The following is a 223,780-nucleotide window of genomic DNA, read 5'->3' as shown; positions in this document are numbered from 1 at the left end:
CTCGCCGCCGATCACGAACACCTCGCGGCCGAGCACCGCCGAGGCGACGCCGCTGCGGGCGGTCGGCAGGGGGGCGGCCTCGCTCCAGCGGTCGGTCGCCGGATCGTAGACCTGATTGGCCGTGAGGTTTTTGGACGAATCCCCGTCGATGCGCCCGCCGGTGGCGACGATGCGGCCCTCCACCGTCTGCACCGCGAGGTGATCGCGCGGCGTCGGCAGCGGCGCCGCGCTCGCCCAGGAATCGGTCGCCGGATCGTAGATCTCGTGGGTCGTGACGTTGCCCCGGCCCGAGCCGCTGCCGCCGACGACGTGGATTCTTCCGCCGATCGGCGTCGCCCCGCCCGCGGCGCGCGGGGTCGGCAATCGGGCGCGCGGCTCCCAGGCATCCGCCTTCGGGTCGTAGGCCCAGACCTTCGGGCTCGCCTCCCAGCCGTTCACGTAGCCGCCGAACACGTAGATCTTGCCGCCCCGTTCGGCCGCCATGGTGTGGTGGACCGGGTAGGGGAACGGCGCGCCCTTGCTCCAGCGGTCGGCGGCGAGGTCGTAGATCAGCAGTTCGGTCGCGCCATTGTAGTCGCCGACGACGTAGGCCTTGCCGTCGAGCGCCGCGACCGCGACCTCGGAGCGCTCGGCGGGCGCCGAACTCGCGCCGGCCCAGGCGCCGACCTCATGGGCGGCGGCGGGAGGCGCGGCGCAGAGGAGCCCGAGCAGGATCAGGCGGGGAAAGGGGCGTTGAGGCATGACCGGTCTCCGGCGTCTATTCGGCGTCAACGCGGCAATCGGACGAGAGGGCCCGAGACGCGCCGGGACTTGCGCTCACAACCCGTTGCGGCGAGAACCCCGGCGGGGCGAATTCGAAGAGATTGTCGAGAAGACGGGATCGGGGCAATGCTCATCAAGGCCGCCGCCGCGGCTCTGCGCCAGGTGTTGTCCCCGGCGCTGCGCGGCATCCTGCTCAAGTCCCTGGCGCTGACGATCGGCCTCCTGATCGCGGTGTGGTTCGGACTCACCCGCCTGATCCAGGCGTTCCAGGCAAGCCACCACATCTCGGCGGACTACCCCTTCCTCGACACGATCGCCTATTTCCTGGCTGGGGCCGGGCTGTTCGTGGCGCTCGCCTACGTCATGCCCGCGGTCTCGATCCTGGTGGCGGGCTTCTTCCTCGACGACGTGGCCGAGATCGTCGAGCGCACCGATTTCCCCGCCGAGCCGCAGGGCCGCGCGCTGCCCTTCGGCGCGGCGATGTGGTCGGCGGCGCGCTTCGCCGGGCTCGCCCTGCTCGTGAACCTCGTGGCGCTGATCCTCGTCTTCGTGCCGGGGGTGAACCTCATCGCGTTCTTCGGCGCCAACGCCTACCTCTTGGGCCGCGAGTATTTCGAACTCGCCGCCGGCCGTTTCCGGCCGTTGGCGGACGCGCGGGCCATGCGCGAGCATTTCGGTTTCAGGGTGATCCTCGCCGGTTGCCTGCTCGCCGGGATGATGGTGATCCCGATCGTCAACCTCCTCACCCCGCTGTTCGGCGTCGCGCTGATGGTTCACCTGCACAAGGGCCTGGAGCGCAAGGCGATGCTGTCGGGCCCCGGCGCGAACGCCCGGCTGTCGCACCGGGGTTGAACGTGCCCAGTGGTCCCGTGGCAAAGCCACGCCGTATGTCCGGGCGCGAAGAGCGCCCCGCGCAGCGGCCCCGGCGCCAGCCGAGGCATCGAGAGCATCGTCCTCGATATAGGATCCAGGACGATGCTCTATGTTTTTGTGCCGCATCGTCTTTTTCCGAAAGCTGGAAACCACCTTTCGGGACGATGCTCTAAGCCCGCGGAGGTGGGCGCCGGGGCTTGAGGCCAAGCAAGAAAACGGAGTCCCGCTCCGGGACGTTGCTTAACAATTTCGATACGGAATCGCCGCGCACGCCGATTGCAGTTCTCCGCCCGCGCCGTCCCCTCGACGGCGATCGATGCGGAATCTGTCCCGAGGCGGTCACCGGCGATGTTGCAGATCGAGAGCAGGGAGGCGACCGGCCGGGCCCTGGTGCTGGCGCCGCCCATCGCGGGCGAGATCGACCGCACCGCCGAGATCGGCGACCTCTGGCGCATCCTGTGGCGGCGCCGGGCCACCATCGTCTGGACCACGCTCGCCCTCGTCGCGGCCACGCTCGCTTACTGCGTCCTGACGCCTCCGCTCTACACCGCGACCGCCCAGCTCCTGATCGATCCGCGCGACCGGCAGGTTTTGACGAACGACATCAACCCGACCATGGTGGCCCCCGACGGTGGCGTCACCCAGGTCGAGAGTCAGGCTCGCGTGCTCGAATCGGCCGGCGTGCTGACCCGCGCGGCGGCGGCGACCGGCCTCGACGCCGACCCCGAATTCACCGGCAAGGGCGAGTTCGGCACGCTCGTCTCCGACCTGCGCGACTGGATCGGCTGGCCGGAGCCGGCGGATTCGCTCACCGACCGCGAGGACCGGCTGCTGCGCAACATGCGCAAGCGCCTCGCGGTGAAGCGCGCCGACAAGGTGTTCGTGATCGACATCGTGTTCACGGCCAAATCCGCCGAGAAGGCCTCCCGCACCGCCAACGCCATCGCGGCGGCCTATCTCGCCGATCAGAGCGACGCGCGTACCGAAGCCTCGAAGCGGGCCTCCGGCTCGCTGACCGACCGCCTCGCCGAGCAGCGCGAGCGGGTGCGCCAAGCCGAGGAGCGGGCCGAGGCCTACCGCTCGAAGAAGGACCTCGTGCGCTCGAACGGGCGCCTCGTCACCGAGCAGCAGCTCGGCGAGATCAACGTGAGCCTCAGCGCCGCCCAGGCCAAGACCGCCGAGCTGAAGGCCCGCCTCGACCAGATCGAGCAGGCCCGCCGCACCGGCGCGCCGGAGGCGATCAACGAAGCGATCCAGTCCAACACTATCGGGAAGCTCCGGGCGCAATACGCCGAACTGGTCGAGCGGCAGGCGGATCTCCGCACGCAGCTCGGCGCCCGCCATCCCTCCATCGTGGCAGTGAGCGCGCAGATGCAGGACGTGCGCGCGCTAATCGTGTCCGAACTCGGCCGCATCGCCCAGTCGGCGCGCGCCGATTACGAGCGGGCGGCGGCAAGCGAGCGCGCCCTGTCGAAGAACCTCGACCGCCTGCGGGGCGAGAGCACGGCGACGAACCAGGCGGCGGTGAAGCTGCGCGAGCTGGAGCGCGAGGTCGAGGCGAGCCGCAGCGTCTACACCTCGTTCCTCACCCGCGCCCGCGAGATCGAGGAGCGGGCCAACATCGACGCCACCAACGCCCGCGTGGTCACGCAGGCGATCCCGCCGCAAGAGAAGAGCTGGCCGATGCCGGCCCTGTTCGCGCTGGCCGCCGCCGCGGCCGGAATGGGCCTCGGCACCGGGCTCGCCCTGGTGCGCGAATACGCCAACCCGGTGCTGCTCTCCCGCAGCCAGTTTCAGGGGCTGACGGGCGCGCCGGTCATCGGCACCGTGCCGGACGGGCCGCGCCGCCGCGGCGGACACGCCCGCAAGGCGGCGCAGGTTGCACGCGAGGCCGCGGGCGCGCTCGCTTTGACGCGATTGCTCGGCATCCGCGGCGGCACGCTCGGGACCGCGACCAGCGTCTTCGTCACCTCGGCCGGCTCGGACGGCACCGAGCGGCGCCGCGTCTCGCAGCTCCTGGCTTCACTGGGTGAAGCGCGCGGCCTCCAAGTCCTGATGATCGAGGCCGACCTGCTCGGCCCGGAGGCGACGCCGGGCCTGCTCGACGTGCTGCGCGGCGACGAGCCGCTCGCCACGGTGATGCGGCGCGAGCCGTCGAGCGGCGTGCGCTTCCTCGGCGTCGGCCGGCCCAAGCGCGCGCCGAGCGAGCGCGGCCGCGAGGCCCGCGAGCGCTTCCTCACGGAGATCGGCCGCCGCTTCGACCTCGTCATCGTCGATGGCGGCGCCATCACCGAGAACCCGCAGGCCGCGAGCCTGATGCCGCTCGCCGACGGCGTCCTCCTCGTCGCCCGCCTCGGCACCACGCCGCAGCGCGACGTCGCCGATCTGGTGGAGGCGGCGGGCCTGGCCGGGCACCCGGTCAGCGCGGGCCTCATCGTGACGCGGGCATGAGGCGGCTCAGGTGACCGCCGGCCCGCAGCTCCCGTCCTCGGCCTGGGCCATCCCGGTCCGCCGCACCCACACCCCCAAAGCCCCCTCCGCCGCCCCGGCGATCCTGCTGCTGCTCGTCCTCTTTCTCCTGTCCGGCGGCGTGCTGTGGCATCTCGGCGTCAACTACGACGGCATGACCGGGGGGGCCGCGGCCAAGATCCATCCGGCGTCCTACCTCGCGCCGCTCTGCCTCGTCTGGGTCATGCTCGCGTCCGGCGATCCGGTCGGGTTCGTCGTCCGCACCGCCCGCGACGCGCCCGCGAGCCTTCTGCTGCTCGTGACCGGCACGGCGCTCCTCGTGCAGATTGCGCTCCGCTCCGGCACCGGGCTCGCCGGCTCGATCGACACCTTCGTCGGCCCGGCCCTCGTCATGATGCTGCTGGTCCGGATCGATCCTGCCCGTCTCGGCCCCCTGGAGACCGCCCTGCACGGCATGATGCTGGCCAATGCCGGGCTCGGCCTCGCCGAGTTCGCGACCGGCACCCGCCTCTTCCCCTACCGCCTCGACGGCGAGGTTTTTGCCACCGACCCCCGCTCCACCGCCCTGCAGGGTCATCCCCTCGTCAACGCGCTGGTCACCGCGACCTACATCCTCGCCCTGATCGCGGGCGGTGGCCGGCTGCGGCCGTGGCAGCGCCTCGCGATGCTGGCTTTGCAGATGGGGGCGCTCGTCACCTTCGGCGGGCGCTCGGCCATCGTCGCCGTGGTGGGGCTCGGCGGTCTCTACGGGCTCGTCGCGACCCTGCGGGTGCTGCGCACCGGCCGGGTGCCCCTGCTCGGGGCCGCCGCCGGGCTGTCGCTCCTGACCATGGCGCCGCTCGCCGTGGTGGCGCTCGCGTTCGGTGGGTTCTTCGATACCCTGGCCGAGCGCTTCGTCTCCGACGGCGGCAGCGCCAACGCCCGGATCGAGATGCTGGCGCTCCTCGACCGCATCCCCCTGCACGAACTGATGCTCGGCCCCGATACCAGCTTCGTCGAGACCCTGCGGCGGATGCACGGGCTCGAATGGGGCATCGAGAACCCGATCGTCCGGATGGTGCTCTACCAGGGCGTGGTCATGACCGCGTTGCTGACGCTGGCCGTGACCCTGTTCATCGCCGAGATCGTGCGCCGCTGCCGGCCCGGCACGTTCCTGCCGGTGCTGGGCTTCGCGCTGCTGCTCAACACGTCGGAGAGCATCGCCAGCAAGACGACGGTGCTGGCGAAGTTCGCGATCCTGATGCTGGTGCTCTACCGGCCGCTGCCGCCGCGCTACGCCCGCCCGGCCTCGGCCGAGAGCATCAGCGGGTCGATCCCCAAGCCTCTCAGCGCCTGATCGTACTTGGTGCCCAAGCCCGCCCCGAAGATCAGCTCCGGGTCGGCCGGGCAATTCAGCCAGCCATTCGCCAGCATCTCGTTCTCGAGCTGGCCCGCCTGCCAGCCGGCATAGCCCAGCGCCAGCACCGCGTTCGACGGCCCCTTGCCGTCGGCGATGGCGCGCAGAATCTCCACGGTCGCGGTCAGGCACACGCCCTCGTCGATCTGCAGCGTCGACTGGTCGATGTGGAAGTCGGCGGTGTGGAGCACGAAGCCGCGCTTGGCATCGACCGGGCCACCCATCAGCACCGGCATGTGGCCGACCTGCTCGCGCAGGCGGATCGCGTCGGATTCGCTGGCGATGTCGAGCTGGATCAGCAGGTCCGGCATGCTGAGGTCGGCCACCGGCTTGTTGACGATGATGCCCATCGCCCCATCGGCCGAGTGGGCGCAGAGGTAGATCACCGAGCGCGCGAACCGCTCGTCGCCGATGCCGGGCATGGCGACCAGGAACTGGCCGCCGAGATAGGCCGGATCTTTGAGGGGTGAGGCGGGGCTCTGCATGGACCCATGCTAATCCGCCTTGGAGCGTTGATCCATAAGCCAAACGCGCGCGCGGGCGTGCCTCGACAGGGGCCGGCCCCGCGTCTAACGCTGGCCGGGCACAAGTGGACTATCCCACCGATAATCCTGGCGGACAGGATGCGAGGAGAGCACGGATGACGATTCAGGTCGGCGATCACCTGCCCCAGGTCACCTTCCGGGTGAGCGGCCCCGACGGCCCGCAAGCCAAGACCACCGACGACCTGTTCAAGGGCCGCCGCGTCGTGCTGATCGGCGTGCCCGGCGCCTTCACCCCCGCCTGCCACCGCAACCACCTGCCGGGCTACGTCACGAACCGCGAGGCGATCCTGGCCCGCGGCATCGACGCCATCGCGGTGACTTCGGTCAACGACGTGTTCGTGCTCAACGCATGGCAGCAGCAGAGCGGCGCCGAGGGCATCGAGTTCCTGGCCGACGGCAACGCCGAGTTCGCCAAGGCCACCGGCCTGGAGATGGACGGCACCGGCTTCGGCCTCGGCATCCGCTCGCAGCGCTACGCCATGCTGGTGGACGACGGCGTGGTGCGGGTGCTCAACGTCGAGGACACGCCGTCCAAGGCGGAGATTTCCGGCGCGGAAGCGCTGCTGAAGGTGATCTGATCCGCGACGGACACCCCCTCCCCCCTCTGCGGGGGAGGGTTATTTCGGAGACCACCCGTAATCGCGCGCGTCCTTAGCCGCGCGATGGAACGCCAGCCGCCGGTCGTATTCCAGCGGGTTCTTGGGCTGCACCAGCGCACCCGGCGGCACGTTGAGCCAATCGACCAGCCGGGTCAGCATGAACCGCATCGCCGCGCCGCGCGCCAGGATCGGCAGCGCCTCGATTTCCGCCGGCTCCAGCCGCCGCACCGCGTCGTAGCCCGTGATCATCGCGCCGGCCTTGTCGCGGTGAAAAATGCCGTCGGCGTCGAAGCACCATGCGTTGAGGCTGATGGCGAGGTCGTAGGCGAAGGCGTCGGTGCAGGCGAAGTAGAAGTCGATCAGCCCCGACAGTTCGTCGCCGATGAAGAACACGTTGTCGGTGAAGAGGTCGGCGTGGATCACGCCCGTCGGCAACCCGACCGGCCAGGAGGCTTCCAGAACGTCGAGGTCGGCCCGCGTGCGCGCGGCGAGGCCCGGCGCCACCGTGTCGGCCTGCCCTTCCGCCTGGACGAAGAGCGGGCGCCACGCCCCGACGGACAGGTTGTTCTCGCGCCGCATGGGAAAATCGCGGCCGGCCGCATGCAGCCCGGCGAGCGCGGCACCGAGCGCCCGGCAATGCTCGGCGTTGGGGCGGCTCAGCGAGACGCCCTCCAGAAAGGTCACGATGGCCGCGGGGCGGCCGCACAGGCGCCCCAGCGCCGTGCCGGCGCGGTTGCGCACCGGCTGCGGGCAGGCGAGGCCGGCGCGGGCGAGGTGCCCCATCAGGTTGATGAAGAACGGCAATTCGGCTTCGTTCACCCGCTTCTCGTAGAGGGTGAGGATGAAGTTGCCGGCTTCCGTGTGCAGGAAGAAGTTCGAGTTCTCGACGCCCTCGGCGATGCCCTTGCACGAGAGCAGGGCGCCGATCTCGTACTCAGCGAGGAAGGCGCGCAGCGCCTCGTCGGAAACGTCGGTGTAGACCGCCACGGATCGCTTGCCCGTTCACGCAAAGGAAAGGGGCGCCGTGAGCGCCCCTCGTGTCGTCACCGGATAGCCGGCGTGGTCGAAAAAAACTACTCGGCCGCCTCGCTGCGCAGCTCGCGCGGCAGCGGGAAGGACATGTCCTCGATCGTCACCGAGACCTGATCCACCGTCACGTCGAAGCGCGCGGCGAAGGCGTCGATGATCTCCTCCACCAGCACCTCGGGGGCCGAGGCGCCGGCCGTCAGGCCAAGGCGGCGGATGTCCTTGAAAGCGTCCCAGTCGATCTCTTCCGCCCGCAGGACGAGGCGGGTGATCGGGCAGCCGGCACGCTCGGCGACCTCGCGCAGGCGCTGCGAGTTCGAGGAGTTGGAGGAGCCGACGACGATCAGGGCATCGACCCGCGGCGCGACTTCCTTGACCGCTTCCTGGCGGTTGGTGGTCGCATAGCAGATGTCGTCCTTGTGGGGGCCGTGGATCGCCGGGAACTTGGCCTTCAGCGCCTCGACGATGTGCTTGGTGTCGTCGATCGACAGCGTGGTCTGCGTCACCCAGGCCAGCGCCTGCTCGGCCGGGGGATTGAGCACCTCGATCTGGTCGATGTCCTCGACCAGCGTGATCGAGCCCTTGGGCAGCTGGCCCATGGTGCCGACGACCTCCGGATGGCCGGAATGGCCGACGAGCAGCACGTGGCGCCCGCGCTTGTGGTGAATCTCGGCCTCGCGGTGGACCTTGGTCACCAGCGGGCAGGTGGCGTCGATGGTGGTCAGCCCGCGGGTGACGGCGTTCTGCGGCACGGTCTTGGCGACGCCGTGGGCGGAGAAGATGACCGGGGCGCCGCTGTCGGGCACCTCGTCCAGCTCGCGCACGAACACCGCGCCCTTCCGCTTCAGCGTCTCGACCACGTACTTGTTGTGGACGATCTCGTGGCGGACGTAGACCGGCGCGCCGTAGATCGCCAGCGCGCGCTCGACCACGTCGATGGCCCGCACCACGCCGGCGCAGAAGCCGCGCGGCGCGCAGAGCAGGATTTCCAGCGGCGGCTTGTCCCCCGTCACGGCCGGATGCGGGACCCTGTTCGGGTCGGCGGTCAGGTTGATGGTATCGGCGCTCATGATCCGGCGATGTGGAGAGGGGTGGCCGGGTCTGTCAACAGCGGCCAGCCCGAAAGCCGCGACAGGGTCGAGATGCCTGTCCATTGCGCAACACATAGCACGTTTGGCGCGAAACGTGACCCCCATGCGGTCGGCACCCGCATGCGCGTAGGGGAAATGCTGGGACACGGTGACTGCGGTGTAGTGATTTTCGCCTTTTCGACCCCAACCGCCTTCACCCCGGGACCGCTCAGCGGAACCCGGCCCCAAAGGCGCGCGCCGGAAGCGTGCAATCCACCCGTGATGCGCGGTGCCAGGACAGCGTCGCGGCCAGTCGTGGATTCCGGGTTCGCTTAGCGCCCCGGAATGACGGCGGTGATGGGAGGATTGCCGATCACTTCATTCGCCTGATGGGCCCAAAGCGAGGGCGTCGTGTGACGAACGACACGCGAATCGGCCTCGCCGCCTCGGGTCTTGCGGGATAAGGGGAAGCTTCTTCCTCAATCCCGCGAAGCAACTCAAGGCTTCCATGGCGAGCGCCGCGACCCACGCCAGCTTCCTGCCGCCGGTGCTGACCTTCCTGTCGGCGGCGGTGATCGGCGTGCCGATCGTGCGGCTGCTCGGGCAGAGCGCCGTGCTGGGCTATCTCGTGGCCGGCGTCGTCATCGGCCCGGCCGGGCTCTCGCTCATCGCCGAACCCGAGACCGCGGCGAGCGTCGCCGAGATCGGCGTGGTGCTGCTGCTGTTCATCGTCGGGCTGGAGCTGGAAATCTCCCGCCTCGTCTCGATGCGCCGCGATATCTTTGGATTGGGCACGGCGCAGTTGGCGCTGTGCTCGCTGGCTCTCGCGGGGGCCGGCCTCGCCTTCGGTCTGACGCCCGCCGCCGCGACCGTGGTCGGCATCGCGCTGGCGCTCTCGGCGACGGCGGTGGCGCTGCAACTCCTTGAGGAACGCGGCGATCTCGGCAGCGCCTACGGGGGCCGCTCCTTCGCGGTGCTGCTGCTGCAGGACATCTCCGTCGTTGCGATCCTGGCGCTGCTGCCGCTGCTCGCCTCCGCCGGCGCCACGCCGAAGGACGGCTGGCTCGACGAGGGCCTGCGTTCGACCGCGCGCGCCGCCGCCGCGGTCGCCGGCGTGGTGATCGTCGGGCGCTACGGCCTCAACCCGTTCTTCCGCCTGCTCGCCGCCGCCGGTGGGCGCGAGGTGATGACGGCGGCCGCGCTGCTGGTCGTGCTCGGCACCGCCATGGTGATGGAGAAGGCGGGGCTCTCCATGGCGATGGGGGCGTTCCTGGCCGGCGTGATGCTCGCCGAATCGAACTTCCGGCATCAGCTGGAGGCCGACATCGAGCCGTTCCGCGGCATGCTGCTCGGCCTGTTCTTCATGAGCGTTGGCATGTCGATCGACGGCGGCTTGCTGGCCAACCACTGGGCCGCGCTGATCGGGGCGACGCTCGCCGCCATCGCCGTGAAAGTGGTACTCGTGGCCGGGCTTTTTCGCCTGTTCGGCTCGCCCTGGTTGGACGCCGTGCGCGGCGCCGCGGTGCTGGCGCCGGCCGGCGAGTTCGCCTTCGTGATCCTGCCCGCGGCCGCTGACTTGCGCATCCTCGAAGGGAATGTGCCCCGCTTCTGCGTGGCGCTGGCCGCGCTGACCATGCTGGTCGGGCCGATCATCGCCAAGGGCCTGGACATGCTCTTCGCCCGCCGCGCCAGTGAGGCGCAGCCGCCCTCGGATGTCGGGGACGTGGCGGAGTCCGGCGACACCCGCGTCCTCGTCGTCGGTTTCGGCCGCTTCGGGCAGATCCTGGCGCAGGTGCTGCTGGCCGAGGGCATCAGCATCACCGTGATCGACAAGGATGTCGGCCAGATCCGCGCGGCGACGAGCTTCGGCTTCCGCATCTATTACGGCGACGGCACCCGGCTCGACGTGCTGCGCGCCTCGGGGCTGGCCAAGGCCGACCTGATCTGCATCTGCATCGACGACGCGGGGGCCGCGACCAAGATCGTCGACATCGTCCACGAGGAATTCGCCAACGTCCGCACCTATGTGCGCGCCTACGACCGCACGCACGCGATCGCGCTGATGAACCGCGACGTGGATTTCCAGCTCCGCGAGACGGTCGAATCCGCCCTCGGCTTCGGCCGGGCGACGCTGGAGGGCCTTGGGCTCTCGGCCGAGGCCGCCGCACGAAGGGTCGAGGACGTGCGCAAGCGCGATGTCGCCCGCCTCGTGCTGCAACAGTCCGGCGCCATGCCGGACGGCTCGGGCTGGCTGCGCAGCACTCCGGAGGTGCGCCCCGAGCCGCTCACCGCGCCGACGCGGCCCTCGCGGGCGCTCTCGGCGGAGACCCGCGGCCTGATCGAGACGCAGCGCCACGAGGCCGCCACCCGCGTGCTGGAGCCCGAGGATTCCGAGCGGGATGCCTGAGGCCAAAGCGACGGCAAAAGCGACGGATAGCGGCGCGCGCTTCGTCACCGGCTCGATCCTGCGCCACGTCGTGGTGATGAGCGGCACCGGCTCGGTCGGGCTGATGGCGATCTTCGCCGTCGATCTGCTGTCGCTGTTCTACGTCTCCAAACTCGGCGATCCGGCGCTGACGGCGGCGGTCGGCTTCGCCTCCATCGTCCAGTTCTTCGCCATCGCGATCAATATCGGCCTGATGATCGCCGCCGGTGCCCTGGTCTCGCGGGCGGTCGGGCGCGGCGACATGGCGGGCGCCCGGCGGATCGCGACCTCGGTCAACGTCCACGTCTTCGTGGTCTCCGGCCTGCTCGTCCTGGCGCTGCTGGCGGTGCTCGACCCGCTGCTGCGCTCGATCGGGGCGGAAGGGCACACCCTGGAGGTCGCCAAGCGCTACCTTTGGATCAGCCTGCCTTCGAACCTGCTGCTCGGCCCCGGCATGCTGGCGACCGGCCTGCTGCGCGCGGTTGGGGCGGCGCGCGACGCGATGTCGGTGACCTTGGGCGGCGCCATCGTCACCGTCTTCCTCGATCCGGCGCTGATCTTCGGGCTCGGCCTCGGCGTGGACGGCGCCGCCATCGCGGTCTGCGTGGCGCGGCTCACCTTCGTGGTGATCGGCACGCGGGCGCTTCAACACCACCGCCTGCTGGAACGGCCGCGCCTGCCCGCCATCCTCGGCGACCTGCCGGAGGTGACCCGCATCGCGCTGCCCGCGGTGCTGACCAACCTCGCGCCCTCGGTCGCGAGCGCCTTCATCGCCCACGCCCTGTCGGGCTTCGGTCCGGAGGCCATAGCCGGCAACGTGGTGATCGATCGCCTCGCCCCGGTCGCCTTCTGCGGGCTGTTCGCGATGTCGGGCTCGATCGGGCCGATCCTTGGCCAGAACTGGGGCGCGGGCCGGTTCGACCGGATGCGCGGGGTGCTCACGCAGGGTGCGCTGGTGACCGCCCTCTACATCGTCCTCGTCTGGCTGGTGCTGGCGCTCGCCCGTGGGCCGCTGGCGGGCGCCTTCGAGCTGACGGGGGTCGCCGCCGACCTGTTCGGCTTCTTCTGCCTCGTCGCCGGACCGGTCTGGTTCTTCAACGGGCTGCTGTTCCTGGCCAACGCCTCGTTCAACAATCTCGGCTTCCCCTTCGTCTCGACCCTGCTGAACTGGGGCCGGGCGACGCTGGGCACCATGCCGCCCGCATGGTTGGGGGCGGCCTATTACGGACCCAAGGGCGTGATCGCCGGCACGGGGCTCGGCTCGGTCGCGTTCGGGCTCGTCGCCCTGGTGCTGGCCTTCCGCACGGTCGGCGCGCTGGAGCGCGGCAACCGGCCCGAGCCCGATCCCGATCCGGAGGTGCAGGAGGCCGCCCGCCACGACACGGGAGCCCCGGCCCCGGCGCCGTCGAGCGGAATGCCGGTGTAACCGGCTGGATTCGGCCGTCGAACGATGCTTTCCCCCTCGAAATCGCTCCGAAATCCGGCCCGCGGCTGGTCAGGGGCGGTCCGATGCGACACACTTCTCCGGAACGCCGTCCTGAGGGGCCGCATCCGAGGCGGCGTGAGGCGCCCTGTCATGTTCACGATGTTCGACATCCTCCAGAGCCAGGGCGACGCCAACCTCAAGGCGTTCGGGCAGCAATTCGGCCTGTCGCCGGACCAGACCCGTCGGGCCATGGAAGCCCTGATGCCGGCCCTCGGCCTCGGCCTCCAGAACCAGGCGACCGACCCGATGGGCATCAGTCGGATGTTCGGCTTCGGGATGCCGGGTGCCACGCCGAAATCCGCCGCCCCCGACATGATGGGAGGGATGTTCGGCTCGCCGATGCTGGCACAGGCGGTGATCCAGCAGGCGGCGTCCGCGAGCGGCGTCGGCAGTCAGGCTTTGCGCCAGATGCTGCCGATCATGGCCGGCATGGTGGTGGCCGGCATCGTTCACCTGATGCTCAACCCGCCGACCGCCCCGGCGGCGCAGCCCGCCCCCGCGGCCCCGAACTTCGGCAACCTCTGGGCCGACTGGATGAACGGACTGAGCGCCGCGGCCTCGGCCCAGACCGCCCCCCCGGCCAAGACCGCCCCGCCCTCCCGGCCGCAATTGCGCCGGGAGCCTCCGCCGAGCGCGCCTCCGCAGCCGGACGCCGCCAAGGCGTCGATGGAGGTGATCTCGCAGATGCTCCAGACCGGCGCCGAGGTTCAGGAGCAGAACGTCAAGGCGATGCGCGAGGTGTTCGACGCGTTCTGGAGCCAGAAGGACGCGTCCGCCGAACCGGGCAAGGCCCCGCCGGAGCCGGCGCAGGCCGCCAAGCCGCCCGCGCCGGAGGCCACCCCGAAGCCGACGGCGGCGCCGGGCGCGGCCCCGTCCGCGCGGCGCAAGCCCGGCACGCGGGGCTGACGCGGGCGCCTACTGAGCCAGCGTGTAGTACTGGATGATCGAATCGAACATGCCCTTCATCGCGTTGCCGAAAAGGAGCATGCAGGTGATCACCGCACCGGCCATGATCGCGGTGAGCAGCGAATACTCGATCATCGTCGCGCCGTCGGCGTCGCGGGCGAACCGGGTCGCGGCGATGCGCAGCCGGGCGGCGAGGGGCGCCATGCGCTCGGTCGAAATCAGTCGCACGGCGGATCGTCCCGGAATCGTGTCGGTCGTTTCGTACGCTAGCGGCTGCGAGTTGAGACGAGCTTAAACCGAATACCGAAGATTCCGGAGCTCATCCTGGGTTGCGCGGCGCTCAAACCGCACGCCGAGCGACGAGGAACAGGCGCGGAAAGGCGAGCAGCACGCGTCCGTCGTCGCCCTTCGGATAGGCCGTCTCCAGCGCCCGCTCGTAGGCCGCTAGGAAGCCGGCCCGGTGCTCGGGGGAGAGGGGGCCCAGGAACGGGCGCAGGCCCGTGCTCTGGAGCCACGCCACGATGGCCGCCGCGTCGGCGAGCGGGTGGAAATAGGTCGTCCGCCACAGATCGACGGAGCCGCAATCGGCTCCGCGCAGCAGGTCATAGTACGCCTGTGCCCCGAGGATCGGCGTGCGGGCGGCGGCCGGATCGCCGATGGACGCGGCCCAGGGACCGTCCGCGGCGACCGTGCGCATCAGCCGATGCGAGGGCTCGTCGAGGTTGTCCGGCATCTGCAAAGCGAGGCAGCCGCCGGGCCGGAGCTGGCGGACGAGGCGCGGCAGCAGGCTCGCGTGGTCGGGCAGCCATTGCAGCACCGCGTTGGCGAAGATCAGGTCCGGCGGGGTGTCCGGGTGGGCATCGCGCCGGTCGGCGGCGACGAAACGCAGGTTCGGCAGGGTGCGGCGGGCCTGGGCCAGCATGTCGGGGGCGCTGTCGATGCCGACGATGTCGGCTCTTGGAAAACGCTCGGCGAGGAGCGCGGTGCTGTTGCCCGGCCCGCAGCCGAGATCGACCAAGTGAGCAGCGTCCTCCAGCGGTACCCGCGCCAGGAGGTCGGCCGCCGGGCGGGTCCGCTCCTCGGAGAAACGGAGATACTGCGCCGCATTCCAGTCCGACATGCTCCCCTCCCGAAACGGTCGGCCATCGGAGAGAGATTACACGGTGGACAGGCCGGCGCACCGGCTTGGCGAACGGAGAAAGCCTCGTCAGCGTCGATTCCGGGGCGGGGGCCTGTCGGAGGGGATCATGCTCGAGGAATTCAAGAAATTCGCCCTGCGGGGCAACGTCGTCGATCTCGCCGTCGGCGTCATCATCGGCGCGGCGTTCGGGGCGATCGTCAACTCGCTGGTGCAGGACGTCATCATGCCGGTCATCGGCGCGGTGACCGGCGGGCTCGATTTCTCGAACTACTACATCCCGCTTTCGTCGAAGGTGCAGGCCGGCATGGCCTATGCCGACGCCAAGAAGGTCGGCGCGGTGATCGGCTACGGCCAGTTTCTGACGCTGGCGGTCAACTTCACCATCGTGGCCTTCGTGCTGTTCCTGGTCATCCGGGCGATGAACACGCTGAAAAGCCGGGAGGAGGCCAAGCCCGAGGCGGTCGCCGAGGTGCCGGCGGACGTGAAGCTGCTCGGCGAGATCCGCGACCTGCTGGCCGAGCGCCGACCGTCCGCCTGATCCGCGCTAGCGCATCGTCCTGGACATCGTATCCAGGACGATGCGCTACGTTCTTGTGCCGCATCGGCTTTTTTCCGAAAGCCGGCGACCAAATTCCGGGCCGATGATCTATTCCCGACGCGCGGCACCGTCCTGCGGTGCCACGCCGAAGGCGTCGAGGATGCGGTCGAGCGCATGGCCGACCGCCTCGGTGCCCTCCTCGTGGGTCTTCAGGCGGGTTTCGAGCCGCTTGATCTGTGGCTCGAACTTCTCCGGTACCTCCGGCTCGTCGCCAAGATAGCGGGGCTCGGGCGCGGCCACCGTATAGACGGTGCGCAACTCATGCCCGAGATGGTCCCGCACCGATTCCGGCAGCGGCGCCGGATCGGACGCCTCGTCGTGTCCGTTCATCGTCGGTCCTGTTCGGGTTTGGGTGATATCCATCCCGTCAACGACGGATACCGCGAGAGCGTTGCGTGTGTTTTCGATCCCGCTTTCTCTTCTGGCGGCGCGGAGGCCGGCGCCCGAGGATTGATCAGGCTATACGCGATACGGAGGGATGCGAACGAAAACGGCCCCGGCGCCGAAGCGCCGAGGCCGAGAAAGCGGCGCCGCCCGCGGGGGCGGCGCGCGTCGAGGTTCGATTACTCGATGACTTCGATGATGCGGTGACGTCCATCGACCAGCACCGGGCGGTCGTTGACGACGGTGTAGCGGGTGCCGCGGGTCACGCTGTACTCGTTCGGGACTTCGTAATAGGTCACGCCCGAGTTCGGCAGCACGGAACCGACGGCGACACGCCCATCGTAGTCGTAGGAGCGGACGTTGCGCTCGCGGACGTAGGAGCGGAAGCGGGGACGATCCTCGACGCCGAGGATGCCGCCGATCGTGCCGGTGGCCGCGCCGACCGCACCGCCGACGATCGCGCCGACCGGGCCGGCCGCATCCCCACCGTCCTGAGCGCCGCGCTCGGCACCGCGGAGGGTGCCCTGGGCCTGAGCGGCCATCGGCAGGGCAAGAGCGATCGCCGAGGCGGCCAGAAGGGTCTTGATCTTCATTCGTGCATCTCCGTCACCGTGACGTCCGCCGCCTGTCGTCTGCAGCGAAGCATGGCCGAACAACGCAGCATGCGGCGATTGGGATGCATGAAAAAACGAGAAAGGCCGAGATTATCCGCGTCTGCCCGGATTCGAGGCGGTTGTTTCAGGCGCGGCCTGGAGCGTGGATGAAAACTGTCTCCGGCCAAGTGCGGGCGCCGCGGCGGGCCCCGGATCGGAACGGCGAGATCGGTGTCTCGGGGGCACCGGCAACCGGACCGTAGACACAAGAACGCCATCGCGAGGCTCCGTCGAAGCCTCGCGATGGCGCGGTGTTCTCAGTCCGAAAGGAATCAGGCGTTCGAGCGGTCGGCCAGCTTGCTCGCCACGAACGACATCGCGCCGCCGACCGCGAACAGGATCGCGAAGGTGATCACCGCGTGCTTGAACAACAGGGGCTCGATGCCGGTGTCGGTGAACAGCACGGTGAGCACCGCGGTGATCGGCAGGAGCAGGAGGATCGAGAGCGGCACCAGCGGGTTCATGTCACGTCACTCGCGTTGTCGAAGCCGCGCCGCGGCCCGATTCCAGATAGATTGCGGAGGCGGTCTTAGCACCGCGTCTCGGGCCAAGGGAACTCCCGCCAGGCCGGATTCCACCGAGGTGCCGCAAAAGCCGCGGTGGTCAGCGTATCGTCTTGGAGCCCGGACTCCGCCCTATCCTCAAGCCGGGATACGCACCTGCGCCCGCAGCCCCCCGAGCGGAGCGTCGTGCAGCGTCACGTCTCCGCCGTGGGCACGTGCGATGTCGCGGGCGATGGCGAGGCCGAGCCCCGAGCCGCCCGCATCCTGGCGCGCGTCGTCGAGGCGCACGAACGGCTTGAACACCTCCTCGCGGCTCTCGACCGGGATGCCCGGCCCGTCGTCGTCGATGGCGACGAGGAAGGAGCGGTGTTCGCGTTTGCCGGAGATCGCCACCGTCTCGCCGTAGCGGGCGGCGTTGGCCGCGAGGTTGAACAGGCAGCGGCGCATGGCGTCGGCGCGCAGGGTGAGGACCGGGCTGCCGTCCAGTTCCACCGCCTCGACATGGGCACCGAGCCGCTCCACGTCGCTGCGCAGATCCTCCAGCATCACCCGCATGTCGGTGGGGGCCGCCGTCTCGGCGAGGTCGCCGCGGGCGAAGGCGAGGTAGCCCTCCAGCATCCGGCTCATCTCGTCCACGTCGCGGCGCAGATCCTCGACCTCCGGGGTCTGCTCGACCAGTTCGAGCGAGAGCTTGAAGCGGGTGATGATGGTGCGCAGGTCGTGGCTGACGCCGTTGAGCATCGTCGTGCGCTGCTCCATCGCCCGCTCGATGCGCCGCTTCATTTCGATGAAGGCGTGGCCGGCCTGCCGCACCTCGCGGGCGCCGCGGGGCTTGAACTCGATCTCGCGCCCCTTGCCGAACCCTTCCGCCACAGCCGAGAGCCGCAGGATCGGCTTGATCTGGTTGCGCAGGAACAGGATCGCGACGCCGAGCAGCACCAGCGACGAGCCGGTCATCCACAAGAGGAAGATGTGCGAGTTCGAGGCGTAGGCCTGGCTGCGCCGCGCCATGATCCGCATCACGCCGTCGGGGATCGCCACCCTGATCTCGATCAGGTTCGAGCGGCCGACGGTGTCGATCCAGTAGGGCCGCCGGATCTGGCGCTTGATCTCGTCGGAGAGCGCCTCGTCGAGGATCGAGAAGAACGGGCGCGGGCCCGGTGTCGGGAGCTTGGCCCCCTTCAGGATGTCGAGATCGAGGTTCAGCCGCTCGCCCGCGATGCGGGTGATGGTCTCGGCGTTCCGGTCCTGCGGATAGGTCTCGTAGATGTCGATGAGCGCGGCGATGTCGGCGGTGACGGCGGAAGAGAGGCGGCGCGTCACGAGCTGCCAGTGCCGCTCCATGAAGGTGTAGGCGATCACGGACTGGAGCAGGACGACGGGGGCGATGATGATGATGAGCGAGCGGGCGTAGAGGCCCTTGGGCAGCACGTCGCCGATGCGCCGCGCGAGGCGCCGCCACGCCCGGCGCACCGGGCCGAAGGCGCCGGCCCGCCGGGCGGGGGCCGTCCTGGAGTCGGCGGAGCCCGCCATGATTTGTCTCAATCGATGACGAGGCGGTAGCCGACGCCGCGCACCGTCTGGAGGAAGCTCGGATTGGCCGGGTCCGGCTCGATCTTGCGGCGCAGGCGGTTGATCTGCACGTCGAGGGTGCGCTCGGCGGCGAAGCCCCCGTTGCCGGCCAGCGTCTCGCGGTCGACGTTGCCGCCCCGCGCCTGGGACAGGATCGCCAGGATCTCGCGCTCGCGCTCGGCGATCTTCACGGTCTCGCCGTCGCGCTTCAGTTCGCCCCGTTCGGCCCGGAAGGTGAAGGGGCCGAAGCTGACGGCACCGTCAGTGACGGGGCGAGCTTCCGGCACGGCACTGTGGCGACGGATGATGTTGTTGAGCCGCAGGATCAGCTCGCGCGGTTCGAAGGGCTTGGGCAGGTAGTCATCGGCGCCGATCTCGAGGCCCGTGACCCGGTCGTTGGGGTTGGAGCGGGCCGTCAGCATCAGGATCGGCACAAGCGAGGTCTCGCGCACCGAGCGGGCATAGTCGAAGCCGCTCTCGCCCGGCATCATCACGTCGAGGACGAGGGCATCGAACACGAAGGCTTGGGAGCGCGTGCGCGCCTCGGCGGCGCTCGCGGCCGCCGTGACGCGAAACCCCTGCTCCGAAAGGAAGCGCGCGAGCAGTTCGCGCAGGCGCCGGTCGTCGTCGACGATGAGGATGTGGGGGGCGTGGTCGGGCAGCTCCGCCCTCGGCTTCGGGGCAGCCCCCGGTGCGGGCGTGGCCGACATCAGGCGCGTACCCCGGCACGGCGGGCCATCAGGCGGCGCACGGCGGCGCGGTCGCCGGGCTCGATCATCGCGAGCAGGAAGCCCTGGGCCGAGGCGATGCGGGCGTCGCGGTCGCTGCGGCCCGCCTCGACCGCCGGCTCCTCGATGGCGCGGGCGACGCGGCGCACCTGGACGCGGGTGAGGTCGGCGGTGAGGCTGCGCCCGGTCGGGGTGCAGAACAGCAGGCGCTGGCGCCGGTCGCTGGTGCCGGTGCGCTGCTCGACATAGCCCTGGTCGATCAAGTCCTTGAGCACCCGGTTCAGGCTCTGCTTGGTGATGCGCAGGATATCGAGGAGTTCGGCGATGGTGAGGCCGGGATAGCGATCGACGAAATGCAAAACCCTGTGATGGGCCCGTCCGAATCCGTACTCGGCGAGAATCCGGTCGGGATCGCCGACGAAGTCGCGATAGGCGAAGAACAGAAGCTCGATCAGGTCGTCGCTGTCGCGGACCGGCGCCTCGGTTTCGCGTACGGTCTCGGCCGCTCTCGTCATCACGCGGGTCACGTCGTCGGAGCCTTCCGTCGAAGGCGCAGGGCGGAGGACCTGAGCCAGATAAGTCAGTGTTGTTGACATATCTCAGCCCCATTGCTACCCGTCAACCCGCCCGGCAGACCGTGGCCCAGCAGCCTAGCGTCCCCGCTCGTTGCGAGCGGTCGCGCGCCGGTTTCAGCCCTGGATCCCGCGGCCCGCGCGCGGCCGCGCAGAGGAAGTTTTGAGCGATGTCCGTCATCCCGTTCGACGAGCGCGAGGGCACGATCTGGTTCGACGGCGCCATGGTGCCGTGGCGCGATGCGAAGATCCACGTGCTGAGCCACGGGCTCCATTACGGATCGGCGGTGTTCGAGGGCGAGCGGGCCTATGGCGGGGCCATCTTCAAGAGCCGCGAGCATTCCGAGCGCCTGCGCCGCTCGGCCGAACTTCTGGACTTCACGATTCCCTACTCGGTCGATGAGATCGAGGCGGCCAAGGCCCACGTGCTCGCCACCTCCGGCCTGCAGGACGCCTATCTCCGCCCGGTCGCGTGGCGCGGCTCGGAGATGATGGGCGTGGCGGCGCAGAAGAACACCATCCACCTCGCCATCGCGGCCTGGGAATGGCCGAGCTATTTCGATCCGGCGACCAAGATGAAGGGCATCCGCCTCGACCTCGCCGACTACCGCCGGCCCGACCCGCGCACCGCCCCCTCGACCTCGAAGGCGGCCGGCCTCTACATGATCTGCACGATCTCGAAGCACCGGGCCGAGAACAAGGGCTATGCCGACGCGCTGATGCTCGACTGGGAGGACAACGTCGCCGAATGCACCGGCGCCAACGTGTTCTTCGTGGCCGACGGGGTGATCCACACGCCCCAGGCCGACCGCTTCCTCAACGGCATCACCCGCCAGACGGTGATCGAACTCGCCAAGCGCCGCGGCATCCGCGTGATCGAGCGCCGCATCCGCCCCGAGGAGATGTCGGGCTTCTCCGAGTGCTTCATCACCGGCTCGGCCGCGGAAGTGACACCTGTCTCCGAGATCGGCCCCTACCGCTTCACCCCGGCCGAGCTGACCAAGACGCTGATGGACGATTACAGCGCCGAGGTGCAGCCGCGCGCCGCGGCCGCCTGATTTTTTATAGGGTTTCTGTGGAGGGCGCGGACGCCGCGTCCTCCCGCCGGAACCCTTGCCTTTGCGCCTGCGTTTCATGGAAGACTATCAAGAACAATCCATGAACGCGCAAGGTGCCGTATGACTGCCAAGACCAAAGAGAAGCAGGCCGAGAACCCGAAGGTCGATCCGACCGATGAGTCGAACCGGATCAAGGACCCGAACGAGTGGACCACCGGCGGCGAGCCGATGACGGGTGCCCAGGCCTCGTACCTCAAGACGCTGTCCGAGCAGGCGAAATCGCCGGAGGCGTTCGACCCGGACCTCGACAAGGCCGAAGCTTCGAAGCGCATCGACGCCCTGCGGCAGGAGACCGGCAAGGCTTAAACCCGCGCATAAGACGAGCCTCCTACCCAACCCCCCGTCCTGCGGTGCCGCAAAGCGCCCTCGAGGGAGGGTTCCAGCGGATCGCGAGATCCCTGGAGCCCGCCTTCGGGGGCGCTGTCTCGCGTCGACATCTCAGGATGCGGGGGTTTGTTCGAACGAAGCAATCCCGGCTGAGAAGTCCCATCAGGCCGGCAAGCCTCTCCGGGCCGGCGGCATCCATGAGCGGCTGCGCCCGGTGCCGGAACGGCATCGGCCCAACCCGCCCGGACGGCCGAGCGGGAGCGACGGCGGCGAGCGCGTGCCGCCCCCAGCCCCGCCGATGCGCCTCACCCCAAAACCCATCCGGCAGTTCTCGCAGCAGCGACCGCAGAATCCGCGGTCGTCTTTCCTAAGCCACGCCGCCATGTGTCTCCGGCGTTTCAATTTCGTTTAGCACCAGTTCATTTTTCGATTGGTATCGAAACTAGAATTCTTCCAAGAAGCTGAGCCATAGTCGAGGCCACTGCCAGGATGACCGACGAACCGACGCACGCCGACCGCGAAGATCTGCCCGAGGCGGATCGACAGAACGCCACGAAGGCCGTTCCGGGCCATCTGGCGCTGGCGCTGCGCGACTACTTCGATGTCGCCGCGCAGGCCCCCCTCCCCGACCGTCTCGGCGAGCTTATGGGCCGCTTCGAGGCGGCGCTCGCGTCTCTGGGCGGGCGAATGGAGACGGTGTTTCGCGACGACCTCGTGAGAGCGCTGCCGATGCTGCGCACCTTCGCGATCTCGCTCACCGCCAACCCGAGCCGCGCCGACGACCTCGTGCAGGAGACGATGGTGAAGGCCTGGGCCAACCGCGAGCGGTTCACCCCCGGCACCAATTTCACCGCGTGGCTGTTCACGATCCTGCGCAACCAGTTCTACACCGAGATCCGCAAGGGCCGCCGCGAAGTCGAGGACGCCGACGGCGTCCATGCCGGCACGCTCACCACCCAGGCCGATCAGGAGCACGCCGCAGGCCTGCGCATGGTAATGAACCTGATCGGCACCCTGCCCCTGCCACAGCGCCAGGCGCTGCTGCTCGTCGGCGCCGAGGGCTTTACGTACGAGGAAGCCGCCGAGCGGCTGGGCTGTCAGGTCGGCACGGTGAAGAGCCGGGTAAGCCGGGCGCGAGCGTTCCTGTCGGAATCGTTCGAGGGGTTGCCGACCGGGCTCGCAACAGCGCGGGCCTAATTTTCACCACCGTCATGCCGGGTCGCGAAGCGAACCCGGAATCCACGACTGGCCGCGGTGCTTGTCGTGGCCGCACATCACGGGTGGATTCCGGGTTCCGCTGCGCGGCCCCGGAATGCCGGCGTGAGTAAAATCTTCCCGATCACACGTCGAGGTTGGCCACGCTCAAGGCGTTCTCCTGAATGAACTCGCGCCGCGGCTCGACCACGTCGCCCATCAGCTTGACGAACAGGTCGTCGGCGTCGGTCGTGTCCTTGACCTTCACCTGCAGCAGCGAGCGCACCTCGCGGTCCAGCGTCGTCTCCCAGAGTTGCTGCGCGGTCATCTCGCCCAGGCCCTTGTAGCGCTGAAGCTGGAGACCCTTGCGGCCGAAGGCCATCACCGCCTCGAACAGGCCGACGGGGCCATGCAGCACCGTCTCGTCGCCCTTGCGGGCGAGCGTCACTGGCTCGGAATAGATCTCCCGCAAGGCGTCGGCACGCTCGGCGAAGCGGCGCGCCTCCTGTGAAGCGATCAACGTGGCGTCGAGGTTGGCCACCTGTTTCACGCTGCGCAGCGTCCGGCTGAAGACGTAGCCGCCTTCCGCAGCCTCGCCGGTCCAGCCCTTCTCGATCTCGTCGGCGATGGCGTCGAGCCGCTTGGCCGTGCGGTCGGCCAACACCTCGGCCTCGCCCGGATTCTCCGCCGCCTCGCGGTCGAAGGCGCCGGCCAGCACCGCCTGCTCGATCACGGCGCGGTCGTAGCGGGTGTGGAGCCCGTGCAGGATGCCGCGGAAGGCGCGGGCCTCCTCGACCAGGGACTTGAGCTGCGCCCCGCCGAACTCGGTGCCCGAGGCCAGCCGCAGCACCGCGCCCTCGACGCCCTGATCCATCAGGTAGTCTTCGAGCGCCCGCTCGTCCTTGAGGTAGAGCACCTTGCGCGCGCGCTCGGCTTTGTAGAGCGGCGGCTGGGCGATGTAGAGGTGCCCGCGATCGATCAGCTCGGGCATCTGGCGGAAGAAGAACGTCAGCAGCAGGGTGCGGATGTGCGAGCCGTCCACGTCCGCATCGGTCATGATGATGATGCGGTGATAGCGCAGCTTGTCCGGGTTGAATCCCTCGCGATCCGTCGAGGAACGGCCGATCCCGGCGCCGAGCGCGGTGATCAGCGTGCCGATCTCGGCGGAGGACAGCATCCGGTCGGCGCGCACCCGCTCAACGTTCAAAATCTTTCCGCGCAGCGGAAGGACCGCCTGGAAGGTCCGGTCGCGGCCCTGCTTGGCCGAACCGCCGGCGGAATCGCCCTCCACCAGCAGCAATTCGCATTTCGACGGGTCGCGCTCCTGGCAATCGGCGAGCTTTCCGGGAAGCGAGGCGATGTCGAGCGCGCCTTTGCGCGTGATGGTCTCGCGCGCCTTGCGGGCGGCCTCGCGGGCGGCGGCCGCCAACACCACCTTGCCCATCACCGACTTGGCCTGGGCCGGGTTCTCCTCCAGCCAGGTCGAGAGCCCCTCGTTCAAGATGTTCTCGACCGCCGGGCGGACCTCGGAGGAGACGAGCTTGTCCTTGGTCTGCGACGAGAATTTCGGGTCCGGCACCTGCACCGAGATCACCGCGGTCAGCCCCTCGCGGCAATCGTCGCCGGTGAGCGAGACCTTCTCGCGCTTGGCGACGCCCGACGACTCGGCGTAGCCGGTGATCTGGCGCGTGAGCGCGGCGCGGAACCCCGCCATGTGGGTGCCGCCGTCGCGCTGCGGGATGTTGTTGGTGAAGGGCAGCACCGTCTCGTTGAACGAGTCGTTCCACCAGAACGCCACCTCGACGCGGATGCCGTCGCGCTCGCCCAAGACGGTGACGGGCTTGGCCATGCCGTCGACCGGTTTGCGTGACCGGTCGAGGTAGCGCACGAATTCCTCGACGCCGCCCTGGTAGCAGAGCTCCTCGCGCTTGTGCTCGGCGTGGCGCGCGTCGGTCAGCACGATGCGCACGCCCGAATTCAGGAAGGCGAGTTCCCGCAGACGCTTTTCCAGCGTCGGATAGTCGAACTCGACCATCGTGAAGGTGTCTTGCGAGGGGGTGAAGGTCACCTCGGTGCCGCGCCGGTCGCCCGCGGGGCCGACCACCTCCAGCGGCGCCACCGCGTCGCCGTGACGGAACTCCATCCGGTGCTCCTTGCCGGCGCGCCAGATGCGCAGCTTAAGGCTCACCGACAGCGCGTTGACGACCGAGACGCCGACGCCGTGCAGGCCGCCGGAGACCTTGTAGGAGTTCTGGTCGAACTTCCCGCCCGCGTGGAGTTGGGTCATGATGACCTCGGCGGCCGAGACCCCCTCCTCCCGGTGGATGTCGGTGGGGATGCCGCGCCCGTTGTCCGAGACCGTGACCGAGCCGTCGGCATTGAGCGTGACGGTGACGAGGTCCGCGTGGCCCGCGAGCGCCTCGTCGATGGCGTTGTCCACCACCTCGTAGATCATGTGGTGAAGGCCGGAGCCGTCGTCGGTGTCGCCGATATACATGCCGGGCCGCTTGCGGACGGCGTCCAGGCCCTTGAGCACGCGGATCGATTCCGCGCCGTAGCTGTCGGCGTGTTCGGTGTTCGGGGAGTCAGCCATCAAATTCCTCGGGCAGGCGGCTCGCGAGCCTGTTCTTGAACCCGGCCGGGCCGGGTGTGCCTGCTATTTCCGCACCCAGATCATATAGGCGTTCCCCCCTGATTTCGCATCGCTTTTCGCGACCGCTCGGCGCCGTTGCACCCGGTTTTCTGCCCGCTTTCCGTTAAGCCTCCGTTAGGCGCGCCGACGCTCTTCGGCGATGGTCGGCAGGCGCGCCCGGATTGTTGCTCATTCCTGCAGGAACGGGTTCGTCTGCCGCTCCTGTCCCAGCGTCCCCGTCGGCCCGTGGCCGGGGATGAAGGCGACGTCGTCGCCGAGCGGCAGCACCTTTTCCTTGATGCCGCGGATCAGCTGCTCGTGGTTGCCGCCGGGCAGGTCGGTGCGGCCGATCGAGCCCTGGAACACCACGTCGCCGACCAGCGCGAAGCGCGCGTCGCGGCTCACGAACACGACGCTGCCGGGCGAGTGGCCGGGCACGAACAGGATGTCGAAGGTCAGCCCGCCGACGGTGACGCTGTCGCCCTGGTTCAGCCAGCGGTCGGGGGTGATCGGGCGGGCCGGCTCCAGACCGTAGCTCTCGGCGGCCACGGGCAGGGAGTCGAGCAGGAACTTGTCCGCCTCGTGCGGCCCCTCGACCGGTACGCCGAGCCGCTCCTTCAGTTCCGCAGCGCCGCCCGCGTGGTCGATATGTCCATGGGTGAGAAGGATCTTCTCCACCGTCACCCCCTGCGCGCGGATCGCGGCCTCGATCCGGTCGAGGTCGCCGCCGGGATCGACCACGGCGCCGACCTTGGTCGCGTCGTCCCAGACCAGGGTGCAGTTCTGCTGAAGCGCGGTGACCGGGATGATCGCGGCACGGGGCGTGGCGGGCATGCGGATTCTTACGTTTTCGGACCAGGACGTCCGTTCTAGACCGCTCCGGCGCCCGGCACCAAACGCAGGCTCAGGCCTCCGGCGGGATCGCCCGCGGCCGGCCCTCGTCGTCGATGGCGACGAACGTGAAGGTCGCCTCCGTGACCTTCTCGCGCTGCTGCGTCCGGAAGCGGCGCGCCCAGGCTTCGAGGTGGATCTTCATCGACGTACGGCCGACTTTGTCGACGCGGGTATAGACGCACAGCACGTCGCCGACCCGCACCGGGCGGATGAAGGTCATGGCCTCGACCGCGACGGTGACGACACGCCCCTGCGCCCGTTCGACCCCGGCGATGCCGCCCGCCTGATCCATCTGCGAGAGCACCCAGCCGCCGAAGATGTCGCCGTTGGCGTTGGTGTCGGCGGGCATGGCGACGGTGCGCACCGTCAGGTCGCCGCTGGGCATCTCCTCGGCGGTCTCGCTCGCTTGCGTCATAGATTCTTCCCCCCGGGCGAGTCGTGGCTCGCGGCCTCAGCCAAGCACGGGCTTCACCGCCACGCCAGAGGGACTGGTCACGGTATGAATCCCGCGAGCTTGAGCCCGGCGGAGAGAAAGATCGCGGCAGCGCACATCAGGACCTCGAGGGGGATGTCCTGCCAGGACAGGGCGCGGCTTTCCGCCTTCGCGCGCGGCCTGCGCGTCACGAGATCGATCATCGGGCCTTCCTCCAGAGCGGCCCGATTGACGCGGTCCGTCTCGCTTCCGGCACGATCCTACATCGAACCGGGCCGCGGCCGATAGGCCTGCCCGCTCGAACGGCACGATGATGCCGAAAGATGGTCACTCTGCCCAAAAAAGAACCCGGAGCCACGAGGCTCCGGGTTCCTGACGGCGCGAGGCCGAAACGACTTAGTAGAAGCGGCGCGGACGGTAGAAACGACGCGGGCCGTATAACGGACGGGCGTAGTAGGGACGGCGGTAGAACGGGCGCGGACGGTAGAAGCGGCGGCCGTAATAGGGGCGCGGCCCCCAGCCGCGGCGGCGGTAGTAGTACTGCGCCTTCTCAACCGTGGCGGGCGCCGTCTCGGCGAGGAGGGCGGCCGAGGGGCCGACCGGGGCGGCGGATGCGCCCTGCGGGGCGGCGACGGCGAGGCCGAGCGCCATCAGCGCGGCGAGCAACAATGTCCTGATCAAGTCGACGTTCCCTCTGCGGCGGGCGCGAGCGGACGCAACCTTTGCGGCGCCCGCGCGTGCAGGAACGCCGGAAAGCGCCGAACGGTTTCGTGGCGCCACACCGTTATGCCAAAAAATCAGGCGATCGTTTCAAGCGATCTTTGTCGTCATGTCGACGGTGGAGGCCTCATTGCTGCGCTTCACCAGCGAAATCGCGTGCTCGCAATCCTCGCGGCGGGCGTAGCCCTCGCCGGAATCGGCGATGACGTTGCCGTTCTGCACCCGCAGGCGCCAGCGCCACTCGCCGCCCGCATCCCGGTAGAGTTCGAACCGCATCGAGGGTCTCCAAAAGCATCGGGCCGGAGCGATGCCCCGGCCCGAAGGAAATTAGGAAGTTTTACGAGCGCGGCGAGCGGTCGAGCCAGCCGATCGCCCGTCCACCCTCGCCGCCGGGGCGGGCCGGACGCTGTGCGGGCCGGCCGTCGGGGCGGCGCTGAGCGCCGGCCTCCGCCGGACGCTCCGAACGCGGCTGCTGCGGGCGGGCTTGTCCACTGCCCTGCGGGCGGCCCTGTCCGTTGCCGCGGCCGGGCTGGCCGCCGCGTCCGTCCTGGCGCGGCTCGGCGCGCTGGTCGCGCCCCGACTGACCGCCGGGGCGACCGCCGCCGCGGGCCTCCTGACCACGGCCGCCGCCGGGGCGACCATGGCCCTGGCGCTGGCCGGGACGACCCTGCGGCTGGCGCGGCGGGCGACGCTCCTCGTCCGCCGCGGTCTCGGCGGCTTCCTGACGCGACGGGGGCACGAAGCCCTCGGGAAAGCCGGCCACCGGCACCTTCTGGCGGGTGATCCGCTCGATGTCGCGCAGGTAGGCCCGCTCCTCGTCGTTGCAGAACGAGATCGCCAGACCGTCGGCCCCGGCGCGCGCGGTGCGGCCGATGCGGTGGACGTAGCTCTCCGGCACGTTTGGCAGGTCGTAGTTAACGACGTGGGTCACGCCCTCGACGTCGATGCCGCGGGCGGCGATGTCGGTCGCCACCAGCACCCGGCACGAGCCGTCGCGGAAGCCGGCGAGCGCCCGCTCCCGCTGCGGCTGGCTCTTGTTGCCATGGATAGCCGCGCCCGCGATGCCGGACTTTTCGAGGCCGCGCACGACACGGTCGGCGCCGTGCTTGGTACGGGTGAAAACGAGCACGCGCTTGATCGCGGAATCGCGAAGCACGTGGCCGAGCAACGCCTGCTTGGCGCCGGTATGGCAGAAGATGACCTGCTGCTCGACGCGCTCGGCCGTCGTCGCCACCGGCGTGACGGCGACCTGCACCGGGTTCGACAGGTACTGGTCGGCCAGTCCGGCGATGTTCTTCGGCATGGTGGCCGAGAAGAACAGGCTCTGGCGCTCGCGCGGCAGCATCTTCACGATGCGCTTGAGCGCGTGGATGAAGCCGAGGTCGAGCATCTGGTCGGCCTCGTCGAGGACGAGAATCTCGACGCCCTCCAGCGTCAGGGCGCGCCGATCGATCAGGTCGATCAGCCGGCCCGGCGTGGCTACGAGGATGTCGACGCCCGGTGCCAGGGCCCGCTCCTGGCGGCCAATGGTGACGCCGCCGAACACGACGGTGTTGGTGTAGCGCAGATGCCGGCCGTAATCCGAGAACGACTCGGCGATCTGGCTGGCGAGCTCGCGGGTCGGCGACAGCACCAGCACGCGGCAGCCGCGGCGCGGGGCGCGGTTCGCACTGAGCGAAAGGCGGTGCAGGATCGGCAGGGCGAAGGCGGCGGTCTTGCCGGTGCCGGTCTGGGCGATGCCGCACAGGTCTCGGCCTTCCATGGCCGGCGGGATCGCCTGCGCCTGGATCGGCGTCGGCGCCGTATAGCCGGCCTCCGCGAGCGCCCGGAGCACGGGCGGAGCGAGGCCGAAATCGGTGAATTGGGTCAAGTCGGTACTTCTCAAGGCAGCGGAACCCGTGAGGTCCGGCGAATGCGCGCGGACGGAAGGGTCGGGTCCGATGGCGCGAAGGGCTGCCCGCGTGATGGGGCGGCCCAGGGTGCATGCACGTTGAAGAGAGGGGCCGGGGCGCACCGTCATGCAGCGCGAACCGTCACGCAGCCCCCTCAAGCGGCACGAGCCGCTGACGCTGCAGGAGCGATATGCGTCGCTGCGGGTGCGAAGTCAATGCGAACGCGGGGGACGCGTTCTCGTCCGTACGCTCGGCAGCCCTGCGTTCAATCCGATGTCGATTCGGAGAGGTCGAAGGTCAAACGGCTTCGACCGGCATCGGGAGTCGTGCGAAGCTTGAGGCCGTGCAGCCTGCGAACCTCACCGTCATGACACCGCGCCATCCTTCCCTTCCGCATGGTTTGCCCGCACGGCGGATCGGTGTCCCGTTGTTCGGCATCGGCCTGCTGGCCTGCGGCGTCAGCGGTTGCGTCGGCCTCGCCTCGGTCACCGCTTTGACGGTGGGCACGCAGTTCTGGGCGATGGCACCTGTGGTGAAGACCATCTGCTTCGTGATCGTGGCGTTCGGCGTCCTGTCCGCGCCGATCAACCTGGTCATCCTGCCGCTCGCCTATGCCGGCTTTCGCAGGAGCGCCCATCTTCGAACCGTCCTTCTCGCCTGCGGGCTGTTCGGCGGCCTCATGGTCACGCTTATCCTAATTGCGAAAAACTGGCCTCTCCCCGGTATATCGGGCCTGACCGTTTTCGGCGTCATGCCGGCGACCGGCGCAGCGATCGGCTTGATCTCGGCGGGCATCTTCCTGCGCCTTCTTCGGTGACGCCGCGCCGTTCACCCCTCGTCGTACCGGCTCATCCGAAACACCTCCGTGCCCGCCCCGTCGATGACCCGCACCGCCTCGGGCGGGGTGCGGGAACGCTGCGGCACCCGCGCCCGCGCGAACAGCCGGCGCGCCCGCTCGGCGGCGGCCTCGAGCGTATCCGTGCGGACCGTCATGCGCTGCTGCACGCCGCCCGGCGCGTCGGCCTCGTCGGGACCGAGCACTTCGATGTGGTAGGTCTCTCGCACGCGCTTCGTCGGTCCTTGAGGGTGATCGCGCCGAAACGGCGCCGTGACGCGGAGGGAAACGGCGTCCCGGCCTTGCCGAACGCGCGCCGATGCCGGATGTGGGGATCGTGCGTGCCTCTTAAAGCGCCCGCCCCGCCGCCGCATCCCCGGTCCTGCGGGCGTTGGCCGAGGGACGTCCACGGGGACGCTCACGCGTTCGTGGGCAAGCGAGGACCATCATGGCGGAATCGCCCTTCGTCACGCCGGACTGGCTGCACCAACGCCTGAGCGCGCCCGACATCGTCGTGCTCGACGCCTCATGGTACCTGCCGGCGCAGGGGCGCGACGCCGAGGCCGAGTACCGCGCCGCCCACGTTCCGGGCGCGATCCGCTTCGACCTCGACGCGATGAGCGACACCGATTCGCCCCTGCCGCACATGCTGCCGCGACCGGAGGTGTTCGCGTCGCGGATGCGGGGGCTCGGCGTCGGCGACGGGGCCCAGGTCGTGGTCTACGACGGGATGGGCCTGTTTTCGGCGCCGCGGGTGCGCTGGATGCTGCGCACCTACGGCATGCGCGACGTGGTGCTGCTCGAAGGCGGCCTGCCGGCCTGGGTCGCGGTGGGCTACCCCACCGAGGAGGGCGAGGGCCGCCCGCGCGACCGGCGCCACTTTACCGCCCGGCTCGACGGCGGCGCGGTCGCCGACGCGAACGATGTCGCCCGCGCGCTGGCGAACGGCTCGGCGCAACTGGTGGACGCCCGCTCCGGCCCGCGCTTCCGCGGCGAGGAGGCCGAGCCGCGCCCCGGCGTGCGACCCGGCCACATGCCGGGTGCGAGGAACCTCCACTACGCCGCGCTCCAGGCCAATGGCCGCCTGCGGGACGAGGCCTCGTTGCGTGCCGCCATGGCCGAGGCCGGCGTCGATCTCGACAAGCCGGTCATCACCACCTGCGGCTCGGGCGTGACCGCGGCGATCGTCTCGCTGGCGCTCGAAACCCTCGGTCGTCCGCCGCGGGCCCTCTACGACGGCTCGTGGTCCGAATGGGGTTCGGACCAGACGCGGCCGGTGGAGACCGGGCCGGCGCGCTGATTTTTCGCGAGTGAGGCACGGGTCCCCGCCTGCTTGTGGGGAGGGGCGGGTTGGGGGTGCCTCAGAAGGCACCGCCTCGCTCGATCCTGAACGACCCCACCTCCAACTCTTCCCCACAAGGGGGAGGAGCGCGCCCGTCTGCGGCGCGACATAGCCTTAACGACCAGTTAAGAGGCGGCGCTTAAGCTCGGCCGTGAGCCGGGGCATGCGATCGGCAGCCCGCGGCGGCGATGGGCCGCCCGCGGCAGCGAGTGGGAGGGGACGGCTTGGCCAGACGGCCCCAACGCTGGCAGCTCTATCGCTTGGTCGGCCAGGAAATCCGGCGCGGCGCCCGCAACCGGTTCGGCCGGCTGGCGAAGCGGCCCGAGATCCTCACCCGCGCCCGCGTGACCGGCCTCGTCATCGCCCCGCACGACCTGCGCACCAGCGACGCCTCGCTCGCCGACGACATCTATGCCGGGCTGTTCGTGTTCGCCGGCCGCTCGCTGGTGGTGAGCGGGCGCTCGCCGTTCGACTACGATCCCCCCTCTCCCGAGTGGGCCGACGCGCTCTACGGCTTCGGCTGGCTGCGCCACCTGCGCGCCGCCGACACCGCGCTCGCCCGCGCCAACGCCCGCGCCTTCGTCTCGGACTTCATGAGCGGCCGAGGCGACGCCGCCCGCGCCCGTCCGGTGCCGGTGGCGACACGGCGGATGATCGCATTCCTGTGCCAGTCGCCGCTGGTGCTGGAGGGTGCCGACCACGCCTTCTACCAAGCCTTCCTCAAGAGCATCGGCCGCGGCGCGCGCGAACTCGAAATCTCGCTGCGCCGCTCGGCCCCGCCGCAATCGCGCCTGCTCGCGGCGGTGGCGCTGACCTATGCCGGCCTGTGCTGCGAGGGCATCGAGGCGATCCTGCGCCGGGCCACCCGCATCCTCGTGCGCGAACTCGACCGGCAGATCCTGCCCGATGGCGGCCACCGCTCCCGCGATCCGCGCTTCGCCATGGAGCTGCTGCTCGACCTCCTGCCGCTGCGCCAGAGCTTCCTCAGCCGCAGCGTCGATCCGCCGGAGGCACTGCTGCGCGCCGTCGATCGGATGCTGCCGGCGCTGCGCCTGCTGCGCCACGGCGACGCCTCGCTCAGCCACTTCAACGGCATGGGCGTCACCGCCGCCGACCATCTCGCGACGCTGCTCGTCTACGACGGGGCCGGCACCGAGCCGCTGATGTACGCGCCCCATTCCGGCTACGCCCGGCTTGAGACCGGCCGCGTCGTCGTGGCCTGCGATGTCGGCGCGGCCCCGCCGCTGTCGCAGGCGCGCAATGCCGGTGCCGGCTGCCTCTCGTTCGAGCTGTCGAGCGGGGCACAGCGCATCGTCGTCAATTGCGGCATGCCGGCGAGCGGGGACGAGCTGCGCCGGATGGCCCGCAGCACCGCCGCCCACTCCACCGCGACGGTGGCCGACACCTCCTCCTGCCGCTTCCTCGGCGAGTCAGCGGGCCCCTGGGGCGCCCGGCTCGCCACGGCGTGGCTGCTGAAGCGGCGCGGGCCCGTGGTGCTGAGCGGCCCCGGCCCCGTCACGGTCGAGCGCCGGACCGAACCGGGCGCCTCGGTGCTGGCGGCCCGGCACGACGGGTATCTCGCCGATTTCGGCGTGATCCACGAGCGGCGCTGGACCCTCTCCTCCGCCCCGGAATGCCTGGAGGGCGAGGACGCCTTCCTGCGCGAAGGCCGCCACTCCGGGCGCGCCCGCGAAGTCGCGGTGCGCTTCCATCTCCACACCTCGGTGACGGCCAGAGCCGAGCCCGAGGGGGGGATCACGCTCTGGCTGACGACCGGCGAGACGTGGCTCTTCACGGCGGACGGCGCGCGCCTTGCCATCGAGGAGAGCGTCTACTTCGCGGGCGTGGTCGGCGCGCGGCGCACGGCGCAGATCGTGCTCCACCTGACGGTGGCGGAGGAAGCGCGGGTGCGCTGGCGGATCGAGCGGATCTGAAAAAGAACAAACCGGTGGAGCCGTCGCCGCTTGCCGCGGTGCAACTGGCCGCCCGGCCCGCATCCATGCTACCGCGCGCAAAATTCCTTCTGCGACACGGACGACCGACATGCCGCGCGACCACATCCGGGTGAACCGCGCCCTCCTTTCCGTCTCGGACAAGGCCGGGCTCGTGGACTTCGCCACGGCGCTCGCCGGCCTCGGCGTCGAGTTGGTCTCCACGGGCGGCACCCACCGGACGCTGTCGGAGGCGGGGCTCACCGTCACCGAGGTCTCCGAGGTGACGCGCTTCCCCGAGATGATGGACGGGCGGGTGAAGACCTTGCACCCGGCCGTCCACGGCGGCCTGCTGGCGGTGCGCGACAACCCCGAGCATCAGGCGGCGCTCGCCGCCCACGGCATCGGCGCGATCGACCTTCTGGTCGTCAACCTCTACCCGTTCGAGGAGACGCTGAAGGCGGGGCGTGCCTACGACGACTGCGTCGAGAACATCGATGTCGGCGGCCCGGCGATGATCCGCGCGGCGGCCAAGAACCACGCCGATGTCGGCGTCGTGGTCGATGTCGCCGATTACGCGGCACTGCTGGATGAGCTGCGCGGCAACGACGGTGCCCTCACCGCCGCGACCCGGCGGCGCCTCGCGCAGAAAGCGTTCTCGCGCACCGCGAGCTACGACGCGGCCATCGCCAATTGGCTCGCCGGAGTCGAGGCCTCGGACGCGGCCCCCGAATTCCGGGCGCTGGGCGGGCGCCTCGGCCAGAGCCTGCGCTATGGCGAGAACCCGCACCAGACGGCCTCGTTCTATCGCCTGCCCGGCACGCTCCGCCCCGGCATCGCCACCGCGCGGCAGGTGCAGGGTAAGGAACTGTCCTACAACAACCTCAACGACACCGACGCGGCCTATGAATGCGTCGCCGAGTTCGATCCGGCCCGCTCGGCGGCGGTCGCGATCATTAAGCACGCCAACCCCTGCGGCGTGGCGGAAGGCGACGACCTCCTCGCAGCCTACGAGCGAGCGCTCGCCTGCGATCCGACCTCGGCTTTCGGCGGCATCGTCGCCCTCAACCGCCCGCTCGACGCCGAGGCCGCGAAAAAGATCGTCGAGATCTTCACCGAGGTCATCATCGCCCCCGATGCGTCCGAGGAAGCGCGTGCGATCGTCGGCGCCAAGAAGAACCTGCGGCTGCTGCTGGCCGGCGGCCTGCCAGACCCGCGGGCGCGGGGCGAGACCGTCCGCACCGTGGCGGGCGGCTTCCTCGTGCAGGGCCGCGACGCCCTGACGGTGGACGACATGGACCTGCGGGTCGTCACCAAGCGCCAGCCGACGGAATCCGAACTCGCCGACATGCGCTTCGCCTATCGGGTCGCCAAGCACGTGAAGTCGAACGCCATCGTCTATGCCAAGGGCGGGGCCACCGTCGGCATCGGCGCCGGACAGATGTCGCGGGTCGATTCCTCGATCACCGCCGCCCGGAAGGCGGCGGAAGCCGCGGAGCGCCTCGGCCTGCCGGAGAGCCTCGCCAAGGGCTCGGCGGTCGCCTCCGACGCGTTCTTTCCCTTTGCCGACGGCCTGCTCGCGGCGGCAGACGCCGGCGCCACCGCCGTGATCCAGCCCGGCGGCTCCATGCGAGACGACGACGTGATCCGGGCCGCCGACGAGGCCGGGCTCGCCATGGTGTTCACCGGCGTGCGCCACTTCCGGCACTGACGGCCGGCGGAGCGCCGGCCTCCTTACCAACTCATTCCCCCATCCCGAAACGCCTGCGCGAGCGGGCGTCGCAGGAGGGCTCCCGATCGCGCGCGATTCCTGGAGTTCTCCTGCGCGGCCGACGCTTGCGCGCCGACACGTCACGATGAGCGCACGGGCAGGAGGTCCTTTGAACGCCGCGCCGACATGCACGAAGAATCGCCCCGGATCGAACCGATCCGTTCACGAAAACGTGTATTTGAGGCATGAAACCTTTCGCCGGCAGAGAAGTCGAACCTATCTTTTGAGCGTGAAGACGGTGATTTCCACCGCTGCCTGTGCTTGTTTTGCCACAAGCACGGAGATTGATTGCGCACAGCTCTATTCGCGCGCCATTTGACTTGGCGCGGCCGGCGTGACCGCGCAGGATGCAACCGCAAGCCAATAATGGGCGGGAGCGTCACCGTGGTCCTCAAGTTCCTTCGTGCGGGCGGCAAAGCCGATTCCGCCTCTGCTGCGCCGGCCGGCGTCGATCTCGCCGCCGGGCGGCGTGCCTTCATCCAGAGCGTCGGCCTCGGCGTGGCCGGCTCAGCGCTGGTCGGCTCGGCCGGCTTTACCCCGGCGGCGGCGCAGACCGTCACCGACACCGACATCCTGAACTTCGCCCTCAACCTCGAATACCTTGAGGCCGAGTTCTACCTGCGCGCCGCCACCGGCCGCGGCCTGACCGATGCGGAAGTCACCGGCACCGGCACGCTCGGCGCCGTCACCGGCGGCCGTCAGGTGAACTTCGCCACCGCCGCGATCCGCAACTACGCCGTCGAGATCGCCAGCGAGGAGCGCATCCACGTCCAGTTCCTGCGCAGCGCGCTCGGCACCGCCCGCGTCGCACGTCCGGCGATCAACCTGACGACCTCGTTCACTGCCGCCGCCCAGGCCGCGGGCCTGATCACGGCGGGCCAGACCTTCGACGCCTTCGCCGACGAGACCAACTTCCTGCTCGCGTCCTACATCTTCGAGGATGTCGGCGTGTCGGCCTATCTCGGCGCCGCCCCGCTCATCTCCAACAAGTCGATCCTGGCGGCGGCCGGCGGCATCCTCGCCGCGGAGGCCTACCACGCCGGCACGATTCGCACGGTGCTCTACAGCCGCGGCCTCTACACCCCGGCGCTCAAGATCTCGGACGCCCGCGATTCGCTCGACGGCTCGACCGACCTCGACCAGGGCATCGGCACCGCGAGCATCGCCAACATCTCGCTGACGAACCCGGCCAACGGCCAGGCATTCGCCCGCACGACGAGCCAGGTGCTCAACATCGTCTACCTGAACCCGTCGAAGCGCCCCGGCGGCTTCTTCCCGGCCGGCCTCAACGGCACGATCCGCTAGTCGTCGATCCGGGGCGGCCCCGCCGCCCCGGCCCGGAACGTGCCCTCGAACAAAGGTTGGGTCTCGCTCATGCTCAAGAAGTTTCTGCTCGCGGGGGGCGCGTCCCTGCTGGCGCTCGGTACGGCCCAGGCCGCCGACCTGCCGCGCCGCGCCGCGCCGCCGCCCGTGTTCACCCCCGTCCCCGTCTTCACCTGGACCGGCTTCTATGCCGGCTTCAACGCCGGCTACGTCTGGAGCGACCGCCAGCGTCAGGTGGCGACGGGCCTGATCGTCGATCCGATCCCGTCCGCCGACTACCTCGCGGCGCTCGGCTCCGGCACCAGCCGCGGCAACTCCGGCGGGTTCACCGGCGGCGGTCAGATCGGCTACAATGTTCAGTTTACGCCGGGCTCGGGGATCGTCGTCGGCGTCGAGGCCGATGCCGCCTACACCGACCTGCAGCGCCGCACGACCTCGATGGCGACGATCGTCGGCTTCCCCGGCTTCCCCGGCGTCAACGACGTGGAACTGGCGAGCGCGACCCGCAGCGAGCTGTCCTTCCTCGGGACCGTGCGCGGCCGGATCGGCTACGCCTTCGACCGGTTCTTGGTCTACGGCACCGGCGGCTTCGCCTACGGACAGGCGAAATACTCGTCGGTGCTCAACATCGGCAACACCCTCGGCGGCGTCACCACCTTCCCGACCGCCAGCGTCACCGGCGGCTACGACGACTTCCTGACCGGCTATGCCTATGGCGGCGGCATCGAGGCGGCGCTGCCGACCGACAACTTCCTCAACTTCTTCCGGTCGAGCGCGGTGACGTTCAAGGTCGAGTACCTGCACTTCGATCTCGGCAGCCGCAACGTGATCGGCTCCTACGACATCGTCCCGGCCTCCGGCACGACCGTCGCCGCGACGCAGACGCGGGTGCGCACCGAGGGCGACCTCATCCGCGCCGGCATCAACTACAAGTTCGGCTCGTACTGAGCCGAAACGCATGACGGCGTAAGGGCGCCCGGCTTCACCGCCGGGCGCCTTTTTCGTTTGCGGGTTCGTGGATTGAGGCTTGGCCGATACGAGGGCCATCCCCTCCCCTTATGGCGACAGAGCGTCCGAACCTACGGCGTTTTGGCCCGCACGCTCCACGTCGCCCAAAAGACCGGGCGGCCGTAGAGCGAGGAGGCGTCGCCGCCGTCGGCGCGGGGCGCGCGGCGATCGAGCCACGTCAGGAAGCCGGCCTTGTCGGAGTAGATGCCGGGGGTCTCGAGGTTGCCGTAGCGGTCGGTCATCCAGCCGAAGCCGTCGCGGGTGACGCGACCGAGGGCGTCGCCGCCGGAACGCAGGCCAAGATAGGCGGTGGAATGACCCGCCGCGACCGGATCGGCGAACAGCGTCAGCGCGCTGATGCTGCCGGGCGAGAGGTCGGCGGTGTAGTGCAGGCAGATGTCGGCGATCGGCCCGCCCGAGACCGTCACCGGCCGCGAGCAGGAATAGGCGACCGCCCAGCGGTCCATGCCGCGGGCCTTGGCGACCCGCACCAGGGTGTCGGCGGGCAGCCCTTCGAGCAGGGTCACCGGCGCCGACCACGTGCGCTCGGCGAGCGGATCGCGGCTGGTGCGCAGGTAGAGGCCCATGCGCCGCTTCCCGACCGGGGCACCGCAATCGGCGGGCAGCACGTCGGTGTAGAAGTAGTGGTAGGTGCGATCGACCATGCTGATCGAGCCGGACAGGCCGCGGGCTTCGAAGCCCGGCGCGGCGCAATGGCCGGTGATCGCCTTGCCGGTCTCGTCGAGGACGGGCGCGGGCTTCGGCATGCTTTCCGCGCGGCGGCTCGTGCGGCGGCGTCCCCGCCCCTCCTCCGCCTGCGGCGGCCCGCCGAACGGCATCCAGGCGGTGCCGGGCTCGGCCTCGGTGCGCAGGTCGAGCCCCTGGAAGTCGTAGGTGCGGGCCTGGACGAGGACGCGGCGGTGGCCGCCTTCCACCGGCTCGGTCGCCGTGGTGAGGATCGCGTAATAGGGGTCGCCCGCCCAATCGCGCCCGGCCACCATCATGGCGCTGCCGGAGGCATCGCCCTCGTTCACCGCGGGCCGCGGCTTGAACGTCATTTTGCCCTGATCCCGCGCCTCCCGCGCCTCGCGCCGGGCTTCGCGACGGGCGCGCCGGCTCTCGCGGCTGTTGCGGCGGGATTTCTTACGTGCCTGCGCGGGGGCGGCGCCCTCGGTGGCGGCGCCGACGAAGCGGGGCTCGGCCTGCGGCAGGATCGTGGCGAGCGCCTCGACCTGCCGGCCGATCCGCACCGAGCCGCCGGCCGCCGGATCGTCGGCCTGGAGGTCGGCGGGGCAGGCCTCCTCAGCCCGGCGCCCGTCCTTCCGGGGCGGCTCGCCGCGGTAGATCACCTGCAACGGACCCGGCGGGCCGGAATCCTTCAGGCGCAGGATCTGCACGTCGTGGACGAAGCGGCAGGCCGGGGGGAGCGCGTAGACGCCCTCGGCCTCGTCGTCGGAGCGGCAGATCTCCAGCGCGCCGCCGCCGGTCGTGTAGCAGGAGGCGGCCCCCTTCGGCGCCGCCCCGGCGGGCCCGGACAGCATCGCGACGGCAAACGCCGCAGCGCCGTGCCAGACGGAAGCGGACGGACCGCGCGTGCGGATGAGGGAGGGGGTGGGCAAGCTGGACCGGAGCACGGCGCTGAAACTAGGGCATGGCGCCCGCGAAGGAAGGCGCGCGACCGGCTCGGAAAGTCACAAGATCGGCAAAGCGTTGCACGGCGGACTACCGAGATTCGGCGCGCCGGGACGCGAGCGCCCGGTCGAGGGCGACGATGCCGCCGCCGACGAGGAGAAAGGCCGCAGCGATTGCCGCCGCATAGGCGAGCACCGGCCCCCAGCCGATCCGGCCGGCATCGAGGAACGGATAGGGATAGCGCGCCTCGAGGGTGCCGCGCAGGAGCGCGTAGCCGAGATAGGCCAGCGGGTAGCAGGCCCAGAGCAGCGGATCGCGCCAGCCGAGCCGCCCCTTCGGCAGGAAGGCGAGCCAGAACAGCGGCACCAGCACCGGCACGGTCTGATGCAGCAGGATGTCGGCGACGAGATCGCCGCCCTGCCGCGGCTTGAGGCCGTGCAGCAGCAGCCGCTGGACGATCCCGACGAGCAGCGTCGCCAGCGCGGTGCCGGCGACCAGCCACGAGGTCGCGAATGTTGGGCGCCCGAGCGCGATCCCGGCGAAGACGACGCTCACGAGGAGGCCGGTGAAGTTGGTGAAATAGGCGAGCATGATCCAAGCCGCCTTCAGGCCCGAGCCGGTGCGACCGTTGACGGCCCAGAAGCCCGCCGCCACGCCGAGGGCGGCGCAGAGCGCGATGAGCGCGGCGGCGAGGCGGGTTTTCGGGGGAAGCATCGTCACGGCCGGTTTACCGCAAAAGAGAATGCCGCATCTGGCGCGGCTCGGCGACTCGGTGATGACGGTGCGATCCTTGACAGCGAGGCCCCATAACGGCCGTGTCCCCGCGTGCTCCTCGATATCCTCCGCTACCTCGCGACGCCCGCCCCCGCCGCCCAGCGGCGGCTCGGCTACCTGCGCGACAGCATCTGGCTGCAGTCGCGGGCGAACCGCTGCCGGGCGGCCTGGGCGCCGCATCTCGCCGCGAGCCGGGCGGTGATCAAGGAATCGATCCGCCTCTGCGAGCGGCGGGACACCGCGGTCGTGTTGGGCTCCGGCCTCCTCGACGACGTGCCACTGGTCGAACTCACAAAAGAATTTCGCCGGGTGGTGCTGGTCGATGCGGTGCATCCCCTGGCCACGCGGCGCGCCGTCCGCGACTGCCCCAACGTCGAACTGCTGACCGAGGACCTGAGCGGCGCCATGGGGCTCCTGACCGGCGCGGCCCCCGAGCTCGATCCGCGCCTGCCGCCGGTCTGCGCCGAGGCGGAGACCGGGCTGGTGATCTCGGCCAACCTCCTGTCGCAACTGCCGATCCGCCCGGTCGCCCGGCTGGAGGGGTCGCGTCGCCCGGTCGGCACGTGGACGCGGGACGACGGCGACGCCTTCGGGCGACGGATCGTCGAGGGGCATCTCGCGGCGCTGGCGACGCTGAGCGCAAATGTCTGCCTCCTCACCGATCTCGACGAGGAGGAGGCCGACCGCGACGGGCGGGTCCACGCGCGCCACGACCTGCTCTACGGCGTGCGGCTGGCCAAGCCCGACCGGTCGTGGATCTGGGAACTCGCCCCCTTCGGCGAGGCCGCCCGCGGCCGGCGCCTACTCCACCGCGTCGCGGGGTTCTGGGATTGGCGACCGTAGTTCAGCCCTTCTCGGCCTCGCACAGACGCGTCACCGCCCGCTCATAGGCCTTGGCGTCGAACTTTTTCAGGGAATTCTCGCTCTGGTAGCGCACGCTGCCAAAGATCTTGCGGGTCTGCCAGGGGCGGTCGTGCAGGCCGTAGACCCAGGCGACGTTGGTGAAGGAATTCGCGTCGCGCCCGTCGAGGAAGTAGCGGTTGTTGAGCCGCAGCGTGACCGCAAAGCCTTCGGCGGGCGTGGGCGACCATTCGAGAATCTTCTTGCCCCAGTACATGCGCAACTGGTTGTGCATGTAGCCGGTCTCGCGCATCTCGCGCATCGCCACGTTCCAGTAATGGTCGTGGGTCTTGCCCTCGGCCAGTTCCTCTTCCGAATAAAGTTTTGGGCGCGGGTCGTCGGCGTGCTCACTGAGCGTCTTCTTCGCCCAATCCGGCAGGGCGGTCTCGTAGGCATCGTAGCCCTCGGTGTGGAACACGTGGTTCATCGCGAGTTCGCGCCGGACGATCAGCTCTTCGAGATAGGCCGAGCGGTCGTCGGCATCGCCGACCTTCGCGGCGCGGATCGCGAGCCCGATCTCGACCGGCGAGATCATCCCGAAATGCAGATAGGGGCTCATGTGGGAGGCAGCCCCCGCCTCCGGCTTGTTGCGGCCCGCGCCGTAGCCCTCGAACGCCGCCTTCAGGAAGTCCTTGAGGCGGCGCGAGGCCTCGCCGTGCCCGCCGCGGAAGCGCTTCACCGGGCCGACGACCGTATCGAGGGTAAGCTTTTTCAGGAGTTTTTCCGGGTCGCACACGTCGAGCCCGCCTTTGAGCTTGAGCCCTTCCGCCGACTTCGCCACCTTGCGCGGCTTCAGTTCCTCCAAGAACTCGTCGAAGCGCTTGTTGAGCTTCGGCCGGAGCGTGCGGGCGGCGTATTCGTGCTTGGTGGAAGCGGTCTCGATCGGCACCACCACGTCGCCCTCGACCTGAACCACGCAGCACGCGGCCCCCTTCTCGATCTCGGCATACCAACGCCGCTGGATCGTGAGATAGCCGCGGTCGAGCACCAGCAGGGCGGCGCGCTTGGACAGATCGAGGGCGATGTCCGAGGGCGTGCCCCGGCGCAGCAGGAAGGCGATGCCGCGCTTCTCCAGAGCGTCGGCCACCTCGCTGAGGCCCTGAAGCATGAAGGCGTAGTGCCGGGCGTTGGCCTCGGGGAATCCGTTGGCGCCGTCGAGCAGCCCGAAGCCAACCAGCACCGGCAGGCCGAGGGCGCCTGCCTTCTCCACCGCGAATTCGAGCGCCGGGTTGAAGGCGGCGCGCTGCGATTGCTGCATCAGGTAGAGCACGTAATCCGCGCCCTCGCGGGGCGGCTCGTCCCGCAAGGTCCGGATGCGCGCGGATTGAATCGCCATGAGTCGTGCGGTCCCGGACCGGGCCGAGTGATTCGGGGCGGGCCTGCCCGGACGGCCGCTGCCGCGACGAATGCGCCAGCCGGGCGAAGGTTGCCCACGCGGACCGACGCGGCGGTGGACGGGGCCGGCGGCGGGCGCCGCGAGGCAGCGAAATCGCGAGCCGGCTCAACCGGATGACGAAATTCGAGACCTGCCGTCTATTCCGTTCGGGCGAGCGAAACCTTGGGAAACCGGCCCGAATGGGCCTGCGACATTTCGGATACAGGCCGGATCGATGTGCGCCCGAACACCCTTGGAAACGACTATTGCAGGCCGGGCCGCTTGAAAAAATCCGGGGAGAGCGCAGTTTGTGCATTGCGGGAGCGCGGACGGCGTCCTCGGTCCCGCTGCCCTCCTTGGGCGTTTCCTCCCTAGACTTCGGGCCGCCTCGCAAGGGCGGCTTTTTTTTGCCTGGAGCCCAATCACCCACGCGCGCGGGCGCGGATCATGAAGTTGTCGTAGGTGTATTCCGCTACCTGGAACCAGAGGTATTCCTCGTTGCGGAAGGTGCGCAGGGCCTCGTAGATGCGCTTGAAGTCCGGGTTCTTGGACGAGAGGTCGGCGTAGACCTCGTTCGCCGCCTTCCAGGCAGCCTCCATCACGTCCTGCGGGAACGGACGAAGCTGCGCGCCGCCGGAGACGAGCCGGCGCAGGGCCTGCGGGTTGCGCGCGTCGTAGCGGGCCTGGACTTCCTGGTTCACCTGCGCGGCGGCGCCCCGAAGGATCGCCTGATAGGTTTTGGGCAGGGCCTTCCAGGCCTCGCCGTTGATCCAGAAGTGCAGCAGCGCGCCGCCCTCCCAGAAGCCCGGATAATGGTAGATCGGCGCGACCTTCTGCAGGCCGAGCCGCTCGTCGTCGTGCGGGCCGATCCACTCGGCGGCGTCCAGCGCCCGGCTTTCCAGGCCCGAGTAGATGTCGGGGCCGGGCGTGGCCTGCACCGCGGCGCCGAGCTTGGCCATCACCGTGGCGCCGAGCCCGGTGACCCGCAGCTTGAGCCCCTGGAGATCGGCGACGGTCTTGATCTCCTTGCGGAACCAACCGCCCATCTGCGCGCCGGTATTGCCGCCGGGCAATGCCGTCAGCCCTTGCTTGGCGAAGATTTCGGAGAACAGCTCGGCCGCGCCGCCCTGGAGCCACCACGCGTTCTGACCGCGCGCGTTCAGCCCGAACGGCATCGCGGCGGCGAGCGCGAAGGCGGGGTTCTTGGCCATCCCCAGCGTCGCGGGGGCGTGGCCCATCTCGACCTTGGCGCCCGACACCGCGTCGAGCAGCCCATCGGCTGGGACGGTCTCGCCCGCGGCCGAGACCTGAATCTGGAAGCGCCCGTCGGTCGCCTCGGAAACTGAGCGCGAAAAGCTCTCGGCAGCGCCGAACAGGATGTCGAGGTTGCGGGCGAAACCCGAGGCGAGACGCCATCGCAGTTCCGGGGCGCCTTGCTGCGCCTGTGCCGGGGCACCGATCGCCGCGGCGCCGAGGCCGGCGGCGAGGAGCGCGCGCCGGGGCAGGATCGGCTGGGGCATCGTGTCGTCCGGCCTCGCATCCCGGCAGCAGGGTTCGCCGCCAAGCTGCCATACACGCGGGGGGACGGGCGGGGAAGCATCGCCTCCCAAGCCGTCTCGTGATAGAGCCGCACCGTGCTCAGCGAAAACCTCCATCTCCACACCGTCTGCGGCCTCGACGAGTTGGTCGAGCACGAGGCGCGGGGCGTCAGCCACGTGCTGTCGATCCTCGATCCCGACCGGGCCGACCCGACCGCCTTCGCGACCTACGGCACCCACCGGCGGATCACGCTGCGTTTCCACGACGCCATCGCGCCGGCGCCGGGCGTCGTCCTGCCGGAGCGGCAGGACATGGAGACGATCCTGGCCTTCGGCCGCGACGCGGCGGCGTCCGACGGGGAGGTCCACATCCTCGTCCATTGCCATGTCGGCATCTCGCGCTCGACGGCGGCGCTGGCGAGCCTGTTCGCGCAGGCCGAGCCGGAGACCCCCGCCGAGACGCTGATCGCCCGCCTGCACGACCAGCGGGAAAAGGCGTGGCCGAACGCCCGGATGATCGCATTCACCGACGACATTTTGGGCCGGGGCGGCAGCTTGAGCGAGGCGGTGCGCCGGCTCCACGCCCTGCAACTGCGCAAGCGCCCGCATCTCGATGCGATCATGCGCGATCTGGGACGCGGGGCGGAGGTGGACGCGGCGTTGCGGGATTAGGCCGCCGCTCAGTTGCCTTTCGCCGGCGTGAAATTCCCGTCGCGCCAGACGTAGAGCACGTAGCCCTGGGCGGTGATGTCGCCCTTGGCGTCGAAGCCGACGGTGCCGAGCACCGTGTCGAAGCGCTCGCTGTGCAGCGTCTTGGCGATCACCGCCGGGTCGGGGCTGTGAGCGAAGTTGCCCGCCGCCACCAGCACTTGGAGCGCGGCATAGCCGTAGATCATCGAGCCGTCGGCCTCGATGCCCTGGCCCTTGAAGCCCGCGACCACGCCCTGCGCCTCGGGCTTGCGGCTCGGATCGAGGTAGAAGGTCATCAGCACGCCGTTGCTGGCTCCGCCCGCGATCTTGGCGAAGTCCGGCGTGGCGATGGCCGAGGTACCGAACCATTGCGGGCGGAAGCCCCGCTCGGCCGAGATCCGCACGAGGCGGCCCATCTCGGAGGCGTCGCCGCCGTAATAGACCACGTCGATGCCAGCAGCCTTCAGCCGGTCGGCGAGGGCCGCGTCGTCGGCGTCGCTCGCTTGGAAGGCGGTGAACACGGTCTCGTTCACGCCGATGCGGTTGAGGTTGTCCTTGGTGGCCGCCGCGAGTTGGCGCGAGGCCGGCGACAGGTCGTTGAGGATCGCGATCTTCCGGTCGCGGTAGCGCTCGGCCAGGATCGCGGCGGAGAGCTTGCCCTGGTCGTCGTCGCGGCCGCAGACGCGGAAGATCGTCGGGAACGAGCGGTCGGTCAGCTTGGCGGCCACCGAGGCCGCGGTGATCATCACGATCCCGTTGGCGGCATAGACCTCGGAGGCGGCGAGCGAGGCGTTCGAGCAGACATGGCCGACGACGAGGCGCACATCGGACTTCACGTAATGGTTGGCGACGGCGACCGCCTGATTCGAGTCGCAGGAATCGTCCTGCACGTCGAGCACGATGGTCTGCCCGTCGAGGCCGCCCCTGGCGTTGGCGTCGCGCGCCGCCGCCTGGACGCCACGCAACACCTGCTCGCCGACCGCGACGTAGGGGCCGGTGCGCGGCACCGCCACGCCGACGGTGATGTCCGCGGCGGCGGGTGCGGCGCCGGACAGGGCGAACCCGGCCAGCAGGGTGCCGAGAGCGAGAAGGCGTCGGACCGTCATGTCGCCTGTTTCCCAGCCACCCGCGCCTTTGCCAAGGTCTATGGGCCCGAAACCTTGCCGCCGTTCAGGACGACGGTCCTGTTTCTCGTTCCGCCCCGCACCGGTCCGACCAAGCGCGAGGACTCCCCGCCCCCATGGAACGATGCGCGCGCGCCGCTGGCAAGTCGGCCTTTCGGACGAACGGGGACAAATCGGGCCGGACGATGGTCCTAACGTTGGATTTACCGTGACAAACGGTAGATCCCGGCGGCGGAGCCGACGGGGCCCGCGACGGTCGAGACCACGCTGAGCACCTTAGCGACTTCCGAGAACGGCGCGCTCGACACGTAGAGCAGGTCGCGGTTTCGCATCCGGAACGTCTGGGTGAGGAACAGGCTCTGCGGGTCGCGCATGTTGACGCGGTAGACCACCGGCACCTGCGGCGAGCCCAACAGCGGCGAGGTCGGCCGGAGACGCCGCACCACACCCGCCGGCTCGTAACGGAAGATGTAGACGCCTTCCGGGTTGGCCTGGGTGTCGCTGAGGCCCGAGGCGCGGGCGAGCGCCTGCGCCATGCTCAGCCCTTCGGCGCCGAACGGGATCTCGGTGGTGTTGCCGACGGCCCCCACCGCGAGGAAGGTCTGCGGATCGCGTACCAGCGTCAGCGTGTCGTTGGCGCGGACAAAAATGTTCTCGCGCGGGTTCGCCACCACCGTGCTCATCGGCACCGTGACGGTGCGCCCGCCCCGCGAGAGCCGCACGAAGGTGTCGGCGACCGAGGTGCGCACGCCGCCGGCCAGAGCTATGACGTCGAGCAGGCGGTCGCCGCGGCCGCTCAGCGGCACGCGCATGCCCGCGGCCGACTCGCCGGTGACGGTGACCGATTGCGACACCGGCCGCGTCACCGAGACCAGCACCTGCGGCTGGATCGCCTTGCCGGCCAGCTCGCTCTCGATCAGCGTCTGGACGTCCTGCGGGCGCCGTCCGGCGACCTTGATGCGGCCGGCATAAGGCACCGAGATCGCGCCGTCGGGGCCGACGACCTGCTCGGGGATCATCGCCGACTTGGAGCCCGCCGAGAAGCGGTCGGCGACCAGCGGCCCGGAGAACAGGCCGCCGGAGCCGGCCTCCCAGACTTGGACGGCAACGCCGTCGCCGACGCCGATCAGCGGCTCGGCGGCGGGTCGGTTGTCGCCGAAGGTGACGAGCAGGCTGTCGAGAGGCCGCGTGCGCAGGGCCTCGACGATGGCGGCATCGATGTCAATGATCTCGTAGCGGGCGAGGACGCCCTCGGCGGTGGCGATGTCGGCGCCGCCATCGATCGCCCGCGCGGTGGGGCCCGCGGTCGGGAGCACCGAGCAGCCCGACACCGCGAGCGCGGCGGCCATCGCCGAGAGCGCGGCGGCGCGCGAAACCGTACGGCTCATGGACATCTCCCAGCGGCACGGGGCGGACCGGCGGGCCGGGTCCTGTCGGCCGAGCATGGCCGGGGAGTCGCTGCGATCCATTTAACGCTGCCTTCCAGCCGACGGCGAACGCGGTCGCCGACGGGCGGTGAGCGCTCGGGCACCTTTACGCCGGCACCCCGATACGGTCACGCTTGACCCTTTAATCCCGGCCGATTTGCGGCCAGTGCGTCCCGCAGGAGACAGCCGAGCTGCGCCGCCGTGAGATCGACCCGGCGGAGTTCAGGATCCGCCAAGCTCTCGGCTTCCCTCCGCTCCGTGCCTCGATGGATGACGGACCCGGCGCCGGTCCCCTCTCCCTGGTGGGGAGGGGTTCGGGGTGGGGGTGGTTCAGCGGGCACCGCCGGGAAGCGGAAGACGGCGTAGTCGGTCGTGACCGGGCCGTCGGGCCGCGGGCGGCATTCGGGCAGCGAGGGGGCGTGGTCGCCGAAGACGCAGAGCGTAGCCCGCCGCCCTTTCAGCCCATCGATCAGCCGCTCGACGGCGCGGCCGGTGCCGGCGGCGTGGTGAGCGTATTGCGCGAGCCCGGCCTCGATGCCGGGCAGGCGACCGGCCGTCCAGGGGCCGTGATTCTCCATGGTGACGGCGAAGACGAAGCGGCGCCCCTCGCCCGCCACCTCCGACAGGATGCGCTCGGCCACCGCCTCGTCGGCGACGTAGGGGCCGATCCGGGGGGCTTCCGAAAATTCCTCCTCCATCACGAGCCGGTCGAAGCCGAGGCGGCCGAACACCCGCGCCCGGTCGAAGAAATCGCGGTGGAAGGGGTGCACGAACGCCGTGGCGAACCCTTTTGAACGCGCGAGCCGGGCGAGGCTCGTCGGCTCGTCGCCCTTAGCCGCGAGGTAGGGATCGTAGCGGCCGAAGCCGAGGCTCTCGGGTTCGCGGCCGGTCAGGACCGCGTGCTCGGTGCGCATGGTGTAGGCACCGTGGGCCGGCACGGCGAGGCGCCCGTACTGCGCGGCCTCCGTCCGGATGCGGTCCATCACCGGGAGCGGCGGGCCGCCGATCCGGGTGGGATCGAGGAAGGATTCGAGCTGGACGACGACGATGATTTCGGCCTCGGGCTCGCCGGGCGGCAGGACCGGCGCGGGCGGGGCGATCTCGAAAAAAACTTCGTCGCGGCGGCGGAGCGCGTAGCCCATCATGGTCGCGACGACGCCGAAGCGGGCGACGTCCGCCGCCAGATCGGGGCGCGGGAAGAGACGCCGCACGAGGGCCCGGCCAGGGGGCGTGCGCAACAGCCCGACGAGCGCGGCGAGTCCCACCGGCAAGGCCGCAACGGCCGCGAGCGCCGGGCTCGTGCCGCCGGGCAAAGCGGTCGGCTCCAGGGCATACCACGCCGCGACCATACCGAATCCGAGGAGCAGCGGCACACTGGCGCGCGGGTCGGCAAGCGAGCGGGTGTAGTAGAGTTCGGGGTGGCGCGGCACCTGCGCCAGCAGGGCGAGATCGCTGAAGACCGGCGGCTCGCCGATGATCCGGCGCTTGAGCCGATCGACGGCGGCCAGAATCGCCACCGTCAGCAGGCAGGAGGCGGCGGCGAGCCAGGGCCGCCACGAGAACTGGAACCAGAACGCCGTCAGCAGGGCGTAACCGAGGCCGCGCACCGCGAGGTCCGCGGGGTGCAGGCTCGGGCGGCGCCCCGCCGACGCCGCCTCGACGGCGAAGGCAGACGCCAGCGCGAGCGCGAGCGGCACCAGCAAGGTCACCGTCCGGGGCCGACGCCGCGGCGGGCGCGCAGGCGCCGCAGGATCGGGTTGAGCAGGGCGTAGCGGGCCCGCATCACCGCATGCGGCAGCGCCTTCAGCGCCAGCGCGTTCGCCGGGGCGTCGGCGCGGGCCTCGGCGAGGCGGTCGAGTAGGTGCTCGGGCGTGCAGGGCTTCATCGCCACCGGATCGAGATAGAGCGGGTAGAGCAGGAGCGCGCCCGCCACCAGTTCGTCGAGGGCGAGGCGACGGCCGCGGTCCGTGCCCGGCGCCAGATCCTCGGTGAGGCCCCAGCCGGCATAGAACGGGCGCCCGTGGGTCGCGACGGTGAGGCCCCGGATCAGCGCCTCGAAGCCCGCGAGCGAGGTCATGGTCTCGACGTGGTGCACGCGGTCGAGGAGATCGACGATCGACAGGCCGGCGACGATGCGGTCGGCGAACCGCAGGGCTTCGGCCTCGGGGATCGCGCCCTGGCGAAACCCCGCCTCCACGTCGGGATGCGGCTTGTAGAGGAGGACGGCGTCCGGGTTGCGGGCGCGCGCCGCCTTCAGGAGCGCGAGGTTGCCGCGTACCTCCGGTGAACCCGTAAGCACCGAGGCGTCGTCCTCGACCTGCCCCGGCACCAGCACGATGCGCCGGCCCTCGGGAAAGTCCGCGCCGCCAGCGGCGAGACCCACATTGTACTTGCTGAGGCGCCGCGCCACGATCGCGGCGCGCAACGCCGCCGCCCGCTCGGTCAGTTCCGGCGGAAAGTCGGTCTCCTTCAGGAGATGGGCGAGCCGACTCTCGACCCGCGGGTCGTAATAGATGCCGCGGTCATCGACCACGATGGAGGCGCCGGGCTTGAGGCTGGCGCCGAGGCCGACGGAGCGCAGAAAGCCGTCCTCGACGCGGGCGAAGGGTAGGCCGGCCTCCGCGCAGAGGCCGGGCAGAGCCTCCGGGCAGCGGGTCGCCCAGGCCCAGACCGCGCCGTCGTGCGCCTGAGCGAGCGCGACCGCCGCGTCGGCCTCCATCGTGTGGAGCGGGCGCCCATTGGGGCCGTCGGCGAAGGCGTCGAGCGCCTCGCGCTTCCAGCCCGAGACGCCGACGAGGACGACGCGCCGCCCGTTGCCGCGGAAGCGAGCGCGCAGCCACGCCACCCGCTCGACCGCCTCGATCAGCGGGATCGGCCGGCGCGTCCAGGGGTCGAAGGCGTGAACGCCCGCGCCGTAGCGAAGCGCCAGCGAGCCTTCCGCCTCCATCGGAACCGGCCCGAGCGCCGGATCGGTCACGAAGGCAGGCAAGCCCGAGAGATGCGCCTCGCACGCCGCGGCCGTGGACGCGACGTGGATGCGCGCCGCGAGCGGAAACAGCGCGAACGGATCGACGGGGGCAGCGATCATCACGAGGCGCGAATCGCGCGGCAGGCCGGCGGCCGGGCAGCCGTCCGGCCCGGCGGCGACGAAGCGCTCGTCCGGAAACGCCCGCAGCAGCCGCGCCAGGAAGGCCGGCACGCGACCCGCGGCGGCGAGATCGGGGTCGATCAGAGCGAGCGAGGGCCGGGCCGCGAAGACGCCCTGCGCATCGGAAAAACCTCCGGGGAAGCGGTTGAAACCGTTCAGCCGCGCCCCACTCAAGGAAAGGGCGAGGCCCGGCCGGGGGGCCTCGCCGCCGAGGGGGCGCCCGGCATGGCTCAGGCGCAGGCTGGTGAAGCCGGTGACCGGGGAATCGTAGGGACTGAGCAGCGGCCCCGGCGCGACCCGCAGGGCCGTACTCCGGCCAGCCGGAAAGGCCGCGCCCGGCGTCCACAGGGCCGGCGCGCCGGGCCGGTCGAGGCGCAAGGATGCGCCTGTGCAAGCCTCGACCTCGGCGCGCAGGCGACGCAGCGGGCGGCTCAGCGGCAGGAAGGAGGAGGGCAGCGCGGGTGCCGCGGGAGGGGGCGCATCGGCCATGATGGCCCCGCCTTAGCCCAAGGGGCGACCAGGCGCGAGGCCGTGTTCCATGCTCGCCTCACGCGCCGGCGGCAGCGTCCGCCGCCTTGGGCTGCTCGCTCCGCTAGACGCCTCGGCAAAAGCCGAGGCCGCTGTGCGGGGCGCTCTTCGCGCCCGGCCATACGGCAAGAATTGCGGGAATCATGGGGATGACCGCCCGATTCGACACAAGCGAGCCGCAATCGCCAAGGAAAGAGAAGGCGTTCCGGCCGCGGATGTGGCTGGACGGCCACGGAGATCGTGAATTGTGTTGACGCCCCAGGCACCCGGTTGCGGGAGCCGGGGACGACATGCGAGGCGTCTGTTTCAGATGCCGTCACCCCGCCGCCCGTAGCGATCAGGGACACCGCGCCTCGGAATGACGCAGCCTCGCGCAGACGCTTCCGGCAGCACCGCTGCGACCTTCCTGTTCCTCCAGGGGATCGCGTCTCCGTTCTTTTCCGATCTCGGCCGGGCCCTGCGCGACCGCGGCCACACCGTCCGCCGGATCAACTTCTCGGCCGGCGACTGGCTGTTCTGGCGCCTGCCGTCCGACAATTACCGCGGCAACCGCGAGGGCTGGGACGATTACGTCGAGGCCTACATCCGAACCCATTCGGTCACCGACATCGTGCTGTTCGGCGATTGCCGGCCCTACCATCAGGCGGCGATCCAGATGGCCAAGCCGATGGGCGTGCGCATTCACGTGTTCGAGGAGGGGTACGTGCGCCCCTACTGGATCACCTGCGAGCAGGGCGGCGTGAACGGCAACTCCCCGCTGCCCAAGACCGCGGAAGAAATCCGGGCGATCGCCCGCAAGCTGCCGCAGGCCGGGCGCGCCATGCCGCTGACCGGCGACATGACCCGCCGCAGCATCTGGGACATCGGCTTCAACGTCGCCAATGTCGGCTTCCCCTACCTCTATCCGGGCTTCCGCAGCCACCGGCCGAACCACATCGTGGCCGAATACGGGGGCTGGATCCGGAAGTTCGTCCGCCGCAAGCGCACCCGGCGGCAGGCCGCGCAGGTCGGCGAGAACTACAAGGCGGTCGACGCCGCCTACTTCCTGCTGCCGCTCCAGCTCGACAGCGACTACCAGATCCGCGTCCACTCGCCGTTCCTCGGCGTCGAGGGCTTCATGGACCGGGTGATCGCCTCGTTCGCCCGGCATTCGAGCGCGCCGACGCGGCTCCTGGTAAAGCTGCACCCGCTCGACAGCGGCATCATGAACTGGCGCAAGCGCGCCCGGCAGGCCGCCAAGCGCCACGGCTGCAACGACCGGCTCGACTTCATCGACGGCGGCGACCTGCCCAAGCTGATCGACGGCAGCCGCGGCGTCGTGCTGGTGAACTCGACCGTCGGCATGCTGGCGCTGGAGCGCGGACGGCCGACGCTGGCCTTCGGGCAGGCGGTCTACAACATGCCGGGCCTGACGCATCAGGGCGACATCGACACCTTCTGGACCGCCCCCAAGGCGCCCGACCGGGAGCTGATGGAGGATTTCCGCCGGGTCGTCATGCACCGCACCCAGATCAACGGCGGCTACTTCTCGCCCTCGGCCATCGAGCGGGCGGTCGCCGGCGCGGTGCCGCGGCTGGAGGCGACCCTGCCCCCCGCGGCGCTCGCCGCCGCCCGCGACCGGCGCGAGGGCGAGGAGCGAGCCGGACGGCTCTCACCGGCCTACTGAGAGACGGTGGGCTTTACAGGCCGCGCCCCGCACCCCATCCCGAGTTCATGCCCGTCATCCTCATCACCGGCGCCTCCAGCGGCATCGGCGCCGCCCTGGCGCGGCTCTGCGCGAAGCAAAAGGGCGCGAATCTCGTCCTGACCGGCCGAGACCGCGGGCGGCTCGACGCGGTCGCGGCCGAATGCCGGACGTTCGGGGCTCAGGTTCGCACCGGCCTGTTCGATGTGCGCGCGCGCGACACCGTCGGCGCGTGGCTGCGGGCGATCGACACCGAGAGCCCGCTCGACCTCGTCATCGTCAACGCCGCGGTCAACGGCGGCCACCCGTCCGGCGCGCTGGAGAACGAAGAGACGGCGTTCGAGACCGCCGACATCAACTACGGCGGCGCGCTCAACGTGCTCCTGCCCACCGTCACCCTGATGAGCGCACGCGGACGGGGCCAGATCGCGCTGGTCTCCTCGCTCGCGGCCTACGCGCCGTTGCCGGACGCGCCGGCCTATAGCGGGGCCAAAGCCGCGCTGCTCGCCCACGGGCTGGCGCTGCGGGCGAAGCTGAGGCCGCTCGGCGTGCGCGTCAGCGTGGTGGCGCCGGGCTACGTCAAGACGCCGATGGGCGGCGTCATCAAGGGCTGGCGCCCGCTGGAGATGAGCGCGGACGAAGCCGCCGCCCGCATCCTGCGCGGCCTGGAGCGCGACCGCGACGTGGTCGCCTTCCCCTGGCCGCTGGCGGCGCTCGCCCGCGGGGCGCTGCTGGTGCCCGAACGGGTGCGGTCGTTGGGCCTGCGGGGCCTGCGCTTCCGCAACCGGCCGCGCCGATGAGGGCCGCGCCGCGGCTCGCGATCTTCGCGCTGGAGGCGCTGCCGAACGCCCGCGCACTCCGCCGCTTCATCGCCGATCATTCGCAAAGAATCGCGTTCGTCGGGCTGTCGCACGCGCAGCGCCCCTCGGCCGGCGGGCTCGTTGCGCAGGTGCGGCGGCACCTCGCCCGCTCGGGGCCGCGCTTCCTGCCCTATCTCGCGGTCAATTTCGGCCTGCCCGACCTCGTGAACGGCATCGCAAGCGCGCTTCGGCGCAACGCCCCCCCGGAGGCGACGCCGCTGGCGCCGCTGTGCCGCCGGCTGGGCATCCCGGTGATCCGCGTGGACGACGTCAACGGGCCGGAGGTCGCCGCCGCCTTCGCAGGCCACGCCCCCGACCTAATCGTCTCGTTCCACTTCGACCAGATTTTTTTGGAAACGACCCTGTCGCGCGCCCGGCTCGGCGGGATCAACCTCCACCCGAGCCTGCTACCGCGCCATCGCGGCCCGACGCCGACCCTGCACGCGCTGGCCGACGGCGACCGCGCCTTCGGCGTCACCGTCCACCGGCTCGCCGCCGCGATCGATGCCGGGGCGATCCTGGCGCAAGAGGCGGTGCCGCTCCCGCCCGGCACCAGCGCGACCCGCGCCGCGATGCTGCTGCACGAGCGCGGGCGCGGTTTGCTCGAAGAGACGCTCGCCGAGATCGCCGCGCAGGGCGCGGTCCCAAAGGGCAAAACCGTGCCGGTCCTGCCCTATCGCGGCTTCCCCGACCGGGACCTGCTCGCCCGGATGCACCGTGCGGGCCTGCCTCTCTTGGACCGGAACGACTGGCGGGCCGCGCTCCGTCTTGCGTCAGGACCGTAGGGCCGCGTCGAGGTCCTCGATCAGATCCTGCGGGTCCTCGATGCCGATCGAGAGCCGCACCACCTCGGGGCCGGCGCCGGCGGCGGTCTTCTGCGCGTCGGTGAGCTGGCGGTGGGTGGTCGAGGCCGGGTGGATCACCAGCGAGCGGGTGTCGCCGATATTGGCCAGATGGCTGAAGAGCTGGAGGTTCGAGACGAGCTTCACGCCCGCCTCGTAGCCGCCCTTCAGGCCGAAGGTGAACACCGCGCCCGCGCCCTTGGGCGTATAGCGCTGCGCCAGCGCGTGGTACTTGTCGCTCGTGAGGCCCGGATAGCTCACCCAATCGACGAGATCATGGCCGGCCAGGAAGGTCGCGACCTCGAGCGCATTGTCGGAGTGGCGCTGCATCCGCAGCGGCAGCGTCTCGATGCCGTTGAGGATCAGGAACGCGTTGAACGGCGAGAGCGCCGGCCCGAGATCGCGCAGGGACAGCACGCGCACGGCGATGGCGAAGCCGAAATTCCCAAAAGTTTCGGCCAGCACCATGCCGGCATATTCGGGCCGCGGCTCCGACAGCATCGGATAGCGCGCATCGCCCTGCCACTGGAACGTGCCGCCGTCGACGATCAGCCCGCCGATGGAATTGCCGTGGCCGCCGAGGAACTTGGTGGCGGAGTGGACGACGATGTCGGCGCCGTGCTCGAACGGCTTGATCAGGTACGGCGTCGCCATCGTGTTGTCGACGATGAGCGGGATGTTGTGGCGCTTGGCGATCACGGAGAGCGCCGCGATGTCGGTGATCACGCCGCCGGGATTGGCGATCGACTCACAAAAGATCGCCTTGGTGCGCGGGGTGATGGCGCGCTCGAACGAATCCGGATCGTCGGTGTCGGCCCAGACCACCTGCCAGCCGAAATTCTTGTAGGAATGGTTGAACTGGTTGATCGAGCCGCCGTAGAGCTTGTTGGCTGCGATGAACTCGTCGCCCGGCTGCATCAGCGCGTGCATCGTCAGGAACTCGGCGGCATGGCCCGAGGCCACCGCGAGCGCCGCCGTGCCGCCTTCGAGCGCCGCGATGCGCTCCTCCAGCACCGCGTTGGTCGGGTTGGTGATGCGGGTGTAGATGTTGCCGAAGGCCTGCAGCCCGAACAGCGAGGCGGCGTGATCGACGTCGTCGAACACGAAGCTCGTGGTCTGGTAGATCGGCGTCGCCCGCGCCCCGGTCGCCGGGTCGGGGGTCGCGCCCGCGTGGATCGCGAGGGTGTTGAAGCCGGGCTGGCGGTCGGTCATCGCGAAAACTCCTCTGGGAGCCGCCGTTTACGCCCCCGGTCTCAGGCGGTGCAAGGGTAGACAGCAATTAGGCCCACCGGGGCTGCGCCCGTCGCCGAGGTGACTTCCCCATCCTGCCGCGACCCTGACGATACCGGGGGATCGTCGCCGCACCGCACAGACGGCAAGCGCGGCAGTCTGGACACGTTCGTATCTGGCATGTCAGAGAGCGCGTCGAGGAAATCACGGCAATCCGGTGACCGCGGGTCGCATTGATTGCTGTCGGGCAATGGTGTCTGCCATTGCGTAGTTTCAAATTCGAAAGCCTCCAGAGTCGGGCCCGGCGGTCTCGCACCGCAACCCGGCATGAAAGGCTTCGGCGCAGCGACTGACGGGAGAGTTGCACCTTGGCGGACGAAGGACCTCAGGGCACCAAGCGCGACTTCCTGTTTCTCGCGACCGGTGCAGGATTGGCCGTCGGTGTCGGCGCGGTGGCGTGGCCCTTCGTGGCCTCCATGGCGCCCGATGCCGCCACCGTCGCGGCGGGCGCGCCGCTCGACGTCGATCTGACCCCGATCCAGGACGGCCAGATCGTCAATGTGTTCTGGCGCGGCAAGCTCATCTTCGTGCGCAAGCTCACGGAGAAGGAGGTCACGGACATGAAGGCCGTGCCCCTCAACCAGATGATCGACCCGGCGCCCTTCGCCGACCGGGTAAAGGCCGGCCACGACCGGTGGCTCGTGGCCTACGGCAACTGCACCCATCTCGGCTGCGTGCCGATCGGCCATTCGGGCAACTTCGAGGGCTGGGCCTGCCCCTGCCACGGCTCGCAGTTCGACGCCGTCGGCCGCGTGCGCCGCGGCCCCGCGCCGACCAACCTGCCCCTGCCGCCCTACGTCTTCGCGAGCGACACCAAGCTCACGATCGGCGAAGAGGGCGGCAAGGCCGTCGCGTAAATCCAGGACACGAGAAGCCGGAGCGGGCATCCGATGAGCAGCGCACACGCGACCTCGACCTACGTCCCGAAGAGCCGCGCCGCGAAGTGGTTCGAGTCCCGCCTGCCGCTGGTCGGCCTGGTGCACTCGTCCTTCGTGGCCTTCCCGGTCCCTCGGAACCTGAACTACTTCTATACCTTCGGCGCGATTCTGATCGCGTTCCTCGGCATCCAGATCGTCACCGGCGTGTGGCTGGCGATGCATTACGATCCGAGCGCGGCGAACGCCTTCGAGAGCGTCGAGCACATCATGCGCGACGTGAACTACGGCTGGCTGCTGCGCTACGCGCACGCCAACGGCGCGTCGATGTTCTTCGTGGCGGTCTACGTCCACATCTTCCGCAACCTCTATTACGGGTCGTACAAGGCCCCGCGTGAGGTGCTCTACCTGCTCGGCGTCATCATCTACCTGCTGATGATGGCCACCGCGTTCCTTGGCTACACCCTGCCGTGGGGCCAGATGAGCTTCTGGGGCGCCACCGTCATCACCAACATCCTGGCGGCGATCCCGGTCGTCGGCGACACGATCCAGAGCCTGCTCTGGGGCGGCTATTCGGTCGGCAACCCGACGGTCAACCGCTTCTTCTCGCTGCACTTCCTGCTGCCGTGGATGATCGCGGGCGTCGTCGTCCTGCACGTCTGGGCGCTGCACGTGACGGGCCAGAACAACCCGGCCGGCATCCCGATCAAGTCGAGCAAGGATGCGGTGCCCTTCACCCCCTACGCGACCATCAAGGACGTGTTCGCCGTCGTGGTGTTCATGATCCTGTTCGCGTGGTTCATTTTCTACCAGCCGAACTACCTCGGCCACGCCGACAACTACGTCCCGGCCAACCCGTCGGTGACCCCGGCCCACATCGTGCCCGAATGGTACTTCCTGCCGTTCTACGCGATCCTGCGGGCCGTGCCGGACAAGCTCGGCGGCGTGATCCTGATGTTCGGCGCGGTGCTGATCCTCGCCTTCGCCCCCTGGCTCGACACCTCGCGGGTCCGCTCCTGCAACTACCGTCCGGTCTACCGGGTGTTCTTCTGGGTGTTCACCGCCAACGCCATCATCCTCGGCTGGCTCGGCGCCAAGCCGCCGGAAGGCGGTTACGTGATCGCCTCGCAGATCTGCACCGCCTACTACTTCGCCCACTTCCTGATCGTGATGCCGCTGGTCGGCCTGTTCGAAACGCCGGACCGCCTGCCGGGCTCGATCCTCGAGACCGTCACCGGACCGGGCAAGCAGGTGAGCGGATCGGGCATGCCCGCGGGCGCCGCCGCCGAACCGGCCAAGCGCGGCTGAGCACCCTTGAGGAGACACGGTATGCGCATCGCCCTCCTCGCCGCCGCGGGCCTTCTCGCGGCGGCCCTCGGCTCCACCGGCGCCTACGCCGACGACGGCCACGCCCCGAACCCGCCCCGCGAGAAGTGGAGCTTCGCCGGCATGTTCGGCCGGTTCGATCAGGCGCAGCTCCAGCGCGGCTTCCAAGTCTACAAGGAAGTCTGCGCCAACTGCCACGCGATGAAGCTCGTCGCCTTCCGCAACCTCTCCGAAGAGGGCGGCCCCGGCTTTAGCGCAGCGCAGGTCAAGGCTTTGGCCGAGACCTACAGCGTCAAGGAACTGGACGATTCGGGCTCCGAGAAAGAGCGTCCGGCCCGGCCCGCCGACCGCTTCCCGCCGCCCTTCCCGAACGACAAGGCGGCGGCTGCCGCCAACGGCGGCAAGGCGCCGCCGGACTTCTCGGTGCTGGCCAAGGCCCGCACCTACGAGCGCGGCTTCCCGTGGTTCGTGTTCGATGCGCTGCCCTTCACCAGCTACTCGGAGCAGGGCGTCGATTACATCCACGCGCTCCTGACCGGCTACGAGGACGCCCCGAAGGGCTTCGAGATGCCAGGCAGCGGCTACTACAACAAGTACTATCCTGGCCACGTCATCGCGATGCCGAACCCGCTGAGCGAGGGCCAGATCACCTATCCGAAGGACGACAAGGGCCAGCCCGTCGTGCCGGAGACGGTGGAGCAGTACTCGCACGACGTCGCGGCCTTCATGGCCTGGGCGGCCGAGCCGCACATGATGGCCCGCAAGGCGCTGGGCCTGCGCGTGATCCTGTTCCTGATCGTGCTGGCCGGGCTGCTCTATTACGTGAAGAAGCAGGTCTGGAAGAAGGTCGGCGGCGAGGTCCACGGCCTCCAGCCGGAACTGCACAAGACCTACTGACGGGCCCGCCTGCCAACCTTCTAATCTCGCGAACGGGCCCTTTGCGGGCCCGTTTGCTTGAGGACGGTCCCGCGGATAAGAATGCCCACGAAGATGTCGGCCGGCCGCCGAAAGGGCGGTGGGGCCGGCGCTTCGCACGGGATATGGGACGGCCCCGTACGCAGGAGCGTGCGTGCGACCGCCCGACCCGCCTTCGCCGTCCGGGACGGCATCGGGCCATGAGGTCCACTCAAAAAGTATCGGGGCGGCCCCCGCACCGAACAGGCGTCACGACAAGACGACATCGTGGGCGGAGACGCGCGCAGAACGCGACCGCCCGGCTGCGCGGAGCAGCAACGCAACACAGCACAAGGGATAAGAACCGCATGACGGCAGCGATTCTCGGCGTGATCGGCGGCTCGGGCGTCTACGACCTGCCCGGCCTGGAGGATGTCCGCGAGGAGGCGATCACATCCCCTTGGGGCGAACCGTCCGACGCGCTGCGCATCGGCCGCATCGGCGAGACCACGGTGGTGTTCCTGGCCCGCCACGGGCGCGGCCACCGGCTCTCGCCCTCGGGCATCAACTACCGCGCCAACATCGACGCGATGAAGCGCGCGGGCGTGACCGACATCGTCTCGCTCTCGGCCTGCGGCTCATTCCGCAACGAGTTGCATCCCGGCCTGTTCGTGCTGGTCGACCAGTTCATCGACCGCACGGTCGCCCGCGAGACCTCGTTCTTCGGCAATGGCTGCGTCGCGCACGTGCCCTTCGCCCATCCGGTCGGCCCGTTGCTGCAGAAGCGCATCGCCGCGGCCGCGGAGGCCGAGGGCATCACGGTGCACAAGGGCGGCACCTATGTCTGCATGGAGGGGCCGCAATTCTCGTCGCTGGCCGAATCGAAGTCCTACAAGGCCGCCAATTACGACGTCATCGGCATGACCAACCTGCCCGAGGCGAAGCTCGCGCGTGAGGCAGAGATCACCTACGCGACCATCGCCATGGTGACCGACTTCGATTGCTGGCACCCCAACCACGACAGCGTCGACGTCGCCTCGGTGATCGCGGTGGCCCGCGCCAACGCCGCCCGCGCGGCCCAGCTCGTCGCCCGCGTCGCCCGCGACTTCCCCGCGGAGCGCGAGGACTGCCCGGCGGGCTCGCACCGGGCGCTCGATGGCGCCATCATGACGGCACCGTCGCACCGCGACCCGGAACTGGTGGCCAAGCTCGACGCCGTGGCCGGCCGCGTGCTCGGCGGCTGACGACCTCGTTCGTCTGCCCTCGACCGGCCCCGCGCATCCCCTCTCCCCGCCGTGCGGGGAGAGGGCTTCGGCGACCTTGTCGTCGCCGAAGCGAGGCGGCAGCCGAGGTGTGAGGGGGCGGTTCAGGATGAGCCCCTTCCGTAGAGTCCCCCTCACCGCCGCTTCGCTTCCTGCATGGACGACAAGGTCCATGCAGGCCTCTCCCCGCGTGCGGGGAGAGGGGAGAGCGGCTGACCCCGAAGCGATCACTTTGTGATGACGGCCTCACCAAAGTCGGCGTCCGTCCTCTTCACTCCGTGTCGCGCCAGACACGCCCAAGCGCCGATTTCACGCCGCCCCGCCGCGTGATCGATCCAGAACCCTGTGGACGATGACGGGGAAAATCGGTCAAACGGCTGAGCTTGCCCGCAAATCGCCCCGCCCTGCCATGGGGATGCCACAACCTCGGCCGTGTTTGCGCCACAAGCGGAGGCGTAACTGTTGCTCACACGCCGCTGACGGCACCGACCCCAGGACAGGTGACGAGACAGATGCAGGGCCGCACGATCGGATCGCCGCGTACCACCCGTGACGCCCGCAAGGATGCCCGCAAGCCCGGGCGCACGTCCTCCGACGTCATCTCCGTTGCCGCCCGTCCGGGCCGCGAGCATGGCAGCCGCCCGGCGCTCCTGCGCTCGGTTCTCTCGATGACGCTGCTGGCCGGGGGCCTCAGCGCAATCCTGCTTAACGCCGGCACCGATCTCGGCCGGGCCGAGGCTTCGACCAAGGCCGCCGAGCTGGCGATGCCCAAGCCCCGCGTCCAGGTGGTCCTGCAGTCGGTCTCGGCCGAGGCGCCGATCCCCTCGGTGGTCGCGGCCTCGTCGAGCTTCCGCGCGGTGGACGGCCTCGACACCGACCTGACGGCGGGCACGGTGGATCGGGTCTCCTACGACTTCCTGCTGTCGCAGACCTCCACCGGCGACCCGAACGACATCCTCGAATTCGGGCCGATGCGGATTCGCCGCCATATCGTCCAGACGATCATCAAGGCGGCGCAGGCCGTCGAGACCGACCCGGTGCTGCTGATGGCGGTGGCCGACAAGGAATCGAGCTTCATTACCGCGGTCCAGGCCAAGACCTCCTCGGCGACCGGCCTGTACCAGTTCATCGAGCGCACGTGGCTCGGCGTAATCCGCGATTTCGGCCCGAAATACGGCTATGCCCAGGACGCCGCCCTGGTGGTGCCGGACGGCAACGACCGGCCGAGCGTGCAGGATCAGTCGGAGCGCGCCCGCATCCTCGACATGCGCCGCGATCCCTTCCTCTCCGCCCTGATGGCCGGCGAGATGCTCAAGCGCGACGCCGCCCGCATCGCTCTCAAGATCGGCCGCGAGCTGACGCTCGGCGAGGTCTACCTCGCCCACTTCCTCGGGGCGGACGACGCCGAGAACTTCCTGTCGCAGGTGGTCGACAAGCCGACCGCCGCCGCCGCGAACTTGCTGCCCGGCCCGGCGCGCGCCAACCGCTCGATCTTCTTCGCCGGCACCACCGGCCGCGGGCGCCACCGCAAGCCCGCGAGCCTCTCGGTGGCGCAAGTCCACCAGAAGTTCGAGGCGATGATGAGCACCCGCGGCGACCGCTACCGCGATGTCCGCAGCGTCGCCGGCCTGCTCCTCACCGCCGACGCCGAGACGGTCCAGTAAAGCTTACGCGGGCTCCGCGGCGGCCGGCCGCGCGACTTTCGAAATTCATCCTTCGACGCAACTGATAAGCGTCCGCCCGCTTTGTTGTGGGGTGCGGCCCCTTTTCGGCCGCCCCGCACGAGAGGAGGGGTTTTCAGCTTTGAAGGGTCCGTTTCGTGATCAGTCGTATACAAGCCGGATCGAAGATCCGCTCCTGCCGGGCATGAAGCTCGACCAGATCGGTCAGGCGCTGGCCTCCTGCTACGACAGCCTCGTGGCGGAGGGTTTGCCCGACGAGTTGGCTGCCCTGGTGCGCCGGGTCGATCGCGCCGAGCGCGAGGCCCGCGCCAAGGGGCAAGACAAGCAGCCCGCGCCCGGCTCCCGCATCGCCCTCGTGGTCGAGGACGAAGACGAGACGCGCGAGCTCGCCGAGAGCGTGCTGGACGAGACCGATCTGCACGTGGTCAGCTGCGCCAGCGCAGAGCAGGCGCTCAGCTACCTGCAGGAACACGGCGGCGAGGTGGCGCTGGTCTTCGCCGACATCCGGCTCGCCGGCGACATGGACGGGGTGCAACTCGCCCGCGCCATCGCTACGCTCTGGCCCTGCACCCGGCTCGTCGTCACCTCCGGCGTCGATCCCGAACCCGGCGAGGCCCTGCCCGAGGGCGCCGTGTTCATCCCCAAGCCCTGGCGCGCATTCGACGTGCTAGCGGAGGCCGAGCGCGCCAGCCGCGACCGGGTGCCGCCGGTCGCCTAGAGCATCGGCCCGAACGGTGGAAAACGGCTCGTCACAAAAAGCCGTTGCGACACAAGAATCGAGGCATCGGGCGCGCCTCTTGCAGGTTCTCCCCCGGCCGCCCCGAGCCGGGCGGCAGGAGGTGGACCGACCCCATGCAGATCCGGACGGGCTTCGACATCACCTTCGAGTCGGTTCAACCGACGCCGATGATCCTGATGCTCAATCTCCATCCGTCGCGGGTGCCCGACCTCGTGACGCCGGAGACGATCACCTTCGATCCGCCGGTGCCCGTGCAGCGCTACACCGACGGCTTCGACAACGTCTGTACCCGCATCCTCGCGCCCGCCGGGCGCCTGACCATCGCGGCCGATTTCATCGTCGCCGATTCCGGCTTGCCCGATCCGATGGTGCCGACCGCCACCCAGGCGGAGGTGCAGCACCTGCCCGACGACGTCCTCGTCTTCCTGATGGGCAGCCGCTACTGCGACACCGACAAGCTGTCGGCCACCGCCTGGGAGCTGTTCGGGCAGACGCCGCCGGGCTGGTCGCGGGTTCAGGCGATCGTCGATTACGTCCACGCCCGCATCCGCTTCGACTACATGCAGGCCGACGCCACCCGCACGGCCTTCGACGGCTATAGCCAACAAGTCGGCGTCTGCCGCGACTTCGCGCATCTCGCTGTCGCGCTCTGCCGCTGCATGAACATTCCGGCCCGCTACTGCACCGGCTATCTCGGCGACATCGGCGTACTGCCGGTGCCGGACCCGATGGATTTCTCAGCGTGGTTCGAGGCTTATCTCGACGGGCGCTGGTACACGTTCGACGCCCGCCACAACCGGCCGCGCATCGGTCGCATCGTCATGGCGCGGGGGCGCGACGCGACCGACTGCGCGCTCACCACGAATTTCGGTTTTCAGCAGCTTGTGAACTTCGGGGTCCACACCACCGAACTCGGCTGAACCCTGCTGCGGCACTTATTGTCAAGCTCGAGTGTCCCGCCGCACACCCGCCCTGTGCAAAATCTGCGATTCGGCTGGAACCCGAAAGCCACAGTCACGCTTTAAATGGCAAAGGTTACTGCACAGGTAGGCCATCCCCATGAAGACCTTGGCATCTGTCTTCGCCGGCGCTGTCGGCATGTGTGTTCTTGCGGTCGGCGCGGCTCATGCCTCGCCCTACGACCCCTTCGGCTCCGACAGCGACGAGACCTACGCCGAGCAGTCCCAGGGCGGCTGGCCGGTCTACGATCCCTACGGCAGCCAGCGCGGCTCGGCCGCCCAGGGTAGTTACGCTTACGGCTCGGCCGAGGCTCAGGCCCAGGTCGCCCGCATCCCGCGCGAGGTCGTGGCCTTTGAGGGACGCTACGCGCCGGGCACCGTCGTGGTCTCCACCGCCGAGCGCCGCCTCTACCTCGTGATGGGCAACGGACAGGCTCTGCGCTACGGCGTCGGCGTCGGCCGTCCGGGCTTCACTTGGAGCGGCATCAACAAGATCACCGCCAAGCGCGAGTGGCCGAGCTGGACCCCGCCCGCCGCAATGATCGCCCGCCGCCCCGACCTGCCGCGCTACATGGCCGGCGGCGTCGAGAACCCGCTCGGCGCGCGTGCGATGTATATCGGCACCTCGGAATACCGCATCCACGGCTCGAACGAGCCGGACACGATCGGTCAGGCGGTGTCGTCGGGCTGCATCCGTATGACGAACGAAGATGTCACCGACCTGTATTCGCGGGTCAAGGTCGGCGCCACGGTGATCGTGAACTGATCGGCTAGCCATCGCTCGCAACCGAGCGATGGTGCCGTATGGCCGGGCGCGAAGAGCGCCCCGCACAGCAGGCCTCGGCTTTGGCCGAGGCCGTCTAGCGGAGTGAGAAGCCTAAGGTCGCGGACGCGACCGCCAGCGCTTGAGGCCAACGGAAAGGAGCCGCGTCGGAGGATCCTCCGGCGCGGCTCCTTTCGTTCAGGGAGAGACGCGGCCGACCGCCGTCTGCGGGCCGTTCAGGAACGAGATCGGCATGTCGCAGAAGCAGCGCGCACCGAGTGGGCGCGGGCCCGGCAGCGGGCAGGAATAGGGCTGGTTGCCCGAGATGCCGCTCTGCACCGCGTCGCAGTTCAAGCCCATCGGCCGGGGCGGCGGGCGGCCGTAATCCGGCTCGCGGTAGATGCGGCGCGGCGGGGGGCGGTCGTAGCCGTCGTCGTCATACTGCGCGTGGGCGGGGGCGAGGCTGCCGGCCGCGACGAAAGCCAGGGCGACGAGGCCGAGGCGACGGACGGGACGCATGGTCGGTACTCCGATGGGCGCGCCGCGACGTTCGAGCCGCTGACGCATCGCTGAGGCCGACCTGTCTGGCGCTCCCCGGCGGCGAAAAAGCGGCGGGGCGCTTCCCCAACGAAAAACGGCCCGCGCCGGGGGCGCGGGCCGTGAATGACAGTCGGAGGCTCGAAAGCCCCCGACCATCATACAAGAAATCACTGGTGGTTGTTGGTGGCCTTCTGAACGTCGGACGCGTTCTCGCGGGCGGTCTCGACGCCCTGCTCGTAGGCGGCGCGGGCCTCGTTGGCGCCCTGTTGCATCGCGCTCTTGGCGTTCTCGGCGCTCTGCTGGAACGCGCTCTGGGCGAGACCGCCGAACTCCTTGGCCTGGGCCTGGATCGCGGCGAACTGCGAGCGGACGTACTCGGCCTGATGCTGCATCGCCTCCTGCACGTCGCGCGAGCGAACGAGCTTCTGGGCGAGGTCGAAGGCCGCGTTCACGTTCTGCTCGGCGAACTCGAAGCCGCGGGTCGAGAGGCTGGAGGCGTTGGTGCGGGCCAGATCGGTCGAGCCCTGCACGGTATCGGCGGTGCGGCGGGCGGCGCCGAGGAACGAATCGAACGCCTTGCGGGCTTGCTCGACGCTCTTCTCGGCGAAGTCGCGCATCTCGTTCGGGATTTCGTAGTTCGGGGTGTTGGCCATGGGGTGCTCCTCTCTTTGGGTGATTCGACGCTTTCGCGCGTTGTGCAGTGCAACATAGCGCAGGGGTGGCACTTTTTCCAGCCCCAAGGCGTCCGATTAGGGTTACCAGTTGATAAACGTGTGTCGGCGGGCTTCGGTGTCTATGTCCGATGCGTGTTAAGTTGCACAAGCGATCGTAAGTGCGTCCGAGGGAGGATCGTCCGCTCGGGGCTCGCTGCGCTGCCGCGACGCCAACGCGATGTCCGGCTCGTCCGGGCTCTTGAAGTGAGGCATTCTTGATCAGGGTTCGGATGTCGGACCGTGCCGTGACCGTTTCCGACCCACAGGGCCAAGCGGTGCTCCGCCGGGCGCTCGCGCGCTGGCGCGACGATGCCGCGACCGCACACCTCGCCCGCGAGGGCGCCGCGCTGCTGGTGCTCGACGGAACGGCGGACCGCCTCCTGCACGCCGCCGGGGCCGCAGCCGCTTATGGCGGGGGCGTGGCCGGGCCCGATGGCCGCGTGATGCCGGCCTTACGCCTCTCCGAGCAGGTCCGCCGCGCCGGCCCGGTGGGCGAGCGCCCGCGCATGGTGCGCCTGCGCCTCGATCCCCGCGGCGTCGCCCCGCCGGTCGTGGTCCTGCTCGCGCGCGCCGGCCTCGACGAGGAGCGCGAGGCGCTGCTGCTCGCCCCGCTCGGCCCCCTTCCTACCCTGCGGCCGTCCGAAGTTTTTTCTGAGCCGGTCGAGGATGCGCCCGAGGCGGACGCTCGCGACGCGGCTCAGGACGATGTCGCGGCACCTGCCGCGGAAACGGCGCAGGAACCGGCCGAAGCCGAAGAAACAATCGTGCCGGAGCCCCCGGCCCGCTTCGTCTGGCGCAGCGACGGCGAGGGCGTGCTCACACATGTCTCGGCCACCCATCCCGATCTCGCCGCGGTGATCGCGGGCCGGGCCTGGGCCGACCTCGCCGCCGACGGGATCGTCGAGGGCGCCGCCCTCGATGCGCTGCTGCGCGAGAAGCCGGAGACGTTTCGCGCCCTCCCGCTCGTCGTGCGGGGCCGCGCCTTCGAGCACGCCATCGACGTCTCCGGCGCGCCGATGGGACGCCCCAGGCATGAGGGCGCGGGCTTGAGCGGCTTCGCGCTCCTCAAGGAGCGCCATCCGCGGCCCGAAGAGGACGAGATCGCGCCCGCGGACGCCGACCCGCCGGAGGCCGACTCGCTCTCGGTCAACGAGCACGCCGCCTTCCGCGAGGTTGCCCGCCTGCTGGGCTTACGCTTCGCCCCCGACGACGCAGGCGAAGAGGTTGCGGGCGCCGAGCGGGTCGAGGGTGCCTCAGGCGCCTCGGTGACGCCCTTCCCCACCCCGCCGGCCCGCACGGCGGAGGCCGAGGCCCGCACCCGCGCGGCGCTCGCCGAGTTGCTGGAGCGCCTGCCGGTCGGCGTGCTGGTCTACCGCGCCGACGAGGTGTTGTTCGCCAGCCAGAACTTCCTCGCGCTCACCGGCCATCCCGATCAGGCGAGCCTGCGTGCTGCCGGTCTCGCCCAGCTGTTCCGCGGCCTCGCGCCGGATGCCCGCGGCGGGTCGGCGCCGGTGCCGTTTGGGAAGGCCGATGGCGGCACCGTCGCGCTCGCGCTCGATCACGCCCGGCTCGACTGGGACGGCGCGCCCGCCGACCTCTGCCTCGTCCGGGCCGCCGAACCGCAGGCCGCCCCGCCTGCGGCCCCGCCCAACGACGCACGTTTGCGGGCGGAACAGGTGCTCGACAGCCTGGAGGAAGGCGTCGTCACCCTCGACGCGGACGGCCGCGTCGTCGGCCTCAACCCGAGCGCGGCCGAACTCGTCCACGCCCACCCGAAGGAAGTGGTCGGCGGGCGCTTCGCCGACCTGTTCGCCCCCGAGAGCCTGCCGGCTCTGGAGGCCGCCGTCACCGATTCCCAGCGCTCCGGCGCGAGCGAGCTCTTGGGCGTCACCGCCCGCTCGGGTGCCGCGGCGCTCCGGCTTCGCATCGCCCGCCTGTTCGGCGAGGACGCGCCCGGCTACTGCGCGAGCTTGCGGGAAATCCGGGAGGACGCCCCGCCCCCCGCCCTGCCGCCGGCCACGATCCCGCCCCTGCCGCCAACACCCGTCGAGGATGGCGAGGCGGCCGGCGCTTGGAAGGCACGGGCTCTCGCCCGCGTCGGGCGCGAGATCAGGCCGCCGCTCACCGCAATCCTCTCGCTCACCGACATGATGCTGTCGGACCGGTTCGACCGGGCCGACGCCGAGCGGCTGGAGGCTTACTTGCGCGAGGTGCGCCTGTCGGGCGGGCGCATCGCCGCGATCCTCGACGACCTGCGCGACCTCGCAGCGCTCCAAGAGGGCGGCACCCTCACCTTCACAAAGGTCGGCCTCAACGATCTCGTCTCCGGCTGCATCGGCACGATGCAGGCCCAGGCCGCCCGCGACCGCATCGTCGTGCGCACCAGCCTCGGGCCTGACCTGCCGCCTTTCCTCGCCGATGAGCGCTCGATCCGGCAGGCGGCTTTGTCCGTCATCGGCAACGCCATCCGGGTCACGGAAGCGGGCGGGCAGGTCATCGTCTCGACCACGCTCGCCGACCGCGGCGAGGTGGCGCTGCGGGTGCGCGACACCGGCCCCGGCCTATCGCCCGAGGCGGTGGCGAGCGCCCTCGAACCGTTCCGCGACGGCGCCGACCCGGCGGGGGAGGCCGAGGGCGCCGGATTCGGCCTGACCCTGACCAAGGCGCTGGTCGAAGCCAACCGCGGACGCTTCCGCATCGGCAGCCGCAAGGACGAGGGCACCCTGGTCGAGATGATTTTTCCCGCCGCCTGATTCGCGGGCCCTGGCTGCGGGCGCCCCGCGATCTAGCTGAGAAACAAGCGTTTCGTGCCGCGGGGGGCATCGGAGAGCGCGATTGAGTCGTGCATAAGAGAATTTTGTGCAATTCAGTTGCGCAAAATTCCTATACTCGACTTTTTGGTGCTTGCCGGCCCTCTTCACATGCGCTTAAGAACTTTTCCGGAAGCCCCGGCTGCGTGCACCGGCACGATACGATCGGGCACCGTTCAGGGAAGAAACGACATGAGCGAGAAGGTCATCGACGTTCAGGACGCGTGGCGTGAGCGTGCTCTGATCGACGACGCCAAGTACCAAGAGATGTACGCGGCGTCGGTCTCGGATCCCGAGACGTTCTGGGCCGAGCACGGCAAGCGGATCGACTGGTCGACGCCCTTCACCAAGGTCAAGGACACCAGCTTCGAGCCCGGCAACATCTCGATCAAGTGGTTCGAGGACGGCAAGACCAACGTCGCCGTCAACTGCATCGACCGCCACCTGGAGACCCGCGGCGACCAGACCGCGATCATCTGGGAAGGCGACGACCCGAACGAGTCCAAGCACATCACCTACCGCGAGCTGCACGCGGAAGTCGGCCGGATGGCCAACGTCCTGCGCAACCGCGGCGTCGGCAAGGGCGACCGCGTCACGCTCTACCTGCCGATGATCCCCGAGGCCGCCTACGCCATGCTGGCCTGCGCCCGGCTCGGCGCCATCCACGCCATCGTCTTCGGCGGCTTCTCGCCGGATTCGCTGGCGAGCCGCATCAACGGCTGCGGCTCCAAGGTCGTCATCACGGCGGACGAAGGCCTGCGCGGCGGGCGCAAGGTGCCGCTCAAGGCGAACGTGGACGAGGCGATCAAGCGCGTCGAGAAGGATCTCGTCGAGCACGTCATCGTCGTAAAGCGCACCGGCGGCGACGTGGCGATGGAGCCCGGCCGCGACGTCTACTACCACGAGGCCGCCGAGCAGGTGACCGACGATTGCCCGGCCGAGGCCGTCGAGGCCGAGCACCCGCTGTTCATCCTCTACACCTCGGGCTCCACGGGCCAGCCGAAGGGCGTGGTGCACACCACCGGCGGCTACCTCGTCTACGCCTCGATGACCCACCAGTACGTGTTCGATTACCACGACGGCGACGTCTACTGGTGCACGGCGGACGTGGGCTGGGTCACCGGCCACAGCTACATCGTCTACGGGCCGCTCGCGAACGGCGCGACCACGCTGATGTTCGAGGGCATCCCGACCTACCCGTCGAACTCCCGCTTCTGGGAGGTGATCGACAAGCACAAGGTCAACATCTTCTACACCGCGCCGACCGCGATCCGCTCGCTCATGGGCGGCGGCGAGGGCCCGGTGAAGAAGACGTCGCGCCAATCCCTGCGCGTGCTGGGCTCGGTCGGCGAGCCGATCAACCCGGAGGCCTGGGACTGGTACTACAACGTGGTGGGCGACAAGCGCTGCTCCATCGTCGACACGTGGTGGCAGACCGAGACCGGCGGCATCCTCATCACGCCGCTGCCCGGCGCGACCAAGCTCAAGCCCGGCTCGGCCACCCGTCCGTTCTTCGGCGTGCAGCCGGTGATGGTCGATGCCGAGGGCAAGGAACTGGAGGGCAAGTGCGAGGGTAACCTCTGCATCAAGGATTCGTGGCCCGGCCAGATGCGCACCGTCTACGGCGACCACGAGCGTTTCGAGCAGACCTACTTCTCGACCTACAAGAACCTCTACTTCACCGGCGATGGCGCGCGGCGCGACGACGACGGCTATTACTGGATCACCGGCCGCGTCGACGACGTCATCAACGTGTCGGGCCACCGGATGGGCACGGCCGAGGTCGAGTCCTCGCTCGTCGCCCACCCGAAGGTGTCGGAGGCCGCGGTGGTCGGCTACCCGCACAACGTCAAGGGCCAGGGCATCTACGCCTACGTCACCCTCAACGAGGGCCTGGAGGGCGACGACGGCCTGCGCAAGGAACTCGTCACCTGGGTCCGCAAGGATATCGGCCCGATCGCCTCGCCCGACCTGATACAGTTCGCGCCGGGCCTGCCCAAGACCCGCTCGGGCAAGATCATGCGCCGCATCCTGCGCAAGATCGCGGAGGACGATTTCGGCTCGCTCGGCGACACCTCGACGCTGGCCGAGCCCGCCGTGGTCGACGACCTCATCGAGAACCGCCAGAACCGCGGCAAGGCGTGAGCCCCTCTCCTCCCCCTCGCGGGGAGGAGCCGGAGGTTGCGCTCGGGTAGAAGGCACCGCGGTGCCTCATGCCGCCCCCCTACCCCCTCCCCGCAAGGGGAGGGGAACGCACGTCCCACGACCAAAAAGCAACCCGCCACCAACCGCTCGACGGCTCGGATAGGCACGGGAGGAGATTCATGAGCGCCACGCAATCGGCGGGTCCGCCCGCGAGCCCGCACGCCCAACCCCTGCCCGGGGTCGTCGGCACCCTCGACAACCCCGTGTCCGATCCCCGGCTCGACCGGGTGTCCCAGAACCCGATCTTCCAGACGCTGGTGCGCGAGCGCAACCAGTACGCCTGGGTGCTGACCGGCCTGATGCTGGTCGTCTATTTCGGCTTCATCGGCCTCATCGCCTTCGACAAGGCGCTGCTCGCGACCAAGCTCGGCGGAACCGCCTCGCTCGGCTTCTACATGGGTATGTTCGTCATCGTCTTCGCGTTCGTGCTGACCGGCATCTACGTCGCCCGCGCCAACACCCGCTTCGATCGCCTCTCGGCCGAGCTGACCCGGAGCCTCGCGAAATGACCCGCGCGCTTTCCCTTCTCGCCGCGGGTCTCGCCCTCGGCAGCACCCCGGTGCTCGCCGCCGGGCCGGACCTAGGCGCCGTGCAGCAATCGGCCACGAACTGGCCGGCCATCGGCATGTTCCTGTTCTTCGTGCTGTTCACGCTGGGCATCACCTACCGGGCGGCCAAGGGCTCGAAGTCGGCGGCCGACTTCTACGCCGCAGGCGGCGGCATCTCGGCCGGCACCAACTCGCTGGCGATCGCCGGCGACTACATGTCGGCGGCCTCCTTCCTCGGCATTTCCGGCCTTGTCTACTCGTCGGGCTTCGACGGGCTGATCTACTCCACCGGCTTCCTCGTCGGCTGGCCGATCGTGCTGTTCCTCATCGCCGAGCGCCTGCGCAATCTCGGCAAGTTCACCTTCGCCGACGTGGCGAGCTTCCGCCTCGACCAGACTTCGATCCGGATCATCTCGGCGACCGGTACGCTCGTCGTCGTGGCGTTCTACCTGATCGCCCAGATGGTCGGCGCGGGGAAGCTGATCCAGCTCCTGTTCGGCCTGCCCTACCTCTACGCGGTGGTGCTCGTCGGCGCGCTGATGATCATCTACGTCGCCTTCGGCGGCATGAAGGCCACGACCTGGGTGCAGGTGATCAAGGCCTGCCTGCTGCTCGGCGGCGCCAGCTTCATGGCCGGCGCGGTGCTCTACCATTACGCCTTCAGCCCGGAGAAGCTGTTCGCCACCGCGGTGCAGACGCACCCGAAGGGTGACGCCATCATGGCGCCCGGCGGCCTCGTCTCGAACCCGATCGACTCGCTCTCGCTGGGTGTCGGCCTGATGTTCGGCACCGCCGGCCTGCCCCATATCCTGATGCGCTTCTTCACGGTCTCGGACGCCCAGGCCGCTCGCAAGTCGGTGTTCTACGCCACCGGCCTGATCGGCTACTTCTACATCCTCACCTTCATCATCGGCTTCGGCGGCATCGCCATGCTGATGTCCGACCCGAGCTACTTCAAGCTCGGCGCCGACGGCACGACCTACGACAAGATCAAGGACATGCTCGGCGGCACCAACATGGTCGCCGTGAACCTCGCCAACGCCATCGGTGGCCCGTACTTCCTCGGTTTCATCTCGGCGGTGGCCTTCGCGACCATCCTCGCGGTGGTAGCGGGCCTGACGCTGGCCGGCGCCTCGGCGATCAGCCACGATCTCTACGCCCAGGTCTTCGCCCGCGGGCGCACGACCGAGAAGGCGGAGGTGAACCTGTCGAAGGCCTCCGCCGTCGGCATCGGCATCGTCGCCATCGTGCTCGGCTACATCTTCGAGAACCAGAACGTCGCCTTCATGGTCGGCCTCGCCTTCTCGGTGGCGGCGAGCTGCAACTTCCCGGTCCTCGCGATGTCGATCCTGTGGCGCGGCACCACGACCTGGGGCGCGCTCATTGGCGGCCTCGTCGGCCTCGTGGCGGCGGTGACCATGGTGGTGCTGTCGGACGCGGTGTGGGTGAAGACCTTCGGCCATCCGGCGGCGCTGTTCCCCTACGCCAACCCGGCCCTGTTCTCGATGCCGCTCGCCTTCGTGACGATCTGGGCGGTCTCGTCGATCGACCGGACCCGCCGGGCCAACCGCGAGCGTGCCGCCTTCGACGCGCAGTTCGTGCGCTCGGAGACCGGCATCGGCGCCGACGGCGCGCACGCGCACTGACGCGGCACGCACCCGAAACGAGGAAGGGCCCCGCCGCGAGGCGGGGCCCTTCTTTTATTGTCTCCCGGAGAAACGTGACGCTCAGCGCTCGTCCGGATCGGGGCCCACGGCGCTGGCGTTGAGCACGGTGCCGGCGGCGGGCGTCTCCCCTCCCCTCGCACTCCGCAGAATGCCGCGGATGTCGGCGCCCTCCGCGCCGAAGCGGGCCCAGGCGGCGCGGCAACGGCTCTGATCCGAATCGGCCCGGAAATAGCGCTCCTGCTCGTCCAGCAGGGTATCGTAGACGGCGGCGCGCACGCCCCGCTCCTCGCCGACATAGAGCCGGCAGATCCGGCCCCAGAACGCCTCGTCGATGTCCCACTCGCAGCCGCCCGCGGCCTTCATCAGGGCGAGCTTGCGCAGGCTCTGGCGCTCGGACTGCGGCATGGTGAGGAAACCGACCTGCGCCTTGAGCGCCCGGCCCCCGGCCGCGTAGCCGCTCTCGCTGGTCAGCGCCCAGCCGAGATAGAAGCTGCCGGCGCCGATCAGGCCGCCGGCGAGGAGGAGCGCTCTGAGAACGGTCATGGGCAGACCCCGGTTGGCAGGCCGATTCGACCAGCCAACCTTGGCGGGATCAAGGAAGAGGAACGCGGCGTCTTCGCCGGAGCAGGCCCGGCTGATCGCCACGAAAGCCGCCGCATTCGCCCTCTCCCCGCACACGGGGAGAGGCCTGTAGGGACCTCGTCGTCCCTACAGGAAGCGGAGGCGAAGCCGCAGCGGCAGTGAGGGGGCGATTCCGGAAAAGGCTCGTCCTGAAGCGCCCCCTCACCTTCGGCTGCCGCCTCGCCGCGACGACGACCAGGTCGTCGCGGCCCTCTCCCCGCACAGCGGGGCGAGGGGATGCGCAACCGCCGTGGCGATCAAACGGAAGCCGTATGACGAGCGTCGGTTCTATGCCTTGCGCGCCACGGTGAAGCGCGCGGCGTCCTTCAGCACCCGCGCCCGCTCGCCCCACGGCGCTACGGCCTCCTCGCAGACGGCGACCAGCCGGTCGCATTCGGCCCGCGCGCCGTCGAGGCCGAGGCGGTCGACCAGCGTCGCCTTGCCGGCGTCCTTGTCCTTGCCGGTGGCCTTGCCCATCGCTTCGGGCGAGGCCTCGCGGTCCAGGATGTCGTCGGCGACCTGGAAGGCTTGGCCGAGCGCCTTGCCGTAGCGCAGCAGCGCGGCGCGCTCGTCCGGGTTGGCGCCGCCGACAAGCGCGCCGGCCTCGACCGAGAAGGCCAGGATCGCGCCGGTCTTCATCGCCTGCATCCGCAGGGTGTCGTCGATGTCGAGATCGACCGGGCCGAAGCGGCCTTCCGCGGACAGATCGAGGAGTTGGCCGCCGACCATGCCGCCGAGGCCGGAGCTGCGGGCGAGCCCGAGCACGAGTTCGGCGCGGATGCCGGCGTCCGGCTGCCAGCGCGGATCGGCGGTGACCTCGAAGGCCAGGGTCTGGAGCGCGTCGCCCACGAGGATGGCGGTGGCCTCGTCATAGGCCTTGTGGACGGTCGGCTTGCCGCGGCGCAGGTCGTCGTCGTCCATCGCCGGCAGATCGTCGTGGACGAGGCTGTAGCAGTGGACGAGTTCGACGCCCGCGCCAGCCGCCAAAGCCGCATCCTCGCCGCCGCCGAGCATCCGGGCGGTCTCGATGGCGAGGAACGGGCGCAGCCGCTTGCCGCCGCCGAGCACGGCGTGGCGCATCGCCTCCATCAGGCGCGGCGGGCGGGCGATCTCACCCGCGTTCAGGTTCGGCCCGAGCCGCTCGACCAGAAAACGCTCGACGGTGTCGGCCACCTCGGCGAGCCTGTGGGTAAATTCGTAGCCCGACGCGTCCGCCTTGACCGAGGGGGTGGGAGACTGCGTTGAGGTCATCGGGATGGGCCTGGATCGGGGAGGGGCGGAGCCGCCGTGCGCCGGAGCGATGACAGCGACGCGGAGCCGCGCGGACGCGACCTGAGGGTGGTGACGGAGCCGAGGCGGCGCGGCGGGGGTCTGCGGCGCATCGCGACGCTGATCACGCTCGCTCCCCTCCTCGTCGTCGTCTTCACGCTCACGCTGGCGCTCGTCTATAGCGTGGCGACCCCGCCCTCAACCCTGATGCTCGGGCGCTGGCTCTCGGGCGAGACGGCGCAGCGGGACAGCGTGCCGCTGGACGCGATCGCTCCGGCCCTGATCCAGGCAGTGGTGGCCTCCGAGGATCAGCGCTTCTGCCTGCATAACGGCGTCGATTGGGGGGCGTTGCGCGACGTCGTGGACGACGAGGAAGGGCCGAGCCGCGGCGCCTCCACGATCACGATGCAGACGGTCAAGAACGTGTTCCTGTGGCCCGGCCGCTCCTACATCCGCAAGGCGCTCGAAATCCCGCTCGCCGTGCTGGCCGACGCGGTCTGGGGCAAACGGCGGACGATGGAGATCTATCTAAACGTCGCCGAATGGGGCGACGGGGTGTTCGGCGCGGAGGCCGCCGCCCGCCACTGGTTCCGCAAGAGCGCCCGCGACCTGACCCGCACCGAGGCGAGCCTGCTCGCCGCCATCCTGCCGAACCCGATCCTGCGCAGCGCGGGCAAGCCGACGCCGGGCGTGCGCCGGATCGCCGCCCGCATCCAGGGGCGGATGGGACAGGTCGACGGGCTGATGGGCTGCCTGAAGCGCTGAGGCGCGCGGCATCGGGCAGTCCTGACAAAAAGGGCCGTCATTCCGGGGCGCCGCAGGCGAACCCGGAATCCACGACTGGCCGCGACGGTTCGACTTCAAGCCCGGCTCCGCGCATCACGGGTGGATTCCGGGTTCCGCTTCGCGGCCCCGGAATGACGCGCGACTTGGGTCAAGGCAGCGACCATCGTCATTGGTCCGAGGTCGAAGCCCTGCTGTCTGTCTTGATCGGCGTTGACTTCTCCCGCCCGCGTCCCCCAAACCCGCCGACGCCCTCCCGAGGGCGAGACATCCCAAAAAACGGTCCGATCATGCCCATCCTGACCTTCCCCGACGGCAACACCCGCGCCTACGACGCCGCGGTGACCGGCCGGACCGTGGTCGAGGGCATCGCCAAGTCGCTGGCCAAGCGCACCGTCGCCATGACGCTCGACGGCGTCGTGCAGGACCTCGACGACACCATCGCGCAGGATGCCGCGATCGAGTTCATCTCCCGCGACGATCCCCGCGCGCTCGAACTGATCCGCCACGATTGCGCGCACGTGCTGGCGGAAGCCGTGCAGGCGCTGTGGCCCGGCACGCAGGTGACGATCGGCCCGGTGATCGAGAACGGCTTCTACTACGACTTCGCCAAGGCCGAGCCGTTCACGCCCGAGGACTTCCCGAAGATCGAGGCGAAGATGCGCGAGATCATTGCGCGCGACGCCCCGTTTACCAAGGAGGTCTGGAAGCGCGACGACGTCAAGAACCTCTTCGCCGAGAGGGGCGAGAGCTACAAGGTCGAGCTGGTCGATGCGATCCCGCCGGGCGAGGACCTGAAGATCTACCGCCAGGGCGAGTGGTTCGACCTGTGCCGCGGCCCGCACATGACCTCGACCGGCAAGATCGGCACCGCCTTCAAGCTGATGAAGGTCGCGGGCGCCTATTGGCGGGGTGATTCCGCCAACCCGATGCTGACGCGTATCTACGGCACCGCCTGGGCCTCCCAAGCCGATCTCGACGCCTACCTGCATCGCCTCGAAGAGGCCGAGCGCCGCGACCATCGCCGGCTCGGCAAGGAAATGGACCTGTTCCATTTCCAGGAGGAAGGCCCCGGCGTCGTGTTCTGGCACGCCAAGGGCTGGACGGTGTTCCAGGAGCTGATCGCCTACATGCGCCGGCGGCTGCGCGGCGACTATCAGGAGGTCAACGCTCCGCAGATCCTCGACAAGGCCCTGTGGGAGACCTCGGGCCACTGGGGCTGGTACCGCGAGAACATGTTCGCGGCCCAATCCGCGGGCGACGAGGCCGAGGACAAGCGCTGGTTCGCGTTGAAGCCGATGAACTGCCCCGGCCACGTGCAGATCTTCAAGCACGGCCTGAAATCCTACCGCGACCTGCCGCTGCGCATGGCCGAGTTCGGCGTGGTCCACCGCTACGAGCCGTCCGGCGCCATGCACGGGCTGATGCGGGTGCGCGGCTTCACCCAGGACGACGCGCACATCTTCTGCACCGAGGACCAGCTCGCCGCCGAGTGCCTGAAGATCAACGAGCTGATCCTCTCGACCTACGCGGATTTCGGCTTCGACCAGATTCTGGTGAAGCTCTCGACGCGGCCCGAGAAGCGCGTCGGCTCCGACGACCTGTGGGACCACGCCGAGGCCGTGATGACGCGGGTGCTGGCCCAGATCGAGGAGCAGTCGGGCGGGCGCATCCGGACCGCGGTCAACCCCGGCGAAGGCGCCTTCTACGGCCCGAAATTCGAGTACGTGCTGCGCGACGCCATCGGCCGCGACTGGCAGTGCGGCACCACGCAGGTGGACTTTAACCTGCCGGAGCGGTTCGGCGCGACCTATATCGACGCCGACAGCCAGAAGAAGCCGCCGGTGATGGTCCACCGCGCCATCTGCGGCTCGATGGAGCGCTTCACCGGCATCCTGATCGAGCATTTCGCCGGCCACTTCCCGCTCTGGATCGCCCCGGTGCAGGTCGTGGTGGCGACGATCACCAGCGAGGCCGACACCTACGCCCGCGAGGTCGTGCGGGCGCTGGAGCGCGCGGGACTGCGCGTGGACGCCGACCTGAGGAACGAGAAAATCAACTACAAGGTCCGCGAGCACTCGCTGGCCAAGGTGCCGGTGCTGCTGGCGCTCGGAAAGCGCGAAGCGGAGGAGCGCACGGTCTCGGTGCGTCGTCTCGGCAGCCAGAAGACCACGACGCTGACCCTCGACGCGGCGCTCGCGGCCTTCGTCGAGGAAGCCACCTCCCCGGACCGCCGCCGCGCCGAGGCCGTCGCCGAGAGCCGCCCGAGCACCGACGCGGTGCTCGACGGGCAGCATGTGGAGCAGCCGGCGCCATAAGCGCCGGCTTCATCGGCCCCACATCCTACCCATCCCCCTCATCCTGAGGTGCTGCGCGGCAGCCCCGAAGGAGGGCTCCCGAAGTCGCGCGATCCCTGGAGCCCTCCTTCGAGGGCGACGCTGCGCGCCGCCACCTCAGGATGAGGGGGTTGGATGGGAGGAACCGTTGTTCTCGACCGCCTCGCAAGTCATCGGCGGCGGGGCCTCGACGCTGCGCCAGCGGCCGTAGGCCCAAGGGCGGTGCCACGCCGCGCCCGCGGGGATGCGCTCCGGTACGAGATCGATGCCGTGGGTGCCGAACGGGCCGCAACGGCAAATCCGCGAAAATCCCATCCAACCGCCGGCCCAAAACCCGTGCCGCTGGATCGCCGCATCGGTGTACTCGGAGCAGGACGGCCAGTGTCGGCACTGGCGCCCCACCAGCCCCGACAGGGTGAGCTGGTAGCCGCGGATCGCAATATGCGCGGCGCGCCGGATCACGCCGCCTCGGGGGCGCCGGAACCCTTAGCTGCGGCGATCCGGTCGAGGGCGTCCACAACCGCGTCGAAGGTGAGCAGCGTCGAGGCGTGGCGGGCGCGGAAGTCGCGCACCGGCTCTAGTACGGCGAGATCGGCCCACTTGCCGTCCGGCACCGGACCGTTCTCCTTGAGCATCGACCGCATCCGCTGGCGAACCTCCCGCAACTCGTCGGCGGTGGAGCCGACCACGTGGCGGGCCATCAGCGAGGACGAGGCCTGGCCGAGCGCGCAGGCCTTCACGTCATGGGCAAAATCCGTGACCGTGCCGGCCGAATCGGTGACGAGATCGACGGTGACGGTCGAGCCGCACAGTTTCGAGTGCGCGCTGGCGGAGGCGTCGGGCGCGTCGAGGCGGCCGAGCCGGGGGATGTCGGCGGCCAGTTCGAGGATGCGGCGGTTGTAAATGTCGTCGATCATGGCGGAGTTTCTCGTCCACGGCGCCGAATGGGAAGACGACTCAAGGAAACGTTGAGCCGGATGCGCGTGCCGTGCATTGCGCGGCGGCGCGAATGCGTCGATATAGGCGCGACGAAGCCGTTTCGCGAGAATGGCCCTGTCGACCCCCGGTCACGCCCTGACCCCGGATTCGGATCGTTCGAGGGCGTCGGCACTGAGTTGAGAGCGCCGGGACGGATCGACGATGTACGCCAAGCCCGACAGCACGACCATGAAGGCCCGTGTCGCGAAGGCCGGAGATGCCATGGATGCCGCCCTCAAATCCCTTTCGTACGGCATGAGCGACGACGAGCGACGCACGAGCGCCGTCGGCCTCGACGGGATGCGCGGCGCCAACGATGCCGGCAGGCCGGAAGGCTCGGCCAACATCGCGCCCCATGCCGCCCCCAATGTCGCTCCCTTGCCTGGGTCGGCCCAGCGTGTGCCGAACGAGGTCGCCCTCGGTCGTCCGAGCCGTCAGGAGGCCGAGGCCGCGGTGCGCACGCTGCTGCGCTGGGCCGGCGACGACCCGACCCGCGAGGGGCTGATCGACACCCCCGCCCGCGTGGTGAAGGCCTACGAGCAGATCTTCGGGGGCTACAAAGCCGATGCGGACGCGCTGCTGGAGCGCGTGTTCGAGGAGGTCGAGGGCTATTCGGACGTCGTGCTGGTGCGCGACATCCCGTTCTATTCCCATTGCGAGCACCACATGGTGCCGTTCATGGGGCTGGCCCACATCGCCTATTACCCGATCAAGGGCGTGGTCGGCCTGTCCAAGCTCGCTCGCGTGGTCGATGCCTTCGCCCGCCGCCTGCAGACGCAGGAGACGATGACGGCCCAGATCGCCGACACGATCGAGAGCATCCTCCAGCCCCGCGGTTGCGCCGTGATGATCGAGGCCGAGCATCTCTGCATGGCGATGCGCGGCGTGCAGAAGGCCGGCGTCTCGACCATCACCACCCAGTTCCGCGGCGTCTACAAGGACGATCCGAGCGAGCAGGTCCGCTTCCTGACGCTCGTGCGCGGCGGCAAGGCCTGAACCGGCGATCATGACCGAGCCGTTCGAGAGGCCCGGCGCCCGCGCCGAGGTCGAGGAAGGCGCCCGCCTCACCCCGCGCTTCGGCGCCGACGGGCTCGTCTCCTGCATCGCCGTCGATGCCCATGACGGGCAGGTGCTGATGCTCGCCCACATGAACGCCGAGGCGCTCGCCCGAACCATCGAGACCGGCGAGGCGTGGTACTGGTCGCGCTCCCGCAACGAGCTCTGGCACAAGGGCGCGACCTCGGGGCAGATCCAGCGCATCGTCGAGATGCGGGTCGATTGCGATCAGGACGCGCTGCTGATCCGCGTCGAAGTCGGCGGCGACGGCGGTTGCTGCCATACCGGGCGCCGCTCCTGCTTCTACCGCACCGTCTCGCGCGACCCTGAGACGGGCGCCGCCATCCTCATCCCTTCCGGGCGATGAGGCTGGAGGCGCACGCTCCCGCGCCACGCCTGTTTCCGGAAGGGGCGGTGGAGCCGGTAGCGCCCCGCGCCCGCGCCCCGCGGATCGGCCTCGCGCTCGGCGGCGGATCGGCCCGCGGCTGGTCGCATATCGGCGTGATCGAGGCGCTCGAAGAGGCCGGCATCTATCCCGATGTGGTTGCGGGCTGCTCCATCGGCGCCGTCGTCGGCGGGGCCTACGCCGCCGGGCGGCTCGGGGCGCTGCGGGATTTCGCGCTCTCGCTCACCCGGCGCCGGGTGATGGGAATGATCGATCCGCGCCTGACTGGCTCCGGCCTGATCGCGGGTGAGCGCCTGCGCCGCCGCCTCGCGCGGGAACTGACCGGCTTTCACATCGAGACGCTGCCGCTGACCTTCGCGACCGTCGCCACCGAGTTCGGCACGGGGCACGAGGTCTGGCTGACGCGGGGTTCGCTCGTCGAGGCGGTGCGCGCCTCCTACGCCATCCCCGGCGTGTTTCCGCCGGTCGCCCTGGAAGGGCGCCTGCTGATGGACGGGACGCTGGTGAACCCGGTGCCGGTGCGGCTCGCCCGCGAACTCGGGGCCGACCTCGTGATCTGCGTGAACCTCGCCTGCGAGAGCCGGCCCCGCGCCCGCGTCATCCGCCCCGGCCTCGATCCCGAAGAGCCGTTGGAAGACGCGACCGAGCCCGACGAGGCGGAGATCGAGCGGACGCTGGAGGCCACCGTGCGCCGCCGGGGCCGCTGGGCGCTGCTCACCGGTGCGAGCCGGCGCCTGATGGGCCGCCGCGCCCGCCCCAAACCTCCGCAGGAAACCGGCCGCACTGCGCCCGGCGTCGCCCGCGTGATGCTGGACGCCTTCAACATCACCCAGGACCGGATTTCGCGCGCGCGGCTGGCGGGCGAGCCGCCGGACGTGTCGATCCGCCCGCGGCTCGGCGAATTCGGCCAGTTCGAGTTCCACCGCGCCGCATACGCGATCGACCTCGGCCGTCAGGCCGGCCGCGCGGCGCTGCCGGAGATCCGGCAGATGATCGAGAGTGCGGCGGCGCGGTGCTGAGGCTCCACATTCGGCGCCTGCGCCGAACGTCTCGAACAAACGTCGCCGTCATTCCGGGGCTCGCCGAAGGCGAGAACCCGGAATCCATGACTGGCCTCAAGGCAGCAAACGGCCGCACATCACGGGTGGATTCCGGGTTCCGCTGCGCGGCCCCGGAATGACGGTGGAGTTTTACCGAGCGGCTTTCGCTGCCGTCAGGCCATGGTGATGTAGTCGCGCATCGCCTGGTGCTCCGCCTCGACGGCGGCAATGCGGCGCTTGACGACGTCGCCGATCGAAACGATGCCGATCAGGCGGCCCTCCTCGACCACCGGCAGGTGGCGGAAGCGGCCTTCCGTCATCATCTCCATCACGTCCTCGATCGAGGTGCGGCGGGTACAGGTGACGACCTTGGCGGTCATGTAGCGCGAGATCGGCTGGTCGAAGGCGGAGGCGCCGTCGCAGGCAAGCGCGCGCATCACGTCGCGCTCCGACAGGATGCCGATCACCCGGCCGCCGGAATCGCCCACGATGAGGGCGCCGATGCGCTTCTCCGCGAGCGTGTGGATGGCCTCGTCGATCGTGCGGTGAGGCGGCACCGTGACGACGGTCGCGCCCTTCTCCGTGAGAATGCGTGCAACGCTCATTGTAGTCCCCTCCCTGGTGGATCGCGCCGTCAGCCCCGCGGCGCGAGAGCGATCCGGGGCAGGTTGGGCCCTGCCTCCGATGCGGCGATTGTGTGGCACCCCCGCCGCACTGTCCAGCATTGGGTGCAAAATAAACTGTCGGTGCGGCGGGCGTACGGAACGAAATTTCCACAATCGATCGGAAGGGAGACCCTGCCGGACCGCCTCCGGTTCCCGCGCGCCGGCTCACTGCGACTGGCGGCGCGTCACCGTGGTGCGGTCGGGGGCGGCCTCGCTCTTGTCCTGGTAGAGCGGCACGATCGCCCGCAGCCAGCCGCGGGTCTCGTGGCCGCCGTAATTGCGCTCGACCACGTCGCGGGTGACGTAGGCCTGGAGGTTCACCGGCCCGAAATTGTAGCCGACGAGGCCGCCTACCGCGATCTGCCCCTGCGACCGGTAGCTCGCCACGCCCGTCGGCAGGTCGGTGGAGCCGAAGGCGACGGGGCCGACCTGCCACTTGCCGAACTTCTTCGTCAGGGTCAGGTCGAGGTTGATGTAGTCCGGGTAGAGCGTGCCCGTCGGCGAGCGGGTGTCGAGGAAGACGCCGTAGAGCATGTTGGCGGTGATGTTCCAGTCGTTGCCGGTGTAGCTGATGGCGAAGCGGTGGCTCAGCGAGGCGGACTGGGTCAGGAACTGCGTCTCGATCGGCAGGTAGCCGCCGAACAGGTAGCTGACGCCGATGTCGTTGCCGAGGTTCCAGGCGAGTTGGCCGGCGAGCAGCGTCTGGCCGATGCCGCTGTTGTAGGGGGCGCCGCGCGTGCTGGAGGCCACCACCGGCTGGGTGACGAAGAACTGGACCCGCGCGTTGAACAGGTTCCACGGCGTCGCCCAGGCGAAGGTCGGCAGGTTGACGTTGCTCTCCGAACGCAACGGCGCGGTGTCGCGCACGCCGAAGCTCGAGGTGTTGACGAAGTAGAGGCCGACCGGGAGTTGGGCGCCGACCGGCAGACCGATGGTCTGGCCCGGCTGCGCGGCCGAGCCGGCCAATGCCGGGCCGGCGGCGACCGAGGACAGGAGGACGGCGAGGATACGACGTGTCACCGGGGATTACGCTCCGTCGGATGCGCAGCGACCGTCGCCGCGCTCACTGATCCTGACGGATGATCGGCCGGATTATTGCCGGCAAACGCGCCCGGAGGCTGCGTCGGCGGAGGGGTGTCGCTCAAAGGGCACGGTTTGGGGCACGGTTGCGCCTCAGCGGCGCGCGCGCGGCTCCATCAACGGCAGCAGGAAGAAGCCGGCGAGGAAGCCGCCGAGATGCGCGTCCCAGGCGATCGGCCCGTCCGAGCCGCCGAGCGGCAGGGCGAGCAGGCCGAACAGCAGGTTGGTGGCGATGAGCACGCCGAGGAACAGCATCGCCGTGCGGTTGCGCATCAGCTCGGGGATGGTCTGCAAGGGCGGTCGCGGCGGCAATTGCCAGGGTGCCGCCGCCATGAACGGGGGCGGCGGCTGGAACACGAAGCGGGCGGCGGCCGCCATCAGGGCCGAGATGCCGGCCGAGGCGCCAACCAGCGGCATCGCGCTGTCGGGATCGAGGGCAAGATGGAGCCCGGCGCCGGCCACGATGCCTGCGAGCGCGATCAGGCCGTAGCGCAGCGCCCCGTAGCGGCGGGCGACCGGCGCACCGAAGGCCGCGAGCCAGACCGAGTTGAAGATCAGGTGCGTCCACGAGCCGTGCAGCAGCGCGTAGCTGACGAAGGTCCACGGCATGGCGGAAGGGTCGGAGACGAGGTAGCGGGCGAACTCCCGGCGCGCGGCGGCGATCGTGGGCTCGCTCACCGCCTCGCCCGCAGCCCGGACGATCTCGGCGGCCCGCGACGGGTCGAGGGCGGCGGTCCAGCGCGCCGGGATGAAGGCGAGGTCGAGCAGCACCGACAGGTCGAGGGCGTCGGGCAGCACGCTGCGCACGACGTGGATGGCCGCCAGCACCGCGATCGAGGCGGTGACGATCCCCGGCAGGTTGAAGACGGGTACGCGGCCCTGTCGCGGCAGGTCGGGAGAGGCATCCATGCCGCACCATGTCGGCGCGCCGCGCTTGGCCGCAAGCCCCGAACCGGCCGAATCCGCGTGCGTCCACGCCGTAGCCATCAATGAAAAGCGCGGGAGGGCTTTCGAGAAAGCGCCTCCCGCGCGGCCACCGGCCCGAAGCGGGCGCCGGCCGAAGTGATGGCGTCGACATCGCTCTCGACGCCTCGATCGTCTCGCGGACTCCGATCCGCGGCAAGTGCGAGGTTCGGTCAACCTTCCGTTAAGGTTAAGGAAGAGTTACCCGCGCGGGACCGGGGTGGCGAGCATAGGGTGTGCTCCGGAAGACGTGAGCGGCGGGTCGAGACAGGCGTTTTGCCCCGCAATGAAGCGTTAAGGGTCCGTGACCAAGCGGGCCGTACCGATGCGGAACACCATGAAGCATCCCACCAGCCGCCAGCTCCACGCCTACTGGAACCGCCTGCGCGGCACCCGCTCCGCCCCGGAGCGGGGCGAGATCGAGCCCGGTGAGATCCGCAACCTGCTCGCCGACAGCTTCATCCTCGAGATTGATCCGGGCCGCGGCACCTGCGCGGTGCGGCTCGCGGGCACGAGGCTCTGCGCCCTGTTCGGGCGCGAATTGCGCGGCGGGCCCTTCGCCGGGCTGTGGCCGGCGGAGGCGGGCGGGACGCAAGCCGATCCGTGGAGGCTCGTCGAGGCCGTCACCGCCGACACGGTCGGGATGGTGGCTGGGCTGACCGGCACCACCGCCCGCGGCGAGAGCCTCGACCTCGAACTCGTGCTGCTGCCGCTGCGCCACCGCGGCAAGACCGAGGCGCGGATGCTCGGGGCGCTCAGCCCCCACACCATCCCGCCCTGGCTCGGCATCCGCCCGATCCTGCATGTCGAAACGGTCTCGCAGCGGGTGCTGGCCCCCGCCACCGACGCGGCGGCCCGCGACTTCGCCGAGGCGCTGCCGGAGCCCGCCAACGATTCCCGCCCGCTGCGCTTCGGTCATCTCCTCGTCCACGAGGGCGGGCGCGGCGGCGCCTGAGCCGACGCGCGTCACAACCGGAGGGGGATGTCCGGGGAACGGTGAGGGTGTCGGCGAAAGTCTCGGCGAAGGTCTCGGCAAGTGTTTCGTAACCGGCCCGGCGGTACTGATCGGAGCTGAGACGTTTGGTCTCTCGACGGCCGGACTGCCATGATCGAGCACGCCCCAGGCGGAACCCCCATCCGCATCGCAGACCAGCGCCGCCACCAGCGGGTGCGCGCCGAACTGCTCGGCCGCTACATGCTCGCCGACCGGCGCGAATATCCCTGTCAGACCGTGGACATGTCCCCCGGCGGCGTGCGCCTGACCTGCGCCGTGCTGGGATCCGTCGGCGAGCGCGTCGTGCTGTATCTGGAGCAGATCGGGCGGCTGGAGGGCGTGATCGTGCGCCATCCCCCCGGCGGCTTCGCGATGCAGCTCAACGCCACCCCGCGCAAGCGCGACAAGATCGCCTCGCAGCTGATGTGGCTGTCCAACCGCGACGGTCTCGGCCTGCCCGAGGGCCGCACACACGAGCGCCTCGTGCCGACCAATCCCGGCGTGCAGTTGCGCCTCGACGGCGGCCGGACGATTACCGCCCGCGTCATCGACATCTCGATGTCGGGCGTGGCGCTCGCCACCACGACCACCCCGCCGATCGGCACCGCCGTCATGGTCGGCTCCACGCCGGGCCGGGTGGTGCGCTACTTCGAGGGCGGCATCGGCGCCCAGTTCATGCTGCCGATCTCGCCCGACCGCTTCCACGAGGGCATCCGGCTGTAGGGCCTCCGGCGCCCTCACAGGCTCCACGACACCCACGCTTCGCCCTTCGCCCGACAGCCCGTCGCGCGAGGGGGTTTTTGTTTGGGCCGCATGCGGCTTCCAGCCGACCGCCTCGGTCCCCGCCCCACGCCGTCATTGGGAGGCGGAGCCGAAGCCATCCAGGGCGCGACCGTTCCGAAGAAGGCTCGGCCGAGCCGACGCATCGGTCCTGTGAGCGACATCTCCTGTGAGTGCGGAGCGCTGGATTGCGTCCGTTTCGCTTCGCAATGACGGAGTGCGGTGGAATCGCGGCGACATGCCGGAACACCATCGGATGCCGCGGAAAAGCACCGATCCGGCTCGGCAGCGACTTCGCAGGGTTATCCGCCTCCTAACGCGACCACGCGGATTTGTCGGATCACCCTGAACTCCCCTTCGCCCTGCCATGCGGAGCGTGGCCGTGGACGGCGAATCGATAAAATTGCGCGGATCGGCTTCAGCGCGGCGGAGGGGGTGCGGCGACATCCTGGCCTCGTTCGAAGGACAGCCGCCATGCGCAACGCCGACACGGGACTCCTCAAGGCCGGACTGAAGACGGCGCTGCTCGCCGCGCTCGTGCTCTGTGCCGGCCTGACCGGCACCACGCAGGCCCAGACGGTCGCGGCCCTTCCCACCGCGCTGCCGAGCGCGAGCGCCGGCCTCACCCCCGGTGCCGAGGCCCGGCCGATCCTGGCTTGGACCGATTTCTGCCGCAGCACCCCGGCCGAGTGCGCCTTCGACCGCAACGAGCCCACCCGCGTCAGTCTCACGCCCGCGATCTGGAACACCATCGTCGCGGTGAACCGCCGAGTGAACCGCCAGATCCGCCCCGTGACCGACCAGGAGCATTGGGGCCGCCCCGACCGCTGGGATCTGGCTGAGGACGGCTCGGGCGATTGCGAGGACTTCCAGTTGCTCAAGCGGCGCCTGCTGGCCGAGGCCGGCCTGCCCCGGCGCGCCATGCGGATGACGGTCGTCATCGACGAGAAGGGCGAGGGTCACGCCGTGCTCACGATCATCACCGACCGCGGCGACTACGTGCTCGACAACAAGACCAGCGCGATCACCGCGTGGCACGAGACCGGCTACGTCTTCATCAAGCGCGAGGGCCAGGACGCCCTGGCATGGGTCTCGCTGGGTGGCGCCAGCTCGCCGATCACCACCGCCAACCGGTGACGGGCGCGAAGCCGGCCTTGCCGCCGTGCGCCTGGATCCCCGGCCGGGATCGGCATCGCGAGAGCCGACAGGGAGGCGCCGGTGTGGCCCGTTTGCCAGCACGCTCACGAATGTCCCGCTCCGGCACGAGAGAGCGGCCGGACCGTGTCACCCATTCTTCACTTTCGTCTTGAGCCCGCCGCAGCCGCGTGCAAGCTTCACCGTGAAACGGGGGCGGCAGGACGGTCGGCCATGCGGTACGCGGTGCTCGGGGGCGTCGGCGACGGATCGGCGTTGTCCCGTGGGGTGCTGGGGCGGCGCCTACGCCGAGCGGCTCACCTGTCGATGGTCGGCGCGATCCTGCTGCTCGGCGGCGCCACCACCCAGGCCCAGACCGTCGCCTCGCTCCCCGAGACCGGCACCGCCGCCGAGCAGGGCGCGCCCGCCCGGCCGGTCGCCGCCTGGAACGACTTCTGCCTCCGCCATCCCTCCGAGTGCGCCGTCGATACCGCGGAGCCCGCAATCATCGCCCTGACGCCGGCCGTGTGGCAGGCGCTCTCCAGCGTGAACCGGCGGGTCAACGCCCGCATCAAACCGATCACCGACGCGGCCCATTGGGGCGTGGTCGATCGCTGGGATTTCCCCGACGACGGCTTCGGCGATTGCGAGGACATCCAGCTGCTCAAGCGCCGGATGCTGATCGAGCGGCGCCTGCCGCGCCGCGCGCTCCGCATGACCGTGGTGATCGACGAGATCGGCGAGGGCCACGCGGTGCTGATGGTCCGCACCGACCGGGGCGACCTGATCCTCGACAACAAGACCAACGCGGTGCTGCCGTGGCAGCGCACCGGCTATTCCTTCGTCAAACGCGAGGGCCAGGACGGCAAGGCCTGGGTCACCCTCAACAACGGCGCCTCGCCGGTGACCACCGCGAACCGCTGACATCGCACCGGCCGGTTCGGAAGCGGCTCTAACGAGTCCGGATGCGACTGCGTCTATTCGGGCACAGCGCCGACGATTCATCGAGCGGACCGGCTCCCGACCTTGTCCCCGTGAATGCCTAAGGCTAGCCCTGCGCGAGATCAACCCGCAGTTGATCTTCTGCGAGACTGCACATGCGCGCCGTGAACCGAACACTCCTCTTGACCGTGCTCGCGGTCAGCGTCGCGGCCTGCCAGACGACCTTGACGCCCCAGCCGAATCCGGGTGGCTCGACGGCACCCGCCGCTTCGGCCGATGACGGCGCCTTGCAGGCCCTACCTGACAACTATCGCCGTCAGGTTGCAGTTAGTCTCTTGAATCAATACCTCACCGATGCCGACGGCCCTGCCGTCATTGAGCGACCGATGCGGAACCGCATCACGGGGGTTCCGAGGTTCACCGTCAGGCTTCGGATCAAACCCGAAAAGGCGACCAAGACATACTTCTTCGATAGCAAGGATGGCTATTACTATCGCTGCATCGATTTCGAATATCGAGACGCCTTGTTTGGCGACAAAAAATACTTTTATTCTAAATGGTCAAGATCTGACAGCCATGTTCCATGCTCAACCTACCTGACCTTCGAGCCGTTTCCGGAACTCGACGAGATCGCGGACACGATCCGCAAGTGTCGGGAAAAGGGCGAGACGGAATGTGCCATTTCACTCAAGCTCCCGGCACCCGAGGCCGCGAAGCCGCCCACGAAGCCGGCCCGCGGGCTGCGCTGAGGCGCCTCGGAACCCGGCGCGCCGCCGCCGGGTGGTATCGGCGGGCGGGCAAAGCGGCTATCGATCAGGCTTCCAGGGCTCCCGCGGCCCGGCTTTCGGCAGCCACGTCCCGCATGACTGCGCTTCCCGAGGACGCATTTCCGGCGCTCCTGCCGCTGCCCTCCCTGCTGATCGAGGCGGGCGAGGCCGGCGCGTCGATCCGCGCGGCCAACCCGGCGCTGCTGGCGCTGACGGGTTTTCTTGAGGCCGACCTGATCGGCCAGCCGCTCGCTAAGCTCGAATGCCGCCACGCGGACCATGCCGGCTGGGCCGCCTTGCGCGACGCCCTCGGGCGCCACGAGGAAACGCGCGCCGAGCTTCTGTTCGCACGCAAGGACGGCGCCTCGTTCTGGGGCGCGTTGTTCGCCGTTCCGCTACCAGGCGAACCCCCGCGCTTCCTGTGTCAGATCGTCGACATCACCCGCTGCCGCGAGGCGGAAGGGGCGCTCGCCCTGTCGCGCCAGCGCGAGGCGCTGGGGCTCCTGACCAACAGCGTCGCCCACGAGTTCAACAACTACCTCCAGATCCTGATCGGCTACATCGACGGCCTCAAGCGCCGCCTCGGCGACCGGCCGGAGCCGTTCATCCAGCGCGCCGTCACCCGCTCGACCGAGGCGTCCGAGCGCGCCGCGGTGCTGACGCGGCAATTGCTGGCCCATTCCCGCCGCATCGCGCCGGACCTGCGCCCGGTCGATCTCGGACAAGCGGTGCAGACGGCCCTCGACCGGCTGCGTCCCGGCCTGCCGCCCCACATCGCCATCGACCTGTCGATCCCCGAGAACCTGCCGCCCGCCCTGTGCAACCCGAGCCAGGTCGAGCTGGCGCTCGGCCACATCATCACCAACGCCTGCGAGGCGATGGCGGGCGAGGGCACCGTCGCGATCCGGCTGTTCGCGATCGAGCCCGGCGACCGCACCCTCCAGCGCCCCGAGGCGGGGGCGGTGGGGCTGACCGTCACGGATACCGGCCACGGCCTGTCGCCGGAGATGCAGGCGCGGGCGCTCGCCCCCTTCGCCACCACCCGCGAGGCCGGGCGCGGGGCCGGGCTCGCCATCGTCCACGGCCTGATGAAGCGCCAGAACGGCACCATCTCCCTCGACAGCCGCCCCGGCGAGGGCGCCACCGTGCGCCTCGTCTTCCCGGCGGCGGGATGAAACGCGTCTCAGTCCGGTGAAAGCGGACTAAAAACGCACCTCGTCCGTCCCCATCTACGAGAGGGCATTCTCCGCCCGCTCTCAGAACGGTGACCCGAGGTTTACCCGATGGCTTCCTCCCCGCGCGTCAAGCGCGTCGTGACCCTCCTCGCGCTCGTGGCCTCGCTCGCCGTGGCGGCACCGACCGTCGACGCGCGGCCGGGCGGCGGCGGATCGAGCTTCGGCTCCCGCGGCTCCAAGACCTATTCGCCCCCCGCCGGCACGGCGACCTCGCCGGGCACGATGGGCGCGCCGATGCAGCGCTCGCAGACGAGCCCGAGCCCCGGCATGAACAATCCCGGCATGGCCGCCCCCAACCGCCCGCGCTTCGGCGGCGGCTTCATGGCGGGCCTGCTCGGTGCCGGCCTGATCGGCGCGCTGCTCGGCGCCGGCTTCTCCGGAGGCCTCGGCGGCATCGCCTCGTTCCTCGGCCTGATCCTGCAGGTCGGCCTGCTCGCGCTCGTCGTCATGTTCGCGGTGCGGTTCTTCCGCCGCCGCAAGGAGGGCGCGCAGCCCGCCATGGCCGGCAACGGCGCCTACGCCCGCTCCGGCCTCGACCCGCAGAACGCGTCGCCCCAGGGCGGCATGATGGGCGGCATGAACCCGATGGGCGGCGGCCTCGCGGGCGGCGCCCGTCCGCAGCCGATCCAGGTGCAGCCGGACGACTTCCAGGCGTTCGAGCGCAATCTCGTCGAGATCCAGGGCGCCTACGGCCGTGAGGACGTCGCCACGCTCCGCCGCCTCGTGACGCCGGAGATGGTCGGCTACTTCGAGGAGGAGCTGCGCGCCAACGCCGCCCGCGGCGTCGTCAACCGCATCTCCGACGTCAAGCTGCTGCAGGGCGACCTGTCGGAAGCGTGGCGCGAGGGCCCGGTGGAATACGCCACCGTCGCCATGCGCTTCTCGCTCCGCGACGAAGTGTTCGAACGCGCCACCAACCGCCACGTCGAGAACGGCGCTCAGGAGGCCAAGGAATTCTGGACCTTCCTGCGCGAGCCGCGGGGTCCGTGGATCCTCTCGGCGATCCAGCAGGGCCGCTGAGTCTTTCGGGATTGACCAAGGGGCGTCCGGCGCGAGCCGGGCGCCCTTTTTTCTTGGCTATCGCTGCCCGTGAGCCGCGTCCGTGAACAGGTCCTTGAATCCCCGCGGCTGCGAGCGCCAGTACTGCTTCGGTGCCCGCACCTGCCCGCCGAGTTCGGCCGCCGCGTGCCAGGGCCAGCGGGGGTCGTAGAGCATCGCACGGGCGAGCGAGACCGCGTCGGCCTTGCCCTCGGCCAGGATGGCTTCCGCCTGCGCCGGCTCGGTGATGAGGCCGACCGCGATGGTGGTCAGCCCCGTCTCCGCCTTGATTCGCTCGGCGAAGGGCACCTGATAGCCCGGCCCCAGCGGAATTTTTTGCGCCGTCGAGAGGCCGCCGGTGGAGACGTGGATCGCCGCCGACCCGCGCGCCTTGAGGGCGCGGGCGAGTTCCACCGTCTGGTCAAGGTCCCAGCCGTCCTCGACCCAATCTGTGGCTGAGACGCGCATCCACACCGGCTTGCCCGCAGGCACCACCTCCCGCACCGCCTCGAACACTTCGAGGGGGAAGCGCATCCGGTTCTCCAGGCTGCCACCGTAAGAGTCCGCGCGCCGGTTGGAGAGCGGCGAGAGGAACTGGTGCAGCAGGTAGCCGTGGGCGCCGTGGATCTCGAACCCGTCGATGCCGAGCCGCAACGCCCTCTTGGCGGTCGCGACGAAGCCGTCGCGCACGCGCTTGAGACCGTCCGCGTCGAGCGCGTGGGGCGCCACTTCGCCGTCAGTGTGGGCCACCGCCGAGGGCGCCTCGGTGCGCCAGCCGTCGGGCGCGTCGGGGTCGATCTGCGCCCCACCCTCCCACGGCACCCGGCTCGAGGCCTTTCGCCCGGCATGGTTGATCTGGATCGCCACCGGAATCGGCGCGTATTCGCGGATCGCGTCGAGGACGCGGGCGAGCGCCCGCTCGGTGGCGTCGTCGTAGAGGCCGAGATCGGCCGGCGAGATGCGGGCCTCGGGCGAGATCGCGGTCGCCTCCAGGGTCAGCAGGCCGGCGCCCGATTGGGCGAGCTGGCCGAGATGCATCATGTGCCAGTCGGTCGCCGCACCGCCGCGGGCCGAGTACTGGCACATCGGCGCAATGACGATGCGGTTCTCCAGTTCGAGGTCGTCGAGGCGCAAGGGTTCGAACAGGCGGGCGGACATCGGTGGGCTCCGGGTTTGTCTCGAGCCCGCATCTGGGGCCGCGCGTGGTCCCGGCCAGACTCCACGCCCATCTTGGCCTTCCATCCGCGGGCATGCCTCCCATGTTCCCGCACGGACAGGGAGGAACCGCGCGATGGGTCTGCTGGTCGATGGGCAGTGGCGGGATCAGTGGTACGACACCGCCAAGACCGGCGGTCGCTTCGAGCGCTCGGCTTCCGCTTTCCGCAACTGGGTCACCGCCGACGGTAAGCCCGGCCCCTCGGGCGAAGGCGGCTTCAAGGGTGAGCCGGGCCGCTACCACCTCACCGTCTCGCTCGCCTGCCCCTGGGCCCACCGCACCCTGATCGTGCACGTGCTGAAAGGCCTGGAAGAGGCGATCTCGGTCTCGGTGGTCTCGCCGTACATGCGGGAAGAGGGCTGGGTGTTTCACCCCGAATCCGAGGGCGGCGTGGCGGGCGCCACCGCCGACGCTCTGTTCGGTTCAAAGCGCGTCTACGAACTCTACCAGCGGGCCAAGCCCGACTATAGCGGCCGCGTCACCGTGCCGGTGCTATGGGACCGCGAGCGCGAGACCATCGTCTCGAACGAGTCGGCCGAGATCATCCGCATGCTCAACGACGCCTTCGGCGGCGAGGGCCCGGACCTCTTTCCGCAAAACCTCCGAGAAGACATCGATGCGGTCAACGCCCGCGTCTACGACCGGGTCAACAACGGCGTCTACAAGGCGGGCTTCGCCACCAAGCAGGACGCCTACGAGGAGGCCTTCACCGCGCTCTTTGCCGAACTCGACGCGCTGGAAGACCGGCTCGATCGCCAGCGCTACCTCTGCGGATCGCGGCTCACCGAGGCCGACATCCGCCTGTTCACGACCCTGGTGCGGTTCGACGCCGTCTATGTCGGCCACTTCAAGTGCAACCGCCACCGGATCGCCGACTACCCGAACCTCTCCCATTACCTGCGCGACCTCTACGCCCTGCCGGGCGTCGCCCCGACGGTGAACCTCGAGCACATCAAGCGCCACTATTACGGCAGCCACCCGACCATCAACCCGACCGGCATCGTCCCGCTCGGGCCGGACCTCGACTTCGCTGCGCCCAACGACCGCGCCCTGCGCTTCGGCGCTTGAAGCCGGGGCGGCGCGCCCAAGAATCCAGACCACAAGAATTCAGGCCAGAAACGACGGCCGAACCGGAGGAAACCGAGATATGACGACCCGCGCCGCTTCCCTCTTCGCCCTTCTCGCGGCGCTCGCCGCCGGGCCGGCCGCGGCGCAGCAGGGGGCCGAGATCAAGATGACCGGCCAGTGCGAGCGACTGGTGATCGGCGACAAGGACATCACCCAGAACTGCAAGGAGCAGCTCGTCAACACGGTGACCCGCGGGCGCACCACCTTCGATTTCGCGGCCTGGGACGGCCAGACCCTGAGCTTCAGCGGCGCGGGCGCCCAGCACGAGGCCACCGAGGAGACCGAACAGCTTCAGCCGGTCAGCCTGATCGTGTCGGGCCTCAAGAACGCCGAGGGGATCGTGCGCAGCCCCGCCCCCGCCGTCGGCGCCTGCCGCTTCTCCTCGCCGGCCCCCGGCAAGACCCAGATCGCCTGCGAGGCGACCTCGCAGGGCAAGACCTTCGCCGGCACCTTCGTCACCGACGCCAAGACCGACTCGAAGGCCGGCGGCGACGGCACCCAGGACCGGAAGGAGGGCGCCAAGCCCTGACACGACGGCCTGCCCCGCCAGCGGCAAAACCGCTGGTCAGGCCGGGGGCCAAGCCCCATGTAACGCGTGCGATGCAACGCACGCGAAACGCGTTTCGACTTTGAGGGCTCCATGCTCGACGCCAACCCCGCCGGTGCCCTTGCCGGTGCTCCTGCCGCCGCCGGCCTGATCAAGGACACCACCACCGCGGGGTTCCGGCAGGACGTCATCGCCGAGTCGATGAACCAGCCGGTCATCGTCGATTTCTGGGCGCCCTGGTGCGGCCCCTGCAAGCAGCTCACGCCCGTCCTCGAAAAGGTCGTCAATGCGGCCGGCGGCCGGGTGAAGCTCGCCAAGCTCAACATCGACGAGCATCCGGGGGTGTGGCAGCAGATCGGCCAGCAGCTCGGGCTTCAGTCGATCCCCGCCGTGATCGCGATCGACCGCGGGCGGCCGGTCGATGCCTTCATGGGCGCGGTGCCGGAATCGGAGGTGCGCGCCTTCGTCGATCGCCTCGCCGGGCCGTCCGAGATCGACCAGATCCTCGAAGAGGCCGCCGCGGTGGCCTCCGCCGGCGATCTCGCCTCGGCCTCCGAGCTGTACGCCGCCGTACTGCGCGAGGATCCCACCAACCTCAAGGCCGTCGCCGGGCTCGCCAAGACCCAGCTCGAACTCGGCGAGACCGAGAACGCGCGCCAAGTGCTCGCGATGGTGCCCGCCGACAAGGCCGACGACCCGACGCTCGCCGGCGTGCGTGCCGCCCTCGAACTCGCCGACCAAGCCGAGAGCCTGGGCGACCTCGCCGGGTTCCAGAAGCGGATCGAGGCCGATCCGAACGACCATCAGGCCCGGTTCGACCTCGCGCTCGGCCTCAACGCCGCGGGCAAGCGCGACGAGGCGGTGGACCAGCTCGTCGCCATCGCCCGGGCCGATCGCACGTGGAACGAGGACGCGGCGCGCAAGCAGCTGCTTCAGTTCTTCGAGGCCTGGGGCCTGATGGACCCGGCCGCGATCCGCGGGCGCCGCCAGCTCTCGACGATCCTGTTCTCGTGACCGCGCGACGCCCCACCGGCGTGCAGGGGAGACGTTGATGAGTGGGCAGACGAGCCTCAAGTCTCCGGCGGATTGCCCGGCCGTGATCCCGGTCTTCCCGTTGCCCGGCGCCCTGCTGCTGCCGCGAGGGCAGATGCCGCTCAACATCTTCGAGCCGCGCTACCTCGCGATGATCGACGACGCTTTGCGCACCGACCGGATCATCGGCATGATCCAGCCCGACGCCGAGGGCGGCGGGCCGCCGATGGCCCCGAAACTCTACCGGGTCGGCTGCGCCGGGCGGATCAGCCAGTTCGCCGAGACCGGCGACGGCCGCTACCTGATCTCGCTCACCGGGGTCAGCCGGTTCCGCGTCGAGAGTGAACTCGCCGTCACCACGGCGTATCGCCGCTGCCACGTCTCCTACGACGCCTTCGCCTCCGACTTCGAGCCGCGGGCCGGCGAGGAGGCCGTGGACCGCGCGAGCGTGCTGCAGGCCCTGCGCCGCTTCGTCGAGGCCAACGAGCTGCAGGTCGACTGGTCGGGGATCGAGGAGGCGCCCAACGAGGCGCTCGTCAACGCGCTGTGCATGATGAGCCCCTTCGGCGTGCGCGAGAAGCAGGCGATGCTGGAAGCCGCCGACCTCAAGACCCGCGCCGAGGTGCTGGTGGCCGTCACCGAGATGGAGTTGGTGCGCACCAGTGGCGGCTCGGAGCCAACGCTTCAGTAGAATTCGCCAGTCGATTTCGCATAGTGGCCCCGGCCAGTTCCGGCTATGGGGCGACGCAATCGTTCGACAACCCGGAAGACACCATGGCCGACAGCGCTGTCCCCCCCGTCGAGGCGACCCGAGTCGATCCCCGCCTGCTCGAACTCCTGGTCTGCCCGCTGACCAAGGAGTCGCTCGAATACGACGCGGCCCGCGAAGAGCTGATCAGCCGCTCCGCCAAGCTGGCCTACCCGATCCGCGACGGCATCCCGATCATGCTGCCGGAAGAGGCGCGCTCGCTCGCGGATTGATTTTCTCTTGATTTTTTCCGGGGATGGGCTGGCCGACCTTGTCGGCCGCTCCGTCATTGCGAAGCGGAGCCGAAGCAATTCAGCGCGCCGCATTGTCCGGAAGGAGCGCGCGGTGTCCGTGTCGTGGGCGCAGTCTCACCTTCTTCAGAAGAGTCGCGCCCTGGATCGCTTCGGCTCCGCCTCGCGATGACGGGGAGGCAGGCAGAAGCCGCACAGACCATCCGCCATTGTCCGCGGCCCGTCCCACCCTCCCCCTCATCCTGAGGTGCCGGAGCGCAGCGGAGGACTCGAAGGAGGGCTCCAGGGATCGCTCAGCGAACTGGAGCCCTCCTTCGAGGCTGCTTCGCAGCACCTCAGGATGAGGGGAATGGGTGGGATGAGCGGGGGGCTCACACCGCCGGCCATCCTTCCCCCTTCGCGAGCCTACGCGCGAAAAATCCTCCGCCGGGAAACACCGCGGCCACGCCCGGCCGTTTCAGGCGCAAGTCCCACACCCGCAATTCGGCGTAGCGCAGCCCCCAACTCCGGCCGTCACCGGAGCGGGTGAGGAAGCAGCGCTCGAACGCCAGCAACTGGGTCGGCATCGGCGGGTGCGGGCCGGCGCTCGTGTCGATGTCGAGCGCAAGGCTGTCCTGCCGGCCCGCCTCGAAGGCGCGCAGCGCATCGAGCAGGGCGTCGTATTCGAGGCCGTCGACGCAGAGCTGGAGGCAGATCCGCGGGGCGAACGCCGCCGCGGAATCAAGAGGCAAGTGCCGCTCCAGCATCAACGAAAAACGCCCGCCCTCGGCATCGGGCAGCGTCAGGATGTGGTCCTCGGCCACGCCGTCGAGCGCGCGCAGGCGGTCCGGCTCGATCGGCGAGGGCGCGGCCTCGCGGCCTTCCGCCCGGCCGTCGTTGCGGAAATGGACAAGCGGGTTGACGCCCGCCGCCACCACGTCCGGGTAGCGGGCGAGGTAGAGCGCCGTGCTGAAGGCCGGGCTCGGATCGAGCCCCTTGGCGGCGCCCTCGCGCAGGTAGTGGCGCACGGGGTCGAGCCGGGTCGGCCCGCTCTGGCGGCGATAGAAGGCGGTGTCGAAATCCGCGTTTGGGTTGCGGTCGGTCCGTGCGCCGAACCAGACGTAATGCAGGAACGGGTCGAGGCCGCTCTTGGCCACGCCCGGATTGCGGGCGCGGTAATAGGCGGCGTCGAACAGGCGCGGCACTTTTCCGTGCAGGGCGCGGCGCAGGAGGCCGGAGGTGAGGCCGACGAGGCGGTTCATGCGACGACCTGCGCCTCGCACAGGGAGCGGATCGCGGCGCGGAAGCGTTCGGGGTCGCATTCCGCGCGGATCCGGGCGAGGCCGCTTTCGCGGACACTGCGCCACAACGCGGCATCCTCATGGAGGCGGATCAAGGCCGCCGCGAAGGCTTCAGGATCGCGCCAGTCGCGGGCGAGCAGGCCGGTTCCGTCGGGCCAGCCGAGCTGTTCCGAAAGAATCGGCGTGGCGAGGCAGGGCAGGCCGTGGGCCACCGCCTCGTGGACCTTGTGCGGGATCCCCGCGGCGAAGCGGGTCGGGGCCAGGAACACGCGGGCGGCGTCGAGATGGAGCTGGGTTCGCGGCACCCGGCCGGTGATGCGGACGCCCTCGCGGGTGAAGCGGTCTCGGATCGTCTCGGCGATATCGCCGACGATGGTGAGCGTCGCGTCGGGAAGCGCGGTCCGCACGAGCGGCCAGACGCTCCCAAAGAACCAGTCGAGAGAATCGACGTTGGGCTGGCCCTCGCAGGCGAGCGCGCCGACGAAGACGAAGCCGGTGCGATCGGAAAAGTCCGGGCTCGGCGCATCGGGCAGCGCCAGCGCATGGCCGAGCACCGCGACGTTGCAAGACGCGTAGCGTGCCAGCACCCGCGCCTCGGCGGGCGAGACGCAGACCACCGCGTCGGCGAGACCGAAGCGGCGGGTCTCCCGCTCGGCCTGCCACGCGAGGTCGGCGGCGACAGCGCTGCCGCCGGTCGCGGCCTCCGTCACGAAGTCGCGCAGCGAGAACAGGGCTTCCGAATCGAAGATCACCCGCGAGCGCACAAAGCCGCGCGGATCGAGGCCCAGCGCGTTGAGCGCCTGGAGCACGAACAGGATGTTGTGCGGGCGGCTGACCCAGAGCACGTCGTAGAATTCACGCCGCTCGGTGATGAGCCGGGCGAACCCCTCGTCGCCGCCTGCGTGGTGGATTTCGATGCGCTCGTCGAGGTCGCGGTAGCGCTGCGCCTCCTCGGCATCCGCCCCGTAATTGGGGAAGAAGGTCACACTGTACCCCAGCCCCGCCATGGCGTTGAGGATGGCGTTGGCCCGCGGCAGGCCGGCGCCGAGATCGAGATGGGGCACGCGGTCATCGACGTAGAGCACCCGCAACCGCCAGGGGTCGTGGTCGAGGCTCGCCCCCGCCCGCGGCTGGGGCCCCTGCGCGAACAGGTTTTCGCGATGGCGGTCGAGGAAGCGGGCGCGGTTGCGGTCGAGCAGCGCCTCCACCTCCTCGCGCTTGGCGCTGGTGGCGTTCTCGTAGTGGATCGCGGTCGCCCGCGGCTGCACCAGCACCCGCCGCCCGGCCTGATGGCAGCGCAGGCAGAGATCGGTGTCCTCGTAATAGGCCGGGGCGAAGAGCGGATCGAACCCGCCGAGTTTTTCGAAGAGCGCGCGCTCGATCATCAGCACCGCGCCCGACACGTAGCCGACGTCGCGCGTGGCGGCGTGCTCGGGCGCCAGCGGATCGGGATCGCCGCGCCCGTGCGGGTGGGTGAGGCCGGCGTCATCCCGAAAGCCCGCACCGGACTCTTGCAAAAACCCACCGGGGAAGACGAGGCGGGCGCCGACGATGCCGACTTGCCGATGATCCCGGAACGCCGCCGCCATCGCGGCCATGGCGCCGGGCAGCAGATCGACGTCGGGGTTGAGGAACAGCAGAAAGCGCCCCCGCGCCGCGCCCGCGCCCGCGTTGCAGGCCGGGCCGAAGCCGGTGTTTTCAGAATTCTCGATCAGCGTGATCCCGTCGAGGCGGGGATAGAGGCTGCGGGTTTCCGGCGAGGAGGCGTTGTCGACGAGGATCACCTCGAAGCGCACGCCCGCCAGCATCTGCTGCGCGCAGAGCCGGGTGAGGGTGAGCGCCAGGAGATGGCGGGCGTCGCGCGCCACGATCACCACCGACACGTCCGGCGCGGGCTCGGGCCGGAAGGCGAGGCGCACGCCGTTGCGGTGGATCGCCTCCCAGATCAGCGCGGCCTCGGCGAGCGCGGCGCGGCGGCCGAGGCCGGGATCGACGGTGTCGAGGCGGGAACAAGCGGGCGTGTCGCTCACGACGCCTCCAGGCTGATGCGGCCGATGCCGTCATCGGTGAGCAGGAGGAGGCGGCTTGCTCTCGCAGGCAATTCCGCCTCGCCGCGAAGCCCCAGGCTCACCGGGACCGGGGCGGGCAGGCGGCCGGTGCGGTCGGCGTAGGGGCCGGGCGGGCGGAGTTGCAGCGGCGTGACGCGCTCCAGGCGCAGCTCGGTCGCCCCGCCCTCCCCGATCAGGAAGGACGCATTCGGATGCGAGCCGGAGGCCAGCACGCCGGGCAGCAGGGTCGCGATCTCGATCCGCTCGCCGGCCCGGCCGACGATGCGGCCCGCCGCCTCCCAATCCGCGACGATATCGGCGAACGCCAGGGCCAGGGCCGCGCGGGCGGCAGGCGCCAGCGCGCGGGTGCGCACCCATTCGGGCGAGAGCGCGACCGAAAGCGCGCCGAGCCGCGGCACGAGCCCCTCCGCGCCGGAGACCTTCGCGAACCAGCGCCGCCGCTCGGAGGCGTAGGATTCCGCGCTGCCGTCGCCGGGGCGCCGCTCGGTGGCAACGAGGAGGCCGAGACCGGGGTCGGTGGTGGGGAGGGAGCGGGTGGAAAGCTCGGCGGTCAGGATGAGGCCGCCACCACCGGCGACGATGTTTTCGGGTGAGGCGGCCCCATCGTGCGCATCCCCTCTCCCCGCATGCGGGGAGAGGACTTCGGCGACCTCGTCGTCGCCGAAGTGAGCCGGCAGGCGATGGTGAAGGGGCGTCTCGGGATAAGTCTCATCCGTAGAAGCCCCCTCACCCCCGCTTCCGCTCGTCGCGACGACGACGAGGTCGTCGCGACCCTCTCCCCGCGTGCGGGGAGAAGGGGCTCTTCCGCCTTCGTGGTGAGAACTCAAAAGCCCAATCAGCTCGGCTTCCGCCGCCTCCGCCACCGCCGCGTAGCGCGCGAACAGCCGCTCGCTCGCCGCCGTCAGTTCCGCCAGCGCCGCCCGATCCGCCACCACCGTCAGCACGGCTGCCTTCACGGCTTCCGTGTCGCGGCAGCGATGGGCCGGGTCGTCCGGCTCGAAGCCCTCCAGGCCGATTGCAGTACCGATCACCGGGCGCCCGTAGGAGAGCGCCTCGCCGACCTTCATCTTCAGCCCCGAGCCCATCAGCATCGGCGCCACGACGAGATCGGCCTGCGCGTAGAAATCGGCGAGCCGGTCGAGATAGCCGAGCAGCCGCACGCCCGGCCCCTCGACGCCTGGGAGGCTGCGGCAGATTTCGCCCGCGATGACGAGTTCGGGCCGGTCCGGCGTCCAGTCCGCGCCCCAGGCACGGGCGAAGCGGCTGATGGAGAAGAGGTTCGGGTCGTTGCCGTGGCCGAGGAAGCCGATGCGGGCGACCCGCTCCGGCACCGCGAACGGCCGTCGCGCGGGAAACAGCGGCGGCAGCGTCAGGACGCGGGCCGGGGAGATGCCGGCAAAATGGCGCGCCTCCGCCGCCTGGATCGCCAGCACGACATCGGCGCGGGCGAGGCCCGCCGCCTCGCCGGGCGCGTCGGTGTAGAAGAAGTTCGGCTCGGCGCGGAACGGCCGGTACTGGGTCTGGCGATCCGCGAAGCGGTCGTGGGTGTCGATGAGCTTCAGAACACCCGGCGGCACCCGCTCCAGCGCGGCCGAGAGGAAGACGTAGTTGATGAGCGCCGCGTGCGTCTTGGGATAGTGCGAAAAATACCAGGCGACGAAGTCGCCGGCCTCCGGCGGGCACCATTCGTCGATACCGAAGCAGGGTGCGCGCGTCTTGAGCGGGATCACCGCCCGCGGCTCGATCAGGAAGACGTTTCGGAACGCCGCCTGCATCGCCGAAAGATCGGTCGGCGGGTGCTGGCCGAAGCGGCGATAGACCTGATCCTCGTGGGCCAGATAGGCGAGGTCGACCGCGAACCCGCCCCGCGCCAGAGCCTCGCAGGTGGCGACCAGCCGGCGGCGGTTGCCCGCGCTCGCGGGCGCGGCGGGCATCGGGGCGAGGACGAGGATGGCGGGTTCGTGCGCCATCACGCCGTCCGGACGCGGAGCGGCACGAAGCCGTGGGCCTGGAGCGCGACGGCGGCCCGCGCGCCGTCCGGGGCCGCGCCCCAGAGCGGTTCGAGGGTGAGACGGACGCAGGCGTCTCCGGCGAAATGCAACCGTCCCGTCGCGACACGGGCGCACCCCCAGCCGGCGGCGGTGTGGATCAGCAAGGCGTGCGGAATGGCGGTGCCGGTGAGCGTGGCGCCGGGCCCTGTTTGGGTTAGCGCGGGCGCGTCATCGGTGGGGGCAAGGGCGGCAAGCGCCGGCTCGATCAAGGAGAGCAACCCGGCGAGCGCGGCAAGGCCGCTCGGGCCGGCGGAGAGCAGGGCGCGGGCGAGCAGGGTGCGCTCGGCCTCGCTCAAGGCCTCGGAAGCGGGCTCGCAGCGGATTGGGATGTCGCGAAAGTGCGTGGCGAGGGTGAGGTCGCGGCCAAGTATGCCGTCGAGGGTGCCTTCGAGCGCGAGCAGGCAGACGGGGCCGCCTGCGGCGCCCTCCTCCAGGCCGGAAAAGGCCCAGGTGGCGAGCGTTACGCCGGCAGGCGCCGCGATGCCGAGGGGGATCGGCAGGGCCGGCAGCAGGGGGAGGCGGAGCACGGCGGTGTTTTGCGAGCCGGCGAAGAGCCGGCCCGGCGTCGGGTCGGAACTCACGCGGTGCACGGACGCCATCCCACCCGCGCCCGCATCCTGAGGAGACGGCGCGCAGCGTCGCCCGCGAAGGAGGACACAGGACGGCACTGCGATCCCTGGAGTCCTCCTTCGAGGCTGCTGCGCAGCACCTCAGGATGAGGGGGATGGGTGGGATAAGTCCGAGGCCGCATCAGCCCCGCGCGTCCGCGAGCGCCTGGAGGATGCGCGCCCAGGAGCGGGTGCCCTTGTGGAAGCTCGACAGCTCGTACTTCTCGTTGGGCGAGTGAATGCGGTCGTCGTCGAGGCCGAAGCCGATCAGGAGGGTGTCGAGGCCGAGGATACGCTTGAAGTCGCCGACGATCGGGATCGAGCCACCCGCGCCGACGGCCACCGCCTCGCGGCCCCATTCCTCGGCGAGCGCGCGCTTGGCCGCGTCGAGCTGCGGCATGTCGTAGGGGAGCGCCACGGCGCGGGAGCCCTTGTAGCAGATCACCTCGACCGAGCAGTCGGCGGGCACCCGCTCGCGCACGAAGGCCTCGAAGGTTTTTGCCAGCTTTTCCGGGTCCTGATCGTCCACGAGGCGGAACGAGACCTTGGCCGAGGCTTGGCTCGCGATGACCGTCTTGGTCCCCTCGCCCGTGTAGCCGCCGATGATGCCGTTGACGTCGCAGGCCGGGCGCGACTGGATCAGCTCGATCGGCAGCCGCCCGCGCTCGCCCGCCGGCTGCTTGAGGCCGATCGGCCCGAGGAACTTTTCCGGGGTGAGGCCGAGGCCGCGCCACTGCTCCAGCAACTCGACCGGGGGCTCGCGCACGCCCTCGTAGAAGCCCGGCAGCGTCACCCGGCCGTCGTCGTCGTGCAGAGCCGCGAGAATCTTCGACAGCACGTGGATCGGGTTGGCCGCCGCCCCGCCGAAGAAGCCCGAATGCAGGTCGCGGTCGGCGCAAGTCACCTTGACCTCGGAATAGGCCAGCCCCCGGAGCGAGGTGGTGATCTGCGGGGTCTGCCGGTCCCACATGCCGGTGTCGCAGACCAGCGCCACGTCGGCCTTGAGGCGGTCGCGGTTCTGCGCGACCCATTCGGGCAGCCCTTGAGAGCCGTTCTCCTCGGCGCCTTCGACCAGGATGGTGACGCCGACCGGGAGGTCGCCGTTCATGGCCAGATGCGCCCGGCAGGCCTCGACGAAAGTCATCACCTGACCCTTGTCGTCGGAGGCCCCGCGGGCGACGATTCTTTTCGAACCATCCGCCTCGGCGATCCGCGGCTCGAACGGCGCGGTCTGCCACAGGTTCAGCGGGTCCACCGGCTGCACGTCGTAATGGCCGTAGAACAGCACGTGCGGCGCGTTCGCCTTGGGGCGATGCGCCAGCACGACCGGATGGAGCGAAGTCTCCTCCACGCTGGTCGCGAAGCCAAGGGCCGTCAGGTTGCCTTCGAGCCAGTGGGCCGCCTCGCGGCACTGGCCGGCATAGGCCGGATCGGTCGAGATCGACGCGATGCGCAGCCACGCGAACAGGCGCTCCAGCGCGCCATCGAGGTCGCGGTCGATGTCGTTGAGGACGGGATCGAGCGTCGCGGACATGGGGGCTCCGGGCGGAGGTCACTTGGTGCCGGAGCTAGCATCGCCGCGCCGCCGCGGAAAGGCTTGCGTGGTCGGACCCGAGAGCCGGCACTCTTGTCGAGATGGCGACGGTGGCCCTCATCCACCCCCCCCCCGTCATTCCGGGTTCGCTTCGCGCCCCGGAATGACGCGCGTTTGAGAAAAGCTCCACAGCATCATCGGCTCACAACGCCGACGCGAATTCGGCATTTGCCGATCCCACCGATCCACCGCGAGCCGCCCGGCCCGTGCGCGACCCTTCGGAACGGCCTCACCTTGGAACGGTTATGGAAACGACCCGGCGGCTTCAGCCCGCCCATCCATGACGCGAACCCCCGCCACGACTTCGAGCCCCATCGAAGATCGTCGCGGGGCGACGCCTCGGCACGGACACCACCATGCTTATCGACAGCGGCTCGCCCGGCGCGGCCGGGACCATCGGCATCAGCCTGACCATCAACGGCGAGCGCCGCAACATTCAGGTGGCGCCCTGGACGACGCTTCTCGACCTCCTGCGTGAGCGCCTCGACCTCACCGGCACCAAGAAGGGCTGCGACCACGGCCAATGCGGTGCTTGCACGGTGCTGGTCGACGGCACGCGCATCAATTCCTGCCTCACCCTCGCGGTGATGAAGGACGGGGCCGAGATCACCACCGTCGAGGGGCTGGCGAGCCTCGCGGCGCGGGAGGGCAAGAACAGTCTCCACCCGATCCAGGAAGCCTTCGTCGAGCACGATGCGTTCCAGTGCGGCTACTGCACGCCGGGCCAGCTCTGCTCCTCGGTCGGGCTGATGAACGAGGGCCACGCCCATTCGCGCGACGAGATCCGCGAGGCGATGAGCGGCAACATCTGCCGCTGCGGCGCCTACACCAACATCGTCGATGCCATCGAGGATGTGATGCAGCAGGGAGGCGCCCGATGAACCGCTTCGATTACGTCCGCCCGAACACCGTGGCGGAGGCGGTGCAGGCGCTCGGCGCCGACCCGGCGGCCCGCTTCATCGCCGGCGGCACCAACCTGATCGACCTGATGAAGTACGACGTCGAGCGGCCGGGCCGGCTCGTCGACATCACCCGCCTGCCGCTGCGCGACATCGAGGAACGCGACGGCGGGCTTCGCATCGGCGCGCTCGTGACCAACGCGACGGTCGCCTACGACTCAGCTGTCAAGGAGCGCTACCCGCTCCTGTCGAGCGCGATCCTGGCCGGCGCCTCGGCGCAGCTGCGCAATGCCGCCTCGACCGGCGGCAACCTGTTGCAGCGGACCCGTTGCTACTACTTCTACGATACGGCCACGCCCTGCAACAAGCGCGAGCCCGGCACCGGTTGCAGCGCCATTGGCGGCGTCAACCGCATCCACGCGATCCTGGGGGCGAGCGAGCACTGCATCGCCACGCACCCGTCCGACATGGCCGTGGCGCTGGCAGCCCTGGAGGCGGTGGTGCAGGTGAGCGGGCCGAACGGCGACCGCGCGATCCCGATCGCCGAGTTCCACCGCCTGCCCGGCGACGATCCGGCCAAGGACACCAACCTCGCACCCGGCGAAATCATCGTCGCGGTCGATCTGCCGGCGAAGTCGTTCACCACGAACTTCACCTACCTGAAGCTGCGCGACCGGCTGTCCTACGCCTTCGCGCTGGTCTCGGTCGCCGCCGCGCTCGAACTCGACGGGCAGACGATCCGCACCGCGCGGCTCGCGCTCGGCGGCGTCGCCCACAAGCCGTGGCGTAATACGGAAGCCGAGGCGCTGCTTCAGGGCGAGCCGGCCACCCGCGAGACCTTCGCGGCGGCAGCCGACCTGATCCTTCGGGAGGCGAAGCCGCAATCGACCAACGGCTTCAAGATCGAATTGGCGCGTCGCGCCATCGTCCGCGGCCTGGAACAGGCCGCTGCCGGCACGCCCCAGTCCCAGTCCGACAAGCGCATCCAGTAAGGAGCTGCCATGACCGTCCAGTTCAGCCCGGCGGCCGGCCGCGACCGCTTCGTCGGTCAAGCCATCAGCCGCATCGACGGCCCGGCCAAGGTGACCGGCCTCGCCAAATATGCCGGCGAGTTCGCCGCGCCCGACCTTACCTACGGCGTCGTCGTGTCGAGTGCCGTCGCCAAGGGCCGCATCGCCCGCATCGACGCGGCGAGCGCGGAAGCGGTACCCGGCGTCGTCAAGGTTATCACCCACGAGAACCGCCCGGCGACCTCGCAGAAGCCGGAGGATTATCAGGACGCGGTGGCGCCCCCCGGCGCGCCGTTCCAGGCGCTGGCGAGCGATAGCATCGTATTCTCAGGCCAGCCGGTGGCGCTCGTCGTCGCCGAGGATTTCGAGACCGCGCGCTACGCCGCCTCGCTGGTGCGGGTGGAGTACGAGACCGCCGCCCCGCTCACCGACGTCGCGGCGCAGGCCGGCGAGGCCTACGATCCGCCGACGAAGCGCAACGGCATCAAGCCGCCGCCGGAGCCGTGGGGCGACGCCGCGGGTGCCTTCGACGCGTCCGAGATCCGCGTCAACGGCCGCTACCGGATGGCCGACGAGCACCACAACCCGATGGAGCCGCACGCCTCGACCGTCGTCGTGGAGAAGGACGGCACCTACACGGTCTACGACAAGATCCAGGGAGTGGCGAACACCCAGGCCTATCTCGGCGGCGCCTTTGGCCTGAAGCCCGAGCAGGTGCGGGTGCTCAACCCCTATCTCGGCGGCGGTTTCGGATCGGGGCTTCGCCCGCAATACCAGCTCTTCCTGGCGATGCTGGCGGCAAAAGATCTCGGCCGCTCGGTGCGGGTGACGCTCACCCGCGACCAGATGTGGTCCTTCACCTACCGCTCGGAAGCCGTCCAGACGGTCTCGCTCGGCGCCGACCGCTCGGGCAAGCTCCAGGCGCTCAAGCACGATGCGGTGCAGGGCACCTCGACCTACGAGGATTACCAGGAGGTGATCGTCAACTGGTCGGGCGTCCTCTACGAGTGCGACAACGTCGCGCTTACCTACAGCCTGACCAAGCTCGACACGCCGACGCCGGGCGACATGCGGGCCCCCGGCGCCGTCACCGGCGTCTACGCTATTGAGACGGCGATGGACGAACTCGCCTACGCCTCGGGCCAGGACCCGGTGCAGCTGCGCCTCAAGAACTATTCCGAGGGCGACCAGACCGAGGACAAGCCGTTCGGCTCCAAGGAACTGCGCGAGGCCTTCCGCCAGGGCGCGGAAGCCTTTGGCTGGGCGAGCCGCAAGCCGGAGCCCCGCTCCATGCGCGAGAGCAAGGAACTGGTCGGCTGGGGCATGGCGACCGGCATCTGGGAATCGATGATGATGCAGTCGAGCGCCCGCGCCGTGCTCGGCGCGGATGGGCGGCTGGAGGTCGGCAACCAGACCGGCGACATCGGCACCGGCACCTACACGATCCTGACCCAGATCGCCGCCGACACGCTGGGGCTCCCGCTCGACCATGTGACGACCAAGCTCGGCGACACGCATCTCGCGCAGGCCCCCGTGGCCGGCGGCTCGTGGACCGCGGCCTCGTCGGGCACCGCCGTGATGAAGGCGTGCCGCGATATCGCCGAGCAGGCATTCCGGCTGGCGCGCGGCATGGAGAACTCCCCGCTCGCCAACGTCGATTTCGAGCGCGTCGTCTTCACGAACGGCCGTATCGAGGTCGCGGGCGATCCCTCCAAGAGCGTCGCCCTCACCGACGTAATGAAGGCGACCGGCACCGAAAAGCTGGAAGCGACCGGCGAGGCCGCGCCCGACAAGGACTTCGAGGAAAAATACAACGCCTACACCCACTCCGCGGTCTTCGCCGAGGTGAAGATCGACGAGGAACTTGGGGTCGTGCGCTGCACCCGCGTCGTCTCGGCGATCGCGGCGGGCAAGGTGCTCAATCCGAAGACCGCGCGCAGCCAGATCCTCGGCGGCGTCGTGATGGGGATCGGCTCGGCGCTGCATGAAGAGTCGATGCTCGACCACCGCATCGGCCGGTTCATGAACCACAATCTCGGCGAGTACCACGTGCCGGTTCACGCCGACATTCCCGACATCGACGTGATCTTCGTCGATGAGGAGGACAAGGCGAACCCGCTCGGCGTGAAGGGCCTGGGCGAGATCGGCATCGTGGGTGTCGCGGCGGCGATCTCCAACGCGGTGTTCCACGCCACCGGCAAGCGCATCCGCCACCTGCCGATCACCATCGACAAGGTGCTCGGCGAGGGCTGATTCCTTTGGAATGACGGATGGGTCGCGGCCCGGGGCGCACGTGCGCTCCGGGCCGTTGCCGTTTCGCGGCACCGGCCTTGCACGGTGGTTGGTGGAATGTACGAAGCGGATCGGACCGTTTCCGTTTGATCGCTCCAATTGCGGTGGCTGTCCCCTCCCCCTTGTGGGGAGGGGAGGCGCAACAGCGACCGCCGCGATCGATCGGAGACCTGAGATCGACCGGAGCACTTCGCCCTTTGAACACCCTTCTGGTCTTCCTCGGTGCCGGCCTCGGCGGCGTTCTGCGCCATGGAGCCAACCTAGCCGCACTCCGGCTCGGATCGACCTTCCCGTGGGGGACGCTGACGATCAACGTGGTCGGCTCGGTGCTGATGGGAATCGTCACCGGCTGGTTCGCGCTGCGCGGCGGGCCGCCCCAGGCCCGGCTCTTTCTCGCCACCGGCGTGCTCGGCGGCTTCACCACCTTCTCGACCTTCTCGCTCGAAGCCTTCACCCTGATCGAGCGGGGCGATGGGGGCGCGGCGCTCGCCTACGTGCTGATCTCCGTGCTGGCCGGCATCGGCGGGCTCGCGCTGGCGCTCGTGGTGATGCGGCAGGTTCTCTAGCGATGAGCAGCGACCTCCTCGCCTCCTGGCGCTTCTGGGCGCTGCTCTCCGCCGTCTTCGCGGCAGTTACCGCCATCCTGGCCAAGGCCGGCGTCGAGGGCGTGCCGCCCGATGTCGCGACCTTCCTGCGGACCATCGTGATCCTGGCGCTCACCGGCGGCATCGTCGCCGCGGCCGGGCAGATCCCCGATCTCGCCCGCGTGCCCGGCCGGGCCGCCGGGCTCCTCGTCCTGTCGGGGCTCGCCACCGGGGCCTCGTGGCTGTGCTATTTCCGGGCGCTGTCGCTGGGCGAGGCCTCCCGCGTCGCCCCACTCGACAAGCTCAGCGTCGTGCTGGTCGCCGTGTTCGCCGTGGCGTTCCTCGGCGAACGGCTGGCGCCGCTCCACTGGCTCGGCGTCGGTCTGATCGCGCTGGGCGCGGGGCTGCTGGCATGGCGGGCCTGATGCGCACGGCCCTGACCGGCTTGGTCCTCGCGGGCGCCGCGCCGGCTTCGGCCGACCCGCTCATTGATGCCGCCGGACTCGTGCCGGGCCTCGCCGTCGAGATGCGCTATGCCGGCTCCGACAACTTCGTGGGCCGGCCGATCGCCGGCTACGCGGCGCCGCGCTGCCTACTGACGCCGCCGGCGGCCCGCGCGCTCGCCCGCGTCCAGGCCGACCTCGCCCCGGAGGGCCTCGGGCTCAAGGTGTTCGACTGCTACCGGCCGGTCCAAGCGGTCGCGGACTTCGCCGCCTGGGCCCGCGATCCGGCGGACACCCGGATGAAGGCGGCCTATTACCCCCGCACCGACAAGGCCGACCTGTTTCGCCTCGGCTACATCGCCGAGCGCTCGTCGCATTCCCGCGGTTCGACCGTGGACCTGACCCTGGTGCGGCGCGCCGACGGCGCGGAACTCGACATGGGCACGCCGTTCGACCTGTTCGACGAGGCCTCCGCCACCGAGTCGGGGCTCGTCGGGCCGGCGGCGCGGGCGAACCGCCTGCGGTTGCGCGCGGTGATGATTCGGGCCGGCCTCACCCCCTACCCGCAGGAATGGTGGCACTTCACCCTCAAGGACGAGCCGTACCCGGCCAAGGCCTTCGACCGGCCGGTGCGGTGACCGCCGCGCGGCCCCGGCGCCAACTCGCCGTGCCGCAGGCCCTTTTCGGGCCCGCTTGAATTCTTCCAAATCGAGACTGAGCAAGCGCGATTTAAAGTATTTCCAATGTTTTGCCAAAGGCTTGCGCCGATCTGAAAACTCGCGTCATCCTCGGTTCATGGCGCACATCTTGACACTTCCCCCTCCGATCCGCCTTCGACCCGCGCGGGCTATCGCGGATACGCTTTCGGCGAAATCCGAGCCGGTGTTCGAGACCCTGCTCGACGGCCTGCGCAGCGCGTGGTGGGACGGCTCGTCCGTGGGCCTCAGCCGGGCCGGGCTCGAAGCCCTGGTCGGGCTTGAGCCGAGCGACGCCACCCCGCGCCGGAGGCTTTTTTCGTGAGCGCGCATCAGACCGCCCGCCCCGATGCGGAGGAACGTGCGGCGCAAGCCGCGCTGGAGCGCGCGCTGACGGTGGCGTTCTGGCAGGTGATCCAGCGCCGGCCGATGCCGGCCATGGCGGCGCTGGAGGCGGCGGCCCGCACCGTCGGCCAGCTCTACGGGCAGGTCGCGGCGGCGCACGGGCCGCACGGCACCTGCGCCTGCGGCTGGGAGCCCGATCCGGAGGCCGACCTGATCGTGCTCGAAGCGATGCTGGCGGCAGGCCTGACGCCGCAACCGGCGCAAGGGGACCTCGCCGCGATGGTGCCGGCCGGGCGGGCGTGAGGGGTGCGCCCGAACGACGGCAGGAGGTGAGCCGATCCGCCCTCCCGGCCGATCTTGACGGTTTGTTGACCAACGCGCCCGATGCTGGACGGGACGCGGGGTCGATTCGCTCCCGCGAGGCCGGGAGTGACCGATGGATCAGCTCTACCGCGGCGTCGAAACCTCGCTTCTCGTGCTCACCCTCGCCTTGGGTCTGGCGGCGGCGACCCTGCCGACCTTCACGGCCCGCGGTTCCGTGGAAGTGACGCTGCCGATGATCAGCGTCACCCCCGACACCCCGTAAGACGGCTCAGCGCGAGGCGACCGCGACCGGCCCGCCTATACCCTGGCGCCGCAGCGTCAGGATGCCGGCGACGGCAGCGACCAACAGCAGCGCGGCTTGCGTGCCGATCACCTCCCAGGTGCCGTTGTTGAGGCCCCAATCGGCGAAGAAGGCCGGTACGCCGTCCGTGGTGAAGGGCAGGATCGACTGTTCCTGCAATTCCTGGAACGCCTCGCCGACCATGCGCAGGCCCATCAGGAACAGGAAAGCCGAGGTCGCGACGAACATCGGTCGCAACGGCAGGCGGAAGGCGAGCCACTGCATCGCGACGAACAGCGCGACGAGTGCCAGCGCCGCGATCGCGAGTCCGCCAAGCAGGGCGCCGTCGAAGCCGTTGGCGCCCTTGGCCAGCGCGTGCAGGAACAGGATGGTCTCGGCACCCTCGCGAAACACCGCCAGGAAGGCGATGCCGGCGAGCGACAGCACCGTGCCGGCCCCGAGCGCGCGTTCGGCCAGCCGGTTCAGGTCCGCCTGCCACGCCTTCGGGTCCTGGCGCAGGAACATCCAGCCGCTCATGTAGAACATGAGGACCGCCGCCCCGAGCATGATCACGGCCTCGAACAGGTCGCTGTGGTTGCCGTCGTAGAAGACCTGAAACACCCAGGCGGCGCCGAGGCTGGCCAGCACCGCCGCGAGCGCGCCCAGGTAGACCGGCGCGATCCGCTCCGCCGCCCCGGCCCGCCGCAGGAAGGCGGCAAGCGCTGCGATCACCAGCATCGCCTCCAGCCCCTCGCGGAACAGGATCGTGAAGGCCTGCACGAAGGTCGATCCGCCTTCCATGTCCGTCGCACTCCCGCGGCCCGATGAGGGCCGACCCTGGATTGAACAATCCCCGAACATCGCCGTAGTGAGAATTGCTTGGAACCGTTCTGAACAAGTGAAGGAACGGTCACCGTGAATGACCATCCCGCCCCTGTTCGTCGGAGAGCGGCCGTACAACTGTTCGCGCCGGCCCCGCAAGCGGTTCGCCCTCGCGGCCAAATCGCGCGCGCGCCGCGCGAAGCCTCGCCCGCCTGACAAATTTCCGCCCCTTTTGCCGATTCGCGGCGAAACCCTCTGCCTGGGTTGCGGATTGATAAGGCAAAGGCGCGGACGTCCTGCGGTGCAGGCGAGGCCCGCGCGCATCAGGCACAGGGAGCGCGCCCCATCATGCGGCGCGCGGGCAGGATACCGATGAATTCCAAGCTTTTCGCCGCGGCCGGCTTCGGCCTCGCCCTCTTCGGCGCGTCCGCAGCGCTCGCCGCCCCCGCGGCCGACCGCGGCGCCCGGCAGGTGGCCGAGGCGAGCCAGCTACGTCCGGTCTCTGACGTCCGTCCCGTGTCCGACCTGCGCCCGGCCGAGGCCGAGCCCGATGAGGAGGGTGCCAATTGCAGCAAGCTGCGCAAGCGCCTGTGGATCGAGGGCGAGGGCTGGCTCGTGCGGCGCGTCACGATCTGCCGATAGCCCGTCCCCTCTCAGCATTCTGCATCGCTGGCGCGAGGCGCCTCACCGGAACGAGCATGGCCGGCAGGATTTGACCCTTCGAATCGTCGCCGCGCGTATCCCGGAGACTTAGCCCCGTGCCCCACCGCCCGTCCTTCTTCGCCCGGCTCCTCACGGCGGGTGCCGTCCTCGCCCTCGCCGGCACCGCCGCCCAGGCTGAACCGCTCTCCCATGCCGGTCCGAGCTACGGGCAGACCGTCTACGCCGCCAGCGGCTACGGGTTCGCCGGCAACGCCGTCGACGGCACCTATATCGGCGCGCCCTTCACCCGCATCCCGACCCCGGACCGGCTGGTGCCGCCCGCCTGGGGCTACGGCACCTACGGCGTGCCCACCGTCGTCGGCATTCGCGAGGCGCCCTCGGCCCGCCCGGCGCTCTACGTGATCGAGCGGCAGGGCCGCGCCGAGAACCGCCTGCTGCCGCGCCGCGGCGCCAAGGTCGTCTCCCGCAGCCGCGATGGGACCTGGACGGATGTCGGCATCGGCGCCGCCGACCGCGCGGCGGTCGAGCGCAGCGGCGCGCAGGTCGTCTCGGTGCGCGTCCCCGGCCGATAACCGTTCGCTTTGTCGTGTGCACCGGCCGAATGCCGTGCGACGGCGTGACCCGGCGTTAAGACATCCCGTGCACGATCTTCCTCAGCTGGCCGCGGGGGAAGAACGTGCACATCGTCATCGTCGATTCGAGCCGCGTCATCCTCAAGGTCGTGGCCGGCATGCTGGAGCCGCGCGGCCACATCGTCTCCGCCTTCACCGATTCGGCTGAGGCGCTGGCCTACGTCACCGACAATCCCCGCGTCCGGGCGCTCATCACCAGCCTGGAAGTCCGGCCGCTCGCCGGGCTGGAGCTGTGCTGGTCGGCCCGCCTGCTGGCCGAGGCGAGCCGCCCGCTCTCGATCATCGTGATGTCCTCGGTGCGCAACGCCCGCAACCTGTCCGAGGCCCTCGACAGCGGCGCCGACGACTTCATCGACAAGCCGCCGGGCGCCGAGGAGCTGCAGGCCCGCCTGCGCGCGGCGGAGCGCCTGACTAATTTGCAGTGCGAGCTGATCCGCCTTGCCGAGACCGATCCGCTCACCGGCCTTCTCAACCGCCGCGCCTTCCTCCAGCGCACCCAGGAGGCCGCCGAGCGGGCGCGCGCGTTCGGCGAACTCTCGGCGCTGATCCTCGACATCGACCACTTCAAGCGCATCAACGACGAGCACGGCCACGATGTCGGCGACGCGGCGATCAAGGCGGTCTCGGCGCTGCTCGTCGAGGACGGCATCGCCGGACGCCTCGGCGGCGAGGAATTCGCCCTGGTCCTGCCGGGCAAGAGCATCGGCGAGACGGAGGCGTTGGCCAACCGCCTGCGCCTCAAGGTGGCGGACCTGCGCATCCGCGGGGCCCGCGTGCCGGTGCGCCTCACCTGCTCGTTCGGCGTCAGCACGTGGAACGAGGGCGAGACCGTCGAGGGCCTCTTGAAGCGGGCCGACATCGCCCTCTACGAGGCCAAGACCGGCGGCCGCAACCGCGTCGTCTCGGCCATGACCGACCTCGTCCTGGCCCGGACCGGTTGAGGCAGTGCCGAAGCGGGACAGTCGTTTCCGCCGAAGATCGGTATTTTCTCCGGATTGAACGATTCGGAATGGTAAACCGGCCGTAAACGCCTGGAACGACTCTTGTTCTTCTCCTCCCGCACGCTGCGGCGCCGTTTCGCGCCGACACGAAGGGGGAGCGGCATGAGTCAAGCCGTTGACGTTCTCATCATCGACGAGCCGCCGGGCCTGGACGCGACCCAGCGCGCCATCCTGGAGCACGAACCGGCGCTCCGCACCCTCGGTGAGGACGACCTCGCGCTGGCGGGGGAGCGCCCGGTGGTGGCGCTCGTCTTCGTCCACGAGGACGCACTGGGCGCCGGCTGCGACCGGATCGCGGCCCTGCGGGACGGGCGCCCATGGATGCGGGTGCTGGTGGCGTTCCGCGCGCTCGATGCGGGCGCGATGTTCCGGCTGATCGAGGCGGGCACCGACGCCTTCGTCGGGCGCGGCAGCCCGGCCCGCGAGGTCTGCGCGACCCTGCTGACGCTCGGCGGCGTGACGCCCCCGCCGGAGCGGACCGAGATGCAGCCCTGCGACACGGCTGCACCGTGCGAGGCGACGCCGGACCCCATCGGCCTGACGCCGCGGGAGGCGGAGGTGCTGCGCTTCCTCAGCGCCGGCTTCAGCAACAAGGAGGTGGCGCGGCGCCTGTGTCTCAGCGTGCGCACCGTCGAGACCCACCGGCTCAACCTGCGCCGCAAGACCCAGACCGGCCGGCTCAAGGATCTGGTCAGCCTCGCCCGCCAGCTCGGCCTCAAGCCGGTGCTCGACACCGAGCCCGCCCGCACCCCAGCCCGCCACACCGTCCACGCGGCGCGGATTTGACCGGGGCTCGCCTTTGTCACAGTAGGCCGGGCCGTCCGTGCCTGTTTATCTCCCACAGGACTTGGCTTTACCGGGATCTTAACCGGAACGACTGATCATCCGCCCACGGGGGGATGATCGAACGATGAGTGCATTACAACAGCCGCGTCCGGGTCGGGGGGAGGCTCCCGCCACGGCCCGCGCCGGGACGATCCCGGCGCTCACGGCGGAAGTCGGCCGCATCGCCCAGGACAAGATCGGGCAGATCCAGCGCATCACCGCGCAGACCAAGATGCTGGCGCTCAACGCGCTGATTGAGGCCGCCCGCGCCGGCGAGCAGGGACGCGGCTTCTCGGTGGTGGCGCAGGAAGTGCGCGCCATCGGCACGTCGGTCGAGACGCTGGCCCGCGAACTGGAGACCCAACTCTCCGCCCGCATCGCCGAGCTGCAGCGAGCGGCGGACGCGGTGAGCGAGGACGCGCAGGGCGAGCGGCTGACCGACCTCGCACTCAACGCCGTCGAGTTGATCGACCGTAATCTCTACGAGCGGACCTGCGACGTGCGCTGGTGGGCGACCGACCCCTCCGTCGTCGCCTGCGCGCTGCGGCCCGACGCGGACGCCGCGTCTCACGCCGCCGAGCGCCTCGGCGTGATCCTCTCGGCCTACACGGTCTATCTCGACATCTGGCTCTGCGGTCGCGACGGCACTGTGCTCGCCAACGGTCGCCCCGAGCGCAGGACCGCCCTGCGCGGCCGGAGCGTCGCCGACGCGCCGTGGTTCCGCACCGCCATCGGGCAGCGAAGCGCCGACGCCTACGTGGCCGGCGAGGTCCGCGCCGAGCCGCTGCTCGACGGCGCCCTCGTGGCGACCTACGCGGCGCCGATCCGCGAGGCGGGAGGCGCACCCTGCGGCGTGCTGGCGATCCATTTCGACTGGGAGCCGCAGGCCCGCGCCATCGTGCAGGGCGTGCGCATCGCCGCCGCGGACCGCGCCCGCACCCGCGTGCTGCTGGTCGATGCCGGCCGTCGGGTGCTCGCCGCCTCCGACGGCAAGGGCGTGCTGAGCGAGGCGCTGGCCTTCGATCCGGCCGGGCGCGAGAGCGGCTCGGTCCGCGACGCGGCCGGCACCATCACGGCCTTCCACCGCACGCCGGGCTACGAGACCTATCGCGGCTTGAACTGGTACGGGGTGATCGTGCAGGAGAAGGCGTAGCGCTTTTTTGCGCCCCCTCCCCCACCCATTCCCCTCATCCTGAGGTGGCCGCGTCAGCGGCCCTCGAAGGAGGGCTCCAGCCAGCCGCCGCGGTCCCTGGCCCCCTCCTTCGAGGCTTCGCCTTCGGCTCCGCGCCTCACGATGAGGGGATCGGGTGGGAAAAGTCGGAGAACCGAAGTTCACGCCGCCTTCTTCGCTGCCCCGCGCTTCGCGCCCGTAGCCCCCTTGCGCTTGCCCGTCCGGCGCGGCGGCTCGGCTGTCGCCTGGGCGAGGCGGGTGCGCAGCAGGCCGAGCACCGCCGCCTCCTCGGGCCGGAGTGTGGCGAGGCCGTTCTTGAGCTCGCCCTCGACCGCCTGCTTGATCTGCAGCAGCAGGCCGCCTTCGAGGTAGCAGCCCAGGATTTCGGGGTGGATGTAGCACTTGCGGCAGATGGTCGGCGTGTTGCCGAGCCGGGAGGCCACGCTCTCGATCGCCGCGCGCAGGTTCTTCTTGGCCAGCGTCTCGCTGTCGAAGGCCTCGAATTCCCGCAGCGCCAGGGCGGCCAGCACGGTCCCGGCCCAGGTGCGGAAATCCTTGGCCGTGAAATCCTCGCCGGTGATCTCCCGCAAGTAAGCGTTGACGTCGGACGAGGTGACGTCGCGGCGCTTATTCTCGTCGTCGAGATACTGAAAGAGCTCCTGGCCGGGCAGGTCCTGGCAGGCCTTGACGATGCGGGCGACGCGCCGGTCGCGCACCGAGACCGACCATTCCTTGCCGCTCTTGCCCTTGAAACGGAAGCGCATCTCCGCGCCCGCCACCTTCACGTGCGGATCGCGAAGCGTCGTGAGGCCGTAGCTCTTGTTGGAGCGGGCGTAATCGTCGTTGCCGACACGGATCAGCGTCGTCTCCAACAGGTGGACGACGGTGGCCAGCACCTTCTCCCGCGGCAGCCCGCGCCGGCCCATATCGGCGTCGATCCGGGCGCGGATGCCCGGCAGCGCCTCGGCGAAGGCCATGATGCGGTGGAACTTCGAGGCCTCCCGCGCCTCGCGGAAGCGCGGATGGTAGCGGTACTGCTTGCGCCCCTTCTCGTCGCGCCCGGTCGCCTGGATATGGCCGTTCGGGTTCGGGCAGATCCAGACATCGGTATAGGCCGGCGGGATCGCGAGACTTTTGAGCCGTTCGATCTCCTCGGCGTCCCGGATCGGCGCGCCCTTGGCGTCGATGTAGCGGAAACCCTTGCCGCTGCGCTTGCGCCGCAGCCCCGGCTTGGCGTCGTCCACGTAGCGCAGGCCCGCCTCCCGCGCGGCCTCGCGCGGCTCGACCACACCGGCGACGTCCGACAGCATGGCGACCTCCCGCGACTCCACGATGGGGCAAGAACCGGAGGACGGGCCGCGCTGTTCCAGCGCGCCGCTGCGGAGCGGGCGATCGCCGTGCTATGGCCGCGGGATGAACGCTCCGAATCCCGGCAAAAATCTTGTCTTCGTCGTCACCGAGGACTGGTTCTTCGCCTCGCACTTCCTGCCGATGGCCCGCGCGGCGATCGCCATGGGGCTGTCGGTCGCGGTGGTGACGCGGGTGCGCGAACACCGCGCCGTCATCGAGGCGGCGGGCATCCGCGTGGTGCCGCTGGAGGCCGAGCGTTCCAGCCTCAACCCGATGGCGGCGGGCTACGCCGCGGGCCAGCTCTCGGGCATCCTGAAGGCGTTGAACGCCGACATCGTCCACTGCATCGCGCTGCGCGGCATCCTCGTCGGCGGCACCGCGGCGGCGATGGCGGGCATCCCGCGCCGGGTCTTCGCGCTGACCGGCCTCGGCCTGCTCGGGGCGCGGGAGGACGCGACCGGCCGCCTGTCGCGCCTCGCTCTGAAGGGCCTGATCCGCGGCCCGCTCGCGAGCCGTCAGACCCGTTTCCTGCTGGAGAACCCGGACGATGCCCGCGCGCTCGGGCTCGACCCGTCCGACACCGCCGTCACCATCGTCGGCGGCGCGGGCGTCGATCCCGACGTTTTTTCACCCCGCCCGCTGCCGCCCCCCTCCCCGCTCCGGGTCGCCATCGTCGCCCGGATGCTATGGTCGAAGGGCATCGACGTGGCGGTGGAGGCCGTGCGGCGGGCACGTTCTGAGGGCGCGGCGGTCGAACTCTCCCTCTACGGCGCCCCCGACCCGTCGAACCGCCGGGCGATCCCCGAAGACACCCTGCGCGGCTGGACCGGCGACGGCATCACGTGGCACGGCCCCACCCGCGACGTGGCCGGCGTCTTCGCCGCCCATCACGTCGGCGGCCTGCCCTCGCGCGGCGGCGAGGGGCTGCCGCGCACGCTGCTCGAAGCCGCCGCGTGCGGGCGCGCCCTGCTGACCAGCGACGTGCCGGGCTGCCGCGCGCTGGTGCGCGACGGCGTCGAGGGCCTGCTGGTGCCGCCGGGCGATGTCGCGGCGCTCGCCGCCGCGCTGATCCGGCTCGCCGCCGACCCGGACGGCATCGCGCGGATGGGCGCGGCGGCGCGGGCGCGGATTCTGGAGGGCGGCTACACGGAAGAAGCCGTCGCCGCGTCGGTCGCGCGGATCTACGCGGAGCTGCTCGCATCGTGATGCCGGCCCGCGACCCCCTCGCCTTCATCCGCAGCCACACCCGCCTGCGCCCGGTGCCGCACGCGCCGGAGATCGTGCTGCACGTCGCCGACGAGGCGACGACGCTCTGGCAGAAGACCGAGGAGGAGCTGGAAGAGATCGGCCTGCCGCCGCCGTTCTGGGCCTTTGCCTGGGCCGGCGGGCAGGCGCTCGCCCGCTACCTCCTCGACAACCCCGAAACGGTCGCGGGGCGGACGGTGATCGACTTCGCCTCGGGATCGGGCCTCGTCGCCATCGCGGCGGCGAAAGCCGGGGCGGCGCGGGTGCTGGCGAGCGACCTCGACGCCTTCGCCCTCCACGCGATCCCGCTCAACGCCGCCGCCAACGGCATGGCGGACCGGATCGCGACGACCGGCGAGAACCTGATCGGCAGCGAGGCGGCCATGAATGCCGACTGCGTGCTCGCGGCCGACGTGTTCTACGAGCGCGACCTCGGACAAACCGTCGGCGACTGGCTGGCGGGCCTGCACGCGGCGGGCCGGACCGTCCTGATCGGCGATCCCGGCCGCGCCTACTTGCCGAAGGCGCGTCTCGTGCCGCTCGCGACCTACGAAGTCCCGGTCACCCGCGATCTGGAGGATGCGGAGATCAAGAAGTCGTGCGTGTGGACATTCCGCTGAAAGCCGACTTACCATCCCGAAATTGCCGAACTTCGCGTTCAGGCAGCATTCAAGCCGCCCCTTCCCAATGATGCGGCAACGACCCGGAGGGCGGTGCCTTCCGGGCAGGAGATGCGTCCATGTCCTGGTCGTCCCGTATTCTCACCGCGTTGCTCTGTCTGATGATCGGCCAAATGTCCGGCCTCCTGCCCGGCTTCTCGGCCTCGGCGCAGGACGGCCCCAGGCCCCAGAAGCGCATCGCCCTCGTCGTCGGCAACGCGGCCTACGAGGCCGGTGCGCTCGCGACGCCGGCCAACGATGCCGGCCTCGTGGCCCAGACCCTCCAGGCGGCGGGCTTCGACGTGGTCGGCGCCCGCGACCTCGACGAGGATTCGCTGCGCAAGGCCTTGCGCGACTTCACCGACAAGGCGGAGGGCTCCGGCCCCGACACGGTCGCCTTCGTCTATCTCGCGGGCTACGGTCTGTAACTGGCCGGCGAGAACTACTTCGTCCCGGTCGATGCCCGCATCCCCTCCGCCGCCGACGTGCCGTCGCGGGCGCTGCGCCTGTCGGACTACACCCGCCAGCTCGCCGCCCTGCCGCTCGCCGCCCGCTTCGTCGTGCTCGACGGCGCCCGCAACAACCCCTTCGCCCGCAACGCCGATCCGCTGGCCGGCGGCCTCGCCCTGACCGAGGCCGAGCCCGGCTCGCTCATCGCCTTCAACGCCAGCCCCGGCACGGTCGGCCCCGACGAGAAGGGCTCCTACGGCGCCTACGCCACGGCGCTCGTCGAGATGATCCGCGAGGGCGGCCTCGCGCCGGCCCAGGTGTTCGACCGAGTGAGGCTACGCGTGGAAGAGACCACCAAGGGCGCCGAGGTGCCGTGGCACGCCGCGCGCATCGACACGACCTTCACCTTCTTCGAGCGCGCCCCCGACGCGCCGCCGGCCGGCCGGCCGGACGAGGTCGCCGCCCTGCGTTCCCGCCCGCTCAAGGAGATCGGCGCCCGCGACGCCTACGCGGTCTGCCTCCAGCGCGACTCGCTCGACGGCTATCAGGAATTCGTCCAGGCCTATCCGCGCGACGACATGGCCAAGCGTGTGCGCGCCCTCATCGCGGCCCGCCGCGAGGCGGTGACGTGGCGGCGCACGTGGACGACCGACAGCCGCGACGCCTACTGGTCCTATCTCGACCGCTACCCGAGAGGTCCGCACGCCTGGGACGCGCGCCGACGGCTCGGCCAACTCGCCGCCGCCCTGGAACCGCCGCCGCGCTTCACCGCCATCAGCTACGACGTGCCGCCGCCGTCGCCGGAGGAGATCGTCTACGTGCAGCGCCCGGCGCTCTACCTCGACGATCCGGTCTACGCGCTGGCGCCGCCCCCGCCCCCGCCGGTGGTCTTTCTGCCGCCGCCGCCGCCCTACATCGTCGATCTCGCGCCGCCGCCCCCGCCGGTCGCCTACTACGCCCTGCCGACGCCGGCCTTCGTGCCCGTGCCGACCTATGTCAGCGCGCCGGACTACATCGTCCCGCCGCCCAACAACGTGATCTATCAGAACATTCACAACACCACGGTGATCAACACCATCAACGAGCGCAACGTCGAGATCTCGCGCAATCCCAGCGCGATCTCGCCCGGCCTCGCCGTCGGTGCGGGCGCCGTGGCCGGCGCCGCCCTGGGGGCCGCCGCCGCCCGCGTCGCGCTGCCCCCGGCCGTGGCGCAGAAGGCGGCCCTGCGCGCGCCGCCGACCAACCCGAATCCCGGCGCGACCGGGATGCCCCCCCAGTTCAACAACCCGCAAGCCGGCCCCCCGCAGAATGGCCGCCCCGGCCCGATGCCCGGAGCCGTTCCCGGCCAGCCCGCGCTCGGCGCTAACGGCCAGCCGCTGCCGCCCCAACCCGCTCGCCCCGGCGCCACACCGCCGAACCCTGCGGCGCAGGGCCAGCCGAACGGGCAACCGGGCCAGCCCAACGCTCCCGTCGGCGTCGCCGGTCGCGGCCAGCCGGGGCAGGCCCTCCCCGGTGCGAACGGGCAGCCGCTGCCGCAGCAGCCCACCCGACCCGGAACCGCGTCGCCGAACCCGGCGGCGCAGGGTCAGCCGAACGGCCAACCGGGCCAGCCCAACGCCCCCGTCGGCCTCGCCGGTCGCGGCCAGCCGGGACAGGCGCTCCCCGGTGCCAACGGGCAGCCGCTGCCGCAGCAGCCCGGCCGTCCGGGTGCCGACTCCAAGGACAAGCCCGACGCGCAGCAGGCCGGGCGTCCGCTCCCCGGTGCCAACGGTCAACCGCTGCCGCCACAACAGGCGGGCCGCCCCGGCGCCGATCCCAAGGATCGCCCAGACGCCAAGGATCGCCCCGACCCGAAGGACAAGGCGGACCCGCAGCAGGCCGCCCGTCCGGGCGCGCCCACCGTGAACCCGGCTACGCCCGATGGCAAAGCCCCCGATGGCAGGGGGAAGCCCGATCCGCAGCAGGCCGGTCGCGCGCTGCCCGGTGCGAACGGGCAGCCGCTCCCGCCGCAGCAGGCGGGCCGTCCCGGCGTCGACCCCAGGGACCGTTCCGACGCCAAGGACCGCCCCGATGCGCAGCAGGCGGCGCGGCCCGGACAGCCGCTTCCGGCCCGTCCGGACGCCCCCGCCGGCCGGGCGCAGCCGGGTCAGCCTCTGCCGGGCGCGAACGCGTCGCCCTCGTCCGGGCGTCCGGGCCCCGCGGGCCGGCCGCAGGGCACGCTCCCGCCGGGTGCCGACATGCCCGACCGGCCCGCGCCCCAGCAGGCCGGCCGCCCCGGCGCGCCCCTCGGCCTGATGCAGCCCAACCCCGCCCAGCCGCGCCAGGACGCTGCGGCCCAGCGCCAGCAGCAGATCCAGGCGCAGCAGGCGGCCCGTCAGCAGCAGGCGGACCAGGCCCGGCAGGCGGCGCAGCAGCGCCAGCAGATGCAGGCCCAGCAGGCCGACCAAGCGCGGCAGGCACAGGCCGCGCAGCAGCGTCAGCAACAGATGCAGGCCCAGCAGGCAGCGACCCAGCGGCAGCAGATGCAAGCGCAGCAAGCCCAACAGGCGGCGGCTCAGCGTCAGCAGATGCAGGCGCAACAGGCCGCAGCCCAACGCCAGCAGATGCAGGCGCAACAGGCCCAACAGGCCGCTGCCCAGCGCCAGCAGCAGATGCAGGCTCAGCAGGCGGCCCAGCAGGCCGCCCGCCAGCAGCAGATGATGATGCAGCGCCAGCAGGCGATGCCCCGGCCCGGCCCGGCCCCCGGAGGCCACGGCGGCGGCCATGGCTGCCCGCCCGGCGTGCCTTGCCGCTAGAACGCAACCCGAACGAGGAAGCTGCCGCGTAAGGCTTCCGTTTGATCACCGAGTTCGCGCACATGCCCCCTCTCCCCGCACGCGGGGAGAGGGCTTTGCCGACCTTGCCGTCGGCAAAGCGAGGCGGCAGCCGAAGGTGAGGGGGACTCACCGGAGGGGTCTCACCCGGAGCCGCCCCCTCACCGCCGCTTCGCTTCCTGACGAGACGACGAGGTCCCTGCAGGCATCCCCCCGCGTGCGGGGAGGAGGGATGCGCGGCGAGCGTCCGGCGTTGGTCGGGCACGGCGCCGCGCACTGCGTTCCGCCCCCCTTGCGACCCTGGCCCGGATCGCGCATGCGCCCGGCACCCCTTCGGCTCAGGCGCGGCATCGTCCAAAAAAATGCTCGACAGGTTGCTCCATGCCGGCGCGAGCGTCGCGCTGCTCCTCGCTGTGGCCTACGCCTTCTCGCTGAACCGGCGAGCCGTGCGGCCGCGGGTGGTTCTGGCGGCGCTGGCGCTGCAGGTCGGGATCGGGGCGCTGATCCTGTTCGTGCCGGCCGGGCGCGTCGCGCTCGAAGGGATCGCCGGGCTCGTCACCAAGGTGCTGTCGTTCGGCGATATCGGCACCGCCTTCCTTTTCGGCGGCCTCGTCGAGCCGCGGATGGTCGAGCTGTTCGGCGGCTCGGGGTTCATCCTGGCGCTCAGGGTGCTGCCGCAGATCCTCTACGTCTCGGCGCTGATCGGCGTGCTCTACCATCTCGGGGTCATGCAGGCGCTGGCGCGCCTTCTCGGTGCGGCCTTGAGGCGGGTTCTCGGCACCTCGCCGATCGAGTCGTTCTCGGCGGTCATCACCATCTTCATCGGCCAGAGCGAGATCGCGGTGGCGTTGCGCCCCTTCCTCGCGATGCTCACGAGCGCCGAACTGTTTGCCGTGATGACGAGCGGGGCCGCCTCCACCGCCGGCTCGATTCTGGCGGGCTACGCCGCGCTCGGCGTGCCGATGGAGTACCTGCTCGCCGCCTCGTTCATGGCGATCCCCGGCGGGCTGCTCTACGCCAAGATCCTGTTTCCGTCCGACGAGCCGACCCGCGTGCTGACGACCCGCGTCGAGTTCGGCGAGGCGCGTGCGGCCAACCTGATCGAGGCCGCCGCCGACGGCACGCAGAAGGGGCTCGGCGTCGCGGTGGCGGTCGGCGCCATGCTGATCGCCTTCGTCGGGCTGATCGCGCTGGTCAACGCCGTGGTCGGCTGGGCCGGCGGGCTTGCAGGTTTTCCCGGCAGCTCGATCGAGAGAATCTTGGGCTGGCTGCTGGCGCCGCTGGCGTGGCTCCTCGGGGCGCCCTGGGAGCAGGCGCGCCTCGTCGGCGGCGCCATCGGCCAGAAGATCGCGTTCAACGAATTCCTTGCCTACGCCACCCTCTCGCCGACGCTGAAGGCCGGCACGCTCGATCCGCGCACGGCGGCCATCGTCTGCTTCGCCCTGTGCGGCTTCGCCAACCTCACCTCGGTGGCGATCCAGCTCGCGAGTTTTTCGAGTTTGGTGCCCGAGCGCCGCTCGGAGATCGCGCGGCTCGGCCTACGGGCGATCCTGGCCGGGACGCTCGCGAACCTCACCAGCGCGGCCATCGCCGGCCTGTTCATTGCGGGCTGAGTTTTTTGCCGGCGCCTCACCATATAGCGATCATGGACAAGACGAGCGACGAACACAGGCCGGTGACGGCGCAGGACTGGGACGCGCGGGTCGACCGCGCCTGCCTGAAGCTGCCGGAGCGTGGCCGGAAGATCGTCGCGTGGCTGCGCGAGCCCGCGCGCTTCCCCGTGCGGGTCGTGGCCGCGATCCTGCTGATCCTCGGCGGCATCTTCTCGATCCTGCCCGTGCTCGGCCTGTGGATGCTGCCGCTCGGCCTCGCCCTGCTGGCGCAGGACGTGCCCGCCCTCAAGGTGCCGATGGAGAAATCCGCCCGCTGGATCGAGCGGCAATGGCGGCGCTGGCGCCCGAAGAAGAGCGAGGTGGAGCGTCGGCCCTGATCAGGTGTTAGGCGCCAGCCCGAACTGCAGCGGCAGCGTGACGTGCATTGGGGCCGGCAGCTCCGGGGGGATGGGCGGCGCCTTCAAGCCGATCGGCACAATCCGCAGCCCGAGCTCGTCGATGGTTTGGCTCCCCGACGAGCGCGCGATGGCCGAATACGTGACGCTTCCCTCCCGCTCGACCGTGAAGCGGACGGCGAGTCTGCCGCCGATCAGCATCCGGTGCGGCAGCCCCTGAATCCGGCGCGCGAAGAGCAGCAGCAGTTCGCGATGATAGGCCCTCAGGCTCTCGGTCATCGGCGCTTCCCGGCCGTCGAAATGCAGCGGAAGCGTCACGGCCAGCGAAGGGATCGGCGCCTCCGCCGGCAGGGGCGGCAGCTTCAATCCGACCGGGACGATCCGCGAGGCCAAGCGATCGATCGCCTGGGCCCCCGACGAAGTCGCAATCTCCGACTGCGTCACGATCCCGTTACGGCCGACGACGAAGCGGACGAGGACTGTCCCGCCCGCCGTCCTGTGTCGCAGGTTCCTGACCTTCGCGGTCAGGAGCCGCGTAAGCTGCTGCCGGTAGGCCGGCATGCCCGCGGCATCGGTCGCGTCGGTGGCCTGCGCCGCGGCCGGCGCGCCGAGGCACAGGAGCAGCAGGACCATCCCTCCGATCGCACGCCGCATCGTCCCCGCACGCTCCGCCCCGCGAGAGCATCGTGCCGGCACGACGCTCTCGGTTCCTGTGCCGCATCGGCTTCGCCCGAAAGCCGGTTTCCACCTTTCGGGCCGATGCTACGGGGTCAAGCTTTAGGCGGCGGACGGCCGATCCTCAACGAAGAATTGCAACATCCGTTAATTTCCGCCGCCCTGTCCCCAGGCGGCGGCGCCCGTGCCGCGCCACGCTCCGGCTTGACAGGCCCGACGCCGCGGACGACCCATCGCAACCGCGCGTCCCGTGCGGACGCACGCTTTTCGGAGACGAGTGGTGACACCGTTGCGTCTGTCCCTCCGCCGCCTCGCGGCGGCCGTCCTGCTCGCAGGGGCGGCGATGACCGTATCCGCGTCGGCGCAGGAGGCGATTTTTCCGCCCAGCTCCCGCTTCGGTTTCTCCGCGCCCGGCGACATGATGGTCTCGAAGCGCTTCACCGGCTTCGAGCGCAAGGGCGGCGGCGTCGTCGTCTCGGTGGTCGAGCTACCCGCCCCGGCCTACACCGAGATGGAGCAGAGCTTCACCGACGAGACCCTGAAGACGCAGGGCATGGTGGTGCGCTCGCGCGAGTCGGTGCCGCTCGCCGATGGGCTTCAGGGCGTGCTGTTCACCGGCGAGGCCACCGCTTCGGACGTCCCGGGCGTGCCCGCGGTCAACAAGTGGCTGCTCATCGTCGGCGGCGCCGACGTGACCGGCCTCATCATCGCCCAGGCGGCGACCGGGGCCGAGAGCGAGGCGGCGATCCGCTCCATGCTCACCAGCGTGACGCTGCGCCCGGCGCTCGGCCTCGACGAGCAGGTCGCCGCCCTGCCCTTCCGCGTCGGCGACCCGGCGGGCTTCCGCCCGGTGCGGGCGCTCGCGGGCAACTCGGTGCTGATGACGCTGGGGCCCCGCGACCAGATCGCGGCGATGGAACAGCCGATCCTCGTGATCGCCCAGGCGGTCCAGGCGCCGACGCCGCAGGAGCAGCGCGACGGGCTCGCCCGTCAGGCGCTCTTCGCCAACCAGACCATGAAGGATTTTCAGATCGAGCGCTCGCAGAGCTACCGCCAGAACGGCATCGACTGGCACGAGATCGTCGCCCGCGCCGTCGACATCCCCTCGAGCACGCCCGTCGTCGTCGCCCAGACCATCCGCTTCAACCCGGACGGCTACATCCGCGCCGTCGGCGTCACCCGCGCCGACCAGCGCGCGGATGTGCTGCCGCTGTTCCGGCAAGTGGTGGATAGTTTGCAGGTGAAGTGAGGGGGTGGGGAAGACCTATTTTTCGATGTAACTTTGCGAATTTTTTCTAACCCTCACCCTCATCCTGAGGTGCGGAGCGAAGCGCAGCCTCGAAGGAGGGCTCCAGGGATCGCGCGAACCATTGGAGCCCTCCTTCGAGGCCGCTTCGCGGCACCTCAGGATGAGGGTGTTTGATGGAATAGGCCTGTCAAACAGGCTCTCGGCTCGGACGATACTTGTTCAAAACCCGCTCGATATCGGCGGGCGTGGCGAAGCGGCCCACATCGGCGTCCTCGATCCCGGCCCGAACCGTCTCGACGAACCGCTCCTGCCATTCGAGGGAGTGGCCGTGTTCGAGCGCGTCGGCGATCACTTCGCCCGCCGGGCGGCCTGCCCGCGCAGCGACGGCATCGATGCGGGCTTGCAGGTCGGGGGAGAGCTTCAGGTCGTGGGCCATGCCGCATCCTGCCAGAACTTCCGGCGCTCGAATACGGCGCAGCAGGCGATCCTCACCCCCCGATCCCCCGCGCCTTCAAGCTCACCCCGATCTCCTCCAGCACCGCCGGGTCCTCGATGGTCGGCGGCATCGCAAAGTCTTCGCCGTCGGCGATGCGCTTCATCGTGGCGCGCAGGATTTTTCCGGAGCGCGTCTTGGGCAGGCGCCCGACGGTGAGCGCGAGGCGGAAGGCCGCCACCGGGCCGATCTCGTCGCGGACCTTGGCGACCAGCTCGCGCTCCAGTTCCTCCGGCGCCTTGTCGACGCCGGACTTGAGGACGACGAAGCCGCAGGGCGCCTCGCCCTTCAGCGCGTCGCGGATGCCGATGACGGCGCATTCGGCCACGTCCGGGTGCGAGGCCAGCACCGCCTCCATGCCGCCGGTGGAGAGGCGGTGGCCGGCGACGTTGATGATGTCGTCGGTCCGGCCCAGGACCGTGACGTAGCCGTCGGCATCGACCACGCCGGCATCCGAGGTGTCGTAGTAGCCGGGATAGGTCGTGAGATAGCTCTGGCGGAAGCGGTCGTCGGCGTTCCACAGGGTCGGGAGGCAGCTCGGCGGCAGCGGCAGTTTCAGCGCGATGGTGCCCATGGTGCCGGTCGGCACCGGCTTGCCGGCCTCGTCGAGGACGTGGAGGTCGTAGCCCGGCATCGGCTTGGCGGTGGAGCCGTGCTTGATCGGCAGGGGCTCGACGCCGAGCGGATTGCCGGCGATGGCCCAGCCGGTCTCGGTCTGCCACCAATGGTCGATCACCGGCTTGCCCAGAGCCCGCTCGGCCCAGGCGACGGAATCCGGGTCGGCGCGCTCGCCCGCGAGGAACAGGGCGCGCAGGCGCGACAGGTCGTAATCGGCGAGCTTTTGCGCGCGCGGGTCTTCCTTCTTGATCGCGCGCAAGGCCGTGGGGGCGGTAAACAAAGTCGAGACGCCGTGCTCGGCCGCGACCCGCCAGAACGCGCCGGCATCGGGCGTGCCGACCGGCTTGCCTTCGTAGAGCACCGTGGTGCAGCCGTGCAGAAGCGGGCCGTAAACGATGTAGGAGTGGCCGACGACCCAGCCGATGTCGGAGGCGCAGAAATACACCTCGCCCGGCGCCACGTCGTAGAGGTTCGTCATCGACCACGTCAGCGCGACGCAATAGCCGCCGGAATCGCGCACCACGCCCTTCGGCCGCCCGGTCGTGCCCGAGGTGTAGAGGATGTAGAGCGGGTCGGTCGCCGCCACCGGCACCGGATCGGCCCGACGCCCGTCGCGGCGGGCGGCCTCGACGCTGACCGCCCAGTCCCGGTCGCGGCCCTCGGTCATGTCCGCGACGGCCTGCGGCCGTTGCAGGATCAGGCAGGCCTCGGGCTTGTGCGCCGAGCGGGCGATGGCCGCGTCGAGCAGCGGCTTGTAGGCGACGACGCGGGTCGGCTCGATGCCGCACGAGGCCGCCAGGATCACCTTGGGGGCGGCGTCCTCGATGCGGGCGGCGAGTTCGTTGGCGGCAAAGCCCCCGAACACCACCGAGTGGATGGCGCCGAGCCGGGCGCAGGCCAGCATGCCGAACAGGGCTTCCGGCACCATCGGCATGTAGATCACGACCCGGTCGCCGTGGCCGACGCCGAGGTCGGCGAGAAGGCCGGCCAGCACCGCCACCTCGTCCTTCAGTTGCCCGTAGGTGACCGTGCGCTGCGTGCCGGTGACGGGCGAATCGTGGATGATCGCCGGCTGGTCGGCGCGGCCGCCCTCGGCGTGGCGATCGACGGCGTTGCGGCAGACGTTGAGGCGGGCCTCCGGGAACCAGCGGCCGTAAGCGCCCTGCGTTTCGTCGAAGGCGCGGGTCGGCGCCGCATCCCAGTCGATCGCTCGCGCCGCATCGAGCCAGAAGCCCTCGCGGTCGGTCAGCGACGCGGCGTGGAGGTCGGCGTAGCGGCGCGGGACATCGTTCATGGGGGCTTCCTCGCGGGGCCCGGTTCGCTCCGGGCTCGTCGGCAGCCATGATAGCGCGGGCGCCCCCCGAAAACGAAGACCGCCGCGCTGGTGGCCCAGGCGGCGGCAAACGCGATGAACAAAGAAAAAGGCCCGGCGGCGTGTGCCGCGGGCCTCGGGAGCGCGCCTAGTGCACGGTCTCGTTCGTCTGGAGGCGCTGAATTTCGTCCTTGAGCTGCAGTTTCTTACGCTTGAGTTCGGCGATGCGGAGGTCGTTGGCGGAGGGCGACTGGATCGCGTCGTGAAGCTCGCGCTCCAAAGCATCGTGCTTGGCGGCAAGCTGGCTCAAATGCGTCTGCAAGGACATGAGGGGAAGCTCCTCTATCGTTTCCGACCTGCGTAGACTGACACAGGATGCCGCCGCTGTCGAAGCCATTCGGCGGCAAAATTCACGACAGGATAACAAGCTCATTTCAAATTGCGGAACATCGGGGGAAGAGCCTTCTGCACCGTCATCCCCGGCCGAATCGGCCACGCTTCATCCGGCCGTCTTGCCCCGCCGGGAGGCTTGGCGCATGGTCGGACCGGTCGGTGCGATGGCGTGTTTCGAGCGATGATGGCGGACGAGGTTGCCAACGATCTGAGCCCCGATCCGGCGGGCGAGCTCAGCCGGTTGCGCGAGGAACACCGCGACCTCGACGAAGCGATCGAGGCGCTCAAGCTCAGCGTGGCGGGCGATCAGTTGCAGATCCAGCGGCTCAAGAAGCGCAAGCTCGTGCTGCGCGACCGCATCAATTTGCTCGAAGACCAGATGACGCCCGACATCATCGCATAAGCATCAGGTCGAAAGGCAGGCATCGGCTTTCGGAAAAAGCCGATGCGGTACAATAATCCAAACGTTGTCCCGGATGCGACATCCGGGACAACGCTGAGCTTCGGGCGCCGTAACGTCTTACTTCGCCAGATAGGCCGTGACGCTGGAGACGCGGGTGCCGACCATGCGGACGGCCTTGCGCAGGCGCTCGTCGGTGACCTGAAGCAGGTCCGCCCAGTGACGGCGGCTGGTGGTGTCGTGGATGTCGATGTGGGAAGGCGTGCGGGCGCGCGTGGTCGGGTCCTGAACGGACATCGGAATGCTCGCTGATTGTAGGGAGGCCCCAGGAGGGCTGTTACGGTCACAACGCGGTTCCCCGGCTTCGGCTCCGGCAAAACGCTTCGTTCCCCGGCTTTTTCCGCCGCTTCCGGCCCGATCCTCCGGCCACGCTTGCGAGCCGACGCGCGCGCCTGTTATGCGACCCGCTTCGCGGGCGCGGCCCGTCTTTCGTGCGCAGCGGATCAGGACGACGATGGCGGGATCTCCCCCGGTCGCGATCATCATGGGGAGCCAGTCGGACTGGGCGACCATGCGGCACGCCGCCGAGACGCTCGATGCGCTCGCGGTCGCCTACGATGCCCGCATCGTCTCGGCCCACCGCACCCCGGACCGGCTCGTCGCCTTCGCCAAGGGCGCGCGGGAAGCCGGCTTCAAGGTGGTGGTCGCGGGTGCGGGCGGGGCCGCGCATCTTCCCGGCATGACGGCGGCGATGACGCCGCTGCCGGTCTTCGGCGTGCCGGTGGAATCCAAGGCGCTTTCGGGGCAGGACAGCCTGCTCTCGATCGTGCAGATGCCGGCCGGCATTCCCGTGGGCACGCTCGCCATCGGCCGGGCCGGCGCGGTCAACGCCGCGCTGCTCGCCGCCGCCGTGCTGGCGCTGACCGACCCGGACCTCGCCGCCCGGCTCGATGCGTGGCGCAGCCGCCAGACCGAGGCCGTCACCGAGCGGCCCGACACCTCCCAATCCTGACAAACACTCGAGTTCGATGACCAACTCCCCGCCCATCCGGCCCGGTGCGACCCTCGGCATCGTCGGCGGCGGCCAGCTCGGCCGCATGATCGCGCTCGCGGCGGCGAATTACGGCCTCAAGGTCCACGTCTACGCCCCCGACGCCGACAGCCCGGCCTTCGACGTCGCCGCAACCCACACGGTCGCGCCCTACGATGACGCGGCGGCGCTCGCGGCCTTCGCCGATGCCTGCGACGTGGTCACCTACGAGTTCGAGAATATTCCGCACGCGACCGCCGCGATCCTGGCCGAGCACGCCACCGTGCGCCCGAGCGCCCACGCCCTGCTGACCACGCAGGACCGGCTGGTCGAGAAGGATTTTGTCAATTCCCTCGGCGTCCCGACGGCGCCCTATCGGGCGGTCGATACCGCCGAAGAGCTCGAGGCGGCGCTCGCCGATCTCGGGCGCCCGGCAATCCTGAAGACGCGGCGCTTCGGCTACGACGGCAAGGGCCAGCGCACCGTCCGCGAGGGCGACGACGCGGCGGCGATCCTGGCGGGCTTCGACGGCGCGCCCTGCATCCTCGAAGGCTTCGTGCCGTTCTCAAGGGAAATCTCGGTGGTGGCCGCCCGCGGGCCGGACGGGGCGTTCGCGGCCTACGAGCCGTGCGAGAACGAGCACCGCGACCACATCCTGGCCTTCACCCGCGTGCCGGCCTCCGGCCTCGATCCGACGACCGCCGCGGCGGCGGAAAGCATCGCCCGCACGATTGCCGAGGCGCTCGATTATGTCGGCGTGCTCGCGGTCGAGCTGTTCGAGGTCGAGGCGGAAGCCGGCCCCGCCCGCCTCGTCGTCAACGAGATCGCCCCGCGGGTGCACAATTCCGGGCACTGGACCACGGAGGGCGCGCTGACCTCGCAATTCGCCCAGACGGTGCGCGCCGTCTGCGGCTGGCCGCTGGGCAGCACCGCGCGCACCGGCGGCATGCAGGTCGAGATGGAGAACCTGATCGGCGAGGCCGCCGACCGGTGGGCTACGCTTCTCGCGGAGGCCGGCGCGCATCTCCACCTCTACGGCAAGGCCGAGGCCCGGCCCGGCCGCAAGATGGGCCATGTTACCAGGTTGATTTCACCCGGCTGATTCCGGCGGAGTCGAAGATTTGAGCCCGGCGACCAGCCGGACGAGTTCGGGATCGCCGAAGGGTTTTTGCAGCAGCGGCACGCGTGAGAACCGCTCCGGCACGACGCTCGAATCATAGGCAGTGGCGAAAAGATAGGGCACGCCGCGGACCTCCAACGCGTCGGCGAGGCGATACGAGGTCTGCCCGCGCAGGCCGATATCGACCACCGCGGCGTCGAGTTGCTGATCGAGGCCCGCCGCCATCACCTCGGGCACTTCCCCGAACGGGCCGATCACGGCGCCGCCGGCCCGCTCGATGATCCGCCGCGTGTCCTGCGCGGTGAAGTACTCGTCCTCGACGATCAGGATGCGGAGCCCCGACAGCGGATATTGCGAGCCCATCACGTTCCCCCGCGGGTGCCAGGATGCGTCGCCCGGAGCCCCAAGCTCGACCTTAAATCCTGTCGCGCATCGGCAACAGCCGACGAAAGTCTATGGTCCCCCGCGCCTCCCGGGGGTGGACGCCGGACCGGGGCCACACCTTCGCCACATCGCGCCGCTTGAGCAGCAGGACAGGCGACGTTTTCCACGGACCTTAAGCGCCCATTCACTCTGTTGCGGCAGCGTGCGCGACGAGGGAACCCAGGTCCGCAGAAAACCCAAGTGCTGGGCTGGAATCCGCGGGACGCGACGCGGGGGAGTATTCAGGATGATCGGGATGACGCTGCAGGGACCGAAGGCGCGGCTGATCGGCGCCGTCGCACTGACGGCCGCGGCGCTCGCCGGCTGCGAGACCTACGGCAGCGCGACCTCCGCACCGCGCCAGTTCGCCGTGATCGAGACGGACACGACGGGCGCCACCAACGTCAACATCGCCTCGCTGTCGGACGTGATCGCCCGCAATCCGTCGGATGCCGGCGCCTACAACACCCGCGGCGCGGCCTATGCCCGCTCCGGCCAGTTCGGCGACGCGATCGGCGACTTCACCAAGTCGATCTCGCTCGATCCGTCCTCGGCCTCGGCCTTCAACAACCGCGCTCTGGCCTACCGCCAGACCGGCCGCACCGACGCGGCGATGCAGGACTTCTCCAAGGCCATCGCCAACGATCCGAATTTCTCCGCCGCCTATATCGGCCGGGCGAACCTGGAGCGTGCGCAGGGCGACCTCGACGGCGCGCTCAACGACCTCAACGTCGCGATCCGCCTCGCGCCGGAATCGGCGGAAGCCTACCACGCCCGCGGCCTCGTGCGGCAGAAGCAGGGTGCCAACCCGGACGCGATCGGCGACTTCGCCGCCGCCATCGACCGCAACCCCTTCGTCGCCGCGCCCTACGCCGCCCGCGGCCAGAGCCTCGTCGCGCTGAACCAGTACGAGAAGGCGATCGAGGACTTCAACGCGGCCCTCAACGTCAACTCGAAGGACTCCGCGTCCTGGGCCAATCGCGGGCTCGCCTACGAGAAGACCAACCGCCGCAAGGAAGCTGCCGAAAGCTACCAGCAGGCCGCGCGTCTCGACCCGAACAACGCCATGGCCAAGCAGGGCATCGGCCGTACCTCGGGCGGCGGCGGGCTGTTCTGACGCCGCGGTGCTCGACATCAACCTGCGCCATACGATGGTCTACCCAGTCGCCGCCGCGCTGCGGCAGCGCGGCGTGCGGTTCGTCTTCGCCACCGGCTACGAGAGCAAGGTGATCCCCGAGCGCCTGCGCGACGCGGGCGGCCACTGAAATCCAGGTTTCGAAAGGACAAGTCCTTTCGCGGGTCCAGGGCGGAGCCCTGGTCGAAGGGAAACCGGGGCTCTGCCCCGGTGCCCCGCCGAAGGGCTTGCCCTCCGGAAACCCGCAACCGGGGCCGCCTACACCCGACCGTGCACGAGGTCGTGGATGAAGCCGAGCTTGCGCACCACAGGCGGGGCCAAGACGAAGGGGTAGAGGTCGCCCTCGCCCATCGCCCGGTTCATGCTGTTGAGCGCGAAGACCAGCGGTAGCCACGCATCGACGATGCCCTCGATGGTCTCCGCCGCGTAGGGGTCGAATCCGATCCGGGCCGAGATTTCGCCGGCGCGGTCGACGTCGGGCTTCACCTGAAGGCCGAAGGCCGCAGCCATCTCCAGGGTGTCGACGATGTGGAGATAATGGGCCCAGGTCTCGGCGAAGTCCTCCCACGGGTGGGTCGTGGCGTAGGCCGAGACGAAGTTCTCCTGCCAGTCGGCGGGCGGGCCCTGGTCGTAGTGGCGCTTCAGCGCCTCGCCGTAATCCTGCGAATCGTCGCCGAACATCGCCCGGCAGGGTTCGAGCTTGCCCGCATCCCGCACGAGGATGTCCCAGTAATGGTGCCCGACCTCGTGGCGGAAATGGCCGAGCAGCGTCCGGTAGGGCTCGCCCATGCCGGTGCGGCGCTTCTCGCGCTCGGCTGGATCGGCCTCGACCAGCGCGATGGTGATGACGCCGTTCTCGTGGCCGGTCATCACCTTGGGGCCGTCCGCTGCGGGCGGGTCGGCGAGAAAGTTGAAGATCAGGCCGTGCTCCGGATCCTCGGCGCGGGTCTTCAGCGGCAGGTTCCAGCGCAGCAGCGTGTAGAACAGCCGGTGCTTGGCCAGCTCCATCTCCTGCCAGTGATGCAGGTTCTTCGGGTCGGAGACGTCCGGCACCGTGCCGTTGTGGCGGCAGGCGAGGCAGAACGCGTCGGTCGAGCCCGGCGGCACCATCCAGTTGCAGGTGTCATGCGCCGCGTTGGTGCAGAGGAAGCTCCGGCTCTCAGGCAGGGCCAGCGGCGTCCAGGCGTTGTTGTCGCCCGCGGGCTCCAGCGCCGACAGCGTCCCGGCCTGCGGCAGGTAGCCGAGCCGGTGGCCGCAGCGCTGGCAGGTGCGGTTCTCGAAATACAGGATGTTGTCGCAGGACTGGCAACGAAAGAGCTTCATCGGATCACAGGGGTTCTCGACAGGCGCGCGCACGGCGATGCAACGGACACGCCGCAGCCGCCGGACAAGCCGTAACCGGCTTCCATGTTCCGCCCAAAAGTCCGGGTTGCGAAAGGACTAAGTCCTTTCGCGGGTCCAGGGCAGAGCCCTGGTCGGCGAAGCCATCCTCAGGGCTCCGCCCCGAGACCCCGCCAAAGGGATGATCCCTTTGGGAACCCGTGACTCAGGCCGCGGCCAGCGCCTCGGCGATGGCGGCAAGGGCCGCGTCCGCGCCCTTGCCGTCGGGGCCGCCGGCCTGGGCCATGTCGCGGCGGCCGCCGCCGCCCTTGCCGCCGAGATGGCCCGCGCCGGCGCGCACGAGGCCGACCGCGTCGTAGCGCCCGGTCAGATCCTCGGTGACGCCGACGACGAGACCGGCCTTGCCGTCCGGCGCGACGCCGACGATGGCGACGATCCCGGAGCCCAGCCGGGTCTTGCCCTCGTCGGCGAGGCCCTTCAGGTCGCGCATCTCGACGCCCTCGACCACGCGGGCCATCAGCTTCACGCCGTTGACCTCGCGGGCCTCGTCGCCCCCGCCGGCACCGCCGCCCATGGCGATTTTTTTCCGCGCGTCGGCGAGTTCCTTCTCCAGGCGGCGGCGATCCTCGATGAGCGAGGCGAGGCGGTCCGGCACGTCGGCGACCGGCGCCTTGATCAGGCCGGCGAGCTGGGAGAGCGTGCGGCTCTCGGCCTGACGGTGGCGGCGGGCATTGTGCCCGGTCATCGCCTCGATGCGGCGCACGCCGGCACCCACCGCGCTCTCGCCGAGCACGGTGATCTGGCCGATCTGGCCCAAATGCGCCACGTGGGTGCCGCCGCACAGCTCGATGGAGAAGTTGGGCAGGCGCCCGCCCTCGACCTCGTTGCCGTCCTCGTCCACGGGCCGGCCCATGGAGACGACGCGGACCTCGTCGCCGTACTTCTCGCCGAACAGCGCGCGCGCCCCGGATTCGATCGCCTCGTCCACCGCCATCAGCTTGGTCACCACCGGGGCGTTCTGGAGCAGCACCGCGTTGGCGATCTCCTCCACGCGGGTCAGCTCGGCCTCGTCGATGGGCTTGGGGTGGCTGATGTCGAAGCGCAGGCGCTCGGGCGCGACGAGCGAACCCTTCTGCGCCACGTGGTCGCCGAGCACCTGCCGCAGGGCCTCGTGCAGCAGGTGGGTCGCCGAGTGGTTGGCGCGGATCGCGGCGCGCCGCGCATGGTCCACCTTCAACTCGACCGCGGCGCCCATCGCCAGCGTGCCCTCGTCCACTTTGACGTGGTGGACGAACAGGTCGCCGAGTTTCTTTTCCGTCCCCGTGACGCGAGCCTTGAGACCGGGGCCGGTGATCGTGCCCGTGTCGCCCACTTGGCCACCGGACTCGCCGTAGAACGGCGTCTGGTTGGCGACGACGAGGCCGCTCTCGCCGGCCTTCAGCACCTCGACCTCGGCGCCCTCGCGCAGCACGGCGCCGACCACCGCTTCCGCGGCCTCAGCGTCGTATCCCAAGAATTCGGTGGCGCCGGTGCGCTCCTTGATGCCGAACCAGACCGTCTCGGTCGCGGCCTCGCCCGAGCCCTGCCACGCCGCGCGGGCCGCCTGCTTCTGGCGCTGCATGGCGGCGGCGAACGTCTCCGTGTCGACGCCGATGCCGCGGGACTTCAGCGCGTCCTGCGTGAGATCCAGCGGGAAGCCGTAGGTGTCGTAGAGGGTGAAGGCGGTCTCGCCCGAGAGGTTCTGGCCCGCCGTCAGGTCGCGGGTCTCGGTGTCGAGGATCGACAGGCCGCGCTCCAGCGTGCGGCGGAAACGCCCTTCCTCCAGCCGCAGGGTCTCGGAGATCAGCGCCTCGTTGCGGGTGAGTTCGGGAAAGGCTTGGCCCATCTCGCGCATCAGCGCGGGGACGAGGCGGTACATCACCGGCTCGCGGGCGCCGAGCAGTTCGAGATGGCGCATGGCGCGGCGCATGATCCGGCGCAGCACGTAACCGCGGCCCTCGTTCGAGGGCAGCACGCCGTCGGCGATGAGGAACGAGGTCGAGCGCAGGTGGTCGGCGATGACGCGGTAGGAGGCGCGCGTCGCGGGCTCCGGCGCCTTCGACACGGCGTGCGCCACCGCATCGATCAGCGCGCGAAAGAGGTCGGTGTCGTAGTTCGAGTGGACGCCCTGGAGGATCGCGGCCATGCGCTCGAGGCCCATGCCGGTATCGATCGAGGGGCGCGGCAGCGGGTTGCGCACGCCGGGCTCGATCTGCTCGTACTGCATGAACACGAGGTTCCAGAACTCGAGGAAGCGGTCGCCGTCCTCGTCCGGGGAGCCGGGCGGGCCGCCCGCCAAGGCCGGGCCCTGGTCGATGAAGATCTCGGAGCACGGACCGCAGGGGCCGGTGTCGCCCATCTGCCAGAAATTGTCCGAGGTGCCGATCCGGATGATCTTTTCATCCGAGAAGCCGGCGATCTTCTTCCAGAGGCCCGCCGCCTCCTCGTCGTCGGCATAGACCGTGACGAGGAGCTTCTCCGGCGAGAGCCCGAATTCCTTGGTGATGAGCGTCCAGGCGAGTTCGATCGCGTCGGCCTTGAAGTAGTCGCCGAACGAGAAGTTGCCGAGCATCTCGAAGAAGGTGTGGTGCCGGGCGGTGTAGCCGACGTTATCCAGATCGTTGTGCTTGCCGCCGGCCCGGACGCACTTTTGCGAGGAAGTCGCCTTCACATACGGGCGCTTCTCGACCCCCGTAAAAACGTTCTTGAACTGCACCATGCCGGCGTTCGTGAACATCAGCGTCGGGTCGTTCTTCGGCACGAGCGAAGACGACGGCACCACCGCGTGCCCGGCGTCCCGGAAGTAGTCCAGGAAGGTCGATCGGATCTCGTTGACGCCGCTCATCGGATAGGCTCGGGAATCAAGTCGCGTCGGGAGGCCGGCTCGGGCGAGCGCGGCCGCATCCGGCCCTCATACGGGCCGACGCCCTGCGAGTCACGTCGGCACGTCGTGCGCAGGAGCGGCCGGCGGCGCGCAGTCCGCATCGAGTTCGGCAAGATAGCCGCGCAGCAGCATCGCCCGCCGCGGCCGGAAGCTCGTGCCCGTCGCCGCCACTGCGCGGATGCGGTCGAGCCGGAACATCCGGTACGCCTCGCGCAAGCCGCACCACGCCAGCAGGGTCATCTTGCTATCGAGATAGACGATGGAGAGCGGCAGGATGGTCCGCTCGGAGAGCGTGCCGTCCTTGTCGGCGTAGTGGAGGGCGAGCGCCTCCTCGCGCCAGCATCCGCCCCGGATCGTCTCCATGAGCGCTTCCATGTCGGGCATGGCGGGAAAGCGCGCCTCGAAGCGGCGCACGCGGGAGACCGCGTGGAGCAGGTGCTGCTCGGCCCGGTCCGGCAGGGTCGCGGCGACCTTGGCAAGCACCGAGGCCGCGGCCTGGGCGAGCGCCGGGTCGCCCATCTGGCGCACCTCGGACAGCCCCAGCACCAGCGCCTCGATCTCGATGCGCTCGAACGTCTGGGGCGGGAGCGCCACGTCCTCGATCAGGCGGTAGCCGTAGCCGCGCTCGCCCTCGATCCGGGCGCCGGCGGCGCGCAGCGCATCGATGTCGCGGTAGAGCGAGCGCAGCGACACGCCGGTCTCCTCGGCGAGCCGCGCCGCCGTGACCGGTGCGGGCAGGACGCGCATGGCGTGGAGCAGGCGGAAGAGCCGGTCGGTGCGGGCCATCGGACAGCTGACGGAAACTGGCAGGTGGGGTGGGCTACATCACGGATCGCCAACCGGCCAGCAGGAGCCCACCGATGATCACGCTCTACCACTCGCCCAACAGCCGTTCGACCCGGATCCTCGGCCTGCTCAAGGATCTCGATGCCCTGGACCGGGTCGCCGTCGAGGTCGTCACGATCGAGCGGGAGGACGGCAGCGGCGCGCGCGATCCCCGCAACCCCCACCCGGACGGGAAGGTGCCGTTCCTCGTGCAGGACGGCCAGCCGATCTGGGAATCGAGCGCGATCATCCAGCATCTCGCCGAATTGTTTCCCGAAGCGGGCTTGAGCGTTCCGGTCGGCGACCCGCGCCGGGGCGCCTATCTGAGCTGGCTCGCGTGGTATGCGGGCGTGGTGGAGCCGGTGCTGGTGCTGAAGTTCCTCGGCATCGATCATCCGGGCCTCGCCAAGACTTTCCGGACGGAGGCCGACCTCAAGGCGCGCCTCGCCACGGCGCTGACCGACCGGCCCTACCTGCTCGGCGACCGCTACACCGCCGCCGACCTGCTGCTGCACTCGCCTTATGCGTGGTTCGGCAAGCCCGGCGTGCCGGCGATCGACGCCTGGGTCGAGCGCTGCATGGACCGGCCCGGCGCGCGCTTCGCGGCGGAGTTCGACGCGAAACACGGGGCCTGAGCGCCACCCGCGGCGGGCGTGCCTCAGTAATTCACCTGCAACTGCGCCCGGAACAGGTCGCCCTCGGCCCGGCCCAAGCGCCGCTCGTCGGCCTCGCGGCGGTTCATGCGGGCGTAGGCGAGGGTGATCTCGATCGGCTTGATCGGCTGGAACTCGATGCCGATCTCGACCTCGTCGGTGTCGAGGGCCGGCGCGTTGGTGCCGACCTTCCAGCCGCCGCGATAGGTCTGCCAGCGGGCGTACGGCATGAACGGGCCGACCCAGGAATGGTCGACCCGGTACATCGCCTGGACGTAGCCGCCCTCCAGCGGCTTCGTCGTGATCGCTTGCGCGACCGGATCGAATTCCGGGCCGCGGCCCCAGTTCCACTCGGCCTGGAGGCCGAAGGGCTGGGGATAGAGGATCGCGTGGAGGCCGACGCGGGCATCGTCGAAGCTCGTCGCCGTCACGCCGCCCGCGCGGGTCTCGGGCTGGAACCGGTTGTGGTAGGCCGAGGCGCCGACCTCCAGGACCTGATCCTTGAACGCTGCGCCGAGGCCGTCGAGGGCGAACGGCCAAGTCACCATCCCGGCGACCATCACGCCGTTGTTGCGCTCGATCCGGTTGATGGTCTGGCCGTTGTAGACGCCGACGCCGAACGCCCCGTAATTGCCGAACAGTTTCTGGCCGCCCTTGGCGAGCCGATCCCAGATCCGCTGCGCGGGCCACGGCGTGAAGTAGTAGGTGATGCCGATGTCGCGCTCGCCGGGAATCGCGCTGTTGATCGCGTCCGAGCGGTCGAGCGTCAGGCGGTTCTGCGAGGATTGCAGGTTCTCCCAGCCGTAGGGCACCTTCTGCTGGCCGAAGCGGAGCTTGGAGCGGCGCTCCTCGTCGAGAAAGACGTCGGCGAAGGCGTCGCGGAGCTGCGCGAAGTGCTGGCGCGGCTCAGGGCCGGCCTGGTTGTTCACGCTCACGGCGAAGTCGGGCTGGATGTAGAGGAACACCCGCTCGTGGATGTCGCCCTGGATGACGAGGCGGACGCGGCGGAAGGTTAAGTTGTTAGCCTGCGTGATGCCGCCGTCATGGACCGAGCGCAACCGGGACACGCCGGAGGGTGCGGTGTCGTCACCGGACAGGAACTCGTTGACGCGGAGTTGGGTGTAGCCGCGCAGCGACAGCCGCTCGAACCACGTCTTGGGGCGTTTTGGCTTGTCCGGATCGTCCTCCAGCAACTCGGGCGCGGGCGGCAGCAGCGCCCGCCACCACACGTCCGAATCGTCCGCGGCCGCCGCCTGCCGCGCGTGCGGCAGCGGGTTGACCGCCGATTCCACCGGCCGGCCCGCCGCCGGGAGGGTGCCGGCATCGCTGCGCCCGGCAAGACGCGCGGGCTTCGGCCGCGGGCCGGCCCCGCCCGGTCGGCGCGCCTCGCGCTCGGCGGACTGTGCCCGGATCATCGCCTTCAGTTCGTCGATCTGCCGCTGCAGCTCGGCCACCGTCTGGGCGTCGGCCGGGACGGGCGGCAGCATCAGCACTCCCAGCCCCAGCGTCGTCGCAAGCCAGCGTCGCTTCATTCGTCGGGTTCCCCGTGCCGCGCGGCCCCTGGCGCAATGGGTCATCCCCGCAACGGCCGCGCTTCATCCGGCGCGCCGATAACATTCGAACAATGGTCGAGAAAGCTTTTGCCGGACAAAATCTGCAAGATTTAGCGTCATAATAAGTATACATATTGTATTCTGATAATAATCCCTGCGATACCGGAAAAAGAATGTCATAAATCCTTCATGCGGCACCGCTGGACAGCGTGATGGCTTCCGGCCGGCGGTGCGGCGCATGCCGCCATCGACGCGGCGGATGCGCGCGCCTATCACGGCGCCATGACGCGCCTGCGCTCCGATTTCTGGGTCTCGGCCCATCTCCGCCGCCTCAACGACGCGGGCGTGCCGGCCGTGCTGCGGCGGCGCGGCGCGGCGGAGGCGGGGGCGATCTTCGTGAAGGTGGACCGGCTCGACGGCAATGCCGACCTGTTCGGCCCGGCCGCGCAGGCCCTGTTCGAGGCAGAGGACAGCGGCGAGCGCCGGTTCAGCCGGCTGATGGCGGCCGTGCCGTCCTACGAGGTCGAGGAGCGGCTGACCCGCGAAATGCGCTTCGATTCCGATCTCTGGATCGTCGAGATCGACGATGCGCAGGACCGGCACGCACTCCCGCTGGCGGAGTAGCTTTTTTGGGATTTCAGCTCGTGCGGCGCAGGCGCGAGGGCAGCGCCGGGCGGAGGGACGCGACGGCGGTGCGGGGCTTGGCCGTCTCCGGTCCGTGGAACGGCCGGTGCTCGGCGCCTCCCGAGCGCTCCAGCACGGGGGCGCCGAGGATGGCGACCAAGAGGTCGCGGGCGGCGGCCCGACCCGTCTCGCGAAACAGTGTGACGAGCGAGAAAACCCGGTCGACCGAGCGCGCCACGGTGTCGTTGAGGGTGAGGAAGATGAACACCGCCTCGCCCTCGCGCAGATCGGCGGCGCGCAGGGCCAGCGTCAGGAGATCGTAGCGGGAGGCCGGATCGGGGGCGGCGGAGAGATAGTCCTGCGGCAGGCCGAGGCCGTCGCCCAAAGCCGCGAGGAAGCCCGACACGTCGCGGGCATGCGAGCGCTCGACGAGAGTCGAGGCGAGGGCGCGGGGCGCGGCGGGGCATGGGCGCAGCGCGGCGGTGGCCTCCACCGCCTCACTGATCGCGCGGCGCGCCGGCGCGTCGGCGTGCAGCCAGAGCGGGGCGAGGTCGGCGGCGGGGATGTCGGGACGGGCCAGCAGAGTGTGGGCGAGGTCGGCGTCGCCGCGGGCGCGGGCGAGCAGCCGCTCCAGGGCGCGCAGGCCGATCAGGACGCCGGGGTTCTCGGTCAAGGCCCGGTCGGCCTCCGCCTGATCCTGGGCCGGGCGCGGCGGGGCGACGTCGAGGCCGCGGGCCATCAAGGCGGCGCGCACCGCCTCGGGCAGATCGGGGCAGCCACCGAGCTTGTCCGCGACGATGGACGCGGTCGCCTCGTCCACCGTCGGGATCAGGCCGGCTGCCAGCGACTCGAAGGCGTGGATCATCGCCCGGTCGCGGTTGGGGGCAGCGACGAACATGTCGGTCTGCACCCGCAGGATCACGGGCTTGAGGTCGAGCGCGGGATCGCGCGACAGCTCGATGAGACCGGACAGGTCCGGCACGGCGGAGACCGATGCGGGCATGGCACTTCGTTTACGCGGAACGCTACTGGGCCTCAGTAGAACGGTTCTGCGTGAATCGACCTTTAAGGGCGCTGCCGATGGCCTGTCCCGCTGCGGGGAGAATGGCCTCAGCCGTCGCTCAGCTCCACCGTCACCGGCACGTGGTCGGAGGGCTTTTCGAGGCCGCGCAGGTGGCGCTGGACCGAGGCCGAGACGAGGCGGTCGGCGGCCTGGGGCGAGAGCAGCAGGTGGTCGATGCGAATCCCAAAGTTCCGCGGCCAGCAGCCGGCCTGATAGTCCCAGAAGGTGTAGAGGCCGGGGCTCGGATCGCAGGCGCGCAGCGCCTCGGTGAAGCCTTCGGCCAGCAGACCGCGGAAGGCCTTGCGGGTCTCGGGCAGGAACAGCGCGTCCTGGGTCCAGGCGGCCGGGTCGGCGGCGTCCTCGGGCTCGGGGATGACGTTGTAGTCGCCCGCCAGCACCAGGGCGTCCTCGGTCGCCATCAGGGCGCGGGCGTGGCGGCGCAGGCGGTCCAAGAAGGCGAGCTTGTAATCGTATTTCGGCCCCGGCGCCGGGTTGCCGTTCGGCAGGTAGATCGAGGCGACCCGCACCGGCGCGACGCCCTCGCCGTGGATCAGCGCCTCGATGTAGCGGGCCTGCTCGTCTTGCCCGTCGCCCGGCAGACCGCGCAGGAGTTGGGTGTAGGCGAGCGGTTGGCGCACCAGCAGGGCGACGCCGTTATAGGCCTTCTGCCCCAGCGTCTCGACAGCGTAGCCCGCCGCCTCGATCTCGGCGCGGGGGAAGGCCGCATCCTGGCATTTCAGCTCCTGCAGGCAGACCACGTCGGGCCGCGCCTCGTCGAGGAAGCCCAGCAGGTGCCCGACCCGCTGCTTGATCGAGTTGACGTTCCAGGTGGTGATCCGCATGGGGCCAAAAACTCGGTCGGCGGGGCCGGGAGGTGCCGTCATCGGACCTTCGCGCCGCGCTGGCAACAGCAGACACGGCTGACCCATCGAATCGTGCGGCAGCCCCGTATCACCGGGCGCGAAGAGCGCCCCGCGCAGCGGCCTCGGCTCGGCCGAGGCGTCGAGCGGAGCGAGAAGCCCAAGCCCGCGGACGCGGGCGCCGGCGCTTGAGGCCGAAACAATGAACAATTCTTCCTGGTTCGAGCCGGTGCGGGCCTATTGCGAACGCACCGACGCGGCGTTCTGGTCCGAGCCGGTCAACGCCGTGACCAACGCCGCCTTCCTCGTCGCCGCGCTTGCGGCGGCTGTGCGGGCGCGGGGCGACGGGCCGGTGCTGGCGCTGGCGGCCGTGACCGGATTGGTCGGGATCGGTTCGTTCCTGTTCCATACGCTGGCCAACCGCTGGTCGATGCTCGCCGACGTGATCCCGATCGCGGTGTTCATCCACGGCTATTTCGGGCTGGCGCTCGCCCGCTTCTTCGGGCTTCCGGTCCCGGCCGCCGTGCTCGGCACGCTGGCCTTCGCGGGCTTGGGCTTCGGGCTGTCGCCGGCCCTCGACGCGCTGACCGGCCGGGATGTGGCGGCGCTCACCAACGGCTCGGTCGATTACCTGCCCGCGGTGCTGGCCCTGTTCGGCGTCGGCCTTGCGCTTCTGAAGCGGACGCCCGAGGCCGGCCGCGCGATCCTGGCGACGGGGGGCGTCTTCCTCGTGTCGCTTGCCTTCCGCACGGTCGATGCGCGGGTCTGCGCCGCGCTGCCGCTCGGCACGCACTTCCTCTGGCACGCCCTCAACGCGCTCGTGCTCTACCGCCTGCCCGCGACCGCGGCGCTGTTCCGGCGAGGGGGCCGGCGAGGATGACCGGGCGAACCGGGCATCCTCAGATTCGCCGCTTTTTTCGGGCCTCTCGGGCGCGGCGTCCCGTCTCCCGCCCGGGCGCGGGCGCGGGCGGGCCATCTTCGCGACCGGCGGGGTCTGACAACCGTGATCCGCTTCGATAACGTCTCCAAGTTCTATTCCGTCTACGGCAAGCGTCGGGTCATCCTCGAGCGGGTGAACTTCACCCTGCGGCCGGACATCAATTACGGCGTCATGGGGATCAACGGCGCGGGCAAGTCGACCACCCTGCGCCTGCTCGCGGGCGTCGAGGAGCCGAGCCGTGGCCGCATCACCCGGCGCGGGCAGCGCGTATCCTGGCCGATCGGCTTCTCGGGCGGCTTCAACGGCAAGATGACGGGCCGCGACAACGTCATCTTCGTCTCGCGCATCCATGGCGAGGACCCGCGCAAGGTGCTGGAATTCGTCGAGGATTTCGCCGAACTCGGCAACTACATCAACATGCCGGTCAACACCTACTCCTCCGGCATGGGCTCGCGGCTCGCCTTCGGCGTCAGCATGGCGATTCCGTTCGACACCTACCTCATCGACGAGACCCTCTCGGTCGGCGACGCGCGCCTGCAGCGGCGCTGCAAGGAAATCTTCGACAAGAGGCGCGAGACCGCGAACGTGATCCTGATCTCGCACTCGATGGAGCAGATCCGCCAATATTGCAGCCAAGCGATCATTCTCGTGAACGGCCAAGCCATCGTCTACGACAAGGTCGACGACGCGATTCTGGCCTATCGCCGCCTGAACGGCTGATCCCGGACACGGTTTCGCCGCGAGCCCGCGCGAGACCCGCAGTTCGCGCCGATCCGTCGCCAACACGAACGCAGGCGCAATCGAGGGCGCAATCGAGGGCGAATGAGCACCGAAATCACCAATCCGGCCGGTGCGCCCCTGACCACCGGGGAACGTTCCACGGCGGTCGCCGAGTCGCTCAAGCGCTTCGCCCGCATCGCCCGCCACACCGACCGGAAGAAGGGCATCCGCGCCTATCGGACCCACGTCAAGCGCGACACGGTCGTCCCGCTGCTGTTCCTACTGGTGTTCGTGCTGCCGACCCTGACGATGGTCGGCTACTTCTATCTCGTCGCCTCGGACCGCTACGTGACCGAGGCCCGGTTCGCCCTGCGGCCGGCGCTCGGCAACATCGACAAGGTCAACGCCGAGAAGACCGGCACCGACGACAGCTTGCCGAAGCAGATGATCATCCAAGACACGATCATCACGGCGAACTACATCGACAGCCGCCAGATGGTCGAGACCCTGGAAAAGCAGCTGCCGATCCGGGAGATGTTCACCCGCGACAGCATCGACGTGTTCTCCCGCGGCCCGAAGGACGCCCCGATCGAGCGCTTCCTGCGCTACTGGAACAAGCGGGTCGTCACCTCGACGGACACCAAGTCGGGCATCGTCACGCTCTCGGTCGCGGCCTTCGATCCGGAGGAATCGTACCGGCTCGCCCAGGCGCTGATCGCCGAGAGCGAGCGGAAGATGAACGAGCTGAGCGTGAAGGCGCGCAGCGCGGCGCTCAGCGAGACCACCCGCGAGCTGGCCCGCGCCGAGGAGCGCATGATCAAGACCCGCATGGCGGTGCGCGAATTGCGCAATGCCGGCGGCGTGCTCGACGCGGCGGCGACCAACACCAACAACCTGACCATGATCTCGGGGCTGCGCAAGCAGCGCATCGATCTGGCGGTGCAGCTCACCCTGGGCCTGCGCGACCTCGGCCCGGACACCCGCCCGATCCGCGACATCAAGGCCCAGATCCGCGACCTCGACGACAACATCGAGAAGATCGAACGCCAGATGGCGAGCACCGACCCGAACCAGAAGAAGGTTCTGGCGGACCTGCTCAGCCAGTTCGAGGCCTACGACAACCAGCGCAAGGACGCCGAGGATTATTACGGCAGAGTGCTGGCCGCCAACGAGGCCAGCCGCATCCTGGCGAGCCGGCAGGTCGAGTTCTTCACGCCGGTGGTCGAGCCGATCATGCCGGTTTCCTCAACCGAGCCCAAGCGCGCCCTGTGGTCGAGCATCAGTGCCCTCGTAGCGATGCTGATGTTCGGCTTCTCGGTGGTGCTCCGCAAATACGTGTTCAGCTGAGGGCACTCACAGACCCACGCCGTCAACCGATCGCGCCCGGCGGGCGCCGGGTCGGGGGCGCGGCGCCGGGGTCGGCCGGACTCACCGGGTCGGGCGCGAGCGCCGGCTCCAGATCGGACTCGGGCGTGGCGATTGCAACCGGCGCGGGCGGGCTGCCGCTCCAGCCTTGCGCGCGCCAGCCCTCCGCCCGCTCGTCGAGATCGACCGCGCCGCCGCGGCGCATGAGCGCCACCACCCGCTCGGCGAGGTCGCCGTCGGCCCGCACCGTCACCAGGGTCCCGCCCCGACGCACGCCCTCGGCATAGGTCTCGGCATCGGTCCCGCTGAGGCCCGCGCCCGTGAGCGCGCCGATCAGCCCGCCCGCGGCTGCGCCGACGCCCGCCCCCGATAGGGCCGTGATCAGCCAGCCCGCCGCCACGAACGGCCCGATACCGGGAATCGCGATCAGGCCGAGCCCCGCGAGCAGGCCGGCCCCGCCGCCGAGCACGGTGCCGACGGTGGCGCCCGCACCGGCCCCGTCGGCGGCCTCGGCCTCGCCGGAGCGCGCCGGGCCGGGCTCGGCGGTGGTGGGCGGCAACGGCCCGTCGTTTTCAAGCGAGACGATGCCGATCTCGGCGTGCGGCACGCCCTCGGCCTCGATCCGATCGACGACGCGGGCGGCGTCCTCGTGGCTGTCGAACAGCGCGGTGACGGCGCGTCCTGCCATGGCGATGTTCCTTTCAAGCGTCCGAGCAATCCGTTCCACCAAGCCCGCGCCTTTCGGCTTGGTTCCGATCCCGAGCCGCCGTTAACGACTTGCTAACCCTGCACCCGGCAAATCCTGCCGGGTGGGCGCGTCGGCCCGTACGGGAATCGTGTCGAGATGAGCGAGTCGGCGGGCGCCGCCGCGGCGGGAGGTTTGGGCGCCTTCTCCGCCTTCATGCCGAACCGCGCCAGCCTTCAGGCGCTGACGAAGCGCACCGACCTGTTCTTCGCCACCGCGGTGATGGGCATCCTGACGGTGCTCATCTTCCCGCTGCCCGCGATCCTGCTCGACCTGCTGCTCGCCGTCTCGATCATCCTCTCGGTGCTGATCATGATGACGGGTTTGTTCATCGACAACCCGCTGGAATTCACGGTCTTCCCGACGCTGCTGCTCGTCGCGACCCTGCTGCGGCTGGCGCTCAACCTCGCCTCGACCCGGCTCATCCTCGGCCACGGCCACGAGGGGACGGCCGCGGCCGGCCACGTCATCGAGGCCTTCGGCCACTTCGTGATGGGCGGCAACTTCGTCATCGGGATCATCGTGTTCGCGATCCTGATCATCGTGAACTTCGTCGTCATCACCAAGGGCTCGGGGCGCATCGCCGAAGTCGCCGCCCGCTTCACCCTCGATGCCATGCCCGGCAAGCAGATGGCGATCGACGCCGACCTCTCCGCCGGCCTCATCGACGAGAAGGTCGCCAAGGCCCGCCGCTCGGCGCTGGAGGAGGAATCCTCGTTCTTCGGCGCCATGGACGGCGCCTCGAAGTTTGTGCGCGGCGACGCGGTGGCCGCACTCCTCATCACCGGCATCAATGTCGTCGGCGGCATCATCATCGGCGTCGCCCAGCAGGGGCTCGGCTTCGCGGAGGCCGCCAAGACCTACACGCTCCTCACCATCGGCGACGGGCTGGCCTCCCAGGTGCCCGCGCTGATCGTCTCGACGGCGGCGGGCATCCTCGTGTCGAAAGCGGGCGTGAAGGGCTCCGCCGACAAGGCGCTCGGCAAGCAGATGGCGAACTACCCGAAGGCGCTCGGCATGTCGGCGGGCGTGATGGGGCTGATCGCGCTCTTGCCCGGCATGCCGATGCTGCCCTTCGTCGGGCTCGGCGCGGCCGCGGGCTACGCCGCGTGGCGCATCGCCAAGACGCAGCGCGAGACGCCGCCTCCCGTCACCAACGCCGACGGCACCCCCGCCGCACCGGGTGCCGCGCCGGCGGAGGAGACGGTCACGGACCTCCTCAAGCTCGACGACCTCAAGCTCGAGATGGGCTACGCGCTGCTCGCGCTCGTCAACGGCGAGGGCCAGGACCGGCTCACCGACCAGATCAAGGCGCTGCGCCGCCAGCTCGCGGCGGAACTCGGCATCGTCATGCCGTCGGTGCGCATCCTCGACAACGTCAGCCTCGACGCCAACACCTACACGGTGCGGGTCAAGGAGATCGAGGCCGGCACGGGTCAGGTCTTTCCCGGTCAATTCATGGCGATGGACCCGATGGGGGGACAGGTGCAGCTCCCCGGCCTGCACCTGATGGAGCCGACCTTCGGTCTGCCCGCGACCTGGGTCGATGCAAGCCTGCGGGATCAGGCGCAGCTCAAGGGCTACACCGTGGTCGATGCCGCGACCGTCATCTCGACCCACCTGACCGAGGTGATCAAGGCGCATGTCTCGGAACTTCTGAACCACGTCGAGGTGCAGAAGCTGCTGCGCGAGCTGCCCAAGGACCACACCGAACTCCTGAAGGAGGTGGTGCCCTCGCAGATCGCCACCACCGGCATCCAGCGGGTGCTGCAATTGCTGCTGGCCGAGCGGGTCTCGGTGCGCGACCTCGGCGCCATCGTCGAGGGCATCGCCGAGGTGGCGGGCCACGTGAAGAACCCGCGCGACATCGTCGAGCATGTCCGCGCCCGCCTCGGCCGCCAGATCTGCGCGCAGTACCAGGGGCCGGACGGCACGCTGCCGATCATCACCCTGTCGCCCGCCTGGGAACAGGCCTTCCTCGAATCAATCGTCGGCGAGCGGGAAGAACGCTACCTCGCGATGCAGCCCTCGAAACTCACCGAGTTCGTCAACACCGTGCGCGACCGCTTCGAGCAGGCCGCCCGCATGGGCGAGATGCCGGTGCTGGTGACCTCGGTGCAGGCGCGCCCGTTCGTGCGCTCGATCATCGAACGCTTCCGCCGCGAGACGCCGGTGATGAGCCAAGCGGAGATTCATCCGCGCGCGCGGCTGCGGACGGTCGGATCGGTGTAAGGGCCGGATCGGATCGGCTCGGGCCACCCTCAAGCGGCGGCCGGATGCCGGTCCCGCCGCAGGCAGGGCCGGCATCCGGCCGCGCTCGCCGCTCTGTATCAGCCTCCAAGCGATGCGGGCGAACTTGCTGGCCGGCGCCACCAGCTTGGGCGGCTTTAGGCGTCAGCAGCGCCCGCACCCAGGCCGGCAACCGCGGCTCGTCCCCGCCCACGCTCGCATTACCGGTCTTCTGCGCGGTCTTCGGCCCGGTCTTCGCCTTCGAACCCTGCACCCGCCAGACGACGGCGACCGCCCCACCACGAGCAGGCTGCGCAGCATCGGGGCGCCCGCCCGGGTGATCCCCCCAGCCGCGTCCGGCCCGCCGTCGAGGGGGGCTTGGGCGTCAGCCCCAGCCACGCCGCAACCGGCGCCGCAGCACCGGCTGCTCGGCCGCGTTCACCGCGCGCAGCCGAAACAACTGCTTCGACGTGTCCACCCCGATGCGGATACACCGCTCCATGCACGGTCGCTCCTGATGAAGTCTTCGACAACCTCATCATGGCACACCGATGCCGTCAGGGGCCGTCCACCCCAACAGCGCTCCGCACCAACCGACGGGGCCGCGACCGATCACCGATAGCCTTCTCGACTTGGCCCACCGAGAAAGACGCATCTCGATTCTGCGACGTCTCCCCCCTGCTCCTCATCCTGAGGTGCCCGCCTTGGCGGGCACCTCAGGATGAGGGAGTGGATGGGATAGGCCGGCCCAATGGGCTGTCGATGATCGGAATCGATCCGACGTTGTGGACGCGAGCCGGACGAGCGTCCATCCCAGCCGCCGAAACCAGCACGACGGCGCGCCTTTGACCGACACCACCTACCCGCCCCTCGACACCCTGAAGCCGGTCGCGCCCGATCTCTGGATCGTCGACAGCGGCCCGCTCTCCGCCCCCTTGCCGCTGCCGGTGCGGATGACGATCGCAAAGCTCTCCGACGGCACGGTCTGGCTGCACTCGCCGACGCGGTTCGACGAGGGGCTGGCCCGCGCGATCGGGGGGATCGGGCCGATCCGCCATCTCGTCGCGCCCAACATCGCCCACTGGATGTTTCTGGCCGCGTGGCAGAGGCGCTTTCCGGACGCCGTCACGTGGGCCGCGCCGAACCTGCGGCAGCGCGGTCCGGTGCGGCGCAAGGTCGAGGCGGGCCGGTTGCGGCTCGATCGCGACCTCGGCGAGCAGAGCCCGGAAGCGTGGGCGGCCGACATCCGTCAGACGGTCGTGCCGGGCGGCCTCGGCTTCCGCGAGGTCGCGTTCTTTCACGTTACCTCGCGCAGCCTGATTCTCACCGACCTCGTGCTGAACCTGGAGCCGCAAAAACTCCCGTGGCACCTGCGGCTGCCCCTGCGGCTCGCGGGCGCGACGGCGCCCGATGGCCGGGCGCCGATCTACCTGCGGCTCGCCGTGCGCCTCGGCGGACGGGCCGCCTCGCGGGCGGCGGCGGCTTTGGTCGCGCTCGCGCCGCAGCGGGTGCTGTTCGCCCACGGCGCATGGTTCGAGCGCGACGCGGCGCCGGCTCTGCGGCGCTCCCTGCGCTGGCTGCTGCGTTAAGCGGTGGCCGGGACGGCGGTGCGGGGCCGGGCGCCGCGCAGCAGGGCGAAGGCCAGCGCCGACAGCGTCAGGCAATCGCCGGTCAGGCCGAAGACCGAGCCGACGAGCCAGTTGTGGACGGCCCAGCAGGACGAGGCGGCGAAGAACAGGCGGCGCATGGCCTGCGGGTGTGCCTGGAGGCGGGCCAGCGTCGCGAGCAGCGCGCCGATCCCGGCGCAGGCCGAGGGCCAGCCGTTCCAGGTGGCGAGCGTCAGCCCGGCGGCGAGCAGGCTGGAGCCGGCGAACAGCAGCACGATCCAGGCCGGGCGGGCGCGCTCGCCGATGGCGAGCGCGGCGACCAAGCTCTGCATCACCGAGATGGAGCACATCGCCGCGCCGGTATAAGCGCCGAGATGCGCGAAATGCAGCGCGAAGCAAACCGAGCAGGCAGCCGCCGCGACGAGGATCAAACTGCGCCGCGGCATGATGCCGGAGGCGAAGCCGAGGAAGAGCCCGAGGGCTCCGAAGATGTCGAGATGAGGCAGGACGGCGTTCGACAGGAGAGAGTCGAGATCCGCGGCGGTCATGGTCGTGTGCTTTTGCTGAGGGGGTGAGTGCGGGGGGGCCGGACTTCGGCGCGCAGGCGCTCGATCCATGCCGATCCGCTAGGATCGGACGGTGAAGCGAGGGTTAACGGGAGTTGCGTCGGCCGGAGGGCGTGGCGGCGCCGCATCGCCCGGAACAGGGGCGCCGATGGGGCGGTTCCCGGGCAGGAATCCGACAGAACCGTCGCCCCCGCCGAGCGAGGAAACGCGCCCGTGAGACTGAAACCATTGCGCGATCAGGTCGTCGTCATCACGGGGGCGTCGAGCGGCATCGGCCTCGTCACCGCCCGCCGGGCGGCCCGCCGGGGCGCCCGCGTCGTCCTCGCCGCCCGCAGCGGCGCAGTGCTGGAGGCAATCGCCCGCGAGATCGGGCCCCGCGCCCTCGCCGTCGTGACGGATGTGGGCGAGCGCCGAGACATCGAGAACTTGGCCGAGCGGGCGGTGGCGACCTTCGGGGGCATCGATACCTGGGTCAACGTCGCGGGGCTCACGGTCTACGGGCCGCTGCGCGCGATCACCCAGGAGGACCACGAGAGGCTGATCCGCACGAATTTCTGGGGCACGGTCCACGGTTCGCTGGTCGCCGCCGAGCACCTGCGGGCGCGGGGCGGCGCGCTGATCAATGTCGGCAGCGTCGCCTCCGACCTCGCCTTCCCGTTCCAGGGGCTCTACGCCGCCTCGAAACACGCGGTGAAGGGTTTCACCGACACCCTGCGGATGGAACTGATCGCCGAGGGGGCGCCGGTCTCGGTGACGCTGGTCAAGCCGGCGTCGATCGACACGCCGCTACCGGCCCGCGCCCGTAACTACATGGACCGCGAGCCGATGCTGCCGCCCCCGGTCTATCCGCCGGAGGAGGTCGCCAACGCGATCCTGCACGCGGCCGAGCATCCCGTGCGCGACATCGTCGTCGGCGGAGGCGGCAAGCTGTTCACGGCCGGCAAGGAGTTCGCGCCCGGCGCATTCGACCGGCTCGCGCCCGCGATCATCGCCATGCAGAAGCGGAAAGGCCCACCGCGCGCGCCGGAAGGCGCGCTCCACGCCCCCCGCGGCGCGGGCCGCGAACGGGGCGACCAGCCGGGCTATGTCCAACGCACCAGCGCCTACACGCGGGCGAGCCTCCATCCACTGGCCTCGACGGCCATCGGCATCGGTGTGGCCGCGACGGTCGCGGCGCTCGCGATGGGCGGGCGGCGGCGGCGGCCGTAACCGTCAGCCGAATCCGACCGGGCCGCGTTCGGTGCCCGTCCCCTCCCCCTTGTGGGGGTGGGGGTGGTTCAGGATGAGGCGGGAGCGCTGCCTCCTGCGCGACCCCACCTCGGACCTCCTCCCTCCGGTGGGGAGGAGGATGCCTCGTCCGGTCGGTTCCGAAACCTACGGCTGCGAGTACTTCAGGTCGAGCGCCGAGAGCCCCAGCAGCGGCGGAGGCATGACCACACCCGCGACGCGCATCGCGCGGGCGGCGGAACGGCAGGCGGGCAGGTCGTTGGCGGCGGCGGCCGCTTCGATCTTCTCGAGCGTGGCCTGATCCGGCTTCGGGCCGGGACCGGGCGTGCCGGGGGCCGGCGGCGCCTTGGCTTCGGCGTTGGCGCGGGCGCGGGGATCGGTCGCCGGGTTGACGGTCTTGGCGTCGAGCTTGCCCTCGACCGCCTTGGCCTCCGCGGCCTTTGCGTCGGCAGCCTTGGCCTCGGCGGCTTGCGCCTCGGGGGACTTGGCCGCCGCGCCCTTGTCGCCCTCCGCCTTCGCGCCGTCGGTGACGGTCCCGCTGAGGCCGGCCGACTTCTCGGTGCCGGCGGCGTCCGACGGCTTGCCGCCTTCGGTCTTGCCCGAGGGGTTCGAGACGGCGGTAGCCTGCTGCGTCGGCGTAGCCGCGGCCTGCTTGGAGGGCTCGGGCTGCTTCACGAAGGCGACCAGTTCCTGGCAGAGGTTGGCCGGCTTGCCGGGCTCGGGCACCGGGGGAGCGGCGTCCTGCGCCGCGGCGACGCCGACGGAGAGCGCAAGGGCGCCGATGCCGGCCGCCAGCCGGCGGGCGAGGGAGGACGAGGTCATCGGGCGCTCTCCTGAGGCGGATCGAAGTGCGAAAATGCTCACGAGCACTTTCGGCTCGTTCACGAGCGTTTCGGGTGCGAGCCCTCACCCTCGGCCTTGCCGTGCGGCTCGGACTCGAACTCGTCGGGGCGAGGCGCGCCGTTCCAGCGCGGGCCGACGAGGTTGGTGCCGGGCTCGGACACCCGCGCGCCGGAGGTCGCGAACGCCTGGTAGGCGAATCTCTGGCTGCTGGTGAGCGCGAACATCGCCAGCACCCCGAGGGTGATGGCGGCGATCACGGCGGCGGCGAAGGCTTTCATGGGGCGGTTCTTCCCGAGGGAGCCTGAGCGGCTCCAGTTCGAAAACGGCTGGCCGGGACGGCGGGTTTCCGCCGCCCCCTTGGTCTCACTCGGCCGGAGCCGGATGGCCCTTGAGCTGCGGGCCGCTGGCGGTGCGGGCCTGCTCCTGCTCGACCCAGAGGTCGTGGTGGGCCCGCGCCCAGGCGAGATCGACCTTGCCGCTGCCCATGGCGTCGTAGGCGCCCTCCATGCCGAGCGAACCGATGTAGATGTGGGCCAGGATGCCGGCGATGAAGACGATGCCGATCACCGAATGGACCACCTGCATCACCTGCATCCCGTTGATGTCGGTGAGCGCGAAGGGAAAGATCATCATCAGGCCGGTGACGCTCATCGCCGCGCCGAAACCCGCGACCATCCAGAACACGCCCTTCTGACCGGCGTTGAAGCGGGCGGCATGGGGATGCCCCTTGCCGATGAAGCCGCCGCCGGCCTTGATCCAGGCCCAGTCGATCTTGTTCGGGATGTTGTCCTTGATCCAGAGGACGAACATGAAGGCGACGCCGAGCATGAACGGCCACGCGAGGTAGACGTGGCTGTACTTTGCCCATTGCGCCAGCGCGCCGAAGGCATCGGGTCCGATCAACGGCATCAGCAGGCGCTTGCCGAAGATGTAGTTCAGGCCCGACAGCGACAGGATGATGAAGCAGCTCGCCGTCATCCAATGGGTGAAGCGCTCGAAGGCGTTGAAGCGCAGGATTTTTTTGCCCGATTCCTGGCTGTGCTCCATCATGATCCGGCCGCGGAACAGGAAGAACGCGCCGAGCGCGGCGATCATGCCGAGGATGACGAGCGCGCCGATCCAGGGCAGCCAACCCTCGCGGAAAGCCTGATACTCGCGGCCCTGCGGCTGGATCAGAATGGCGGCTTTCTGATCGGGGATCGAAATCCGCCCCGGAATTTTCGAATCCTGCTTGAACAGGAATTCCTCGTTGACCGAATCCGCCGTCGGCCGCGCGCCCATCGGATTCACGCCGTCGGCCTGGATCGGGTTCTGCGCGAAGGCAGGCGCGGCGACGCCCAGCGTCACCGCGACGAGGAGGGTGCTGAGAAGGGTCGTTGCCCGCCGCATCGGCGTTCCTTTCCGGGCGTTTTCTGGGTTGGGTGCTGCGGGCCTCGATCGAGCCCGCGGCGCCGGATCAGATCGCAACGGTCTCGCGGTAGGCCGTCTTCCAGCCCCAGGCGCCGGAGCCGTAGCCGCGCTTGATCACCCGCTGCTTGTAGATCTCGGCGATCATCTCGCCGTCGCCCGCCAGCAGCGCCTTGGTCGAGCACATCTCGGCGCAGAGCGGCAGCTTGCCTTCCGCAAGGCGGTTCGAGCCGTACTTCTCGTACTCGGCGGTCGAGAAGTCGGGCTCGGGGCCGCCCGAGCAGTAGGTGCACTTGTCCATCTTGCCGCGCGAGCCGAAGTTGCCGACCCGCGGATATTGCGGCGCACCGAACGGGCAGGCGTAGAAGCAGTAGCCGCAGCCGATGCAGATGTCCTTCGAGTGAAGGACGACCGCGTCGGCGGTGGTGTAGAAGCAGTTCACCGGGCACACCGCCGCGCAGGGCGCGTCGGTGCAGTGCATGCAGGCCATCGAGACCGATCGCTCGCCGGGCTTGCCGTCGTTCAGCGTCACGACGCGACGACGGTTAATGCCCCACGGCACCTCGTGCTCGTTCTTACAGGCGGTGACGCAGGCGTTGCACTCGATGCAGCGATCCGCGTCGCAGAGGAACTTCATCCGGGCCATGGTTCGGTTCCTCTCAGGCCGCTGCGATCTGGCACAGGGTGCACTTCGTTTCCTGCATGCCCGTCACAGGATCGAAGCCGTAGGTGGTCACGGTGTTCACGCTCTCGCCGAGCACCACCGGGTCGGTGCCCTTCGGGTAGTAGTCGCGCATGTCCTTGCCCTGGTACCACCCGGAGAAGTGGAAGGGCATGAAGGCCACGCCCTTGCCGACGCGGTCGGTCACCAGCGCCTTCACCTTGGCCTTGGACTTGTTCTCCGGGCCGTAGACCCAGACGAACTGGCCGTCCTTGATGCCGCGCTCGGTCGCGTCGCCGGTGTTGATCTCGACGAACATGTCCTGCTGCAGCTCGGCCAGCCACGGGTTCGACCGGGTCTCCTCGCCGCCGCCCTCGTACTCGACCAGACGGCCGGAGGTGAGGATAATCGGGAAGTCCTTGGCGATCCCCTTGTCCACTACCGCCTTCTGCACGGTGAGGCCGATGTTCGGCACGCGCAGCTGCCGCTCGTCGGGCCGGGTCGGGTACTTCGCCACGAGGTCGGGCCGCGGCGAGTAGATCGGCTCGCGGTGGACCGGCACCGGGTCGGGCAGGTTCCAGGCGTTGGCCCGGGCCTTGCCGTTGCCGAAGGGCGTCACGCCGTGCTCCAGGCACACCCGCTGGATGCCGCCCGACAGGTCGGTGGCCCAGCTCACGGTGTCGGGCTTCTCACCGCCGATCTTGAGGATCGTGGCGCGCTCCTCCTCGGTCAGGTCCTTGTCCCAGCCGAGCTTCTTGAACACACCGAAGGTGAACTCGGGATAGCCGTCGGTCAGGTCCGAGCCCTTCGAGAACGAATCCTCGGCGAGCAGGGTCTGGCCGTTGCGCTCCGTACCGAAGCGGGCCCGGAAGGTGCCGCCGCCGTCCTTCACGTGCATCTCGGTGTTGTAGAGGATCGCCGAGCCCGGATGCTTCAGCTCTGGCTTGCCCCAGCACGGCCAGGGCAGGCCGTAATAGTCGCCGCCGACCTCCGGATCGTCCTTCGGCGCGCGCAGCGTGATGAGGTCGAACTTGTGCTGGTTGCGCATATGCGCCTTCAGCCGCTCCGGCGACTGGCCGCAATAGCCCGTCGACCAGCCGCCGCGGTTGATCTCGCGGAGGATGTCCTCGGCGACCGGGACGCCGTTCTCGACCTTGATGGTCTTGCACAGCTTGTCGGCGAAGCCGAGCTTCACCGCGAGCTTGTAGAGCACCTCGTAGTCGTTCTTGGACTCGAAGGCCGGCTGGACGATCTGCTCGCCCCACTGGATCGAGCGGTTCGAGGCCGTGCGCGAGCCATCCATCTCCAGAGAGGTGCAGATCGGCAGGAGGTAGGTGTTGTCCTGCCGAGCATCGAGCGCCGCGAAGGTGGTCGGGTGCGGGTCGGCGACGACCAGCAGTTCGAGCTTGTTCATGCCCTCGATCGCCTCGGGCATGCGGGTCACGGTGTTGCCGCCGTGGCCGAACACCATGAAGGCCTTGATCGGGCTCCGCTGGTCGATCTGCTCGGCAGGCAGGTTCACGGCATCGAACCAGCGGGTCGAGGTGATGCCGGGCGATTCCATGTTCTCCTTGCGCGAGCGGGCCTTGCGGCCGGCCTGCGCCGGGACTTCATCGAAGCGCGATTGCAGCCACTCGTAGGGCACGTCCCACACGCGGGCCCAGTGCCGCCAGCCGCCCTCGACGAGGCCGTAATAGAGCGGCAGCGTCGTCACATCGAGGCCGAGATCGGTCGCGCCCTGCACGTTGGTGTGGCCGCGGAAGATGTTGGCGCCCGTGCCCGGCTTGCCGACGTTGCCGGTGGCGAGACACAGGATGCACAGCGCCCGGACGTTGGCCGTGCCGACCGTGTGCTGGGTCGCGCCCATGCACCAGATCAGGGTCGCGGGCTTCTCCTTGGCGAACTTTTCCGCCACGCGCTTGAGCTGCTCGCCCGGCACGCCGGAGACGCGCTCGACCTCGTCGGGCGTCCACTTGGCGACTTCCTTGCGCACGTCGTCCATCGCGTAGACGCGCTTGGCGATGAAGTCCTTGTCCTCCCAGCCGTTCTGGAAGATGTGCCACAGGATGCCCCACACCACCGGGATGTCGGTGCCGGAGCGGATGCGCACGTACTCCGTGGCGTGCGCGGCGGTGCGGGTGAAGCGCGGATCGATGACGATCATGTTCGCGCGGTTGATCTCCTTGCCCGACAGCACGTGCTGGAGCGAGACCGGATGCGCCTCGGCCGGGTTGCCGCCGAGCACGATCATCGTCTTGGCGTTGCGGATGTCGTTGTAGGAATTGGTCTGGGCGCCGTAGCCCCAGGTGTTGGCCACGCCCGCGACCGTGGTCGAGTGGCAGATGCGCGCCTGATGGTCGATCGAGTTCGTGCCCCACAGGGCGGCGAACTTGCGCATCAGGTAGGAGGCCTCGTTGGTGAACTTGGCCGACCCCAGCCAGTAGACCGAATCCGCGCCGTTCTTCTCACGGATCGCCAGCAGCTTGTCGCCGATCTCCTCGTAGGCCTGATCCCACGAGATGCGCTTCCACTGCCCGCCCTCGAGCTTCATCGGGTACTTGAGGCGCCGATCCGACGAGACCAGTTCGCGGATCGCGGCGCCCTTGGCGCAGTGCGTGCCGCGGTTGATCGGGCTGGCGTAGGACGGCTCCTGGCCGACCCACACGCCGTTGACGACCTCGGCCGTCACCGTGCAGCCCACCGAGCAGTGGGTGCAGATGTTCTTCTTGACGATCGTGTCCGGCCCGACCGCCGACGAGCCGGCGGCCTGGGCTTTCCGCACCGCGCCGAGCTGGATCGTTCCGGCGGCCGCCAGCGCGCCGGCGGTGAGGCCTGAGCGGCGCAGGAATGCGCGGCGGTCGAGAACGCCCGCAGCGAGCCCTGCGGCCACCGCCTGATGCTTGGAGCGAGACAGCTCGCCGTTCTTTTGGCCGCTTTTGCGCTTGATCAGCATCGCCGCCTCACTTCGTGCCCGTGGACGCCGGGTCCATGTTCTTCTTCAACGTCTCGTACCCGTTGGTGCGGTAGAACGCCTTGACGTGGTCGCTCTCGCGGTAGCGGCTCTTGGTCTCGTCGTTGCCCGGATCGTAGGCCTGGGCCTCGGTCGCCCCCATCGGCGAGGCGACCGCGGCGGCCACCGCCACCGTGCTGCCGCCGAGCGCGCGGAAGAACTGCCGACGACCGAGCGTCTTCCCGTCCTGTGTCATCGTCCTGTCTCCCTGGCGGCTCACCGTGAGGTGACCCGTCCGCATGGTGTCCGAGTTCCGCGACGCCGCGTGTTGAGCGGCGTCAATGATTGACGAATTCGGGACCGTCAGCCTTCCATCGCGAAGGCTTCGGTCTCGATCTCGATGAAGGCCCGGCCGAGTGCGCCGACCGTCCGGTAGAAGCTGGCCGCCTTGGCCTGCTCCAGATCGGCGAAGAGGCGGCTCGCCCAGGGCGCGACGTGCCGGGCGAAGAAGCGCCCCTGCATCCCCGGCTCGGCATCGAACCGCCCGGCGGCGAGACCCGCCATGACCTCCAAAAGGATCGCGAGGTGATCCTCCGGCTCGCTCATGGTCGCGTCGCGCTCGATCCCGAGGGCGGCGAAGTCTTCGCGCACACGGGCGAGCGGGCGCTCGTTGAGGAAGCCGGTGAGGTAGTAGGAGGCGTAAGGCAGAAGCTCGCCGCGGCCGACGCCGACGAACAGGGAAAAAAACTCGCGCTCGACGGCGTGCGCCGAGGTGGCGGCAGCCGCCCGGCTCAGGTCGGCGAGGTGACGGCCGAGGACGCCCTCGCCGCCGTCCAGACGTTGCAACGCGTCGAGCAGGTCCCCGTCGGGCGCCCGGCCGAGCAGGGTCGCCAGCAGGTCGTAATGCCGGGCGCGCAGATGATCGACGTCGTCGATCGCGGGGGCCACCCCTGACGCCGCTTCCTCGGTCAATCCCAGCACCGACGCCACCGAACCCACCGTCCCTCCGGGTCCACGCCCGGGACCGCTTGTTTGGATCGATAATAAAAAGCGTTTGTGTTGGCCGCAATCAAATTTCAGCGCTTTCAGGTGGGGATCGCGCCTCCGTGACGCCGCAGGCGCGGCTCGGAACGCGTTGGATTTGAAGCGGAAACGGGAGCAACGGCGATGTCTTCCGTTGCGGGCTCCTGTTCTGGAAGCGTACCGTCAACGCCCGCCTGCGCGACGGCCGCTGCGTCGGGTTCGGCGGGCTCCGGTTCGGGCGCCTCTTCGGGTGACTCGGGCTCGGGCTTCGCCTCCGCCGGGTCGCGAAAGAGGCGACCGAGCATCGCCTTCACGTCGTCGCTCGGCAGCAGCGGCCCCATGCCCGGCACGCCGCCCGGCGTGTTCCAGTCGTATGCGTATTCCCGCGCCTCGCTGACGAAGTCGCGGATGGACGGATCGAGCGACCACATCCGCCGCAAAGCCGCGTTGCGCAGGGCCGCGGGGACGCCGGTGCGCAGGAAGGGCGTGAGGTCGGTGTCGGGGGTGAGGGTGTCGAGGGAGGGCAATTCGAGACGGTGCTCCTCGGCCTCGGCCGAGGCTTCGGAAACCGAACCTCGATCGTCGAGCGCCTGCGTGGCAGGCACCGGCGCTTCTCCTCCCCCTTGCGGGGAGGAGGGAGGCGGTGGGGGTGGCGCAGGATCGAGCGCGACGGTGCCTTTTGCACCACCCCCAGCACCTCCCCGCAACGGGGAGGGGAGAGGCGCCTGCTCGGCCGCCTTCACCGCCTCCTTGCGGCGGGCCCAGCGGGAGAGGAAGCCGTCGCTCATTCGCCCCTCCCCGATTCGATCCGGGCGCGGCGGGCCAGGGCCTCCGGGTCGGCGCGGTCGCGCTTGCGCTTCTCGAAGGTGCGCTCGATGTGGAAGGCCTCAAAGAAGGCCAGCAGCTTGGCCTGGATCTCGGGCGGCATCGGCACCGCCTCGACGATCTCGCCGATGCCCTCGGCCATGGCCTCGCCCTCGTAGGGGTCGGCGGTGACGGTGGCGATCTCGTAGGTCTCCTCACCGGTGGCCCGCAGCGACACCCAGAGCGAGGGCCGGCCGGAGACGAGGTTGTCGCGGTAATGCGCGGTCTCGGCGATGTGCAGCGTCACCTCGTAGGCGCCGGCGTAGAACGTCGCCTCGTCCTCGGTCTCGCCGAGTTGGGTCCAGGCCGGCGCGGCGGGCGCTGCCGGAAGGGCGGCCACCGGCATCCAGGCATGGCTCGCCCACGGCCCCTTGAGCCGGCGGCGCGCGACGATGATGCCGACCTCGAAGCGGTCCTCGGGGGTCATGCTCGATCCTCAGGCGGCGCGGTCGGCGAGCGGCAGGCCGACGACGAGGTTGTGGGGCTTCAGCGTCACGGTCTTCTGCGCGTTCATGGCGAGCAGGAGATAGACCGGCTTGTCGCCGACCCGCTCGTCGACGCGGGCCGGATCGGTGAAGGTGAGGGCGAAGACGGCGAGCAGGCGCTCGCGGGCGGCCGAATCCAGCACCTCGCCGTTCCACAGGGCGTTGCCCAGCCGCGTGGCTTCGGCGTCGAGCCCGACGAACCAGCGCCAGTCCGGATCTTCCAGCCCGTCGCGGGGCTCGACCCGTACCGGCGTGTGCAGGAGATGGCCGACATAGGCCTCGATCGCGCGGGCGAACCCCTCGCGCGCCTGCGAGGAAGCGAGGTTGAGCGCCATGGTGAAGGCGTCCGACCGGCTCCAATAAGTCCAGGCGTTCTCGTCGTTGAGCACATCGAGCTCGTTGGCTGCCTCCTTGCCGAGCATGGTGACGAGCGGCGAGAGCGGGGCCGAGCCTTCGCGTGCCTCGATCACTTCCGCGTCGGCGAGCAGCACCGATCCCTCGTGCAGGCTGACCCGCTGCGGGCGGAAGAAGAGTTCGGCGGCGCGCAGCACGAACGGGTCGTCGCACGCATCGAGCGCGTTGCGCAGGATCAGGTGGCAGAGCTGGTTGAGAAACAGCCCCGGCACGCCCTGCAACCCGCCGCGCACCAGCGCGAGATAGGCGGCCTCGACCGAGCGGGCCCCGAGCAGCCGGTCGCGGAAGGCCAGCATCACCTCCCAGTTCTCACGGGCATCGGCGTCGGCGATCTTTTGTAACTCACCACGAGAAACGACGCGGCGCGGATCGGCCATCAGCGCGGCGTGCAAGCCGCGCTCGGCATCGCAGGCCTCCTCCGGCGGCACCAGTTCGGGCCGGGCGAGGTAGGCGAGGATCAGCTCGTCCGTCACCGCGAGCCCACCGCCCTCGGTGCGCTGCGTCAGGTGGTGGCCGCTCGAAACCCAGAACTCGGTCATCGTCTCATCGTCCCGGCCCAGCGCCGCGCACCATGCCGACGAGGTCGGCGTCCTCCTCCGGCCCGTCCTCGTCGGTCTCGACGAAGTGGAAGGCGCGGGCGTGGAGCGGGTCGGCGCCCGGCGCCCGCTGGTGGAGCGTGCGGAAATTCTCGCGGATTTCGCCGGCCTCCGCCGTGCGGTGCATCGCCACGACGCTGCCGACCGCAAGCTGGCAAAGCGAGGCCGCCACCGCGATCTCCTCCTCGGCCGCGCCGCGGGCCGCGGCGAGATCCGGTGCGCCGAAGCGTTCCAGGATGTGGCGGGCGAGCGTCTCGACCGCCTCCGCGCGTTCGGCCTCGCTCGCCTCGCTCACCACGACGAGGGTCGAGAAGCCGAGCGAGCGCACGCCGACGAATCCGGAGCGGAAGGCCACGCGCGCCTTGCCGGTGAGCTCGGCGGGGTCGGAATCGAGAAACAGGAACGAGCCCGTCACCGCCCATTCGCCGGGCTCTGCGGCCTCGGCGAAGACGAAGGTATCGGACGGGTCGAGCCGCAGGGTACGCGGCAGCTTTGAAGGGCTCACAGCCGCACCGTCCCGGTCGCGGGATCGCACCATGCCGGTTGCGCGAGGGCGGGCAGCAACGGCCGATCCTCGCTGAGGCCGGGAGCGAAGGTCAGGCGCAGGGTGCCGTCGTCCACGATCTGCGCCTCCCGGGCCTGAGGCATCAGGGCGAGATGATCGAGGTAGCGCCCGGCGAGGTGCTGGAACCCATCCTCGGTCCAGATCTCGAACGCCTTGGTGAGGAAGCGGGCAAAACTCTCGGCGAGCGGCCGGGCGAGGTCGGCGGGAAACCCCTCCTCCTCCAGCGAGGTCGAGTCCGGCGTCAGCCCGGGATCGCCGGCATGGCGCTTCGAGGCGATGAGGCTCGCCGAGAAGACGAGCCAATCCGGCACCGCCCCCTCACCGCAGCCCTCCGGCCAGCCGAGCCGGCCGCCGCCGAGGCGCGCCTCGTTGAAATGCAGGGTGTCGGGCCACGAGACCACGACGGGAATCTCGGGCGGGCCGAAGCCGCCGATGGCCTCTGCGAGCGCCCACATCCCGGCAAACAGCGCGCGGCGGGCGCCGGCCAGGGGCTCGTCGGGGGCGAGCACCACGGCGAGCGTCAGGGTCCCGTCGCGCTCGCCGAGCACCAGCGTGCCGGCCTCGGCACCTGAGCCGGCCAGCCGGCAGGCCTCGCCATGCACGTCGGCGCCGGCCGCAGCGAAGAGCCCGGTGAAGGCCGGGGGAAGGACGAGGTCCGCCGGGCGGCCCTCCGGAAACAGGGTCATGAAGCTTAAGTCTTTTGCGGGCTGCGGCGTCGGGTCGTCGGCGCACGGGGGCGCCTGCCGTCTCGTAGTTTGGAACGATATGAGTATATGAAATGCGGGCCCCGGCGCGAAGGGGCCGCTTTCCGTCGAAGCAGTCAGGTTTCCCCGTGTCCGATCGTCTCGTGTTCGCCTGCTCCTGCGAGAGGACGATGCCGCTCGATTCCGCCACCCTGGAGAAGGGCTGCGGCGGACGCCTGCACCTCGCCGACCAGCTCTGCGGGCGCGAGCTCGACCGCTTCCGGCAGGCGCTCAGTGGCTCCACGTCCGTCACCGTGTCCTGTACCTTGCAGGCGCCGCTGTTCGACGAAGTGGCCGAGGAGATGGGGGCGGAGGAGCGCGTCACCTACGCCAAGATCCGCGAGACAGCGGGCTGGTCGTCGGAGGCCGCCCGCTCCGGCCCGAAGATGGCCGCACTTCTGGCCGCCGCCGCCGAGCCGCTGCCCACCGCCGGCACGGTGCCGATGGAGAGCCGTGGCGTCGCCCTGATCACTGGGCGCGACGAGGTCGCCGTGGAGGCGGGCAAGCGCTTGGCCGAGCACCTCGACGTGACCGTGCTGCTTTCGCGTCCCGGCGCGGTGGCGCCGCTCCACCGCAACGAGTTTCCGATCCTGAAAGGGACGGTCCGCACGGCGAAAGGCCATCTCGGCGCGTTCGAACTGCGCATCGACGATTACGCGCTGCCCGCACCCTCTTCGCGCACGCAGCTCGATTTCGGCGTGCCCCGCGACGGCGCGACCTCGACCTGCGATCTGGTGATCGATCTCACAGGCGGCACGCCGCTGTTTCCCGCGCACGAGCTGCGCAGCGGCTACCTGCGGGCCGACCCGCGCGATCCGGCGGCGGTCGAGCGGGCGGTCACGGCGGCCTCGCATCTCGTCGGCGAGTACGACAAGACCCGCTTCGTCGATTTCCGCGCCGAGCTCTGTGCCCATTCGCGCTCGCGCATCACCGGCTGCACCCGCTGCCTCGACGTCTGCCCGACCGGTGCCATCGCGCCGGCCGGCGACAGCGTCGCGATCGACCCTTACGTCTGCGCCGGCTGCGGCAGCTGCGCCGCCGTCTGCCCCACGGGCGCCGCCGGCTACGCCCTGCCCCCCGGCGACGCGCTGATGCGCCAGCTGCGGGTGCTGATGCGCGCCTACCGGGCGGCGGGCGGCGCGGACGCGGTCGTGCTGTTCCACGACGGCGAGCACGGCGAGCCGATGATCGACGCGCTCGGCCGATACGGGGACGGTCTGCCGGCCAACGTCCTGCCGGTGCGGGTCAACGAGGTGACGCAGTTCGGCCCCGAAGTGTTCGCCGCCCTGTTCGCCTACGGCGCGGCGGGCGTGCGGCTGCTGGCGCGCAGCCGACCCAAGCACGACCTCGACGGCCTGCACCGCACTCTCGCGCTGACCGACACCCTCGCCACCGCGCTCGGCTACGGCGCCGGCCTCGTCGCCCTGATCGAGACCGACGATCCCGACATGCTTGGGGCTGCACTTCGCGACGTCACCCCCGGCCGCACCGCGCTCACGCCCGCGGGCTTCGTGCCGGACGGGGGAAAACGCGAGATGCTGCGCCTCGCCTTCCGCGAGATGCACGCCGCCGCTCCCACGCCCGTAGAGGCCGTGCCGCTGGCCGCCGGCGCGCCGTTCGGCGGGCTGAATTTTCGCACCGACGACTGCACGCTCTGCCTCTCCTGCGTCGGCGCCTGCCCGACCCATGCGCTCACCGACAGCGCGGAGCGCCCGCTGCTCGCGTTCGAGGAGAGCCTGTGCGTCCAGTGCGGTCTGTGTGCCGCGACCTGCCCGGAGGACGTGATCGACCTGAAACCGCAGATCGATTTCGCCGCCTGGGCCGCCCCGCGCCGGGTGGTGAAGGAGGAAGAGCCCTTCGCCTGCATCACCTGCGCCAAGCCGTTCGGCACCCGCGCCAGCATCGAGCGGGTCATCGACAAGCTGCGGGACCGCCACTGGATGTTCACCGGCGAGGCCGGCGAGGCGCGCATCCGCTCGTTGATGATGTGCGACGATTGCCGCGTGGAAGCCGCGCTGAACCAGGGTTTCGACCCGCACGCCCCGGAACGGGCGAAGCCGCGCACGACGGAGGATTACCTGCGCGAGCGGGAGGCCGGTGAGGCGGCATCCTGAGGGTCGTCCCGACCGGACCTCCTGCTTCGATCGTCGAGAACGATTAAAAACCCTCAACGCCCGTCATTCCGGGGCCGCGTAGCGGAACCCGGAATCCACCCGTGATGCGCAGTGCCCGACTGCAGACGGACCGCCGCGGCCAGTCGTGGATTCCGGGTTCGCCTACGGCGCCCCGGAATGACGGTGAGGGCGCTTACAAACCGATCGGCTTCAAAGCCCCATCACCTCGTCGCCTTCTCCAAGAACCGCACCAGCGCGTCGCGATCCTCGGCGCTGTTGATCGTCTGCTCCGGCATGCGCGTGCCCGGCGTGTAGCGGGCCGGACCCACCTCGAACAGGCGGGCGACGGTCTCCGGCGTCCAGACGATGTCCATGCGCTTGAGCGCGTCGGAGTAGCGGTAGTCCGGCAGGCTGGCGATGCGGCGGCCGAAGATTCCAGCGAGCGTCGGGCCCGCGCGCGGGCCCTCGTCGGGCTTCAGGGAATGGCAGGCGACGCAGGCGCGAAACACCTCGGCGCCGCGCTCGCCGTGGAAGGCCGCGAGCGTGTCGGCGGGGCGCGGCATGGCGAGCGGGCCGATCGGGGCGCCGGTCGCGGCGTCCCAGCGGCGCACGAGGCGGTCGCCGCCGCCGGTGACGAGTTCCGACCCGTCCGGCCGCCACGCCACCGACCAGACCGGCAAGCCGGGCCCGACCAGGGTGTAGCGTATTTTTGTGGTTTTCCGCTCGATCACCGAAACGGTTCCACCCGCCCCCGCTGCGGCGAGCTGGCTGGCGTCGGGCGAGAGCGCCAGCGCGATCACCGGCGCCGGCCCGAGTTCGACGGAGGCGCGGATCGCGCCGTCCGCATCGAGGAACCGCACCGTCGCATCCGCCCCGGCGGCGGCGATGTCGCCGTCGGGGGCGATGGCGAGCGTGCTCAGCGCGCTCGGCAGGGTAAGGCTGGTGACGGGCTCGCCCGCGGCCGACCAGACGTGCACGGTGGCATCGGCCCCGGCCGTGACGACGCGGCCGTCGGGCAGGAAGGCGACGGCGTTGACGTTGCCGGTGTGGCCCGTGAGCACCTTGGCCGGGCCGCCCGACAGGGGCCAGAGCCGGGCGGTGCCGTCCCAGGCGGCGGAGGCGAGGGTCTGACTGTCCGGCGCGACCGCGAGGCCGGCGATAGCGCCGGCATGGCCCTCCAGCACCCGCTCGGGCTCGGGCCGCCCGAGCCGCCACAGGGCGATGCGCCCGTCCTCCGAGGCGCTGGCGAAGCGCCCGTCCGGCAGCACCGCCACCGCGTTCACCGCACCCTCGTGGAAGCGCAGCACCGAGAGCGCCGTGCCGGTGTCGAGCCCCCAGACGATGGCGGCCTGATCGAACCCGCCGGAGATCGCGAGCCGCCCGTCGCCGGTGACGGCCAAGGCGCGCACCGGCCCGCCATGGCCGCGCATCTGGGCGCTCGCCGGCCCGGCGAGGACGAGGGCGGCCAGCAGGCCGACGATCGGAGATTTCAGTGCACGCAGGGACATGGCGGCTCGAAGCGGGAGGCGCCGGACCATAACGGGGCCCCCGCCGCCTGTCTGCGCGGGGCGGGTGAGCCGCGATGTCTCAAGCCCGCCGGGGCGGGGCACATCGTCGTGCGCGGCGCCCATGTCGGTTCAGGATGCCTTCCGGCGCCGCGCAGGGAGCCATCGATTTCGAGATCGCAGCGTTCGTTCCATTGCCATCATGAACAATCGAACCGTCCTGTCAGGCATCGACCGTCCGGCCACGAAATGGTGAGTTAAAGAAGGGTCACCGCCGTCTAGTATTCGTCGCCCGACCACCGGGCGGCAGAGCGCCTTTTGGCATCAGAAAGGGTCAGCCCCATGCACGTGAATTGCGATTGCTATGTCGATTCGGGCGTCACGCAATTCGGCCGCCGACGGCTGCTCTTCGGGGCGGCGGGCGTCTTCGCCGCGACCGCTCTGCCGACCGGTGTCGTGCGGGCCGCCTCACCCAAGGCCAAGACCGCCCTGTCGCCCGCCGACGCGCTCAAGCTGATGAAGGAAGGCAACGAGAATTTCCGGAACGAAGGTCCAACCCTGTCGGCGAACGGGCGCGAACGCCGCCTCGAACTCGCCCGCGGTCAGGCGCCGTTCTGCGTCCTGGTCGGCTGCTCCGACAGCCGCGTGTCGCCGGAAATCCTGTTCGGGCGCGGTCTCGGTGAGCTGTTCATCGTCCGCAACGCGGGCAACACCGTCGATACGGCGGCCCTCGGCAGCATCGAATACGGCGTCGGCGTCCTGGGCGTCCCGCTCGTTGTCGTGCTCGGCCATCAGTCCTGCGGCGCCGTCGCGGCGGCCGTCGACGTGGTGGAGAAGAACGCGACCTTCCCCGGCGTGATCGGCGAGATGGTCCAACCCATCGTCCCAGCGGTCCTCGAAGCCCGGAGCCAGGGCGGCGACCTCCTCGAATCGTCCGTGCGCAACAACGCGCGCCGCGTCGCGAAGCGGCTGACGACCCAGAGCGTGGTGATCACCAACGCCCTGAACGGCGGCAAGGTGAAGGTCGTGGGCGCGCGCTACAGCCTCTCCGACGGCCAGATCGAGTGGATGGAAGACATCTGACCCAGCGTATGGGTGCCGGCCCGAGGGATCGGGCCGGCGCTTCTTTCTAGAACAGCCCGTCGATCTGCCCGTTGGCATCGAGCCGGATGGTGTCCGCCGCCGGGACCTTGGGCAGGCCCGGCATGGTCATGATCTCACCGCAGATCACCACGACGAAGCCGGCGCCCGCCGAGAGGCGCACGTCGCGCACCGCGACGAGGTGGCCCGAGGGGGCGCCCATCAGGGTCGGGTCGGTCGAGAACGAGTACTGCGTCTTGGCCATGCAGATCGGCAGACCGCCGTAGCCGTCCTTCTCGAAGCCTGCGAGCTTGGTCGCGGCCTTCGATTCGACCTGGATGTCGGCGGCGCCGTAGAGCTTGGTCGCGATCGCCTTGATCTTGTCGGTGAGCTTGGTGTCGGTCTCGTAGGCGAAGGTGAGCGGCTTTTGCTCGCCCTCGGCCAGCTTCACCACGGCCTGCGCCAGTTGCTCGGCACCCGCTCCGCCGTCGGCCCAGTGCTTGCAGGTGATGGCCTCGACCTGGAGCTTGTCGCGGCACAGCGCCTTGAGCTTGTCGTGCTCGGCGTCGGTGTCTTGGAAGAAGTGGTTGACGCCGACCACCACCGGCAGGCCGAAGCTGCGCACGTTCTTCACGTGACGTTCGAGATTCGCAAAACCCTTCTCCAGGGCGTCGAGATTCTCGCCGGCCAGATCCTTCTTGTTGACGCCGCCATGCATCTTGAGGGCGCGGATGGTGGCCACGATCACCACGGCGGAGGGCTGCAAGCCGGTCTGGCGGCACTTGATGTCGAGGAACTTTTCCGCGCCGAGGTCGGCGCCGAAGCCCGCTTCCGTGACGACGTAGTCGGCGAGCCGCAGGCCGGTCTGGGTGGCGATCACCGAGTTGCAGCCATGGGCGATGTTGGCGAACGGGCCGCCATGGATCAGGGCCGGGTTGCCCTCCAGCGTCTGCACGAGGTTCGGCTGAAGCGCGTCCTTCAGCAGGACCGTCATGGCGCCGGTGGCCTTCACCTGGGCCAGCGTCACGGGCTTGCGGTCGCGGGTCTCGGCGATGACGATGCGGCCGAGGCGCTCTTCGAGGTCGGCGAGGTCCTTGGCGAGGCAGAACACCGCCATGACCTCGGAGGCGACGGTGATGTCGAAGCCGTCCTCGCGCGGGAAACCGTTGGCGACGCCGCCGAGCGACTGGTTGATGGCGCGAAGCGCCCGGTCGTTCATGTCGACCACGCGGCGCCAGTGGATGCGGCGCACGTCGATGTTGAGTTCGTTGGCCCAATAGATGTGGTTGTCGATCAGCGCGGCGGCGAGCGAGTGGGCCGAGGTGATGGCGTGGAAGTCGCCGGTGAAGTGCAGGTTGATCTGCTCCATCGGCACGACCTGGGCCTTGCCGCCGCCGGCCGCACCGCCCTTCATGCCGAAGCAGGGGCCGAGCGAGGGCTCGCGCAGGCAGGCGACGGTGCGCTGGCCGATGCGGTTGAGGCCGTCGGAGAGGCCGACCGTCGTCGTGGTCTTGCCCTCGCCCGCGGGCGTCGGCGAGATCGCAGTGACGAGCACCAGCTTACCCTGCGGCTTGCCGTCGAGCGACTGGATGAAGCCGTGATCGATCTTGGCAATGTGCTTGCCGTAATTGTGCAGCGCCTCGTCCGGGATGCCGATCTTGGCGGCGACCTCGGCGATGGGCTTGAGGGTCGCCGCGCGGGCGATCTCGATATCTGAGGGCATTTCCTTCACCGTCGTTTCTTGTGGCGTGAGCTTGAGCCCACGCGAAGCGCGGCCCGAAGCGGGCGAACCCTACGGCCACGATAGAGCGTTCGGCGCAGTTTGGGCGAAGCCGAGGGCAAAAGCCTCTCGGAATTTTTTGAGAAACCCCAGCAACTTTCTTCAGAGGACCGGGACTGGGGTCACGCAGCCGCCCGGATCGCGTTCCCAAGCCGCTCGACCAGCCCGGCGATGTCGTCCGCGCCGACGATGAGCGGCGGCGACAGGGCGAGCGTATCGCCGGAGATTCGCACCACGAGATCGTAGTCGTGAAAGGCGCGCTCCATCACGGAAAAGCCCCGCGCGCCCGGCCCGTCGGGATGGGGCGCGAGGTCGATGCCGGCCGCCAACCCGCAGGTGCGGATGTCGAGGACGTTCGGCGCCTCGCGTAGGCTCATGACGGCCTCGGCGAAGGCCGACTCCACCGCGCGCGCCCGCTCGAACAGGCCCTCGTCGCGGTAGAGATCGAGCGCCGCGAGCCCGGCGGCGCAGGCGAGCGGATGCCCGGAATAGGTGTAGCCGTGAAACAGCTCGATGGCGCGCTCCGGCCCCTGCATCAGCGCCGCGTGGATGTGCTCCGCCACGATCACGCCGCCGAGGGGCACCGCGCCGGAGGTGACGCCCTTGGCGAAGCAGATCATGTCCGGCGTGACGCCGTAGCGCTCGGCGGCAAACGCAGTGCCGAGGCGGCCGAAGCCGGTGATGACCTCGTCGAAGATCAGCAGCAGGCCGTGGCGGTCGCAAATCTCGCGCAGGCGCTTCAGGTAGCCCTTCGGCGGCGGCAGCACACCGGTCGAGCCCGCCATCGGCTCGACGATGACGGCCGCGATGGTCGAGGCGTCGTGCAGCGCCACGATCCGCTCCAGATCGTCGGCGAGATGGGCACCCCATTCGGGCTCGCCCTGAGTGAAGGCCTGATGCGCCCGGTCGTAGGTGTGCGGCAGATGATCGATGCCGGATAGACCGTGGCCGAAGACCTTTCGGTTGTTCGGCAGGCCGCCGACCGAGATGCCGCCGAAGCCGACGCCGTGATAGCCGCGTTCGCGCCCGATCAGCCGCGTGCGCCCGGCCTCTCCGCGGGCGTGGCGATAGGCCAGCGCGATCTTGAGGGCGGTATCGACCGCCTCGGAGCCCGAATTGCAGAAGAATACGTGGTCGAGCCCGGCGGGCGCGAGCGCCGCGATCCGGGCGGCCAGCGCGAACGCGCCGTCATGGCCGAACTGGAACGGCGGCGCGTAGTCGAGCCGGCCCGCTTGCTCGCGGATCGCCGCGACGATGGGCGCCCGGTTGTGGCCGGCATTGCAGCACCACAGGCCCGCGATCCCGTCGAGGATTCTTTTGCCGCTGGCGTCGCGATAATAGAGGCCGTCGGCCTCGGCGATCAGCCTTGGCGCCCGCTTGAACGCGCGGTTGGCCGTGAACGGCATCCACCACGCGTCGAGATCGTTGCGCAGGCCTCCCTCCACGGCTTTCAGCCCGTCATCGCCGTGGCGGTGTAGCCGGCTTTCGTCAGCGCCTGCGCCACGTCGAGGCTCTGCGCGCGGGTCGTCGTGGTGACGCGACCATGCTCCAGGTCCACCGCCACCTGCGCTTGCGCGTCGAGCCGCTGGATCGTGCGCCGCACCGCGTTGGCGCATCCCTCGCAGGTCATGCCCTCGACCCGCATCGTCAGTTCGATCGGCGTGTCGTCCATCGGCGGTCTCCTTATCCCGTTCATGTCGGGCCGAGCCTGACGGAAGGCAAGCGTGGAACGCTCCTTCCGAGCTTTGCACAGGGACAATCGGGACCGTCGCCTTGCGGCGGGGGGCCGGCTCGGCGACAGTGGCTTTACGTAGTCCATGCGGGACAACCGGATCGGTTGTCTCGTGCCGGGGAGGCCCTCGGCCCGCTGCCGCCCGAGAAGAAGCGCGTCGACCGACGGTGAAGACACCGACAGCCCCGACGATCGGCCCGCGCCGCACCCCCTGGATCCTCGGCCTCATCGTCGTCCTGATCCTCGTGCCGCTGGCCCTCTACGCCCCGCTCGCCGCGGCGGCAGGCGTCTCCGGCCTCGCGGTCGTGAGCGGCCTTTTCCTGCGCCGCCGTCTCGTCGCGATGGCGACCGCCCAGGAGGTCGTCTCCCGCGAGATCGGCGTGCTGTCGCAGCGCCTCGTCAAGCTGGAGGCGGTCGCCGCCGCCCTGGTCCAGACCCGGCATCAGGCGCCCGCCGCCGTGCCGCAGCCCGCACCGGGCGCCGCCCCGGAAACGGTCGCGGCCCTGGAGACGCGGCTGTCCTCCGGCATCGAGGAGGTGACGGCGGAGATCGGGCTGCTGAGCGGCATCGTGCGCGAACTCGCCGCCGTGGTGGCGAACCAGGACGGCGACATCGCCCGGATCAGGGCTGCGCAGGAGCGCGCGGCCGCCCGCCCGGCCCCCGCTGCCCCTGCCCCTGCGGCGAGCCCGCCGTCGGAGACCGCCGCGCCGGAGCCCGCCACCCGTCTCGTGCCGCGCACGACCCTGCCGCCGCCCACGCGGATCGAGCCGCCGCCCCGCGACGCCGCCGCCGAAGCCGCTTGGGTCGAGGCCTTCGACGGCGAGGGATTGGAAGTCTTCCTTCAGCCAATCGTGACCCTACCACAGCGCAAAGTGACGGCCTACGAGGCGCTGCCGCGACTGAAGGTCGGCGCGGACATCCTCGATCCGGAGCTGTTTCTGCCGGTGCTGGAGCGGCACGGGCGCACCACCGCGCTCGACCGGCGCATGCTCCAGCGCGTCGCCACCATCGCCCGCCATCTCCAGGGGCGCGGCAGCCCGGCGGCGGTGGGCTACGGGCTGACGCCGCACTCGCTGTTCGAGCCGGGTTTTCTGCGCTCGCTCGGGCGGCTCGTCGCGGACGGGCCGGACCTCGCCGGGCGGGTCGTGCTCGCCCTGCCGCAGACGAGCTGGCGCAACCTCGACGCCGAGCAGGCCTCCCTGCTCGCCGGGCTGAAAGGCCGGATCGGCTTCGTCATGGACCGGCCGAGTGACCTGCGCTTCGATGCCGTCGGCTTGGCCGAACGCGGCATCTCCCAGGTGAAGGTGCCGGCCGGCCTGATCCTGCGCCCGCTGCCGCGCGACGCGATGCCGGAGATCGCGCTCGAAGACCTCGTCGCCTCGCTGTCGCGGGCCGGCATCCGGCTGGTGGCGACGGGGGTCGAGAGCGAGAGCGAGGTGCCGGACCTGATCGACCTCGACGTGCCGCTGGCGCAGGGGACGGTCTTCGCCGCGCCCCGCGCCGTGCGCGCCGAGGTGCTGACCGAGACGAGCACCACGGCTCCGACGCCGCCGCCCGCCCCCGATCCCCCGCCGAGCCCGCCGCCGCAGCGCCGCCCGTTCCGGGATTTTCTGAGGCGGGCGAGTTAGCCGACAGCCGCCTCGCGCTCGAGTTGGCGGCGCAGGCGGGTCGCACCGTAGACCTCGGCCAGCCGCTGGCGGGCAGCGTGGACGGGTGCGGCCTCCCGCTCGACGCGGGCGGCGGCGATCACCAGAAGCGTGGTCGCGATGGAGTGTTCGAGCCGCCCCTGCGCATGCGCGCGGTCGAGGACGTCACCCGCGATGGTGGCGGACACCCGGTCCGTCCGCCGATCGATGCTCGCCATGGTCAGCCCCTTCGGATTCGCTTTTTTCGAACCCACGGCCCGTTGTCCGGGACGACCTAGACAGTTTTTCGCACAACGGGTGTCGCGATCAAGGCAGCTTGGCCGTATCGCGCCGGGATGTGTGGGGCGGCCGTGCCGTTTGGTTGCGGGAGGATTGCTGCGATGAGCGGCAATGCTCCGACTGATCGGATCGACGGCGCATCGACACGCTTCAACTGATCGCTGCAAAGGCCGCCGCTCCCCCCTCTCCCCGCACGCGGGGAGAGGCCTTCATGGACCTCGTTGTCCATGAAGGAAGCGGAGGCGAAGCCGAAGCGGCGGTGAGGGGGAGTTTCCGAAGGAAGCACTTCCGTCGAAGCCCCCTCACCTTCGGCTGCCGCCTCGCCGCGCCGACGACGAGGTCGCCGCGGCCCTCTCCCCGCACGGCGGGGCGAGGGGATGCGCGGCTCGCCGAGTGCCAAACGAGCCGCCGAAACGAAAAAAAGCCCCGCCCCGGAGCACCGGGCGGGGCCTTCGTCACTGTCGTGCGAAAAACTTACTGCTCCAGCAGGCGGCGGGCGATGACCTGGGCCTGGATCTCGGCCGCGCCCTCGAAGATCGAGAGGATGCGGGCGTCGCAGAGCACGCGGCTGATCTGGTACTCCAGCGCGAAGCCGTTACCGCCGTGGATCTGCAGGGCGTTGTCGGCGGCCGCCCAGGCGACGCGGGCGCCCAAGAGCTTCGCCATGCCGGCCTCAAGGTCGCAGCGCTTGCCCTCGTCCTTCTCGCGGGCCGAGAAGTAGGTGAGCTGGCGGGCGATGTTGATCTCGACCGCCATCATGGCGAGCTTGTCGGCCACGCGGGGGAACTCGACCAGCGCCTTGCCGAACTGCACCCGCTCCTCGGCGTAGCGCAGGCCGATGTCGAGGGCCGACTGGGCGACGCCGATGGCGCGGGCCGCGGTCTGGATGCGGGCCGACTCGAAGGTCTGCATCAGCTGGGCGAAGCCCTTGCCCTCGACCTCGCCGAGGAGGTTGGCGCCGGGCACCTCGAAGTTCTCGAAGGAGAGTTCGTACTCCTTCATGCCGCGGTAACCGAGCACCTCGATCTCGCCGCCGGTCAGGCCATCGACGGGGAAGGGCTCCGCGTCGGTGCCGCGCGGCTTCTCGGCGATCAGCATGGAGAGGCCGCGATGGCCCTTCTCCTCGGGCTTGGTGCGCACCAGCACGGTCATGATATCGGCGCGGACGGGATGCGTGATCCAGGTCTTGTTGCCCGAGATCTTCCACACGTCGCCGTCCTTGACGGCCTTGGTGCGAAGGCTCGCGAGGTCGGAACCGGTGTTCGGCTCGGTGAAGACGGCGGTGGGGAGGATGTCGCCGGAGGCGATGCCCGGCAGGAAGCGCTGCTTCTGCTCCTCGGTGCCGCCGCACAGGATCAGCTCGGCGGCGATCTCCGAACGGGTGCCGAGCGAGCCGACGCCGATATAGGCGCGCGACAGCTCCTCCGAGACCACGCACATCGCGGCCTTGGGCATGCCCATGCCGCCGTATTCCTCCGGGATCGTCAGGCCGAAGACGCCGAGTTCGGCCATCTTGGCGACGATCTCCATCGGGATGTAGTCGTTCTTCAGGTGCCACTCGTGGGCCTGATCGACCACCTCGGCCTTGCCGAAGCGGCGCATCTCGGAGCGGATCGCCTCCATGTCCTCGTCGAGGCCGGACGCGCCGATGGTCGCGGCACCCGAGCGGGTCGCCTCGCGAATCCGGGCCACCAACGCAGCGCGGTTCTCCGGCGTGTTGCCTTCGGCCGCGATCGTCTCGATCGCCGCGGTGCGGAAGCCCGCGAGTTCGGAGGCCGAGAAGCCGAGCGAGGTCGTCGGGCGCACCATCTCGCCCTGGCTCATCGGGATACCGAAGAACATCTGGTCGAGGTACTCGCCCATGCCGATCTTCACCAGCAGCGCCTCGGTCTCGCCGAAGCCGCCCTCGCCCTGGAGGCGCCCGGCGTAGTCGGCGAGTTCGCGCACGGCCTCGCCGTAGGTGGTGAGCCAGGCCAGACCGTGGGTGGCGTGCTGCTCGCGCTCCAGCTTGCCCGCGTCGAGCTTGCCGTCCGCGCCGGCGACGCGCGCCTTCACGCGCTTGGTCGCCTCGGCCACCAGCGCCTTGGCGCCCTCGGCGGCCTGCTTGGCGAGGCTGACGAAATCCTGCGGGTCGTTGGCGGGCTGAATGGCGGGGGAAGCGGCCATGTCTCACTCTCGATGCGATGAAAGGGTTAGGCCTATTATAGGCAGGATCGGCGGCGCAGTAGTCGATTTTCTTTGCCGCAGCCTATACCTTTGGATGAAACCGAACTGCATTCTTCATCCAGTTCAACGGCTTCGGCTCGCCACCGCGACGCCCGCGGCGGCCACCGCCATGCCGGCGACCTGCACCGTGGTCAGGGTCTCGCCGAACATCGCGTAGGCGATCCCCGCCGAGACCGGCGGCACGAGGAAGAACAGCGAGGCGACGCCCGCCACCGCCCCGCGCCGGATCAGCGCCATCAGCAGCAGGATGCCGGCGACCGAATTGACGAGCACGGACCATGCCATGCCGAGACCGAGCGGCAGGCTGATTTCGGGCCAGGGTTCGCCTGCGAGGAGCGCCAGGGGTACGGCGAAGGCCGCCCCGCCGACGAACTGGATCGCCGCGTTGGTGACGAGATCGGACTTCGCCGCCATGCGCTTCTGCCACAGCGTGCCTGCCGTCATGGCGAGCATGGCGGCGAGGCAGACCGTGAGCGCCACCGGCGGGATGCCGGCGGGATCGAGGTGGCCGACTTTCGGCGCCAGCACCATCCCGGCCCCGAGGAAGCCGAGGCCGATCCCGGCCCAGCGCCGCGGCCCGACCCGCTCGCCGAGCAGCGGCTCGGACGCGGCGGCGGTGAGCAGCGGCTGCAGGCTGCCGACCAAAGCCGCGATGCCGGCGGGCAGCCCGTGCCGGATCGACCAGAACACACCGGCGACGTAGAGGCCCTGCATCAGCACGCCCGAGACCAGCGCGTCGCGCCAGCCCCGCCCGTCCCGTGGCCAGCGGGCCCGGAGGGCCAGGGCGATCCCGGCGAGCACCAGGGCGACCAGCGACAGGCGCGCGGCCACGAACACCAGCGGCTCCGACAGCGGCGCGACGTATCGCGCGGCGACGAAGCCCGAGGCCCAGATCAGGACGAAGGCGGCCGGGATCAGCCCGGTGAGGAACGGGGGCATGGCGCGGGCCACGCACCATAGGCGGCGGGTGAAGGCAACCGCTCTCCCGTCCCGGCCGTCATGCCGGGCGAACCGGCGATTGACGGGAGGTGCCCGAATGCCCGTATGAAGGCCCGTCTCGCCCCCATCGAAGCCTCCCCTTGAGCCGCACCAAAAGAACCCTCGACGTGGCGAGCCTCGCCGCGCAGCGCTTCGTCGCCCATGACGGGTGGGCGATCGCGAGCCACATCGCGCTGTCGATGCTGACCTCGCTGTTTCCGTTCCTGATCCTGCTCGCGGCGCTCGCCGGCGTGTTCGGCACCAAGTCGTTGGCGGACGAGGCCGGCACGCTGATCTTCGACGCGGTGCCGCGGGAGGTGGCCAAGCCCATCGTCGGCGAGGTCCATCGCATCCTCACCGAGCAGCGCGGCGGCGTGCTGACGCTGGGCGCGGTGCTGGCGCTCTACTTCTCCTCGTCGGGGGTCGAGTCGCTGCGGGTCGGGCTCAACCGGGCCTACGGCTTGCGCGAGATGCGGCCGTGGTGGCTCACCCGGCTCGAATCGATCGGCTACGTCGTCTGCGGCGCCTTCGCCATGCTGGCCTTCGCGCTGCTGGTGGTGCTCGGGCCTCTGATCTGGCGGCAGTTGGTGTTCGTGGCGCCGGGCCTGGAACCGCTCGGGCTCACCGTGGCGATCGGACGGATCGGCATCACCGCGTTCCTGATCGCGCTGGTGCTGGTGATCGCCCACAAGTTCGTCGCCGCCGGGCGCCGCTCGCTCGTCGCGGTGCTGCCCGGCATCGCCGTGACGCTGGTGCTGTGGTTCCTCGCCGGCCTCGGCTTCGGCTTCTATCTCGACCGGTTCTCGAACGCTTACGCCTCGACCTACGGGGGCCTAGCCACCGCGATGGTGTTCCTCGTGTTCCTCTACTGGCTCGCCGCGATGTTCCTGTTCGGCGGCGAGGTGAACGGCACGGTCATCGCGGCGCGGCGCCAGCGGCTCCAGGCGCGGATGCGGGCGCGTCAGGCGGAAGCGGCCTCGCGTCCGTGATCTTCCTTGCGCGCGCCAGTTCGGCCAGGCGCTCGATGCGGAAGCCCTTGGGCGGCAGGTCGATCATGAAGCGCTCGGCGATCTCGCCGAGCACGAAATCCGGGCGCACCCGTTCGAGATAGTGCCAGTCGATGCTGCTGCACCACAGGAAATGGACCTCGGCGAAGGTGTCGGCCAGGAGCGCGGTCAGCGTCGCGACCGGGCTGTAGCTCGTGTGCTGGCAGAACGAGTCGCCGAAGATCACGAGGCGGCGCGGATCGGCTGCGGGATCGTCGTTGCGGAAGACCGCATGCGCGCCGAGATGGGCCTCGATGCCGCGGCCTTCCGCCTCCAGCGCGGTCAGGAGGTCGTTGGCGTGGACGCGCCGCGCGGCCGTCGCGAAGGTGGTGACCGGCGCAGCCTCGAAGCGATGCGGATCGAGCTTGCGCCCGAGGTCGCCGCAGAACGGCACGGTGCCGCCGATGCGCCGGGATTCGAAGTCGCTCCTCGGCGCGACGCCCATGCGGAGAAGAATCGCCCGGTAGGCGATCTCGCTGCCGTGGAGCGTCCAGTGCGAGTCGGTGCGCAGGTAGAGCGGCGGTCCGTCTCGCGCGGCGCGGAAGGCGGCGTCGAGATCGACGAAGGCGCGCGCGCCGCGGGAAGCGGTGAGCCAGCGGGCGAGCCGCCGCACCGGGGCGCGGGCGGGATCGACGGCCAGCGCTGGCGCGAGGTCGCCGTAGACCGTCAGCTTCTCCGGGGCGACGGCGTGGATGTAGGTGGCGCCGAGCCGGTCGCAGGCCCGCACCCGGTCGGCGACGATCCGGCGCCAGCGCCAGAGCAGGCGGCGCGACACGCCGGGCCGACCGTACTGCGCCATCACACGGTTTGTGCCGCCGGTGAGGAAGAGCCAGCCGTCGCGGCCCTCATGCACGTCGGCGGTCGGCCCTTTCTCCGAGCCCGAGAACCCGCTTGTCATGCTCCGGCTGTAGCGGGTCAGGGCGGCCGAGCCTACCAGCGCCGCATCGCCACGAGGACGAAGGCGAGGCCCGCGCCGGCCATCACGTCGGGCAGGTAATGCCCGCCCGCGCCGATGGCGGCGACGATAATGGTCGCGTTGAGGAGGATCGCCAGCGGGCCGATCACCGGCACCGGCTTCAGCGCCCATCCGGTCAGCACCGCGAGGCTCGCGTGGAACGACGGGAAGGTGACGAGGCCGCGGATCTCGAACAGGGACAGGGTGTGGAAGCTGCCGTCGCGGAGCGCCCGGAGCATGTCGAGATGCCAGAGCGCGCCGACGGTCTCCAGCTCACCGGTCGGCCGGGCCTGCGCCGCCGCGTAGGTGCCCGCCGCCGGGACGAAGGCGGAGACGAGGATGCAGGCGGTGAGCGCCAGGGTGAACAGCCTGGCGAAGGCCCAGAGCCGCCCGGTGCGCCCGCATGCGCTCAGCACGATCACGACGAGGCCGATCTGCGGCCCGCTGGAATGATAGGCGAGCGCCAGCGCATGGGCGATGTCCGGATGCGCGGCGAGGAACGCGAGATAGGCCGGGCCGTCGAAGCCCAGAGCTGTTTCGATGCCGGCCAGGGCGTCGTCGGCGAGCGGCAGGGCCGGCATCGCGGCGAGCACGTGCAGGACGGCGAGCGCCGTGGTGACGGCGACGAGGTAGGCGCTCGACAGCGCCATCGCCCGGAGCTTGGGCTCGCGGATCAGGCTGCACAGCAGCGCCGCCGCGAGCAGCAGCGCGAGGGCACCGAGCGCGGCGAAAAAACCCGTCGGCTCGACCCGCAGGCCGGTCCAGGCGATGGCGAGGAGATCGAGCGCACCGACCGCGGCGGCGAACGCCCAATAACGCCGGCCCGGCGCGGCGAGCCCGGCGGTGAGGGGCTGCTCGCGCTTCGCTTGCCCCGCGCGGACACCGCCGACCGCCTGCGCGGGCAGGCACCGGGCGCTCGCTGCGCGTTCCACATCGAGCAGCATCCGGCCCCGGCTCCAAACGATCCTTCGGACTGAAACCCGCGAGCCGCCCGGCGGGGTCCCGCCGAGCTTGGCATTTTCCACGGACGGCGGGGGGAGCGGGTGCCGATCGAGGCCGCTCTATGAGCGCATCCCACTCATCCCGCTCATCCTGAGGTGGCAGCGCGAAGCATCGCCCTCGAAGGAGAGCTCCAACTCGCACACGACTTCTGGAGCCCTCCTTCGAGGCTTGCGCTTCGCTCCAGCACTTCAGGATCAGGGGGATGGATGGGAGGAAACCGTCAGTTCCGCGCCGGCAGGCGCGGGATCAGCCCGACCTTCGGCCGGCTGTGGCGGAACTGGCCGCGCTCGACCGCCACAAAAGTGAGGATCGTCAGCGCGAGCGTCGTCAGCCACCACACCACCGTGAGGCCGACGCCGACGCAGCCGACCGCGAAGGCGGTGGCGAAGGCCGCCATGGCGCAGGGTACGAGCGCCGTGGCGTCGCGGCCGGCCCGCTGGATCGCCCGGTGCAGCGCGAAGGCGGCGGCGAAGGCGCCGACGATGCCGAGTTCGTACCAGAACTCGAACAGCATCGTGGTCGGCGCGTTGGCCGGCACGATGCCGAAAATGCGCCCGCGCGCCGCCGTCTCCAGGCCGTGGCCGGTGATGAGCCGCACCGGCTCCGATGCGACGAGCTTCTGCCACGCCTTGAGCGCCAGCACGCCCGGCGCCACGGGTCCGAACAGCGCAGCCCCCACCGGCCGGGCCAGGAAGGGCAGCAGCGGCGCGACGGCGAGCAGGCCCGCGGCGCCGAGCGCGGTCACCTTCACCCCGAGCGACAGGCGCCAGTTCGTCAGGGCGAAGGCGAGCGCGCCGACGGCCAGCGCGAACAGCGGCGTCGAGCCCGGCGCCGTCAGCAGCGCGCCCGCGGCCAGCACCGCCACCACCAGGGATTCGGTGTCGCGTCGCCGCGAGCGCAGCCACGCGACGGCCGGCCACGCGAGGAGCGCCAGCACCACGCCACCGCGCTCCAGCGCGCTATCGCCGTCCGGGTTGCCCTGGAGCATCGCGGCGCCGCCGAGGCCGACGAGAATCGCGACGATGGAGGCCGCGCCGACGCCGAGCGGCAGCAGGTAGAGGTTGGCCGAGCGCATCCGGTCGGGAAGCGAGAGATAAGCCAGCAGCGTCATCACCACGGTGGCGAGGAGGTTGCCGAAGCGCTCGCTTGCCTGACCCGGAAACGGCGTCCAGACGAGGCTGAGACCGCACCAGAACACCACCAGCAGCCCGGCCAGGAACGAGGGCGCCGTGAGGAGGCGGCGCAGGGCCGGCTGGACCGCGCGCTGGCGCCGGTCGATGGCGCTCGCGGTGATGAGCAGCACGACCGCGATGGGGGCGAGCACCACGGCGGCGCGGCGCGACACCTGGGCGGCCACCGGCAGGGCCACGAACAGGCCGAAGAAGCCCATGCGGCGCAGCAACGCCGCCGCGTCGAGGGCGGGGTCCACGGTCGTGTTGGCTGAGCGCGGCATGGGAAGGGGTCCGGCGACGGCGCGCGATGCGCCCGCCCTGACCCTACCTAGTGCAGCCACGGTTGGGCGGCTGTAGGCCCGATGCAACACCTTTTTCAGTTGGCCTCGGTCGCCGGCGCCCGCCTCGGTGGCCTCAGGCTTTCGCAAAGGCCGCCGCGCGTAGCGCTCTTCGCGCTGCGAAGCCGCCTGGGCGGCTTCGAGTGAAGTCAAACCGGGGTGGTTTCGACGCGCCGACGCCGCGTGCGGCGAGCCATATGGCGGCCGAAATCGGCGGTGACGCGCCAGCCGGCCCAGGCGGCGAGGAAGCCGAGCAGTCCCGCCACGACGCCGTCGACGGTCGTCGGCACGGCGGGCCGGTAATCGCGATAGGCGGCCCGCGCGATGCCGAGATCGGGCTCCTTGGCGATGACGAACAGGCGGCCGAGCGGGCTTGGCGCCGTGTCGAGAGCCTGCTTCTGTGCCTCCAACGTCTTCAGCCGCTCGATATCGGCCCGCGCCGCCGCGCCGCGGCGCGCCGCGAAGGCGTCGGGGTTCTGGCGCAGCCGCTCCAACGCCTGCTCCCGGCTGTTCCCGGTCGCCTGCGCGTCGGCATCGAGGGTGGCGATAGAGCGGCGCAGCTCGTCCAGCGCCCCGCCGAGGCGCTGGGCATATTGCTGCGCGAATTCCGGCCCCTGCGCGGTCAGGGCCGCGACGAGCAGGCCGAAGGCGAGGCCGAGGGTGCGGACGACGCGGAACACGGGCAGTCTCCTCGGTCATAGGGCCGTGCATCCCCTCTCCCCGCTGTGCGGGGAGAGGGCTTTGCCGACCTCGTCGTCGGCAAAGCGAGAAGGAGGGCGAAGGTGAGGGGGCGGTCCAAGAGAAGCCTCTTCCGTAGTGTCTCCCTCACCACCGTTTCGGCTCCGCCTCCGCTTCCTGCATGGACGACGAGGTCCATGCAGGCCTCTCCCCGCGTGCGGCGAGAGGGAAACGCAGCGGCATCCGGTTCGCCTCTTCGACTCCTGACCCTCTGGCAGCTAGGGCGCCTGCAATCGACGGGGAGAGCGCGACCGCTCACCCTCCTACGGAAACCACCGCCGCCGCCACCGCCGCCTCGTCCAGCGCGTCCACCGCGCCCGTCACCTTCGCGGCCCGCGTCGGTCGGCCCGGTGCCAGGATCAGGATCACCGTCTCGAAGCCGGGGCAGGCGGGGTCGGCGCAGACGATTTCGCTCACCGTCATTGCCGTGTCGGGGCCGAAGCCCCCCGCCGCCCGCGCCCAGGCCTCGACCCGGCGGCGGGCGGGTGCGTCGGGAAGCGCGCGGCGTCCGAACAGGGCCATGCCGGATCAGGCCGGCAGCGTCAGGCGGCCGGCTTCGCCGCCGGCCGTGCCGAAGGCGAGGCGGCGGCCGACCGCGTCCCAGGCGAGCGCCGAGATCGCCCCGCCCTTGGTGGCCGGGCGCACCAGCAGCTCGGCGGCGTCGGTGAAGCGCACCAGCAGCACGCAGCCGTCCTCGTAGCCGATGGCGAGCACGGGGGATTTCGGGTGGAACGCCACCTGCGAGACCCGGGCCGGGCGCACGCCGCATTCCCGCGGCGCCTTGCCCGTCGGCCCCTCCTTCGAGTCGAACGGCCAGACGATGGCGGCTTCCGCCCCGCTGGTGGCGAGCCACTTGCCGTCGGACGACCACGACAGCGAGCGCACCTTGGCCGGGTAGCCCGACATCCGCATGTGGCCCTTGTCGGGCTGGAGGCGCCAGCCGTGCAGCGCGTTCTCCTGCATGGTCGAGACGACGAAGCGCCCGTCGAGCGACCACGTCACGTCGAGATGCGAGCCCTTCCACTCGATGAATTCCGGCGGGGTCTCGAGGTTGGGGTACCAGAGGCTGACCCCGTTGTAGTGCGCGACCGCGAGCCGGTAGCCCTTCGGGGCGAAGGCGAGGCCGCGTGCCGTCGAGGGGGCGGCCCACGTCTTCTCGCGGCCCTTGGCGTCGCGGGCGACGACGTTGCGTCCGCTCGCATAGGCGATGGCGCCGTCCGGGTGGAGCGCCAGCGCATCGACCCAGCCCTTGACGCTCGCCAGCTCCGCGGCGGCGCCCTTGGCGTCGGTGGCGACCACGCGCCCGTCGTCGCCGGCGCTGACGAGGCGCTTGCCGTCGCCGATCGCCGACAGGATCGCGCCTTCCGGATGCGCCATCACCGCCTCGGGATCGCCGTCGCGCACGAGCAACACCCGCCCGTCGCCCAGCGCAAGCGTGAGGGCGTCGCCGAGCCAGTGGGCGGCGGTGACGTGGGCGCCGGCTTCGAGTCCCACGACGTGCTCGGCCAGCGTTGGGGCGGAGACGCTCATTCGGATCGACCTTCCTTCATATCGCGATCAACGGACGGAACCGGCGGCAGGCCGGTTCGAGAGGATGACGAGGCTGGCGCCGAGGCAGAGGGTGCCGGCGACAGTGGCCGGAACCGCCAGGGCCGCCACGCCGAGATGCGTATGGGCGAGCGTGCCGGCAACCGCCCCGATCAGCAAAGCGGTCCAGACCGCGGCGTCGCCCACCCAGCCGAGGCGGGGCGCGCGCCCGGCCAGCGCCAGGGCCGCCTTCTGCCCGAACGAGAACAGGGCGCCGGTGATGAAGGTGGTGCCGGCGCGAAAGCCCTGCACGTGGGCGAGCACGGCGTTCTGCCCGCCCATGGCGAGCGCCAGGAACAGCGAGGCGGTGCCGATATGCACGTCCTCGATCGCGACCGTGAGGGCCGCCGTCACCGTGACGGTCTCGTAGGCCAGCACCGCGGGCGTGACCCAGCGGGCGGGGGTCAGCGCGGCGAGCGCCCCGCCGGTCACCGCGCCGGTCAGGAACGCCGCGATCAGCAGCGCGGGCAGCACCGCGTGGAACCCGTCGCCGCGGCCCACCGCGACCGCGAGCTGCGTCGTGTTTCCACTCATGAAGGACGTGTAGAACCCGCCCAGGCGGATGAAGCCCAGCGCGTCGATGAAGCCGGCGAGCATCGTCAGGACCACGCCGAAGCCGAGCAGCCAGGGGCGCGTCACGAAACGAGCCTGACCGTTTCGGCCGTCCCGTCAAGGTTAACCAATCGGTTACCAATTACGCGCAAATCGAAGCAATCACGGTGAACGCGGCCCTCCACGGCCCCGTTGGTCCGGCGATCCGCAAGCTCGGCCGTTGCCCGAGCCCGGGTGAGTTGGAGTTCTGCCATGATCCCCTTCGCCTGCACCGCCGCCGCCCTTCCCGCCTTTCCGTTCGCGCCGAGCGCCGGCACGATCCTGGTCGTCGAGGACGAGGCCTTCGTCTGCGAGCTCGCCGCCGAGGCCCTGCTCGACGAGGGATACCGCGTGCTGACGGCCGCCGACGCCGACGAGGCCGAGGCGATCCTGTCGCGCGAACAGGTGGACCTGCTCTTCACCGATATCGATCTCGCCCGCAACACGAACGGGATCGCGCTGGCCCACCGCGCCCGCCGCGCCCTGCCGCGCCTGCCGGTGGTCTACACCTCGGGCGGTCGCGACGGCCTGTCGGCGGCGGAAGCCGTCTCCCGTTCGGTGTTCGTGCCCAAGCCCTACCGCACCGCCCAGATCGTGGCCGTGACCCACGATCTGCTGCGCGACCGCGGCTGACCTTTCTCGCCCGCAGCCAACCACGAGCCCCGATGATGCGCCGCCCCCTCGCCTGCGCCCTGCTTCTGCTCGCGCTGACCCCCGCCTTCGCTCCCGCGGCACAAGCCGCCTGTGCCGTCGAGGATGCCGGGCTGGAGCCGGCCATCGCCGAGAAGAAGGAGTTGCAGGAGGCCAAGAACGCCCAGATCGTGCGCGACCTGCGGACGCTGCGCGACGCCGCGATCGTGCTCGAATCCTACGGCTTCCCGAAGGAGTGCAAGGAGCTGGTCGCCATCCTCAAGGAGCTGACCGCCAAGCCCGAGGCCACGATCAAGCGCAGCGGCGATACCGACGAGGAGAAGGCCGAGGAAATCCAAGAGTCCCGCGAGCCGAAGGTGGGGCCGAAGGAGCCGCGGGCGCGCTGAGCCGCCCGCTCACAAGAGGTTTTTCGGGAAGTCGCCTCCGCGGGGGACGATCCCGACTTTCGCGCCACCATGCCGGGCGATAGCCCCCGCGACCGTCTCCGGCGGGGTCGGGGCGCCCTCGCTCTCGCTGACCACCACTCCCAGAAGCGCCACGCCGTGGGCCCGCAGCGTCTCGATCGCGGTCAGCGCGTGGCTGATCGCGCCGAGATAGCTGCCCGAGACGAGCAGCGCGGGGAGATTCAGCGCCTTGAGCCAGTCGAGGCCGGTCGCGGCTTCCGTCACCGGGCTCATCAGCCCGCCGACGCCCTCGATCAGCACCGTCTCATCACCATCCGCTTCCCTCACCCGCGCCCGGCACCAGCCGACGAGGTCGTCGAGCGCGAGGCTGCGCCCCTCGCGCGCGGCGGCGAGATCGGGCGCAAGCGGCGCGGCGAAGCGCCAGGGCGAGCAGGCGGCGACCGCATCGGGCGTGCTCGCGAATCCCTGCGCCGCGAGCAACCGGCCGGTGTCGCTCTCGGGGAACGTCGGATCGTCGAGCGGGGGCACGCCGCTCGCCAGCGGCTTCAGGGCGCGGACGCCCCGCCCCTCCGCGCGCAAGTGCCGGACGAGGGCGGCGGTGACGTAGGTCTTTCCGATCTCGGTGCCGGCGCCGGCGATGAACAGGGCGGGCGGAAGCGGCATGGCGGCTCAGGCGGACACGGAAACGATCATCCCACCCACGACCTCATCCTGAGGTGCCGCGTGAGCGGCCTCGAAGGAGGGCTCCAGCGGAGCGCGCGATCCCTGGAGCCCTCCTTCGAGGCCTCCGCTTCGCTCCGGCACCTCAGGATGAGGGGGATGGGGTTGGATCGACGGAAGGGGCGGCGGGCCGCCCCACTCCCAAAGAATCACTTCTCGACGAAGGCCTTCTCGATGACGTAGTGGGCCGCCTCGCCGTGGTTGCCTTCCTCGTAGCCGAGCCCGGTCAGCATCTCGCGGGTGTCCTTGATCATCTCCGGCGAGCCGCAGAGCATGAAACGGTCGGCGTCGATCGCCATGGCGGGGAGGCCGATATCCTCGAACAGCTTGCCCGAGGTCATCAGGTCGGTGATCCGGCCGCGGTTGCGGAACGGCTCGCGGGTGACGGTCGGATAGTAGATCAGCTGGTTCGAGATCATCTCGCCCAGGAATTCATGCTTGGGCAGGGTCTGCGTGATGGTCTCGCCATAGGCCAGTTCCTGCACTTGGCGGCAGCCATGGACCAGCACGACCTTCTCGAAGCGGTCGTAGGTCTCCGGGTCCTTGATGATCGACAGGAACGGCGCGAGACCCGTGCCGGTGCCGAGCAGGTAGAGGTGGCGGCCGGGCAGGAGGTTGTCGAGCACCAGCGTGCCGGTCGGCTTCTTGCCGATCATGATCGGGTCGCCGACCTTGAGATGCTGGAGCTTGCTGGTCAGCGGGCCGTTCGGCACCTTGATCGAGAAGAACTCCAGCTCCTCCTCGTAATTGGCCGACACCACCGAGTAGGCGCGCAGGAGCGGCCGCCCCTCGACCTCGATGCCGATCATCGTGAACTCGCCGTTGCGGAAGCGGAATGCCGGATCGCGCGTGGTGCGGAAGGAAAACAGGGTGTCGGTCCAGTGATGGACGGAGAGGACGCGCTCCTCGTTGTACTTGCTCATCGGCCGCGGGCTTCCCGAATCTTCAGCGTTCAACGCGGGGTCATCTCGCAACCGCAGCATCCGCGTCAAGACGCAGGGATGCCACAGACGCGGGATTATGCGTTTGTCTGGAACTGTTCTTGAGACCGATGCATGCCTGCCCCCGGCCGGATGCATCGGCGATGGGCCGATTCCGGCGTCAGGGCCCCGGCTCGACCCGCACGTCGTCCAAGACGATCGGCGTATGGTGGTGGCCGGTATGGGCCGCGAACGCCTCGCCGGTGACGCGGAGCGTCCGACCGATCTTTATCCCGCCGAGATCGCGGAGCGTGGCCGCGAGTTGCACCTGCGTGATGCGGGCAATGGCCGGGCTCATGCCGTCGCGATCCGCTTTGTCCTGCGCCATGCAGACGGGCTCGGCGAGGGCGAGGACCAGAACCTTTTCCGGGCGGTCGCCGCGGGCGACGCTCTTGTAGTTGGGCGGTCCCGGATAGGTCCGATGGATCAAACGCCCGGTGAGGCCGATCCGGTTCGTGTAAGACAGGCAGGCCTCCGCCGCGCTCACGGCGATGGTCGATCCCGCGAGGAGGAGCGCCGCTGCCGTCACGCTCCGCATGGCTCCGCCTCTCCGGCTCACAACGGCTTCAGCCCCGCCTCGATCTCGGCCCGGCGCGGTTCGAGGAACGGCGGCAGGGCGAGGCGCTCGCCGAGCGTCGCCATCGGCTCGTCGGTGGCGAAGCCGGGCCCGTCGGTGGCGATCTCGAACAGGATGCCGTTGGGCTCCCGGAAATAGAGGCTGCGGAAGTAGTAGCGATCGACCGGGCCGCTGGAGGGCACACGGCGCTGTTTGAGGCGGTCGGCCCAGGCCGCGTAGTCCGCATCCGGCACCCGGAAGGCGACGTGGTGGACGCCGCCCGCGCCTTGCCGTGCAGGTGCGGAGGTATCCTTCAGGAGATGCACCTCCGCCGCCGGGCCGCCGGGGCCGGTCTCGAACACGCTCACCTCGCCCTCGGGCAATTCGAAGCTGCGGGCACGGGTGAAGCCCATGACCTCGGTGAGCACGGCTTCCGTACGCTCGGGGTTCGCCACCGCGAGGCGGATCGGCCCGAGGCCGCGGATCTGGTGGGCGGCCGGCACCGGGCTGCCCTCCCACGGATAGGCCTCACCCACTCGGCAATCGTCGATCAGGCTGAGACGCTGGCCCTCGCCGTCCTCGAAGTCGAGGGTGAGGCGGCCGTCACGTAGGGTCGCCGGATGGTGGTTCACGCCCTGGCGTCCGAGATGCTCGCGCCACCAGTCGAAGGTCCCCTCCCCCGACACGCGAAAGGCCGTGCGGCTGATGCTGTTGCCGCCGCGGCGCTCCGATGGGGCCGGCCAGTCGAAGAAGGTCAGGTCCGAGCCCGGCGAGGCACGCCCGTCGGCGTAGAACAGGTGATAGGCCGAGACGTCGTCCTGATTGACCGTCTTCTTGACCAGCCGAAGCCCCAGCACGCGAGTGTAGAAGGCGAGGTTGTCGGCCGCGCGCGCCGTGACGGCGGTGACGTGGTGGAGTCCGGTGAGCTGCATCGCAGGGCCTTGAGACGGAAGGAGCCGGGTGTTCTCCAGATAGGCGCTTTGAAGGTGAGCCCAAGACGTCGGCACGGCGCATGAAAAAGGCCGGCTCCGCGTCCCCGCGTGCCGGCCCCTGTCTCTCACGCCCGAAAGCGCGTCGCGTCACATCCCCGTCGGTCGCCCGGCGGCGACCACCAGCATGTTGCCGGCGCCGAGCGTCCGCGCGCCGGCGCGGCGGATGTCGGCTTGGGTGACGTTCGCCACCATGTCGTTGCGGCGGGCGATGTAGTCCATGCCCAGCCCCTCGAAGGCGATCTGCACGAGCTGGCCGGCGATCTTGGTCGAGGTGTCGAAGCCGAGCGCGTAGGAGCCGGTGAGATAGTCCTTCGCCTTCTGCAGTTCCTCGTCGCAGGGGCCGTCGGTGATGAGGCGGGAAATCTCGTCGCCGATCACGTCGAGGGCTTCGGTCACCCGCTCGTTCTTGGTGGCGGTGTAGCCCCAGGTCATGGCGACCGCCCGGTGCGAGGTCAGCGAGGTGCCGACCGTGTAGGCGAGGCCCCGCTTCTCGCGCACCTCCTGGAACAGGCGCGAAGTGAAGGCGCCGCCCCCCAGGATGTGGTTCAGCACGTAGGCCGGGATGAAGTCGGGATCGCGCCACGCGATGCCCGGCAGGCCGAAGCGGATCACCGATTGCGGCACGTCGAGATCGACGACGATGCGGCTGCCGAGTTCGCGGATGCTCGTGGCCGGCACGGGCTTGAGCGGCCCGGCCTCGGGCAGGCCGCCGAAGGCGCGCTGGATCATGGCGGCGATGCCGTCCGCGTCGAAGGCGCCGACGGCGGCGACCTTCAACCCGCCGCGGCCGATGAGCGCCCGGTGCATCGCCACGAGGTCGTCGCGGGTGATGGCCGAGACGGTCTCGATCGTGCCCGAGGACGGGCGGCCGTAGGGATGGTCCGGGAAGGCGGTGCGGAAGTAGCGGCGCGAGGCCAGCACGCCGGGATCGTTCTGCTGGTAGCGCAGGCTGGCGATCATCTGCGCCCGCACCCGCTCGACGGAGGGCGCATCGAAGCGCGGCTCGGCGAGCGCGAGCGCCAGAAGGCGGATCGCCTCGTCGGCATGGGTCAACAGGGTCTTGAGCGAGCCGCCGATGGAATCGGGGCCGGTGTGGAAGCTCAGCTCGATCGCGCGCGCCGCCAGCGCCTCCTGAAAGGCGTTGGAATCGAGGTCGCCCGCGCCCTCGTCGAGCAGGCGGCTGAGCATCTGCGCGGTGCCGGACTTGCCCTCGGGGTCCTGCGCCGCACCGCCTTCGAAGGTGAAGGACAGGGCGATCATCGGCACCACGGGGGAGGCGACGTGCCACGCCTCGATGCCGGGGGCGGCCACGACCGGCAGCGCCTGGGTCGGCGAGGTCGCGGTGCGGGTGCCAGTCTCGGCGAGGTTCATCGGACGGTTCCTGAATATTTCTGAAATCGGCGCCCTGCCTCTCGAGGCGGCGCCGTCAAAGGGCGAGGGCCGGCGTCAGGCGACCGCGACGTCGGGGTCGCGGGCCTTGGTCAGGTAGCCGGTCACCGAGCGGGCGGGCACGAGGTAGCGCGCGGCCACTGCGGCGAGCCGGTCGCGGGTCACCGCCTCAATGTCGGTCGGCCAGCGACGCACCTCCTCCACGCTCTCGCCGATGGCGAGCGCCGAGCCGTAGATGCGGGCGAGCGAGGACTGCGAATCGGAGGAATAGACCGTCTCGGCCACGAGCCGGATCTTGGCCCGCTCGATCGCCTCGGGGTCGAGCGCCTCGGCGGCGCGGCGCAGCACGCGGTCGATATGCTCCTCCAGCGCTTCCAGGCTCACGCCCTCGGCGGGCACGGCGTAGACGGCGAACCGCGTGTCGTCCATCGCCGAGCCCATGTACCAAGCGCCCGCGTTCACCGCGACACCGAGTTCGAGCACGAGCTGGCGGTAGAGGAACGAGGTCGCGCCGCCGCCGATCACCTCGGCCAGCAGTTCGAGCGCGTGGCCCTCGCCGTCGCGGGCGGTCATGCACGAGGGAGTGAGGTAGAGCCGCTGCAGCGTCGGCTGCTCGACCTTCGGGTCGGCCACCGCGATGCGGCGCATCGCCCGCGGCTCCGGCTCACGCGGGCGCAGGCGTTTGGGCCGCGCACCCTGCGGCGTCACCCGGCCGTAGGTGCCCTCGGCCAGGCGGCGCACCTCGTCCGGCGTCACGTCGCCGGCCACCACGAGGATCGCGTTCTCGGGGGTGTAGAAGCGCTTGTAGTAATCGATCGCGTGGGTGCGGTTCAGCTCCTCGATCTCGTGCATCCAGCCAATGATCGGGATGCCGTAGGGATGGTGCACGAACAGCGAGGCCGCCATCGCCTCGGAAAGCTGGGCCGACGGGTCGGTCTCGACCCGCATGCGGCGCTCCTCCAGCACCACGTCGCGCTCGGGCGCCACCACGGCGTCGTCGAGGACGAGGCCGCCCATCCGATCGGCTTCGAAGCCCATCATCGTGCCGAGATGGTCGCGGGCGACGCGCTGGAAATAGGCGGTGTAGTCGTAGCTGGTGAAGGCGTTCTCCTGGCCGCCGAGCCCCGAGACCGCCTTGGAGAAGGCGCCGGCCGGGTGCTGATCGGTGCCCTTGAACATCAGGTGCTCGAGGAAGTGGGCGATGCCCGACTGGCCGATCGGATCGTCGGCCGAGCCGTTGCGGTACCAGATCATGTGAGTCGCGACGGGAGCGCGGTGATCGGGCACCACCACCACGTCGAGGCCGTTGTCGAGGGCGAAGGCCGTGACCTCCGGCCCGCCGGCCTCGGATCGCCCGAACGGGGCCGCCTCCACCCGGCCGGCATGCGCGAAGCCGCGCTGCGGTCCCAGAGGGGGGGTGGCCTTCCGGTAGAGGTGCATTGTCTGTCCCTGTGCGGGGGCTCTTCCGCCCGTCCGCGCTTTCCGTCCCGATTGCCCGGCATTCTCCCGAGAATGCGTGCCGGGCGCAAATACCGTACCGCGCGGCGTGTCCGCGCGGCCACTCCCGATCGTCGTCACCGCGAAACCCGCCACGCGGCGGTGGGATCCGGTCCCCGAGGCCGCGGCGCCGCGGGAGTTCAGTAGCGTCCCGGATTCCTCAGATAGGCACGCGGGTCGGCTTCTTCACGGTCGCTGATCGGCCCGCCGACGGGCGTGCCTCCGGGCTTGGCGACCTTGATCGGGGCCTTGCGGTAGCCGGTCGGCGGATCGGTCAGGGTGTCGCGATCCGGCTCGGCCACCGCCGGCTCGGTCTTCTCGGCCTTGCCCTTGAAGATTTCGAACGGGTTGAGCCACGTCGAATCGCGGGTGTCGCCCTGGCCGGGGCTGCCCGCCGGGCCGGTGACCGCACCCGCGCCCGCGCGACGGCCGGCTTCCATCTCGTAGATCGAGAGCGTCTCGTTGTTGTCGTTCATGCGGCCTTGCGCGCCGCGCACGATCGGCTTCTTGGCCTCGACCGCGGCGCGCTCGCGGGCAATCACCTCCGGGTCCTTCGGCCAAGCGGGGTCCGCTTGCCGCGCGCGGGGCACGGGAAGACCGGCGGTGAGGTCCTGCTGGCCGCCGAGCTTGGGCGGCATGGCGAGGGGCGCGCGCTCGCGATAGTTGATGGCCGGGCGCTCGGGCTCGATCAGGCCGATGCCGCTGAGCGCGTCGCGCATCAGTTCGCCCTCGGCGCGGGCGGATGTGGCGGCGAGGCCGGCCGTGATCGCCGTACAGGCCAGAAGGGAACGGAGGACCGGAGAAGTCCGGTTTCCAGACACGCCGCGCCGCCCGCTCATCTCGCCCTCTCCCGCCTTCAGGCCGGCCCTCTGATGGAGCCGTCGGCCGGATCGTCCCCGGACATCATCGCCCCGATCCCCGGTGACGGCGTGGGCCGGGTTTCGGGCGATCGTATGGCGAGGGCGCGCTTTGCCGCAGCCTCGGGCGTGGAACGTGTGGGCTCAGGCACCCACCCGGGTGGCCGGGCGCAGGCTGTCGAGGATCAGGCCGACGACGCCGGCCACGATCGCGGCGTCCGCCACGTTGAACACGTACCACGACCACGTGCCCGCATGGAGATGCACGAAATCGAACACGGCGCCGTAGGCCGCCCGGTCGATGGCGTTGCCGAGCGCGCCGCCGACGATGAGGCCGAGCGCCACCGCGAGCAGCCGCGTCGCCGCCCGGGTCATCCAGACTGAGAGCCCGACGGACGCCGCAAGCGAGAGCGCCACCAGCAGCCAGCGCCCGATCCCGCCCTCCTGCTGGAACAGCCCGTAGGAGATGCCCCGGTTCCACACCACGACGAGGTCGGCGAACGGCGCCACCCGCCACGGCCCGGTCATCACCAGATCGGTGCCGAAATAGAGCCCGAGCTTGGTCGCCTGATCGAGCAGCAGGGTGGCCAGGGCGGCCAGGAGGCCGGCGCGGAAGGGGGTCATCGGGGGCACTCGTTCCGAGCGGAGCGGGCGCGGCCAATGCCCTCCCCCCGCACAGGGGGGAGGGAGAACCCGCGATCCATTCTTCGGCTCGACACGCTCACGCGGCAGCCGGATTGGCCGCGTCCCACTCCCGCAGCGCCTGCGCGTCGCGCGGCGTCACGTCGGGGTAATCGGCGTCCTCGCCGACCGTCTCGGTCACCCGCCACGAGCGGGCGCATTTGCGCCCTTCCGCCCGCTGCGGCACCACGGCCACGCCCTTCACCTCGTCGAGGCGGAAGGCGTCGGCCGGCCCCTCGCCGTCGCGGACCGTGATGGCGGACGTGATGCAGACCTCGGCGAAGTCGACGCCGTCCAGCGCCCCGAGCAGGTCGGGATCGGACACGTACACGACGGGGGCCGCCTCCAGACTCGCACCGATGCGCTTGGCCGCGCGCTCGATCTCCAGCGCCCCGGTGACGACCCGGCGCACCCGCCGGATCTTTTGCCAGCGCGCGGCGAGCGCGTCGTCGCGCCAGTCCGCGGGCGTCTCCGGCAAAGTCTGGAGATGCACCGAGCCGGCCTCCGACGGGGTGCGGTCGAGCCATGCCTCTTCCGCCGTGAAGGCCAGCACCGGCGCGAGCCAGACCGTGACGCGGGCAAACGCTGCGTCGATGACCTGCAGCGCGGCCCGGCGCGTCGGCGACGAGATCGGATCGCAGTAGAGCGCGTCCTTGCGGACATCGAAGTAGAAGGCCGAGAGGTCGCCGGTCATGAATCCGTTGAGCAGCGCGACGATCCGCTTGGTGTCGTAGGTCGCGTAGGCCTCGCGGATCTCGCCGTCGAGCTGGGCCAGCCGATGCAGGATTAGCCGCTCCAGCTCCGGCATGTTTTGGAGGGGCACGTCGTCGCCGGGCACGTGATGCGCGAGCGAGCCGAGCATCCAGCGCAAGGAATTGCGGAGTTTGCGGTAGGTCTCGGCGAACGTCTTCACGATCTCCGGGCCGATCCTCAGATCGTCGGAATAGTCCGAAGCGGCAACCCACAGGCGCAGGATGTCGGCGCCCGACTCCTTGATGACGGTCTGCGGGGCGACGACGTTGCCCTTCGACTTCGACATCTTCTCCCCCTTGGGGTCGAGGACGAAGCCGTGGGTGAGCACCACGTCGTAGGGGGCGTGGCCGCGCGTACCGCAGGATTCGAGCAGCGAGGACTGGAACCAGCCGCGATGCTGGTCGGAGCCCTCCAGATACATCACCCGGTCCGGCCCGCCGTCTACCGCGCGGCGGATGCCGGCGAGACCGGGGAAGGCTTCGGCGTCGTCCAGCACGAAGGCGTGGGTCGAGCCGGAATCGAACCAGACGTCGAGGACGTCCGTGACTTTCTCAAAGGCCGCCGGATCGTGCTCGGGGGCGAGGAAGCGCGCGGTGGCGTCGTCCTTGAACCACGCGTCGGCGCCCTCCGCCGCGAAGGCCTTTGCGATCCGGGCATTCACCGTCTCGTCGCGCAGCACCTCACCAGTCTCCCGGTGGACGAACACGGTGATCGGCACGCCCCAGGCGCGCTGGCGCGAGACCACCCAATCGGGCCGGCCCGAGACCATGCCGTTGATGCGGTTCTTGCCCTGCGGCGGCACCCACTGGGTCTGCTCGATGGCGTGGAGCGCCGTCTCGCGCAGCGTCCGGTTGCCGAACGCGTCCACCGCCCGGTCCATCGCGATGAACCATTGCGGCGTGTTGCGGAAGATGACGGGCTTCTTCGAGCGCCAGGAATGCGGATACTGATGGCGCAGCACGCCGCGGGCGACCAGCGCGCCGGCTTCGGTGAGGGCCGCGATCACCGCCTTGTTGGCGTCGCCCTTGTCGCCCTTGTCGTTGAAGACGCGCCGGCCCGTGAAGCCCGGCGCTTCCTTGGTGAGCGCCCCGTCGGCGTCCACCGTGTAGGGGATGCGGGTCTCGATGCCGGCCTCGGCGAGGCGGCGGCCGTTGGCCATCCAGACCTCGAAATCCTCGCGGCCGTGGCCCGGCGCGGTGTGGACGAAACCGGTGCCGGCCTCGTCGGTCACGTGGTCGCCGTCCATCATCGGCACCGTGAAACCGTAGCCCGGATCGAAGTTTTGTAAGGGGTGCGAGAGGGTCAGCCCGGCGAGCGCCTGCGTCGGCACGTCGGCCACGCGCTCGAAACCCTCGACGCGCGCGGCCTTAAACACGCCCTCGGCCAGCGCGTCGGCGAGCAGGTAGGTGTCGCCGACCTTGGCCCAGTTGTCCTCGGCGGCGGCCGTGACGCGGTAGAGCCCGTAAGCGACTTTTTTGGAGTAGGCGACGGCGCGGTTGCCCGGCAGTGTCCACGGGGTCGTCGTCCAGATGACGACGCGGGCGCCGCTCAACTCCGGCGTAGCGCCGTCGCGGATCGGGAACGCGACGAACACCGTGTCGCTGACATGCTCCTCGTACTCGACCTCGGCCTCGGCGAGCGCGGTCTTCTCCACCACCGACCACATCACCGGCTTCGAGCCGCGATAGAGCTGGCCCGAGGCCGCGAACTTCATCAGCTCGGCGGCGATGCGGCTTTCAGCCGGATAGGCCATGGTCGAGTAGGGCCGGTCCCAGTCGCCGGTGACACCCAGCCGCTTGAACTCGTCGCGCTGGACGTTGAGCCAATCGGCCGCGAAGGCCCGGCATTGCTGGCGGAACTCCAGCACCGGCACCTCGTCCTTGTTCCGGCCCTTGGCGCGGTACTGCTCCTCGATCTTCCACTCGATCGGCAGGCCGTGGCAGTCCCAGCCCGGCACGTAGTCGGCGTCGTTCCCGAGCGCACCCTGGCTGCGGACGATCACGTCCTTGAGGATCTTGTTGAGCGCGTGCCCGATATGGATGTTGCCGTTGGCGTAGGGCGGGCCGTCATGCAGCACGAAGCGCGGCCGGCCCTTCGCCGCCACACGGATTTTTTCGTACAAGCCGATCTGATTCCAACGTTCCAGCAGGAGCGGCTCGCGGGCCGGCAGGCCGGCGCGCATGGGGAACTCGGTCTTCGGCAGGAAGAGGGTCTTGGAATAGTCGCGGGCGGCCGCAGCGGGGGCGGCATCGGGCTGGTCGCTCATGGCGGGTTCGGCGTCTTCGGTACGGGCGATAAGGGAACGGGGCGAAAGCGGTCACCCGGCATCCGGCGGCCGCCAGGAGGCGGTGCCTACGCGGAAGCCGGGCCCGTAATTCGCTGCGCCGAGGAGATCATGCCGAACATGGGAGCGCTTCTAGAATGCGCCCCCGAAAAGGGAAAGCCGGTTCTTGCTCGGCCTCAAGCGCCGGCGGCCGCGGCCGCGGGCATCGAGTCCCTTTGGGCTTCTCGCTCCGCTCGACGCCTCGGCAGGGCCGAGGCCGCTCGAGCGGGGCGCACTTCGCGCCCGGCCATACGGAGCTGCCGCACGATACGCCCGATTGCCCTGCACCTTTGGGGGCGTCGGCTCAATTCCGGATCACCACCCGCGTGCCGCCATAGGCGCGCGTGAGCCCGAACAGCTCGCGGGCGTGCGCCGGATGCAGGCGGATGCAGCCGTGGCTCGCCCGGCGCCCGAGTGCGCCGACCGCGTAGGTGCCGTGGATGGCGTAGCCGCCGCTGTAGAACATCGCGTAGGGCATCGGCGCGCCGTGATACTTGCGCGAGCGCCACATCGGCGCCATCAGCCCGACCCGGTAGCGGCCGTTCGGCGTCACGAACCCGCGCCGCGCGGTCGAGACCGGCCAGTTGTAGGCGAGCACGCCGCGGACGTAGACCTGCATCCGCTGGGCCGTCTGATCGACCTGCGCGACGACCGAGGCCGCGGCGGGCCGCACCGGCAGCGCGAGCAGGAGGGCGAAGAGGGCGGCGGACAGGACTCGGGCGATGGACACGGGGGCTCGAACCTCCGCGGCCGCGCGTCTGGGCCACTTCCCCTTGATCGCGCTCGCGTTTCGGTTGCGAAAGGGCCGGATTCGAGTTCTCGACAGCCGAGTCGGGTTACAAAGCCGCGGCCGACTACCGAGTCGCGATTGAGGGTCGGGATTAAACGGACTAGCGTCGCGCCAAGCCGCCCGGCCGAGGCCGCGCGAGACGGTATCGGTGAGGAACCATGGCCCATTCCGCCCACGCCGCGTCCCACGGCGCCAGCGCGCCCGCCGCGCATACGCCGTGGTACAAGGTGCTCTACATCCAGGTGCTGATCGCCATCGCGCTCGGCATCTTCGTCGGCTGGATTGCGCCCGACTGGGGCAAGTCGTTCAAGTGGATGGGCGATGCCTTCATCGCGCTGATCAAGATGATGATCGCGCCGATCATCTTCTGCACCATCGTCCACGGCATCGCCTCGATCGGCGACCTCAAGAAGGTCGGCCGCGTCGGCCTGAAAGCCTTGATCTACTTCGAGGTGGTCTCCTCGGTCGCGCTGCTCGTCGGCATCCTCGTCGGTGAGATCATCCAGCCCGGCGCAGGCTTCGGCGCCGACGTGACCAAGCTCGATGCCAAGGCGGTCGAGGGCTACGCCAGCAAGGCGGCGGCCGATTCCACCATCGCCCACCTGATGGCGATCATCCCGAAAAGCTTCTTCGACGCCTTCGCCACCGGCGACCTGCTGCAGGTGCTGCTGATCTCGATCCTCACCGGCGTCGTGCTCACCGGCATGGGCAAGAAGGGCGAGAGCATCACCCACGGCATCGACGCGGCGGGCCAAGTGTTCTTCCGCATCATCGGCCTCATCGTGAAGCTCGCGCCGATCGGCGCCTTCGGCGCGATGGCCTTCACGGTCGGCCAGTACGGCATCGGCAAGGTCGTGGACCTCGCGTGGCTGGTCGGCACCTTCTACACCACCTCGCTGCTGTTCGTGTTCGTGGTGCTGGGCGGCATCGCGGCGTTCGCCGGCTTCTCGATCCTCAAGTTCCTCGCCTACATCAAGGACGAGTTGCTGATCGTGCTCGGCACCTCGTCGTCCGAGACGGTGCTGCCGCACATGATGACCAAGATGAAGCGGCTCGGCGCCTCGGATTCGGTCGTCGGCCTCGTGATCCCGACCGGCTACTCGTTCAACCTAGACGGCACCAACATCTACATGACGCTGACCACCCTGTTCCTGGCGCAGGCCGTGGGCGCGGACCTCACGATCGGCCAGTACGCGACGATCTTCCTCGTCGCGATGCTGACCTCGAAGGGCGCCTCGGGCGTGACGGGGGCGGGCTTCATCACGCTCGCCGCGACGCTCGCCGCCATCCCCGGCAACCCAGTGCCGGTCGCCGCGATGACGCTGGTGCTCGGCGTCGACAAGTTCATGTCGGAGTGCCGCGCGCTGACCAACCTCATCGGCAACGGCGTCGCCACCATCGTGGTCTCCCGCTGGGAGGGCGAACTCGACAAGGAGAAGCTCGCCCAGGTGATGGCGCATCCGGTCTCGATCGGCACCGAGATTTCGGACGAGGACCCGGTCGCCCCCGGCGACGAGGCGACGGCCCCGAAGGTCGTGGCGGCGCAGTAAGGGCTTGGGCGGGCAAAGACTCCGCATCGGGATCGATCTCGGCGGCACCAAGATCGCCGGGATCGTGCTCGCCCCCGACGGGACGACGCGGGCCGAGAGGCGCGTGCCGACCCCGCGAGGCGACTACGGGGGCACGCTGGATTCCATCGCCGCCCTCGTCGCCGGCCTTGAGGCCGAGGCCGGCAGGCAAGGAGCGAGCGTCGGCATCGGCATGCCCGGCGCGGTCTCGCGCCAGAGCGGGCTGATCAAGAACGCCAACTCGGTCTGGCTCAACGGCAAGCCGTTCGCGGGGGACCTCGCCGCCCGGCTCGCCCGTCCGGTGCGGGTCGAGAACGACGCCAACTGCCTCGCGGTCTCGGAGGCCGTCGATGGCGCGGGGGCGGGCGAGGCGGTCGTCTGGGCGGTGATCCTCGGCACCGGCGTCGGCTCCGGCATCGCCCTGCGGGGGCAGGCGCTCACCGGCCGCAACGCCATCGCGGGCGAGTGGGGCCACAACCCCCTCCCCTGGCCCCGCGACGACGAGCGGCCCGGACCCGCCTGCTATTGCGGACGCCGGGGCTGTCTCGAGACGTGGCTCTCCGGCCCGGGACTGGCCGCCGACCATCTTTTTCGGACCGGCGAGAGGCAAGCGGGCGAAACCATCGTCGCCGCCGCGCTGGCCGGCGAGCCGGGCGCAGCCGCCACGATGGCGCGCTACCTCGACCGCCTCGCCCGCGGCCTCGCCCACGTGGTCAACGTCCTCGATCCCGACGTGATCGTGGTGGGCGGCGGGCTCTCGCGCATCGAGAGCGTGGTGGCGGCGCTCCCCGAAAGAATCGCGCCGCACGTCTTTTCCGACGCCTTCGACACGCCGGTCCGGGCCAGCCTCCACGGCGACGCCTCAGGCGTGCGCGGGGCGGCATGGCTGTGGGGGCCGGAGCCGTAGCGGCGACCTATCGTAGACGGCTCGGAATGACCTGCACCGTCATCGCGATCAGGCGGACATCGCCTCAGAGCAAATTAAGAAATCGGCGTCGGAAATCGGCTTCCGCATGCGCGGGCGCGGGCTATATCTCTGTGTTCAAACGATAAAATCCGGATCACGTTCGGGCATAACTGCCGCACAGCGGTAGAAAAACCAGAAAACACCATCGGGAGAAAGTCGCAAGAATGCGCCGCCTGACCATCCTGGCCCTCGCCGCCGCCCTGCTGACGCCCGGCGCCGCCCACGCCCTGTCGATGACCGACACGCTCCAGGCGTGGCGGGAAAGCTCTGCGATGGACCGGCTCCAGCTCGCGACGCGCTTCGGCAAATCGTTCGTCTCGGTCAACGAGAGCTTCACCGCGGGCTACTTCGTCAAATGCATCGACGAGGTGGCCGGCTACTCGAACGCCCAGAAGGCGCGGATCGAGGACGCGATGCGCGAATGCGTCTCCTCGCAGCTCAGGATGAAGGCCCAGCCCGACGATTGAGCCGCCGGCTCAGATCTCGATCTCGGTCCCGATCTCGATCACCTGACGGGCCGGCACGCAGAAATGCGCGCCGGTGCGCTCGGCATTGTTCTGCATCACGGCGAACAGGGCCTCGCGCCAGTCCGTCATGCCGCGCCGGTCCGAGACCGGGATGATGGTCTCGTGGCCGACGAAGACGGTGAGGTCGTGGGTGAAGTCCTCCGGCAACTGGCCGGAGGCGACGGCGCAGCGCAGGCCCTCGGGGATCGAGGCCGATTGCATGAAGCCGTAGCGCAGGATCAGCCGGCGGATATCGGGGGTGATCTCGCTCACCTCCGCCCGCTCGTGGGGCGGCACCGTCGGGGTCTCCTCGAACAGGGCGGTGACGATGAGGACGCGGGCGTGGAGCGCGCCGAGGCGATCGACCACGCGCACCATCGGCAGCGGGATGCCGTTGGTGGCCGAGGACAGGAAGGCGGCGCAGCCCGGCAGGGTGATCGGCGGGTCGGTGCGCAGGCGCTCGATGAAGGCGGGCTCGGACGGGCGCTGGTTGATCCGCGCATCCTCCATGCAGGTGGTACCCTTGCGCCAGGTCAGCATCAGGAACGCGACCGCGCCCGCGAGCACGAGGGGAAACCAGCCGCCCTCGACGATCTTCACGCTGTTGGCCGAGAGGAAGATCAGGTCGATCAGGAGGAAGAAGCCGTTGACCGCGATGATGGCGGCCAGCGCATACCCCCATTTGCGGGCCACCAACCCGGCGAGCAGCGTGGTGATCGCCATGAGCAGCGATACGGCGATGCCGTAGGCCCCGGCCAGCGCGTCGGAGGAGCGGAAGATCACCACCGCGGCAAGCGTGGCCCCCATCAGCAGCCAGTTCACCGTCGGCACGTAGATCTGGCCGCGCTCGTCGGGGGCGGTGTGGACCACCCGCATCGGCGGCAGGAAGCCGAGCTGCACCGATTGCTGGGTCAGCGAAAAAACGCCGGAGATGATCGCCTGCGAGGCGATGACGGTGGCGAGCGTCGCGAGTCCGATCAGCGGGTAATGCGCCCAGTCCGGCGCAAGGCGGTAGAACGGGTTCTCGACCGCCGAGGGGTCGGCGAGCAGGATCGCGCCCTGGCCGAAATAATGGATCATCAGCGCCGGCAGCACGAGGCCGAACCACGCCGCCCGGATCGCCTTGGCGCCGAAATGGCCGAGATCGGCATACATCGCCTCGCCGCCGGTGACCGCGAGGAAGGCCGCCCCCAGCATGGCGAAGCCGACGCCGAGCCCGGCATGGCCGACGAACTCCACCGCCGCCAGCGGATTGATCGCGTGAAGGATCTGCGGCGCCTGGAGGATGCCGCCGATGCCCAAAGCCGCCAGCACGATGAACCAGACCAGCATCACCGGCCCGAAGATGCGCCCGATGAAGGCCGCGCCGCGGCTCTGCACGAGGAAGATGCCGACGAGAATGACCAGGGTGATCGGCACGACGAAGCGGTCGAGGGCGGGCGCATCGACCTTCAGCCCCTCCACCGCCGAGAGCACCGAGATCGCGGGCGTGATCGCCCCGTCGCCGTAGAGCAGGGCGGCGCCGACGAGGCCGACGACGAGGAGCAGGGCTTGCCGCGAGCCGGGCTTGGCGTGGCGTGCGCCCAGCAGCGCCAGCATCGCGACGATGCCGCCCTCGCCCTTGTTGTCGGCGCGCAGGATCAGCACGGCGTACTTCACCGAGACGATCAGGATCAGCGACCACAGGATCAGCGAGACCGCGCCGGTCACCGCCACGGCCGAGGGCGGCTGACCGTGGCTCGCCGCCCGCACCGCCTCCTTGAAGGCGTAGAGCGGGCTCGTGCCGATGTCGCCGTAGACGACGCCCAGCGTCGCCAGCAGCAGCCCGGCCCCGAGCCGTCGCTCCGACCCGTGCTCCGCCTCGTCCGGATTGTCCTGGGAGGTCTGAGCCGACGCTGCACTCAAGGCTGCGCTCCGTGAAGCGTGACCGCGCTCAACGCGGCCGTCCCGAACTAAGTTGCGCCGATCCTTCGTCCAGTGACATCCACGTCAGCGACCCCACGGCGGGGCCGGCTCGGGCGCGGCCTTGTCATGCCCCTGCTTTTCCTGCCCCGACTTCTCGCGCAGGCGGGCGACTCCGGCGGCGATCTTCTCGGCGATGCGACCGCGCAGGTCCTCGGACAGCTCGATCTCGACGATCCGCCAGCCCCAGTCGTGCAGGCGCAGCCGCAGGCGGAACTGCTCGGCGCGCGGGCGGTCCGGCGGCACCGGGATGACGACCGAGCGGAAGCCGCGCATGTCGGAGGCGAGGTAGTAGCGCAAAGCCCGCGACAGGTCGGGAATGCGCAGGCCGTCCCGGCGCTCGTGGCGCAAGGTGGCGTCGGGCAGGTCCAGCGCCTGCGGCCAGCCGTCGTCGAGGAGATCGACCACGGTCTGGGGCGTCACCAACGCCTCGGCGACGGGGAGCGCCAGCGCGGCGGCGGCGTCCGTGAGGCGCTGTCGCTCGCGCGGCTCGGCGGCGGCCTCGGCCCGGATCGTGGCGGAGACCTGCCGGGCGAGCGACAGGCGCAGGGTGCGGAAGTTGACGCGCTGCTCGACCCCGGCCACGTCGCCCGCCTGCACGGCGCGGGCGAGCCCGTAGAGCGACCAGAACGGCGTCAGCGTGTAGGCGAGCCAAGCCAAAGCCGCCAGGAGGGGAATCGACCACCAGCGCATCGTCAGGGTCGAGCATCGGCCCGAAAGGCGGGTGCCGGCTTTCGGAGAAAGCCGATGCGGCTCAGGAACCGGGCGCGGCTCACGATCGCGGCCCGGTGGCGTGCCAGCCGGTGAGGCCGGAAAAGGCCGCGACGACGCCCTCGTAGACCGGCCGCTTGAACGGGATGATCAGGCCCGGCAGCGCCTCCAGCCGCTCCCAGCGCCACGCATCGAATTCCGGCTTGTGCGCCCCGCCGCCCGGCGCCTCGACATCGATCACGTCCTCGCGACCGGTGAGGCCGAAGGCGAACCACTTCTGGCGCTGGCCGCGGTAGCGCCCCTTCCAGGCCTGCTTCATCACGTCGGGCGGAAGATCGTAGGCGAGCCAGTCGCGCGTCTCGCCGAGCAGCGTCACGGCGTCGGCCGGGACGTTGGTCTCCTCGTGGAGTTCGCGGAGCGCCGCGGCGAGCGGTTCCTCGCCCTCGTCGATTCCGCCCTGCGGCATCTGCCACGCATGGCCGTCGGCGACATGCTCCGGCCCGGCCTCCGACTTGCGCCGGCCGACGAAGACGAGGCCCGCAGGATTGAACAGGGCCACGCCGACGCAGGGGCGGTAGGGCAGCGCGAGGTCGTCGTGGGGGCTGGTCATGGCGGCGCGACCATAGGACGGCGCGCGCGCCAGCGGCAACGGCGACCTGCAAGGATGGCGCGAGCGTCAGGCCGCCCGCACGCTCGCCAGGAACCGGGCGACCTCGCCGGAGAGATGCTCGGATTGGCACGACAGCTCGGTCGAGGCGGCGAGGACTTGGTCGGCGGCGACGCCGGCCTCTTCGGCGGCGCTGGCGACGCCCGCGATGTTGCCGGTGACCTCGCCCGCGCCGGACGCCGCCTGGGCGACGTTGCGGACGATCTCCTGGGTCGCCGCACCCTGCTGCTCCACCGCCGCCGCGATGGAGGCGGCGACACCGCTGATCTCCTCGATGCGGCCGGTGATGCCGGCGATCGCCGCTGCGGCAGCCCCGGTGGTGCCCTGGATGCGACCGATCTGGCCGGCGATCTCCTCCGTCGCCCGCGCGGTCTGGTTGGCGAGTTCCTTCACCTCGGCGGCGACCACGGCGAAGCCGCGGCCCGCCTCCCCGGCACGCGCCGCCTCGATGGTGGCGTTGAGGGCCAGGAGATTGGTCTGGCCGGCGATGGTGGTGATCAGGGTGACGACGTCGCCGATCTTGGCGACGGCGTCGCTCAACTCGCGCACATGTCCCTCCGTCTGCGCCGCCTCGTCGACCGCGGCGCGCGCCAGCATCGACGAGCCGCCGACCTGCCGGCCGATCTCCTGCACCGACGCGCCGAGTTCCTCGGCCGCCGCAGCGACGGTGTTGACGTTGGTCGCGGCCTGTTCGGCGGCCGCCGCCACGCTGACCGACTGACTCGCGGTCTGGGTCGCGGCGCCGGCCATGCTCTGGGCGGTCGCCTGCAATTCGGTCGCGGCCGAGGAGACCAGGGCGACGATGCCGCCGACCGCCTGCTCGAACCGGTCGGCCATCTCGCGGGTCGCCGCCTTACGCTGCGCCTCGGCCCCGGCGCGGGCGGCTTGCGTCTCCTCTTCCAGCCGGCGCATGCGGATCAGGCTGTCCTTGAACACCTGCACCCCGTCGGCGAGGGTGCCGATCTCGGTGCGGGCGCCGCGATGGGGCACCTCCGCGGTGTGGTCGCCCGCGGCGAGCGCCTGCATCGGCCGCACCACCGAGGCGATGCCGCGGGTGATGCCGCGCACGATCAGGAAGGCCAGCACGCCCGAAAGCAGGAAGCCGAGGACGACCGCGGCCAGCGCCGCGTTGCGGGCCCACTGGAAGGTCGCCTCGCCCTCGGCCATGGCGCGGGTGGCGCCCTCGTTGTTGAAGGCGATCAGCTTCTCCAGGGCGCTCGACATGGCGCGACGCGGCGCGAGGCCCTTCGACTCGTAATAGGCGAAGGACTCGGCCTTCAGACCCTTGCGGGACATGTCGAGCACCTTCGTGCGCTCGGCCTCGAACGTCGCGAGTTCGCGCCGGTAGGCGTCGTAGAGCGCGCGCTCCTCGGGCGAGCCGATCAGCGCCTCGTAGAGCGCCTGCCGCTCGGCGATCTTGCCGCCGAAGCGCGCGAAATCCTTCTCCATGGCGTCCAGCATCTGCGGGTCGCCGGCCTGGGTGTGGCGCAGCATCACGCCGTTCATGCGCGCCGACAGGGTGTCGATCTCGCCCAGCGCCCGCACGCTCGGCAGCCAGTTGCGCTCGATCGACAGCGCCTGATCGCGCAGCACCCCCATGCTGAACAAGCCCAGCACGCCGACCCCGAGCAGGAAGCCGGTCAACAGGGCGAAGGAGGCGATCAGCTTGTTGCGGATCGAGAGATTTGGAAACGACACGGCCGACTCCCGCCCAGATGTCCGCAGCGAATCCTCGATCCGGCGGCCCTCATCGTTGTGGCGACCGAATGGTTACAGTTTTCCGAAACATTGGACCGAATGCCGATCGATCGGCGCCCGTCGATGCACACCGACCACGTCAAATGTTATATTGCGGCAGTTTATGAGTTCACCAGCCGAACCGCCAAAGCCTCGGCCTGAGCGAAGAGCGCGTCATCTGCACAGAATTCGGCTCAGGGCGCTGCGCTCGACAGCTTGCCCAGGGACGGCTCCTGCCGCAGGGCGACGCTGACCGGCACCAGCCGGACGCCGCGGGCCTCCAGGTCGCGGGTCCAGCGCGACAGGCGGTCGATCGTCAGTTGGGCGGCACCGGCGGAAGCCAGCACGAAGCCCTTCTGGCGAGCGAGCGCTTCGAGGCGGGTCAGTTCCGCGTCGATGGCGTCCGGCCGGGCCGTGGCGTCGATCACCACGTCCGCGCGGGCGGCCGGGAGCTTGGCCTTGCCCGCCGCCGCGGCGACGAGGGGCCGCTGCACGGTGCCGTCATCGACGAAGCCGAGGCCGCGGCCCGCGATCTCCTTCAGCACCGGATCGAGCGCGCCGGCTTCCCCGGAGAACTTGGCGCCCATCAGGTTGACCACGCCGACGATGCCGGGAAACCGGCTCAGCGCCCAGCTCGTCCGGTCGAGGTTTTCGGCGGGGCGCGAACCGGTGAGCAGGGTCTGGGGGCCGGGATCGCTGTCGGGATAGTCGAACGGCTCCATGGGGAGCTGGACCAGGATCTCGTGCCCGGCTTCGCGGGCACGCGCCGCGGTCTTTTCGAGGTCGCTGCCGTAGGGCGAGAGCGCGAGACTCACCGCCGCCGGGAGCCGGGCGATGGCGCCGAGCGTCGCCGCCTGACCGATGCCGAGACCGGAGACGAGGATCGCGATGCGCGGCCCCTGGCCCGGCTCCTCCGGGCGGGCATAGACGTCGAGCGGGCGCAGCTTGCCCTCGCCGAGCTTCGGCAGCGGGCCGTTGCGCCCGCGCTCGGTCAGGCGCGGATCGGGGGCGGGGTTGAGGCGGATCTGGCTCGCGTTCGGCACGCGGATGATGACCGGCGCGTCCGGCGCCGTCGTCCCGGCCGGGCGGAACACGCTGACGCCGGAGGCCTGCTCGATTTCCTGCGCGGATTGCGAGGGGCTCGCCGCCTTCGGCGCCGCTTCCGCCACCTGCTGAGGGGGTGCCGCCGCGGGCTCGCGCCGCTCGATGACGGCGCCGGCGCGGGGCTCGCCGCCGCGCGGGTCGCCGGTGAGGGCGACGCCGCCCGCGAGCAGGGCAAGCGCAAGGCCGGCGCCGCCGACCGCATGCGCGGCCGTCAGGCGCGGCAGCCGGCCCAAGAGGCCGGCCTTCGCGCCGGCCTTGGCCCCGACCCCGAGGGGCTTCGTCAGGATATCGTCGGCCGACTCGCTCACCCGCCGTCCCGCCTTTGGCGATTCACCATGCGACCCGCGCGGGCTTCCGCGAAACGCGAACGGCCCGCAGCACCGGTCTGAGCCGGTATTGCGGGCCGCTATGGTTAATCTTTTCCTAACCCCAGCCGCTCGGTCGCGGGTGGGGAGAAAAAATCAGTTCTGGGTGGCCGGCTTCGTCACGTTGGCCGCACCCTTCTGGATGCCGTGCAGGAAGTCGACCGCGGCGATGAGCTGCTTGTCCTTGGCCGGGTCCGGCGGGATGTAGGCCGAGGAACCGCCGCGCTCCTCGGTGTCCTTCTGCTTGAGGTGGCCCTTCAGGCCGGCCTCGCCCTTGGTCTCGTCCTTGCCCTTCAGGTCGTCGGGCACCTCCTGCAGCACCTCCTGATCCGGCTCGATGCCCTTGGCCTGGATCGAGCGGCCGGACGGCGTGTAGTAGCGCGCGGTGGTGAGGCGCAGCGCGCCCTGGCCGCCGAGCGGGATGATCGACTGCACCGAGCCCTTGCCGAAGGAGCGCGTGCCCATGATGGTCGCGCGCTTGTGATCCTGCAGGGCACCGGCCACGATCTCGGAGGCCGAGGCCGCGCCGCCGTTCACCAGCACCACGATCGGCTTGCCCTTGGCGAGGTCGCCGGCCTTGGCCGAGAAGCGCTGGGTCTCGTCGGGGTTGCGGCCGCGGGTGGAGACGATCTCGCCGCGGTCGAGGAAGGCGTCGGAGACCATCACGGCCTGATCGAGCAGGCCGCCGGGGTTGTTGCGCAGATCCACCACGTAGCCCTTGAGCTTGTCGTTGCCGATCTCGGTCTGGAGCTTGTCGATCGCGGTCTTGAGGCCGTCGAAGGTCTGCTCGTTGAACTGAGTCAGGCGCACGTAGCCGATGTCGCCGCCCTCGACCTTCGAGCGCACGGGCCGGATCTTGATGATGTCCCGGTTGAGCGTGACGTCGATCGGGTCCTTGGCTTCCTTGCGGCTGATCTTGAGGCGCACCGGCGAGTTCACGGGCCCGCGCATCTTGTCGACCGCCTGGTTCAGGGTCAGGCCCTGGACCTGATCGTCGTCGATCTGGGTGATGATGTCGTTGGCCAAGAGTCCCGCCTTGGAGGCCGGGGTGTCGTCGATCGGCGAGACGACCTTGATCAGGCCGTCCTCCATCGTGACCTCGATGCCCAAGCCCCCGAACTCGCCCTTGGTGGTGGTCTGCATGTCACGGAACGCCTTGGCGTCCATGTAGCTCGAATGCGGGTCGAGCGAGGTCAGCATGCCGTTGACCGCCGACTCGATGAGCTTCGACTCCTCGGGCTTCTCGACGTAGTCGGTCCGCACCTTCTCGAACACGTCGCCGAACAGGCTGAGCTGCCGGTAGGTCTCGGCCGAGGCCGCGACCGCGCTGGTCCCAGACAGCAATTGCGTCTGGGTCGACACGGCCGATGCACCGATGCCGAGGGCGGCGCCGAGCAACACGAGGGACACTTTGCGCATTATCCGCGAACCTTCTCGCTGGAACTTCTCGCCCACCACGGCTCCGGATCGATGGAGCCGCCGTCTTTCCTGAACTCGACGTACAGGACGGGATCGTTCCGATCATCGTCCCTCTGTGACGCAGCCGACGACGCACTCGCCTGCGACACGCCGGCCGGGCCGCCGCCCTCGCCCATGGTAGCCACCGGCTCGCCGGCCAGCACGAACTGACCGACTTCGACGTTGATCTGGTCCATGCCCGCCAACAAGAGATAGTAGCCGTCGCCCGCGTTGATGATCAAGAGACGGCCGTAGGAGCGGAACGGCCCGGCGAACGACACCCAGCCGTCGGCGGGCGCCGAGACCACGGCCTTCGTCCGCGTCCGTAAAGAGATGCCGCGGGTGGTGCCGTTCTGCCCGTCGGGCTGGCCGAAGCCGCGCACCAGCGTGCCGCTGACCGGCCTGGGCAGATCGCCGCGGGCATCGGCGAACTTCACCTTCGGGGCGAGCTTGGCCGGATCGCGGGCGCCGGCGGCGGCGAATTTTTCCTGCGTCTTGCGCTGCTCGCGCTCCTCGGCCGCCCGCGCCTCGTCCGCCGCGCGGCGGGCGGTGGACAGCTCGCCCTCCATGCGATCGACGAGGTCCTTCAGGGTCTTGGCCTGGGTGCCGAGTTCGGTGCTCTTCCGCCGCTCCTGGGTGAGGTCGGATTCGATCTGCACTTGGCGGTTCCGGCGGGCGGCCACCAGCGCGTCGAGGCGCTGGCGCTCGGCGGCCCAACCGGCGAGGTCCTTTCGGAGCGTCTCGCGGTCGGCGGCGATTTGCCCCCGCACCCGCACCAGCTCGGATAGGTCGCCCGCCAGCGTTTCGGCCTCCCCGCGCAGTTCGGGCACCACGGCGCCGAGCAGCATGGAGGTGCGGATCGCGGCCAGCACGTCCTCGGGCCGCACCAGCACCGCGGGCGGCGGGCGGCGTCCCATCCGCTGGAGCGCGGCTAGAATTTCGGCGATGACGGCGCGGCGCGAATCGAGCGATTTGCGGATCGCCGCATCGCTCTCGGTGAGCGAGCGCAGCCGCTCCTCCAGCCGGCTCAACCGATCCTCGGTCGCTTGGGCCTGCCGCCCGGCGTCGAGCAAGGCCATGCTGAGCTTGGCCCGGTCGGTGCCGATCGCCGCGATCTCGGATTCTAGGGCGGCGCGGTTGCCGGTGCTCGCCGCGAGCGCGTCCTCGATCTGCTTGAGGTTCTGCGCCCGCCGGTCGCGCTCTTCCTGCGCCTGACGCATGGCGTCGGCATTCTCCTGCGCCCGCACCGTGCCGGCGGTCGCCAAGCAGGCCAGAAGGAGCGCCGCCCTTATCTGAGAAGACCTCATGCGTCGGGATCGCCGCGGTGGTAGGGGTGGCCCGCCAGGATGGTGAGGGTCCGGTAGGCCTGCTCCAGAACGAGCACGCGCACCAGCCCGTGCGGGAGTGTCGCCGCTCCGAAGGCGAGAATATGGTCGGCGCGGGAACGCACGCGCTCGTGAAGCCCGTCCGCCCCGCCGATCACGAAGGCGAGCGCCGGTCTCCCCCCGTCGCGCCACGCGCCTATCCGGGCGGCGATGCGCTCGCTCGGCCAGTCGGAGCGCCCGCGCTCGTCGCAGGCGATCAGCGCGGCGTCCGCCGGCACCAGCGCAAGAATCGCCTCGGCCTCCTCCGCCACCCGGTCGGCGGCGCGCCGGGCGCGGGATTCGGGCAGTTCGGAAAGATCGCACCCCGTGACGCCGAGGCCGCGCCCGAGCGCGGCGGCGCGCTCGCGGTAGCGGGCGGCGAGATCCCGCTCCGGCCCGTTCTTCAGACGTCCGACGGCGACGACGAGGAGGCGCAAGGCGGAGGAGCCGTCCCGATCAAGGAGTTCGCGAGGGGCGGCCGATAGCACGATCCGGGCCCGGCGTCTCAGGGCGTCACCGCCGGCCTTGCGGCGGCGAGACAAGGGTATATACCCGCTTTATGGTCGCCGACTCGCCCTGCCTGTGCGCGAACCTGCGCCGCGTCACCCGCGCGGTCACGGCCGCCTACGACGCCGCGTTGCGGCCGGTGTCCTTACGGATCACCCAGTTCTCGATCCTGCGCATCCTCGACCGGCTTGGGCCGGTCGGCGTGACGCGGCTCGCCACGGAGGCCGCGCTCGACCGATCGACCATGGGCCGCAACCTCGACCCATTGGAGCGGCGGGGCCTCGTGCGGCTCTCCGTCAACGCCGCCGACCAGCGCGAGCGCGTCGCCGCGCTGACCGATGCGGGCCGCGCGGCGCTGAGCGCCGCCCTGCCGCTGTGGCGGGAGGCGCAGACGCGCGTCGAGACCGCGCTCCCGCCGGCCGTCGTCGCCGACCTCGCCGGCCGGCTCGCCCAGATCGATCCCACCTGACCGGAGTCTCCCCATGCCCTTCGTTCGCATCGACCTGCCCCAGGGCAAGCCGCCGGACTACCGCCGGACCGTCGGCGACGTGGTCTACGAGGCCATGCGGGCGACGCTCAACGTGCCGGAGAACGACCGCTTCCAGGTCATCACCGAACATGCGCCGGGCGGCCTGATCATCGATCCGACCTATCTCGGCATCGCGCGGACCGCCGACGCCCTCACGATCCAAGTGACGCTCAACATCGGGCGCAGCGTCGAGTTGAAGAAGGCCTTCTACACGGCGGTCGCCGACGGGCTGCACGAGCGGCTGGGGCTACGCCGGGAGGATGTGTTCATCAGCCTCATCGAGGTGCCCAAGGAAAACTGGTCCTTCGGCAACGGCGAAGCGCAATACGCCTGAGCTGGCTTGCTGGCTGTCTGGCTGGCCTCAATCGCCGGCGCTCGCATCCGCGAGCTTGGGCTTTCGCTCCGCTCGACGCTTTTCAGGACGGATGTCCTGGAAAAACCCGCTCCGCGCGGCGCTCTTCGCGCCGCGAAGCCGCAGATGCGGCTTCGGGCGCCCACCCTGAAACCCTCGCTGCCCCTCGGAGCCCGGCATGCCCACGCCTGCCCCCTCGGCGCCCGCGCGCCTGCATTACGGCTGGATCGTCGCGGGCGTGACCTTCCTCGTCCTCTTGGTCGGTGCGGGGGTGCGGGCGACGCCGGGGGTGCTGATCGTGCCGTGGGAGCGCGAATTCGGCTGGAGCACCGCGACCATCAGCGGGGGAATCGCCCTCAACATCTTCCTCTACGGCATGATCGGGCCGTTCGCGGTGGCGATCATCGAGCGGTTCGGCCTGCGCCGCTCGGTCTGCGCCACGCTCGTGGTGCTCGCCATCGGCACCGCCGCCACCGTGCTGATGCGCGAGGTCTGGCAGATGGTGCTGCTGTGGGGCCTCGTCGTCGGCGCGGGCACCGGCATGGTGGCCAACGTCCTCGGCGCCACCGTCGCGGCGCGCTGGTTCGGGCGCCATCGCGGTCTCGTGGTCGGGCTCCTGACCGCGAGCGCCGCCACGGGACAGCTCGTGTTCCTGCCCGTGCTGGCCCACCTCGCCGAGGGGCCGGGCTGGCGGACGGTGGCGCTGACCGTCTCGCTCGCCGCGCTCAGTTTGGTGCCGCTCGTGGCGTGGCTGATGCGCGACCGCCCGGCCGATCTTGGCCTGCCCCGCTTCGGCGAGACCGTGATGCAACCGGCCCCAAAGGGCGGGATCAACCCGGCCCGGCGCGCGCTCCAGGGCCTCGCCACGGGCCTGCGCTCGCGCGACTTCTGGCTCCTGTCGGGCACCTTCTTCATCTGCGGCGCCTCGACCAACGGGCTCATCGGCACCCACCTGATCCCGGCCTGCATCGACCGCGGCATCCCGGCGGTGACGGCGGCGGGCGTGCTGGCCCTGATGGGCCTGTGCGACCTCGTCGGCACCACCGCCTCGGGCTGGCTCACCGACCGCACCGATCCACGCCGCCTGCTCGCGTGGTATTACGGCCTGCGCGGGCTCTCTCTGATGTTCCTGCCCTACTCGTTCGACTTCAGCGTCTACGGCCTGTCGCTGTTCGCCGTGTTCTACGGCCTCGACTGGATCGCCACCGTGCCGCCGACCGTGAGCCTCGCGGGCAAAGTCTTCGGCGAGGAGAACGCAGCGCTGATGTTCGGCTGGATCGCCGCCGCCCACCAGATCGGCGCGGCCAGCGCCGCCTGGGCGGCGGGCGCGGTCCGCACCGGCACGGGCGATTATTTTTCGGCGTTCGTCTCGGCGGGGTTTTTGTGCATCGCCGCGGCGATGATGGCTTTGTTCGTCGGCACGCGGCCGCGGGACGCCGTGCCCGTGGCCGCGTGACGAGCGTCCTCAGGCCGCCCCGTTCGCCTTGAACCACGCCAGCGCCTTGCCCCACGCCTCGGTCGCCGGCCCCTCGCGGTAGGTCGGGCGGTAATCGGCGTGGAAGCCGTGGGGGGCGTCGGCGAACACCTCGATCTGCGAGGAGCTGTTGGCGGCCTTCAGGTTAGCCTGCATCTGCTCGATGATCGGCATCGGGATGTTGTCGTCCTTGCCCGCGTAGAGGCCGAGGATCGGCGACTGGAGTTCGCCCGCGACATCGACAGGGTTGCGCGGCTTCAAGTCCGAGGGGGGCGAGGCCGCCCCACCCAGGATGCCGTAGAAGGCGACCCCCGCCTTCAGCGTGTTGGTGTGGGCGGCGTAGAGCCAGACGATGCGCCCGCCCCAGCAGAAGCCGGTGATGCCGAGCCGCTTCACGTCCGCCGAGCCGCTGAGGCCGGCAAAGGCCACCGTGGCGTCGAGGTCGTCCATCACCTGCGCGTCCGGCACCTTCGGCACGATCTGTGTCCGGATCGTCGGGATGTCGGCCTTGGTGGCGTCGCCCTGGCGGGCGAACAGGTCGGGGGCGATGGCGTAGTAGCCGAGCTTGGCAAAGCGCCGGCACACGTCCTTGATGTGTTCGTGGACCCCAAAAATCTCCTGCACGACGAGCATGATCGGAAAAGGTCCGCCGGAGGCCGGCATCGCCCGGTAGGCCGGGATTTCGACGCCGAGCGAGGGTACCTTCACCTCGCCCGCGACCAATCCGTCGGTCGGCGTCGTGAGGGTGGCGGCCGAGACCGGCTGGACGGCCAGCGCGAAGCCCGCACCGAGGCTCGTCTTGAGGAACGCGCGGCGGCCGGGCTCGGCGCTCGCGCGATCGTGTCGGGATTCGTCCTGCATGCCGCCGTCCAATGCCTCGTCATGCCCCCGCCCCCTCATACCTGCGGGGCGGCCCCGCGGGAACAGGCCGGCGGTCCGACGGCTTGAACGGCCCGGCAAGACGATCAGGAATCGGAATGAACGTCCACGACACAGCACAGACGACCCGCCTCGACCGCAAGGCGGTGGGCGCAGTGGTGCTGGGCAACGCACTCGAATTCTACGACTTCACCGTCTACGCCTTCTTCGCCAAGGCGATCGGCGAGACGTTCTTTCCCGGCGGCAGCGCCACCGACAGCCTGCTCGCCTCGCTCGCCCTGTTCGGCATCGGCTACGTGATGCGTCCCGTCGGCGGCGTGCTGATCGGCGCCTTCGCCGACCGGGCGGGGCGCAAGCCGGCGATGCTGCTCACCATCGGCCTGATGGCCATCGGCATGCTGATGCTGGCGGCCTGCCCCGGCACCGCCGTGCTCGGAGGCTGGGCGCAGGCCATCGTCATCGCCGGGCGGCTGATCCAGGGGCTGGCGCTCGGCGGCGAGGTCGGGCCCTCCACCGCGTATCTGGTCGAAGCGGCTCCGGCGAAAAGCCGCGGCTTCGTGGCGAGCTGGCAGATCGCCAGCCAGGGCTGCGCCGCGCTGGTCGCGGGCCTGTTCGCCACCGGCCTGACGCTGGCGCTGGGCGACGCCGCCATGGCGGATTGGGGCTGGCGGGTGATGTTCGGCCTCGGCCTCCTCGTGGTGCCGGTCGGCCTCGTGATCCGCAGCCACCTGCCCGAGACCGCGGGCGCCGAGCAGGACCCCGACGCCGCCGCCTCGACCGGCGCCGTCGTGATGCGGCTGCTGCGCGAGCACGGCCGGCTCCTCGGCCTCACCTTCGTGGTGATCGCGGCCTCGACCGTCTCGAACGCCATCGGCACCAACATGCCGGTCTATGCCGGCGCGACGCTCGGCCTGTCGGAGACCGCCGCCAACGCGGTGCCGATCGCGCTCGGCCTCGCCTCGGTCGCCTTCCCGCTGCTCGGCGGCTGGCTCGCCGACCGCTACGGCCGGCGCCCGGTGCTGATCTGGCCGCGCGCCCTGATCCTCGTGGCGGCCGTGCCGGCGTTCGGGTGGCTCCTGCGCGAGCCCGGTGCGGCGGCCGTCTACGCCGTCACCTTCCTGCTCTCGGCCCTGTCCTCGATCAATGCGGCGGCGATCATCGTGGCGATCCCCGAAGCGCTGCCCCGCGCCGTGCGCTCGGCCGGGCTGTCGATCGTCTATGCGCTGTCGGTCTCGGTGTTCGGCGGCTCGACGAACTACCTCGTCAACTGGCTGATCTCGACCACCGGCGACCGGATGATGCCGGCCTATTATCTGGCCGCCTTCAGCCTCGTCGGCACGCTCGCGGCGTTCCTGCTGCCGGAGACGCGCGGGCGCGACTTGAAGAGGGGCTGAGGAACCGTCCGCCTTTCCCACCCACACCCTCATCCTGAAGGGCTGGGTGGGAAACGCCGAAAAAAAACTACCGCAGCCCCGCTGGCCGGTCCCCCGCAGCCCAGGCCAGCGCCTGTTCCAGCCGGTCGTTGCCCCAGAACAGTTCGCCGTCCTCGGCCAGAAAGCTCGGCGCGCCGTAGATGCCGCGCGAGCGCGCCTCTTCGCCCGCGACTTTGAGACGGCCCTTGTTGGTCTCGGCGGAGGCCGCCCGGAGGATCGCGGTGCCGTCGAGGCCGATCCGGTCGAGGACTTTTGCCACCGCCGCCGGCTCGGCGATCGATTCGCCGCGGGCAAAGCTCGTCTCGAACACCGCTTTGGAGAACGGCACCAGCCAGTCGTGGTCGGCGCCGTAGGTCGCCGCGCGGGTGGCGGCGAGCGAGTTCTGCGGAAACGGGCTCGGGCGCGTCACCGGCGGCAGGCCATAGCGCGCCGCCTCGCGGTCGAGGTCGCGCCACATGTTGCGGCCCTTGGCCGGGTAGAGAACGAACGGTGAGTTGGTCCAGCCGTGTGCGGCGAAGATCGGCCCGAGCAGGAAGGGCCGCCATCGGATCTCGACATCGGCCGCCTCCGCCAGCGCCTCGATGCGCATCGCCGCAAGGTAGGAGTAGGTCGAGGCGAACTCGTACCAGAATTCCAGGGTCGGCCGCCGCGCCATTCAGCCTGTCTCCGTTCCGGTGTTCGCCGGGGTGTGACCATCGTCGCCCCGGAGCCGCTCGGCCGCAAGGGACGGCAGCGCCGCAAGAGGCGGGCCGCACCGGACAACCTTGGCCATGCCGGCCCGGTTGCGTGGCGCTCCGGCCTGCTGTTAAGCCGCAATCGACCGCGCCCGCGCGCCCGATCCTTTCCCGGAACCCCCGCCGATGTCCGACGCCAGCCCGAACAAGCCCGTCAAGAAGGTCGTGCTCGCCTATTCGGGTGGGCTCGATACCTCCATCATTCTCAAGTGGTTGCAGACGACCTACGGCTGCGAGGTCGTGACCTTCACGGCCGATCTCGGCCAGGGCGAGGAGCTGGAGCCGGCCCGGCGCAAGGCCGAGCTTCTCGGCATCAAATCGGAAAACATATTTATCGAAGACCTGCGCGAGGAATTCGTCCGCGACTACGTCTTCCCGATGTTCCGCGCCAACGCCGTCTACGAGGGCGTGTACCTGCTCGGCACCTCGATCGCCCGGCCGCTGATCGCCAAGAAGCAGATTGAGATCGCCGAACGCGTCGGCGCCGACGCCGTCTGTCACGGCGCCACCGGCAAGGGCAACGATCAGGTCCGGTTCGAACTCGGCTACTACGCGCTCAAGCCCGACGTGACCGTGATCGCCCCCTGGCGCGAGTGGGACCTGCGCTCGCGCGAGCAGCTGATCGCGTTCGCCGAGCAGCACCAGATCCCGATCGCCAAGGACAAGCGCGGCGAGAGCCCGTTCTCGGTCGATGCCAACCTCCTGCACGCCTCCTCCGAGGGCAAGGTGCTGGAGGACCCGGCCGTGGAAGTGCCGGACTACGTCTATTCCCGCACCCTCTCGCCCGAAGAGGCGCCGGACACCCCCACGATCATCACCATCGGCTTCGAGCGCGGCGACGCGGTCTCGATCGACGGCGAAGCGCTGTCGCCCGCCGCGCTGCTGGCGAAGCTCAACGAGTTGGGCCACGCCAACGGCATCGGCCGACTCGATCTGGTGGAAAACCGCTTCGTCGGCATGAAGAGCCGCGGCATGTACGAGACGCCCGGCGGCACCATCCTGTTGCCGGCCCACCGTGCCATCGAGTCGATCACGCTGGACCGGGGTGCGGCCCACCTCAAGGACCAGCTGATGCCGCAATACGCGGAGCTGATCTACAACGGTTTCTGGTTCTCGCCGGAGCGCGAGATGCTCCAGGCGCTGATCGACAAGAGCCAAGAGAAGGTCACCGGCGAGGTCCGGCTCAAGCTCTACAAGGGTGGCGTCCACGTCATCGGCCGCACGAGCCCGCACTCGCTCTACGATCAGGACCTCGTCACCTTCGAGGAAGGCGCCGTCGCCTACGACCACCGGGATGCCGCGGGCTTTATCAAGTTGAACGCGCTCCGGCTGCGCACGCTGGCGCAGCGGAAGAAGCGGGAAGGCTGAGGCCGACCGGCTGACTCCAACCCTCCGTCGTCATTCCGGGTCGCTGCAGGCGAACCCGGAATGACGGCTGGCCGCAACCCTATAGCCGCGCATCACAGGTTGATTCCGGGTTCCGCTACGCGACCCCGGAATGTCGGCGGAGAGGGTAAGGCTGCTTTCCAGCCAACCTTACCCCTTCGCAAAGAACCCCGGCGCAAGGTCGCCGTACCGCAAAAAGATCTGCATCGCCGGCTGCATCTCGCGGTGCAGCCGCTCGGATTCCGCCTGCGCCCCGGCACCGTAGGGCTGCGCGGTATCGATCGCCGGCACGTCGGCCGCGGCGTCCCAGCGCACTTGGAGCCGCGGGATCAGGGCGAGGTGGGCGTCGGTCACCTCGAAGGTGATGTGCTCGGGCGTCTCGCCGGTCTCGTCGTCGCGGAAGACGTCGCCCAAAGCCGTCGAGGTCAGCTTGGCCAGCGGGTTGTGGTACTGGTAGCGGCCGGGCCGGAGCACGGCGTGGCGCAGGAACACGGCCAGCGCGTCGCCCATCGCCCGGTGCTCCTCCTCGGCCCCCTCGTCGTCGCCGGTGACGTTGAAGATGTCGTCGTCGCGGTCGGCGCTGCCGTAGGGCGCGTCCGGGTGGACGATCGGCGCGCCCATCCCGGCCGGGTTCCAGGCCACGACCAGCCGCCGGATCAGGGCGATGCGCTCCAGCGTCAGCTCGAAGGGGGTCGGATCGCTCATCGTGCCTCTCGCCGCCGGGGCCTCCCGGTCGAGGCTCAGTGGCGCAGGCGCCGGGCCGGTGCAAGCGCATCGACGACACTCGGACGAAACACCACCGTCATTCCGGGGCGCCGAAGGCGAACCCGGGATGACGGCTGAAGACCCCGCGTCGATCCGCGCCCGAAGCCTTACTTCATCAAGCCGCGGGCTTCACTTCCGCTCTCCGAAAGGCATGGGGCACCAGCGCGGCGACCGCGTCCACCAGTTCGTCGAAATGCTCGATGGTCCAGTCGGGCTTCAGCGCGCGCATCGGCACCGGGGTGTAGCCGAAGGTGACGCCGACGACCGGGATGCCGCAGGCTTGGGCGGCGGCCACGTCGGCGCGGGAATCACCCACCATCACGGCGCGGGTCGGATCGCCGCCGGCCCGCGCGATCGTCGCGGTGATGTGGCGCGGGTCGGGCTTGGAGAAGGCGAAGGTGTCCTTGCCGACGATGACGGGGAAGCGGTCGCGCACGCCGAGTTCGTCGAGCAGCGCGACGGCGTGCGCCTCGACCTTGTTGGTGCAGACCGCAAGCACGAAGCCCTCGGCCTCCAACCGGTCGAGCGCGGCGACGACGCCCGGAAACAGATGGGAATTGTCGCTGAGATGCGCGCCGTAATGCTCCAGGAAGGCCTCGAACAGCACTTCCAATCGCTCGGCGCTCAGTTCGGCGCCCGAGGCGGCGAAGCCCCGCTGGATCAGCGCGCGGGCGCCGGCGCCCAAGAGGTCGCGGGCCTGTTCGAGCGGCAGCGGCGCGTGCCCCTCGCGGGCGAGGATCACGTTGAGGGTGCCGACGAGGTCGCCCGCGGTCTCGGCGAGGGTCCCGTCGAGATCGAACACGGCGATCGGGGGAAGAACGGTCATCGGCGTCCCAAATCGAAACACTGTCAAGCTGGCTAGCGGTCGTCTCCCCGACGATCAACCCCGACGGTTGACCGAGCGTTAGCGCGCGCGCCCCTGTTGCGTTCCTGCCGCCCCTCGATCGGCCCTCGATCGGCCCTCGATCTTGGCGTTTCGCCCAAGCTCCGCCATGGAAACCGCGTCTGATGGCGGCGTCGCAGGCTTCGACTTGTCCCCGTTATCCCCGCTCCTCACTCCGGCTGATCCATGCGCTCGCTTTCGGCTTTTCTCCCCGCCCGTCTCGCCGGCTGCGCGCTGTTGGCGGCGCTCGCCTCGACGGGGGCGGCCCGCGCCGCGGGCTCGTACGAGTTCGTCGCGGCGCCCGCCGTCGATCTCAACCGGATCTACCGGATCGACCGCGCCACCGGCGAGGTCACGTCCTGCCAGTACGGCCTGCGCGACGACAGCGTCGGCGTGACGCTGTGCTTCGCCGCCGGAGAGGGGGCCGGGCCGCAGGCGCCGGGGGAGTACGGGCTGATCGCCTCGCGCCACGCCCGCGAGTCGGGCATCTACCGCGTCAACCTTCGCACCGGCACGATGAGCGCCTGCTACGTCCAGATCCGGCAGGAGCTGGTGGTCTGCACCGAGCAGGCCGGCCCGCCGCCCGCGGGCACCGCCAGCGGCGCGGGCGCGGCGGCCACCGGCCCGGCGCCCGGCCGCGCCGGCCCGAGCGCCACGCCGCCGCAGGGCGGGCAGAGCGGCGGGCAACAGGGCCGGCCCTGACGCGCAGTTTCACGAGCGAGCGACCGAGCTTCGCACGGCCCTCGCCCGGCTTTTGCCGCGGTGGGGGGCGTGCTAGGGGCCTGCCCGTCCTTCAGCACGCGAACCGGGGCCGTCCGCCCATGACGCATCTGTTTCCGGAGATGGTCTCGTGAGCGCGCCCGATCTGCGTCGCGCCGCCGCCGCGCGCGCGCTCGAACTGGTCGAGCCCGAGATGCGGCTCGGCATCGGCACCGGCAGCACGGCCGCCGCCTTCATCGCGCTGCTCGGCGACCGGGTGCGCGCCGGCCTCGACGTGATCGGCGTGCCGACCTCGGAGGCGACGCGGATCGCGTGCGAGCGCGAGGGCATCCGGCTCGCGACCCTCGACGAGTTGCCCGAACTCGATCTCACCATCGACGGGGCCGACGAGGTCGATGCCAACCTGCGGCTGATCAAGGGCGGCGGGGCGGCGCTGTTGCGCGAAAAGATCGTCGCGATGGCGAGCCGGCGCATGGTGGTGATCGCCGATGCGGCCAAGCGGGTGGAGACGCTCGGCGCCTTCCCGCTGCCGATCGAGGTCAACGGGTTCGGCCTCGGCGCGACGTGGCGCGCGGTCGAGGCGGCGCTGGCAGAGAGCGGCTGCGCCGGCAAGCCCCTGACCCGCCGGCTCGATGCCGCGGGCGAGCCGCTTCTCACCGATGGCGGCCACGCGCTCCTCGACGCGCATCTGGGCAGCATTCCCGATCCGGAAGGGCTCTCGGCCCGGCTCTGGGCGGTGCCCGGCGTGGTCGAGCACGGCCTGTTCCTCGGCATTGCCGACACCGCCTTCCTCGCCGAGGCCTCCGGTTCGGAGGCCCGCGTCACCGTTTTGAGTCGCCCTTGACCCGTCCGGCGCTCGCTGCCCTTCGCATTCTTCGGAGCCATTTTCGCATGCTGCCCCGTCTTGCCGTCCTGGCTGCCCTCCTCGCCCTGGCCGCCCCCCAGGCCGCCCTCGCGCAGGCCGCCAAGCCCCCGGCCCCCGCGCAGAAGCCGACCGCCAAGCCCGGTACGCCCGCGCCGCAGCCCCCGGCCGAGCCGGAGCTGACGCCCTCCCACCTCGCGCTCGCCCGCGAGGTGATGCTGGGTTCGGGCATGAGCCGCTCCTTCGACTCGATCATCCCGACCATGTCGGACCAGATCCGCAAGAACGCGGTGACCCGGCCCGATCTCGGCAAGGACCTCGACGAGGTACTCAAGGGTCTCGAGCCCGAGATGACGCTGCAGAAGAACCGGCTGATCGAGATCGCCGCGCGCATCTACGCCAAGCGCCTGAGCGAGGCCGAGCTGAAGGAGATCATCGTGTTCTTCCGCTCGCCCGCGGGCAAGCGCTACGTCGAGACCCAGCCGCAGATCCTCGACGACATGGTCGGCGCCATGCAGGACTGGACCCAGGAAGTCTCGGAATACATCATGATCCGCACCCGCGCCGAGATGGGCAAGCGCGGCCACTCGCTCCAGTGAGGCCCGCTCAAGCGCTTTCCGACGAAGTGGGCACCGGTTCGTCGCAAGAAAGCGCGGCAAAACAAGAGGCTGGAGGCGTGACCCGACCCAACGGGGTCGGGCACGGCTCGAGCGCGGCGCGCCTCGACGCCGCCGGGGCGGTCGCGCTGGCGCTGATGCCGGTGATCCTGGTGCTCGCCAACCGGTCGAGCCCGCTGGTGGCCGGCATCGCCGCGCTCCTGTTCCTTATGGGCGCCATCGCCGAGCACGGCGCGGGCGCGGTCCGCCTCGTCCTTCGCCCGCTCGCCGCGCCACCGGGGCTGGCAGCGCTCGCCTTCCTGGCGTGGTGCCTCGCGGCCTTCGCCTGGAGTCCGTTCCCCGGCCTGTCCGCGCGGGCTTTTTCCGAGTTCGTCCTCGCGCTGCTCACCGCCTACCTGCTGGTCCGCCTCGCGCCGGGGCGGATGCCGGACTGGGGCCCAGCGCTCGCCGCCGCGGGGCTCGCCGCCGCCTGCCTGTTCATCGCCGGAAGTCTGGCCGCCGACCTCGCCCTGCAGCAGGCGCTGGGGCAGCGGGTGGCTCTGTTCATGTTCAACCGGCCGCTGCTGACCGCCGTGCTTCTCGCCGGGCCGCTCGCCGCCCTGCTGGCGCTACGCGGGCATCGCCTCGCCGCATTCGCGCTTCTGGCCGTGACGGCCTTCGCGGTTCTGCGCTCGATCAGCGGGGCGGCCGCGATGGGGATGCTGGCGGGCGCCGGGCTCTTCGCCGTCGCGTGGTTCGCGCCCAGGCGCCTCGTCCTCGCATCGGCCGCCCTGATCCTGTTCCTCGCCTTCGCCCTGGCGCCGGTCGAGGGCGACATCCTCGTCCACTTCATGCCGGAGGCGGCGCACGAGCGGCTGGTGCAGAGTTCGTCGCGCGCCCGCGTCGCCATCGCCCAGAGCTTCGGGGCGGCGGTGGCGGAAGCGCCGCTGATCGGCTCCGGCTACGGCACGTCCTTACGCTTCGCCGAGGTGCCGGCGGCCGCCGGTCTCGCGCCGGAGATGCGCACGATGCTGGCGGTGGGCCACCCCCACAACAGCTTCCTCCAGATCTGGGCCGAACTCGGCCTCGTCGGCGCGGTTCTGGGAGCGCTGGCGGCGTTCTTGGGACTATGGGCCGCCGCCACGCTGCCGCGTACCCTGTTCGCGACGGCCTTGGGGCTTCTCGGCGCGGCCGTGGCCATCATGTTCGTCGAGCACGGGGCGTGGCAGGCTTGGTGGACCGCGGGATTGGGCGCCGCCCTGGCATGGCTGCGCACAGCCTGCACCGAACGAGTGAGAATCCCATGAGCGACAGCTTCGACGTCGACCTGTTCGTGATCGGCGGCGGCTCCGGCGGCGTGCGGGCGGCGCGGATCGCCGCCGGCCACGGCGCCAGGGTGATGCTGGCGGAGGAATACCGCGTCGGCGGCACCTGCGTGATCCGCGGCTGCGTGCCGAAGAAGCTGATGGTCTATGCCGGGCGCTTCGCCGACGAGTTCGCGGACGCCGCGGGCTTCGGCTGGCACTTCGATACGCCGCGCTTCGACTGGGCCGCGCTGAAGGCCTCGCGCGACGCCGAGGTGGCGCGGCTGGAGGGCATCTACGGCCGCAACCTCGCCGGTTCCGGCGTCGAGGTGGTGGCGGAGCGCGCCGTCATCGAGGACCCGCACACGGTGCGCCTCCTCGGTTCGGATCGCACCGTGCGGGCGAAATTCATCCTGATCGCGGTCGGCGCGAGCCCGGTCCACGAGCCGCTGATCCCCGGCGCCGAACTCGCCATCGACTCGAACGGCGTGTTCGATCTGAAGACCCAGCCCGCGCGCATCCTCGTGGTCGGCGGCGGCTACATCGCGGTCGAGTTCGCGGGCGTCTTCGCCGCCCTCGGCACCAAGACCACCCTGCTCCACCGCGGCCAGACGCTGCTGCGCGGCTTCGATCCCGAGATCGCCACCGCGCTCGGCGAGGCCTATGCCGAGCGGATGGACCTGCGCCTCGGGCGCACCGTCGAGCGGCTGGACCGCCATGACGGCGCCATCCGGGCGACGCTGAACGACGGTGAAACGCTCGACGTGGATTGCGTGCTGGTGGCGACGGGCCGGCGCCCCAACGTCGAGGGCCTGGGCCTCGACAAGGTTGGCATCGCCCTCGATGCGCGCGGCGCGATCCCCGTCGAGGCGGATTCGCGCACGACCGTCCCCTCGATCTACGCGGTCGGCGACGTGACGGGGCGGGCCGCGCTGACGCCCATCGCCATCCGCGAGGGCCACGCCTTCGCCGACACGGTGTTCGGCGGCAAGCCCTGGTGCGTCGATCACCGCCTGATCGCCACCGCGGTGTTCTCGACCCCCGAGATCGGCGTGATCGGCCACAACGAGGACGTGGCCCGCGAATGCTACGGCGAGATCGACGTCTACAAGGCGAGCTTCCGCCCGATGAAGGCCACGCTGTCGGGCCGCAACGAGCGCGTCATCATGAAGGTGCTGGTCGAGCGCGCCGGCGACCGCGTGGTCGGCGTCCACGTGATGGGGCCGGATGCCGGCGAGATCATCCAGGCGGTCGGCATCGCCGTCACCATGGGGGCCACCAAGGCCGATTTCGATCGCACCATCGCGGTCCACCCGACGCTCGGCGAGGAACTGGTGACGATGCGGACGCCGTTCGTGGTCAAGCATCCGGTCGGGGTGGGTTAGAGCCGTGATAGCTTTGACAGTGTGTCAAGCAAAATCTATCGTTTCCGATAGCTCTCGGAACTGATAGGTCGCAGAATGCAGATAGCGAAGACGGAAGCGGAGTGGCAGTCCCGCGCCAGCGCCTTCCTTAAGGCCAAGATGAAGGAAAAGGGCGTGACCTACGTGGGTCTCGCCGAACGGTTGATGGAGCACGGCTTCAAGGAGAGCGAGGCGTCGATCACTATGAAGCTCAAGCGCGGGACGTTCGCTGCGACCTTCCTGTTTGCGTCCCTCGCGGCGCTAGAGGTCGAGGGCCTTGCGCTCACCGAACTGACCGAGCCTTGAGGCCGCCGATGCCGACTCACCGGCAACTATTCCTTAACCTTCTCAGCCCATTAGACGCCGTTATTTTTACAGAAGCTTAGCCATTCAGCCGCAAGCTATGACATAGGGCGCGCGCTCCCATTGCGCTGCCATGACCACAAAGGTCCGCCATGCGCGTTGACGATGATATGCTAGTCGACACGGTGGATAACAGCAATCACGCTGTTGGCCGAATGATTAGACGCGCCTTGCTGCCCAATGGGGCTAATTTCCGCACGGTGCATGTGCTGCTTAGATCGCCCCCCGGCCAGCTAGTATTGCAAAAATTGCGCGACGACCACCCGAGAAGCCCAGGCAAAATTGGTTCGTCCGTTGCCGGATACTTACGCGCAGGCGAGACATACGAAAGCGCAGCTAAGCGCAAGCTCTACGACGAAATGCGGTCACGCGCCAAGCTCGCTTTTATCGGCGAGCTTTCGATGATAGACAAAGGATCAGAGAAGTTTGTCCATGTTTACGGTGGACGTAGCGTGAAGATGCCCGATTTTGACCACGAACAAATCGCTCGCCTTATCTACCTGAGCCAAGCCGAGATTGAGAGCCGGTTAGAAAATCATCCAGAGCAATTTACGGAAACATTTCAACATGTCTTTCGAACGGTTGGATCCAAAGCTTTCAGATGAAGATTTAGAGAAACAGAAACGAGAGCTTTTGCTGAAGATCTATGCTTCGACATTGGATGAATATAGATTCAATGTTAACATAGGGTGGGATCAGACAAAGTTTTACGTCACCACTTCGTCTGCCGCAACCGCGGCAGGCGTAGGCTTGTTGCGATTGGCAATCGATAGCAAGATATTATCTGCTTTTATGATATTATATTTCTTATTGCCGGGTTTCATTGCGCTGCTGGGATTTAAAACTACTGAGGTCAGAAAGAAGTACATAAGAGAAGCTAATCTCAAGAAAACTTTAGTGGAGCTTGAGCTGGGTTTATTTAAGGATACTATCCCTGAAGTTCCAGGCACCCATCTTGGAATAGCGGTCACACCAGGGCAAAAAGGCGTACTTACAGCCATCATCAAGAGAAGAGACCGGGCAAATGATCCAGTAAAAATTGGAACCGTAGTCCATTTCACAAAGCTATTGTTTTATGGACTTGTAGCAATCTCGGCTACAGGTGCATCTCTATCATATATAAATCTTTTGCTTCTCTCCGACGCTGCTAGCGACCAGCAAAAAATCGAACGGCGTTAGCTGGTGAAGCAGAACTCTTGCATCCTCAGCTGCAATCGGCTGCACTACGGTTCCGCTTAGCAACCTTTAGGGGATCGCTGTGCCACATGGTCGTGTCAGGCTTCTAGCGGCTCTCATATGCCTCTTCTTCTTTGTCGTCCTTGGGTTAGGCGGCAGCGCTATAAGCCACTTTGTGGACGACTCACGAGAAAATTATAGATACTGCAACATCGATAATGAGGCCGAGAAGCACAAGGCTGATAAAGAATGTAAGAGCCTCCTGTACCGGGCCTATGAAGACCCGGTTGCTCTCTTCACCGCGGTCTTGACGGCCGCCACCGTTGGTCTGTTTGGAGCCACTTACTTCCTCTGGCGCGCGACCCGTGATCTGGTTCGCGGGGCTGACAAAACCGCCGAAAAACAACTGCGGGCCTACATATCCGTTGACAAGGCGGGGATGGCTCAGGATTGGCCAAGCTCCAACGTCAACTTTACTGTGGTTGTCAGAAACTATGGCCAAACACCTGCTTATAGGGTTCAGACTTGCGTTCAGCCTGCGTACGGAGGTGCCGATAAAGTCCCCTTTGATGAAGAGTACACCTTCCGATCTGAGTCCGTGATTGGCCCCGGTTCTAGCGTAACCATAAGCGGGTCGGTCGAGCTCACACCTGAAAAGTTGGAATTTGTCCGGAAGGGTGAGTGCAAAATCTTCGTATGGGGCCGCGTTAATTATAGGGACGCCTTCGATCAGGAACGGTTCTTTTCCTTCAAGGCGTACAACGAGGGCGCCCAAACCATGGTTGCCCCTGACCGCACATCCACCTACCTCGTGTTTGGCGTGTCCCCTGCCCGGAATGGCTACCAAGCCAACTAGAGCTGTTGCCGACCGCTGCGAGTCGTTCGGGGTTCCCTGGCACGGCGTGATCTGATTCCCTTTGGTCCTCGACAGGAGGATTGATGGGCTCAGCGTTGTCAT

At 70.0% G+C, this 223,780-nt stretch carries 213 protein-coding genes and 4 pseudogenes (1 of these 217 cut by a window edge); 107 read left to right on the top strand and 110 right to left on the bottom strand.

Translation table 11 applies throughout. From position 1 onward, the window contains the following. Positions 1–741, bottom strand: the 5' portion of a protein-coding gene (locus ASG52_RS24935) for a Kelch repeat-containing protein (RefSeq protein WP_056249429.1). It extends 213 nt beyond the left edge of the window; 741 of the gene's 954 nt are visible here — the first part of the coding sequence; the start codon lies at positions 739–741; its stop codon lies beyond the left edge, outside the window. Positions 742–888: 147 nt separating this feature from the next. On the opposite strand from ASG52_RS24935, the gene ASG52_RS24930 reads away from it, so the two are divergent. From ASG52_RS24930 to ASG52_RS24920, 3 genes are all read left to right on the top strand, one after another. Further along, on the top strand, positions 889–1,614 hold the full coding sequence (locus ASG52_RS24930; RefSeq protein WP_056249427.1) for a sulfate transporter family protein: 726 nt from the start codon (positions 889–891) through the stop codon (positions 1,612–1,614). A 369-nt stretch (positions 1,615–1,983) separates the two neighbouring features. Beyond that, positions 1,984–4,086 (top strand): GumC family protein, encoded by a 2,103-nt coding sequence (locus tag ASG52_RS24925; protein ID WP_056249425.1) that lies wholly within the window; start codon positions 1,984–1,986, stop codon positions 4,084–4,086. 10 nt (positions 4,087–4,096) lie between these two features. Beyond that, positions 4,097–5,440, top strand: a complete 1,344-nt coding sequence (locus ASG52_RS24920) for a VpsF family polysaccharide biosynthesis protein (RefSeq protein ID WP_200945659.1) — start codon at positions 4,097–4,099, stop codon at positions 5,438–5,440. On the opposite strand, the gene ASG52_RS24915 is transcribed toward ASG52_RS24920, so the two are convergent. After that, positions 5,377–5,985 carry a YqgE/AlgH family protein gene (locus ASG52_RS24915; RefSeq protein ID WP_056249422.1) on the bottom strand — a complete coding sequence of 203 codons (609 nt, stop codon included), beginning with the start codon at positions 5,983–5,985 and terminating at the stop codon, positions 5,377–5,379. The two genes, ASG52_RS24920 and ASG52_RS24915, sit on opposite strands and share 64 nt — an antisense overlap. Before the next feature lie 155 nt (positions 5,986–6,140). Here ASG52_RS24915 and ASG52_RS24910 point away from each other — a divergent pair, with 155 nt between their 5' ends. Then, positions 6,141–6,623: a peroxiredoxin gene (locus ASG52_RS24910; protein ID WP_056249419.1), complete on the top strand. Its 483-nt coding sequence runs from the start codon at positions 6,141–6,143 to the stop codon at positions 6,621–6,623. Positions 6,624–6,662: 39 nt separating this feature from the next. Here ASG52_RS24910 and thrB read toward each other — a convergent pair whose 3' ends face one another. Further along, positions 6,663–7,631: a homoserine kinase gene (gene thrB, locus ASG52_RS24905; protein ID WP_056249415.1), complete on the bottom strand. Its 969-nt coding sequence runs from the start codon at positions 7,629–7,631 to the stop codon at positions 6,663–6,665. An 86-nt stretch (positions 7,632–7,717) separates the two neighbouring features. Further along, complete coding sequence (gene ispH / locus ASG52_RS24900; RefSeq protein ID WP_056249414.1) at positions 7,718–8,740, bottom strand: 4-hydroxy-3-methylbut-2-enyl diphosphate reductase; 1,023 nt, start codon at positions 8,738–8,740, stop codon at positions 7,718–7,720. A gap of 508 nt (positions 8,741–9,248) precedes the next feature. On the opposite strand from ispH, the gene ASG52_RS24895 reads away from it, so the two are divergent. The 3 genes from ASG52_RS24895 (at position 9,249) to ASG52_RS24885 (ending at position 13,557) form a co-directional block, all read left to right on the top strand. Next, positions 9,249–11,147, top strand: coding sequence for a monovalent cation:proton antiporter-2 (CPA2) family protein (locus ASG52_RS24895; RefSeq protein WP_056249411.1), 1,899 nt, complete (start codon positions 9,249–9,251; stop codon positions 11,145–11,147). Continuing rightward, positions 11,140–12,591, top strand: a complete 1,452-nt coding sequence (locus ASG52_RS24890) for an MATE family efflux transporter (RefSeq protein WP_056249407.1) — start codon at positions 11,140–11,142, stop codon at positions 12,589–12,591. Before ASG52_RS24895 ends, ASG52_RS24890 begins: the two co-directional genes overlap by 8 nt. A gap of 150 nt (positions 12,592–12,741) precedes the next feature. After that, complete coding sequence (locus ASG52_RS24885) at positions 12,742–13,557, top strand: DUF937 domain-containing protein (RefSeq protein WP_056249404.1); 816 nt, start codon at positions 12,742–12,744, stop codon at positions 13,555–13,557. A 9-nt stretch (positions 13,558–13,566) separates the two neighbouring features. On the opposite strand, the gene ASG52_RS24880 is transcribed toward ASG52_RS24885, so the two are convergent. Both ASG52_RS24880 and tam read right to left on the bottom strand, forming a co-directional pair. Further along, entirely contained in the window at positions 13,567–13,785 is a 219-nt protein-coding gene (locus ASG52_RS24880) for a Flp family type IVb pilin (protein ID WP_056249403.1), read from the bottom strand. Between the two features lie 112 nt (positions 13,786–13,897). Then, positions 13,898–14,677 (bottom strand): trans-aconitate 2-methyltransferase, encoded by a 780-nt coding sequence (gene tam, locus ASG52_RS24875; RefSeq protein WP_056249400.1) that lies wholly within the window; start codon positions 14,675–14,677, stop codon positions 13,898–13,900. Between the two features lie 127 nt (positions 14,678–14,804). On the opposite strand from tam, the gene mscL reads away from it, so the two are divergent. Then, positions 14,805–15,236: a large conductance mechanosensitive channel protein MscL gene (gene mscL / locus ASG52_RS24870; protein ID WP_056249397.1), complete on the top strand. Its 432-nt coding sequence runs from the start codon at positions 14,805–14,807 to the stop codon at positions 15,234–15,236. A gap of 108 nt (positions 15,237–15,344) precedes the next feature. On the opposite strand, the gene ASG52_RS24865 is transcribed toward mscL, so the two are convergent. The 6 genes from ASG52_RS24865 to ASG52_RS24840 form a co-directional block, all read right to left on the bottom strand. After that, on the bottom strand, positions 15,345–15,626 hold the full coding sequence (locus ASG52_RS24865; protein ID WP_056249395.1) for a hypothetical protein: 282 nt from the start codon (positions 15,624–15,626) through the stop codon (positions 15,345–15,347). A 233-nt stretch (positions 15,627–15,859) separates the two neighbouring features. Then, entirely contained in the window at positions 15,860–16,273 is a 414-nt protein-coding gene (locus ASG52_RS24860) for a DUF1236 domain-containing protein (protein WP_056249393.1), read from the bottom strand. 332 nt (positions 16,274–16,605) lie between these two features. After that, positions 16,606–16,797, bottom strand: coding sequence for a hypothetical protein (locus tag ASG52_RS24855; RefSeq protein ID WP_056249383.1), 192 nt, complete (start codon positions 16,795–16,797; stop codon positions 16,606–16,608). A 177-nt stretch (positions 16,798–16,974) separates the two neighbouring features. Beyond that, entirely contained in the window at positions 16,975–18,369 is a 1,395-nt protein-coding gene (locus ASG52_RS24850; RefSeq protein ID WP_056249381.1) for an ATP-binding protein, read from the bottom strand. 8 nt (positions 18,370–18,377) lie between these two features. Next, a complete protein-coding gene (locus ASG52_RS24845; RefSeq protein WP_056249378.1) occupies positions 18,378–19,118 on the bottom strand; it encodes a response regulator in 741 nt (246 codons plus the stop codon). Then, positions 19,118–19,651: a MarR family winged helix-turn-helix transcriptional regulator gene (locus ASG52_RS24840; RefSeq protein WP_056249934.1), complete on the bottom strand. Its 534-nt coding sequence runs from the start codon at positions 19,649–19,651 to the stop codon at positions 19,118–19,120. The genes ASG52_RS24845 and ASG52_RS24840 overlap by 1 nt, the downstream gene beginning before the upstream one ends. A gap of 227 nt (positions 19,652–19,878) precedes the next feature. Here ASG52_RS24840 and ASG52_RS24835 point away from each other — a divergent pair, with 227 nt between their 5' ends. The 3 genes from ASG52_RS24835 (at position 19,879) to ASG52_RS24825 (ending at position 22,350) form a co-directional block, all read left to right on the top strand. Further along, the gene (locus ASG52_RS24835) at positions 19,879–20,766 is read left to right on the top strand and encodes a branched-chain amino acid aminotransferase (RefSeq protein WP_056249375.1); all 888 of its coding nucleotides are present in this window, start codon (positions 19,879–19,881) and stop codon (positions 20,764–20,766) included. A 120-nt stretch (positions 20,767–20,886) separates the two neighbouring features. Beyond that, positions 20,887–21,132 carry a DUF3072 domain-containing protein gene (locus tag ASG52_RS24830; protein WP_056249372.1) on the top strand — a complete coding sequence of 82 codons (246 nt, stop codon included), beginning with the start codon at positions 20,887–20,889 and terminating at the stop codon, positions 21,130–21,132. Positions 21,133–21,642: 510 nt separating this feature from the next. Next, positions 21,643–22,350: a sigma-70 family RNA polymerase sigma factor gene (locus ASG52_RS24825; protein WP_056249368.1), complete on the top strand. Its 708-nt coding sequence runs from the start codon at positions 21,643–21,645 to the stop codon at positions 22,348–22,350. Between the two features lie 142 nt (positions 22,351–22,492). Here ASG52_RS24825 and gyrB read toward each other — a convergent pair whose 3' ends face one another. The 7 genes from gyrB to ASG52_RS24795 all read right to left on the bottom strand — a co-directional run bounded on the left by gyrB (position 22,493) and on the right by ASG52_RS24795 (position 28,896). Continuing rightward, positions 22,493–24,940, bottom strand: coding sequence for a DNA topoisomerase (ATP-hydrolyzing) subunit B (gene gyrB / locus ASG52_RS24820; RefSeq protein ID WP_056249365.1), 2,448 nt, complete (start codon positions 24,938–24,940; stop codon positions 22,493–22,495). 228 nt (positions 24,941–25,168) lie between these two features. Next, positions 25,169–25,813, bottom strand: coding sequence for an MBL fold metallo-hydrolase (locus ASG52_RS24815; protein WP_056249363.1), 645 nt, complete (start codon positions 25,811–25,813; stop codon positions 25,169–25,171). Between the two features lie 70 nt (positions 25,814–25,883). After that, positions 25,884–26,288, bottom strand: coding sequence for an acyl-CoA thioester hydrolase YciA (yciA, locus tag ASG52_RS24810; protein ID WP_056249361.1), 405 nt, complete (start codon positions 26,286–26,288; stop codon positions 25,884–25,886). 77 nt (positions 26,289–26,365) lie between these two features. Further along, on the bottom strand, positions 26,366–26,509 hold the full coding sequence (locus tag ASG52_RS28005) for a hypothetical protein (RefSeq protein ID WP_200945658.1): 144 nt from the start codon (positions 26,507–26,509) through the stop codon (positions 26,366–26,368). A gap of 193 nt (positions 26,510–26,702) precedes the next feature. Beyond that, positions 26,703–26,987: a hypothetical protein gene (locus ASG52_RS24805; protein WP_056249358.1), complete on the bottom strand. Its 285-nt coding sequence runs from the start codon at positions 26,985–26,987 to the stop codon at positions 26,703–26,705. A gap of 129 nt (positions 26,988–27,116) precedes the next feature. Beyond that, a complete protein-coding gene (locus ASG52_RS24800; protein WP_056249355.1) occupies positions 27,117–27,302 on the bottom strand; it encodes a YegP family protein in 186 nt (61 codons plus the stop codon). Positions 27,303–27,363: 61 nt separating this feature from the next. Continuing rightward, the gene (locus tag ASG52_RS24795; RefSeq protein WP_056249353.1) at positions 27,364–28,896 is read right to left on the bottom strand and encodes a DEAD/DEAH box helicase; all 1,533 of its coding nucleotides are present in this window, start codon (positions 28,894–28,896) and stop codon (positions 27,364–27,366) included. 365 nt (positions 28,897–29,261) lie between these two features. Between ASG52_RS24795 and ASG52_RS24790 the strand changes: the two genes are divergently transcribed. Then, positions 29,262–29,735 (top strand): hypothetical protein, encoded by a 474-nt coding sequence (locus ASG52_RS24790; RefSeq protein WP_156384113.1) that lies wholly within the window; start codon positions 29,262–29,264, stop codon positions 29,733–29,735. Positions 29,736–29,746: 11 nt separating this feature from the next. Here ASG52_RS24790 and ASG52_RS24785 read toward each other — a convergent pair whose 3' ends face one another. After that, positions 29,747–29,983, bottom strand: coding sequence for a hypothetical protein (locus tag ASG52_RS24785; RefSeq protein WP_056249347.1), 237 nt, complete (start codon positions 29,981–29,983; stop codon positions 29,747–29,749). Between the two features lie 218 nt (positions 29,984–30,201). Here ASG52_RS24785 and sseA point away from each other — a divergent pair, with 218 nt between their 5' ends. The 5 genes from sseA (at position 30,202) to ASG52_RS24760 (ending at position 37,068) form a co-directional block, all read left to right on the top strand. Next, positions 30,202–31,053 carry a 3-mercaptopyruvate sulfurtransferase gene (sseA, locus tag ASG52_RS24780; protein ID WP_056249345.1) on the top strand — a complete coding sequence of 284 codons (852 nt, stop codon included), beginning with the start codon at positions 30,202–30,204 and terminating at the stop codon, positions 31,051–31,053. 266 nt (positions 31,054–31,319) lie between these two features. Next, the gene (locus ASG52_RS24775; protein ID WP_056249342.1) at positions 31,320–33,029 is read left to right on the top strand and encodes a heparinase II/III family protein; all 1,710 of its coding nucleotides are present in this window, start codon (positions 31,320–31,322) and stop codon (positions 33,027–33,029) included. A 109-nt stretch (positions 33,030–33,138) separates the two neighbouring features. Continuing rightward, positions 33,139–34,737 (top strand): bifunctional phosphoribosylaminoimidazolecarboxamide formyltransferase/IMP cyclohydrolase, encoded by a 1,599-nt coding sequence (gene purH, locus ASG52_RS24770; RefSeq protein WP_056249338.1) that lies wholly within the window; start codon positions 33,139–33,141, stop codon positions 34,735–34,737. A gap of 444 nt (positions 34,738–35,181) precedes the next feature. Continuing rightward, positions 35,182–36,102 (top strand): ferritin-like domain-containing protein, encoded by a 921-nt coding sequence (locus tag ASG52_RS24765; protein WP_286159162.1) that lies wholly within the window; start codon positions 35,182–35,184, stop codon positions 36,100–36,102. Between the two features lie 69 nt (positions 36,103–36,171). After that, positions 36,172–37,068: an outer membrane protein gene (locus ASG52_RS24760; protein ID WP_056249332.1), complete on the top strand. Its 897-nt coding sequence runs from the start codon at positions 36,172–36,174 to the stop codon at positions 37,066–37,068. A gap of 131 nt (positions 37,069–37,199) precedes the next feature. On the opposite strand, the gene ASG52_RS24755 is transcribed toward ASG52_RS24760, so the two are convergent. Beyond that, a complete protein-coding gene (locus ASG52_RS24755; protein WP_056249330.1) occupies positions 37,200–38,669 on the bottom strand; it encodes a hypothetical protein in 1,470 nt (489 codons plus the stop codon). Between the two features lie 181 nt (positions 38,670–38,850). Next, the gene (locus ASG52_RS24750; protein ID WP_056249931.1) at positions 38,851–39,474 is read right to left on the bottom strand and encodes a Pr6Pr family membrane protein; all 624 of its coding nucleotides are present in this window, start codon (positions 39,472–39,474) and stop codon (positions 38,851–38,853) included. A 111-nt stretch (positions 39,475–39,585) separates the two neighbouring features. On the opposite strand from ASG52_RS24750, the gene ASG52_RS24745 reads away from it, so the two are divergent. Further along, positions 39,586–40,377, top strand: a complete 792-nt coding sequence (locus ASG52_RS24745) for a hypothetical protein (protein WP_056249327.1) — start codon at positions 39,586–39,588, stop codon at positions 40,375–40,377. Position 40,378: 1 nt separating this feature from the next. Here ASG52_RS24745 and ASG52_RS24740 read toward each other — a convergent pair whose 3' ends face one another. Together ASG52_RS24740 and ASG52_RS24735 are read right to left on the bottom strand one after the other, a co-directional pair. Beyond that, positions 40,379–41,770: a deoxyribodipyrimidine photo-lyase gene (locus ASG52_RS24740; RefSeq protein WP_056249324.1), complete on the bottom strand. Its 1,392-nt coding sequence runs from the start codon at positions 41,768–41,770 to the stop codon at positions 40,379–40,381. Between the two features lie 461 nt (positions 41,771–42,231). After that, positions 42,232–43,329 carry a TRAP transporter substrate-binding protein gene (locus ASG52_RS24735; RefSeq protein WP_056249321.1) on the bottom strand — a complete coding sequence of 366 codons (1,098 nt, stop codon included), beginning with the start codon at positions 43,327–43,329 and terminating at the stop codon, positions 42,232–42,234. Between the two features lie 114 nt (positions 43,330–43,443). On the opposite strand from ASG52_RS24735, the gene ASG52_RS24730 reads away from it, so the two are divergent. Then, on the top strand, positions 43,444–44,019 hold the full coding sequence (locus ASG52_RS24730; protein ID WP_056249318.1) for a tyrosine phosphatase family protein: 576 nt from the start codon (positions 43,444–43,446) through the stop codon (positions 44,017–44,019). An 8-nt stretch (positions 44,020–44,027) separates the two neighbouring features. Here ASG52_RS24730 and ASG52_RS24725 read toward each other — a convergent pair whose 3' ends face one another. From ASG52_RS24725 to ASG52_RS24710, 4 genes are all read right to left on the bottom strand, one after another. Then, positions 44,028–45,143 (bottom strand): branched-chain amino acid ABC transporter substrate-binding protein, encoded by a 1,116-nt coding sequence (locus tag ASG52_RS24725; RefSeq protein WP_056249316.1) that lies wholly within the window; start codon positions 45,141–45,143, stop codon positions 44,028–44,030. Between the two features lie 221 nt (positions 45,144–45,364). Further along, entirely contained in the window at positions 45,365–46,549 is a 1,185-nt protein-coding gene (locus ASG52_RS24720; protein ID WP_056249928.1) for a polysaccharide biosynthesis/export family protein, read from the bottom strand. A 167-nt stretch (positions 46,550–46,716) separates the two neighbouring features. Beyond that, the gene (locus ASG52_RS24715; RefSeq protein WP_056249313.1) at positions 46,717–48,297 is read right to left on the bottom strand and encodes an LTA synthase family protein; all 1,581 of its coding nucleotides are present in this window, start codon (positions 48,295–48,297) and stop codon (positions 46,717–46,719) included. Beyond that, on the bottom strand, positions 48,294–50,225 hold the full coding sequence (locus ASG52_RS24710; protein WP_056249311.1) for a capsular polysaccharide export protein, LipB/KpsS family: 1,932 nt from the start codon (positions 50,223–50,225) through the stop codon (positions 48,294–48,296). The genes ASG52_RS24715 and ASG52_RS24710 overlap by 4 nt, the downstream gene beginning before the upstream one ends. Before the next feature lie 397 nt (positions 50,226–50,622). On the opposite strand from ASG52_RS24710, the gene ASG52_RS24705 reads away from it, so the two are divergent. The 3 genes from ASG52_RS24705 to ASG52_RS24695 are packed head-to-tail and all read left to right on the top strand — an operon-like array spanning position 50,623 to position 53,593. After that, complete coding sequence (locus ASG52_RS24705) at positions 50,623–51,930, top strand: capsule polysaccharide biogenesis protein (protein ID WP_056249308.1); 1,308 nt, start codon at positions 50,623–50,625, stop codon at positions 51,928–51,930. 47 nt (positions 51,931–51,977) lie between these two features. Continuing rightward, positions 51,978–52,748 carry an SDR family NAD(P)-dependent oxidoreductase gene (locus tag ASG52_RS24700; RefSeq protein ID WP_056249305.1) on the top strand — a complete coding sequence of 257 codons (771 nt, stop codon included), beginning with the start codon at positions 51,978–51,980 and terminating at the stop codon, positions 52,746–52,748. Next, positions 52,745–53,593, top strand: a complete 849-nt coding sequence (locus tag ASG52_RS24695) for a methionyl-tRNA formyltransferase (RefSeq protein ID WP_056249302.1) — start codon at positions 52,745–52,747, stop codon at positions 53,591–53,593. Before ASG52_RS24700 ends, ASG52_RS24695 begins: the two co-directional genes overlap by 4 nt. On the opposite strand, the gene ASG52_RS24690 is transcribed toward ASG52_RS24695, so the two are convergent. Beyond that, complete coding sequence (locus ASG52_RS24690) at positions 53,582–54,862, bottom strand: O-acetylhomoserine aminocarboxypropyltransferase (protein ID WP_056249300.1); 1,281 nt, start codon at positions 54,860–54,862, stop codon at positions 53,582–53,584. The genes ASG52_RS24695 and ASG52_RS24690 overlap by 12 nt on opposite strands. Before the next feature lie 386 nt (positions 54,863–55,248). Between ASG52_RS24690 and petA the strand changes: the two genes are divergently transcribed. From petA to ASG52_RS24650, 8 genes are all read left to right on the top strand, one after another. Continuing rightward, complete coding sequence (gene petA, locus ASG52_RS24685; protein WP_056249297.1) at positions 55,249–55,797, top strand: ubiquinol-cytochrome c reductase iron-sulfur subunit; 549 nt, start codon at positions 55,249–55,251, stop codon at positions 55,795–55,797. Positions 55,798–55,830: 33 nt separating this feature from the next. Then, entirely contained in the window at positions 55,831–57,123 is a 1,293-nt protein-coding gene (locus ASG52_RS24680; RefSeq protein ID WP_056249296.1) for a cytochrome b, read from the top strand. 21 nt (positions 57,124–57,144) lie between these two features. After that, a complete protein-coding gene (locus ASG52_RS24675) occupies positions 57,145–58,038 on the top strand; it encodes a cytochrome c1 (protein ID WP_056249293.1) in 894 nt (297 codons plus the stop codon). Positions 58,039–58,403: 365 nt separating this feature from the next. Then, positions 58,404–59,279, top strand: a complete 876-nt coding sequence (locus tag ASG52_RS24670; RefSeq protein WP_056249290.1) for an S-methyl-5'-thioadenosine phosphorylase — start codon at positions 58,404–58,406, stop codon at positions 59,277–59,279. A gap of 530 nt (positions 59,280–59,809) precedes the next feature. Continuing rightward, positions 59,810–60,961: a transglycosylase SLT domain-containing protein gene (locus tag ASG52_RS24665; protein WP_056249287.1), complete on the top strand. Its 1,152-nt coding sequence runs from the start codon at positions 59,810–59,812 to the stop codon at positions 60,959–60,961. Between the two features lie 202 nt (positions 60,962–61,163). Continuing rightward, a complete protein-coding gene (locus ASG52_RS24660; protein ID WP_056249283.1) occupies positions 61,164–61,697 on the top strand; it encodes a response regulator in 534 nt (177 codons plus the stop codon). A gap of 134 nt (positions 61,698–61,831) precedes the next feature. Continuing rightward, positions 61,832–62,638, top strand: coding sequence for a transglutaminase-like domain-containing protein (locus ASG52_RS24655; protein WP_056249279.1), 807 nt, complete (start codon positions 61,832–61,834; stop codon positions 62,636–62,638). A 139-nt stretch (positions 62,639–62,777) separates the two neighbouring features. Beyond that, the gene (locus ASG52_RS24650) at positions 62,778–63,443 is read left to right on the top strand and encodes a L,D-transpeptidase (protein ID WP_056249276.1); all 666 of its coding nucleotides are present in this window, start codon (positions 62,778–62,780) and stop codon (positions 63,441–63,443) included. Between the two features lie 195 nt (positions 63,444–63,638). Here ASG52_RS24650 and ASG52_RS24645 read toward each other — a convergent pair whose 3' ends face one another. After that, positions 63,639–63,959: a hypothetical protein gene (locus tag ASG52_RS24645; RefSeq protein WP_056249275.1), complete on the bottom strand. Its 321-nt coding sequence runs from the start codon at positions 63,957–63,959 to the stop codon at positions 63,639–63,641. Between the two features lie 188 nt (positions 63,960–64,147). Beyond that, positions 64,148–64,633: a phasin gene (locus ASG52_RS24640; protein ID WP_056249272.1), complete on the bottom strand. Its 486-nt coding sequence runs from the start codon at positions 64,631–64,633 to the stop codon at positions 64,148–64,150. A 305-nt stretch (positions 64,634–64,938) separates the two neighbouring features. Between ASG52_RS24640 and ASG52_RS24635 the strand changes: the two genes are divergently transcribed. From ASG52_RS24635 to ASG52_RS24620, 4 genes are all read left to right on the top strand, one after another. Continuing rightward, positions 64,939–67,446 carry a sensor histidine kinase gene (locus ASG52_RS24635; protein ID WP_353612505.1) on the top strand — a complete coding sequence of 836 codons (2,508 nt, stop codon included), beginning with the start codon at positions 64,939–64,941 and terminating at the stop codon, positions 67,444–67,446. A gap of 249 nt (positions 67,447–67,695) precedes the next feature. Beyond that, complete coding sequence (gene acs / locus ASG52_RS24630; protein WP_056249266.1) at positions 67,696–69,648, top strand: acetate--CoA ligase; 1,953 nt, start codon at positions 67,696–67,698, stop codon at positions 69,646–69,648. 179 nt (positions 69,649–69,827) lie between these two features. Further along, positions 69,828–70,217 carry a DUF485 domain-containing protein gene (locus tag ASG52_RS24625; RefSeq protein ID WP_082552723.1) on the top strand — a complete coding sequence of 130 codons (390 nt, stop codon included), beginning with the start codon at positions 69,828–69,830 and terminating at the stop codon, positions 70,215–70,217. Next, positions 70,214–71,902, top strand: coding sequence for a cation acetate symporter (locus tag ASG52_RS24620; protein WP_056249265.1), 1,689 nt, complete (start codon positions 70,214–70,216; stop codon positions 71,900–71,902). Before ASG52_RS24625 ends, ASG52_RS24620 begins: the two co-directional genes overlap by 4 nt. 81 nt (positions 71,903–71,983) lie before the next feature. On the opposite strand, the gene ASG52_RS24615 is transcribed toward ASG52_RS24620, so the two are convergent. Then, on the bottom strand, positions 71,984–72,466 hold the full coding sequence (locus tag ASG52_RS24615) for a hypothetical protein (protein ID WP_056249262.1): 483 nt from the start codon (positions 72,464–72,466) through the stop codon (positions 71,984–71,986). Positions 72,467–72,832: 366 nt separating this feature from the next. Then, a complete protein-coding gene (locus tag ASG52_RS24610; protein ID WP_056249261.1) occupies positions 72,833–73,795 on the bottom strand; it encodes a polyprenyl synthetase family protein in 963 nt (320 codons plus the stop codon). A 36-nt stretch (positions 73,796–73,831) separates the two neighbouring features. Between ASG52_RS24610 and mtgA the strand changes: the two genes are divergently transcribed. Then, complete coding sequence (gene mtgA, locus ASG52_RS24605; protein ID WP_056249257.1) at positions 73,832–74,578, top strand: monofunctional biosynthetic peptidoglycan transglycosylase; 747 nt, start codon at positions 73,832–73,834, stop codon at positions 74,576–74,578. A gap of 308 nt (positions 74,579–74,886) precedes the next feature. Continuing rightward, complete coding sequence (gene thrS / locus ASG52_RS24600) at positions 74,887–76,914, top strand: threonine--tRNA ligase (protein ID WP_056249254.1); 2,028 nt, start codon at positions 74,887–74,889, stop codon at positions 76,912–76,914. A gap of 135 nt (positions 76,915–77,049) precedes the next feature. Here the strand turns inward: thrS and yidD are convergent, their stop codons facing one another. Continuing rightward, the gene (gene yidD, locus ASG52_RS24595; protein ID WP_056249252.1) at positions 77,050–77,394 is read right to left on the bottom strand and encodes a membrane protein insertion efficiency factor YidD; all 345 of its coding nucleotides are present in this window, start codon (positions 77,392–77,394) and stop codon (positions 77,050–77,052) included. Further along, the gene (locus ASG52_RS24590; RefSeq protein ID WP_056249249.1) at positions 77,391–77,849 is read right to left on the bottom strand and encodes an iron-sulfur cluster assembly scaffold protein; all 459 of its coding nucleotides are present in this window, start codon (positions 77,847–77,849) and stop codon (positions 77,391–77,393) included. Before ASG52_RS24590 ends, yidD begins: the two co-directional genes overlap by 4 nt. Before the next feature lie 283 nt (positions 77,850–78,132). On the opposite strand from ASG52_RS24590, the gene folE reads away from it, so the two are divergent. Genes folE through ASG52_RS24575 form a run of 3 tightly spaced genes read left to right on the top strand, consistent with a single transcriptional unit; the run spans position 78,133 to position 80,391 of the window. Then, a complete protein-coding gene (gene folE, locus ASG52_RS24585) occupies positions 78,133–78,906 on the top strand; it encodes a GTP cyclohydrolase I FolE (RefSeq protein ID WP_502691111.1) in 774 nt (257 codons plus the stop codon). Between the two features lie 10 nt (positions 78,907–78,916). After that, on the top strand, positions 78,917–79,333 hold the full coding sequence (hisI, locus tag ASG52_RS24580) for a phosphoribosyl-AMP cyclohydrolase (RefSeq protein WP_056249245.1): 417 nt from the start codon (positions 78,917–78,919) through the stop codon (positions 79,331–79,333). Continuing rightward, positions 79,330–80,391, top strand: a complete 1,062-nt coding sequence (locus ASG52_RS24575; RefSeq protein WP_056249242.1) for a patatin-like phospholipase family protein — start codon at positions 79,330–79,332, stop codon at positions 80,389–80,391. Before hisI ends, ASG52_RS24575 begins: the two co-directional genes overlap by 4 nt. A 194-nt stretch (positions 80,392–80,585) precedes the next feature. Here ASG52_RS24575 and ASG52_RS24570 read toward each other — a convergent pair whose 3' ends face one another. The 3 genes from ASG52_RS24570 to ASG52_RS24560 form a co-directional block, all read right to left on the bottom strand. After that, positions 80,586–81,017 carry a CBS domain-containing protein gene (locus tag ASG52_RS24570; RefSeq protein WP_056249240.1) on the bottom strand — a complete coding sequence of 144 codons (432 nt, stop codon included), beginning with the start codon at positions 81,015–81,017 and terminating at the stop codon, positions 80,586–80,588. A gap of 225 nt (positions 81,018–81,242) precedes the next feature. Further along, complete coding sequence (locus ASG52_RS24565) at positions 81,243–82,097, bottom strand: transporter (RefSeq protein WP_056249237.1); 855 nt, start codon at positions 82,095–82,097, stop codon at positions 81,243–81,245. A gap of 153 nt (positions 82,098–82,250) precedes the next feature. Beyond that, positions 82,251–83,066, bottom strand: coding sequence for a rhomboid family intramembrane serine protease (locus tag ASG52_RS24560; RefSeq protein WP_056249234.1), 816 nt, complete (start codon positions 83,064–83,066; stop codon positions 82,251–82,253). Between the two features lie 391 nt (positions 83,067–83,457). Between ASG52_RS24560 and ASG52_RS24555 the strand changes: the two genes are divergently transcribed. From ASG52_RS24555 to ASG52_RS24525, 7 genes are all read left to right on the top strand, one after another. Continuing rightward, positions 83,458–84,075 (top strand): PAS domain-containing protein, encoded by a 618-nt coding sequence (locus tag ASG52_RS24555; protein ID WP_056249922.1) that lies wholly within the window; start codon positions 83,458–83,460, stop codon positions 84,073–84,075. Between the two features lie 150 nt (positions 84,076–84,225). Next, positions 84,226–84,837: a PilZ domain-containing protein gene (locus tag ASG52_RS24550; RefSeq protein ID WP_056249231.1), complete on the top strand. Its 612-nt coding sequence runs from the start codon at positions 84,226–84,228 to the stop codon at positions 84,835–84,837. A 531-nt stretch (positions 84,838–85,368) separates the two neighbouring features. After that, positions 85,369–86,031, top strand: a complete 663-nt coding sequence (locus ASG52_RS24545) for a transglutaminase-like cysteine peptidase (protein WP_056249229.1) — start codon at positions 85,369–85,371, stop codon at positions 86,029–86,031. Between the two features lie 231 nt (positions 86,032–86,262). Beyond that, positions 86,263–86,952, top strand: coding sequence for a transglutaminase-like cysteine peptidase (locus ASG52_RS24540; RefSeq protein WP_056249227.1), 690 nt, complete (start codon positions 86,263–86,265; stop codon positions 86,950–86,952). Between the two features lie 173 nt (positions 86,953–87,125). Further along, positions 87,126–87,719, top strand: coding sequence for a hypothetical protein (locus ASG52_RS24535; RefSeq protein WP_056249224.1), 594 nt, complete (start codon positions 87,126–87,128; stop codon positions 87,717–87,719). 113 nt (positions 87,720–87,832) lie between these two features. Next, positions 87,833–88,912 carry an ATP-binding protein gene (locus ASG52_RS24530; RefSeq protein WP_056249221.1) on the top strand — a complete coding sequence of 360 codons (1,080 nt, stop codon included), beginning with the start codon at positions 87,833–87,835 and terminating at the stop codon, positions 88,910–88,912. Positions 88,913–89,020: 108 nt separating this feature from the next. Continuing rightward, positions 89,021–89,992 carry a TIM44-like domain-containing protein gene (locus tag ASG52_RS24525; protein WP_056249218.1) on the top strand — a complete coding sequence of 324 codons (972 nt, stop codon included), beginning with the start codon at positions 89,021–89,023 and terminating at the stop codon, positions 89,990–89,992. Positions 89,993–90,049: 57 nt separating this feature from the next. Here ASG52_RS24525 and ASG52_RS24520 read toward each other — a convergent pair whose 3' ends face one another. Further along, entirely contained in the window at positions 90,050–91,168 is a 1,119-nt protein-coding gene (locus tag ASG52_RS24520; RefSeq protein WP_056249217.1) for an NADH:flavin oxidoreductase/NADH oxidase, read from the bottom strand. Between the two features lie 133 nt (positions 91,169–91,301). Between ASG52_RS24520 and ASG52_RS24515 the strand changes: the two genes are divergently transcribed. The 5 genes from ASG52_RS24515 (at position 91,302) to ASG52_RS24495 (ending at position 94,914) form a co-directional block, all read left to right on the top strand. After that, positions 91,302–92,294: a glutathione S-transferase family protein gene (locus tag ASG52_RS24515; protein WP_056249214.1), complete on the top strand. Its 993-nt coding sequence runs from the start codon at positions 91,302–91,304 to the stop codon at positions 92,292–92,294. 79 nt (positions 92,295–92,373) lie between these two features. Then, positions 92,374–92,883, top strand: coding sequence for a hypothetical protein (locus tag ASG52_RS24510; RefSeq protein ID WP_056249212.1), 510 nt, complete (start codon positions 92,374–92,376; stop codon positions 92,881–92,883). 111 nt (positions 92,884–92,994) lie between these two features. Continuing rightward, positions 92,995–93,915, top strand: coding sequence for a thioredoxin family protein (locus ASG52_RS24505; protein WP_056249209.1), 921 nt, complete (start codon positions 92,995–92,997; stop codon positions 93,913–93,915). Positions 93,916–93,952: 37 nt separating this feature from the next. After that, a complete protein-coding gene (locus ASG52_RS24500) occupies positions 93,953–94,624 on the top strand; it encodes an LON peptidase substrate-binding domain-containing protein (RefSeq protein WP_056249206.1) in 672 nt (223 codons plus the stop codon). Positions 94,625–94,707: 83 nt separating this feature from the next. Further along, complete coding sequence (locus ASG52_RS24495; RefSeq protein WP_056249919.1) at positions 94,708–94,914, top strand: Trm112 family protein; 207 nt, start codon at positions 94,708–94,710, stop codon at positions 94,912–94,914. Positions 94,915–95,303: 389 nt separating this feature from the next. On the opposite strand, the gene ASG52_RS24490 is transcribed toward ASG52_RS24495, so the two are convergent. From ASG52_RS24490 to ASG52_RS24470, 5 genes are all read right to left on the bottom strand, one after another. Then, positions 95,304–96,173: a hypothetical protein gene (locus ASG52_RS24490; protein WP_056249204.1), complete on the bottom strand. Its 870-nt coding sequence runs from the start codon at positions 96,171–96,173 to the stop codon at positions 95,304–95,306. Next, complete coding sequence (locus tag ASG52_RS24485; protein WP_056249202.1) at positions 96,170–98,242, bottom strand: glycosyltransferase; 2,073 nt, start codon at positions 98,240–98,242, stop codon at positions 96,170–96,172. The genes ASG52_RS24490 and ASG52_RS24485 overlap by 4 nt, the downstream gene beginning before the upstream one ends. Continuing rightward, complete coding sequence (locus ASG52_RS24480) at positions 98,239–100,251, bottom strand: glycosyltransferase (protein ID WP_056249200.1); 2,013 nt, start codon at positions 100,249–100,251, stop codon at positions 98,239–98,241. Before ASG52_RS24480 ends, ASG52_RS24485 begins: the two co-directional genes overlap by 4 nt. Further along, positions 100,251–100,931 (bottom strand): hypothetical protein, encoded by a 681-nt coding sequence (locus tag ASG52_RS24475; RefSeq protein WP_056249198.1) that lies wholly within the window; start codon positions 100,929–100,931, stop codon positions 100,251–100,253. The genes ASG52_RS24480 and ASG52_RS24475 overlap by 1 nt, the downstream gene beginning before the upstream one ends. Positions 100,932–101,082: 151 nt before the next feature. Then, on the bottom strand, positions 101,083–102,474 hold the full coding sequence (locus ASG52_RS24470; RefSeq protein ID WP_056249196.1) for a M20/M25/M40 family metallo-hydrolase: 1,392 nt from the start codon (positions 102,472–102,474) through the stop codon (positions 101,083–101,085). A 416-nt stretch (positions 102,475–102,890) separates the two neighbouring features. On the opposite strand from ASG52_RS24470, the gene ASG52_RS24465 reads away from it, so the two are divergent. The 9 genes from ASG52_RS24465 to ASG52_RS28000 all read left to right on the top strand — a co-directional run bounded on the left by ASG52_RS24465 (position 102,891) and on the right by ASG52_RS28000 (position 109,388). Continuing rightward, the gene (locus ASG52_RS24465; protein WP_056249193.1) at positions 102,891–103,415 is read left to right on the top strand and encodes a (2Fe-2S)-binding protein; all 525 of its coding nucleotides are present in this window, start codon (positions 102,891–102,893) and stop codon (positions 103,413–103,415) included. Continuing rightward, positions 103,412–104,425 (top strand): FAD binding domain-containing protein, encoded by a 1,014-nt coding sequence (locus ASG52_RS24460; protein WP_056249188.1) that lies wholly within the window; start codon positions 103,412–103,414, stop codon positions 104,423–104,425. The genes ASG52_RS24465 and ASG52_RS24460 overlap by 4 nt, the downstream gene beginning before the upstream one ends. 9 nt (positions 104,426–104,434) lie before the next feature. Continuing rightward, on the top strand, positions 104,435–106,696 hold the full coding sequence (locus ASG52_RS24455) for a xanthine dehydrogenase family protein molybdopterin-binding subunit (RefSeq protein WP_056249185.1): 2,262 nt from the start codon (positions 104,435–104,437) through the stop codon (positions 106,694–106,696). Positions 106,697–106,932: 236 nt separating this feature from the next. Then, the gene (gene crcB, locus ASG52_RS24450) at positions 106,933–107,301 is read left to right on the top strand and encodes a fluoride efflux transporter CrcB (RefSeq protein WP_056249182.1); all 369 of its coding nucleotides are present in this window, start codon (positions 106,933–106,935) and stop codon (positions 107,299–107,301) included. Positions 107,302–107,303: 2 nt separating this feature from the next. Further along, complete coding sequence (locus ASG52_RS24445) at positions 107,304–107,744, top strand: EamA family transporter (RefSeq protein WP_056249178.1); 441 nt, start codon at positions 107,304–107,306, stop codon at positions 107,742–107,744. Then, a complete protein-coding gene (locus tag ASG52_RS24440) occupies positions 107,744–108,400 on the top strand; it encodes a M15 family metallopeptidase (RefSeq protein WP_056249917.1) in 657 nt (218 codons plus the stop codon). The genes ASG52_RS24445 and ASG52_RS24440 overlap by 1 nt, the downstream gene beginning before the upstream one ends. A gap of 244 nt (positions 108,401–108,644) precedes the next feature. Then, positions 108,645–108,782 (top strand): hypothetical protein, encoded by a 138-nt coding sequence (locus ASG52_RS27560; RefSeq protein ID WP_156384112.1) that lies wholly within the window; start codon positions 108,645–108,647, stop codon positions 108,780–108,782. Then, positions 108,779–109,105, top strand: a complete 327-nt coding sequence (locus tag ASG52_RS24430) for a hypothetical protein (protein ID WP_056249173.1) — start codon at positions 108,779–108,781, stop codon at positions 109,103–109,105. The genes ASG52_RS27560 and ASG52_RS24430 overlap by 4 nt, the downstream gene beginning before the upstream one ends. Before the next feature lie 133 nt (positions 109,106–109,238). After that, the gene (locus tag ASG52_RS28000) at positions 109,239–109,388 is read left to right on the top strand and encodes a hypothetical protein (protein WP_200945657.1); all 150 of its coding nucleotides are present in this window, start codon (positions 109,239–109,241) and stop codon (positions 109,386–109,388) included. 6 nt (positions 109,389–109,394) lie between these two features. On the opposite strand, the gene ASG52_RS24425 is transcribed toward ASG52_RS28000, so the two are convergent. Then, positions 109,395–110,207, bottom strand: coding sequence for an FTR1 family iron permease (locus tag ASG52_RS24425; protein WP_056249171.1), 813 nt, complete (start codon positions 110,205–110,207; stop codon positions 109,395–109,397). Positions 110,208–110,600: 393 nt separating this feature from the next. On the opposite strand from ASG52_RS24425, the gene ASG52_RS24420 reads away from it, so the two are divergent. From ASG52_RS24420 to ASG52_RS24400, 5 genes are all read left to right on the top strand, one after another. Further along, positions 110,601–110,870 carry a hypothetical protein gene (locus tag ASG52_RS24420; RefSeq protein ID WP_056249168.1) on the top strand — a complete coding sequence of 90 codons (270 nt, stop codon included), beginning with the start codon at positions 110,601–110,603 and terminating at the stop codon, positions 110,868–110,870. 116 nt (positions 110,871–110,986) lie between these two features. Continuing rightward, positions 110,987–111,463 carry a hypothetical protein gene (locus ASG52_RS24415; RefSeq protein WP_056249165.1) on the top strand — a complete coding sequence of 159 codons (477 nt, stop codon included), beginning with the start codon at positions 110,987–110,989 and terminating at the stop codon, positions 111,461–111,463. Positions 111,464–111,567: 104 nt separating this feature from the next. Then, on the top strand, positions 111,568–112,464 hold the full coding sequence (locus ASG52_RS24410) for a GGDEF domain-containing response regulator (protein ID WP_056249162.1): 897 nt from the start codon (positions 111,568–111,570) through the stop codon (positions 112,462–112,464). Between the two features lie 162 nt (positions 112,465–112,626). Beyond that, entirely contained in the window at positions 112,627–113,310 is a 684-nt protein-coding gene (locus ASG52_RS24405; RefSeq protein ID WP_056249159.1) for a response regulator transcription factor, read from the top strand. A gap of 124 nt (positions 113,311–113,434) precedes the next feature. Next, positions 113,435–114,502, top strand: coding sequence for a methyl-accepting chemotaxis protein (locus ASG52_RS24400; RefSeq protein WP_056249156.1), 1,068 nt, complete (start codon positions 113,435–113,437; stop codon positions 114,500–114,502). Positions 114,503–114,681: 179 nt separating this feature from the next. Here ASG52_RS24400 and ASG52_RS24395 read toward each other — a convergent pair whose 3' ends face one another. After that, positions 114,682–115,830 (bottom strand): DNA topoisomerase IB, encoded by a 1,149-nt coding sequence (locus ASG52_RS24395; RefSeq protein ID WP_056249914.1) that lies wholly within the window; start codon positions 115,828–115,830, stop codon positions 114,682–114,684. Between the two features lie 103 nt (positions 115,831–115,933). Here ASG52_RS24395 and ASG52_RS24390 point away from each other — a divergent pair, with 103 nt between their 5' ends. From ASG52_RS24390 to ASG52_RS24365, 5 genes and pseudogenes are all read left to right on the top strand, one after another. Further along, positions 115,934–117,076, top strand: coding sequence for a glycosyltransferase (locus ASG52_RS24390; protein WP_056249152.1), 1,143 nt, complete (start codon positions 115,934–115,936; stop codon positions 117,074–117,076). Continuing rightward, on the top strand, positions 117,076–117,735 hold the full coding sequence (locus ASG52_RS24385; RefSeq protein WP_056249150.1) for a class I SAM-dependent methyltransferase: 660 nt from the start codon (positions 117,076–117,078) through the stop codon (positions 117,733–117,735). The genes ASG52_RS24390 and ASG52_RS24385 overlap by 1 nt, the downstream gene beginning before the upstream one ends. A 173-nt stretch (positions 117,736–117,908) precedes the next feature. Then, a pseudogene (locus tag ASG52_RS28725) lies at positions 117,909–121,019 on the top strand (caspase family protein). A gap of 380 nt (positions 121,020–121,399) precedes the next feature. Continuing rightward, on the top strand, positions 121,400–122,650 hold the full coding sequence (locus tag ASG52_RS24370; protein WP_056249144.1) for a NupC/NupG family nucleoside CNT transporter: 1,251 nt from the start codon (positions 121,400–121,402) through the stop codon (positions 122,648–122,650). A gap of 32 nt (positions 122,651–122,682) precedes the next feature. Then, complete coding sequence (locus ASG52_RS24365; protein ID WP_056249141.1) at positions 122,683–123,027, top strand: hypothetical protein; 345 nt, start codon at positions 122,683–122,685, stop codon at positions 123,025–123,027. Here ASG52_RS24365 and ASG52_RS24360 read toward each other — a convergent pair whose 3' ends face one another. Continuing rightward, entirely contained in the window at positions 123,028–123,678 is a 651-nt protein-coding gene (locus ASG52_RS24360; protein WP_056249138.1) for an energy transducer TonB family protein, read from the bottom strand. It lies immediately after the preceding gene. A gap of 385 nt (positions 123,679–124,063) precedes the next feature. On the opposite strand from ASG52_RS24360, the gene ASG52_RS24355 reads away from it, so the two are divergent. Next, complete coding sequence (locus ASG52_RS24355; protein WP_082552738.1) at positions 124,064–124,969, top strand: hypothetical protein; 906 nt, start codon at positions 124,064–124,066, stop codon at positions 124,967–124,969. 187 nt (positions 124,970–125,156) lie between these two features. Here ASG52_RS24355 and ASG52_RS24350 read toward each other — a convergent pair whose 3' ends face one another. From ASG52_RS24350 to ASG52_RS24340, 3 genes are all read right to left on the bottom strand, one after another. Beyond that, positions 125,157–125,405, bottom strand: a complete 249-nt coding sequence (locus ASG52_RS24350) for a YlcI/YnfO family protein (protein WP_056249131.1) — start codon at positions 125,403–125,405, stop codon at positions 125,157–125,159. 52 nt (positions 125,406–125,457) lie between these two features. Next, the gene (locus ASG52_RS24345) at positions 125,458–127,374 is read right to left on the bottom strand and encodes a propionyl-CoA synthetase (protein ID WP_056249128.1); all 1,917 of its coding nucleotides are present in this window, start codon (positions 127,372–127,374) and stop codon (positions 125,458–125,460) included. A gap of 166 nt (positions 127,375–127,540) precedes the next feature. Further along, positions 127,541–127,720 (bottom strand): YdcH family protein, encoded by a 180-nt coding sequence (locus ASG52_RS24340; protein WP_056249125.1) that lies wholly within the window; start codon positions 127,718–127,720, stop codon positions 127,541–127,543. A gap of 246 nt (positions 127,721–127,966) precedes the next feature. On the opposite strand from ASG52_RS24340, the gene ASG52_RS24335 reads away from it, so the two are divergent. Beyond that, a complete protein-coding gene (locus tag ASG52_RS24335) occupies positions 127,967–128,188 on the top strand; it encodes a YdcH family protein (RefSeq protein ID WP_056249121.1) in 222 nt (73 codons plus the stop codon). A 117-nt stretch (positions 128,189–128,305) separates the two neighbouring features. Here ASG52_RS24335 and ASG52_RS26760 read toward each other — a convergent pair whose 3' ends face one another. Beyond that, positions 128,306–128,482, bottom strand: coding sequence for a DUF3606 domain-containing protein (locus ASG52_RS26760; protein ID WP_082552721.1), 177 nt, complete (start codon positions 128,480–128,482; stop codon positions 128,306–128,308). A 217-nt stretch (positions 128,483–128,699) separates the two neighbouring features. On the opposite strand from ASG52_RS26760, the gene purE reads away from it, so the two are divergent. Together purE and ASG52_RS24325 are read left to right on the top strand one after the other, a co-directional pair. Beyond that, entirely contained in the window at positions 128,700–129,197 is a 498-nt protein-coding gene (gene purE, locus ASG52_RS24330; RefSeq protein ID WP_056249117.1) for a 5-(carboxyamino)imidazole ribonucleotide mutase, read from the top strand. 16 nt (positions 129,198–129,213) lie between these two features. Beyond that, positions 129,214–130,317, top strand: a complete 1,104-nt coding sequence (locus tag ASG52_RS24325; RefSeq protein ID WP_056249113.1) for a 5-(carboxyamino)imidazole ribonucleotide synthase — start codon at positions 129,214–129,216, stop codon at positions 130,315–130,317. Here ASG52_RS24325 and ASG52_RS24320 read toward each other — a convergent pair. Beyond that, positions 130,306–130,698: a response regulator gene (locus ASG52_RS24320; RefSeq protein ID WP_056249110.1), complete on the bottom strand. Its 393-nt coding sequence runs from the start codon at positions 130,696–130,698 to the stop codon at positions 130,306–130,308. The two genes, ASG52_RS24325 and ASG52_RS24320, sit on opposite strands and share 12 nt — an antisense overlap. Positions 130,699–131,005: 307 nt before the next feature. Between ASG52_RS24320 and ASG52_RS24315 the strand changes: the two genes are divergently transcribed. Both ASG52_RS24315 and ASG52_RS27550 read left to right on the top strand, forming a co-directional pair. Next, positions 131,006–131,875: a tetratricopeptide repeat protein gene (locus ASG52_RS24315; protein ID WP_056249107.1), complete on the top strand. Its 870-nt coding sequence runs from the start codon at positions 131,006–131,008 to the stop codon at positions 131,873–131,875. After that, a pseudogene (locus ASG52_RS27550) lies at positions 131,874–132,023 on the top strand (response regulator); the annotation flags it as partial. The gene ASG52_RS24315 and the pseudogene ASG52_RS27550, both read left to right, overlap by 2 nt. Positions 132,024–132,151: 128 nt before the next feature. Here the strand turns inward: ASG52_RS27550 and ASG52_RS24310 are convergent. The 3 genes from ASG52_RS24310 to ASG52_RS24300 form a co-directional block, all read right to left on the bottom strand. Further along, positions 132,152–133,216 carry a zinc-binding metallopeptidase family protein gene (locus tag ASG52_RS24310; RefSeq protein ID WP_056249104.1) on the bottom strand — a complete coding sequence of 355 codons (1,065 nt, stop codon included), beginning with the start codon at positions 133,214–133,216 and terminating at the stop codon, positions 132,152–132,154. 223 nt (positions 133,217–133,439) lie between these two features. Continuing rightward, positions 133,440–136,118, bottom strand: a complete 2,679-nt coding sequence (gene alaS / locus ASG52_RS24305) for an alanine--tRNA ligase (protein WP_056249102.1) — start codon at positions 136,116–136,118, stop codon at positions 133,440–133,442. A 90-nt stretch (positions 136,119–136,208) separates the two neighbouring features. Further along, positions 136,209–136,943 carry a helix-turn-helix transcriptional regulator gene (locus ASG52_RS24300; protein WP_056249100.1) on the bottom strand — a complete coding sequence of 245 codons (735 nt, stop codon included), beginning with the start codon at positions 136,941–136,943 and terminating at the stop codon, positions 136,209–136,211. A 74-nt stretch (positions 136,944–137,017) separates the two neighbouring features. Between ASG52_RS24300 and ASG52_RS24295 the strand changes: the two genes are divergently transcribed. Continuing rightward, entirely contained in the window at positions 137,018–137,617 is a 600-nt protein-coding gene (locus tag ASG52_RS24295) for a glutathione S-transferase family protein (protein ID WP_056249097.1), read from the top strand. A gap of 23 nt (positions 137,618–137,640) precedes the next feature. Here ASG52_RS24295 and ASG52_RS24290 read toward each other — a convergent pair whose 3' ends face one another. Further along, the gene (locus ASG52_RS24290; RefSeq protein ID WP_056249094.1) at positions 137,641–139,167 is read right to left on the bottom strand and encodes a porin; all 1,527 of its coding nucleotides are present in this window, start codon (positions 139,165–139,167) and stop codon (positions 137,641–137,643) included. Positions 139,168–139,470: 303 nt separating this feature from the next. Between ASG52_RS24290 and ASG52_RS24285 the strand changes: the two genes are divergently transcribed. Further along, entirely contained in the window at positions 139,471–139,812 is a 342-nt protein-coding gene (locus tag ASG52_RS24285; RefSeq protein WP_056249091.1) for a DUF1491 family protein, read from the top strand. Positions 139,813–139,825: 13 nt separating this feature from the next. Here ASG52_RS24285 and ASG52_RS24280 read toward each other — a convergent pair whose 3' ends face one another. Then, a complete protein-coding gene (locus ASG52_RS24280) occupies positions 139,826–140,815 on the bottom strand; it encodes a hypothetical protein (protein WP_056249088.1) in 990 nt (329 codons plus the stop codon). A gap of 107 nt (positions 140,816–140,922) precedes the next feature. Beyond that, on the bottom strand, positions 140,923–141,717 hold the full coding sequence (gene xth, locus ASG52_RS24275) for an exodeoxyribonuclease III (protein WP_056249085.1): 795 nt from the start codon (positions 141,715–141,717) through the stop codon (positions 140,923–140,925). A gap of 220 nt (positions 141,718–141,937) precedes the next feature. Between xth and ASG52_RS24270 the strand changes: the two genes are divergently transcribed. The 3 genes from ASG52_RS24270 (at position 141,938) to ASG52_RS24260 (ending at position 144,742) form a co-directional block, all read left to right on the top strand. Further along, complete coding sequence (locus ASG52_RS24270) at positions 141,938–142,615, top strand: hypothetical protein (protein WP_056249082.1); 678 nt, start codon at positions 141,938–141,940, stop codon at positions 142,613–142,615. 123 nt (positions 142,616–142,738) lie between these two features. Further along, on the top strand, positions 142,739–143,395 hold the full coding sequence (locus tag ASG52_RS24265; RefSeq protein ID WP_056249078.1) for an ABC transporter ATP-binding protein: 657 nt from the start codon (positions 142,739–142,741) through the stop codon (positions 143,393–143,395). 102 nt (positions 143,396–143,497) lie between these two features. Then, the gene (locus tag ASG52_RS24260; RefSeq protein WP_056249076.1) at positions 143,498–144,742 is read left to right on the top strand and encodes a KpsE/RkpR family capsule polysaccharide export protein; all 1,245 of its coding nucleotides are present in this window, start codon (positions 143,498–143,500) and stop codon (positions 144,740–144,742) included. Positions 144,743–144,764: 22 nt separating this feature from the next. On the opposite strand, the gene ASG52_RS24255 is transcribed toward ASG52_RS24260, so the two are convergent. Then, entirely contained in the window at positions 144,765–145,448 is a 684-nt protein-coding gene (locus tag ASG52_RS24255; RefSeq protein ID WP_056249072.1) for a hypothetical protein, read from the bottom strand. 156 nt (positions 145,449–145,604) lie between these two features. On the opposite strand from ASG52_RS24255, the gene flhA reads away from it, so the two are divergent. Further along, positions 145,605–147,737, top strand: coding sequence for a flagellar biosynthesis protein FlhA (flhA, locus tag ASG52_RS24250; protein ID WP_056249068.1), 2,133 nt, complete (start codon positions 145,605–145,607; stop codon positions 147,735–147,737). A 288-nt stretch (positions 147,738–148,025) separates the two neighbouring features. On the opposite strand, the pseudogene ASG52_RS28830 reads toward flhA, so the two are convergent. Next, positions 148,026–148,138 (bottom strand): annotated as a pseudogene (locus ASG52_RS28830) (transposase); the annotation flags it as partial. Then, a pseudogene (locus ASG52_RS28825) lies at positions 148,132–148,236 on the bottom strand (IS110 family transposase); the annotation flags it as partial. The pseudogenes ASG52_RS28825 and ASG52_RS28830, both read right to left, overlap by 7 nt. 343 nt (positions 148,237–148,579) lie before the next feature. Here ASG52_RS28825 and ASG52_RS24245 point away from each other — a divergent pair. After that, positions 148,580–149,323: a DUF4336 domain-containing protein gene (locus tag ASG52_RS24245; RefSeq protein WP_056249065.1), complete on the top strand. Its 744-nt coding sequence runs from the start codon at positions 148,580–148,582 to the stop codon at positions 149,321–149,323. On the opposite strand, the gene ASG52_RS24240 is transcribed toward ASG52_RS24245, so the two are convergent. Next, positions 149,320–149,889, bottom strand: a complete 570-nt coding sequence (locus ASG52_RS24240) for a YgjV family protein (protein ID WP_156384111.1) — start codon at positions 149,887–149,889, stop codon at positions 149,320–149,322. The two genes, ASG52_RS24245 and ASG52_RS24240, sit on opposite strands and share 4 nt — an antisense overlap. A gap of 231 nt (positions 149,890–150,120) precedes the next feature. Here ASG52_RS24240 and ASG52_RS24235 point away from each other — a divergent pair, with 231 nt between their 5' ends. Next, positions 150,121–151,116, top strand: a complete 996-nt coding sequence (locus tag ASG52_RS24235) for an SDR family oxidoreductase (RefSeq protein WP_056249062.1) — start codon at positions 150,121–150,123, stop codon at positions 151,114–151,116. Between the two features lie 165 nt (positions 151,117–151,281). Here ASG52_RS24235 and ASG52_RS24230 read toward each other — a convergent pair whose 3' ends face one another. From ASG52_RS24230 to ASG52_RS24175, 12 genes are all read right to left on the bottom strand, one after another. Next, the gene (locus ASG52_RS24230) at positions 151,282–151,956 is read right to left on the bottom strand and encodes a hypothetical protein (protein ID WP_056249058.1); all 675 of its coding nucleotides are present in this window, start codon (positions 151,954–151,956) and stop codon (positions 151,282–151,284) included. Between the two features lie 59 nt (positions 151,957–152,015). Then, positions 152,016–152,255 (bottom strand): hypothetical protein, encoded by a 240-nt coding sequence (locus ASG52_RS24225; RefSeq protein WP_056249055.1) that lies wholly within the window; start codon positions 152,253–152,255, stop codon positions 152,016–152,018. 85 nt (positions 152,256–152,340) lie between these two features. Then, positions 152,341–153,366, bottom strand: a complete 1,026-nt coding sequence (locus tag ASG52_RS24220) for a formate dehydrogenase subunit gamma (protein ID WP_056249054.1) — start codon at positions 153,364–153,366, stop codon at positions 152,341–152,343. A gap of 67 nt (positions 153,367–153,433) precedes the next feature. Beyond that, the gene (gene fdh3B, locus ASG52_RS24215) at positions 153,434–154,030 is read right to left on the bottom strand and encodes a formate dehydrogenase FDH3 subunit beta (protein WP_003605051.1); all 597 of its coding nucleotides are present in this window, start codon (positions 154,028–154,030) and stop codon (positions 153,434–153,436) included. A 13-nt stretch (positions 154,031–154,043) separates the two neighbouring features. Further along, the gene (locus tag ASG52_RS24210; RefSeq protein WP_056249049.1) at positions 154,044–156,998 is read right to left on the bottom strand and encodes a formate dehydrogenase subunit alpha; all 2,955 of its coding nucleotides are present in this window, start codon (positions 156,996–156,998) and stop codon (positions 154,044–154,046) included. 7 nt (positions 156,999–157,005) lie between these two features. Beyond that, positions 157,006–157,251, bottom strand: a complete 246-nt coding sequence (locus ASG52_RS24205; RefSeq protein WP_056249046.1) for a formate dehydrogenase — start codon at positions 157,249–157,251, stop codon at positions 157,006–157,008. Between the two features lie 107 nt (positions 157,252–157,358). Next, complete coding sequence (locus ASG52_RS24200; RefSeq protein ID WP_056249043.1) at positions 157,359–157,994, bottom strand: TorD/DmsD family molecular chaperone; 636 nt, start codon at positions 157,992–157,994, stop codon at positions 157,359–157,361. Positions 157,995–158,080: 86 nt separating this feature from the next. Further along, positions 158,081–158,806 carry a DUF3306 domain-containing protein gene (locus ASG52_RS24195; protein ID WP_056249040.1) on the bottom strand — a complete coding sequence of 242 codons (726 nt, stop codon included), beginning with the start codon at positions 158,804–158,806 and terminating at the stop codon, positions 158,081–158,083. After that, on the bottom strand, positions 158,803–159,309 hold the full coding sequence (locus ASG52_RS24190) for a DUF3305 domain-containing protein (RefSeq protein WP_056249038.1): 507 nt from the start codon (positions 159,307–159,309) through the stop codon (positions 158,803–158,805). The genes ASG52_RS24195 and ASG52_RS24190 overlap by 4 nt, the downstream gene beginning before the upstream one ends. A 9-nt stretch (positions 159,310–159,318) precedes the next feature. Then, positions 159,319–160,320, bottom strand: a complete 1,002-nt coding sequence (locus ASG52_RS24185; RefSeq protein WP_056249035.1) for a DUF6352 family protein — start codon at positions 160,318–160,320, stop codon at positions 159,319–159,321. Between the two features lie 4 nt (positions 160,321–160,324). Then, positions 160,325–160,882: a DUF6505 family protein gene (locus tag ASG52_RS24180; RefSeq protein WP_056249910.1), complete on the bottom strand. Its 558-nt coding sequence runs from the start codon at positions 160,880–160,882 to the stop codon at positions 160,325–160,327. After that, positions 160,879–161,628 carry a biotin/lipoate--protein ligase family protein gene (locus tag ASG52_RS24175; protein WP_056249033.1) on the bottom strand — a complete coding sequence of 250 codons (750 nt, stop codon included), beginning with the start codon at positions 161,626–161,628 and terminating at the stop codon, positions 160,879–160,881. The genes ASG52_RS24180 and ASG52_RS24175 overlap by 4 nt, the downstream gene beginning before the upstream one ends. Before the next feature lie 188 nt (positions 161,629–161,816). Between ASG52_RS24175 and ASG52_RS24170 the strand changes: the two genes are divergently transcribed. Beyond that, positions 161,817–163,799 carry a 4Fe-4S binding protein gene (locus ASG52_RS24170; RefSeq protein ID WP_056249032.1) on the top strand — a complete coding sequence of 661 codons (1,983 nt, stop codon included), beginning with the start codon at positions 161,817–161,819 and terminating at the stop codon, positions 163,797–163,799. A 221-nt stretch (positions 163,800–164,020) separates the two neighbouring features. Here the strand turns inward: ASG52_RS24170 and ASG52_RS24165 are convergent, their stop codons facing one another. Beyond that, positions 164,021–165,307 (bottom strand): c-type cytochrome, encoded by a 1,287-nt coding sequence (locus ASG52_RS24165; protein WP_056249030.1) that lies wholly within the window; start codon positions 165,305–165,307, stop codon positions 164,021–164,023. 339 nt (positions 165,308–165,646) lie between these two features. On the opposite strand from ASG52_RS24165, the gene ASG52_RS24160 reads away from it, so the two are divergent. Next, positions 165,647–166,387 carry a carbonic anhydrase gene (locus ASG52_RS24160; protein WP_056249029.1) on the top strand — a complete coding sequence of 247 codons (741 nt, stop codon included), beginning with the start codon at positions 165,647–165,649 and terminating at the stop codon, positions 166,385–166,387. A 46-nt stretch (positions 166,388–166,433) separates the two neighbouring features. Here the strand turns inward: ASG52_RS24160 and ASG52_RS24155 are convergent, their stop codons facing one another. The 3 genes from ASG52_RS24155 to ASG52_RS24145 form a co-directional block, all read right to left on the bottom strand. After that, positions 166,434–168,107, bottom strand: a complete 1,674-nt coding sequence (locus tag ASG52_RS24155; protein WP_056249027.1) for a formate--tetrahydrofolate ligase — start codon at positions 168,105–168,107, stop codon at positions 166,434–166,436. A 179-nt stretch (positions 168,108–168,286) separates the two neighbouring features. Continuing rightward, positions 168,287–169,609 carry an omega-aminotransferase AptA gene (gene aptA / locus ASG52_RS24150; RefSeq protein ID WP_502691110.1) on the bottom strand — a complete coding sequence of 441 codons (1,323 nt, stop codon included), beginning with the start codon at positions 169,607–169,609 and terminating at the stop codon, positions 168,287–168,289. Positions 169,610–169,614: 5 nt separating this feature from the next. Then, positions 169,615–169,836, bottom strand: a complete 222-nt coding sequence (locus ASG52_RS24145; RefSeq protein ID WP_056249025.1) for a heavy-metal-associated domain-containing protein — start codon at positions 169,834–169,836, stop codon at positions 169,615–169,617. Positions 169,837–170,063: 227 nt separating this feature from the next. On the opposite strand from ASG52_RS24145, the gene ASG52_RS24140 reads away from it, so the two are divergent. Further along, positions 170,064–171,524, top strand: coding sequence for an EAL domain-containing protein (locus tag ASG52_RS24140; protein WP_056249022.1), 1,461 nt, complete (start codon positions 170,064–170,066; stop codon positions 171,522–171,524). Here the strand turns inward: ASG52_RS24140 and ASG52_RS24135 are convergent. The 3 genes from ASG52_RS24135 to ASG52_RS24125 all read right to left on the bottom strand — a co-directional run bounded on the left by ASG52_RS24135 (position 171,521) and on the right by ASG52_RS24125 (position 174,986). After that, a complete protein-coding gene (locus ASG52_RS24135; RefSeq protein WP_056249019.1) occupies positions 171,521–171,760 on the bottom strand; it encodes a hypothetical protein in 240 nt (79 codons plus the stop codon). The genes ASG52_RS24140 and ASG52_RS24135 overlap by 4 nt on opposite strands. Before the next feature lie 535 nt (positions 171,761–172,295). Next, on the bottom strand, positions 172,296–173,987 hold the full coding sequence (locus ASG52_RS24130) for an acyl-CoA dehydrogenase family protein (RefSeq protein WP_056249016.1): 1,692 nt from the start codon (positions 173,985–173,987) through the stop codon (positions 172,296–172,298). Positions 173,988–174,110: 123 nt separating this feature from the next. Further along, positions 174,111–174,986 (bottom strand): DMT family transporter, encoded by an 876-nt coding sequence (locus ASG52_RS24125; protein ID WP_056249903.1) that lies wholly within the window; start codon positions 174,984–174,986, stop codon positions 174,111–174,113. 140 nt (positions 174,987–175,126) lie between these two features. On the opposite strand from ASG52_RS24125, the gene ASG52_RS24120 reads away from it, so the two are divergent. Next, on the top strand, positions 175,127–176,014 hold the full coding sequence (locus tag ASG52_RS24120) for a YihY/virulence factor BrkB family protein (protein WP_056249013.1): 888 nt from the start codon (positions 175,127–175,129) through the stop codon (positions 176,012–176,014). On the opposite strand, the gene ASG52_RS24115 is transcribed toward ASG52_RS24120, so the two are convergent. From ASG52_RS24115 to ASG52_RS24085, 7 genes are all read right to left on the bottom strand, one after another. Continuing rightward, the gene (locus ASG52_RS24115; RefSeq protein WP_056249011.1) at positions 175,941–176,969 is read right to left on the bottom strand and encodes an alginate O-acetyltransferase AlgX-related protein; all 1,029 of its coding nucleotides are present in this window, start codon (positions 176,967–176,969) and stop codon (positions 175,941–175,943) included. The genes ASG52_RS24120 and ASG52_RS24115 overlap by 74 nt on opposite strands. 32 nt (positions 176,970–177,001) lie before the next feature. Then, a complete protein-coding gene (locus ASG52_RS24110) occupies positions 177,002–177,970 on the bottom strand; it encodes a phosphatase PAP2 family protein (protein ID WP_082552720.1) in 969 nt (322 codons plus the stop codon). Between the two features lie 278 nt (positions 177,971–178,248). After that, positions 178,249–179,481 (bottom strand): hypothetical protein, encoded by a 1,233-nt coding sequence (locus tag ASG52_RS24105; protein ID WP_056249009.1) that lies wholly within the window; start codon positions 179,479–179,481, stop codon positions 178,249–178,251. A gap of 206 nt (positions 179,482–179,687) precedes the next feature. Next, the gene (locus ASG52_RS24100) at positions 179,688–180,218 is read right to left on the bottom strand and encodes a DUF2937 family protein (RefSeq protein ID WP_056249007.1); all 531 of its coding nucleotides are present in this window, start codon (positions 180,216–180,218) and stop codon (positions 179,688–179,690) included. Positions 180,219–180,531: 313 nt separating this feature from the next. Then, positions 180,532–180,798, bottom strand: a complete 267-nt coding sequence (locus tag ASG52_RS24095) for a hypothetical protein (protein ID WP_056249005.1) — start codon at positions 180,796–180,798, stop codon at positions 180,532–180,534. A gap of 6 nt (positions 180,799–180,804) precedes the next feature. Then, positions 180,805–181,806, bottom strand: a complete 1,002-nt coding sequence (locus ASG52_RS24090) for a WD40 repeat domain-containing protein (protein WP_056249002.1) — start codon at positions 181,804–181,806, stop codon at positions 180,805–180,807. Positions 181,807–181,833: 27 nt separating this feature from the next. Beyond that, positions 181,834–182,502, bottom strand: coding sequence for a YoaK family protein (locus ASG52_RS24085; protein ID WP_056248998.1), 669 nt, complete (start codon positions 182,500–182,502; stop codon positions 181,834–181,836). A gap of 165 nt (positions 182,503–182,667) precedes the next feature. Here ASG52_RS24085 and ASG52_RS24080 point away from each other — a divergent pair, with 165 nt between their 5' ends. Together ASG52_RS24080 and ASG52_RS24075 are read left to right on the top strand one after the other, a co-directional pair. Next, positions 182,668–183,087, top strand: coding sequence for a response regulator (locus tag ASG52_RS24080; RefSeq protein ID WP_056248995.1), 420 nt, complete (start codon positions 182,668–182,670; stop codon positions 183,085–183,087). 35 nt (positions 183,088–183,122) lie between these two features. Continuing rightward, complete coding sequence (locus tag ASG52_RS24075; RefSeq protein ID WP_056249902.1) at positions 183,123–183,491, top strand: hypothetical protein; 369 nt, start codon at positions 183,123–183,125, stop codon at positions 183,489–183,491. Between the two features lie 9 nt (positions 183,492–183,500). Here ASG52_RS24075 and bioD read toward each other — a convergent pair whose 3' ends face one another. The 10 genes from bioD to ASG52_RS24025 form a co-directional block, all read right to left on the bottom strand. Next, a complete protein-coding gene (bioD, locus tag ASG52_RS24070; protein ID WP_056248992.1) occupies positions 183,501–184,172 on the bottom strand; it encodes a dethiobiotin synthase in 672 nt (223 codons plus the stop codon). 206 nt (positions 184,173–184,378) lie between these two features. Continuing rightward, positions 184,379–185,152: a ferredoxin--NADP reductase gene (locus ASG52_RS24065; protein ID WP_056248989.1), complete on the bottom strand. Its 774-nt coding sequence runs from the start codon at positions 185,150–185,152 to the stop codon at positions 184,379–184,381. A 178-nt stretch (positions 185,153–185,330) separates the two neighbouring features. Continuing rightward, positions 185,331–185,747 carry a DUF4431 domain-containing protein gene (locus ASG52_RS24060; protein ID WP_056248987.1) on the bottom strand — a complete coding sequence of 139 codons (417 nt, stop codon included), beginning with the start codon at positions 185,745–185,747 and terminating at the stop codon, positions 185,331–185,333. A 17-nt stretch (positions 185,748–185,764) separates the two neighbouring features. Next, on the bottom strand, positions 185,765–186,697 hold the full coding sequence (locus tag ASG52_RS24055) for a ring-cleaving dioxygenase (RefSeq protein ID WP_056248985.1): 933 nt from the start codon (positions 186,695–186,697) through the stop codon (positions 185,765–185,767). Positions 186,698–186,844: 147 nt separating this feature from the next. Further along, entirely contained in the window at positions 186,845–188,128 is a 1,284-nt protein-coding gene (locus ASG52_RS24050; RefSeq protein ID WP_056248982.1) for a M16 family metallopeptidase, read from the bottom strand. Positions 188,129–188,203: 75 nt separating this feature from the next. Then, positions 188,204–189,586 (bottom strand): M16 family metallopeptidase, encoded by a 1,383-nt coding sequence (locus ASG52_RS24045; RefSeq protein ID WP_056248980.1) that lies wholly within the window; start codon positions 189,584–189,586, stop codon positions 188,204–188,206. Between the two features lie 197 nt (positions 189,587–189,783). Continuing rightward, positions 189,784–190,482 (bottom strand): hypothetical protein, encoded by a 699-nt coding sequence (locus tag ASG52_RS24040; protein ID WP_056248976.1) that lies wholly within the window; start codon positions 190,480–190,482, stop codon positions 189,784–189,786. 162 nt (positions 190,483–190,644) lie between these two features. After that, positions 190,645–191,124, bottom strand: a complete 480-nt coding sequence (gene lspA / locus ASG52_RS24035) for a signal peptidase II (protein ID WP_056248973.1) — start codon at positions 191,122–191,124, stop codon at positions 190,645–190,647. Positions 191,125–191,221: 97 nt separating this feature from the next. Continuing rightward, complete coding sequence (gene ileS / locus ASG52_RS24030) at positions 191,222–194,200, bottom strand: isoleucine--tRNA ligase (RefSeq protein WP_056248971.1); 2,979 nt, start codon at positions 194,198–194,200, stop codon at positions 191,222–191,224. A 361-nt stretch (positions 194,201–194,561) separates the two neighbouring features. Further along, the gene (locus tag ASG52_RS24025; RefSeq protein ID WP_353612504.1) at positions 194,562–194,987 is read right to left on the bottom strand and encodes a L,D-transpeptidase; all 426 of its coding nucleotides are present in this window, start codon (positions 194,985–194,987) and stop codon (positions 194,562–194,564) included. 218 nt (positions 194,988–195,205) lie between these two features. Here ASG52_RS24025 and ASG52_RS24020 point away from each other — a divergent pair, with 218 nt between their 5' ends. The 3 genes from ASG52_RS24020 (at position 195,206) to ASG52_RS24010 (ending at position 198,049) form a co-directional block, all read left to right on the top strand. After that, entirely contained in the window at positions 195,206–196,597 is a 1,392-nt protein-coding gene (locus ASG52_RS24020) for a dicarboxylate/amino acid:cation symporter (RefSeq protein WP_056248968.1), read from the top strand. Between the two features lie 4 nt (positions 196,598–196,601). Continuing rightward, positions 196,602–197,522 (top strand): ROK family protein, encoded by a 921-nt coding sequence (locus ASG52_RS24015; protein ID WP_056248965.1) that lies wholly within the window; start codon positions 196,602–196,604, stop codon positions 197,520–197,522. Positions 197,523–197,746: 224 nt separating this feature from the next. Continuing rightward, a complete protein-coding gene (locus tag ASG52_RS24010; RefSeq protein WP_056248962.1) occupies positions 197,747–198,049 on the top strand; it encodes a hypothetical protein in 303 nt (100 codons plus the stop codon). 9 nt (positions 198,050–198,058) lie between these two features. Here ASG52_RS24010 and ASG52_RS24005 read toward each other — a convergent pair whose 3' ends face one another. The 8 genes from ASG52_RS24005 to rlmH form a co-directional block, all read right to left on the bottom strand. Further along, complete coding sequence (locus ASG52_RS24005; RefSeq protein ID WP_056248959.1) at positions 198,059–199,993, bottom strand: potassium transporter Kup; 1,935 nt, start codon at positions 199,991–199,993, stop codon at positions 198,059–198,061. Between the two features lie 84 nt (positions 199,994–200,077). Beyond that, positions 200,078–200,743, bottom strand: a complete 666-nt coding sequence (locus ASG52_RS24000; protein WP_056248956.1) for a DUF2939 domain-containing protein — start codon at positions 200,741–200,743, stop codon at positions 200,078–200,080. Positions 200,744–200,822: 79 nt separating this feature from the next. After that, the gene (locus ASG52_RS23995; protein WP_056249896.1) at positions 200,823–201,371 is read right to left on the bottom strand and encodes an RNA pyrophosphohydrolase; all 549 of its coding nucleotides are present in this window, start codon (positions 201,369–201,371) and stop codon (positions 200,823–200,825) included. Positions 201,372–201,437: 66 nt separating this feature from the next. Further along, positions 201,438–203,126 (bottom strand): methyl-accepting chemotaxis protein, encoded by a 1,689-nt coding sequence (locus ASG52_RS23990; RefSeq protein ID WP_056248953.1) that lies wholly within the window; start codon positions 203,124–203,126, stop codon positions 201,438–201,440. 233 nt (positions 203,127–203,359) lie between these two features. After that, positions 203,360–204,577 (bottom strand): divergent polysaccharide deacetylase family protein, encoded by a 1,218-nt coding sequence (locus tag ASG52_RS23985; RefSeq protein WP_056248952.1) that lies wholly within the window; start codon positions 204,575–204,577, stop codon positions 203,360–203,362. A gap of 153 nt (positions 204,578–204,730) precedes the next feature. Beyond that, positions 204,731–206,053, bottom strand: a complete 1,323-nt coding sequence (locus ASG52_RS23980) for a S41 family peptidase (protein ID WP_056248948.1) — start codon at positions 206,051–206,053, stop codon at positions 204,731–204,733. Beyond that, positions 206,053–207,399 (bottom strand): murein hydrolase activator EnvC family protein, encoded by a 1,347-nt coding sequence (locus tag ASG52_RS23975; protein WP_056248945.1) that lies wholly within the window; start codon positions 207,397–207,399, stop codon positions 206,053–206,055. The genes ASG52_RS23980 and ASG52_RS23975 overlap by 1 nt, the downstream gene beginning before the upstream one ends. Further along, positions 207,396–207,893: a 23S rRNA (pseudouridine(1915)-N(3))-methyltransferase RlmH gene (gene rlmH / locus ASG52_RS23970; protein ID WP_056248943.1), complete on the bottom strand. Its 498-nt coding sequence runs from the start codon at positions 207,891–207,893 to the stop codon at positions 207,396–207,398. The genes ASG52_RS23975 and rlmH overlap by 4 nt, the downstream gene beginning before the upstream one ends. Positions 207,894–208,015: 122 nt before the next feature. On the opposite strand from rlmH, the gene ASG52_RS23965 reads away from it, so the two are divergent. The 3 genes from ASG52_RS23965 to ASG52_RS23955 all read left to right on the top strand — a co-directional run bounded on the left by ASG52_RS23965 (position 208,016) and on the right by ASG52_RS23955 (position 210,300). Continuing rightward, positions 208,016–208,432 carry a MarR family winged helix-turn-helix transcriptional regulator gene (locus tag ASG52_RS23965; protein WP_056248940.1) on the top strand — a complete coding sequence of 139 codons (417 nt, stop codon included), beginning with the start codon at positions 208,016–208,018 and terminating at the stop codon, positions 208,430–208,432. Between the two features lie 13 nt (positions 208,433–208,445). Next, positions 208,446–208,826: a tautomerase family protein gene (locus ASG52_RS23960; RefSeq protein ID WP_056248938.1), complete on the top strand. Its 381-nt coding sequence runs from the start codon at positions 208,446–208,448 to the stop codon at positions 208,824–208,826. A gap of 196 nt (positions 208,827–209,022) precedes the next feature. Beyond that, entirely contained in the window at positions 209,023–210,300 is a 1,278-nt protein-coding gene (locus ASG52_RS23955; protein ID WP_056248935.1) for an MFS transporter, read from the top strand. A gap of 9 nt (positions 210,301–210,309) precedes the next feature. Here ASG52_RS23955 and ASG52_RS23950 read toward each other — a convergent pair whose 3' ends face one another. Next, a complete protein-coding gene (locus tag ASG52_RS23950; RefSeq protein ID WP_056249894.1) occupies positions 210,310–211,179 on the bottom strand; it encodes a dienelactone hydrolase family protein in 870 nt (289 codons plus the stop codon). 116 nt (positions 211,180–211,295) lie between these two features. Here ASG52_RS23950 and ASG52_RS23945 point away from each other — a divergent pair, with 116 nt between their 5' ends. Beyond that, positions 211,296–212,591 carry an MFS transporter gene (locus ASG52_RS23945; protein WP_056248933.1) on the top strand — a complete coding sequence of 432 codons (1,296 nt, stop codon included), beginning with the start codon at positions 211,296–211,298 and terminating at the stop codon, positions 212,589–212,591. A 67-nt stretch (positions 212,592–212,658) separates the two neighbouring features. Here the strand turns inward: ASG52_RS23945 and ASG52_RS23940 are convergent, their stop codons facing one another. After that, positions 212,659–213,285, bottom strand: coding sequence for a 2-hydroxychromene-2-carboxylate isomerase (locus ASG52_RS23940; RefSeq protein ID WP_056248931.1), 627 nt, complete (start codon positions 213,283–213,285; stop codon positions 212,659–212,661). A gap of 205 nt (positions 213,286–213,490) precedes the next feature. Between ASG52_RS23940 and ASG52_RS23935 the strand changes: the two genes are divergently transcribed. Then, positions 213,491–214,732, top strand: a complete 1,242-nt coding sequence (locus ASG52_RS23935; RefSeq protein ID WP_056248928.1) for an argininosuccinate synthase — start codon at positions 213,491–213,493, stop codon at positions 214,730–214,732. 168 nt (positions 214,733–214,900) lie between these two features. On the opposite strand, the gene ASG52_RS23930 is transcribed toward ASG52_RS23935, so the two are convergent. Next, the gene (locus tag ASG52_RS23930; RefSeq protein WP_056248925.1) at positions 214,901–215,455 is read right to left on the bottom strand and encodes a hypothetical protein; all 555 of its coding nucleotides are present in this window, start codon (positions 215,453–215,455) and stop codon (positions 214,901–214,903) included. Positions 215,456–215,630: 175 nt separating this feature from the next. Continuing rightward, on the bottom strand, positions 215,631–216,341 hold the full coding sequence (gene gph, locus ASG52_RS23925) for a phosphoglycolate phosphatase (RefSeq protein WP_056248922.1): 711 nt from the start codon (positions 216,339–216,341) through the stop codon (positions 215,631–215,633). 243 nt (positions 216,342–216,584) lie between these two features. Between gph and ASG52_RS23920 the strand changes: the two genes are divergently transcribed. From ASG52_RS23920 to ASG52_RS28820, 9 genes are all read left to right on the top strand, one after another. Beyond that, positions 216,585–217,100 carry a hypothetical protein gene (locus ASG52_RS23920; RefSeq protein WP_056248920.1) on the top strand — a complete coding sequence of 172 codons (516 nt, stop codon included), beginning with the start codon at positions 216,585–216,587 and terminating at the stop codon, positions 217,098–217,100. Positions 217,101–217,248: 148 nt separating this feature from the next. Beyond that, positions 217,249–217,962, top strand: coding sequence for a ribose-5-phosphate isomerase RpiA (gene rpiA, locus ASG52_RS23915; RefSeq protein ID WP_056248916.1), 714 nt, complete (start codon positions 217,249–217,251; stop codon positions 217,960–217,962). Between the two features lie 47 nt (positions 217,963–218,009). Next, positions 218,010–218,579 carry a DUF2059 domain-containing protein gene (locus ASG52_RS23910; protein WP_056248913.1) on the top strand — a complete coding sequence of 190 codons (570 nt, stop codon included), beginning with the start codon at positions 218,010–218,012 and terminating at the stop codon, positions 218,577–218,579. A gap of 155 nt (positions 218,580–218,734) precedes the next feature. Beyond that, positions 218,735–219,883 (top strand): O-antigen ligase family protein, encoded by a 1,149-nt coding sequence (locus tag ASG52_RS23905; protein ID WP_200945663.1) that lies wholly within the window; start codon positions 218,735–218,737, stop codon positions 219,881–219,883. Next, positions 219,880–221,265 carry a glutathione-disulfide reductase gene (gene gorA, locus ASG52_RS23900; RefSeq protein ID WP_056248910.1) on the top strand — a complete coding sequence of 462 codons (1,386 nt, stop codon included), beginning with the start codon at positions 219,880–219,882 and terminating at the stop codon, positions 221,263–221,265. The genes ASG52_RS23905 and gorA overlap by 4 nt, the downstream gene beginning before the upstream one ends. 75 nt (positions 221,266–221,340) lie before the next feature. Next, positions 221,341–221,589 carry a DUF6471 domain-containing protein gene (locus ASG52_RS23895; RefSeq protein WP_056248905.1) on the top strand — a complete coding sequence of 83 codons (249 nt, stop codon included), beginning with the start codon at positions 221,341–221,343 and terminating at the stop codon, positions 221,587–221,589. A 149-nt stretch (positions 221,590–221,738) separates the two neighbouring features. Then, complete coding sequence (locus tag ASG52_RS27545) at positions 221,739–222,251, top strand: NUDIX domain-containing protein (protein WP_156384110.1); 513 nt, start codon at positions 221,739–221,741, stop codon at positions 222,249–222,251. Next, the gene (locus ASG52_RS27540) at positions 222,214–222,825 is read left to right on the top strand and encodes a hypothetical protein (protein WP_156384109.1); all 612 of its coding nucleotides are present in this window, start codon (positions 222,214–222,216) and stop codon (positions 222,823–222,825) included. Before ASG52_RS27545 ends, ASG52_RS27540 begins: the two co-directional genes overlap by 38 nt. Positions 222,826–222,904: 79 nt before the next feature. Continuing rightward, positions 222,905–223,678 (top strand): DUF8453 domain-containing protein, encoded by a 774-nt coding sequence (locus tag ASG52_RS28820; RefSeq protein ID WP_502691109.1) that lies wholly within the window; start codon positions 222,905–222,907, stop codon positions 223,676–223,678. Positions 223,679–223,780: the final 102 nt, after the last annotated feature.

This window comes from Methylobacterium sp. Leaf456, assembly GCF_001425465.1.
Classification (GTDB): Bacteria; Pseudomonadota; Alphaproteobacteria; order Rhizobiales; family Beijerinckiaceae; genus Methylobacterium.
The sequence above is the reverse complement of the archived record's forward strand: the minus strand, read 5'-3'. Positions and strand labels throughout refer to the sequence as shown.

Excerpts from the sequence above, each read along its gene's own strand:
- ASG52_RS24590 (WP_056249249.1), bottom strand. The coding sequence starts at position 77,849 with ATGATCGACGACATTTACAACCGCCGCATCCTCGAACTGGCCGCCGAC.
- ASG52_RS24470 (WP_056249196.1), bottom strand. The coding sequence starts at position 102,474 with ATGTCCGCGACGCTCGATCCCGTCCTCAACGACATCGACCGCGACCTC.
- ASG52_RS24325 (WP_056249113.1), top strand. The coding sequence starts at position 129,214 with ATGACCAACTCCCCGCCCATCCGGCCCGGTGCGACCCTCGGCATCGTC.
- ASG52_RS24695 (WP_056249302.1), top strand. The coding sequence starts at position 52,745 with ATGAGGGCCGCGCCGCGGCTCGCGATCTTCGCGCTGGAGGCGCTGCCG.
- ASG52_RS23910 (WP_056248913.1), top strand. The coding sequence starts at position 218,010 with ATGCTGCCCCGTCTTGCCGTCCTGGCTGCCCTCCTCGCCCTGGCCGCC.
- ASG52_RS24440 (WP_056249917.1), top strand. The coding sequence starts at position 107,744 with ATGCGCACGGCCCTGACCGGCTTGGTCCTCGCGGGCGCCGCGCCGGCT.
- purE (WP_056249117.1), top strand. The coding sequence starts at position 128,700 with ATGGCGGGATCTCCCCCGGTCGCGATCATCATGGGGAGCCAGTCGGAC.
- ASG52_RS24130 (WP_056249016.1), bottom strand. The coding sequence starts at position 173,987 with ATGGCCGCTTCCCCCGCCATTCAGCCCGCCAACGACCCGCAGGATTTC.
- ASG52_RS24110 (WP_082552720.1), bottom strand. The coding sequence starts at position 177,970 with ATGCTGCTCGATGTGGAACGCGCAGCGAGCGCCCGGTGCCTGCCCGCG.
- ASG52_RS24455 (WP_056249185.1), top strand. The coding sequence starts at position 104,435 with ATGACCGTCCAGTTCAGCCCGGCGGCCGGCCGCGACCGCTTCGTCGGT.
- ASG52_RS23980 (WP_056248948.1), bottom strand. The coding sequence starts at position 206,053 with ATGCGCAAAGTGTCCCTCGTGTTGCTCGGCGCCGCCCTCGGCATCGGT.
- lspA (WP_056248973.1), bottom strand. The coding sequence starts at position 191,124 with ATGACCCCCTTCCGCGCCGGCCTCCTGGCCGCCCTGGCCACCCTGCTG.
- ASG52_RS23945 (WP_056248933.1), top strand. The coding sequence starts at position 211,296 with ATGAACGTCCACGACACAGCACAGACGACCCGCCTCGACCGCAAGGCG.
- fdh3B (WP_003605051.1), bottom strand. The coding sequence starts at position 154,030 with ATGGCCCGGATGAAGTTCCTCTGCGACGCGGATCGCTGCATCGAGTGC.
- ASG52_RS27545 (WP_156384110.1), top strand. The coding sequence starts at position 221,739 with ATGCGCGTTGACGATGATATGCTAGTCGACACGGTGGATAACAGCAAT.
- ASG52_RS24650 (WP_056249276.1), top strand. The coding sequence starts at position 62,778 with ATGAAGACCTTGGCATCTGTCTTCGCCGGCGCTGTCGGCATGTGTGTT.
- ASG52_RS24670 (WP_056249290.1), top strand. The coding sequence starts at position 58,404 with ATGACGGCAGCGATTCTCGGCGTGATCGGCGGCTCGGGCGTCTACGAC.
- ASG52_RS24170 (WP_056249032.1), top strand. The coding sequence starts at position 161,817 with ATGCCGCTCGATTCCGCCACCCTGGAGAAGGGCTGCGGCGGACGCCTG.
- ASG52_RS23895 (WP_056248905.1), top strand. The coding sequence starts at position 221,341 with ATGCAGATAGCGAAGACGGAAGCGGAGTGGCAGTCCCGCGCCAGCGCC.
- ASG52_RS24925 (WP_056249425.1), top strand. The coding sequence starts at position 1,984 with ATGTTGCAGATCGAGAGCAGGGAGGCGACCGGCCGGGCCCTGGTGCTG.
- ASG52_RS24890 (WP_056249407.1), top strand. The coding sequence starts at position 11,140 with ATGCCTGAGGCCAAAGCGACGGCAAAAGCGACGGATAGCGGCGCGCGC.
- ASG52_RS23975 (WP_056248945.1), bottom strand. The coding sequence starts at position 207,399 with ATGAGGTCTTCTCAGATAAGGGCGGCGCTCCTTCTGGCCTGCTTGGCG.
- ASG52_RS24395 (WP_056249914.1), bottom strand. The coding sequence starts at position 115,830 with ATGCTGTCGGACGTCGCCGGTGTGGTCGAGCCGCGCGAGGCCGCGCGG.
- ASG52_RS24205 (WP_056249046.1), bottom strand. The coding sequence starts at position 157,251 with ATGACACAGGACGGGAAGACGCTCGGTCGTCGGCAGTTCTTCCGCGCG.
- ASG52_RS24680 (WP_056249296.1), top strand. The coding sequence starts at position 55,831 with ATGAGCAGCGCACACGCGACCTCGACCTACGTCCCGAAGAGCCGCGCC.
- ASG52_RS24760 (WP_056249332.1), top strand. The coding sequence starts at position 36,172 with ATGCTCAAGAAGTTTCTGCTCGCGGGGGGCGCGTCCCTGCTGGCGCTC.
- ASG52_RS24360 (WP_056249138.1), bottom strand. The coding sequence starts at position 123,678 with ATGGTCCTGCTGCTCCTGTGCCTCGGCGCGCCGGCCGCGGCGCAGGCC.
- ASG52_RS24080 (WP_056248995.1), top strand. The coding sequence starts at position 182,668 with ATGATCCCCTTCGCCTGCACCGCCGCCGCCCTTCCCGCCTTTCCGTTC.
- ASG52_RS24620 (WP_056249265.1), top strand. The coding sequence starts at position 70,214 with ATGACCCGCGCGCTTTCCCTTCTCGCCGCGGGTCTCGCCCTCGGCAGC.
- ASG52_RS24705 (WP_056249308.1), top strand. The coding sequence starts at position 50,623 with ATGACGCAGCCTCGCGCAGACGCTTCCGGCAGCACCGCTGCGACCTTC.
- ASG52_RS24845 (WP_056249378.1), bottom strand. The coding sequence starts at position 19,118 with ATGTCGGCCACGCCCGCACCGGGGGCTGCCCCGAAGCCGAGGGCGGAG.
- ASG52_RS24315 (WP_056249107.1), top strand. The coding sequence starts at position 131,006 with ATGATCGGGATGACGCTGCAGGGACCGAAGGCGCGGCTGATCGGCGCC.
- ASG52_RS24545 (WP_056249229.1), top strand. The coding sequence starts at position 85,369 with ATGCGCAACGCCGACACGGGACTCCTCAAGGCCGGACTGAAGACGGCG.
- ASG52_RS24720 (WP_056249928.1), bottom strand. The coding sequence starts at position 46,549 with ATGAGCCGTACGGTTTCGCGCGCCGCCGCGCTCTCGGCGATGGCCGCC.
- gyrB (WP_056249365.1), bottom strand. The coding sequence starts at position 24,940 with ATGGCTGACTCCCCGAACACCGAACACGCCGACAGCTACGGCGCGGAA.
- ASG52_RS24825 (WP_056249368.1), top strand. The coding sequence starts at position 21,643 with ATGACCGACGAACCGACGCACGCCGACCGCGAAGATCTGCCCGAGGCG.
- ASG52_RS24800 (WP_056249355.1), bottom strand. The coding sequence starts at position 27,302 with ATGCGGTTCGAACTCTACCGGGATGCGGGCGGCGAGTGGCGCTGGCGC.
- ileS (WP_056248971.1), bottom strand. The coding sequence starts at position 194,200 with ATGAGCGACCAGCCCGATGCCGCCCCCGCTGCGGCCGCCCGCGACTAT.
- ASG52_RS24285 (WP_056249091.1), top strand. The coding sequence starts at position 139,471 with ATGACGCGCCTGCGCTCCGATTTCTGGGTCTCGGCCCATCTCCGCCGC.
- ASG52_RS24400 (WP_056249156.1), top strand. The coding sequence starts at position 113,435 with ATGAGTGCATTACAACAGCCGCGTCCGGGTCGGGGGGAGGCTCCCGCC.
- ASG52_RS24405 (WP_056249159.1), top strand. The coding sequence starts at position 112,627 with ATGAGTCAAGCCGTTGACGTTCTCATCATCGACGAGCCGCCGGGCCTG.
- ASG52_RS23920 (WP_056248920.1), top strand. The coding sequence starts at position 216,585 with ATGCGCTCGCTTTCGGCTTTTCTCCCCGCCCGTCTCGCCGGCTGCGCG.
- ASG52_RS24570 (WP_056249240.1), bottom strand. The coding sequence starts at position 81,017 with ATGAGCGTTGCACGCATTCTCACGGAGAAGGGCGCGACCGTCGTCACG.
- ASG52_RS24055 (WP_056248985.1), bottom strand. The coding sequence starts at position 186,697 with ATGCAGCTCACCGGACTCCACCACGTCACCGCCGTCACGGCGCGCGCG.
- gph (WP_056248922.1), bottom strand. The coding sequence starts at position 216,341 with ATGACCGTTCTTCCCCCGATCGCCGTGTTCGATCTCGACGGGACCCTC.
- acs (WP_056249266.1), top strand. The coding sequence starts at position 67,696 with ATGAGCGAGAAGGTCATCGACGTTCAGGACGCGTGGCGTGAGCGTGCT.
- ASG52_RS24160 (WP_056249029.1), top strand. The coding sequence starts at position 165,647 with ATGCACGTGAATTGCGATTGCTATGTCGATTCGGGCGTCACGCAATTC.
- ASG52_RS23950 (WP_056249894.1), bottom strand. The coding sequence starts at position 211,179 with ATGCAGGACGAATCCCGACACGATCGCGCGAGCGCCGAGCCCGGCCGC.
- ASG52_RS24520 (WP_056249217.1), bottom strand. The coding sequence starts at position 91,168 with ATGTCCGCCCGCCTGTTCGAACCCTTGCGCCTCGACGACCTCGAACTG.
- ASG52_RS24525 (WP_056249218.1), top strand. The coding sequence starts at position 89,021 with ATGGCTTCCTCCCCGCGCGTCAAGCGCGTCGTGACCCTCCTCGCGCTC.
- ASG52_RS24295 (WP_056249097.1), top strand. The coding sequence starts at position 137,018 with ATGATCACGCTCTACCACTCGCCCAACAGCCGTTCGACCCGGATCCTC.
- ASG52_RS24230 (WP_056249058.1), bottom strand. The coding sequence starts at position 151,956 with ATGACCTCGTCCTCCCTCGCCCGCCGGCTGGCGGCCGGCATCGGCGCC.
- ASG52_RS28005 (WP_200945658.1), bottom strand. The coding sequence starts at position 26,509 with ATGATCGATCTCGTGACGCGCAGGCCGCGCGCGAAGGCGGAAAGCCGC.
- ASG52_RS24300 (WP_056249100.1), bottom strand. The coding sequence starts at position 136,943 with ATGGCCCGCACCGACCGGCTCTTCCGCCTGCTCCACGCCATGCGCGTC.
- ASG52_RS24555 (WP_056249922.1), top strand. The coding sequence starts at position 83,458 with ATGAAGCATCCCACCAGCCGCCAGCTCCACGCCTACTGGAACCGCCTG.
- ASG52_RS23940 (WP_056248931.1), bottom strand. The coding sequence starts at position 213,285 with ATGGCGCGGCGGCCGACCCTGGAATTCTGGTACGAGTTCGCCTCGACC.
- bioD (WP_056248992.1), bottom strand. The coding sequence starts at position 184,172 with ATGCCGCTTCCGCCCGCCCTGTTCATCGCCGGCGCCGGCACCGAGATC.
- ASG52_RS24835 (WP_056249375.1), top strand. The coding sequence starts at position 19,879 with ATGTCCGTCATCCCGTTCGACGAGCGCGAGGGCACGATCTGGTTCGAC.
- ispH (WP_056249414.1), bottom strand. The coding sequence starts at position 8,740 with ATGAGCGCCGATACCATCAACCTGACCGCCGACCCGAACAGGGTCCCG.
- ASG52_RS24335 (WP_056249121.1), top strand. The coding sequence starts at position 127,967 with ATGATGGCGGACGAGGTTGCCAACGATCTGAGCCCCGATCCGGCGGGC.
- ASG52_RS24660 (WP_056249283.1), top strand. The coding sequence starts at position 61,164 with ATGAAGCTCGACCAGATCGGTCAGGCGCTGGCCTCCTGCTACGACAGC.
- ASG52_RS24065 (WP_056248989.1), bottom strand. The coding sequence starts at position 185,152 with ATGAGCAAGTACAACGAGGAGCGCGTCCTCTCCGTCCATCACTGGACC.
- ASG52_RS24045 (WP_056248980.1), bottom strand. The coding sequence starts at position 189,586 with ATGCACCTCTACCGGAAGGCCACCCCCCCTCTGGGACCGCAGCGCGGC.
- ASG52_RS23905 (WP_200945663.1), top strand. The coding sequence starts at position 218,735 with ATGCCGGTGATCCTGGTGCTCGCCAACCGGTCGAGCCCGCTGGTGGCC.
- ASG52_RS24280 (WP_056249088.1), bottom strand. The coding sequence starts at position 140,815 with ATGCCCGCATCGGTCTCCGCCGTGCCGGACCTGTCCGGTCTCATCGAG.
- thrS (WP_056249254.1), top strand. The coding sequence starts at position 74,887 with ATGCCCATCCTGACCTTCCCCGACGGCAACACCCGCGCCTACGACGCC.
- ASG52_RS24615 (WP_056249262.1), bottom strand. The coding sequence starts at position 72,466 with ATGACCGTTCTCAGAGCGCTCCTCCTCGCCGGCGGCCTGATCGGCGCC.
- ASG52_RS24220 (WP_056249054.1), bottom strand. The coding sequence starts at position 153,366 with ATGCGGCGGGCAACGACCCTTCTCAGCACCCTCCTCGTCGCGGTGACG.
- ASG52_RS24495 (WP_056249919.1), top strand. The coding sequence starts at position 94,708 with ATGGCCGACAGCGCTGTCCCCCCCGTCGAGGCGACCCGAGTCGATCCC.
- ASG52_RS24560 (WP_056249234.1), bottom strand. The coding sequence starts at position 83,066 with ATGGATGCCTCTCCCGACCTGCCGCGACAGGGCCGCGTACCCGTCTTC.
- ASG52_RS24260 (WP_056249076.1), top strand. The coding sequence starts at position 143,498 with ATGAGCACCGAAATCACCAATCCGGCCGGTGCGCCCCTGACCACCGGG.
- ASG52_RS24010 (WP_056248962.1), top strand. The coding sequence starts at position 197,747 with ATGCGCCGCCTGACCATCCTGGCCCTCGCCGCCGCCCTGCTGACGCCC.
- ASG52_RS24505 (WP_056249209.1), top strand. The coding sequence starts at position 92,995 with ATGCTCGACGCCAACCCCGCCGGTGCCCTTGCCGGTGCTCCTGCCGCC.
- ASG52_RS24420 (WP_056249168.1), top strand. The coding sequence starts at position 110,601 with ATGAATTCCAAGCTTTTCGCCGCGGCCGGCTTCGGCCTCGCCCTCTTC.
- gorA (WP_056248910.1), top strand. The coding sequence starts at position 219,880 with ATGAGCGACAGCTTCGACGTCGACCTGTTCGTGATCGGCGGCGGCTCC.
- flhA (WP_056249068.1), top strand. The coding sequence starts at position 145,605 with ATGAGCGAGTCGGCGGGCGCCGCCGCGGCGGGAGGTTTGGGCGCCTTC.
- ASG52_RS24510 (WP_056249212.1), top strand. The coding sequence starts at position 92,374 with ATGACGACCCGCGCCGCTTCCCTCTTCGCCCTTCTCGCGGCGCTCGCC.
- ASG52_RS24675 (WP_056249293.1), top strand. The coding sequence starts at position 57,145 with ATGCGCATCGCCCTCCTCGCCGCCGCGGGCCTTCTCGCGGCGGCCCTC.
- ASG52_RS24000 (WP_056248956.1), bottom strand. The coding sequence starts at position 200,743 with ATGCGCTGGTGGTCGATTCCCCTCCTGGCGGCTTTGGCTTGGCTCGCC.
- ASG52_RS24320 (WP_056249110.1), bottom strand. The coding sequence starts at position 130,698 with ATGGGCTCGCAATATCCGCTGTCGGGGCTCCGCATCCTGATCGTCGAG.
- ASG52_RS24145 (WP_056249025.1), bottom strand. The coding sequence starts at position 169,836 with ATGGACGACACGCCGATCGAACTGACGATGCGGGTCGAGGGCATGACC.
- ASG52_RS24270 (WP_056249082.1), top strand. The coding sequence starts at position 141,938 with ATGAACAATTCTTCCTGGTTCGAGCCGGTGCGGGCCTATTGCGAACGC.
- ASG52_RS24885 (WP_056249404.1), top strand. The coding sequence starts at position 12,742 with ATGTTCACGATGTTCGACATCCTCCAGAGCCAGGGCGACGCCAACCTC.
- ASG52_RS24105 (WP_056249009.1), bottom strand. The coding sequence starts at position 179,481 with ATGCCGCGCTCAGCCAACACGACCGTGGACCCCGCCCTCGACGCGGCG.
- ASG52_RS24865 (WP_056249395.1), bottom strand. The coding sequence starts at position 15,626 with ATGAACGGACACGACGAGGCGTCCGATCCGGCGCCGCTGCCGGAATCG.
- ASG52_RS24190 (WP_056249038.1), bottom strand. The coding sequence starts at position 159,309 with ATGACCCCCGAGGACCGCTTCGAGGTCGGCATCATCGTCGCGCGCCGC.
- ASG52_RS24500 (WP_056249206.1), top strand. The coding sequence starts at position 93,953 with ATGAGTGGGCAGACGAGCCTCAAGTCTCCGGCGGATTGCCCGGCCGTG.
- ASG52_RS24345 (WP_056249128.1), bottom strand. The coding sequence starts at position 127,374 with ATGAACGATGTCCCGCGCCGCTACGCCGACCTCCACGCCGCGTCGCTG.
- ASG52_RS24490 (WP_056249204.1), bottom strand. The coding sequence starts at position 96,173 with ATGAACCGCCTCGTCGGCCTCACCTCCGGCCTCCTGCGCCGCGCCCTG.
- sseA (WP_056249345.1), top strand. The coding sequence starts at position 30,202 with ATGGCGGAATCGCCCTTCGTCACGCCGGACTGGCTGCACCAACGCCTG.
- ASG52_RS24840 (WP_056249934.1), bottom strand. The coding sequence starts at position 19,651 with ATGACGAGAGCGGCCGAGACCGTACGCGAAACCGAGGCGCCGGTCCGC.
- ASG52_RS24060 (WP_056248987.1), bottom strand. The coding sequence starts at position 185,747 with ATGCGGAGCGTGACGGCAGCGGCGCTCCTCCTCGCGGGATCGACCATC.
- ASG52_RS24370 (WP_056249144.1), top strand. The coding sequence starts at position 121,400 with ATGCTCGACAGGTTGCTCCATGCCGGCGCGAGCGTCGCGCTGCTCCTC.
- ASG52_RS24185 (WP_056249035.1), bottom strand. The coding sequence starts at position 160,320 with ATGACCGAGTTCTGGGTTTCGAGCGGCCACCACCTGACGCAGCGCACC.
- ASG52_RS24290 (WP_056249094.1), bottom strand. The coding sequence starts at position 139,167 with ATGAAGCGACGCTGGCTTGCGACGACGCTGGGGCTGGGAGTGCTGATG.
- ASG52_RS24755 (WP_056249330.1), bottom strand. The coding sequence starts at position 38,669 with ATGCTGTCCGGGCCCGCCGGGGCGGCGCCGAAGGGGGCCGCCTCCTGC.
- ASG52_RS24460 (WP_056249188.1), top strand. The coding sequence starts at position 103,412 with ATGAACCGCTTCGATTACGTCCGCCCGAACACCGTGGCGGAGGCGGTG.
- ASG52_RS28000 (WP_200945657.1), top strand. The coding sequence starts at position 109,239 with ATGGATCAGCTCTACCGCGGCGTCGAAACCTCGCTTCTCGTGCTCACC.
- yciA (WP_056249361.1), bottom strand. The coding sequence starts at position 26,288 with ATGACGCAAGCGAGCGAGACCGCCGAGGAGATGCCCAGCGGCGACCTG.
- ASG52_RS24115 (WP_056249011.1), bottom strand. The coding sequence starts at position 176,969 with ATGACAAGCGGGTTCTCGGGCTCGGAGAAAGGGCCGACCGCCGACGTG.
- ASG52_RS24665 (WP_056249287.1), top strand. The coding sequence starts at position 59,810 with ATGCAGGGCCGCACGATCGGATCGCCGCGTACCACCCGTGACGCCCGC.
- ASG52_RS24830 (WP_056249372.1), top strand. The coding sequence starts at position 20,887 with ATGACTGCCAAGACCAAAGAGAAGCAGGCCGAGAACCCGAAGGTCGAT.
- ASG52_RS24020 (WP_056248968.1), top strand. The coding sequence starts at position 195,206 with ATGGCCCATTCCGCCCACGCCGCGTCCCACGGCGCCAGCGCGCCCGCC.
- ASG52_RS24575 (WP_056249242.1), top strand. The coding sequence starts at position 79,330 with ATGAGGCTGGAGGCGCACGCTCCCGCGCCACGCCTGTTTCCGGAAGGG.
- ASG52_RS24710 (WP_056249311.1), bottom strand. The coding sequence starts at position 50,225 with ATGGCCGATGCGCCCCCTCCCGCGGCACCCGCGCTGCCCTCCTCCTTC.
- ASG52_RS24930 (WP_056249427.1), top strand. The coding sequence starts at position 889 with ATGCTCATCAAGGCCGCCGCCGCGGCTCTGCGCCAGGTGTTGTCCCCG.
- ASG52_RS24040 (WP_056248976.1), bottom strand. The coding sequence starts at position 190,482 with ATGAGCGGGCGGCGCGGCGTGTCTGGAAACCGGACTTCTCCGGTCCTC.
- ASG52_RS23930 (WP_056248925.1), bottom strand. The coding sequence starts at position 215,455 with ATGAGCGATCCGACCCCCTTCGAGCTGACGCTGGAGCGCATCGCCCTG.
- ASG52_RS24050 (WP_056248982.1), bottom strand. The coding sequence starts at position 188,128 with ATGAACCTCGCCGAGACTGGCACCCGCACCGCGACCTCGCCGACCCAG.
- ASG52_RS24475 (WP_056249198.1), bottom strand. The coding sequence starts at position 100,931 with ATGGCGTCCGTGCACCGCGTGAGTTCCGACCCGACGCCGGGCCGGCTC.
- ASG52_RS24390 (WP_056249152.1), top strand. The coding sequence starts at position 115,934 with ATGAACGCTCCGAATCCCGGCAAAAATCTTGTCTTCGTCGTCACCGAG.
- ASG52_RS24855 (WP_056249383.1), bottom strand. The coding sequence starts at position 16,797 with ATGAACCCGCTGGTGCCGCTCTCGATCCTCCTGCTCCTGCCGATCACC.
- folE (WP_502691111.1), top strand. The coding sequence starts at position 78,133 with ATGGATGCCGCCCTCAAATCCCTTTCGTACGGCATGAGCGACGACGAG.
- ASG52_RS27540 (WP_156384109.1), top strand. The coding sequence starts at position 222,214 with ATGTCTTTCGAACGGTTGGATCCAAAGCTTTCAGATGAAGATTTAGAG.
- ASG52_RS24225 (WP_056249055.1), bottom strand. The coding sequence starts at position 152,255 with ATGAAAGCCTTCGCCGCCGCCGTGATCGCCGCCATCACCCTCGGGGTG.
- ASG52_RS24550 (WP_056249231.1), top strand. The coding sequence starts at position 84,226 with ATGATCGAGCACGCCCCAGGCGGAACCCCCATCCGCATCGCAGACCAG.
- ASG52_RS24625 (WP_082552723.1), top strand. The coding sequence starts at position 69,828 with ATGAGCGCCACGCAATCGGCGGGTCCGCCCGCGAGCCCGCACGCCCAA.
- ASG52_RS24645 (WP_056249275.1), bottom strand. The coding sequence starts at position 63,959 with ATGCGTCCCGTCCGTCGCCTCGGCCTCGTCGCCCTGGCTTTCGTCGCG.
- ASG52_RS24125 (WP_056249903.1), bottom strand. The coding sequence starts at position 174,986 with ATGCCCCCGTTCCTCACCGGGCTGATCCCGGCCGCCTTCGTCCTGATC.
- ASG52_RS24690 (WP_056249300.1), bottom strand. The coding sequence starts at position 54,862 with ATGACCGACCGCCAGCCCGGCTTCAACACCCTCGCGATCCACGCGGGC.
- ASG52_RS24535 (WP_056249224.1), top strand. The coding sequence starts at position 87,126 with ATGCGCGCCGTGAACCGAACACTCCTCTTGACCGTGCTCGCGGTCAGC.
- ASG52_RS24355 (WP_082552738.1), top strand. The coding sequence starts at position 124,064 with ATGACCGTATCCGCGTCGGCGCAGGAGGCGATTTTTCCGCCCAGCTCC.
- ASG52_RS24255 (WP_056249072.1), bottom strand. The coding sequence starts at position 145,448 with ATGGCAGGACGCGCCGTCACCGCGCTGTTCGACAGCCACGAGGACGCC.
- ASG52_RS26760 (WP_082552721.1), bottom strand. The coding sequence starts at position 128,482 with ATGTCCGTTCAGGACCCGACCACGCGCGCCCGCACGCCTTCCCACATC.
- ASG52_RS24425 (WP_056249171.1), bottom strand. The coding sequence starts at position 110,207 with ATGGAAGGCGGATCGACCTTCGTGCAGGCCTTCACGATCCTGTTCCGC.
- ASG52_RS24480 (WP_056249200.1), bottom strand. The coding sequence starts at position 100,251 with ATGGCGCACGAACCCGCCATCCTCGTCCTCGCCCCGATGCCCGCCGCG.
- ASG52_RS24815 (WP_056249363.1), bottom strand. The coding sequence starts at position 25,813 with ATGCCCGCCACGCCCCGTGCCGCGATCATCCCGGTCACCGCGCTTCAG.
- ASG52_RS24465 (WP_056249193.1), top strand. The coding sequence starts at position 102,891 with ATGCTTATCGACAGCGGCTCGCCCGGCGCGGCCGGGACCATCGGCATC.
- ASG52_RS24915 (WP_056249422.1), bottom strand. The coding sequence starts at position 5,985 with ATGCAGAGCCCCGCCTCACCCCTCAAAGATCCGGCCTATCTCGGCGGC.
- ASG52_RS24740 (WP_056249324.1), bottom strand. The coding sequence starts at position 41,770 with ATGGCGATTCAATCCGCGCGCATCCGGACCTTGCGGGACGAGCCGCCC.
- ASG52_RS23995 (WP_056249896.1), bottom strand. The coding sequence starts at position 201,371 with ATGACCAGCCCCCACGACGACCTCGCGCTGCCCTACCGCCCCTGCGTC.
- tam (WP_056249400.1), bottom strand. The coding sequence starts at position 14,677 with ATGTCGGACTGGAATGCGGCGCAGTATCTCCGTTTCTCCGAGGAGCGG.
- ASG52_RS24165 (WP_056249030.1), bottom strand. The coding sequence starts at position 165,307 with ATGTCCCTGCGTGCACTGAAATCTCCGATCGTCGGCCTGCTGGCCGCC.
- ASG52_RS24155 (WP_056249027.1), bottom strand. The coding sequence starts at position 168,107 with ATGCCCTCAGATATCGAGATCGCCCGCGCGGCGACCCTCAAGCCCATC.
- ASG52_RS24540 (WP_056249227.1), top strand. The coding sequence starts at position 86,263 with ATGCGGTACGCGGTGCTCGGGGGCGTCGGCGACGGATCGGCGTTGTCC.
- ASG52_RS24075 (WP_056249902.1), top strand. The coding sequence starts at position 183,123 with ATGCGCCGCCCCCTCGCCTGCGCCCTGCTTCTGCTCGCGCTGACCCCC.
- ASG52_RS24340 (WP_056249125.1), bottom strand. The coding sequence starts at position 127,720 with ATGTCCTTGCAGACGCATTTGAGCCAGCTTGCCGCCAAGCACGATGCT.
- ASG52_RS24135 (WP_056249019.1), bottom strand. The coding sequence starts at position 171,760 with ATGGCGAGCATCGATCGGCGGACGGACCGGGTGTCCGCCACCATCGCG.
- mscL (WP_056249397.1), top strand. The coding sequence starts at position 14,805 with ATGCTCGAGGAATTCAAGAAATTCGCCCTGCGGGGCAACGTCGTCGAT.
- xth (WP_056249085.1), bottom strand. The coding sequence starts at position 141,717 with ATGCGGATCACCACCTGGAACGTCAACTCGATCAAGCAGCGGGTCGGG.
- ASG52_RS24385 (WP_056249150.1), top strand. The coding sequence starts at position 117,076 with ATGCCGGCCCGCGACCCCCTCGCCTTCATCCGCAGCCACACCCGCCTG.
- ASG52_RS23965 (WP_056248940.1), top strand. The coding sequence starts at position 208,016 with ATGGTCGCCGACTCGCCCTGCCTGTGCGCGAACCTGCGCCGCGTCACC.
- ASG52_RS23955 (WP_056248935.1), top strand. The coding sequence starts at position 209,023 with ATGCCCACGCCTGCCCCCTCGGCGCCCGCGCGCCTGCATTACGGCTGG.
- hisI (WP_056249245.1), top strand. The coding sequence starts at position 78,917 with ATGACCGAGCCGTTCGAGAGGCCCGGCGCCCGCGCCGAGGTCGAGGAA.
- ASG52_RS24090 (WP_056249002.1), bottom strand. The coding sequence starts at position 181,806 with ATGAGCGTCTCCGCCCCAACGCTGGCCGAGCACGTCGTGGGACTCGAA.
- alaS (WP_056249102.1), bottom strand. The coding sequence starts at position 136,118 with ATGAGCGGCGTCAACGAGATCCGATCGACCTTCCTGGACTACTTCCGG.
- ASG52_RS24640 (WP_056249272.1), bottom strand. The coding sequence starts at position 64,633 with ATGGCCAACACCCCGAACTACGAAATCCCGAACGAGATGCGCGACTTC.
- ASG52_RS24195 (WP_056249040.1), bottom strand. The coding sequence starts at position 158,806 with ATGAGCGACGGCTTCCTCTCCCGCTGGGCCCGCCGCAAGGAGGCGGTG.
- ASG52_RS24610 (WP_056249261.1), bottom strand. The coding sequence starts at position 73,795 with ATGACCTCAACGCAGTCTCCCACCCCCTCGGTCAAGGCGGACGCGTCG.
- purH (WP_056249338.1), top strand. The coding sequence starts at position 33,139 with ATGCCGCGCGACCACATCCGGGTGAACCGCGCCCTCCTTTCCGTCTCG.
- ASG52_RS24910 (WP_056249419.1), top strand. The coding sequence starts at position 6,141 with ATGACGATTCAGGTCGGCGATCACCTGCCCCAGGTCACCTTCCGGGTG.
- ASG52_RS24850 (WP_056249381.1), bottom strand. The coding sequence starts at position 18,369 with ATGGCGGGCTCCGCCGACTCCAGGACGGCCCCCGCCCGGCGGGCCGGC.
- ASG52_RS24515 (WP_056249214.1), top strand. The coding sequence starts at position 91,302 with ATGGGTCTGCTGGTCGATGGGCAGTGGCGGGATCAGTGGTACGACACC.
- ASG52_RS24445 (WP_056249178.1), top strand. The coding sequence starts at position 107,304 with ATGAGCAGCGACCTCCTCGCCTCCTGGCGCTTCTGGGCGCTGCTCTCC.
- ASG52_RS24725 (WP_056249316.1), bottom strand. The coding sequence starts at position 45,143 with ATGACGGTCCGACGCCTTCTCGCTCTCGGCACCCTGCTGGCCGGGTTC.
- ASG52_RS24175 (WP_056249033.1), bottom strand. The coding sequence starts at position 161,628 with ATGACCCTGTTTCCGGAGGGCCGCCCGGCGGACCTCGTCCTTCCCCCG.
- ASG52_RS24895 (WP_056249411.1), top strand. The coding sequence starts at position 9,249 with ATGGCGAGCGCCGCGACCCACGCCAGCTTCCTGCCGCCGGTGCTGACC.
- ASG52_RS24365 (WP_056249141.1), top strand. The coding sequence starts at position 122,683 with ATGGACAAGACGAGCGACGAACACAGGCCGGTGACGGCGCAGGACTGG.
- ASG52_RS23960 (WP_056248938.1), top strand. The coding sequence starts at position 208,446 with ATGCCCTTCGTTCGCATCGACCTGCCCCAGGGCAAGCCGCCGGACTAC.
- ASG52_RS24095 (WP_056249005.1), bottom strand. The coding sequence starts at position 180,798 with ATGGCCCTGTTCGGACGCCGCGCGCTTCCCGACGCACCCGCCCGCCGC.
- ASG52_RS24860 (WP_056249393.1), bottom strand. The coding sequence starts at position 16,273 with ATGAAGATCAAGACCCTTCTGGCCGCCTCGGCGATCGCTCTTGCCCTG.
- ASG52_RS24210 (WP_056249049.1), bottom strand. The coding sequence starts at position 156,998 with ATGCTGATCAAGCGCAAAAGCGGCCAAAAGAACGGCGAGCTGTCTCGC.
- ASG52_RS24700 (WP_056249305.1), top strand. The coding sequence starts at position 51,978 with ATGCCCGTCATCCTCATCACCGGCGCCTCCAGCGGCATCGGCGCCGCC.
- ASG52_RS23935 (WP_056248928.1), top strand. The coding sequence starts at position 213,491 with ATGTCCGACGCCAGCCCGAACAAGCCCGTCAAGAAGGTCGTGCTCGCC.
- ASG52_RS24735 (WP_056249321.1), bottom strand. The coding sequence starts at position 43,329 with ATGCCCCAGCCGATCCTGCCCCGGCGCGCGCTCCTCGCCGCCGGCCTC.
- ASG52_RS24750 (WP_056249931.1), bottom strand. The coding sequence starts at position 39,474 with ATGCTTCCCCCGAAAACCCGCCTCGCCGCCGCGCTCATCGCGCTCTGC.
- ASG52_RS24350 (WP_056249131.1), bottom strand. The coding sequence starts at position 125,405 with ATGGCCCACGACCTGAAGCTCTCCCCCGACCTGCAAGCCCGCATCGAT.
- ASG52_RS24530 (WP_056249221.1), top strand. The coding sequence starts at position 87,833 with ATGACTGCGCTTCCCGAGGACGCATTTCCGGCGCTCCTGCCGCTGCCC.
- ASG52_RS24240 (WP_156384111.1), bottom strand. The coding sequence starts at position 149,889 with ATGACCGCCGCGGATCTCGACTCTCTCCTGTCGAACGCCGTCCTGCCT.
- ASG52_RS24310 (WP_056249104.1), bottom strand. The coding sequence starts at position 133,216 with ATGAAGCTCTTTCGTTGCCAGTCCTGCGACAACATCCTGTATTTCGAG.
- ASG52_RS24655 (WP_056249279.1), top strand. The coding sequence starts at position 61,832 with ATGCAGATCCGGACGGGCTTCGACATCACCTTCGAGTCGGTTCAACCG.